Source organism: [Clostridium] citroniae WAL-17108 (genome assembly GCF_000233455.1).
In the GTDB taxonomy this organism is placed as follows: domain Bacteria; phylum Bacillota; class Clostridia; order Lachnospirales; family Lachnospiraceae; genus Enterocloster; species Enterocloster citroniae.
The window spans coordinates 230,685-395,020 of the sequence record NZ_JH376421.1 but is presented as its reverse complement, the minus strand read 5'-3'; the positions used below and the strand labels follow the sequence as shown (position 1 = coordinate 395,020).

150 protein-coding genes (1 of these 150 only partly in view) are annotated in these 164,336 nt (G+C 50.5%); 101 read left to right on the top strand and 49 right to left on the bottom strand.

The annotated features are described in order from the left end of the window. Window positions 1-493 precede the first annotated feature (493 nt). The 7 genes from HMPREF9469_RS11785 (at window position 494) to HMPREF9469_RS11755 (ending at window position 7,879) form a co-directional block, all read left to right on the top strand. The gene (locus HMPREF9469_RS11785) at window positions 494-844 is read left to right on the top strand and encodes a hypothetical protein (RefSeq protein WP_007862207.1); all 351 of its coding nucleotides are present in this window, start codon (window positions 494-496) and stop codon (window positions 842-844) included. Beyond that, window positions 819-1,094 (top strand): hypothetical protein, encoded by a 276-nt coding sequence (locus tag HMPREF9469_RS11780; RefSeq protein ID WP_007862206.1) that lies wholly within the window; start codon window positions 819-821, stop codon window positions 1,092-1,094. Before HMPREF9469_RS11785 ends, HMPREF9469_RS11780 begins: the two co-directional genes overlap by 26 nt. Before the next feature lie 231 nt (window positions 1,095-1,325). Beyond that, the gene (hisS, locus tag HMPREF9469_RS11775; protein ID WP_007862205.1) at window positions 1,326-2,591 is read left to right on the top strand and encodes a histidine--tRNA ligase; all 1,266 of its coding nucleotides are present in this window, start codon (window positions 1,326-1,328) and stop codon (window positions 2,589-2,591) included. Window positions 2,592-2,602: 11 nt separating this feature from the next. Continuing rightward, a complete protein-coding gene (gene aspS / locus HMPREF9469_RS11770) occupies window positions 2,603-4,405 on the top strand; it encodes an aspartate--tRNA ligase (RefSeq protein WP_007862204.1) in 1,803 nt (600 codons plus the stop codon). A gap of 328 nt (window positions 4,406-4,733) precedes the next feature. Continuing rightward, the gene (locus tag HMPREF9469_RS11765; protein WP_007862203.1) at window positions 4,734-5,648 is read left to right on the top strand and encodes a hypothetical protein; all 915 of its coding nucleotides are present in this window, start codon (window positions 4,734-4,736) and stop codon (window positions 5,646-5,648) included. Window positions 5,649-5,757: 109 nt separating this feature from the next. Beyond that, window positions 5,758-6,987, top strand: a complete 1,230-nt coding sequence (locus tag HMPREF9469_RS11760) for a winged helix DNA-binding domain-containing protein (RefSeq protein ID WP_007862201.1) — start codon at window positions 5,758-5,760, stop codon at window positions 6,985-6,987. 235 nt (window positions 6,988-7,222) lie between these two features. Beyond that, window positions 7,223-7,879 (top strand): class I SAM-dependent methyltransferase, encoded by a 657-nt coding sequence (locus HMPREF9469_RS11755; protein WP_007862199.1) that lies wholly within the window; start codon window positions 7,223-7,225, stop codon window positions 7,877-7,879. Between the two features lie 140 nt (window positions 7,880-8,019). On the opposite strand, the gene HMPREF9469_RS11750 is transcribed toward HMPREF9469_RS11755, so the two are convergent. From HMPREF9469_RS11750 to HMPREF9469_RS11730, 5 genes are read right to left on the bottom strand one after another with little or no spacing between them, the layout of a single operon-like run. Continuing rightward, on the bottom strand, window positions 8,020-8,664 hold the full coding sequence (locus HMPREF9469_RS11750) for an MgtC/SapB family protein (protein WP_215630161.1): 645 nt from the start codon (window positions 8,662-8,664) through the stop codon (window positions 8,020-8,022). 59 nt (window positions 8,665-8,723) lie between these two features. Next, the gene (locus HMPREF9469_RS11745; RefSeq protein WP_007862196.1) at window positions 8,724-9,407 is read right to left on the bottom strand and encodes an MBL fold metallo-hydrolase; all 684 of its coding nucleotides are present in this window, start codon (window positions 9,405-9,407) and stop codon (window positions 8,724-8,726) included. Between the two features lie 11 nt (window positions 9,408-9,418). Continuing rightward, complete coding sequence (locus HMPREF9469_RS11740; RefSeq protein WP_007862194.1) at window positions 9,419-10,240, bottom strand: carbohydrate ABC transporter permease; 822 nt, start codon at window positions 10,238-10,240, stop codon at window positions 9,419-9,421. A 13-nt stretch (window positions 10,241-10,253) separates the two neighbouring features. Further along, entirely contained in the window at window positions 10,254-11,150 is an 897-nt protein-coding gene (locus tag HMPREF9469_RS11735) for a carbohydrate ABC transporter permease (protein WP_007862192.1), read from the bottom strand. A 59-nt stretch (window positions 11,151-11,209) separates the two neighbouring features. Next, window positions 11,210-12,589 carry an ABC transporter substrate-binding protein gene (locus HMPREF9469_RS11730; RefSeq protein ID WP_007862190.1) on the bottom strand — a complete coding sequence of 460 codons (1,380 nt, stop codon included), beginning with the start codon at window positions 12,587-12,589 and terminating at the stop codon, window positions 11,210-11,212. 256 nt (window positions 12,590-12,845) lie between these two features. Here HMPREF9469_RS11730 and HMPREF9469_RS11725 point away from each other — a divergent pair, with 256 nt between their 5' ends. Next, entirely contained in the window at window positions 12,846-15,080 is a 2,235-nt protein-coding gene (locus HMPREF9469_RS11725) for an extracellular solute-binding protein (RefSeq protein WP_007862188.1), read from the top strand. Here the strand turns inward: HMPREF9469_RS11725 and HMPREF9469_RS11720 are convergent. Next, window positions 15,077-17,071, bottom strand: a complete 1,995-nt coding sequence (locus HMPREF9469_RS11720; RefSeq protein ID WP_007862186.1) for a sigma 54-interacting transcriptional regulator — start codon at window positions 17,069-17,071, stop codon at window positions 15,077-15,079. The two genes, HMPREF9469_RS11725 and HMPREF9469_RS11720, sit on opposite strands and share 4 nt — an antisense overlap. A 250-nt stretch (window positions 17,072-17,321) precedes the next feature. Here HMPREF9469_RS11720 and HMPREF9469_RS11715 point away from each other — a divergent pair, with 250 nt between their 5' ends. The 13 genes from HMPREF9469_RS11715 (at window position 17,322) to HMPREF9469_RS11655 (ending at window position 30,975) form a co-directional block, all read left to right on the top strand. Continuing rightward, window positions 17,322-18,971 carry an ABC transporter substrate-binding protein gene (locus HMPREF9469_RS11715; protein ID WP_007862184.1) on the top strand — a complete coding sequence of 550 codons (1,650 nt, stop codon included), beginning with the start codon at window positions 17,322-17,324 and terminating at the stop codon, window positions 18,969-18,971. A 134-nt stretch (window positions 18,972-19,105) separates the two neighbouring features. Continuing rightward, entirely contained in the window at window positions 19,106-20,071 is a 966-nt protein-coding gene (locus tag HMPREF9469_RS11710; RefSeq protein ID WP_007862183.1) for an ABC transporter permease, read from the top strand. A gap of 4 nt (window positions 20,072-20,075) precedes the next feature. Next, a complete protein-coding gene (locus tag HMPREF9469_RS11705; protein ID WP_007862182.1) occupies window positions 20,076-20,984 on the top strand; it encodes an ABC transporter permease in 909 nt (302 codons plus the stop codon). Between the two features lie 14 nt (window positions 20,985-20,998). After that, window positions 20,999-22,003, top strand: coding sequence for an ABC transporter ATP-binding protein (locus tag HMPREF9469_RS11700; RefSeq protein ID WP_007862181.1), 1,005 nt, complete (start codon window positions 20,999-21,001; stop codon window positions 22,001-22,003). Continuing rightward, a complete protein-coding gene (locus HMPREF9469_RS11695) occupies window positions 22,000-22,998 on the top strand; it encodes an ABC transporter ATP-binding protein (protein WP_157140288.1) in 999 nt (332 codons plus the stop codon). Before HMPREF9469_RS11700 ends, HMPREF9469_RS11695 begins: the two co-directional genes overlap by 4 nt. A gap of 67 nt (window positions 22,999-23,065) precedes the next feature. After that, window positions 23,066-24,271, top strand: coding sequence for an amidohydrolase (locus tag HMPREF9469_RS11690; RefSeq protein ID WP_007862179.1), 1,206 nt, complete (start codon window positions 23,066-23,068; stop codon window positions 24,269-24,271). Window positions 24,272-24,294: 23 nt separating this feature from the next. Continuing rightward, entirely contained in the window at window positions 24,295-25,467 is a 1,173-nt protein-coding gene (gene iadA, locus HMPREF9469_RS11685; protein WP_007862178.1) for a beta-aspartyl-peptidase, read from the top strand. Then, a complete protein-coding gene (locus tag HMPREF9469_RS11680) occupies window positions 25,451-26,608 on the top strand; it encodes a M42 family metallopeptidase (protein ID WP_007862177.1) in 1,158 nt (385 codons plus the stop codon). Before iadA ends, HMPREF9469_RS11680 begins: the two co-directional genes overlap by 17 nt. 152 nt (window positions 26,609-26,760) lie before the next feature. Next, on the top strand, window positions 26,761-27,576 hold the full coding sequence (locus HMPREF9469_RS11675) for a MerR family transcriptional regulator (RefSeq protein ID WP_007862176.1): 816 nt from the start codon (window positions 26,761-26,763) through the stop codon (window positions 27,574-27,576). A 109-nt stretch (window positions 27,577-27,685) separates the two neighbouring features. Then, on the top strand, window positions 27,686-28,162 hold the full coding sequence (locus HMPREF9469_RS11670; RefSeq protein WP_007862172.1) for an SAM-dependent methyltransferase: 477 nt from the start codon (window positions 27,686-27,688) through the stop codon (window positions 28,160-28,162). A gap of 210 nt (window positions 28,163-28,372) precedes the next feature. Then, complete coding sequence (locus HMPREF9469_RS11665) at window positions 28,373-28,732, top strand: ArsR/SmtB family transcription factor (protein WP_007862165.1); 360 nt, start codon at window positions 28,373-28,375, stop codon at window positions 28,730-28,732. 42 nt (window positions 28,733-28,774) lie between these two features. Continuing rightward, entirely contained in the window at window positions 28,775-28,993 is a 219-nt protein-coding gene (locus tag HMPREF9469_RS11660) for a cation transporter (RefSeq protein WP_007862163.1), read from the top strand. A gap of 116 nt (window positions 28,994-29,109) precedes the next feature. Continuing rightward, window positions 29,110-30,975, top strand: a complete 1,866-nt coding sequence (locus HMPREF9469_RS11655; RefSeq protein WP_007862158.1) for a heavy metal translocating P-type ATPase — start codon at window positions 29,110-29,112, stop codon at window positions 30,973-30,975. Between the two features lie 81 nt (window positions 30,976-31,056). Here the strand turns inward: HMPREF9469_RS11655 and HMPREF9469_RS11650 are convergent, their stop codons facing one another. After that, window positions 31,057-31,626, bottom strand: a complete 570-nt coding sequence (locus tag HMPREF9469_RS11650) for a nitroreductase family protein (RefSeq protein WP_007862156.1) — start codon at window positions 31,624-31,626, stop codon at window positions 31,057-31,059. A 32-nt stretch (window positions 31,627-31,658) separates the two neighbouring features. Next, window positions 31,659-32,045 carry a metal-dependent transcriptional regulator gene (locus HMPREF9469_RS11645; RefSeq protein ID WP_007862155.1) on the bottom strand — a complete coding sequence of 129 codons (387 nt, stop codon included), beginning with the start codon at window positions 32,043-32,045 and terminating at the stop codon, window positions 31,659-31,661. Window positions 32,046-32,226: 181 nt separating this feature from the next. On the opposite strand from HMPREF9469_RS11645, the gene HMPREF9469_RS11640 reads away from it, so the two are divergent. Then, complete coding sequence (locus tag HMPREF9469_RS11640; protein ID WP_082197747.1) at window positions 32,227-32,403, top strand: FeoB-associated Cys-rich membrane protein; 177 nt, start codon at window positions 32,227-32,229, stop codon at window positions 32,401-32,403. Between the two features lie 98 nt (window positions 32,404-32,501). On the opposite strand, the gene HMPREF9469_RS11635 is transcribed toward HMPREF9469_RS11640, so the two are convergent. The 10 genes from HMPREF9469_RS11635 to HMPREF9469_RS11590 are packed head-to-tail and all read right to left on the bottom strand — an operon-like array spanning window position 32,502 to window position 42,133. Beyond that, window positions 32,502-33,248 (bottom strand): glutamine amidotransferase, encoded by a 747-nt coding sequence (locus tag HMPREF9469_RS11635; protein WP_007862153.1) that lies wholly within the window; start codon window positions 33,246-33,248, stop codon window positions 32,502-32,504. 39 nt (window positions 33,249-33,287) lie between these two features. After that, window positions 33,288-34,586, bottom strand: a complete 1,299-nt coding sequence (locus tag HMPREF9469_RS11630; RefSeq protein WP_007862152.1) for a M20 family metallopeptidase — start codon at window positions 34,584-34,586, stop codon at window positions 33,288-33,290. 32 nt (window positions 34,587-34,618) lie between these two features. Beyond that, window positions 34,619-35,092, bottom strand: coding sequence for an ureidoglycolate lyase (locus HMPREF9469_RS30655; RefSeq protein ID WP_007862150.1), 474 nt, complete (start codon window positions 35,090-35,092; stop codon window positions 34,619-34,621). Continuing rightward, complete coding sequence (locus tag HMPREF9469_RS11620) at window positions 35,089-35,586, bottom strand: ureidoglycolate lyase (RefSeq protein ID WP_007862148.1); 498 nt, start codon at window positions 35,584-35,586, stop codon at window positions 35,089-35,091. The genes HMPREF9469_RS30655 and HMPREF9469_RS11620 overlap by 4 nt, the downstream gene beginning before the upstream one ends. 12 nt (window positions 35,587-35,598) lie before the next feature. Next, window positions 35,599-36,708, bottom strand: coding sequence for an autoinducer 2 ABC transporter substrate-binding protein (locus tag HMPREF9469_RS11615; protein ID WP_007862147.1), 1,110 nt, complete (start codon window positions 36,706-36,708; stop codon window positions 35,599-35,601). Window positions 36,709-36,732: 24 nt separating this feature from the next. Beyond that, window positions 36,733-37,698: an ABC transporter permease gene (locus HMPREF9469_RS11610; protein ID WP_007862143.1), complete on the bottom strand. Its 966-nt coding sequence runs from the start codon at window positions 37,696-37,698 to the stop codon at window positions 36,733-36,735. Beyond that, window positions 37,698-38,660, bottom strand: a complete 963-nt coding sequence (locus HMPREF9469_RS11605; RefSeq protein ID WP_007862141.1) for an ABC transporter permease — start codon at window positions 38,658-38,660, stop codon at window positions 37,698-37,700. Before HMPREF9469_RS11605 ends, HMPREF9469_RS11610 begins: the two co-directional genes overlap by 1 nt. Window positions 38,661-38,673: 13 nt before the next feature. Beyond that, window positions 38,674-40,164, bottom strand: coding sequence for a sugar ABC transporter ATP-binding protein (locus HMPREF9469_RS11600; RefSeq protein ID WP_007862139.1), 1,491 nt, complete (start codon window positions 40,162-40,164; stop codon window positions 38,674-38,676). Beyond that, window positions 40,146-41,120 (bottom strand): carbohydrate kinase family protein, encoded by a 975-nt coding sequence (locus HMPREF9469_RS11595; RefSeq protein ID WP_007862138.1) that lies wholly within the window; start codon window positions 41,118-41,120, stop codon window positions 40,146-40,148. The genes HMPREF9469_RS11600 and HMPREF9469_RS11595 overlap by 19 nt, the downstream gene beginning before the upstream one ends. Beyond that, the gene (locus HMPREF9469_RS11590; RefSeq protein WP_007862137.1) at window positions 41,117-42,133 is read right to left on the bottom strand and encodes an ADP-ribosylglycohydrolase family protein; all 1,017 of its coding nucleotides are present in this window, start codon (window positions 42,131-42,133) and stop codon (window positions 41,117-41,119) included. The genes HMPREF9469_RS11595 and HMPREF9469_RS11590 overlap by 4 nt, the downstream gene beginning before the upstream one ends. An 81-nt stretch (window positions 42,134-42,214) precedes the next feature. On the opposite strand from HMPREF9469_RS11590, the gene HMPREF9469_RS11585 reads away from it, so the two are divergent. Then, on the top strand, window positions 42,215-42,985 hold the full coding sequence (locus tag HMPREF9469_RS11585; protein ID WP_040416041.1) for a DeoR/GlpR family DNA-binding transcription regulator: 771 nt from the start codon (window positions 42,215-42,217) through the stop codon (window positions 42,983-42,985). Between the two features lie 920 nt (window positions 42,986-43,905). Continuing rightward, on the top strand, window positions 43,906-44,994 hold the full coding sequence (gene ltrA / locus HMPREF9469_RS11580; RefSeq protein WP_007862132.1) for a group II intron reverse transcriptase/maturase: 1,089 nt from the start codon (window positions 43,906-43,908) through the stop codon (window positions 44,992-44,994). 120 nt (window positions 44,995-45,114) lie between these two features. Here the strand turns inward: ltrA and HMPREF9469_RS11575 are convergent, their stop codons facing one another. Genes HMPREF9469_RS11575 through HMPREF9469_RS11555 form a run of 5 tightly spaced genes read right to left on the bottom strand, consistent with a single transcriptional unit; the run spans window position 45,115 to window position 49,548 of the window. Further along, a complete protein-coding gene (locus tag HMPREF9469_RS11575; protein WP_007862131.1) occupies window positions 45,115-46,227 on the bottom strand; it encodes an ABC transporter substrate-binding protein in 1,113 nt (370 codons plus the stop codon). A gap of 44 nt (window positions 46,228-46,271) precedes the next feature. After that, window positions 46,272-47,069 carry an ABC transporter permease gene (locus tag HMPREF9469_RS11570; protein WP_007862129.1) on the bottom strand — a complete coding sequence of 266 codons (798 nt, stop codon included), beginning with the start codon at window positions 47,067-47,069 and terminating at the stop codon, window positions 46,272-46,274. After that, window positions 47,069-47,908, bottom strand: a complete 840-nt coding sequence (locus HMPREF9469_RS11565; RefSeq protein WP_007862127.1) for an ABC transporter permease — start codon at window positions 47,906-47,908, stop codon at window positions 47,069-47,071. Before HMPREF9469_RS11565 ends, HMPREF9469_RS11570 begins: the two co-directional genes overlap by 1 nt. Further along, the gene (gene potA / locus HMPREF9469_RS11560) at window positions 47,901-48,977 is read right to left on the bottom strand and encodes a spermidine/putrescine ABC transporter ATP-binding protein (protein WP_007862125.1); all 1,077 of its coding nucleotides are present in this window, start codon (window positions 48,975-48,977) and stop codon (window positions 47,901-47,903) included. Before potA ends, HMPREF9469_RS11565 begins: the two co-directional genes overlap by 8 nt. A gap of 37 nt (window positions 48,978-49,014) precedes the next feature. Further along, window positions 49,015-49,548, bottom strand: coding sequence for a helix-turn-helix domain-containing protein (locus tag HMPREF9469_RS11555; protein WP_007862124.1), 534 nt, complete (start codon window positions 49,546-49,548; stop codon window positions 49,015-49,017). Window positions 49,549-49,854: 306 nt separating this feature from the next. Between HMPREF9469_RS11555 and HMPREF9469_RS11550 the strand changes: the two genes are divergently transcribed. The 3 genes from HMPREF9469_RS11550 (at window position 49,855) to rpiB (ending at window position 52,727) form a co-directional block, all read left to right on the top strand. Then, a complete protein-coding gene (locus HMPREF9469_RS11550; RefSeq protein WP_007862123.1) occupies window positions 49,855-50,916 on the top strand; it encodes a lactonase family protein in 1,062 nt (353 codons plus the stop codon). A 114-nt stretch (window positions 50,917-51,030) separates the two neighbouring features. After that, window positions 51,031-52,230, top strand: a complete 1,200-nt coding sequence (aroC, locus tag HMPREF9469_RS11545) for a chorismate synthase (protein ID WP_007862122.1) — start codon at window positions 51,031-51,033, stop codon at window positions 52,228-52,230. A 56-nt stretch (window positions 52,231-52,286) separates the two neighbouring features. Next, window positions 52,287-52,727, top strand: a complete 441-nt coding sequence (gene rpiB / locus HMPREF9469_RS11540; protein WP_007862120.1) for a ribose 5-phosphate isomerase B — start codon at window positions 52,287-52,289, stop codon at window positions 52,725-52,727. A 62-nt stretch (window positions 52,728-52,789) separates the two neighbouring features. On the opposite strand, the gene rbr is transcribed toward rpiB, so the two are convergent. Together rbr and HMPREF9469_RS11530 are read right to left on the bottom strand one after the other, a co-directional pair. Continuing rightward, window positions 52,790-53,329 (bottom strand): rubrerythrin, encoded by a 540-nt coding sequence (rbr, locus tag HMPREF9469_RS11535; RefSeq protein WP_007862118.1) that lies wholly within the window; start codon window positions 53,327-53,329, stop codon window positions 52,790-52,792. A gap of 208 nt (window positions 53,330-53,537) precedes the next feature. Next, window positions 53,538-54,083, bottom strand: a complete 546-nt coding sequence (locus HMPREF9469_RS11530) for an NADH peroxidase (RefSeq protein WP_007862117.1) — start codon at window positions 54,081-54,083, stop codon at window positions 53,538-53,540. A 341-nt stretch (window positions 54,084-54,424) separates the two neighbouring features. Here HMPREF9469_RS11530 and HMPREF9469_RS11525 point away from each other — a divergent pair, with 341 nt between their 5' ends. The 7 genes from HMPREF9469_RS11525 (at window position 54,425) to alsK (ending at window position 61,903) form a co-directional block, all read left to right on the top strand. Beyond that, a complete protein-coding gene (locus HMPREF9469_RS11525) occupies window positions 54,425-55,330 on the top strand; it encodes a sugar phosphate isomerase/epimerase family protein (protein ID WP_227884217.1) in 906 nt (301 codons plus the stop codon). A 33-nt stretch (window positions 55,331-55,363) separates the two neighbouring features. After that, window positions 55,364-56,545, top strand: a complete 1,182-nt coding sequence (locus HMPREF9469_RS11520) for a sugar ABC transporter substrate-binding protein (RefSeq protein WP_007862115.1) — start codon at window positions 55,364-55,366, stop codon at window positions 56,543-56,545. 110 nt (window positions 56,546-56,655) lie between these two features. Further along, a complete protein-coding gene (locus tag HMPREF9469_RS11515) occupies window positions 56,656-58,167 on the top strand; it encodes a sugar ABC transporter ATP-binding protein (protein WP_007862114.1) in 1,512 nt (503 codons plus the stop codon). Next, the gene (locus HMPREF9469_RS11510; protein ID WP_007862113.1) at window positions 58,151-59,152 is read left to right on the top strand and encodes an ABC transporter permease; all 1,002 of its coding nucleotides are present in this window, start codon (window positions 58,151-58,153) and stop codon (window positions 59,150-59,152) included. Before HMPREF9469_RS11515 ends, HMPREF9469_RS11510 begins: the two co-directional genes overlap by 17 nt. A gap of 15 nt (window positions 59,153-59,167) precedes the next feature. Further along, a complete protein-coding gene (locus HMPREF9469_RS11505) occupies window positions 59,168-60,091 on the top strand; it encodes a ribokinase (RefSeq protein WP_007862111.1) in 924 nt (307 codons plus the stop codon). An 82-nt stretch (window positions 60,092-60,173) separates the two neighbouring features. Continuing rightward, window positions 60,174-60,917 (top strand): DeoR/GlpR family DNA-binding transcription regulator, encoded by a 744-nt coding sequence (locus tag HMPREF9469_RS11500; RefSeq protein WP_007862109.1) that lies wholly within the window; start codon window positions 60,174-60,176, stop codon window positions 60,915-60,917. A gap of 8 nt (window positions 60,918-60,925) precedes the next feature. Continuing rightward, window positions 60,926-61,903, top strand: coding sequence for an allose kinase (alsK, locus tag HMPREF9469_RS11495; RefSeq protein ID WP_007862107.1), 978 nt, complete (start codon window positions 60,926-60,928; stop codon window positions 61,901-61,903). 135 nt (window positions 61,904-62,038) lie between these two features. Here the strand turns inward: alsK and HMPREF9469_RS11490 are convergent, their stop codons facing one another. Beyond that, on the bottom strand, window positions 62,039-62,584 hold the full coding sequence (locus HMPREF9469_RS11490; RefSeq protein WP_007862106.1) for an NADH peroxidase: 546 nt from the start codon (window positions 62,582-62,584) through the stop codon (window positions 62,039-62,041). A gap of 193 nt (window positions 62,585-62,777) precedes the next feature. Then, complete coding sequence (locus HMPREF9469_RS11485; protein ID WP_007862105.1) at window positions 62,778-63,206, bottom strand: HIT family protein; 429 nt, start codon at window positions 63,204-63,206, stop codon at window positions 62,778-62,780. A gap of 354 nt (window positions 63,207-63,560) precedes the next feature. On the opposite strand from HMPREF9469_RS11485, the gene HMPREF9469_RS11480 reads away from it, so the two are divergent. From HMPREF9469_RS11480 to HMPREF9469_RS11445, 8 genes are all read left to right on the top strand, one after another. Then, entirely contained in the window at window positions 63,561-64,034 is a 474-nt protein-coding gene (locus HMPREF9469_RS11480; RefSeq protein ID WP_007862104.1) for an RpiB/LacA/LacB family sugar-phosphate isomerase, read from the top strand. Between the two features lie 20 nt (window positions 64,035-64,054). Further along, window positions 64,055-65,146 carry a mandelate racemase/muconate lactonizing enzyme family protein gene (locus HMPREF9469_RS11475; RefSeq protein WP_007862103.1) on the top strand — a complete coding sequence of 364 codons (1,092 nt, stop codon included), beginning with the start codon at window positions 64,055-64,057 and terminating at the stop codon, window positions 65,144-65,146. Between the two features lie 20 nt (window positions 65,147-65,166). Next, window positions 65,167-65,940: an SDR family NAD(P)-dependent oxidoreductase gene (locus HMPREF9469_RS11470; protein ID WP_045091430.1), complete on the top strand. Its 774-nt coding sequence runs from the start codon at window positions 65,167-65,169 to the stop codon at window positions 65,938-65,940. Window positions 65,941-65,981: 41 nt separating this feature from the next. After that, window positions 65,982-66,803, top strand: a complete 822-nt coding sequence (locus HMPREF9469_RS11465; RefSeq protein ID WP_007862099.1) for a sugar phosphate isomerase/epimerase family protein — start codon at window positions 65,982-65,984, stop codon at window positions 66,801-66,803. A gap of 29 nt (window positions 66,804-66,832) precedes the next feature. After that, entirely contained in the window at window positions 66,833-67,918 is a 1,086-nt protein-coding gene (locus HMPREF9469_RS11460) for a TRAP transporter substrate-binding protein (protein ID WP_007862097.1), read from the top strand. Between the two features lie 73 nt (window positions 67,919-67,991). After that, entirely contained in the window at window positions 67,992-68,477 is a 486-nt protein-coding gene (locus tag HMPREF9469_RS11455; protein ID WP_007862095.1) for a TRAP transporter small permease, read from the top strand. Between the two features lies 1 nt (window position 68,478). Next, a complete protein-coding gene (locus HMPREF9469_RS11450) occupies window positions 68,479-69,771 on the top strand; it encodes a TRAP transporter large permease (RefSeq protein ID WP_007862093.1) in 1,293 nt (430 codons plus the stop codon). 82 nt (window positions 69,772-69,853) lie between these two features. Further along, the gene (locus HMPREF9469_RS11445; protein WP_166459902.1) at window positions 69,854-70,930 is read left to right on the top strand and encodes a LacI family DNA-binding transcriptional regulator; all 1,077 of its coding nucleotides are present in this window, start codon (window positions 69,854-69,856) and stop codon (window positions 70,928-70,930) included. A gap of 115 nt (window positions 70,931-71,045) precedes the next feature. Here HMPREF9469_RS11445 and HMPREF9469_RS11440 read toward each other — a convergent pair whose 3' ends face one another. The 9 genes from HMPREF9469_RS11440 to HMPREF9469_RS11400 all read right to left on the bottom strand — a co-directional run bounded on the left by HMPREF9469_RS11440 (window position 71,046) and on the right by HMPREF9469_RS11400 (window position 79,993). Next, window positions 71,046-72,068: a hypothetical protein gene (locus tag HMPREF9469_RS11440; protein WP_007862089.1), complete on the bottom strand. Its 1,023-nt coding sequence runs from the start codon at window positions 72,066-72,068 to the stop codon at window positions 71,046-71,048. Further along, a complete protein-coding gene (locus HMPREF9469_RS11435; RefSeq protein ID WP_007862088.1) occupies window positions 72,055-73,629 on the bottom strand; it encodes an MBOAT family O-acyltransferase in 1,575 nt (524 codons plus the stop codon). Before HMPREF9469_RS11435 ends, HMPREF9469_RS11440 begins: the two co-directional genes overlap by 14 nt. Window positions 73,630-73,644: 15 nt before the next feature. Continuing rightward, the gene (locus HMPREF9469_RS11430; RefSeq protein ID WP_007862086.1) at window positions 73,645-73,872 is read right to left on the bottom strand and encodes an acyl carrier protein; all 228 of its coding nucleotides are present in this window, start codon (window positions 73,870-73,872) and stop codon (window positions 73,645-73,647) included. A 14-nt stretch (window positions 73,873-73,886) separates the two neighbouring features. After that, window positions 73,887-75,107, bottom strand: coding sequence for an alanine racemase (locus HMPREF9469_RS11425; protein WP_007862084.1), 1,221 nt, complete (start codon window positions 75,105-75,107; stop codon window positions 73,887-73,889). 112 nt (window positions 75,108-75,219) lie between these two features. Then, window positions 75,220-76,737, bottom strand: coding sequence for an amino acid adenylation domain-containing protein (locus tag HMPREF9469_RS11420; protein ID WP_007862082.1), 1,518 nt, complete (start codon window positions 76,735-76,737; stop codon window positions 75,220-75,222). Window positions 76,738-76,955: 218 nt separating this feature from the next. Further along, window positions 76,956-77,501, bottom strand: coding sequence for an NADH peroxidase (locus HMPREF9469_RS11415; RefSeq protein WP_007862081.1), 546 nt, complete (start codon window positions 77,499-77,501; stop codon window positions 76,956-76,958). Between the two features lie 125 nt (window positions 77,502-77,626). Continuing rightward, window positions 77,627-78,043 carry a Fur family transcriptional regulator gene (locus tag HMPREF9469_RS11410; RefSeq protein WP_007862080.1) on the bottom strand — a complete coding sequence of 139 codons (417 nt, stop codon included), beginning with the start codon at window positions 78,041-78,043 and terminating at the stop codon, window positions 77,627-77,629. 139 nt (window positions 78,044-78,182) lie between these two features. Then, window positions 78,183-79,157, bottom strand: a complete 975-nt coding sequence (locus HMPREF9469_RS11405; RefSeq protein WP_007862079.1) for a LysR family transcriptional regulator — start codon at window positions 79,155-79,157, stop codon at window positions 78,183-78,185. After that, window positions 79,154-79,993, bottom strand: coding sequence for a phosphatase (locus HMPREF9469_RS11400; RefSeq protein ID WP_007862077.1), 840 nt, complete (start codon window positions 79,991-79,993; stop codon window positions 79,154-79,156). The genes HMPREF9469_RS11405 and HMPREF9469_RS11400 overlap by 4 nt, the downstream gene beginning before the upstream one ends. Window positions 79,994-80,195: 202 nt before the next feature. Between HMPREF9469_RS11400 and HMPREF9469_RS11395 the strand changes: the two genes are divergently transcribed. Genes HMPREF9469_RS11395 through HMPREF9469_RS11365 form a run of 7 tightly spaced genes read left to right on the top strand, consistent with a single transcriptional unit; the run spans window position 80,196 to window position 87,465 of the window. After that, window positions 80,196-81,005, top strand: a complete 810-nt coding sequence (locus tag HMPREF9469_RS11395) for a S1 RNA-binding domain-containing protein (protein WP_007862076.1) — start codon at window positions 80,196-80,198, stop codon at window positions 81,003-81,005. 26 nt (window positions 81,006-81,031) lie between these two features. Further along, window positions 81,032-81,712, top strand: a complete 681-nt coding sequence (locus HMPREF9469_RS11390) for a GTP pyrophosphokinase (RefSeq protein ID WP_007862075.1) — start codon at window positions 81,032-81,034, stop codon at window positions 81,710-81,712. Next, window positions 81,709-83,511 carry a glycerophosphodiester phosphodiesterase gene (locus HMPREF9469_RS11385; RefSeq protein WP_007862074.1) on the top strand — a complete coding sequence of 601 codons (1,803 nt, stop codon included), beginning with the start codon at window positions 81,709-81,711 and terminating at the stop codon, window positions 83,509-83,511. The genes HMPREF9469_RS11390 and HMPREF9469_RS11385 overlap by 4 nt, the downstream gene beginning before the upstream one ends. Before the next feature lie 45 nt (window positions 83,512-83,556). Continuing rightward, window positions 83,557-84,009, top strand: coding sequence for a D-aminoacyl-tRNA deacylase (dtd, locus tag HMPREF9469_RS11380; RefSeq protein ID WP_007862073.1), 453 nt, complete (start codon window positions 83,557-83,559; stop codon window positions 84,007-84,009). A 32-nt stretch (window positions 84,010-84,041) separates the two neighbouring features. Further along, complete coding sequence (locus HMPREF9469_RS11375) at window positions 84,042-84,458, top strand: DUF3783 domain-containing protein (protein WP_007862071.1); 417 nt, start codon at window positions 84,042-84,044, stop codon at window positions 84,456-84,458. After that, window positions 84,455-85,894, top strand: a complete 1,440-nt coding sequence (locus HMPREF9469_RS11370) for a vWA domain-containing protein (RefSeq protein WP_007862070.1) — start codon at window positions 84,455-84,457, stop codon at window positions 85,892-85,894. Before HMPREF9469_RS11375 ends, HMPREF9469_RS11370 begins: the two co-directional genes overlap by 4 nt. Then, window positions 85,891-87,465 carry an ATP-binding protein gene (locus HMPREF9469_RS11365; RefSeq protein WP_007862069.1) on the top strand — a complete coding sequence of 525 codons (1,575 nt, stop codon included), beginning with the start codon at window positions 85,891-85,893 and terminating at the stop codon, window positions 87,463-87,465. Before HMPREF9469_RS11370 ends, HMPREF9469_RS11365 begins: the two co-directional genes overlap by 4 nt. Window positions 87,466-87,623: 158 nt before the next feature. On the opposite strand, the gene HMPREF9469_RS11360 is transcribed toward HMPREF9469_RS11365, so the two are convergent. From HMPREF9469_RS11360 to deoC, 6 genes are all read right to left on the bottom strand, one after another. Next, on the bottom strand, window positions 87,624-88,445 hold the full coding sequence (locus HMPREF9469_RS11360; protein WP_007862068.1) for a response regulator transcription factor: 822 nt from the start codon (window positions 88,443-88,445) through the stop codon (window positions 87,624-87,626). 35 nt (window positions 88,446-88,480) lie between these two features. Next, window positions 88,481-90,178, bottom strand: coding sequence for a sensor histidine kinase (locus HMPREF9469_RS11355; protein ID WP_007862067.1), 1,698 nt, complete (start codon window positions 90,176-90,178; stop codon window positions 88,481-88,483). Window positions 90,179-90,241: 63 nt separating this feature from the next. Continuing rightward, a complete protein-coding gene (locus HMPREF9469_RS11350) occupies window positions 90,242-91,894 on the bottom strand; it encodes an ABC transporter permease (protein ID WP_007862066.1) in 1,653 nt (550 codons plus the stop codon). After that, window positions 91,884-93,005: an ABC transporter ATP-binding protein gene (locus tag HMPREF9469_RS11345; RefSeq protein WP_007862063.1), complete on the bottom strand. Its 1,122-nt coding sequence runs from the start codon at window positions 93,003-93,005 to the stop codon at window positions 91,884-91,886. Before HMPREF9469_RS11345 ends, HMPREF9469_RS11350 begins: the two co-directional genes overlap by 11 nt. Window positions 93,006-93,104: 99 nt before the next feature. Next, complete coding sequence (locus tag HMPREF9469_RS11340) at window positions 93,105-94,223, bottom strand: ABC transporter substrate-binding protein (protein ID WP_007862061.1); 1,119 nt, start codon at window positions 94,221-94,223, stop codon at window positions 93,105-93,107. Between the two features lie 99 nt (window positions 94,224-94,322). Beyond that, window positions 94,323-94,988, bottom strand: a complete 666-nt coding sequence (gene deoC, locus HMPREF9469_RS11335) for a deoxyribose-phosphate aldolase (protein ID WP_007862056.1) — start codon at window positions 94,986-94,988, stop codon at window positions 94,323-94,325. A 321-nt stretch (window positions 94,989-95,309) separates the two neighbouring features. Between deoC and HMPREF9469_RS11330 the strand changes: the two genes are divergently transcribed. The 9 genes from HMPREF9469_RS11330 (at window position 95,310) to HMPREF9469_RS11290 (ending at window position 104,392) form a co-directional block, all read left to right on the top strand. Next, window positions 95,310-97,004: an FAD-dependent oxidoreductase gene (locus HMPREF9469_RS11330; RefSeq protein ID WP_007862055.1), complete on the top strand. Its 1,695-nt coding sequence runs from the start codon at window positions 95,310-95,312 to the stop codon at window positions 97,002-97,004. Next, window positions 96,995-97,207, top strand: coding sequence for a DUF4624 family lipoprotein (locus HMPREF9469_RS11325; RefSeq protein WP_242827913.1), 213 nt, complete (start codon window positions 96,995-96,997; stop codon window positions 97,205-97,207). The genes HMPREF9469_RS11330 and HMPREF9469_RS11325 overlap by 10 nt, the downstream gene beginning before the upstream one ends. 227 nt (window positions 97,208-97,434) lie before the next feature. After that, window positions 97,435-98,757, top strand: coding sequence for an MATE family efflux transporter (locus HMPREF9469_RS11320; RefSeq protein WP_007862053.1), 1,323 nt, complete (start codon window positions 97,435-97,437; stop codon window positions 98,755-98,757). Between the two features lie 180 nt (window positions 98,758-98,937). Continuing rightward, the gene (locus HMPREF9469_RS11315) at window positions 98,938-99,648 is read left to right on the top strand and encodes an MBL fold metallo-hydrolase (RefSeq protein ID WP_007862051.1); all 711 of its coding nucleotides are present in this window, start codon (window positions 98,938-98,940) and stop codon (window positions 99,646-99,648) included. Between the two features lie 27 nt (window positions 99,649-99,675). After that, complete coding sequence (locus tag HMPREF9469_RS11310) at window positions 99,676-100,983, top strand: dihydroorotase (protein ID WP_007862049.1); 1,308 nt, start codon at window positions 99,676-99,678, stop codon at window positions 100,981-100,983. A 1-nt stretch (window position 100,984) separates the two neighbouring features. After that, window positions 100,985-101,680, top strand: a complete 696-nt coding sequence (locus tag HMPREF9469_RS11305) for a YjjG family noncanonical pyrimidine nucleotidase (RefSeq protein ID WP_040416177.1) — start codon at window positions 100,985-100,987, stop codon at window positions 101,678-101,680. A 239-nt stretch (window positions 101,681-101,919) separates the two neighbouring features. After that, window positions 101,920-102,807: an amino acid ABC transporter substrate-binding protein gene (locus HMPREF9469_RS11300; RefSeq protein WP_007862045.1), complete on the top strand. Its 888-nt coding sequence runs from the start codon at window positions 101,920-101,922 to the stop codon at window positions 102,805-102,807. Window positions 102,808-102,944: 137 nt separating this feature from the next. Beyond that, entirely contained in the window at window positions 102,945-103,604 is a 660-nt protein-coding gene (locus HMPREF9469_RS11295) for an amino acid ABC transporter permease (RefSeq protein WP_007862044.1), read from the top strand. 20 nt (window positions 103,605-103,624) lie between these two features. Beyond that, a complete protein-coding gene (locus HMPREF9469_RS11290; protein WP_007862041.1) occupies window positions 103,625-104,392 on the top strand; it encodes an amino acid ABC transporter ATP-binding protein in 768 nt (255 codons plus the stop codon). A 116-nt stretch (window positions 104,393-104,508) separates the two neighbouring features. Here HMPREF9469_RS11290 and HMPREF9469_RS11285 read toward each other — a convergent pair whose 3' ends face one another. Continuing rightward, a complete protein-coding gene (locus HMPREF9469_RS11285) occupies window positions 104,509-105,879 on the bottom strand; it encodes an MATE family efflux transporter (RefSeq protein WP_007862040.1) in 1,371 nt (456 codons plus the stop codon). A 7-nt stretch (window positions 105,880-105,886) separates the two neighbouring features. Further along, a complete protein-coding gene (locus HMPREF9469_RS32925) occupies window positions 105,887-106,105 on the bottom strand; it encodes a GntR family transcriptional regulator (RefSeq protein ID WP_227884299.1) in 219 nt (72 codons plus the stop codon). Between the two features lie 671 nt (window positions 106,106-106,776). Between HMPREF9469_RS32925 and HMPREF9469_RS11275 the strand changes: the two genes are divergently transcribed. From HMPREF9469_RS11275 to HMPREF9469_RS11185, 19 genes are all read left to right on the top strand, one after another. Continuing rightward, window positions 106,777-107,415: a hypothetical protein gene (locus HMPREF9469_RS11275; protein ID WP_007862029.1), complete on the top strand. Its 639-nt coding sequence runs from the start codon at window positions 106,777-106,779 to the stop codon at window positions 107,413-107,415. A gap of 250 nt (window positions 107,416-107,665) precedes the next feature. Then, window positions 107,666-109,303, top strand: coding sequence for an ABC-F family ATP-binding cassette domain-containing protein (locus tag HMPREF9469_RS11270; protein WP_007862028.1), 1,638 nt, complete (start codon window positions 107,666-107,668; stop codon window positions 109,301-109,303). A 112-nt stretch (window positions 109,304-109,415) separates the two neighbouring features. Continuing rightward, a complete protein-coding gene (locus tag HMPREF9469_RS30650; RefSeq protein WP_007862027.1) occupies window positions 109,416-111,557 on the top strand; it encodes a substrate-binding domain-containing protein in 2,142 nt (713 codons plus the stop codon). 29 nt (window positions 111,558-111,586) lie between these two features. Continuing rightward, window positions 111,587-112,072, top strand: a complete 486-nt coding sequence (locus HMPREF9469_RS11260) for an S-ribosylhomocysteine lyase (RefSeq protein ID WP_007862026.1) — start codon at window positions 111,587-111,589, stop codon at window positions 112,070-112,072. Between the two features lie 67 nt (window positions 112,073-112,139). Further along, window positions 112,140-112,895, top strand: a complete 756-nt coding sequence (locus HMPREF9469_RS11255; RefSeq protein WP_007862024.1) for an exodeoxyribonuclease III — start codon at window positions 112,140-112,142, stop codon at window positions 112,893-112,895. A 30-nt stretch (window positions 112,896-112,925) separates the two neighbouring features. Further along, window positions 112,926-114,776 (top strand): ABC-F family ATP-binding cassette domain-containing protein, encoded by a 1,851-nt coding sequence (locus HMPREF9469_RS11250; RefSeq protein ID WP_007862020.1) that lies wholly within the window; start codon window positions 112,926-112,928, stop codon window positions 114,774-114,776. Between the two features lie 79 nt (window positions 114,777-114,855). After that, on the top strand, window positions 114,856-116,007 hold the full coding sequence (gene dgoD / locus HMPREF9469_RS11245) for a galactonate dehydratase (RefSeq protein WP_007862018.1): 1,152 nt from the start codon (window positions 114,856-114,858) through the stop codon (window positions 116,005-116,007). 313 nt (window positions 116,008-116,320) lie between these two features. Further along, complete coding sequence (locus tag HMPREF9469_RS11240) at window positions 116,321-118,408, top strand: hypothetical protein (RefSeq protein ID WP_007862013.1); 2,088 nt, start codon at window positions 116,321-116,323, stop codon at window positions 118,406-118,408. 148 nt (window positions 118,409-118,556) lie between these two features. Further along, window positions 118,557-119,519, top strand: coding sequence for a M20/M25/M40 family metallo-hydrolase (locus HMPREF9469_RS11235; RefSeq protein ID WP_040416168.1), 963 nt, complete (start codon window positions 118,557-118,559; stop codon window positions 119,517-119,519). A 198-nt stretch (window positions 119,520-119,717) separates the two neighbouring features. Next, window positions 119,718-122,426, top strand: a complete 2,709-nt coding sequence (locus tag HMPREF9469_RS11230; RefSeq protein WP_007862010.1) for a cation-translocating P-type ATPase — start codon at window positions 119,718-119,720, stop codon at window positions 122,424-122,426. 262 nt (window positions 122,427-122,688) lie between these two features. After that, window positions 122,689-123,585 carry a fumarylacetoacetate hydrolase family protein gene (locus tag HMPREF9469_RS11225; protein WP_007862009.1) on the top strand — a complete coding sequence of 299 codons (897 nt, stop codon included), beginning with the start codon at window positions 122,689-122,691 and terminating at the stop codon, window positions 123,583-123,585. A 37-nt stretch (window positions 123,586-123,622) separates the two neighbouring features. After that, window positions 123,623-124,087 carry a methylglyoxal synthase gene (locus tag HMPREF9469_RS11220; protein ID WP_007862008.1) on the top strand — a complete coding sequence of 155 codons (465 nt, stop codon included), beginning with the start codon at window positions 123,623-123,625 and terminating at the stop codon, window positions 124,085-124,087. Between the two features lie 55 nt (window positions 124,088-124,142). After that, the gene (glgB, locus tag HMPREF9469_RS11215; protein WP_007862007.1) at window positions 124,143-126,869 is read left to right on the top strand and encodes a 1,4-alpha-glucan branching protein GlgB; all 2,727 of its coding nucleotides are present in this window, start codon (window positions 124,143-124,145) and stop codon (window positions 126,867-126,869) included. Window positions 126,870-126,969: 100 nt separating this feature from the next. Further along, the gene (locus tag HMPREF9469_RS11210; protein ID WP_007862005.1) at window positions 126,970-128,535 is read left to right on the top strand and encodes a sensor histidine kinase; all 1,566 of its coding nucleotides are present in this window, start codon (window positions 126,970-126,972) and stop codon (window positions 128,533-128,535) included. Window positions 128,536-128,625: 90 nt separating this feature from the next. Further along, window positions 128,626-129,417 carry a response regulator transcription factor gene (locus tag HMPREF9469_RS11205; RefSeq protein WP_040416160.1) on the top strand — a complete coding sequence of 264 codons (792 nt, stop codon included), beginning with the start codon at window positions 128,626-128,628 and terminating at the stop codon, window positions 129,415-129,417. Window positions 129,418-129,608: 191 nt separating this feature from the next. Beyond that, window positions 129,609-130,718, top strand: coding sequence for a TRAP transporter substrate-binding protein (locus HMPREF9469_RS11200; RefSeq protein WP_007861998.1), 1,110 nt, complete (start codon window positions 129,609-129,611; stop codon window positions 130,716-130,718). A gap of 73 nt (window positions 130,719-130,791) precedes the next feature. Beyond that, window positions 130,792-131,316, top strand: a complete 525-nt coding sequence (locus HMPREF9469_RS11195) for a TRAP transporter small permease (protein WP_007861997.1) — start codon at window positions 130,792-130,794, stop codon at window positions 131,314-131,316. Continuing rightward, a complete protein-coding gene (locus tag HMPREF9469_RS11190; RefSeq protein ID WP_007861995.1) occupies window positions 131,316-132,620 on the top strand; it encodes a TRAP transporter large permease in 1,305 nt (434 codons plus the stop codon). Before HMPREF9469_RS11195 ends, HMPREF9469_RS11190 begins: the two co-directional genes overlap by 1 nt. 246 nt (window positions 132,621-132,866) lie before the next feature. Then, window positions 132,867-133,883: a TRAP transporter substrate-binding protein gene (locus HMPREF9469_RS11185; protein ID WP_007861993.1), complete on the top strand. Its 1,017-nt coding sequence runs from the start codon at window positions 132,867-132,869 to the stop codon at window positions 133,881-133,883. A gap of 127 nt (window positions 133,884-134,010) precedes the next feature. On the opposite strand, the gene HMPREF9469_RS11180 is transcribed toward HMPREF9469_RS11185, so the two are convergent. Next, window positions 134,011-135,180, bottom strand: a complete 1,170-nt coding sequence (locus HMPREF9469_RS11180) for a hypothetical protein (protein ID WP_007861987.1) — start codon at window positions 135,178-135,180, stop codon at window positions 134,011-134,013. Window positions 135,181-135,389: 209 nt separating this feature from the next. Between HMPREF9469_RS11180 and HMPREF9469_RS11175 the strand changes: the two genes are divergently transcribed. Together HMPREF9469_RS11175 and HMPREF9469_RS11170 are read left to right on the top strand one after the other, a co-directional pair. Continuing rightward, window positions 135,390-135,968: an HD domain-containing protein gene (locus HMPREF9469_RS11175; protein WP_007861986.1), complete on the top strand. Its 579-nt coding sequence runs from the start codon at window positions 135,390-135,392 to the stop codon at window positions 135,966-135,968. A gap of 11 nt (window positions 135,969-135,979) precedes the next feature. Beyond that, window positions 135,980-137,320, top strand: a complete 1,341-nt coding sequence (locus HMPREF9469_RS11170; protein WP_007861985.1) for a polysaccharide deacetylase family protein — start codon at window positions 135,980-135,982, stop codon at window positions 137,318-137,320. A gap of 100 nt (window positions 137,321-137,420) precedes the next feature. Here the strand turns inward: HMPREF9469_RS11170 and sdaAA are convergent, their stop codons facing one another. From sdaAA to HMPREF9469_RS11155, 3 genes are read right to left on the bottom strand one after another with little or no spacing between them, the layout of a single operon-like run. Then, window positions 137,421-138,356, bottom strand: a complete 936-nt coding sequence (sdaAA, locus tag HMPREF9469_RS11165) for an L-serine ammonia-lyase, iron-sulfur-dependent, subunit alpha (RefSeq protein ID WP_007861984.1) — start codon at window positions 138,354-138,356, stop codon at window positions 137,421-137,423. Window positions 138,357-138,378: 22 nt separating this feature from the next. Further along, complete coding sequence (sdaAB, locus tag HMPREF9469_RS11160; RefSeq protein WP_007861983.1) at window positions 138,379-139,038, bottom strand: L-serine ammonia-lyase, iron-sulfur-dependent subunit beta; 660 nt, start codon at window positions 139,036-139,038, stop codon at window positions 138,379-138,381. A gap of 16 nt (window positions 139,039-139,054) precedes the next feature. Next, window positions 139,055-139,834, bottom strand: a complete 780-nt coding sequence (locus tag HMPREF9469_RS11155; protein WP_007861982.1) for a DeoR/GlpR family DNA-binding transcription regulator — start codon at window positions 139,832-139,834, stop codon at window positions 139,055-139,057. Window positions 139,835-140,240: 406 nt separating this feature from the next. On the opposite strand from HMPREF9469_RS11155, the gene HMPREF9469_RS11150 reads away from it, so the two are divergent. The 14 genes from HMPREF9469_RS11150 (at window position 140,241) to HMPREF9469_RS11090 (ending at window position 155,955) form a co-directional block, all read left to right on the top strand. After that, complete coding sequence (locus tag HMPREF9469_RS11150; RefSeq protein ID WP_007861981.1) at window positions 140,241-141,545, top strand: MFS transporter; 1,305 nt, start codon at window positions 140,241-140,243, stop codon at window positions 141,543-141,545. Window positions 141,546-141,606: 61 nt separating this feature from the next. Then, complete coding sequence (locus HMPREF9469_RS11145; protein WP_007861979.1) at window positions 141,607-142,596, top strand: PHP domain-containing protein; 990 nt, start codon at window positions 141,607-141,609, stop codon at window positions 142,594-142,596. 119 nt (window positions 142,597-142,715) lie between these two features. After that, window positions 142,716-144,053 carry an alanine/glycine:cation symporter family protein gene (locus tag HMPREF9469_RS11140; RefSeq protein WP_007861978.1) on the top strand — a complete coding sequence of 446 codons (1,338 nt, stop codon included), beginning with the start codon at window positions 142,716-142,718 and terminating at the stop codon, window positions 144,051-144,053. 407 nt (window positions 144,054-144,460) lie between these two features. Next, window positions 144,461-145,513: a hypothetical protein gene (locus HMPREF9469_RS11135; protein ID WP_007861977.1), complete on the top strand. Its 1,053-nt coding sequence runs from the start codon at window positions 144,461-144,463 to the stop codon at window positions 145,511-145,513. Between the two features lie 107 nt (window positions 145,514-145,620). Then, window positions 145,621-146,454 carry a purine-nucleoside phosphorylase gene (locus HMPREF9469_RS11130; RefSeq protein WP_007861976.1) on the top strand — a complete coding sequence of 278 codons (834 nt, stop codon included), beginning with the start codon at window positions 145,621-145,623 and terminating at the stop codon, window positions 146,452-146,454. A 163-nt stretch (window positions 146,455-146,617) separates the two neighbouring features. Then, complete coding sequence (locus HMPREF9469_RS11125; RefSeq protein ID WP_007861975.1) at window positions 146,618-147,454, top strand: hypothetical protein; 837 nt, start codon at window positions 146,618-146,620, stop codon at window positions 147,452-147,454. 264 nt (window positions 147,455-147,718) lie between these two features. Then, complete coding sequence (gene clpB / locus HMPREF9469_RS11120; protein ID WP_040416153.1) at window positions 147,719-150,310, top strand: ATP-dependent chaperone ClpB; 2,592 nt, start codon at window positions 147,719-147,721, stop codon at window positions 150,308-150,310. 302 nt (window positions 150,311-150,612) lie between these two features. Beyond that, entirely contained in the window at window positions 150,613-150,792 is a 180-nt protein-coding gene (locus HMPREF9469_RS33770) for a DUF4250 domain-containing protein (protein WP_082082625.1), read from the top strand. Between the two features lie 95 nt (window positions 150,793-150,887). Further along, on the top strand, window positions 150,888-152,078 hold the full coding sequence (locus tag HMPREF9469_RS11115; RefSeq protein ID WP_007861973.1) for a type II secretion system F family protein: 1,191 nt from the start codon (window positions 150,888-150,890) through the stop codon (window positions 152,076-152,078). Between the two features lie 43 nt (window positions 152,079-152,121). Continuing rightward, the gene (locus HMPREF9469_RS11110) at window positions 152,122-153,633 is read left to right on the top strand and encodes a hypothetical protein (protein ID WP_007861969.1); all 1,512 of its coding nucleotides are present in this window, start codon (window positions 152,122-152,124) and stop codon (window positions 153,631-153,633) included. Next, on the top strand, window positions 153,620-154,255 hold the full coding sequence (locus HMPREF9469_RS11105; RefSeq protein WP_007861967.1) for a hypothetical protein: 636 nt from the start codon (window positions 153,620-153,622) through the stop codon (window positions 154,253-154,255). The genes HMPREF9469_RS11110 and HMPREF9469_RS11105 overlap by 14 nt, the downstream gene beginning before the upstream one ends. Further along, window positions 154,239-154,613 carry a type IV pilus modification PilV family protein gene (locus HMPREF9469_RS11100; RefSeq protein ID WP_007861965.1) on the top strand — a complete coding sequence of 125 codons (375 nt, stop codon included), beginning with the start codon at window positions 154,239-154,241 and terminating at the stop codon, window positions 154,611-154,613. The genes HMPREF9469_RS11105 and HMPREF9469_RS11100 overlap by 17 nt, the downstream gene beginning before the upstream one ends. Before the next feature lie 3 nt (window positions 154,614-154,616). Next, complete coding sequence (locus tag HMPREF9469_RS11095) at window positions 154,617-155,165, top strand: PulJ/GspJ family protein (protein ID WP_040416022.1); 549 nt, start codon at window positions 154,617-154,619, stop codon at window positions 155,163-155,165. Beyond that, the gene (locus tag HMPREF9469_RS11090) at window positions 155,149-155,955 is read left to right on the top strand and encodes a hypothetical protein (RefSeq protein WP_007861963.1); all 807 of its coding nucleotides are present in this window, start codon (window positions 155,149-155,151) and stop codon (window positions 155,953-155,955) included. Before HMPREF9469_RS11095 ends, HMPREF9469_RS11090 begins: the two co-directional genes overlap by 17 nt. Before the next feature lie 13 nt (window positions 155,956-155,968). Here HMPREF9469_RS11090 and HMPREF9469_RS11085 read toward each other — a convergent pair whose 3' ends face one another. Next, window positions 155,969-156,727, bottom strand: a complete 759-nt coding sequence (locus HMPREF9469_RS11085) for a prepilin peptidase (protein ID WP_007861962.1) — start codon at window positions 156,725-156,727, stop codon at window positions 155,969-155,971. 68 nt (window positions 156,728-156,795) lie between these two features. On the opposite strand from HMPREF9469_RS11085, the gene HMPREF9469_RS11080 reads away from it, so the two are divergent. The 8 genes from HMPREF9469_RS11080 to HMPREF9469_RS11045 form a co-directional block, all read left to right on the top strand. Next, a complete protein-coding gene (locus HMPREF9469_RS11080; RefSeq protein ID WP_007861960.1) occupies window positions 156,796-158,487 on the top strand; it encodes a GspE/PulE family protein in 1,692 nt (563 codons plus the stop codon). Window positions 158,488-158,525: 38 nt separating this feature from the next. Then, window positions 158,526-158,891 carry a type II secretion system protein gene (locus tag HMPREF9469_RS11075; protein ID WP_007861958.1) on the top strand — a complete coding sequence of 122 codons (366 nt, stop codon included), beginning with the start codon at window positions 158,526-158,528 and terminating at the stop codon, window positions 158,889-158,891. Between the two features lie 53 nt (window positions 158,892-158,944). Next, on the top strand, window positions 158,945-159,391 hold the full coding sequence (locus tag HMPREF9469_RS11070) for a type IV pilin protein (protein WP_143111177.1): 447 nt from the start codon (window positions 158,945-158,947) through the stop codon (window positions 159,389-159,391). Between the two features lie 37 nt (window positions 159,392-159,428). Beyond that, the gene (gene cls, locus HMPREF9469_RS11065; RefSeq protein WP_007861953.1) at window positions 159,429-160,961 is read left to right on the top strand and encodes a cardiolipin synthase; all 1,533 of its coding nucleotides are present in this window, start codon (window positions 159,429-159,431) and stop codon (window positions 160,959-160,961) included. 129 nt (window positions 160,962-161,090) lie between these two features. Beyond that, window positions 161,091-161,594, top strand: coding sequence for a putative ABC transporter permease (locus tag HMPREF9469_RS11060; protein ID WP_007861951.1), 504 nt, complete (start codon window positions 161,091-161,093; stop codon window positions 161,592-161,594). Between the two features lie 206 nt (window positions 161,595-161,800). Then, window positions 161,801-162,562, top strand: coding sequence for a lysophospholipid acyltransferase family protein (locus tag HMPREF9469_RS11055; protein WP_007861949.1), 762 nt, complete (start codon window positions 161,801-161,803; stop codon window positions 162,560-162,562). 84 nt (window positions 162,563-162,646) lie between these two features. Further along, on the top strand, window positions 162,647-163,783 hold the full coding sequence (locus HMPREF9469_RS11050; protein ID WP_007861948.1) for a bifunctional chorismate mutase/prephenate dehydratase: 1,137 nt from the start codon (window positions 162,647-162,649) through the stop codon (window positions 163,781-163,783). Window positions 163,784-163,839: 56 nt separating this feature from the next. Continuing rightward, window positions 163,840-164,336: the beginning of an ATP-binding protein gene (locus tag HMPREF9469_RS11045; protein WP_007861945.1), read on the top strand. Its footprint extends 781 nt past the window's final position; only the first 497 of its 1,278 coding nucleotides appear in the window; its start codon is at window positions 163,840-163,842; its stop codon lies beyond the right edge, outside the window.

Genomic DNA, 164,336 nt, shown 5'->3' with positions numbered 1-164,336 from the left:
ATGGGATCGATAAGGAGTCTGGTACACCTGGCAGATATACTGGGGCATTCCAATGTTGAGACCACACGCATTTATACGGTTTCTACCGGGGAAGAACAGGAAGCAGTGATGAAGAAAATGAAAATGATCATTTGATGGATAAAACGACATAATACATATTATGTCGTATTTTTATCACCTTTTTGCCCCGGCCCCTTCCACATAACGCTGCCCATACCATGTATTTTGTATGGTGTTGCATGGCATTGGGCAGTATTACATGGTTCTACGCGGTTCTGCAGGGAGATCCCAAGAGGAGTCTGGATGGTTCCCTTAAAAAAATATTGCCTGCTCACGGTTTTGTGATATAATAAATCCATGGAAACCAGCTTATTGTTACAGATAATACGCTGTTTTTATGTATTTGTAAAACATAATATGTATTATGTAGTTACAATCTGCCTGGAATTTAATTTTTGTTTTGCGGTTTGTAAAAGCAGGTAAGGAGTCACGTATGATTAAAGCAAACAAGGTGGAAGATGGTTACAGTAGGGAAGTGTGCAGCAGCAGGGAAGATACAGGTTCCGCATTGCTGGAAGAACTCAGGGAGCTTTTAGGCTGCACATATTTATCGGATCTGAGAACCTGGTACTGGCAGTCGGTCCTTCGCCTGGTACTGGACCGGATACCCCGGGAAAAATACGGCCTGAAGTCATGGAATCAGGCCGCGGGCTATATTATGGGAAAAGGCATATCCTGTACCAGCTGCCAGGAGGCAAGGGAGGCCCTGACCGAGTATTCCTTACAGCGGCTGGAGGACCGGATGGATTGGAGGGAGGATGTACGTGGCGGCAGACACAAGTAATCTGAAAGTATGCGTCCGCGTCATGGGGGAAGCCCCAGGCCGCCCCTGCGCCATGGCTTCGGTCAGGGTCAGTGAAGGGGTTACCATATGCGGCATCCGTATTTACAGCAGCAGAGGTAGGCTGAGTGTTGTCTACCCGTATCTGAGAGAAGGGAAAAAACAAATGCCCGCTGTTGTGATCAGCGGGCCGGTTAAGCTGAAACTGACGGACCTGATCCTGGAGGCGTATGAGTATGAGAGAATGAGGTAGGTCCATATGGTGCGGGAGCTTACTGACGGGGCAGTCTGCAAAACGTTTATGTTTGCGCCAAAATCATAATCATACAGCACCAATATACAGCAGGACAGCCAAAATACAGGGCCGTCCTGCTGTATTGCTGCTTTATATGGGGAAAATTCCTTAAAACACTTGCAAAATCGTAAAAGTTATTTAAAATATAGGTATTGACTAAAATCAGAATGAAAGAATGGGAGAATGCATATGGCATTGGCGAAGAAACCGGTTACCGGTATGAAGGATATCACTCCTGCGGAAATGCAGATCCGCGAATATGTGATGGATCAGATCAAAGAGACTTACAGGGGTTTTGGATTTTCACAGATAGAGACCCCCTGCGTGGAGCATATAGAAAACCTGACCAGCAAACAGGGAGGGGATAATGAAAAGCTTATTTTTAAGATCCTGAAAAGGGGAGACAAGCTGAACCTGGAGACTGCTTCTGGGGAGAACGATCTGGTGGACAGCGGGCTGCGCTATGACCTTACCCTTCCTCTGTCACGCTATTATGCCAATAATGCGGCAAACCTGCCAAGCCCTTTTAAGGCCCTGCAGATGGGCAGCGTGTGGCGTGCCGACAGACCACAGAAGGGACGTTTCCGTCAGTTTGTACAGTGCGACATTGATATCCTGGGCGATCCAACCAGCCTGGCTGAGATTGAACTGATCCTGGCTACCACTGCGGCTCTGAGTAAGATCTGCCCGGACAATGCATTTACAGTCAGGATCAATGACAGGGAGATCTTAAAGGGAATGGCTCTGTACTGCGGATTCCCGGAGGATTCCATGGACCAGGTATTCATCACACTGGACAAGATGGACAAGATCGGCCTGGAGGGAGTGGAGAAGGAACTTTTAGAGTCCGGATACCAGAAGGAATGTGTTGACAAATATCTGGACATGCTCAAGAATGTGACCAGGAATGCGGATGGTGTGCGGGCCCTTGGCCAGAAGCTGGCAGATGTAATGCCCCTTGAGGTGAGCCGTAATCTGGCACACATTATGGACACGGTGACTGAGGTGTCTGAGGCTGATTTCGGCCTGGAGTTTGATCCGACCCTGGTGCGCGGCATGTCCTATTACACGGGAACGATCTTCGAGGTTTCCATGGAAGGATTCGGAGGTTCCGTTGCAGGCGGAGGACGCTATGATAAGATGATCGGAAAGTTTACAGGCATGGAGACACCGGCCTGTGGTTTTTCCATTGGATTTGAGCGGATCGTAACCATTCTTATGGACAATGGTTTCAAGGTGCCCGGAGCAGGAGAAAAGAAAGCGTATCTGTTTGAAAAGGGAGTGGACAGTATCACCCTGGCCGGCGTGATCAAAGAGGCCATGGAGGAGCGCAAAAAGGGCGCTCATGTGCTGGTTGCCCAGATGAACAAGAACAAGAAGTTCCAGAAGGAGCAGCTTGGAAATGAAGGTTATACGGAGTTTAAGGAATTCTACAAGGAAAGCTTGAAGAAATAAAGGAGATAATTATGGCAGAATCAATGATTGGGCTTAAGCGGTCCCACAGATGTACAGAAGTAACAACCGCTAATATCGGTCGGGAAGTGACCGTAATGGGATGGGTACAGAAAAGCAGGAACAAGGGCGGAATCATTTTCGTGGACTTACGGGACCGCTCCGGCATCCTGCAGATCATATTTGAAGAGAGCGATTGCGGTCCTGAGAACTTTGCAAAGGCTGAGAAGCTGAGAAGTGAGTTTGTCATTGCAGTGACAGGCCGTGTGGAAGCGCGTTCCGGTGCTGTGAATGAGAACCTGGCCACAGGCGCCATTGAAGTCAGGGCACAGTCCATGAGGGTGCTGGCGGAGTCTGAGACACCGCCGTTTCCCATTGAGGAGAATTCCAAGACCAAGGAAGAACTTCGCCTTAAGTACCGTTTCCTTGATCTGAGAAGGCCTGATATCCAGAGAAACCTGATTACACGAAGCAGGGTTGCCACCCTTACAAGGGCATTCCTTGCAGAGGAAGGATTCCTTGAGATAGAGACTCCCACCCTGATCAAGAGTACACCTGAAGGCGCACGTGACTATCTGGTGCCAAGCCGTGTACATCCCGGTTCCTTTTATGCGCTTCCCCAGTCACCCCAGCTCTTTAAGCAGCTCCTTATGTGCTCCGGCTATGACCGGTATTTCCAGCTGGCTCGCTGCTACAGGGACGAGGATCTAAGGGCTGACCGTCAGCCCGAGTTTACACAGATCGATATGGAGCTGTCCTTTGTGGATGTGGATGATGTTCTGGAGGTGAATGAGCGTCTTCTTAAAAAGCTGTTTAAGGAAATCTGTGATTTTGATGTACAGCTTCCCATCCAGCGTATGACATGGCAGGAAGCCATGGACCGTTTTGGCTCTGATAAGCCTGACCTGCGTTTTGGAATGGAGCTTAAGAATGTATCTGATGTGGTAAAGGACTGCGAGTTTGTTGTGTTTAAGGGCGCCCTGGAGAACGGCGGCACTGTGCGCGGCATCAATGCACAGGGACAGGGACATATGCCCAGGAAAAAGATCGATGCCCTGGTTGAATACGCCAAGGGCTTTGGAGCCAAGGGCCTTGCCTATGTGGCGATCGCAGAGGACGGTACCTTTAAGTCATCCTTTGCAAAGTTCATGAAGGAAGACGAGATGAATGCCCTGATCGCTGCCATGGGCGGACAGCCGGGAGATCTGTTACTGTTTGCTGCTGACAGGAATAAGGTGGTATATGACGTACTCGGTAACCTGCGTCTGGAATTGGCCAGGCAGCTGGATCTTCTTAAGAAGGATGATTTCAAATTCCTTTGGGTAACGGAGTTTCCGCTGCTTGAATACTCGGAAGAGGAAGACCGCTATGTAGCCATGCATCATCCATTTACCATGCCCATGGATGAGGACCTGCAGTATATTGATACAGATCCGGGCCGTGTGCGGGCAAAAGCGTATGATATTGTGCTTAACGGCGTTGAGTTGGGCGGAGGTTCCGTACGTATCCACCAGGCGGATATCCAGTCCAAGATGTTTGAAGTACTGGGATTTTCACCGGAACGCGCACAGGAGCAGTTCGGCTTCCTGTTAAGCGCATTTAAGTACGGCGTACCGCCCCACGCAGGTCTGGCATACGGACTGGACCGGGTGGTCATGCTGATGGTTGGCTCGGACAGCATCCGTGACGTAATTGCTTTCCCGAAGGTAAAGGATGCCTCCTGCCTGATGACGGAAGCTCCTGCTCCTGTGGATGGAAAGCAGCTGGAAGAGTTGGGAATCGAGATTGCGGCAGAGGAAGCAGTAGTTGAATCATAAAAAAGAAAATGGGAGCGGATGGTTATCCGCTCTCATTTTAGTCTTGCCCAACCCGAGGAACCATGTTATATTAAGTAGACCAGTCTGTGGCGTGCCGTAAGAGCTTATCTCTCATTGCTGCAAATCATTTGATCATTCTAATCTAAGGTGCGCAGTGCGCATATTCTGCCCATTGAATCGGGCGAAGGATCCATTTACTATGAACATATCATACTTTTACCCGCTTGGGTAGGAACAAAGGAAAAGGCAAAGGCGCTATTGTCTGGTTTACTTAAAAACGATATAATGGGGATAGGTTCTTATATGGCTTGCCGGAACAGGAGGCTGTATGGGAAAAGAAGGCCTGCCAAGGCAGGGGGAGGACAAAAGGGTCAGCCAGCTGGAGGACCGGGTACTGAAAACCGCCGCCCAGTTTTTCGGGGAGGATCTGCTGCCCTATGTGGGTGTAAAGGGCATGATTGACCGGGTGGCGCCCACAGAACATATCCATCTGGAGATGCGCAGGCTGGAGGAAGACTTTAACTTTATCATGAAAGACGGCTCATGGAGACACCTGGAATTTGAGAGCGACAGCATCACCCAGCGGGATTTAAGACGGTTTCGGGAATACGAGGCATTTATCGGTATGGTTTACAATGTTCCGGTGGTAACTACCGTGCTGTGTACCTCCAATGTAAAGATACTCAAGGGGGAACTGGTTAACGGGAACAGTATATACCGGGTTGAGCTGGTGCGTTTGAAGGACCGTAATGCGGAAAACGTTTTTGAGAAGCTGGAGCGCAAGATGAAAAAGGGAAAACAATTGAAGCGTTATGATGTATTTCCAGTTCTCCTGTCACCTTTGATGTCAGGGGAGATGGCGATGAGCGAGCGCATCTGCCAGGGCATGGACATACTCCAGCGCGGGGAATTGGATATTAGGAAAGGCGAGATCAAACGGATGCAGTCTGTTTTGTATGCGTTGGCGGTCAAGTTCTTAAAAAGGGAAGAACTAGAAAAAGTAAAGGAGAGGATCGGAATGACGATATTGGGACAGATGCTTTGGGAAGAAGGCATGGAAACCGGGCTGGAAAAGGGAATGGCAAAAGGAATGGCAAAAGGCATTCAGGCACTGATCCTGGACAACATGGAGGAAGGTATTCCAAGAGGACGGATTATAGAAAAACTGTGCCGTAGATTTTCGCTGAGCGAAGATGTGGCCATTGCCTACTATGAAAAATATGCAGCCCATGATAATCGGTAGAGTAACATGGCGCGGAGAGAATATGGTACAAGGAAGACATTGTACAAATAACACATGATCCGGTGAGGATATGATCCGGAACAGGCATATTACAGAAAGGACATATTACATGGAAGAGCCAGGCATTGAACGGATAAGGAGCTTCAGGCTCCGCTCCCACCATCTGGATGCAGTATACCGGAAGTCTGATATAGGGGAGGCCATAGGCGCATGTGGGATGCAGAACACCCCGCCCGGCGCATGGGAGGCAGCCCTGTACAACCGTGTTCCCGATTGCACTTTGGGGGAGATGGAGCAATTGCTGTATGGGGATAAGACGCTCTTGCAGGCATGGAGCTTAAGGGGAGCGCCTGTTGTATTTCCGACCGCGGAAAGTGATGTGTTTTTGTCTGCTCTTATTCCCAGAGGAGAAGAACCGTGGATCTATACACAGGGGATCACATTGGCCCTTGATTTTTTGGAGATGGAGATGGGTGATCTGTCAGATATGTTATTGCAGGTCATGCCGCAGCTGGATGACCAGGTTATTGTCAGCAAAAATGCGCTGGATGAGACCATTGCCCAGTGGATGGCGCCGCTGCTGCCTTCCTCAAAGCGCGGTCTGTGGAATCGGCCATCCATGTACGGCAGCCCGGATAAGCAGACTGTGGGCGGCGCTGCGGTATCCTTTCTGCTTCGCCCCTGTGCCTTCAGGGGGTTGGTGGTGTTTGGGGAACGGAGCGGCATCAGCCCTGCATTTACCTCCTATAAAAACTGGACAGGGCATACCTTAAAGGCGGATGAGGAATCTGAAAAAAAGCTGGTGAGGAAATACCTGCACTGCTATGGACCTGCAACAATTGATATGTTCGTAACCTGGCTGGGGTGTTCCCGTTCCCAGGGGCGGCGTATGTGGGAATCTGTTTCAGGGGAAATGGAGCCGGTCGGGGTGTTGGGGAAAGAGGCATTTATTTTATCTGAGGACAAAGAGCAGCTTTTTGCCGATGCGGTCTTTTCAAGGGAACTTTTATTTCTTGGCGCCCATGACCCCTTCCTGGACCAGCGCGACCGAATGATCCTGCAGCCCGACCAGTCCCTGCACAGACAGATATGGAAACTTGTCACCAATCCGGGTGCTGTCATATTCCGCGGAGAGATCATCGGCGTTTGGACATCTAAAAAGAAAGGTAAGGGGATGGAGATAAAACTATCCCTTTGGGAAGATTGTCATGAGATGCAGAAACTTCGCAATCTGGCAGAGGAATACGCTGGATTCCGCCAACAGGAATTGCGGCTGACCCGCGTTGACGGAGGGATATATGGGAATGATAGAGGTCGGGGAACGGTCCCCCTCAGCTGATACAACAGCTGGTAGAAATATGGAAAAATCTGTAGGATCAATACATTTATTTAGTCAAGGAACTGGTTGTGGATGAGCAGAACCCACTTGCAAAGGGGTTTTACGAACATGTGGGTTTTCAGGTCTATCAAAGAACGGGTCATGACAAACAGGGAAATCCGTATCCGCTTTTATACATGAAACAGGATTAATAGATAAACTAGAAAATATAATGAGGTAATTTACGGAGGCAAAGATGAATATTTCAAGAGCATGGGATTGGAAACAGGAAACGGATCCCTTTTGGCTCAAGCCAAGTGAGGAGAGTTATTATTTTGCAAACCGATGGAAGGAGATGAACTTTAAAAATTTACTGGATTTTGGCTGTGGTCTGGGGCGTCATTCCATTTTTTTTGCAAAGCAGGGCTTTCATGTATGGGCATTTGATCTGTCGGAAGACGGGGTAAACACGCTGACCGGCTGGGCTAAGAAAGAGAATCTGAGCATAAATACCCATATCTGCGATATGTTAAAACTCCCTTATCCCGACCAGTACTTTGACGGTATATTTGCGTATCATGTGATCTCCCATACGGACACAAAAGGAATGGAGGCCATCCTTTCTGAAATCCACAGGGTGCTGAAACCCAATGGGGAGATATTTTTATCACTTTGTTCAAAAGAAACTTGGAGCTATAAAGAAGCCGGGTATCCTAAAATCGATGATAATACAATTGTAAAAACAGAGGAAGGGCCGGAACAGGGTGTCCCCCATTTTTATGTCACCTTTGATGATATCATCCAGTTGTTTGGAGAGTTTGAGATCCGGCATATCCGGCATGTGGATGACTGCTACTATGCAGGTGAAAAGCATAATAGCAAACATTATTTTATATTGGCAAAGAGCCGGTAAAGAATGCATATAAAGAGAGGATCCAACAGATGAATGCCGGAAGCATAAGAATGCTCCGGCATTCACTGCTGGAGGATTGTTTGCGTGAGTATTGTTTGAGCAAAGATTGTTTGGAAATGTCCCAATTTAAAGTCCCATCCTCATCCTGAAATCCCATGAATCCTTTCGTCCTTTGAAAGCGCAAGGAGCAGTTTGTTTTTCTCATATCTTGCCGGGTAAAGCAGATCAAACTCAATCTTGGTCTCGGATTTGGATTTATTGATTTTCAATCCTATGATTTTTATCTTTTCCCTGCGGAATTTTTCCTGCATCTCTGACATCACTTCGTCAAAATGATCCGTGGTCACTTTTACATAGCCTCTGGTTGGCTCAGAGGACAGGAAGGGTATGTTGTGAAGCAGGATCTGGATAAAGACGACCAGAAAGCCTGCACAGATTCCGATAAAATAAGATCCGGCCCCAATGGCCATTCCCACACCTGCGGTTGTCCAGATCCCCGCTGCCGTGGTCAGGCCGCTTACTATATTATTTCTCACAAATATGATACCCGCACCCAGGAAACCCACGCCGGATACGATCTGGGCAGCCACACGGGAAGCGTCATAGTCAGGGATATCGTGAAACCCGTATTTGGATACGATCATGATCAGGGCGGCCCCCAGGCCTACGATGGCGTGAGTGCGCATGCCTGCGCTTTTGTCCCTGCTTTTGCGCTCGTATCCTATGATATAACCTACAAAGCATGCCAGGATAATTCTCATCAGAAGCTCGCTTTGAAATTGCATTTCAGGGGACAGACGGTTCAATAGTTCCATTCGCATCACCGGGCAGATTCCTTCCTTTCTCATATTTGTACGATATTAAAGCCCTTTTCTGTCAAAAGTTCTTCACATGCGCTGTCCAGGTGCATACAGTACACCGACATGCGCTTTTCCATGGGTACCCACTGTTCCAGCTTTCCATAAAAGCAATGGGAAGGGTCAGGGGAGTCATGGGTGGATGTATCCTGGTAAATTCTCTGTACAGAACCGGTGAGGAACCGGGTGCGGATCTCATCCGGCACATCGGAGGCATCTCCGCTGTAGTAGACACACTCCCGGTCATCGAAGAGGAGATAACCGTAACATTTCATATCGGCTGCATGTTTGACCGGTACGGGCTCTGCCTTCAGGCCCGCTCTGTTTTCCGGGAGGTGTTCCAGGTAAATGTATGCTTCCGGGTCAATTCCCACCAGGGTCAGAAGCTGGGTTATGGTGGACTCGGGGTGGATGACATGGACCTTGATGCCGTGGAGGCAGTGATAATAGGATATCAGCGTTCCCAGACTGCCCACATGGTCTGCGTGAAGATGGGTGAGGATCACGTAAACTGCGGTTATGCTGTTCAAGTCTTCCTTTCGGTAGAGCGTATCAAAGATGGTCTCCCCGCAGTCTAACAGGTACAGTTCGCTGCCGCTTCGCAGATAAGCCCCTGTATTGCCGAAAACGGGATAAAAGGCAGAGCCCTTTCCCAGAAAATTAAGTTTCATGAAAACGCCTCCTATTCTTTAATGCCTGCGCTTACAAAGCTGCTCATGAACTGTTTCTGAGCAAAAAAGAATGCCAAAAGCAATGGGATGATGATGATAAATGCAGCGGCACAGACATTAGCCCATTGCATGTTTGCTTCCTTTGACTTGGCGAAAATGGCAAGACCCACGGTCAGGGTCCGGTTCTCCGGTGAATTGGTAACGATCAAGGGCCACAGATAGTTGTTCCAATGATAGCTGACAGAGATGACCGCAAAGGAAAGGTAAGCCGGCTTTGCACAGGGCATGTATACCCTCCATATGGTCTGCCAGGTATTGGCGCCGTCAATCTTAGCCGCCTCGGCCAGGGCCTTGGGGATGGATTTAAAATGCTGCCTCAGGAGGAAGATCGCCAGTGCGCTTCCGTAGAAAGGAAGCATCATACCGATCTTTGTGTCCACCAGCCGCATCTCAGAAAGTGTCATGAAGTTGGGGGTGATCAGTACATCATTAGGGATGATGATCTGCATGAAGATCACTGCAAATAGAAGGGAGGAACCCTTAAAATCCATAACACCAAGGGCATAGGCTGCCAGGGTGGAGGTGACAAACTGGACGGCAAAGGTACATATGACCAGGGCCAGGGTGTTGATATAGTAGGTGGCAAAAGGAATGGCATTCCACACATAATAAAGGTTATCAAGGGTAAAAGGAGTGGTGGGAAACAGTGACATGTGGAAGGAGGGAACGGAAAATGCAGTCCCAACCATCCAGATCAACGGAATCAGCCATAACACCCCAAGGATAACTGCAAATGCGGTGACTGCGAAACCGGTTCGTTTTTTCTTCTGCATGGTTGATCCTCCTTTAATTATAGTGAATCTTCTTATCCTGGCTCAGGAAGCGCGGCAGTGCAACGATCATAAGCAGGACAAGCATAACGGTTGTCAGGGCAGATGATACCCCGTAGTTAAAGTTGGTAAAGCCCTGCTGGTATATGTAGTAGAGAAGCAGGGTGGAGGCGTTGTTGGGCGCCCCTTCGGTCATGATGACCACATGGTCCACCAGCTTAAAGCTGTTGGTCAGGGCAATGGTGGAAACAAATAAAAAGGTGGGTGCCAGGAGCGGCAGTGTGATCTTCCTGAAAATGGTCCAGGTACCTGCGCCGTCAATTCTGGCGGCTTCATTGACTTCCTCGGAAATGCTCTGGATGCCGGAGAGGAAGAAGACCATCAGGTATCCGGCTTCCTTCCACACATACATAAAAGCCATGGCGGGCAAAACCGTTTTTTTGCTGGAGAGCACGTTCATGGGCTTGATGCCAAGGGATGAAAGCATCTGGTCAAACAGGCCGTTCTTTGCCATGTAGATAAACATCCAGATGCTGGCAATGGCGATCATGGGCATGATGACCGGATAAAAGTAGGCTGTGCGCACAAACCCGGTGGCTCTGCTCTTGCGGTTGACAATGGCAGCCAGGAAAAGGCCGACTACCATACTGGGTATGATGGTGATCAGGGCAAAGTAAAGGGTATTGCCCATTACCTTCCAAAAAAGGGAGGAGCCTGCCAGGCTGATGTAATTCTCCAGGCCGATAAAATCCGGGGCCTTCATGCCCAGCTTATATTTTGTCATGCTTAGATAGATACTGCGGAAAACAGGCCACACAGTAAAAATAAGCATAAAGATCAATGACGGTGTGACCAAAAGCCATGCGATCAGGTTCTTTTTAAGGTCACGTTGTTTTTTTGTATATGTTTTCATATTCATTGCCCTCTGTTAGCTTAGAAGGAACCTTGTATCAAGGTTCCTTCATGGTGGATTTACTGGTATTCTGACAGGACCTCAGTGGCCTGATCCTGGGCTGCCGACAGGGCTTCCTCAGGTGTGGCGTCTCCAACAACGGCTGACTGTATGTTGTCGTTTAAGATACGCCAGATTTCAGCTGCATTGTATGTGGTAAGCTCCGGCTTGGACATAGGGATCTGCTCATATGCCACCTTTGCCTGGGGTACTTCCTCATAATAATTCTTCATCAGGTCTGTGTCAAAGCAGGATGTCCTGGTTGCTACGTATCCTGTATCCAATGACCATTGTGCGGCCCTTTCCGGCTCGGTTGCAAATTTGATAAATTTCCATGCGGCCTGTACCCTGTCTTCGGAAATACCGCTGGAGATATAGAAATTGCCGCCGCCCGTAGGAGCGGCCACCCTCTTATGCCCTGGCAGGAATGCGGTGCCGAACTCAAAGCTGGCATTTTCGTTGATGTTGGCCATGTTGCCTGTGGTGTGATAGATCATGGCAACCTCACCCGCAAGGAACTGGGTGGGAAGATCGGTCCACTGTACAATACCGGGAGCCATGATCTTGTACTTGTTCTGCAGATCCAGCCAGAACTGAAGCGCTTCCACATTCTCCGGGGTATTGAACAGAACCTGTTTGCCGTCCTCTGTCATCAGATTCTCGCCGTTTGCACTGTTCTGAAGGCAAAATCCTGTAAATGCCCACTGGGCGGATCCGGAGTTCAGGGCAAGCCCCACGCCAAATCGGTTGTCATTCGTTAGTTTCTGGCCATATTCCACAACTTCCTCCCATGTGGCAGGCGCCTTCTCGGGATCAAGACCCACTTCCTTAAATGCATCCTTGTTGTAGAAAAGTACCATGGTGCTTCTCTGGAAGGGGATGGAATAGATCTGACCGTCCACATAGGAATCTTCCATAAAACCATCCAGGAAATCACCGATATATGCCTTTCCCTCATCCCCGTCAGCTGCGATCAGCTCATCTAAAGGCATTGCCATCCCGGTGGAAGCCATGGTAAAACGCTGGGTTGCCAGACTGACAAATACATCCGGAGGGGTGCCTCCCTGTACGGCTGTCTGGATCTTGGTAACGGTGTCGTCATAATTTCCTGTATAAACCGGTTCTACCACGATGTCGGGATTTTCTGCGTTAAAATCTGTACAGATCTGTTCGATCAGCTTTGCTGCGGATCCGCCTACATTGACAGGATAATAAAATGTCAGATGAAGGGCGTCTTTGGACGCTGTGGTTGGGGTGGTGCTTTCGCTGCTGCCTGAGTCTGCGGCCTCCTGGCTGGCAGCCTGAGTCTGCTGTGCGGTCTTGCTGTTTTGGCATCCGCTTAAGGAAATAGCTGATACGATAAGTCCTGCAGCTGCTGCAAGTGCTACTCTTTTTTTCATTTGTTTCCTCCTTTTAAGTGCCTGATTATCAGATAGGCTAATTATAGCAAAAGGATTGAAACGTGTCAATTATGATATGCAAACTTATACACAAAAATTACAATATTTTACCTAAAATTTTCTTATAATTTACGATATATAGGAAAAAATGCTCAAAAATGAAATTGAATATAATTCAAATACAGTGGAGCGAGGGGAATTCAGATTGTTGTTTTCTAATAGATATGATATAATTTCTACAAGATAGGAGGTCACTATGGTAACGATCAAGGACATCGCCAGGGCAGCGGGAGTGGCGCAGGGAACAGTTTCCAATGTGCTCAACGGCAAGGGAAATGTAAGCAGCGAAAAAATCAAGCGTGTCATGGATACAGCGCATGAGCTGGGCTATGTTCCCAATGGGCGGGCAGCCCTGCTGCGCAAAGGTCTTAGTAATTCCCTGGCGGTCATTATGCCGGATTCCAGGGCAAGGCAGTATGAGGATTTTTATTTCAGCTTTAAAAGCTATGCCCAAAGCTGCGGATACACAGTGACCCGCCATATGGCCAATGAGAATACGCCGGCCAGCGAGGAGGAGGCTCTGTCAGAGGTGCGGCCTCTTCTGGTTAAGGGAATTGCCTGTATCTCGTCCGTGGCCGGAACACCCTATGAGGAAAATATCTATAAAGAGGGAAGTATTTATAAGGAAGAGGGAGATCTGCCCGGGATGCTGTTCGTGGAACGAAGACCGGGGTTTCAGTCGGATTTTATAGGATTTGATTATGAGGAAGCCGGGGCGGGGATGGCCCGGGAGGCGATCCGGCGCCGATACACCAATGTCTGCCTTCTCACCGGCAATCTCTGCTATTCCAATGAAGCTGATTTTTACCGGGGGTTCATGGAAACCATGGACGGCTGCAGCTGCCAGGTGACCCATATACAGACGGACAGTTTCCGGAGATATCAAAACATCATGCAGATATTTAACGGGCCCATGCCTCAGGCTTTTTTCATATCCAACTACGGATTTGCGGAGAGTGTGAAAGATATCTGCCTTACGTTTTACGGCACGGACAAGCCCTTGGAGATATATACGGTTTCGCCGGTGTTCACCATGCCGGAAAATGATTTTACAAAATATGAGATGAACTACCGCCAGCTGGGGAAGGTGGCGGCAGAGATCCTGATCCGTCAGGCGGATGAGGAGGAAGCAGGCGGGAAAAGAGAAGAATGGAGCCGGGTGATGTTGGAGAGCAGCGGTTTCAGGGACTGGTATTCCAATATTATTGTGCCAAGGGATAAAAAGCCCCTTAATGTGATCACCCTGGACAGCCCGGAAGCCTATATCATGCGGAATTTTTCCAGACTGTATACCAAGAAGACCGGAACCCGTGTGAATATCTGTATCTATTCCTACGATGAGATCTATGAGGCGTTCAACACCCTGAACCAGTCTTCTAATTTCGATGTGCTGCGTCTGGATGTGACCTGGCTTTCCTGGTTTGCGGAAAAACTTCTGATGCCGCTGACTGATATAGATCCTGCTATCGACAGGAGTTTTGGGGAATTCCTGGACGGGACCCTGAAGCATTACGCCAGAGTTCACGGCCGTATCTACACCCTGCCCTCCACCCCCAGTGTACAGATCCTGTATTACAGGAAAGATCTATTTGAGAGCCCCATCTATAAACGGATGTACTTTGAGCAGTTTCGGACCGAGCTGGCGCCCCCCAGGACATTTCAGGAATTTAACCGTATTGCGGCCTTTTTTACCAGGTCTGTGAACCAGGCATCCCCTGTGGATTATGGCGCAACCATCACCATGGGGTCCACGGGAGTGGCAGGGTCGGAGTATCTGGCAAGGCTGTTCAGCCACCAGGAGAACCTGTATGACGGCAGCCGTGAGATACATCTGGACTCGGATGTGTCCATCCGGGCCCTGAAGGAGCTGATCGAGGTGAAAGCCTACACTGCCCGGGATTACTGCAGCTGGTGGACCAACACGGCCCGGAGCTTTGCCACGGGCAACTATGCAATGTCCATTCTCTACAGCAATTATGCAAGCGACCTGCTGGGACACGCGTCCAATATTGTTGGAAAGATCGGCTATACCATGGTTCCGGGTGCGAATCCGGTCATTGGCGGAGGCAGCCTGGGGGTATCGAAATATTCGGAACATCCCGAGGACGCACTATCCTTCATTAAGTGGATGTGCAGCGAGCCCATATCATCGGCCGCATCCCTTTTGGGCAGCACATCCCCCTGCAAAAAGACATATGAAAATTATGAGGTGCTCCACAACTTCCCGTGGATGAACCTTTCAAAGGAATGCTTCACCCTTACCAGAGGCGGCCGGATCCCCGAGCAGTCGGGAATGGCCTTTGATGAAAGGAAATTCCTGAGTATCCTGGGCATGGCTGTGAAAAATGCCTACAGCAGCATATCTTCCCCTGAGGTATCGCTTAGAAACGCCCAGGAGCAGTTTGAACGGTACTTTAAGAGCCGGTTCTAGCGGCTCATCAAAATCCCCAGCTCCGTAGCCTCGCACCCGCCCCTGGTACGGTGTACCTTGATGCATCCGTCCTCAGCCAGGCGCTTGAGCACGGTGCGGATCTTTCCCTCCGACAGAGTGATGCCCATTTGAAGCAGCTGTTCCTGGATGGAGGCGCGGCCGATGCGGGGACTCATTATGATCAGTGAAAGGATATGCTTTTCCGTCACATCCAGGGAGGTCTGGCGGCTGAGGATCTGGTTCAGGATGTAGCCGGGCAGGTCGCTTAGGGGAATCCGTTCACGCTGGTATATGCAGGAAAAGTAGTTGCACAGGTTGTTCATTTCCTGGGCATTGCCGGGCCAGTCGTATTGCTTTAAAAATGTAATAAGATGTTCTGTGAGGACCCCTTCCATAAAGATCGTGGGGTCCTTAAATGCGTCTTTGAGCAGGCTGTTTAAAAGCAGGGGAATATCATCCCTGCGCTGCCGGATGGGGACTGTGTTCAGGGAAAATGTGTTCAGCAGGAAAAACAGGTCATCCAGAAAACGGCCCTCCAGCACCAGGCCGTACAGGTCCTTGGTGGTGGTCGCGATGATCCTCACATCCAGGGTCATGGGTTCTGAACTGCCTATGGGCATATAATATCCGTTCTGAAGCACGTTAAGAAGGAGCTGCTGTGTCTGGGGCGCGGTGTGATGGATGCCGTTTATTAAAAGGGTGCCTCCTGAGGCGGCCCTGAATGCGCCCAGACGGCGGTGGGTTCCCAGGGAGGCATTTTCCTCAGTGCCCAAAAGCTCCGCCTCAATGCCGGATGGATTCAGGGAGGAAAAGTTTAAGGAAACAAAGGGGCCATCGTGGCGCCTGGAATTGCGGTGGATGGCCTGGGCCAGCATTGCCTTTTCCGTGCCGCTTTCTCCCTGGATGATCACCGGAAAGTCGTTCAGGGATATCCTGCGGGCCGTGTCCAGCAGATGGGTCTGGGTGGGATTCCTTGTGATCATATTGTTAAAGTCATACAGGTTCCTGGTGCGGAAAGGAAAGGTGGACCCGGAAGGCCGGATACCTGCTGCCTGGTCTTCGCACTCAGTGGCATGGAGCAGGTAGATCTCCGATTTGGGGTTCAGGCTGAATCTCTGGAACCACAGGCGCACCTGGCCGTGTCCCGGCTGCCCGATGATGGTTTCCCTTGTTTTGGGAAAATCGTATTCAATGCCATAGGAAGCTAAAAGGGCATGGAAATCCCTTCCCACCAGGTTTTTTTCCTTAAAGCCTGTGAGCTTGCGAAATGGATGGTTGGCCATCTTGATCATACCGTTTTCATCCAGCAGGCAGAAGCCTTCGGATACATTATCCAGAACCACCTGTGTGATCTGCTTCATGTCCAGCGCATGGCTCAGCTGCTGGTTGGACAGCTTAAGGACCTGTACGATATGGCTTATGTAATTCCTGGTCACCTCGTCCGTCAGGCTGATGGGAAGGTGGAACCATGCAATGATCTCGTTGATAGTGGAAATGTCCACCACCCGGTTGCCCATATCGATCACCGTTGAAAGAGTGGATGGGACCAGGTGGAGTTCTCCGGGGGTGACGCCGTAGTGGATATCCGGGTCCGGATCCGTGCAACCCGGAAACCAGGGCAGGAAATGATATTGGGAAAAACCGTATTCCTGGAGCTGGAGGATGACTTCATTGGCGTTTTCCTCCGTGTCATTGACCAGGTATACGGAGGAGCCCGGCGGTATCTGAAGGATCTTATGGAGGTAGGTGTGGTTAAAGGTGCGCATGCAGACCATCTGGTATACCTGTTCAGGCAGGGGGTATAAAAGATTATCCTTTACGTTCTCCGTGGTGAGAAGGATGCAGTCGGCACTTTCCATGAGCTCAGGGGTGGCGTCCGCGCCTCTGGCTGCCTGTATGGTGAGGTGTTGGTTAAAGATTGAGGACAGATAGGATGCAATTCCGATTTTTGCAACCGGGTTGTTTGTTAAGACCAATAATTTCTTTTTCATTGTAAAAACCTCCCGTAATTAGGTTTATTATATCCTGAAAAAACATTTAAAACAACCTAAAGCATTTAGAAAACAAAAAATGGATCACATTAGGGGTGTTTTTGTCCCGGTTTATTTGACATTGATAAATTAAATCAATAAAATTTAAGAAAAGCAATGGCGCTTTTTTCGTACCGGGTGCGCCCTTGCTTTTTCTTTATCATTGTGTAAAGAAAGGGCAGTTATCAAGAACAGAAGGAGGAGTATAAGAATGAAAAAAAGAACATTATCTTTATTTGTTGCAGTATCCATTGCAGCGGGATGTCTTGCCGGCTGCGGCGGAGGTTCCCAGACCACTGCTACCACGGCAGGAGGAACGTCTGAAACCCAGGCCACACAGGGAGGGCAGTCAGGGGAAGCTGCTTCAGACAGTGCTTCGGGAAAGGACAGCCTGGTGATCGCCATGGCTTCAGATATCCTTTCCATGGACCCGTTTAAATATGATGAAGGTCCTACAAACCAGGTAATGGCCCATATTTATGAGGCCATGGTATTGCAGGGTTCAGATATGCAGTTTGAGCCAGGTCTGGCAGAGAGCTGGGAAACTTCCGAGGATGGTCTGGTATGGACCTTCCATCTGAGAGAGGGCGTTAAGTTCCATGACGGTGAGGTAATGGATTCAGGTGATGTTCTGGCCTCCATCAATGTGGCCAAGGATCCGGATTCACCTTCTGCTTTCAGCAGCTACACCAGCACCTTTGAGAAGATAGAGGCCCCGGATGCCAACACGATTAAGATCACGACCAAGACACCGAATCCTTTGATGCTCTTTAACGTGGCTCAGATCTATGTGTTAAAGCAGGAGAATGTGGAGGGCAAGACAGAGGAGGAGATCTCCGATGTGGTGATTGGTACCGGCCGCTATAAGTTTGTGGAGCAGGTAAAGGAAGACCATCTGGACATGACTGCCAATGAGGATTACTGGGGTGAAGTGCCGTCCATTAAGAATGTACGCTTCCGCCCCATCACAAACGAGGCAACCAGGACAGCTACCATGCTCACAGGGGAAGTGGACTTCACCATTGATATCTCCCCGCGTGACATTGACAGGCTGGAGAACACCGAGGGCATCAGTATATTAAAACAGCAGGGCACCAGGGAAATCTATCTGAACCTGGACAGCCGGGAGGATTCCCCACTGTTCCCGGGACAGAAGAACCCCATGGCGGATCCTAAGGTAAGACAGGCAATGTACCTTGCCATTGACGAAGCCACCATTATCAAGAACATCATGAACGGCTGCGCATTTGAGATGAATTCCATTATCCCGGAAGGATATGTTGGATATGCTCCTGTGGAACGTGAGGGTTATGATCCTGAGAAGGCAAAACAGCTCCTTGCAGAGGCAGGTTATCCGGATGGATTTGAGGTGACCCTTGACGCTCCCAATGACCGCTATATGAATGATGGGCAGATCGCACAGGCAGTTGCTGGCTTTCTTGAGAAAGTGGGGATCAAGGTAAACCTGAACCTGATGCCAAAGGCCAACTTCTTCACCTATATCAAACCGGCTGAGAACAAGTCCATGCTGCTGATGACAGGCTGGTCCGATGCTTCCGGCGATGGCCTTTCCCTGCTTCACGACATGCTCCAGACCTTTAACAGGGAGAACGGTGACGGAACTGTAAACAGAGGCCACTACTCCAACGCAGAGGTGGATGCCCTGATCAAAGAGGCATACACGGAGATGGATGACACCAAGAGAGGGGAACTGGTTGCCAAGGCAGAGAAGATCGCCAGGGATGACTATGCATACATCCCGCTGCATTTTGAGCAGGATACATACGCGATCAAGGATACTCTTGACTATACTCCAAGAATGAACAAATACGTTCTGGCTTGGGAATTCTCATACAAATAAGGCGTAATACGCCTGATATAGGGCGGAATTATGCCTGCCAAAGGGACTGCTGCAAAACAGGGAGAGGAATACCTTTGCGGCAGTTCCCTTTTTTACAATCCGGCAAGGTATAGCTAAGAACGAGGTGAAACAGAGTGTTAAAATATATAGTAAAACGATTTGTACAGATGATAGTGGTTCTGTTTGTGGTTTCCATACTGGTATTCATGCTGACCAATTTTATCGGCGACCCCGTGGATATGCTGGTGCCTGAAAATGCAACTATGGAACAGGTTGAGTCGGCCCGTGCCAGGCTGGGGCTTGACAAGCCTCTTCCTGTGCAGTACGCCATTTTCCTAAAAGATGTGCTTCATGGAAACTTCGGTAAGTCCTATACCTACGGCAAACCTGCCATGGGTCTTATCCTGGAGCGTATGCCCGCAACCATGGAGCTGGTTGCCATAGCAGCCCTTTTAGTGCTTGTGATCGCGATTCCTCTGGGCGTTTACGCGGGAGCGTATCCAAAGAGGGCCAGCAGCAAGATCATCATGTCCGGTTCCATACTGGGCATTTCCCTTCCATCCTTCTGGGTGGGTATGATGATGATCTACATATTTGCGGTCACCCTGGGCAAGCTGCCTGCTTCGGGCAGGGGCGGTACGGTGGATGTGCTGGGGGTGAACTTAAGTATTTTTGCCCCGGGCGGGATCAGGTTCATTATCCTCCCGGCCATTACCCTGGCCATCACCAATGTGGCCACCACCCTGCGCCTTACCAGATCCGGCATTCTGGAGAACATGCGCCAGGACTACATTAAATTTGCAAGGGCCAAGGGCGTGTCGTCCAGAACACTGCTTTTTGGGCATGCCTTAAAGAATGCCCTGATCCCGGTGGTTACCATATTTGGTATGGATCTGGGGAATATGATTGCTTTTACAACCATCACGGAAACCATTTTCGCATGGCCCGGCATGGGAAAGCTGCTCATTGACGCCATCAACAAATCAGACAGGCCTATTATCGTGGCCTATCTCATGGCCGCAGCCTGTATGTTTGTGGTATTAAACTTTGTAGTGGATCTGTTGTATACATTGATCGATCCCAGAATTGAATTGAGGTGATGACATGGAAAACGAAGTACGCGCAGAAAAGACAGGCTGGTGGAAAAGCTTTTTAAGTTCAGAGTTTTTCTTCCATTATAAACACAATATTCCTGCCATCATCGGCAGTATTCTGGTTCTGATCGCCATCCTCACAGCCGTGGTGGGACGGTTCCTGGCGCCTCAGAATCCATATGACCTGACACAGATCAATTTGTCCGATTCCTACCTGCCGCCTTTTTGGCTGGACGGGGGAAAGATGTCCTTCCTGCTGGGAACAGATGAACAGGGAAGGGATATCCTCAGCGCCATCATTTACGGAAGTGCAAGCTCTATTATGATCGGTCTGGTGGGCATGGCTGCTTCCTGCTGTATCGGTACTACCCTGGGACTGATCGCAGGTTATTTTGGTGGAAAAGTGGATGCCGTGATCATGAGGATCGCGGATATCCAGCTGTCCTTCCCCTCCATGTTAATCGCCCTCTTTATCATGTCCGTGTTCGGCAGGGGCGTGGGCAAGCTTTTGATTGCCCTCACCATGGTGGGATGGGTGACTTATGCCAGAACGGTCCGGGGTGAGACATTGTCCGTAAAAAAGATGGAGTACGTGGAAGCGGCCAGGACTATCGGCCTTCCGGGCCGCATCATCATCATAAAACACGTGCTGCCCAATGTGGTCAATTCCATTATCGTCCTTGCCACCATTCAGATTGGTAACTTTATCCTGACAGAGGCGACCTTAAGCTTTCTTGGCGTAGGCGTGCCCATTACCCAGCCATCCCTGGGACTGCTGGTTAAGACAGGATTTGACGTGCTCTTCTCAGGGCTGTGGTGGGCTTCCGTATTTCCGGGCCTTTACATCATGCTCATCGTGTTCGGCATCAATCTGCTGGGGGATTTCCTAAGAGATGAGTTGAACCCCAATCTGAAATAAGCGAGGTGGCTGTAATGGAAAATAAAATATTACTGGATATAAAAGGCCTGAAAACCTACTTCCATACATTTAAGGGAGTGGTCAAGGCCGTGGATGATGTGAGTTTTACCCTGAGGGAGGGGGAAATCCTGGGAATCGTAGGTGAATCCGGAAGCGGTAAATCCGTCACCAGTTTTTCCATCCTGAAGCTGGTGGAGGAACCGGGCGTGGTCAAGGCGGACCATATCATGTTCGGTGACAAGGATCTAAGCCATGCCAGTGAGCGTGACATGACAAAGATCAGGGGCAAGGATATTTCCATGGTGTTCCAGGATCCTATGACGTCCTTAAACCCCCTGTATACCATTCAGAGGCAGATGGAGGAGGTTCTGATCCTTCATGAACCCCAGATGAATGCGGCCCAGCGCAGGGCCAGGTGCCTGGAACTGTTGTCCTCAGTGGGCATACCCAATCCTGAGGAGCGGTTAAAGGAATATCCCAACCAGTTCTCAGGCGGTATGAGGCAGAGGGTTATCATTGCCATTGCCCTGGCCACCAATCCCAAGCTGCTGATCGCGGATGAGCCCACCACGGCCCTGGATGTTACCATTCAGGAACAGATCTTGAAGCTGATGAGAAAGCTTGTAAAGGAGCACAATACTGCTTTGATCCTGATCACCCATGATCTGGCAGTGGTGTCCCAGATGGTGGACAGGATCAATGTCATGTACTGCGGCAAGCTGGTGGAGACAGGAACCACACAGGATATTATTTCTTATAACGCCCACCCCTACACCGAGGGACTGTTAAATTCCATTCCCAAACTGTGGGAGGACAGGGACCGTCTGGATTATATCCCGGGCATGGTGCCCAATATGTTTGAACTGCCGGAAGGGTGCTATTTTGCTCCCAGGTGCAAATACTGCCAGGAAATCTGCCTGCATAAACAACCGGAGATGAAGCGGGTCGGCCCGGACCATATGGCTGCCTGTCATTTTCCACTGGTAAAAGATAAAACAGGGAAAGAGGAGGGGAAATGATGGAGCCATTGATTGAAGTAAAAGATTTAAGCCAGGAGTTTCATATGACAAAAGGCCTTCTTCAGTCCCTCAGGGTTGAAAAGGGAAAGATCATAAAAGAGGACAAGGTGGTCCACGCGGTAAACAAGGTGAACTTCCAGATTGAAAAGGGCGAGGTGTTCAGCCTGGTGGGGGAGAGCGGATGCGGCAAATCCACCACTGCCAGGACCATCATCCGCCTTCTGGAACCCTCAGGGGGCCAGGTGCTGTACAAGGGTGAGGATATCAGCCATCTGAGCCCCAGGGAGCTTCTCCCATACAGAAAAAGCATGCAGATGATCTTCCAGGATCCCTATGCCTCGCTGAACCCAAGGCAGAGGGTAGAGGATATTATTATGGAACCCATGTTGTTCCACGGGGTTGCAAAAGACAAGAGTGATGCCAGGGAGCAGTGCATGAACATCCTGAACCGGGTGGGGCTCCGCCCTGAACAGGCCGGCAGATACCCCCATCAGTTTTCCGGCGGCCAGAGACAGCGCATTGGAATTGCCAGGGCGCTGGCTGTTAAGCCGGAGTTTATTATTGCGGATGAACCGGTATCTGCCCTGGATGTATCCATCCAGGCCCAGATCCTTAACCTTCTCATGGACCTGAAGGATGAGTTCCATTTCTCATGCCTGTTCATTGCCCATGACCTTTCCGTGGTGCGCCACATCAGCGACCGTCTGGGCGTTATGTACCTGGGCGCCCTGGTGGAAGTGGGGAATAAGCAGACCTTGTTCCAGAACCCGCTGCATCCCTATACAAAGGTGTTGTTCTCAGCGGTTCCCACCGTTGGGGAGAAACCATTGGTGGAGCATATTGACGCCACCGGAGAGATTCCCAGCCCTGTAAACCTGCCCAAAGGGTGCTTTTTCTGCGAACGCTGCCCCTATGCCACAGAGCGGTGCCGCAGGGAACACCCGGAACTCAGGGAAATCGAACCCGGGCATCAGGCCGCCTGCCATATACTTTGACGGGTCATGTACCGTGGCGGACTATTTGACGCGGCTGAAAATAGAGACAGGAAAAGAGGAAAATAAAATGTTATCCAGGGAAAAAAAGGAGATCGCGGATCGGATCCATGGGCTGGAGGAAGGCCTGATCGGACTTTCCCATGAGATCCACAGGCATCCGGAGATCGGATTTCAGGAATATAAGGCAGTGGACGCCATAGAGACGTATTTGAAAACACAGGGAGTGGAAATAGAGCGAAACTATTGTGAAATCCCTACCTCCTTCCGTGCAGTGAAAAAAGGCAGGGGAAAGGGACCGGTGGTGGCATTCCTGGCTGAATATGACGCCCTCAGGGGTGTGGGCCATGGGTGCGGCCACAACGTCATAGCCGCCTGCGCGGTAGGAGCATTTTTGGGCATGGCGTCCAAGATGGATCAGTATGACGGTGAGATCTGGCTTTTAGGCACACCGGCGGAGGAAGGCGGAGCCGGGAAGGTGCTGATGCTGGAACGGGGCGGATTTGACGGGGTGGAGTTTGCCCTGATGATGCATCCCACAGGAGGCGGTGTGGAGCGCAACTATATTAACCGGGGAGGAAGGGCCTCGGGCTCCATTACGGTTTCCTTTCGCGGAAAGTCGGCCCACTCCTCTGTTCCATCCGCGGGTATCAATGCTCTGAGCGCGGCTATCAGTGTGTTTAACCAGATCGATATGATCCGCCCCACCTTTGGAGTGCAGGACAATGTAAACGGCGTGATACTGGAAGGCGGGACAGCGGGAAATATTATTCCGGAGTTTTCCAAGTGTGAGTTCTGCATCCGGGCCGAGACCATGAAAAGGGCTGATGAGCTGATCGGCATGATCAAGGGATGCATCAGGCGGGCGCAGGACCTGACCGGCGCTGCGGCTGAAATCGAGACAGAACCCATTTACGCGGAGCGTTATCCATGTCTGCCGTTGTGCAAGGCGTTTAAGGAAAACATGGGAGAGCTGGGGATCAGCATGTGCTGCCCGAAACCGGGAGAGCTGTTCGGATCCTCGGATATAGGCAATGTATCCATACGTATCCCTGCTATCCATGACTATCTGTCCATTACGGACGATGCATCCATTGAAGCCCATTCCACTGAATATGCAAGGGTTGCAGCGGAGCCAAGAGCAGATGAGATCTGCATCCTGGGCGCCGAAGGTCTGGCCATGACTGCGTTTGATATCCTGACGGATGGGAAACTTAGGGAAGAGAGCATCGCGTATCATAAAGAAATTGTCCCTGCTTTTTATGGAAAAGAATAGAGGATACTTGAAGGAGAGGAATCATGATAATATTTAGACAGGCCGATGTGTACAGCCCCGGATACATGGGAGTAAATGATGTACTGGTGTGCGGCGGCCGCATAGAGGCGGTGGGTGACCATCTGGAAGGGGGCAGCGGCTGCAGCGAGATCGATGCCAGGGGATATTTTCTGACACCAGGTCTGATCGACCAGCATGAGCATATCATTGGCGGAGGCGGTGAGGGAAGTTTCCATACCAGGACGCCGGAGGTGCAGCTGTCCGCGCTGATCCGGGCGGGCATCACCACGGTCCTGGGACTTTTGGGAACAGATGATATGACCAGGAGTATTGAGAGCCTGGTTGCAAAGGCCAAGGGGTTAAAGGAGGAGGGAGTTACGGCGTTTGCCCTGTGCGGAGCCTATGGTTATCCCTCCCCCACGATCACTGGCAGTGTGAAAAAGGATATTGTGTTTGTGGACGAGATCCTTGGCCTGAAGCTGGCGCTCTCTGACCACAGGGCGCCTAATATTTCCACAGAGGAGCTGATCCGTCTTGCCAGCGATGTGCGCACCGCGGGAATGATCAGCGGGAAACCTGGATTTATCGTACTTCACATGGGCGATGGGGAGCGCCGCCTGGACCAGGTGTTTGAGGCCCTGGAGCGGACGGATATACCGGTGAAGACATTCCGTCCCACCCATATGTCCAGGACGCCTGAGCTTTTGCAGTCCGGATTCAGACTGGCAAAAATGGGCGGATACATAGACATAACCTGCGAGGGCGGAGAACGGATACAGGACGGCCGGCTGGGCACGGGACGGGTGATGGGGATCCTTAAGGAGGCCAGGAGCCAGGAGGTTCCCATGGACCGCATCACCTTCAGTTCGGACGGCCAGGGCAGCTGGTCCAGCTATGACGGATACGGGCATTTGAAGGAGATCGGGGTCACGGATGTGGGAAATATGTACCGGCAGTTGAAGTATCTGGTGATCCAAGGTAAAATGGACTTATCGGAAGCCCTTCCTTTCTTTACATCCAATGTGGCAAAAGCCCTGGAGATGTATCCAAGAAAGGGATGCATTGCCCCGGGGGCGGATGCCGATCTGCTTTTGATCCGTCCGGATATGACCCTGGATACGGTGATGGCCGGCGGTAAGGTCATGATGGCGGAAGGAAACTTAAAGAAGAAGGGGACTTATGAAGCTGAATATTGACATGTTAAGGGACCTGACCGGTGCATTTGGCCCCAGTGGATTTGAAGAGGAAGTTGTGGAAGTGATTGGTAAATACTGCCGGGGTATGAACGTTGCAAACGATGCCATGAACAATGTATATGCCTGGCTGGCGGACCGGGACTCCACGGATCAGGATAACATAAACCTGAATAATACAGGCCGGGTGCCTGCGGACAGGAAAAAACCGGTGATCATGCTGGATGCCCATACGGATGAGTGCGGCTTTATGGTCCAGGGGATCATGGATAATGGTCTGCTGAACATGATCATGCTGGGCGGCATGGACCTGGCCAGTTTGCCCGCCCACACCGTGCTCATACGCACGGAAAGCGGGAAAAAGGTGAGGGGTATCATTACGTCCAGGCCCGTGCACTTTATGACGGAGAAAGAGAAGAATGCGCCCCTGGATATTCAGGAGCTTTATATTGATGTGGGGGCCTCCAGCCGAGCCCAGGTGCAGGAGCAGTACGGAATCCGGGTCGGGGACCCTGCGGCGCCTGAAGTGGGGTTTGAGTACGACCGGGAACATGGGATGTGCTTTGGCAAAGCCTTTGACAACCGTATGGGCTGTGCCTGTATCATCCACACCATGGAGGAGATACGGAAACTGGAACAGGAACCGGCAGTGGACGTGGTAGGGGCCTTTGCGGCCCAGGAGGAAGTGGGCATGAGAGGAGCAACCGTGACCTCGGCCAGGGTGCAGCCGGATCTGGCCATTGTGTTTGAGGGTTCTCCGGCCGATGACTTTTATTATGGGAAGGAAAAGGCCCAGGGAGTCCTGGGAGCAGGTGTGCAGATCCGGTGCATGGACAAAAGCTATATCACCAATCCGGCCTTTCTCAGGTATGCCCATGAATTGGGGGATACGTTGGAAATACCATACCAGGATACGGTGAGAAGGGGCGGAAGCACCAATGCCGGGAAGATCAGCCTGGCGGGCAGGGCGGTCCCCACACTGGTGCTGGGAATCCCCAGCCGATATGTACACAGCCATTACAATTTCTGCGCAGCAGGGGATGTGCAAGCTGCGGTAAAGATGGCAGTGGAGGTAATCCGCGGCCTGGACAGCCACAGGATCGATCTTTTGATGCGAAAGGATATACTGGGGCGCGGCTTGTAAAGCCGGTGTTTTGCCGGCAGGGCGTTTGGGAATCCGGCCGCTTTTTTGCGGTACAGGGACGGAAGGGATCATGTCGGAAAGGATCATGTCGGAAAGGATCATGTCGGAAAGGATTATGTCAAAAAGGATCATGTTCAGAAGGGATGGATCAAATGTTCAGGATAGGTGAATTCTCAAAGCTCACGCAGGTATCCGTACGTATGCTGCGCTACTATGATCAGGAGGGACTGCTGAAGCCGGAACAGACAGACCCCTTTACGGATTACAGGCTGTATTCCGCGGATCAGATCCCGTCCCTGAACCGCATTCTGTTTCTGAGGGATCTGGGGTTTGGCGTTTCCCGTATCAGGGAGGCGCTGGAGCATTGGGATCAGACGTTTATTTTGGATCTGTTGGAGCAAAAACGCCTGGAGACTCAGGATAGGATCAGGGCGGAGCAGACCAGACTCCTTGATATTGAACAGGCTGAGAGGGACCTTTTCAAAAATACCATTTCGGTGAACTACAATGTTTCCATCAAGGCGGTTCCCTGCTGCAGGGTACTCTCCCTTCGCCGGGTGATGCCTGACTACTATGGGGAAGGGATGCTGTGGGAGGAAATGTCACTGTATGCGGGGAAACATGGCATTTCCATATCAGATCACACCTTTACCATCTACCATGACATGGATTACCGGGAGCGGGATGTGGACATGGAAATATGTGCGCCTGTCCCTGAACTGGGGGAGGATGGGGAAGGGTTTACATACCGGATGGTGGAGGCGGTTCCCTATATGGCCGGCATCATGGTCCGCGGTCCCTTTGAGAACATTTCCGGCGCCTACCGCGGGTTTGCGTCATGGATCCAGGAGCACAACCAGTACCGGATGACAGGACAGAGCCGTCAGACCGTCCACCGGGGGCCCTGGAATGAGACGGATCCACAGGATTATCTCACAGAAATCCAGATTCCTCTGGAAAAACGCTGATCATTCTTGACTCTCACATGGTGTCAGGGTATACACTGGCATCACAGGCAAGAATCGTGCACTCTCGGAAACCCCGATCGTGCACAATAAAGATCAGGAGGAATGTGATATGGAGAAATACTATGTTAATCCCATTGGGAGGATCAGGGTCAGGGGGGAGGAGATGTGGATCCAGCTGGATCAGAAGCTGACCGCTGCCCTGAAAGCCCTGGATGGATTCAGCCATCTGAACGTACTCTGGTGGTTCAGCGATTCTGACAATGAGGAGATGCGCAGCGTGCTGGAGACTCCCCAGCCCTACAAGGGCGCGCCGGAGACAATGGGTATCTTTGCAACCCGCTCCCCCATACGCCCCAATCCCATTGCCCTCACCGCAGTGGAGGTGCTTTCTATTGACTATGAGGCAGGTGTGATACGGATCGCATATATTGACGCCAATGACGGTACACCTGTACTTGACATTAAGCCCTATACCCCCAGTCTGGACCGTGTCCAGGACCCGGCTGTGCCCGGATGGTGCGGCAACTGGCCGTCAAGTCTGGAGGAGTCGGGGGAGTTTGACTGGGAGCTGGTATTTAATTTTTAGTATGGATCCAGGTAAAACAGGATAGCCGCATCGTGGGATCATCCCATGGTTCCAAAAAAGGAACCATGGGATGATTTTTTGCTTTAAAAAGTTTCCGGCTATTTAAAATTTAGGGTTGACATTTTTTGATTTGAGCATATAATGTAGATATAAACATATGAACAATAATTCATATGAACAGATGTGAATGAGAAAAAGGGGGTCAAGGCCATGGCGGTAAACGATGTGGAGTGCTGTGACTTTTACCAGGTCCATGAGGATGTGGTTAAAGCTGTTAACAATAAGATGCCGGAGGAGGATGAACTCTACGACCTGGCAGAGATATTTAAGGTTTTTGGTGATTCCACCCGGATCAAGATACTGTATGTGCTCTTTGAGTCTGAGATGTGCGTGTGCGACATAGCGCAGCTGCTGAACATGAACCAGTCGGCGATCTCCCACCAGCTGAGGATATTAAAGCAGAACCGGCTGGTGAAGAGCCGCAGGGAGGGAAAGGCTGTGTTCTATTCCCTGGCGGACGGTCATGTGAGGACCATTATCAACCAGGGTATGGAACACATTCAGGAATAAAAGCAGTAGTTCTTAAAATAATAATAGATGGAGGATATGAAAATGAAAAAGAAATTCAAATTACAGGATCTGGATTGCGCCAACTGTGCGGCTAAGATGGAGGAAGCCATCAAAAAGATCCAGGGTGTATCGGATGCCAATGTGAGCTTCATGACACAGAAGATGACCATTGAGGCTGAGGACGGCAGGTTTGACGAGATCATGCAGGAAGTTGTAGCAGTGTGTAAAAAGGTTGAACCGGACTGTGTGATCCAGCTGTGATCCATATATGGTCCAGCTGTAATTTGGCTGTGGTCCAGCTATGATCCAGCTTTAATCCGGACTTGATCTTGCGGTGAGGAATTGCAGGCCATGCCTGTATTGGAAAGGAAATCGTTATGACTAAGAAACAAAAGGCAATGCTGGGACGCATCCTGCTTACATTTATCATATATGTTCCCATGGCGGTCGCAGACCATATGGATATGCTGCCGGCCGGTCTGGGAACCTGGGGAAAGCTGGCGGTGTACCTGATCCCCTATGTTCTGATCGGATGGGATATTGTGTATAAAGCCCTGCGCAATATACGGAACGGGCAGGTGTTTGATGAGAACTTCCTTATGACCGTGGCCACCTTTGGCGCATTCGGAATCGGGGAATATTCAGAAGCAGTTGCGGTTATGTTGTTCTATCAGGTAGGAGAGCTGTTCCAGAGTTACGCGGTGAACCGATCCAGACAGTCCATCACGGAGCTGATGGATATCTGTCCTGAATATGCCAATATAGAAGAGGACGGACAGCTTAAGCAGGTGGATCCGGATGATGTGCAGGTAGGGGATATCATTGTGGTAAAGGCAGGGGAGAGGATTCCCCTGGACGGCAAGGTGGTGTTCGGCGATTCCATGGTGGATACCTCGGCCCTGACCGGTGAGTCCGTGCCAAGGAAGGCGTCTGTGGGGGATGATGTGATCAGCGGCTGTGTCAATGGAAGCGGCCTTCTGAGGGTACAGGTTACAAAGGAGTTTGATGACTCCACTGTTGCCAAGATACTGGAACTGGTGGAGAATGCCAGCAGCAAAAAGGCACAGGTGGAAAATTTTATTACCAGGTTTGCCAGGTATTACACACCGGTAGTGGTCGTGGGCGCCGTGATCCTTGCAGTACTCCCGCCCCTTGTCTTTGGCCAGTCCTGGGCCGAGTGGGTGAGAAGGGCATGTACCTTCCTGGTAATTTCCTGCCCATGCGCCCTTGTCATATCCGTTCCCATGAGCTTTTTCTCAGGGATCGGCGCCGCGTCCAGACGGGGCGTGCTGATCAAGGGAAGCAACTATCTGGAGGCATTATCCGAGATGAACACCATTGTCTTTGATAAGACCGGAACTCTTACTAAAGGTGAGTTCAAGGTGACGGAAATACATGCGGCAGTTGGCACCCAGGAGTCACTTTTGGAACTGGCAGCACTGGCGGAGAGCTATTCCGACCATCCCATTTCCCGCTCCATTAAGGAAGCCTGCGGCCACGCCCTGGATATGAACCGCGTATCCGACACGGAGGAGATTTCCGGCCACGGTGTTAAGGCAGTGATCGATGGTCATGTGGTCCTTGCCGGCAACAGCAAGCTGATGAAGGAGATGAAGGTAGAATATACGGAGAGTCCCAGCATCGGTACAGCGGTCTACATTGCAATGGACGGAACATTTTACGGCTCCATCATTATATCCGACACCATCAAGGAGGAGGCGTATGAGGCCATCAGGAGCCTTAAACGGGTGGGAGTAAAGCGGACCGTCATGCTTACCGGCGACAAGAAAGAGGTGGGCGAGGCAGTGGCTGCCCGTCTGGGCCTGGATGAGGTCCATGCAGAGCTTCTTCCGGACGGTAAGGTAGCCAAGGTGGAGAAACTGCTGGCCGAACTGAAAGGAAAGGATAAGCTGGCCTTTGTGGGAGACGGGATCAATGATGCCCCGGTGCTTTCCAGAGCAGACATAGGGATCGCCATGGGAAGTATGGGGTCCGATGCAGCCATTGAGGCAGCGGATATAGTGCTCATGGATGACGATCCTTCCAAGATTGCGGATGTGGTGCGTATATCCCGCAAGACCATGACCATTGTAAAGCAGAATATCATATTTGCCCTGGGAGTGAAGGCCATTGTTCTTCTCATGGGGGCCTTTGGTATGGCCAATATGTGGGAAGCCGTATTTGCGGATGTGGGCGTGTCGGTGATAGCGATCATCAATGCCATGAGAGCGCTGTCCCTGTAGGACTTGAGTGGATGCAGGATCATACGATGGGATCATAAAAAGAGGAGGTCCGGATTAATGGACTCCTCTTTTATTCTGCGATCAGATCAGGATATCTTCCAAGCTTCTCTTGGGGACGTAGTGGGTCTGGTTCTCATCCCTGTAATACACCGTGTTTTGGTCCTCGCCCACAGGGACCATGACCACATCTTCCTTTGGTTTCCCAAGAGCCAGAAGCAGGCCCACACAATATTTGTCCGGGTCCAGGTTAAGGATCTTCAAAAGTTCAGAGCGCCTGCAGTTTCCAATTATACATCCGCCATAACCCTTTTCCACAGCGCTGAGCATAATGGTCTGGGAGGTAATCCCTTCATCCCACTGTTTGTTCTTTCCTATGGAGAGATCACAGATAACGGCAATATATGCGCTTGGACGTTCACCCGGTTCAGGCCCGCCCCAGTCCTTTAACGCAGCGGCCCATCCGATGGTGGGAAACACCTTGGCGCACTGGTCGGGATCGCATATGATCCTGTATTTTAACGGCTGGGCATTGGCTGCACTGCCTGTGACCCTTGCAGTGTCCACCATATCCTTCAGTTCATCAAAGGGAATCCGCACATCTTCGTAAAATCTTCTGTAGGAACGGCATTGGTTCACAAGGTCTTTTAACATGGACATCTCCTCCTGTGCTTATGATGTTATGGTCATACCCCGTCCGGCAGTTCATGGCCCAGGGTAATGTGGCGCTTGATGGCTTCAAATGTCTGGGCGCTGAGAACATGCTCCATGCGGCAGGCATCCTCGGCCGCTGTCTTGGCATCCACTCCCAGGTAGATCAGCCAGTTGGACAGCATGGTATGGCGCTCGTACATGGTATCTGCAATAGTCTGCCCTGAGGCGGTAAGGGTAATGTGGCCCTGGTCATCCATCAGGATGTATCCGTTTTCACGGAGGTTTTTCATGGCAACGCTGACGCTGGGCTTGGAAAAATTCAGTTCATTGGCAATGTCAATGGAACGCACATATGGTTTTTCCTTTCCCAACATTAATATGGTTTCTAAGTAGTTTTCCGCTGATTCCTGTATCTTCAATGTAATAACACCCCCGTTTGTCTTTAACCTTAAGTGTAACATATAAAAAAAAGATTGACAAGAGAGTTAGAAAGTGCTAATCTGAAAACGAAGTTAGAATTACCTAACCGATGCGATCTATAACCATTGATGGGATTTTATAAACCGGACGGATAACAGATAGAAGGAAAGGGGAATGTATATGAATCTTCCAACATTTATAATTTTAGTCATATTGGCAGTGATCATAGGAGCGGTTGTAAGGGGCATGATCCGGGATAAGAAGGCAGGAAAAGGCTGCTCCGGCTGTTCTGGCTGTTCCGGATGTTCCTCAGGCGGCTGCGGTACACACCAGGATGTTCACGGAGAGCATAAATAGAATGCGGGAAAGCAGATAACGGGAAATCAGAAAACGGAACTGAAACTGACAGGGGATTTATGCCCGCAGTCAGATTTGGTTCCGTTTTTTATTACATTTTATTTGTTTATAAGCCATTTGGCCAGATTGCAGAAAATCGTTTCATACCCTTCCCAATGACAGAACTCAGGAGGCGCCCAGTGGGGGGCGCAGTCCGTTGTAAAAGCAGCGGAGCGTCCTTTTCCGTATTCGCCCAAGGCCAGAAGGGGATGATCGCCAACTGTTACGGGGACAATTGCCTCCGGCTTGGCAATGGTCTTATTATAACCCAGTATCAGGGGCCATTCATTCCCTATTCCCGCTAGGGCAGGATGGCTGCAGACCTGGGTGGGGCGGATGCCCTCGCAGTGTTCCATCCTGTCGTCTGTGGGCAGGATTCGCACAGGGAGTACATCCTGGACCGGTGTATCCTGCCATTTTCCTTTTGCATCAATGCCTGAAAATGTGAGATAGCCCCCAATCATTAAGAGCGCCCCGCCTTCCAGCACATAATCTCTTATAAGGATGCATCGGTTGGGAAGGATCCTGCTCTTTGTAAAGGTAAGGGCAGGCAGGAGGAGGGTGTTGGCGCCTATGTCCGACAGGATGACAAGGTCGTATTGCACCAGCTCATCCATGGTAAATGGGAATTCCTCCTGGGCCACATGGTTGGGCATGAAGGTAAACTCATAGCCTCCCCGTTCAAGGGCTGCCTTAAGATATGTTTCGCCGGTTTCATACAGGGAAGTATAGAAAGAATCAGCCCCTTTTACATGGGTGGTATAACTCATCCACGACTCGCCGGCAAGGAGTATACGTTTAGACATTTTTCACCTCTTTTCTTCCCTGCCGTTCAGGACAGGGATTTATTGGCACCAGTTTATGATCATTGCGGCCAGCATCTTAATGCTGGTGATGTACTGGTCCAGATCAAGATATTCATCGGCCTGATGTGCGATCAGTGGGGAACCCGGACCAAAGTTAATGGTGGGGATCCCTTTATGCACATACCATCCCATGTCTGAGTGGGCACCTAACCCCTTGACTGTGACCGGGGATTTGATTTTTTCCGCCCCTTGGATCATGGTCTTAACAAATTCTCCGTCAGCAGGCGTTTCCGCGCAGTCAGCATCCAGAAGCCATTCCACATGGGGCCTGTGTTCCCTGAGCCACTCATCGGTGTCCGCAACCCTGGCAACAAAGTCCTCGATCTCTGCTTTTATCCGCGTCCCCCGGTAATGGTCATCCAGATCCTGGGGCAGGTATTGGGCATCGAAGATGATCTCTGCGCTGCCCGCATAAGCAGAGGGATATTCTCCTGCATGTACGCCGGCTACCAGAAGCTGACATGGAATATTCATAAGGGGATGAACTTTTTTTGTTGCCCAGCGGCCATTAAAATGGTCAATTTGATTCAGGTAGAGCTGCAGAAGTTTTACGGCATCCACAGATCCGCCCTGTGACCAGTGGGACTGTTCCATTTCAATGTGACCGGCCCTGCCCGGAATGATGATCCTGCCCCACAGGATCCCGCGGCACATGGGACCGATCTGAAGATCGGTGGGTTCGGTCATGATGGCACCATCAGAATGGATTCCCCTGTGGACATAGTCCAGACTCCCCATTCCCCCGGCTTCCTCGTCCGGTACGGTATTTACCTGGATATCTCCCCGCAGTTCAATTCTGTTTTCGATCACGGCTCTTGCTGCCATGATCATGGCGGCAATTCCGCCTTTCATGTCCACTGCACCCCGGCCATATATCTGATTGCCTTCAATGGATGCGCCAAAGGGATCCCGGGTCCAGCCTTCCCCCACCTTTACCACATCAGCATGCCCGGTCAGAAGCAGGGACCGGCCATTACCTGTCCCTTTATAGCAGGCATACAGGATGGGTCTGTCATGCATGGGGCGATCTTTATAATAACCGGGATATCCCTCAAAGTCTTTTAATCCATCAGCGCTTGTCTCCCAAAGCCGGACACTGAAACCCAGTTTTTGCAGGCTTTCTGCGAGAAATTCCTGGACATTTTTTTCTGTAGTATATTCCCTATAATCCGAAAACCATGGATTGATGCTGGGTATTTGGATCAAATGCTGCAGAAATTCAATTTCCTGCTCTCTGTTTTCATCGATCCAGGCTTCTACCTGTGAAAATATATCCATATGTAAGATCCTTTCGTGTCTGTATATCCGGCTTAAAGCGTGATGTCCACACAGTCGCCTTCCACCGGCTGAAAGACTGCCTTCTCATCTGTTTCAAGAGAAAGGAAATAGTAGTAACAGGATCCGCCTTCCCCGCAGCGGCATGCATCATGCCAGATCCCCCTGTTCATCACAACGATTTCTCCCGGAGAGATGATAAAGGCTCTGATATCCTCTGCCTTGGCCTGCCCGCAGGGGTCTGAATCCGCAACAGCCAGCACGATGGGCTTATCCCCGCAGACGATCAGTTCCATCGTTTTAGTGTGGCGTTCCATTGTGTCCACGGTAAAGGGCATGCCCTTTACCATGGTAAATCCAAAGTGAGCCACGTCATCCATACACACATCCCGGGTCATCCAGGCTTTCCATCCCCCGGTGCCTGTTCTCGGTGTCCCATCCATCACTTTGTAGTATGTTCCAAAGGGCTTAAAATCAGTGCTGCTGACCGGAACTGCTTTTATCTTCATATGGTACCTCCTTTCTGTACGAGCACGTGCACCGGTTCAGGGCTGACTTGCACCCATTCTGTTTCTCTGGAATCAGGAGCCTTATTTGTTGCCATAAAGTAATACATGGTGTCTTTGCTGATGCCATGGTTAGCATCATGCCAGATACCTTTTGCCAGAACTGCCAGGTCTCCCGGTTTCAGGATAAATGCCTTCACATCTTCTGCCAGGGGCATGTGCTCAGGGTCGCTGTCCGCAACGGTCAGGACCATGTCGCCGTTGCCTGTAAACTGCGGTTCCTCTGTGAGAAAGTGCCGTTCCATACTGATACTGTCAAAGTCACCGGCTTTACAGATCGTAATGCCAAAGTTCATGGGCTCGTCTGTGTGGAGTTCTCTTAGCATATAGGCTGTAAAATCTTCACTTTCGGTCTTTCGTTCCTCAAACACATTGTAATATCTTCCATAGGGTGCAAAATTTTCTTTATTGATCCTCTCGGCCTTAATTGTTTTCATATGGCATCTCCTCTATGAATAATCATATTCGTCAATATTCTCAGGAGTCAGCAGGATGCATCCGTGGTATACTTTATTCCCATCCTCGATTTTTATATCAGTGCCGTCTACTGTAAAGGAGGCGTCAATGGGTTTACCTTCTGCCATGGCTGCAAGCACATAGCAGGCCACTTTTCCTGTTTCCGTGGGATTCCAGCTGAGAACCTGTTTTAACACGCCGCTCTTGATATAGGGACGGCACTGATTGGGGAATCCGATTCCTGTGACTGCGATCTGGCCTTCCTTGACTTCCCCGTTGCTGATCGCCTGTGTGATGGCTTCCGCAGCCTGGGGGGCTTCGGCGCCGGCAAATCCCAGGATGCCCTTTAGATCAGGATAGGTGGTCAAAAGTGTCTGGGCATTTGCAAAAGCGGTCTCGTTGTCATCATCTGAATTGACGGTTGTAACAATCTCAATATCCGGACAGTTTTCCTTGAGGTAATCGGTTGCTCCTTCCACCTTGGATACCTGGTTTTCAGCACTGAAGGAGGCGACCATAAATGCCAGCTTTCCTTCCTGGCCCATTTCTTCCGCGATCATTTTCCCCAGTTCCTGCCCCATAGAGTAGTCGGAGTCCGGGCACACCAGGTAAGATCTGGTGGAATTGGGGGCGTCAGTGTCAAATGTGATGGTATTGACCCCCTTGTCCTGGGCTTCCTTAATGGTTGCGCTGATCGCCTCCGCATCATTGGGGGCAATGGCCAGACCGCCGATGCCCTGGGCCAGCATGTCCTGTATCATGCTGATCTGCTGGGCGGAGTCTGTGGTTGCCGGGCCGTTAAAAACAGCTTCATAACCCAGGGCTTTGGCTGCTTCCATGATTCCCTTTTCAGCTGAGGTCCAGTAATCAAAGCCAACACTTTTGGGACAGAAGAATAATTTTCGGTTGATTTCAAAAGACCCGCCGGAATCCTGCGCCGCTTGTGTGCCGGAGCCGCTTGAGCCTGAGGTGTTCTCAGCCGCATCCTTGGCGGCCTGTGTGGTCTGGGGAGCGTTAGTAGCCGCTGTCCCGCTGCTGCATCCTGCTAACAATGCGCCTGTTAATACCATGGCTGTTATGGCTGCTAAATTTCTTTTTTTCATATGGTACCTCCTTTGATATGTGAATTAGTTTTTCTTTTTAAAGTTAACAGCGGAAATGATGATAAGGATCCCAAGGATCACGGTCTGAAAGATTGCTGATATACCCATGTGGTTCAGCCCGTTCCTGAGGGTCGCAATGGTTATAAAACCTAAGAGTGCACCGATCATATTGCCGGAACCGCCGGCAATACTGATCCCGCCTATGAGAAGGGAGGTGAGTGTGTCGGTGTCATAGCCGCTGGCGAATTTTGACTCCGCACTTGCGAACCGCATCAGCATGAATGCCGCTGCAATGGCCGCCACAGCGCCGGACAGTGTGAACATGATGAACTTGATCTTGTCGGACCCAAGGCCTGAATAGATGCTGGTCCTGGGATTATATCCGATGGCATGGACCCGTATGCCAAAGCTGGTTTTCTGCATGATAAAGATAGCTGCCATAAAAATCATTGCCATAAAGATAAAGCTTACAGGCATCCCAAAGATCCGGATATTTGCATAAGAAAGAAACTGTTCCGGCAGGCCGCTCACCGGTCTGCCGCCGGTCAGTATATTGCACACGCCTCTGAGCATGACCTGTGTGCCCAATGTGGCCACAATGCCGGCCAGATGCATCCTGGCTACCAGAAAGCCGTTAAGGCTGCCAATGGCGGCGCCGATCAGTATGGTGATCAGAACTGCCAGCCAGATATTCATACCGGTTTTTAAAAGCCTGGCAAGGGAAATGGCGCAGACCCCCATAACGGACCCGATGGACAGATCGATATTTCCTGTCATAAGGATGATCGCAAGAGGAATGGTCACCATTCCAAGTTCTGCAGTCTGACGCATCAGGTTCTGAAAGTTAGCCGCAGTGATAAAGAATGGAGTCAGCATTGCAAATACTCCGGTCTGGATCATTAGATAAACAGCCAGCAGGACGATATTTTTATTGCCGTCCTTTTCAGAGTAGTTTTTGATTCCTGTAACAATTGATCTTACCGCCGCCATCAGTTGTCCCCCTTTCTTTTCTCTCTGGCATTCAGGACATTGAGCACCAGGGCGATCAGGATGATGGCGCCTGTAATCGCATCCACCCAATATTCAGATACCTTGATCTGGATCAGCCCGTTGTTGATGATGGTGATCATCAGCATTCCTATGGCTCCGCCTAACAGTGTGCCCTTGCCGCCGAAATTCACACCGCCCGCAAGTGCGGCGGCCAGAACCGTGGTTCCAAGGGTAGAACCTGTGGAGGAAGGATTGATAGCCCCGTAGGAGGATGCGTACATGACTCCGGCAAAGCCGATCAGGGCGCCGCAGATCGTGTAGCCGATCATCTGGATCCGGTCCGAGCTGATGCCGCTAAGGTCAGCTCCCTGGGGATTGGTGCCCACCGCGTATATTTTCCTGCCTGTGTTGAAATATTTCATAAATACAGTCATCATGATCAGCAGGAACATGGCCATCCAGAACAGGTTTGATATGCCAAGCAGCCTGCCTGCTCCGATCCGGGTGAATGATTTGGGAAACTGATTGACCCAATATCCCCCTGTAATGACCACGATCAGCCCCCTAAACAGGTAATTGGTGGCAATGGTGGTGACAATGGCAGGAACCCTGCATTTGGTTATGATCAATGCGTTGATAAAACTGAACAGCATACCCAGTGCCACCCCTGCCAGTATGCACAAAAGAATGGGTATGCCTGCTTTTACCATAGTACCGGACACAGCCCCTGCCATGGCCAGAATAGCCCCGGCTGACAGATCGATCCCATTTAAAATAATTACGATCGATATACCCAGAACACAGATCCCGTTTACCGCATATTGCTGTAAGATCAGCCTCAGGTTCGTGGGAGTGTAGAAGTTATCTGAAAACAGGGAAAAGAAGACAAACACCAGGAGCGAGAAAGCCGCAACGATGAATTCCTGCCTTTTCACGATCTTCATAATTTTTGCCTTATCCATGTGGTTTCCTCCCCTAAATACGCCCTGACGCTGCTTTCAGCAGCGTGTCCTGGCCGATCTCCGATTTCCGGAAGCTTCCGGTAATGTGCCCCCTGCACATTACCGTGATGGCATCGCTAACGCCCATGACTTCCGGAAGTTCGGAAGATATGAATAGAATAGCCAGATTGCTGTTGGCAAGATCATCGATCAGCTTGTATATTTCGCTTTTTGCTCCCACGTCAACTCCCCTGGTGGGTTCATTGAGGATCAGGACATGGGGATTTCTGTCCAGCCATTTTGCCAGGACAACTTTTTGCTGGTTCCCTCCCGAGAGCCGCATGACCTCCTGGGAAGAAGAAACACACTTGATCTTCAGGTTTTCAATGGCCTTCTCCACACGGGAACTGATTTTTTGATGATTCAGCATGATCCTGCCGTCATATGCATCTAAGTTGGCCAGGATGGTATTCTGGCTGATGGGCATGTTGAGAATGATCCCTTCCTGCCTCCTGTCGGAGGGGACGTATCCGATCCCTGAATTCATGGATTCACCGATATTTTTCATGGACAGCTTTTTATCCCTCATAGTGACGCTGCCCTTTTGGGGACGTTTCAGACCCATGATCATTTCAGCTGTTTCCGTAGCCCCTGAACCGGCAAGGCCGTAAAGTCCCAGTACCTCCCCGCTGTGCAGCTGGAATGAGACATCCGAAACCCCGTGCCCGCTCAGGTTCTCAACCTTCAGGATGGTTTCTCCCATGGTGCGTTCCGTGTGGGTATAATAGTTGGTGATGCTCTTGCCGATCATCTGGGAGATGACCTCATCGATCCGCCCCTGTTCCATGTCCAGGGTACTGATCTTTTTTCCATCCCGTAAAACAGTGACGCGGTCGCAGATCTGTTCGATCTCCTTCATCCGGTGAGAGATGTATATGACTGCCACCCCCTTTTCCTTCAGGACACGGATGACATCAAACAGCTTTCCCACCTCGTTTTCCGGCAGGGCTGCTGTGGGCTCGTCCATAATAAGGACACGGCAGTTGGAGGAAATGGCTTTGGCTATCTCCACAAGCTGCTGTTCCCGCACAGACAGCAGGCGTTCCGGAATCTCCACATCAAAGGATGCGCCCAGATCCCCCAGTACCTTCCCTGCATCCTCACGCATCTTTTTCCAGTTTACAACCCCAAGGGAACTTCGGTATTCCTTCCTGTCCAGGAAGATATTCTCGGCAACCGACAGATTGGAGAACTGGTTAAACTCCTGGTGTATGATGGAGACACCGGCATCCCGCGCCTTGCCCGGGTCGGAAAAGTCGACTTCCTTGCCGTCCAGGTAGATCTCGCCGCTGTTTTTTGTATAGACCCCTGTGATGATCTTCATCAGTGTGGATTTTCCGGCCCCGTTTTCGCCGACCAGCCCATGGATCTCGCCGCTTTGTACTTCAAAGTCCACTCCCTTTAGGACTTCATTTCCGAAAAAACTCTTCTTGATACACTTTGCTTTTAGAATTTCCTGTCCCATCGCGTTTCCCTTCCATAGCTTTGATCCAACTTTGTTACCAGGTTCTCTATAAAGCTCAATTCATTGACGCCGCCCTTGGGGCCGTACTGTGTGACGGAGTATCCTCCGGCCGTATTGGCAAACAGGGCGGCCTCCTTTATGCTTTTTCCCATGAGAAGATAGGTGATAAATGAACTGTTAAATGTGTCTCCGGCCCCGGTTGTATCAACCACATCCTGCTTTAAAGCCGCGGTCCTGAAAGATCCGTCTTTGGTGGCAGTAAAGCTTCCTTTCTCGCCCAGAGTAATGGTGGCAATTTCCACCCCCTTTTCAAACATTTCTGATAAGGTCTCGGTTTCGCTGCGGTTTCCTTTTATCTTTCGGAAACCAAACTCGTTGAAGAAGAGTACATCTGCCCTGTAGATCAGCGACCTATCACAGGTATCCACGGTCGACTCCTCGATGTCAAAAGCCAGTTTGACTTGGTGGGCTTTCATATCATCTAGGAATTCCATATAGTTCCTTATATTCTTAAGTTCTACAGGGGTGGTATAGAGATAGGATGCATTTCTGAACAAGTCCAGCTCGCTGTCTTTTATATCCAGCATTGGTTTATGAGGTTCAACTACCAGTATGGTCCGCTCCCTGCCGGTGAGTATAATGATGGTTCTGGCATCCGGGATATCATCGCGGTAACGGATCAGTTCCGTGTGCAGCCCGTGGGCTTTCAGGTCCTCAACGATCATCTCTGTTTTACGGCTATTGCTTTTTAAGGTGTCAACAAGGTAGGTTTCTATGCCGTATCCTGCAAATACGCAGGCAGCATTGGGGATCATGCCTCCGATCATATCTTCCTTATACTCCACCATAGTCTTGCCCCCTTCCTGGGGCCAGGTATCTGTGGTGTAATACTCATCAAACGCAGCGGCTCCTATGGCAATGACATAGTTGCCCTTAGATATCTTTTCATGGATCATTCATAAAACTCCCTTTCTATATCCCGTGCCAGTCCCTTAAGGTCAAAGCCGTTTACTTTGTCAATGAGAGCAATATAGTCCTCAGGGATGTTGCCCATGCCGTAAAGTGCGCCTGCCACTGCCCCTACCATGGTGGCCACTGTGTCGGTATCATCGCCGATATTGACACCCATTTTGATCGCGGCCATGGGATCCCCTGCAGTTGCGGCAAGGATGCCGAATACGCATGGGATCGCCTCTGTGGCCATCAGTCCGGCTCCGATGATATCCCTTAACTCCAGCATGGTATTTTCCCAGCCGGTTCCTTTCTTTCCGATCTCCACCGCCAGTCGGATCCTTTTTTCCACAGAAGGAGTGGCCAGCCGGTGTGCTATTTTGGAGCTGTCTTCAAATCCCTTATGAGCTCCGTAAATTCCTGCTTCAATGACACGGTCCAGGGTGGCATCATCTTCCATTGCCTTTGCAACCGCGGCAGATATGGCTGAGGCACCGGAGATGGCCACGTTGTTGTTGTGGGTGGGCATACAGATGGTGATGGTGTCCTGCACTGCTTTATCCAGGTTCCCCGGGTTGATCAATCCCACCGGGAAGATCTTCATCCCGGAACCATTGGTTGCTTTTAAATTGTCAGCGGCAATGTATCCTTTGGGATTTACTATTTCCTCCCCTTTTAATTTTTTCAGAGCAGCTTCCGTGGTAGGACCTGCAAACCTGAAAAACTGGGGATAGGAGGCCCAGGTAAAGAGTGCCTTTTTAGCCACCTCGTTGTCTACATTGCCTTTGGATGCCGCCAGTTCAATGGCTGTATAATAGGCAAGGCTGAAATCATCGGTGACAGTGCCGGCATCATACCCGCGGGCAAAACAGTCTGACGGCGGTGTGATGATCTGCTCCACATAGCCACCAAAATCTTCTTTGATCCTTTCGGCACTCCTTGTCTCCGTGGCAGCGCCCATGGCATCGCCTACGGCAGCCCCTGCGATACTTCCTAAAATCTTGTTGTACTTAGCCATTACGTTTCCTCCTGATATTTAATTTTTATGTTGTGATAAATTGATATTGCATTTTGAGTTTTGGTATATTATATTTATGGTATGTCAAAGAGTACACGCCTTTCCCAGATTGAAAAACTTTTATTCTCTGTAGGTTCTGTTGAGGTCTCGCACCTGAGCAGCCTTTTTCATGTCTCGGAAATGACCATACGGCGGGATATCAACATGCTTGTTACCCAGGGAAAGGCTATCCGCACCCACGGAGGGGCTACCATACCAACTGAAAAGTATATTGACGGCGTTTCGTTTTCCGCCCGTGCAAAGGAACATATTGCGGAAAAAAAGGCAATTGCAAGAGAAGCGGTCAAGTTCCTTAATCCGGGGGATAATATTTTTATTGATGACAGCTCCACATGCCTTAGCATGGCAGAGTTCATACCGTATAATAAACCATTGATCATCACCACCACCTCGCTGACAGCTGCGCTGGAGTTCAATAAGTGCACGAAAAGTACGGTGTTTTCTCTGGGCGGGGAGCTTCACAAGACAGCCCATTCCTGTTTTGGACCTATTACGCAGAATCTTTTGAAGTCCATGTATTTTAAAATTGCATTTCTTGGTTTTTACAGTATTACAAGTGACGGCCTGATCACTACAAACAGTGTAAATGACCTGGAGATTAAAAAGCTGATCATTCAGCATTCTGAAAAGACAGTTGCCCTTATAGACAGCAGTAAAATCCATGAACCCCGCTTTTTCCAGCTGGGGACGATTTCTGAAGTGGATGCCCTGGTTACGGATTCCGGTATCTCTGAAGCATTTGTGGATTGCTGCAGAGAAAACAAGGTAGAATTGATAATTGCTAATGTTTGATTGATAATACTTTATGTTTGAAGTATATTCGTAAAAACGAAGATAGTCAAATAAAAAATTGAGCAAAGATGTGTATAAAAACAAGAAATATTAGAAAAAAATATGCAATATAGACAAAAAATGTCTGATTCAACTTATAAAAAAGTTTTTATATTCATTTTTATCTATAAAAAAATGTTCATTCAAACATTTTAGAACAGTATTTTCTCTTGGGAAGATATGGTTATTGTTATTAAAAAATTCTATCCTGGCTTCGGTTCATATTTCTTATCACCAATTCTACATCCCCATATCCGTCCGTTCCTTCAGAAAATACTTCCCAACCAGGTCCATCAGGTAATGGTCCGGCTAACAGGGCTAAAAATTCCGTTTGGAACCGTATAGGTTCCTGCATAACATCCATAAACTACACCAGAAAAGGCCCTGGGCGCTTCCTGCGCCCGGGCCTTTTCCATGTGTGCCAAGCATGGCACTAATCTAACTGGTGAAAGTCCAGTCACAGGTATTTACCGCCAAGTGTAGCGGAGCGTAAGTTGGTGTCAGTAATGGCATAGATGAAGGAAGCGCATAGCAAAGTTCTCGAGCCTACGAACAGAAACTTGATAAGGCGATGAGGTGGGTAAGGTTGCATGACAAACTAAAGCCCAAAGGGTAAACGTATAACCGAAATTGTAAATCAAGAGGTTGTGGAACGAAAGATTAGTGTCTTACCTTGGGAGACCCTACCCACATATCATTCGATATGGTCGAAAAAGGTTTAGGGAGGGAGTCAGATGAAGTCATAGTAGGCGTAATAACTGAAGGACTGAAACGATCTATAGTACGAATTGTTATTAAGAGAATGGTGCATTAGCCAGAAATCAGATGGATAGGAAAAGTAGGAACGTAACCGAGGAATACTGTCTATATCGAGAGGGGCGATGTGCATAAATTTTGTGATAATCAGAGGAATCCCAACGGTCTTGGACAGAGTGATACAACAAGCTATAGCTCAACCCATTATAGAAATATATGAGGAAATATTCAGTGAATTTAGCTATGGTTTCAGACCAGGAAGAAGTTGTCATGATACCATAAAACAAGCATTGGAAAATCTGAACGAGGGATATGAATGGGTAGTAGACATTGATATAGAACAATTCTTTGATAAAGTAAATCACGATAAGTTAATTCAGATTCTTAGAGAGCAAGTGAATGACAGTACCACATTAAACCTGATTCGGAAATATCTCAAAGCAGGAGTGATGGAAAAAGGACTGGAACAAGCAACCATGACAGGTGTGCCGCAGGGGGGACCTCTCTCAGTCGTACTTTCTAACGTGTATCTTGATAAATTAGACAAGGAACTGGAACAAAGAGGACTTCGTTTTACAAGGTATGCTGACGATACAATGATTTTCACTAAAAGTGAAATGGCAGCCAACAGAGTGATGAAATCCATAACAGACTGGATAGAAAGAAAACTGTTTCTAAAAGTAAATGCAACCAAAACGAAAGTAGTCAGACCTACAAGAAGCAAATATCTTGGCTTCACATTTTTAAATCATGGTGGAGAATGGAAAGTAAAACCCACCACAGAGAAGAAAAAGAGACTAAAACAGAAATTAAGTGAATACCTCAAAAGAAATAAGGCTATTGCACGACCACTTGCAGAAACAATTAAACGAGTGAATGAAATAGTCAGAGGATGGATTAACTACTTTAGAATCGGAATGATGAAAACATTTATGAAAGAGTTTGGAGCATGGCTTAGGCACAAGATAAGAGTAATTGTTATAAAGCAATGGAAAATGCCTAAGAGAATATATAGAAACCTATGCTATCTCAATCAGAAATATAAAAATGGGTTTGACCATGAGGCTATTTACAAAGTTGCTAATTCAAGACTTGGTTGGTACAGGAGAAGTGGTATGAATGTTGTGAATTATATTCTAAGTCCAGAGTTGCTTGAAAATAAAATAAAGGACGGAGCTGGTTTGCTCAATCCTTTAAATTATTATCTAAGATAAGTTGGAATATAAGTTGTAGAGCCGTATACGAGACCCGTACGTACGGTTCAATGAGAGGGAAGTAATTCCTAGCAATTACTTCTCTACTCTATTACAATGATCCGCACATGGATCTTATATTTATTCGGATTTGATCTCTTTCCACATATCATTATAGATGGTATCCACGTCATCTCCCAGGTATTTGATGATCTCGCAGTTTGGCAGGCTGTGGATATCAGGGAACAGCGCTTTGTTGTTCTTTAACTCGTCATCCAGCAGGTCGTATGCGCCTTTGTTGGGTGTTGCGTAGGTGATATATTCAAAGTTCTTCTTGGCAATGTCAGGACGGCACAGGAAGTCGATCCATTTCTCGGCATTTTCCTTGTGCTCCGCATTGGCGGGAATTACCCAGGAGTCGATCCAGTAGTTGGTTCCTTCCTCGGGAATCACATACTCCAGGCTGTAGTCCAGGCCCTGGTCGGCCACTGCTTCCTGAATATAGAGCATTTCTCCGGAGTAGATCACGCCCACGGCTGCCTCGCCGCCGATCATCTTATCCCTTACCTGGTCAATGACATATGCCTGTACCAGGGGTTTCTGCTGGATCAAAAGGTCACGGGCCTGGGCCAGTTCGTCCGGGTTGGTGGAGTTTAAGGAATAACCCTCCATTTTCAGGGCAACTGTAAATGCGTCCCTTACGCTGTTCTGCATCAGGATCTCACCGCTGAGACGCTCATCCCAGAGGTCAGACCACTTAGTGGGAGCCGGCACGCCCAGTTCCTCCAGCCGCTTAGTGTTGTAGAGGATACCCATGGTGCCCCAGCAGTAGGGTACGGAGTACTTGTTCTCAGGATCAAATCCCTTGGAGATATCCAGGTAGTCCTCGCCGATCTCCTTATAGTTGGGGATGTTGTCAAGGTTGATCTCGGCCAGCAGATTGTTCTGGCTCATACGCTGGATCATGTAATCCGATGGGCAGACCACATCATATTTCACAGCGCCGGCCTCGATGACAGGGTACATTTCCTCATTTGTCTCAAATACATCATAGACAACCTTGATCCCTGTCTCCTCCTCAAACTGGGAGATCACATCCTCGTCAATGTATTCGCCCCAGTTGTAGACATTGAGCTTGTTGTCCTCTTTGTTTCCTCCCTCGGAGGAACCGGATTTGCCGCATCCTGTAACCAGGGCGGCGGACAGTACTGCAATGGAAGCAGCTGTCAGGGTGATGACCATTTTCTTTTTCATAATTATTCTCCTTTAGATCTCAAAATAGGTCAGAGTGGATCACTCTATGCTTGTTCCGGTTTTTTAATGGACCGGAAATTAACAATAATAAGAAGGATCAGCACTGTCAGGAAAATGATGGTGGACAGTGCGTACATGGACGGGCGGATGCCGCGCCTCACCTCGCTGTATATGAGGGTGGAAAGGGTGTTGATGCCGGCTCCCTTGGTAAAGTGGGTGATGATAAAGTCATCCAGGGACATGGTAAATGCCAGCAAAAAGCCGGAGAGCACGCCGGGCATGATGTCCGGGAACACCACCTTAAAAAAAGCGTAGGACGGGGACGCGCCCAGATCCAGGGCCGCCTCATAGGTATATTTGTCGGTCTGCTTCAGCTTTGGCATCACGCTCAGTATCACATAAGGTATGTTGAACGTGATATGTGATATGAGCACGGTCTTAAATCCCAGGGAAATGCCAAAGGCGATAAACGCCAGCATCAGGGATATGCCTGTTACGATATCAGCGTTCAGCATGGGTATATTGGTAATCCCCATCACAATGGTCTTTGGAACCGCCCTCATGGAGCCTATGGACAGGGCGGCGGCCGTGCCGATGACAGTGGCTGCCAGGGCGGACACAAAGGCAATGACCAGTGTGGTGGTCAAAGCGCTCATAATGGAGCGGCTGTCAAACATCTGGGCATACCACTGCAGGGTAAAACCGCCCCACTGTGTCCTGGACTTGGACTGGTTAAAGGATAATACCATCATGGTCAGGATAGGGGCATATAAAAAGATTAATATCAGCACCATATAAAAATCAGAAACAATTTTGCGCAGCGCTCTTGAACCTTTTGTCATCAGAATGCAGTCCCCTCTCCATTTTTATCGTATTTGGCGATCATGGCCATACTGATCAGGATAAAGACCATAAGTACCAGTGAAAGTCCGCTGCCCAGATGCCAGTTGCTTCCCCTGGTGAACTCCTGCTCAATGACATTGCCGATGAGAAGGATCTTGCTTCCGCCCAGCAGGTCGGAGATCACAAAGGTGGTCAGGGAAGGTACGAACACCATGGTAATGCCGCTTATGATGCCCGGGATGCTTAAGGGGAACCATATCCTGATAAAGCGCTGGAAACCGTTGGCCCCCAGGTCTTTGGCAGCGTTGATGATATTGTCGTCTATCTTGGACAGCACATTGTAGATGGGCAGTACCATAAAGGGCAGGAAATTATATACCATGCCCAGCACAATGGCTGAGGGCGTGTTGATCAGGGACTGTGTTGGCAGGTGCAGCCATGTGAGCAGTCCGTTGATCACCCCGTTCTTTTCCAGCAGTGTCTGCCAGGCCAGGGTCCTCAGAAGAAAGTTCATCCACATGGGAAGGATGAATATGAACACAATAAATCCTCCAGCCGCAGCCCCGCGGCCCCGGAGGATCATAGCCAGGGGATAGGCCAGGAACAGGCACAGGACAGTGCTCACCAGGGAAAGTCCCAGGGACAGCCACAAGGCTTTTGCATGGTCTGCTGACGCGATGGCAATGATGTTGGACAGGGTGACGGCGCCGTGTTTGTCGGTAAGGCCATACCACATGATCAGTGCCAGGGGTATCAGGGTAAAACCGATCATCCACAGCAGATAAGGTCCGGATAACAGCGCTTTGCCGATGGCAGCGCCTTTTTTCTCGCTATTCATTGACTCCCAGCGCCTCCTCATCCTCAGAAGCAGGTTTGTTCATGATCTGGATATCAAACGGCTCCACATGGATGCCAACCTGCCGGCCAACCGGGAACATGTCGGTGGAGTGTACCAGCCACTCAAAACCATCCGGGGTGGTTACCTCCATCTCATAGTGCACACCCTTAAAGATCAGATGGGTCACAACACCCTGTATACTGCCCTCCTCGGGTTTTACAAGATCAATATCTTCAGGACGGATCACAACGTCCACAGGCCTATTATTTCCAAAGCCCTTGTCAACACATACAAACCTGGCGCCGAAAATTTCAACCAGTTCATCCTTGATCATAATGCCGGGTACAATGTTGCTCTCTCCGATAAAGTCAGCCACAAAGGCATTTTCCGGTTCATTATAAATCTGTTCAGGGGAACCCATCTGCTGGATATATCCCTGGTTCATGACCACAATCGTGTCTGACATGGTGAGGGCTTCCTCCTGGTCATGGGTCACATAGATAAAGGTGATTCCCAGTTCATTCTTAAGGCGGATCAGCTCGTACTGCATATCCTGGCGCAGCTTCAGGTCCAGTGCGCCCAGGGGTTCATCCAGAAGGAGGACCCGGGGTTCGTTCACAATGGCCCTGGCAATGGCAATACGCTGCTGCTGGCCGCCGGACAGGGAATCCACGGTACGCTTCTCATAGCCGGACAGGTTCACCAGCTTTAAGGCGTATTTTATCTTATCATCAATGTAAGCTTTTGATTTGTTCTTGATCTTAAGCCCAAAGGCAATGTTTTCCGCAATATTCATATGGGGAAACAGAGCGTACTTCTGGAATACTGTATTTAACTGGCGTTTGTTGGGAGGGATCCTGGTGATATCCTGCCCCTCAAACATGACCTTTCCTGTGTCCTGTGTGGTAAAGCCGCCGAGGATACGAAGGGTGGTGGTCTTGCCGCAGCCGCTGGGGCCAAGCAGGGTGACGAAACTGTTCTCCTTAATGGAGAGGTTCAGGTCGTCCAAAACCATCTCACCGTCAAAACTTTTTGAAATGTGCTGTAAATCAATGAATGGCTGGCTCATGATAAATACGTTCTCCTTTTATCGTAATGTGAAGCTTCTAAAAGCTGGGCGGTGAGCTTACCCACAGCAGGAGTGCCCCGTTCTTGCTGGTCAGGTAATGTTTCTTGTCCGGGGTGAAATAAAAGGATTCCCCCTTTTTGGCCTTGTATGTCTTGGTCCCCAGATGAATGGAGACAGCCCCCTGAAGCACGTACCCGAACTCTTCTCCTTCATGGGGATTATCCGGATAAGTGGATCCTCCCGCCTTTAAGGTCAGGAGAATGGGCTCCATCACATTCTTCTGTGCATTGGGGATGATCCATTTGATCTCATTATTCAAGTCTGTGTCAATTTTTTCAAAATAATCCTGTTTACCGAATACAATCTGTTCGTCCGGTGTTTCGGTGAAGAAATCCCCGATGGTGGTGCCCAGGCACTGCAGTATATCCATCAGGGTTGCGATGGATGGGGAAGTCAGGTCCCGCTCAAGCTGGGATATAAAGCCTTTGGAAAGCTCGGCCCGGTCCGCAAGTTCCTCCTGGGTCAGACCCTTCAGCACCCTCAGTTCTTTTAATTTACTTCCGATCTCCATGGAAACCCTCCCTGTATCCCGGGTGTGTCTGCGGACACACTCTAATCTGAACAAAAAGTTTACAAATACTAACTGACTGTAAAATTAAGCAAAAAGTTTAGTAATAATAAACAAGCGCGAATTTCATTATACATTAAATTGATAGTATGTCAATACTTTTTTGTAAAGTTCCGGGCAACAATTTCATAAATATCCGGTTAACAAATTCACAAAATTATGATATGATGTTTTTAGCGCAGCGTCCAATGAAAAATCAGGGATTGGGCCGGCATTAAGACGGACGTGAATCAGGGAGGTAGAACAGGTATGAATGGAAAATATATGGCATATGTAGGATCCTATTCTTACACCGGCAAGGCCAAGGGAATCACAGTGTATGATGTGGATGTGGAAAAGGGTGTGTTTAAGGAGCGGTGTGAGGTGGAAGTGGACAACTCCTCCTATGTCATTGCTTCCAGCGATGGAAAGACCTTGTACTCCATAGCAGATGAAGGTGTGGTATCCTTCCGTATCCTTCAGAACGGAAGCCTGGCCAGGCTGAACAGTTCTCCCATACGCGGTATGAGGGGCTGCCATTTGTGCACGGATGTGAAGGACGAGTATGTGTTTGTGTCCGGCTACCATGACGGCAAGACCACTGTGCTGAGCCTGAATAAGGACGGTTCCGTGGGTGAGATCGTGGATGAGGTTTATAATAAAGGTTACGGCAGTGTGGCGGAGCGAAATTTCCGCTCCCATGTAACATGTACCAGAAGGATGCCTGACGGCAGGTATGTCCTGTCCGTGGACAACGGCACGGACCAGGTAAAAGTTTACCGGTTTAATGATAAGGATAAAAAACTGGTCCAGGTGGATGCCATCCACTGTGACCTGGAGTCGGCACCCAGACATTTCCGCTACAGTTCGGACGGAAGATTCCTTTATCTGATGCATGAACTCCAGAATGTGATCAGCGTGTATTCCTATGAGACCGGGGACAGGGCGCCGGTGATCGAGAAGATCCAGACCATTTCCACCACGGCCACCAAGAATCCGGGCAATCTGACGGCTGCCTGCGCCATGAGGCTGTCTCCGGACGAAAAGTATATTTACTGCACCAATGCAGGTGAGAACACGGTGACGATCTACAGAAGGGATGAGGAATCAGGACTGCTGACCATGATCAGCTGCCTGCCTGTCAGCGGCGAATATCCCAAGGATGTGGCTATTTTCCCGGATCAAAAGCACATTGCGTCCATCAACCATGACAGCGGCTCCATCAGTTTCTTTGAGGTGAATTATGAAAAAGGGCTTTTGGTCATGCGCGGACGCAGCATCAGCGTGAACCAGCCCAACTGCTGTGCCATTGCCAGGATCGGCAGGTCATAGCAGGGGATGTGATGAGGGTGTATTATCAGGCGCACGATCAGGGTATACTACCAGAACATAGGATACTGTGGGCAGAACAAATACGGGCATGATATGGAGGCAGGATAAGGATACATGGCAGGTTCAACATATGGAACAATTTTAAAAGTTACTACCTGGGGTGAATCCCATGGAAAGGGGATCGGCGTGGTCGTGGACGGGTGCCCGGCCGGCCTTCCCCTGACTGAGGCGGACATCCAGGTGTATTTGGACAGAAGAAAACCAGGACAGAGTAAATTCACCACGGCCCGCCAGGAAGGGGACGTGGTGGAAATTCTTTCAGGGGTATTTGAGGGCAGGACCACGGGAACGCCCATTGCCCTGGAAGTGCGCAACACGGATCAGCGCTCCCACGACTACGGCAACATCATGGATGTATATCGTCCCGGACATGCGGATTATACCTTTGACTGTAAATATGGGTTTAGGGATTACCGCGGCGGCGGGCGTTCCTCAGGCCGTGAGACTACCGGCCGGGTGGCTGCAGGGGCTATTGCCTGTAAGCTGCTTAAAAGCCTTGGAATCACTGTGAGGGCTTATACCCGGTCCGTGGGTGAGATAGAGATCAATGACCAGGCGTTTCAGTTGGATGAGATGTGGAACAACCGCCTGTATATGCCGGATGCCGGTGCGGCGCAGAAGGCCCAGGCCTATCTGGAGGAGATGATGGCCAGGAGGGATTCCTGCGGAGGCGTGGTGGAGTGCGTGATCCAGGGAATGCCTGTGGGGGTGGGTGAACCGGTATTTGAAAAGCTGGACGCCAACCTGGCAAAGGCCATTCTGTCCATTGGGGCAGTGAAGGGATTTGAGATCGGGGACGGTTTTGAGGCCGCCAGGGCTCTTGGGTCATCTAACAATGACGGGTTTATCATAAGCCGGGAAGGCAAAGAAGACGGCAAAGAAGACGGCAAAGAAGACGGCAAAGAAGACAAAAAAGAGGACGGCGGAGGGAACGGAAAAAGGGCCGGACAGGAGTATAAGGTGGTCAAGAGCAGCAACCACTCCGGGGGCACCCTGGGAGGTATCAGTGACGGCAGCGATATCGTGATCCGGGCAGCATTTAAGCCAACCCCATCCATTGCCAGAAGCCAGCACACGGTCACCAGGACCGGACAGGAACTGGATATTGAGATCAGGGGACGTCACGATCCCATCATTGTGCCAAGGGCCGTGGTGGTGGTGGAGGCCATGGCTGCGCTGACAGCGGCCGACCTGCTGCTGGTGTCCATGACATCCAGGCTGGACCGGATCCAGGGCTTTTTTGGACGCGGATAGAATTGTGCATTTAAGGGATAAAGAAAACTGACGCATCAGGAGATAGGAGAAAGATTATGAAAATCGCAATCGGTAATGACCATACAGCCATCGAGCTGAAGGAGATCATCAAAGAGTTTGTGGAAAGCAAGGGATATGAGGTTATTGACCTGGGAACCAATTCAACGGAAAGCTGTGATTACCCTGTATATGGGGAAAAGGTGGGAAAGGCAGTGGCTTCAGGAGAGGCTGACCTGGGGATTGCAATCTGCGGCACGGGCGTTGGGATCTCCCTGGCTGCCAACAAGGTAAAGGGTATCCGCGCATGCGTATGCAGTGAGCCTTACACGGCCAAACTTTCCAGAATGCACAACAACTCCAATGTCCTGGCTTTTGGCGCCAGGGTGGTGGGAAGTGAACTTGCCAAGATGATCACTGAGGCGTGGCTGGATGCCAAGTTTGAGGGCGGAAGACATGAGCGCAGGGTGAATATGATCATGGAGATCGAGAATCAGTAGGATCATAAAAGCAGGGCCGGGATATGAAGTTTCCCGGCCCTGCTTTTATGATAGGGTATGAATTAATAATTCTCAACTTTTCTCTCAAAGTAAGCTCTTGGATGTGCACAGCATGGACATACTTCAGGAGCTTCCTCGCCCTCATGGATGTATCCGCAGTTTCTGCACTTCCAGCCCAGAGGAGCATCGCCCTTAAAGGTCTTGTCGTTCTTTAAGCTGTTTAACAGGGTGTTGTATCTTCTCTCATGAGCTGCCTCAACCTTGGCAACCAGTTCAAACTTAACAGCCAGTTCCTCAAAGCCTTCCTCACGCGCCTCACGCGCCATACGTGCGTACATGTCGGTCCACTCGTAGTTCTCGCCTGCAGCAGCGTCAACCAGGTTCTCCTCAGGAGTTCCGATCCCGTGAAGCTCCTTGAACCACATCTTAGCATGCTCCTTCTCCTGATCGGCGGTCTCCAGATATAATGCGGACATCTGCTCATAGCCAGCCTTCTTAGCTGCGGATGCATAGTATGTATACTTATTGCGTGCCTGGGACTCTCCGGAGAATGCGTCCTTTAAGTTCTGTTCTGTTTTAGTTCCTGCGTATTTTGATGCCATAGTTTTACCTCACCTTTCTCTTTTGAATATTATATATTGCTGCCGTTTACTGCTAATTCCTATTGTATCCTTAAATTTCAAATATTTCAATCCATATTTTGCTAATTCCTCCTTTGTAACTGACAGCCGGTGTTAGGGGCAGTGCAGGCAGCCTTGGGGAGACCGCCTGACCGTTTAAAAGGAGGGTTCTATTGATTATGCTAACAGATTAGCCGAAGTATCTATTTAACAGGCCTTCAAATGCCTTGCCGTGGCGTGCCTCATCCTTGGCCATCTCATGAACCGTGTCATGAATCGCATCCAGGTTCAGGGCTTTGGCTCTTTTAGCCAGGTCGAACTTGCCGGCAGTAGCGCCGTTCTCAGCAGCCACTCTCATCTCCAGGTTCTTCTTGGTGGATGAGGTGACAACCTCGCCTAACAGCTCCGCAAACTTGGCAGCGTGCTCCGCTTCCTCAAAAGCAGCCTTTGCCCAGTACATGCCGATCTCGGGATATCCTTCCCTGTGGGCGACTCTGGACATGGCCAGGTACATGCCAACCTCAGAGCACTCACCCTCAAAATTAGCCCTTAAATCCATCATGATATCTTCAGGAGCGCCCTGGGCAACCCCTACCTCATGCTCGCATGCCCATGCCATCTTGTCAGCTTCCTGCTCCTTGAACTTGGATGCAGGAACGCCGCACTGTGGACATTTCTCAGGTGCATTCTCGCCTTCATAAACATAACCGCATACTGTACATACCCATTTCTTCATAACTTATATTCTCCTTTTTGATTTATGATTAAATGTTTTGTTTCTATCAATAATAGTAATTGTTACTGATATTAATATAATACAAACAACCCCATAAGTCAATAGATTTTTAAAAATATTTAAAATATATTTGTGCAAATCCCGGGTTGGAAATACTGCTGAAAAGAAATGAAAAGTATTAAGGGGCCAGGGAAGAACGCCAGGGGGAAAATGAAGAAAAATGAAAAAATAAGAAAAAAAGTAAAAATAGTTGACAAAAAATAAAAATAATTATATATTATTACTAACAATATGAAAGAAGGTGACAAAATATGAAATTTTCTGGAAGAATGAACTCTTTTATGTTTAAAGGAAATTATGATCTGTTCCAAACCATAGATGCATACCGAAACCTGGAGGGGATCACCCACCTGGAGTTTAATTACCCGGAGCATGTGGACGGTTATGATCTGGATGAAATCAGGGAGCATATGGGCGGCCTGGGGGTGAACGGGGTTGCCTTAAGATTTCGGGGCAATGAGTTTGCTGAAGGAGAATTTACAGGCACCCGTGAGGATGTGAGCAGACGTTCTGTTCAGCTTTGCAAGGATGCTGCGGATGCCTGTGAGGCGCTGGGGGGAAGTGTTATAACAATATGGCTTGGGTTTGACGGGTTTGATTATCCCTTCCAGGTTGACTATGAGAAAAACTGGGACAAGATCGTCAGGGCGTTCAGGGAAGTGGCGGATTACGCAGGAGGCAAGGGGCTTAAGGTGAGCATTGAGTATAAACCATGTGAGCCCAGGGCATTTTCCATGATCGATGGCATAGGGCTGACCCTGCAGATGATCGATGAGGTGGACCGGCCTAATATCGGAGTTACCCTGGATTTCTGCCATATGCTGATGAAGCGTGAGAACCCGGCTTATTCCCTGGCTTTGGCTGCCAGGAAGAATAAGCTGTACGGGCTGCATATGAATGACGGATACGGGGAACTGGATAACGGTTTGATCTTTGCCTCTGTGAGCATGCCCCAGGCGCTGGAGTTTGTGTATTACCTTAAGAAATACAATTATGACGAAGTGGTATTTTTTGATTCCTTCCCCATCAGGGAGGAGGCGCAGCAGGAGGTCAGCGCCAATATCAAGGCGTTTAAGGCACTGTCAAACGCCATTGACAGCTATGGTATGGACCGGATCGAGGAGGTTATAAAAGAACAGGATGGTATCAAGGCTCAAAAGCTGGTACTGGACATGTTCTCAAAATAATAAAAAGGAATCCAACAAAAGGAGGAGCAAGCGATGAGAAAAAAGGTATTGGGAATTTTGGTTACATCAGCAATTGTAGGGGCCATGTTAATGGGATGTAGTTCAGGCGGCGGCAGTACCGCAGCGGTCCAGACAACAGCCCCTGCGCAGAGCGAGGCCCAGTCCCAGGAGACAAAAGGGGAGGATAAGGGCGCGGAAGCTGCAAAAGAGGAGACTGAGGCCGTGGTCAGCGAAGGTTTTAATCCTGATAAGGAGGCGGGCGTCAGCATTGAGGATGTACGTGAGGAATTTGGAGCAGAGGTCCCTTACGGAAGCCAGGATATCGTAGTCGGGGCAGTTGCCAAGCAGTTCCAGAATGAATACTGGCGCACCCTGAAAGAGGGATATGAGGAAGGAGCCGGACTGGCATCCGAGGCAGGGGTAAAGGTTACCATCGATGTCCAGGCCGCCCTGGATGAGAACGATGAGCAGGGACAGCTTGCCATCCTTAATAATATGATCAATAAAAAATACTCTGTGCTGCTGCTGTCTCCCATTTCAGACGGAAACCTGGTGCCGGGTGTTGAGAGCGCGGTTGAGAAAAACATACCTGTGATCAATGTAAACGATGGCCTGATTGCAAATGCACCTAACTTTGTAGGGCCAAAGGCAGACCAAAACGGTGAACTGGCAGCGGAGTGGATCTCCAAACAGCTGGACGGCAAGGGTCAGGTTGCCATTGTGATCGGTATGCCCAAGGCATTTGCCGCAAGGCAGAGGACCGAAGGCTTTGAAAACTGGATGACGGCAAATTCACCGGACATTGAGATTGTTGCAAAGCAGAATGCCGACTGGGACAGAAACAAGGCCAAGGAACTGGCTGAAACATGGATCAAGAACTATCCCGACCTGAAAGCGATCTTCTGTAACAATGACGGGATGGCCCTTGGTGTTGTGGAAGCGGTCAAGGAATCCGGAAAAGATATCCTGATTGTAGGTGTTGACGGAATCGGCGAGGCCTATGATTCCATCAGAAAGGGTGAATTAAGCGCAACCATTGATTCCTTCCCATTCTACAAGGCGCAGATCGCCCTTGAATGTGCCCTGCGTGAACTGGCCGGACAGAAGCTTCCAAGAGTTATCTGGACGCCGCAGGCCCTGATCGATTCCACCAACGTGGATACTGACGCAAAAGAGATCATTAATTGGGCTCCCACAGAATATAAAGCCCAGTAATATACAGCTCAGCAGAATACAGCTAGTAATATACAGGATCAATACATGGGGCCAATGCAGAATGCTCGGTAGGGCTTTGCACAGGCCCCATAGCTGAAAGGGGCTTGCAAATGGAAAAATCAATCGAGTTTAGGCAGATAGGCAAACAGTTTTCCGGCGTCAGGGTACTAAAGGACATCAGTTTTTCCGTGTGTAAGGGGGAAGTCCATGCGCTGTTAGGGGAAAACGGGGCCGGCAAATCCACGCTGCTGAATATCCTTCATGGGGTTTACCAGGAATATGAGGGCAGTATTTGGCTTAACGGCAGTCAGGTATCTTTTAAGAATCCCAATGAGGCCATTAGGAAAGGCCGCATTGTTAAGGTACACCAGGAGATCAATGTGGTGAGGGATCTGACCGTTGGCCAGAACGTTACCCTGGGATATGAGCCCCATCATGGCATGATAGTGGATTACCGCACGCTGAACAGGACTGTGAATGAGATATTGGACAGGTTAAAATGCGATTTCAGGGCTGAGGACATGGCCAGCCGCCTGACGGCAGGCGGGATGCAGATGCTGGCCATTGCCAAAGCCCTTTTTCATAAGGCGGAGGTGATCTCCCTGGATGAGCCCACCGCCTCGCTGACAACCGGGGAAACGGCTGAATTGTTTAAGATTATCCGGGAGCTAAAGGAGTCAGGCATTACCATCATCTATGTAAGCCACAGGCTGGAGGAGATTTTCCAGATCTGCGACAGGGCTACGATCCTGAGGGACGGGGCTTATATTACCACCCTGAATGTGGGGGATATCAGCAGGGAGACCCTGATCAGGCACATGGTGGGCAGGGATGTGAATGCGGTGGCATCCAGAATGAGAGAGAGCTGTGTCCGGGATGAGGTGGTCCTTAAGGTTCAGGGTCTGAGCCGTAAAGGGGTATTTGAGGACGTCAGCTTTGAACTGAGAAAGGGTGAGATATTGGGATTTGCCGGTCTGGTGGGAGCGGGAAGGACCGAGGTGATGAGGGCGATCTTTGGAGCGGATGCCAAGACGGCCGGACACATTTTCCTAAAGGGCAGGGAGGCGGCCATACATAATACCCAGGACGCCCTGCGCCTGGGAATCGGCCTTCTTCCCGAGGAGCGCAAAACCCAGGGCTTTATCAATATGATGAGCAACATAGATAACGCAGCCCTGTCCTCCCTGGAAAAATATTTGACCAACCACTTTGTGGATGAGAGGAAAAAACGAAAGAACTATCTGAAGTATGAGAGTGAACTGAACGTCAATCCCAAGAAGCCGGATTATATGACCCAGAACATGTCCGGGGGAAACCAGCAGAAGATTATATTGGCCAGGTGGATGTCCACGGATGTGGATATACTCATTTTCGATGAGCCCACCAAAGGCGTGGACGTGGCGGCCAAGGCGGAGATATACAGGCTGATGGAGGACATTGTCCACAATGGAAAATCCGTGATCGTGGTGTCCTCAGAACTTCCGGAGGTCATGGGTATCAGCGACCGCATTATTATTATGTGTGAAGGAAAAAAGACAGGGGAGCTGCAAAAGGAAGAGTTTGCAGAGCAGGTGATCCTAAATTACGCAATGGGAGGAAAAGACAATGGGGAAAGAGAATAACAGCCGGCAAAAGGCCGTATCGCGGATGATGTTCAGCGGATCTGTCCGTGAAATAGGGGTTTTTGTTGCTTTGATCATCATGGTCATCATATTTGCGCTGATTGACTCCTCTTATGTGACCGTGGGAAATTTTGTGGATATTGTAAAGCAGGCCACCATTAACGGGATCCTGGCCATCGGCATCACCTTTGCGATCATTTCAGGGGGAATCGACCTGTCCCTGGGAAGTACGTTCGCCATTGTCATTGTGGCGGTCGGACAGCTTACGGTACTGGGTGTGCCGCCTGTAGCCGCCATATGCGCAGGCGCGGTGCTGGGAACCTTTATGGGATCCATCAATGGACTGCTGGTCACCAAGATGAGGCTGCAGCCATTTATCGCCACCCTGGGCACCATGAGCGTATTCCGGGGTATCGCCTATGTGGTCACAGGCGGATGGCCGGTCCTCAACATACCGGATGCGTACAGAAAATCCCTGGGGGCAAAGGTGATCGGGGATGTGCCCATATCTATCTTTGTGCTGTTTGCCATCGCGGTAATCGCCCATATCCTGCTTAAGAAGACCAGGTTTGGAAATTATCTCTTTGCCGTGGGAGGCAACGAGGAGGCGGCAAAACTGTCGGGCGTGAATGTGGACAGGACAAAGATCCTTGCATATTCCATGTGCGGGTTCTGCGTAGCATTTGCCGGCATGGTCATGCTGGCCAACCTGGGCACCGGCGAACCGGCCACCGGACAGGGATATGAACTGGATGCCATCGCTGCCTCGGCTATTGGCGGAACCCGTATGGCGGGAGGAAAGGGCAGTATTTTGGGCACCTTTTTAGGCGCATTGCTGTTGGCAGCCCTGAAGATCGGTCTGATCATCACCGGGGTCAGCACCTTCTGGCAGTATATTGTGACAGGTATCATCATTGTCATAGCAGCCTATTTTGAGGTGATACAGAGCAAGTTGTCCTCAAAATTTTCAAAGTCACAGGCATAAGGACGGATGGTGAAAATGGAGGGAAAGGCAGTTGTAATAGGAAGCCTGAATTATGACATTATTCTAAAGACAGACAGGATGCCGTACAAAGGTGAGACGCACCAGGCAAAAAGCGCGGAGTTCTGCTGCGGGGGCAAGGGCGGCAACCAGGCGGTGCAGTGCGCCAGGCTGGGGATCAAGACCTATATGGCCGGCAATGTGGGCATGGATGTAAATGGTCTAAAGCTTCTGGAGGGTCTGCAGAAATACGGGGTGGACACGGAATTTGTGAAACGCAGAAACGGCAGCAGCGGCATGGGAGTCGTACACACACTGCCGGATGGGAGCGTGTATGCCTCCATTACCAGGGGCGCCAATTATTCCATGGGTACGGAGGACATTGATGGGATACGCTGCCTGCTGGATGAGCATACGGTTGTCATTCTGCAAATGGAGATCCCGGAGGAAGTGATCCGGTACGCCATTGAGACGGCTGCAAAGGCCGGATGTACCATCCTGTTTAATATGGCACCGGCTGCAAAGATCCATAAAAAATATATGAAGCTTTGCGGTTACCTGATCATGAATGAGGTGGAAGCTGAATTTTATACAGGTGAAGCAATTGACTCTGTGAAAAAGGCAGAGGAGGCATTAAAGCGTTTTGCAGGGGAGATGGGGAATGTCTGTATCTTTACCTTGGGAAGTCTGGGGGCGGTGGCCTGTAAAGGAGAACGGCTCTGTTACAAGGGATCCTATCCGGTCGCGGCAGTTGAGACCACCGGGGCCGGGGACTCCTTTGTGGGCGGCCTGGCATACGGCATCCTAAACCATATGGAGCTGGAGGATATGCTGGATCTTGCCACCTGCTGCAGCGCCCTGACCGTACAGGATACGGGCGCACAGGACTCCATGCCGGATATTGGACAGGTGTTGGATTTCCGTAATAAATGGTTGAAATGAGACCACTGTAAAATTGACAATCTTTGCATTTCATGTATACTTTAAGGTAAATAGTGATGTGAAAGATACAGGGAGGGGTCTGATGATTCCATACGAAAGACGGCAGATATTGCTTACAGAACTGGAAAAGCAGGATATGGTAACCCTTGGGGATTTTGCCAAAGCATTAAACGGGGTTTCGGAATCCACGATCAGAAGGGATTTGAAGATATTGGAGGGGGAAGGGCAGATCGTCCTTTTGCGGGGAGGAGCTGCCAAGATCAAAACAGGCTCCTATGATACTCCCATCAATTCCAGGGGCTTATATAAGATCAAGGAGAAAGAGGCCATTGCAAAGACGGCGGCACAGCTGGTAGGCGATGGAGAGGTCATTTATATCGATGCGGGAACCACCTGCTTAAAGATGATCCCTTATCTCAAGAATAAGAAGATAACAGTGGTGACAACCAATGCAATGGTGGTTCCCAGCATTTTGGAAACTGAGATCAATGTAATAATGATTGGCGGGGATGTACTGAAGTCCACGGCGTCTATTGTGGGCAGCATGGCGGATAACAGTTTAAAGAACATGTTTTTTGACAAAGCCTTTATTGGCGCTACCGGGTATGACCTTCAGTCCGGTGTCAATACCCCTGACAGCAGGGAGGCCAATAAAAAGCGGATCGTAAAAGAAAATTCAGCGCAGATCTACGTGCTGGCAGACAGTTCAAAGTCGGGAAAACGCACCATGTGCAAAGCCATGGAGCTGTCGGAGTGCACGATCATAACTGAAAAGGAGACGCCGCTTTTAAAGGAATATGCCAACTACATTCTCGCCAGGGATTAGGAGACGGAATGGAAGACGGGATAAGAGACAGGATAAAAGACGAGGCCGTATCGGGATTGGATCTTGGGGCGGGCGCCAGGAGGATACTTGGCATGGACATCGGCGGCACCAACCTGCGCATGGGGCTGGTGGATGAAACGCTCATTGTGTCAGCCCTTGAAGTGATTCCGGCCAGACAGGTATATGAGGCGGATGACACGCCCCAGGCCCTTGGCGCTGTGATCCTGGATTATATCAGGAGAAATTCAAATGGCCGTGTCCCTGTGATGGTGGCGGCAGGATTTCCCTCTGTTGTGGACAGGCACAGACGCAGACTGTATTCATCCACCAATTTTCCGGGACTGGATGGTGTGGATATTGTGGAGGCGCTGGAAGATAGGCTGGGCATACCGGTCATCATAGACCATGATGCATATTATCTGCTGGCCAATGACATATGGCAGCTTAAGCTGCCTTCAGAGGGAGCAGTGGCAGGCTTTTATTTTGGCACGGGAATGGGAAATGCGATCTACATAAACGGACGTCCTTTTATTGGCAAGAACGGCACGGCTGCCGAGGTGGGCCATATACAGATGGGACTTGAGCAACGCCCGTGCAGCTGCGGCAATAAGGGATGTGTGGAGATGTACTGCTGCGGAAAAGCCCTGGAGCAATTGCAGAAAGCCCATTTTCCCCATACCGGGATCGGGGATCTGTTCACCCAATGGGGGCACACGCAGGTGCTGGACGAATTTGTACAAGCCATGTCCATTCCGGTGGTGGCGGAGATCAATATACTTGACCCCGAGGCAGTGGTGATCGGAGGCGGGATTGTACAGATGAAGTCATTTCCAAGGGAAAAGCTGGTACGCTGTATACTGGAGCATACGAGAAAGCCGTATCCGGCTGAGAACCTTCAGATCTATTTCTCCCAACCATCGCCGGCCAACGGTATTGTGGGGGCAGCGATTGCAGGTTTTAAGAAAATAGGAATGGAGATGGGATAGGGTTCCCCGGCATTTCCAAAAAAAGTGGGCAGGATCCCCGAGTATGGGGGCCTGCCCGCCTTGCGGTGCGCCGCAGTCCGTATTCCGCTATCCTGGTACGGGCTGGGATGTTTATTCTGATGAAATTTTTATATATTAGCCAAAGTACCTCTGTAGCAGACCTTCAAACGCCTTGCCGTGGCGTGCCTCATCCTTAGCCATCTCATGAACCGTGTCATGGATCGCATCCAGGTTCAGGGCCTTTGCTCTCTTGGCCAGGTCGAACTTGCCGGCAGTAGCGCCGTTCTCAGCAGCCACTCTCATCTCCAGGTTCTTCTTGGTGGAGGAGGTAACAACCTCGCCTAACAGCTCCGCGAACTTGGCGGCGTGCTCTGCTTCCTCAAAAGCTGCCTGAGCCCAGTACATACCAATCTCAGGATATCCTTCCCTGTGGGCCACTCTGGACATGGCCAGGTACATGCCAACCTCGGAGCACTCGCCCTCGAAATTAGCTCTTAAATCCATCATGATATCTTCAGGGGAACCCTGTGCAACACCAACCTCGTGCTCGCATGCCCATGCCATCTTGTCAGCTTCCTGCTCTTTGAACTTGGATGCAGGAACACCGCACTGTGGACACTTCTCAGGTGGATTCTCTCCCTCATAAACATAACCGCATACTGTACATACCCATTTTTTCATAATCAATATTCTCCTTTTTCCCATATATTTATAGTTCGTAATTGATAATAGTAATTGTTACTGATATCAATATAATACAGATCCGGGAAAAAGTCAAGCATTTTTTTGAATATTTATAGAAATAAAAGACGCCTGGATTTCCCTTAGGATTTATGAAGGAAACCAGGCGTTTCTGCAGTATGGGGTGTATGGCTTATTCAGCCGGCAGATACGCCCTAAGAGTACGTGCCAGGTTTTCATATTCACTGTCAGAGAGAAACGTCTTCTTACTGTTCATCTCAAAAGTTCCGCCCCATTCTTCTCCATCCCTGTACTTGGGGACCAGATGAAAATGGAGATGGGAGCCGGTATCACCATAAGCGCCGTAATTCAGCTTATCAGGTTTGAATGCCTTATGAATGGCATTGGCTGCCGCCGCCACATCGGAGAAAAAGGCGGTCCGTTCCTCAGCGGTCAGGTCGATCAGCTCACTGACATGTTTTTTGTGGGCAATAACGCAACGGCCGCGTTTGCTCTGCTCCTTAAATATGTATAGAAAACTGGTATTCATTTCGCAGACAGGATAGGCGAATGCTGCTGCCATATCACCCTGCATGCAATAGGCACAATTTGGATCTTTCATCTTATAGATACCTCCATATGTAATCTGTTGGTTTGTTCCGTTACGGAGCGTCCAAGGGTTTAGGGTTCATGCTGATTACAAAATTTATAATAAAACGTTTTATAAAAATTGTCCAGTGAAAAATACACTAGTAAAACTACTAAAAATATGTTTAACGTGCACGAAAATAGTAAAAAATCCAAATAATTATTGACTAGAACATGAATAATCTGCTAATATCAAGCCATAAACATAAAACGTTTTAGTTCCGCGTTGGAGTAGATAGGGCAGGGGGGATCAATGCTGATTACATGGATTCACCATCAACCATAAGTGGGAGTCCTAATCCGAAAGAGATAAGAAAGGAAGACAGAAATGAACGTAGTGATTGCATCAGATTTTTCAGGATTTCGCTTAAAAGAAGCGGTAAAAGCGCACATCATTGCCCTGGGATATGAGGTGGAGGATGTGGGAGCACAGAAGGAGGAGGATGCTACCCTATATTTTGAAGCATCGGAAAACCTGGCCCGAGTAATCCGGGAGGGAAGGGTGGAACGTGGTATTGTGATCTGCGGAACAGGAGCAGGTGTAAGTATGATCGCCAATAAGTTCAGAGGCGTGTATGCGGTTGCATGTGAGAGCGTATACACTGCTGAAAAGACATCCCTGATCAACAATGCCAATGTACTGGCCATGGGTGAAAAGGTGGTTAGCTTCAGTATGGGAGCCGAGATGGCTGAGCGTTGGCTGGAGGGCAGATGGTGCCAGGGATTTGAGGAACAGAGAAGGCGGAATAACGAGAGAGGTTTTGGAAAACTCCAGGAAATAGAATCAGAAAACTTTAAATAGATGAAAGGAAGAGATACAAAATGGATCATATGATTTCGGATATTACATATTACAGAGCGGTTTCAAGCATCAGTAAGCCTATAGCGGATTCCACCCACACGATCAGCAAGATTGCATTTTACATTGTGGAGCTGACCACAAGGGAGGGAATCAGGGGACAAGGATATCTGTTGTCCTTCCACTATTCTCCAGGTGCGGTTGAGGGGGCCTTAAAGGATGTGTGTAATTTTATAAAATCCCGGCAGTATGCTGTCTATGATACGGTGAAGATGAAAAAGGACTGGGACATGGAAGCGGAATATTTTGGAAACACAGGCATTAACACCTGTGCCATAGCAGCAGTGAATATAGCCATGTGGGATGCATGGGGGCATTGCTGCGGACTGCCGGTATGGAAGATGCTGGGGGCAAACCAGAAGAGGATACCTGTATACGGAAGCGGAGGATGGATCTCCTACAGTATTGAGGAACTGCTGGAGGAAGTGACGGATTATAAGAGCAGGGGATTCACTGCAGTCAAGATCAAGGTGGGATCCGGATCTGTTGACAGGGACATGGAGAGGCTTACAAAATGCAGGGAAGCGCTGGGAAGCGGAGTTAAGATCATGATGGATGCAAACCAGGGAATGGATGTGCCCACTGCTTTGGAATTGTCAGAACGGGCCAGGGCAATAGGAATCCAGTGGTTTGAGGAACCGGTGGTACACACGGATTTTGCGGGTTATGAGCTGCTGCGCAGCAAATGCGGCATAGCCCTTGCCATGGGAGAGAGGGAGTACGACTGTGAAGCCCTTAAGAACCTGATTGCGCGTAATGCACTGGATCTGTGGCAGCCGGATATCATACGCCTGGGAGGCGTGGAGGCGTGGCGGGATTCAGCGGCCCTTGCGGATGCCTACCATATACCTACATTACCCCACTATTATAAGGATTATGATGTACCTCTTCTGTGTACGGTCAGGAACCCATACGGTGCGGAATCCTTTGACTGGATCGATGGGATCATTGACAACACCATGAGGATTGAAAATGGGTTTGCCTATCCGAGAGAGGGAGCAGGATGGGGATTCAGGTTCAGGGAAGAGTGCATGCAGGCGTTGGAAAGAGGATGATGGGAAAGGCGGTAATGAATATGGGTAGTGTTGAATATGTAAATGACCTGTTCAGCCTTAAAGGGCATGTGGGAGTTGTGACAGGCGCGTCCAGGGGTATAGGTCTTGGCATTGCCAAGGTACTGACCGATGCAGGTGCCAAGGTATATAATCTGGATGTGGTATCCAGGAGCAGTGAGGAAGAAATTTCAGGGGAAATGACGGATGTCCAGGTGAATCTTATGGACAGGGAAGAGACAAAGCAGGTCATTGAAACCATTGCAGAAAAAGAGGGTGGCCTGGATTTCCTAGTAAATAATGCAGGTATTACATATAAGTGCAGGGCCGAAGAATTTCCCGCTGACCGGTACCAAAGAATACAGAACCTTAACCTGGAAACCGTATTTGAACTGTGTAAGATGTGTTATCCCTACCTGAAGCAGTCCCAACACATAGGGAGGATCGTGAGTATTTCCTCCATGGGGGCACATATGGGATTTTCGGGAGTGGTTCCGTACTGTATGACCAAATCAGGGGTCACAGGCCTTACCAGGGGGCTGGCTGAGGAGTGGAAAAATGATAATATACTAGTTAACAGTGTGGCGCCGGGATGGGTACTTACCCGGATGAATGAGGAAATGTTCCGGGAAAATCCCGACAGGAAGGAGGCTGCGCTTCGCAAAATGATGCTGGATCGTTTTGCCGCTCCCTCTGACATTGGGAGAATGATCTTGTTCCTTTTGGGAAAGGCATCATCATACTGCACAGGACAGGACTTCGCAGTGGACGGCGGTGCCCTTGCTCACGGATTTTGAGGGGTTTATGAATATGCTCCGGGAAAGGCAGGATAGAAAGAATGAGATTCAGCGGGACAATTACACTGCAGTATGATACGCCCTTTGCACCTTACCGGGCCAGGGAGTATGGACAGGCTCTGAAGTGGCTGACTGACAGTGGCTTTGACGGTGCGGAAGTGTGCATATCCAGCTATGAGGATGTGGATGTAAGAAAGGTCAGAAAAGATCTGGATGAAAGGGGGTTGGGGTGCTCCACTATTTCAACAGGGCAATCCCGGCTGTTGGAGGGGATTTCCCTTTTGCACACCGGCGGTGAACTTAAGAAGGCCCAGGAGAGGATGAAGCAGCATATCGATGCAGCGGTGATACTGGGAAGCAAGGTTACCCTGGGACTTTTGAGAGGGCTTGGAGAGCCTGGGAAAGAGGAGGAACAAAAGCAGACGCTGGCCAGGAATCTGGAGCCTGTTATAACCTATGCACAGGACAGACGGGTAACCATAATACTGGAAGCCATTAACCGTTATGAGACATCACTGTTTAACAGTGCGGATGACGCAATGTCATTTGTAGAAAAGGAGCTTGCAAATGCAGGCTGTATGGGAATCCTATGGGATATCTTCCATGCCAATATTGAGGACGCCAGGTTTGACGAGGCGATTGAGCGTATGGGCAGACGGCTGTGCCATGTCCATGTGGCGGATTCCAACAGGATGTTCCCGGGGTACGGACATATTGACTTTGAGAGGATCGTGGAAAAGCTGGGGAATGCCGGGTTCCAGGAGTATATGTCATTTGAATGTATGAATCTTCCCACTGTGGAAAGCGTGCGCAGGGAGGCAGGGCTGTTTGTCCGGAAAATGCGCGGCGTGGCACAGGGGTGACTGAATAACAAGGAGAAGGAGAAGGACTTATGAAGAAATTATTAGCAGTTGTATTATCGGTAACCATGATGGCGTCCCTTTTATCAGCATGCGCTAAATCCAATACCGCAGGGGAGACAACAATTCCGTCTGCTGGAGAATCACAAACAGAAGGGCAGAAGGCTTCGGATAGCCAGAAAGCAGCCGCTGACCCTAAGGTTACACTGTCATATGCGGAGGTAAACAGCGAGACCTCACTCATGGGAATGACTGCACAGAAGTTTAAGGAAGAGGTGGAGCGCCTGTCCGGAGGGTCGGTTGAGATCCAGATCTATGCAGGCGGCGTGTTTGGCGCAGAGGGGGATGTACTGGATACCATGACCTCAGGGGGAGGCACAGTGGATATGACCAGGATCGCAACCCAAAGTCTTAAGGACTACACAGGGATCAATGTCACCAACCTGTTGACTGTTCCTTATATATTTAACGGGAGGGAACATTTCTGGAAGACTGTTGAGACAGACATTGGGGATGATATCTTAAATGAATGCCATGAGGTGGGACTTGGAATCAGAGGTCTGTTTTTTGCAGAGGAAGGATTCCGCAACTTTTTCTTTAAAGATAAAATAACGGGGATAGAAGACCTGAAAGGAAAGAAGATCCGTTCTTCCACCGATTCCACCATGGTGGGAACCATTGAGGGGCTGGGGGCAGCTCCGGCAACGGTTGCATTTAATGAACTGTATTCCGCTCTGTCAACCGGTGTTGTGGATGGTGCGGAGCAGCCGATCGTAAACTACCAGTCCAATGCATTTAATGAGGTTGCCCCATATATGATTTTGGACGGTCATACCTTTGGGGCCTGTATGGTACTGATCACTGATTCGGCCTGGGACAAGCTGACACCGGCCCAGCAGGAGGCAGTGATGGAGGCAGGCGGTATCGCCAGTAGATATAATGCCGGATGCTCCCAGGACGTGGAGGATGAGTGCAAAGCAAAGCTGGTGGAAAGCGGTGTGACTTTTGTGGAGGTGGATGACCTTCAGCCGTGGCGGGACGCCTGCTCTAAGATTATTGGTGAAGTGACAGAAGGCCTGGACGATTACATGGTAAGAATAGAGGAACTGGGAAATTAATGATGGACTGGATGCGGGACAGCCGAAAGACTGCTGTCCCTCCCTGCCAAGAGATTATAAAAAGGAGCCTGTTATGAAACAAGTATTCAACCGTGTTTACCAGTGCATCATGATTCTATGTAAGATTTTTCTGATCATAGAGATCCTGATTGCAGCTTTGGTGGTGGTGACGCGATACCTTCCAGGCATCGTGGTTCCCACATGGAGTGAGGAGACCATCCTGACCTGTATGATTTATATGGCCATGCTCAGTGCGGCCCTGGGGCTGCGGCGCAATGCCCATATACGGATGACCGTGTTTGACCGCCTTTTGCCAAAGGCAACGGTAAAGGCCCTGGACCTGTTTGGCTGTGTGGCCGTGCTGGCATTTGCCCTGGCAATGGTGTACTATGGCTGGAATTTTGCCGTCACCATGGGAATGAAAGGGGCATATGCAAGCATGCCCGTTATCTCCAAGTTCTGGCTATATTTCCCAATCCCGCTGTCAGGGCTTGTGACGGCCCTGTTTGAAGTGGAACAGATCTGTTGCCTGGCCGGGCCTGAGAGAGAGGAGGGGTAATATGGATACAAACAGTATGGCGATTTTAATTCTTTTAGGTTCTTTTGCGCTTTTAATATTGATGAGGGTTCAGATCGCGTATGCAGTGGGTATTTCGTCCATTTTGTGCTGCCTGTACCTGAAACTGCCCATTACCACCATCTGCCAGATGATGGTAAAAGGCGTAAATTCCTTCAGCCTGATGGCTGTTCCCTTTTTCATTACCATGGGCGTGCTGATGGGGTCGGGAGGTATTTCCGAAAAACTGATCAGCCTTGCCAATTCCCTGGTGGGATGGATGACTGGAGGAATGGCCATGGTGAATATTGTGGCATCCTATTTCTTTGGCGGAATCTCAGGTTCCGCAGCGGCTGACACAGCATCCCTTGGGACCATTCTGATTCCCATGATGGTAGATCAGGGGTATGATGATGATTTCTCAACGGCAGTTACCATCACTTCCTCCTGTGAAGGGCTTTTGGTGCCGCCCAGCCATAATATGATCATTTATGCCACCACTGCCGGTTCCATTTCTGTTGGAAGCCTGTTTTTAGCCGGATATATTCCCGGAGCCGTGCTTGCAGTTTCCCTGATGATCGGTTCCTACATTATATCGGTCAGGCGCAGGTATCCCAAAGGGGAGAAGTTTAGCTTCAGGGCGTTTTTCCATGAACTTGGAAGGTCCGTTTGGGCCCTTGCAGCAGTTCTCATTGTGGTGGTAGGGGTTGTGGCGGGAGTGTTCACTGCAACGGAATCAGCGGCAATTGCCGTAGTATACAGTCTGTTTGTTAGTGTGTTTATTTACAAAGGACTGGATTGGAAGGGAGTATGGAAGGCATTTGGGGATTCTCTGGACACCCTGGCGATCGTACTGATCCTTATAGCCACATCCAATGCATTCGGCTATCTGCTTACATACCTGCGCGTACCTAATCTGGCGGCCGGTGCCATTACAAGCCTGACCACAAATCCAATTGTCCTGGCTCTGATGATCAATGTTATCCTATTGGTATTGGGATGTGTCATGGATATGGCTCCCATTATTCTGATCGCCACGCCTATCCTGCTGCCGCTGGCGCAGACCATTGGTATTGATCCGATCCAATTTGGGATCATGATTGTTCTCAACTGCGGTATCGGACTTTTAACTCCTCCTGTTGGCGCGGTTCTATTCATTGGCTCAGCTGTGTCTGGTGTTCCTATGGAACGGGTAGTGAGGGCCACGTTTCCCTTCTACGTGTGTATGATCATAACATTGCTTCTGGTCACCTTTATCCCCCAGGTTAGCCTGTTCCTGCCGGGGCTGTTCAGTTAAATTGAATTTGCATATAGAGGATATGTCTGTTAAAATGGATTACAAATACACATCAACAGACAGAAAGCCAAGGGATTTCCATATGGAAAAAAAGATAACAATTAACGATGTTGCAGCCGCGGCCCAGGTGTCCAGCGGTACGGTGCACAGGGCCTTGTATGATAAGCCGGGGGTAAGCGAAGCGGTCAGGAAAAAAATTGTGAGGATTGCCAATGAAATGGGATATCAACCCAATCTGGTAGCGTCCTCCCTTAAGAAGAAACCGCTGAGAATCGTGGTGGCATTTCCCGGCCCCACACAGGATAACCGCTATTTCTACGGGGAGCTGTGGAACGGATACCGCCAGTACAGGAAGGAATTGATCGCCTATAATCTGGATATCATAGAGGCGCCCTGTTACAATGATGAGGTCAACAGCTTTGCCGATAACCTGAAGAGCATTATGAGACAGTATCAGGGGGAGATTGACGGAGTTATAGGAGGGGGAAAGCTTCTTGAAAAGGATCAGCAGACGGCCTGCAGGCTCACTGAGAACGGTATTCCATTGGTTCTGGTGAGCGAGGAAGTGGAGGGAGTGGACTGCCTGTGCAGTGTACAGTCCGAACACAGGACAGACGGGAGGATGGCAGCAGAGCTTCTGACAGCACAGATTCCTGAGGACAGCAGTATCCTCATCTGTGCAGGGGACGTGCTCCTACCGTCCAATATTGAGAACACCATGGGCTTTGAATCCTATCTCAGGGAACAGGATGCCCATAATAAGCTGATCAAGGTATATGGATACAGGGGAATTGATAACGTATATGAGCGTGTTCTGGATACGCTGAGGGCAGATGAAACCATTAAAGGACTGTATTCCGTGAATGCCCGGTGCAGCCTTTTTCTGGCCAGGGCAGTGGAGGAGGCAGGCCTGGTGGGAAAGGTCCGCATCATTGGAAGCGACCTATACCCGGAGAGCATCCGGTATATGGAGAAGGGGATAATCAACCTGATTATTGACAAGAATCCCAGGAATCAGGCGATCGTAGGATTAAAACGCCTTCTAAATTACCTGATCCGCAGGGAGGAACCTTTGGAAAAAGAGGAGAATGTAGTTTCCACCATTATATGCCGCAGCAATATGGACAAATATGTACAGGGGAAATTTACAGTATCCTAGAGGGGCCCAAAAGAGCCGTCTGCCCCTTTTGGTCCAGTGTTTTTGGAAACTGATCCAGGGGCAGGGCCTTTGCTCTCTTGGCCAGGTCGAACTTGCCGGTTTGTCAACCAATATTTTAAGGAGTATAGGAGAAATATTTTTCCGGGTCCATTTCCTTGTTTTTTATATCTGCAAGGAACCTTCCAAGTATGGTGCTGTATTCCCGGGCTTTAATTCCGTCCATGTGTCCGTCATAATCCCAGTATCCCTCCATGGTACGGTCCATAAGCTGGGGATTCATGTAGTTAAAGTTGTAGTACTTCAGGCCGTAGCGTTCCATTAGGCCGGTAAAATATTCATGGGAGGCCTGATAGGATTCCTCAAACTGGGAAAGGGTGTCAAGGGGGACAGGGGTGGTGATGACGATCAGCTCTATGTCCCTGTCCTTGCAAAATGCCGCGATGCGGTCAAAATACCGGAGTGCCTTTTCCTTGACCCGGCTTTCATCCCAGGGAATATTGTTAAAGGTTCCCTTGTCTTCGCCCTCCACCCGGTTGCGGTAGATGAATCCCCGTCCTCCGTAATGGCCGGCAGGGACATCCAGTATGGTGGGATCGTAGCTTCGGTAGGCGGGACTTAGCTTCTTTTGTATATTGGACGGTATCTGGGCGTAAAGATTCCGGTAATAGCTCCAGGGCGCCAGGGTGGAGCGGAAATCCAGCCCTGCTATTTTGTCCATGAAATAGAGGAACTTTGCGGCGGATGGAGGGAAGTCCTGGTAAAAGAATATCTCGGTGGAACCGCTGCGCTGCTCATTCATCCAGTAGGATGGGTCCAGCTCATACACCACCTGAGACGGGTTCTGGGTCTCAGCGGCCAGACGCAGCAGGTAGTACATATCATCCGGATAGGCGTCTGCCATGCACAGGCTGACGGAACTGATCCCGTCCCGGTCCATGGCTCCGGGATCGATTCCATACTGTCCGTGGGAAGTCCCGATGAATACCGTGTCATAGTCCTGTCCATCCCTCAGGTTGTGAAGATTGATCCTCACGGAACCGGGAGGAATAAGGGCATAATTGAGCGCCAGGGTAATCCCCAGGCAAAGGGCCGGGAACAGGACAGCCCTGGCGGCTTTTAGCCAATTAGAACTGGGCATAGATAAAACCTCCTCCCGTTAGATTGATCTGCCCCAGAAGGGGAATGGCAAAGAGCAGCAGAAGATACACGCTCCACCTGGCGGCCAGGGGCTGTCTGGCCAGGGTCTTTCTTATTTCCATATGGTTTTCCTGGAAAAAACTGACAGCAAACAGGACCCCGCAGGATAGGGCAAGGGCCACGTAATCCTTTTTGTCCAACCCCAGATCTAACAGGCTTCCGTCTGTGAGCGCGGAAAGGGAAAATCCACTCACCGTGTTCTTCATCATGGTCAGGGCAGCCCCAAGACTTGGTGCCATGTCAAAATACCAGCTGATATTCACCAGTATAAAGGTCCGCAGGATCTGGACCACCATCCAGGCCCTGGATTCCGCCGGGACGCGGAGGGATTTGGCTGCCTTCTGGTAACAGGGGGCAAACAGGTTGCTGGCAGCAATGATCACGCCGTTATAGAGGCCGTAAACAATATATTTCCATGCAGGTCCATGCCATACGCCCACAAGGAAAAACACCAGCAGGTTGGCTATACACACCGGAAGGACACGGCCTATATGTTTTCCACAGTGGTTCTTACAGTATTTTCCAAACTTATTCATGCCCTTGGAAAGAGAAAAGGGATAGAATACATAGTCTTTCATCCATGTGCCCAGGGTAATGTGCCAGCGGTGCCAGAAATCCGAGATGGACCGCGCAAAATAGGGACGTTTAAAGTTGGCGTCCAGGGAAATGCCAAAGCACTCTGCAGCGCCCATCACCACATCCATGCCTCCGGAGAAATCACCGTACAGCTGAATGGAATAAAACAGGACCGCTGTAATGACCACGATCCCCCCGTAGGATTCGTAATTGCCGAACACCTGGTTTACAATGACCGCGGCCCGGTCCGCAATGACTATTTTCTTAAAATATCCCCAAAGCATCAGCTGCAGCCCGCTTTCGATCCGTGAAAGACAGAAGGTCCTCTGGCCAAAGAGCTGATCTGACAGCCGGTCATAGCGTCCGATGGGACCCTGAAGGATCTGCGGGAAAAATGATACGAACAGGGCAAAGCGGAAGGGGTTGTGGTCAGGAGGATATTTCCCTCTGTAAACATCAATGAGATACCCCATGGACTGGAAGGTATAAAAGGAAATACCCAGGGGAAGCAGAAGATTTCCCGGGGTATAGGGGGCGCCGAACATCCGGCTTATGTTTTCCACCGCAAAGTTGCGGTATTTTAAAACAGCCAGTATGCCGAAATTAATAAGGAGCACAGCGGCTGTGATCCATTTCTTGTACTTGCGGTAACGCTCTTTTAATATCTTTTTCTGCCGGGGTATGGGGTTCTCTATGGATCTTAGGATCAGAGCCAGTCTGAGATCCGCCCTTTCCAGGCACAGGCCCCCAAGAAAGGTGGTGAGGGTGGTGGTAAGGATAAACACCGCCGCCCATGTGCCTGAAGCCAGGTAGAACAGGTAACTGAACAAAAGAAGCCATACCCACTGAAGCCGTCCCGGAATCAGATAATATCCCAGGACGGCTGCAGCCAGGAAAAGAAGGAAGTTCATTGAGAGAAAAGACATCCCGTCCTCCCTCTGTTAGTCATCGCCCAGACGCTGTACCATTTTCCACAAAGCGTCTGCGGAGTTGAAGTTGCCAGGTACAATATCCACAGGTGAGATCTCAACGCCAAATGCATCGTTTAATTCGCTGACAATGGAGAGGATATCAAAGGAATCCAGATACCCACCGTCAATCAGGTCCGTGCAGGTCTTAAAATCCACATTGGGTTTGATATCCTCTAAAATTTCTAATAATTCATCCATGTTTTATTCTCCTTTTATAATTGATCGATATGGATACTGCCGTCATTGAGCGGATCCGTGGGCAGATCCCTGCGCACCAGGCAAAGCCCGTCCGCTTCTGTATAGGTCAGGATCCTGGGCAGCCTTCTGCTCAGGAACAGGTAGATCCCTTCCGTCACAGAATAGGCGCCGATGCGGTCAAAGACCAAAAGATCCCCCATTGCCGGATCGGGCAGGGGAAGATTCTTGACCAGCATATCTCCGGAAGTGCACAGGGATCCGCAGACCGTCCATTGTTCTTCCTCCCGTCTGCCTGAGGCCTGCCGGGGCATAAAGCGGTGGAGCGGGATCTTCATGGCCATGGCCTGTCCGTAATAGTTCACATGGTGGATGCCTCCGTCCACTATGCAGTAATTTTGTCCCTGACTGCGCTTAAGGTCAACCACCTGGGTGATATAGCTGCCGCAGGGGGCTGCCAGGAACCGGCCGGCTTCCAGGGTTATGGTTCCCGTAAATTCCATTTGGTCAAGGAAATCCCGAAATTCCCTGAGCATAAGATCCTCATCCTGGATTTCCTGGCCCTCAAAGTATGGAATAGAGAGACCCGGTCCATATTCCAGTTCACGAAGTTCATACACCAGTTCCTCCCGGATCCCGGCCAGGACCCCATCCAGGTACTCCAATTCTTTTTTTAGCTTGGACATCTGTTTCTTCTGGGTTCCTGAGTAGTACTGAAGTCCTATAAAATCCAGGTGGGGATAAGAGCCGCGGTCCCGGATAATGGCCCGGACCGTCTCCTCATCCATCCCAAACTGGTTTCCGCTGGTCAGGCGCAGCAGGACAGGGACAGCGGATTTTTGCGCGGTTCTCTGGCCGGATTCCTGTGCAGCACATGCTTCCAGGATCTGAAGCTGGTACAGGGACTCGGCGGTAAAGGCCGCAGCCCCTTCCTCCCCCATCACTTCCAGGATCTGCTGCGGTTCTTTGTTAACGCCGGATAGTACGATCTTCTTCCCGGGGACGCCCGCCCGCCGGCAGATGGCGTATTCCCCGGGAGAGCACACCTCAAGACCATCGGCTGCCTGGGCGGCTGTGGCTGCCAGGAAGGGGTTGGCTTTCATTGCATAGCAGATCTTTCTCTCATGGCCCAATATTTCTTTCATATGCCGTATACGTTGATGGAATTCATCCAGGTCAAAGACATAGGACGGCGTGCCGTACATATCAGCGGCTGTTTGCAGTATCTGATCGTCCATAAAACCTCCTTTTTTCAGAGCGTGCTCTCGGAATCCCTCCGGCATCCATCTTTGCGGCTGATTTTTCGCCAGTCACGCACAAATCTGAGTACCCGGAGATTCTGGAAGTACACTAGACGCAGAGTTCCCTCAGGGCCTTCCGGTCAATTTTCCCATTCTTTGTAAGCGGGAGTTGATCCAGATTTTTGTAAATATTTGGGAACATATAGCGGGGCAGCAGCGGTTCCAGCCCGGCGGCAATCTGCCTTTTATGGGCATTCCCTTCATAGAATGCAGCAATCTTGTTTTTTTCCTCCAGGAAAATGCATACGGCCCTGGTAACACCCTCCACGGCCATAAGGGCTGTCTCGATCTCCCCCAGTTCGATCCTGTGCCCCATGTGTTTGATTTGGAAATCTTTTCTTGCCTGGAAATACAAAAGGCCATCCGGGCCGTAACAGGCCATGTCGCCTGTACGGTAGATGATCTCAGGGTATGACTGGTTTAGGGGATTCTGTACAAAGGATGCCCCGGTCCGCTGCGGGTCCCTGTAATATCCAAGGGCCAGGGCGGTGCCTGCCACGCAGACCTCCCCCTGTCTGTGGGGAGTGGTCACAAGATGGTCCTCCTCATCCAGCAGGAATACCTTTTCATTGGGAAATGCAGTTCCCATGGGAATCGTACTTCCCGGTTCAAAATCCCGGTCTATCACATAGTATGTGCAGTTGCAGGTGATTTCAGTGGGACCGTACAGATTGACAAACATGGCATGGGGAAGATACTTCCTCCACGTGTTCAGGTGTTTGACCGGCATGACCTCCCCGCTGAACAGTATTTTATCCAGGTGTGTGGGCACACGGTAAGTAAAACCGTTCAGGGTAGTGATGATGCATAGGGCGGAAACGGCCCAGATGGCTGTGGTGATCTGCTTTTGGCAGAGGTAATCCAAAAGCCCGGTGGGGATGGAGAACAGCCGCTTTGGTATGATTTCCATGGTCGCACCGGTTTTAAGGGTGGAGTAAATATCCTTTACGGAAACATCAAAATCAAAGGGGGCCTGGTTGCCGATCACATCTTGGGACGTGATATGGAACATGTCTGTAAAATGTCCTATAAAATCGATCACTGAGCGGTGACCCACCACCACGCCCTTGGGCGTGCCTGTGGAACCTGAGGTGAAAATCCCGTACAGAGGGTCCGTATCCAGGGACTGGCTGCGGATGGATGCCAGAAGGCCGGAGTCCGTGCTGTCAGGCGGCAGGGCTTTCAGTGTTTCAAGGTCTATTATTTCTCCGGAAAATGTGATATCTCCAGCTATGTTAAGGCTTTTACTGTCCGCGATCATCCACTGGGCCTGAAGGCTGTCCAGAATCCGGTTCAGACGTTTGGCCGGCTGACTGGGATCCAGATATACATAGAAGCATCCGGCTGTCACAGCACCCATAAAGGCGCCCAGGGCAAATACGTTCTTTTCAGTCATCACAGGGATAGGACGGCGCGGACCGGACCGCTGGCCGAGATAGGTGCCGATCCGGCGGGACAGCTCCAACAGCTCCCTGTATGTCAGGCTTGTATGCTCATCGGAAAAAGCCGGTTTATCCGGATATGTCCCGGCTGATCCCTCCAGAAAACAAAGTATGTTCTGTATCAAAAAATGACCTCCCATCTTGATTCAAACACACTCTAGCACAGATGCAGGCCTTGTTCAAGGAAATATTTCTGAAGATTCTATGACAATTGGCAGCAGACAGGATGTTAAAGCTGGGATATGAGATCCGGTACATAAAGTCCGGAATATAAAGTCCGGCTTATGAGATCCGGTACATAAAAATGCCGCCGGCCCAATAGGCCGGCGGCATGACGCTTTTATTAACCAAAGTATCTCTCTAACAGTCCTGCAAATGCCTTGCCGTGGCGTGCCTCATCCTTAGCCATCTCATGAACGGTGTCATGGATCGCATCCAGGTTCAGGGCCTTTGCTCTCTTAGCCAGGTCAAACTTACCTGCGGTAGCGCCGTTCTCAGCAGCTACTCTCATCTCCAGGTTCTTCTTAGTGGAGGAGGTAACAACCTCGCCTAACAGCTCCGCAAACTTGGCAGCGTGCTCCGCTTCCTCAAAAGCTGCCTTTTCCCAGTACAGGCCGATCTCAGGATATCCTTCCCTGTGAGCCACTCTGGACATGGCCAGATACATACCAACCTCAGAACATTCACCCTCGAAATTAGCTCTTAAATCCATCATGATGTCTTCAGGGGAACCCTGTGCAACACCAACCTCATGCTCACATGCCCATGCCATCTTGTCAGCTTCCTGCTCTTTGAACTTGGATGCAGGAACACCGCACTGTGGACATTTCTCAGGTGGATTCTCTCCCTCATAAACATAACCGCATACTGTACATACCCATTTCTTCATAATCAATATTCTCCTTTTCCTTTTCATTATTTAAGTTACGTTCCGGATGTCTGGCATCCGGAACAGGTTTGTTATTTTTGCTTGAATTGATAATAGTAATTGTTACTGATATTAATATAGATCATTTATGCCGGTTTGTCAATACCTTTATCAACTTTTTTTTCCAAACATTTTTTACACCGGCCGTAGAACAGCACATAGTGGCTGTCAATGATTCCCGGAGCGTTCTCCTGGGCTTCCTGATTCAGTTCCTCAAGGGCTCCTAAATCCATGTCATAGACCTGGTTGCATTCCGTACATACAAAATGATAATGCTGCCGGATATCACCATCAAAATGGTCAGCGCCGTCTCCGCAGGTCAGTTTCTTTATCTCTCCGGTTTCAACCAGCAGGTTCAGGTTGCGATAGACCGTCCCCAAGCTGATATTGGGAAATTCTTCACGGATGCTGGCGTATAGGGCGTCTGCCGTAGGATGGTCATGTCGGTTCATCAGACTGGCTTTGATGGATTCCCTCTGACGGCTATACTTTAAAGTTTTCATAGCATCTCCTTCTATAAGATATAATAATGATAACAGTTACTATTTGTATTCTAGCAGATTCCATCTTATCTGTCAAGATTATGGCAGAAAAAACACCCTGAGCTTATGATATGTAGGCGCGGGGTGTTTCAGAATCGGTTTATTCTGCCGGACGGTCGGCCGGATAGGGAATGCGTTCCCGGGCAATGCGGATGAATTCCCTGGTCGCCCTGGACATGTACCGGCCCTTGTGGTAGCCGATGCCAAGTACGCCATGGGCTCTGGAATAGTTTAAGGAGTACAGGTTCAGATGACTGTTTTCCAGCATGGCATTGCGGTAGGAGCGGGAGGATTGGTCTGGATTCATGAACATTTTCGGGTAAAATGTGATCCCCATTCCTTTTGCGCACAGGGCCAGCACTGTTTCAATGTTTTCCGTTTCCAGTACCACCCTGGGGCTCATCTGTGCGTCCTCAAATATCTCATCGGAGATGGTGCGGATCCGGTTGCCCTTTTTTAACAAAACAAAGGGGCACCTTTCGAGCAGCGTGACATCCGCCGTGGAGGATAGGATCTGTTTGATCTCCTCCAGGCGGTTGGGATATATCTTTTTCAGCAGTTCGTCCGGTACCACCATGAGGATCTCCTCGCCGCAGATGGGGACGGTCTCCACATTCTCCACAGTAAAAGGCAGAAGGTCGATCATCAGGTCCACGTTGCCGTGGAGCAGATCCGATGCCAGCTGGCTGGAATTGCCCTCCACCAGCCGCAGCTCAATACCTGGAAATTGGGCCTGGTAGGTGGGGAGGATTTCAGGAAGGATGACCCTTCCCCTGGTGTGGGATACACCGATGGCAAGCTGTCCTGTTGAAAAATCCTTGATATCGGAGATCTCCTTATAAGTCTCATCACGAAGGTCCAGAAGCTCCCTGGCCCTGGCCTTTAAAGCCTGGCCCGCATAGGTAAGGGTGAGGGGGGAGGTGCGGTTAAACAGCACCACATCAAACTCCTTTTCCAGATTGGATATATGGTTGCTCAGGGACTGTTGGGAAATAAACAGCTTTTTAGCCGCCCTTGTAAAATTCAGTTCTTCCGCTGCCACCAGGAAATACTCCAGGTTCAGGAAATTGATCATTTGCCCGTGCCTCCCGCTGATGCTGTGTTTCCCGCTGATACTGTGCCGCCTGCTGACGTTGTATTTCCTGCGTCCCTGCCCGCCTGCCCGCACCTGGCATCATCCGGCTGCGCCAGAATGGAGGTGAGCCGGGGAATGTAGCCGGCCAGAAGGTCAAGGGAGGTGTTCACCACCAGCTCAGGAGGGAAGCTGACCTCCTCCAAAAGGGCGTGGGCAAAGGTGTGGTCTCCGGAATCCGCTTCGCAGTGGGCATCGCTGTCCACAATGACCGGGGTTTTGTAGTGTTTGCAGAGTTCCAGCATTTTCAGGTAATTCTCCCTTGCGCCCTGGCGGAAGCTCATGGGGTTCAGGGAACTGTTGTTAACCTCTAAAAGGGTTTTGTGTTCCCTGGCCGCGCTGACCAGGGTATCGTAATCAACCGGATAACGGCTGTCGTCCGGATGGCCTATGATGTGTATGGCAGGGTTCTTCATGACGCCCAGGTATGCGTTTGTATTCTGGGTCATGGTGCCGCTCTCTATACATGGGTGGTGAAGGCTGGCAATGGCATAGTCCAAATTCTGGAGCAGATCCTGTTCCAGATCAACCCCTCCTTCGTAATCCATAATGTTAAGTTCTATGCCCATCATCAGCTTCATGCCGTAAAGGGTCCTGGGGATGACTTTAAAATTGATAAAATGATAATAATGGCAGGTGCCGGGCATGGCCGGCGCGTGGTCTGAGCAGCCGAAGACGCGCATACCACGTTCCGAGGCTGATCTGGCCATCTCATAAAGGGAGTTATATGCATGGCCGCTGGCCGTTGTGTGTGTGTGCAGATCCAAAAGATCTATCATGGAATACAGGTCCTTTCTTACGTATATTTACCGCTGTCTGAATCATACCACATAATCTCTGTAGTGAAAAGAAACAAAATGAGAATAAAAATGTAAAATTTGGTATAATTTTTATAAGAAAACTATAGAAATATTAGGTGGGTTGTTGTTATAATGGAGAGGAATATATTTTGCTATAGATACAGAAGGTGAGGAGATTATTATGAGCGAAGAAATGAACAAGGAATTAGAAGGCCAGGTAACCGCCCAGGAGGTTGCCCCAGAGGAAGCAGCTGCGGAGAAAGTAACCGCTGAGGAACCCGTGGAGACCATGGAGGATTTTGCAGCTGAGCTGGAGGCTTCCTATCAGACCCTGAACAAGAGAAAGATCGAACTGGCAGAGGAAGAGAGCGGCGCGGGCGCAAAGTGGGCCCAGTTCCAGCAGATGATGGATGACAGGACAGTCGTGAAGGTGAAGATCTCCGAGGCGGTTAAGGGCGGTGTGGTTACAACCCTGGAGGAAGTGCGCGCATTTATCCCGGCTTCCCAGCTGTCCACAGAGTATGTGGAGAAACTGGAAGACTGGCAGGGGAAATATGTGGAGTGTATCATTATCACCGTAGACCCTGAGAAGAAGAGACTGGTGCTTTCCGGACGCGAAGTGGAGCGGGAGAAAAAGGAAGCTGAGAAAAAGGCGCGCATGGAGCAGTTTAAGGCAGGGGATGTGGTGGAAGGAACCGTGGACAGCATCAAGCCTTACGGAGCATTTGTAAAGCTGGCAGACGGCGTGGACGGACTTTTGCACATTTCCCAGATCAGTACGCAGAGGATCAAACACCCCGGCGCTGTGCTCACAGAGGGACAGACCGTTAAGGTGAAGATACTTAGCATGGAGAACGGAAAACTGAGCCTCAGCATGAGGGTTCTGTCAGAGCAGACTGCAGAGCGTGAAGAGCACGAGACATTTGACTACAAGGAGACCGGATCGGTATCCACAGGGTTGGGCGACCTGTTAAAGGGGCTGAAACTCTAAAGCGAACTAGATAAGGAGGGATAGGAATGTCCAATATCCCCAAAGCGGACGACCAGGTTGATCAGTGGCGTTCGGTCATGTTTTTGTATGATTCAGCATTAAAGAAGGTTAATACCAAGATCGAGATCCTGAATAATGAGTTTGTAAGCCGTTATGACTATAACCCCATTGAACACATCAAGTCCAGGCTGAAAACCGCTGACAGCATTGTGAAAAAACTGAAAAAGGACGGATATGAGGTTTCCATTGAGAATATGATGGAACGCCTCAGCGACATTGCAGGCATACGCATTATCTGTTCCTTTACATCAGATATATATCAGATCGCAGAGATGATATCTTCCCAGGGGGATGTGACCGTCCTCCATGTCAAGGATTATATCAAGAATCCGAAACCCAACGGCTATAAGAGCTACCATATGGTGGTGACCGTCCCCGTGTATCTGACCGATGGCCCGGTGGAGACAAAGGTGGAGATACAGATACGCTCGGTGGCCATGGATTTCTGGGCCAGCCTGGAACACAAGATAGCCTACAAGTTCGAGGGGAATGCTCCTGAGAACCTGCTGAAGGAATTAAAGGCATGCGCTGATATGGTAGATATGCTGGATGCTAAGATGTTCTCATTGAATGAGGCCATCACGGCATTTGCAAAAGAGCAGCGTGAGGATCGGAATCAGGAAAAGACGGAAGAAGAATTTCAGTGAACAGATTGATCAGGGAGACAGATCAGGTTATTAAGTTGAACCTGCGCCAGTTGGTGGTTTTTGAAGTACTCTACCGGCTGGTTGCAGGTACATTCTATATCAGACTGGTTAACCAGCTTCTCAGGTTCTCTTTGCGCATGGCAGGGTACAGTTACCTTACCATGAGCAATATGGGGGCCTTTCTTTGGCGCCCTGTCACCATTATCTGCGGGGCATTGGCCCTGGCCGTGGGCATGGTGCTTCTGGTGATCGAGATCGGGGGCCTGATCACCGCTTATCAGGCGTCTGCCTATTCCAGGAGGATCGACTCCCTGGCCATACTGAGGGGGGGCCTGGGAAAGACATGGGATGAGTATAACAAGAGGGACTGGAAACTGCTGCCCCTGGCCCTGGCCGAGTATCTGACCATGAATTCATATCTGCTGATCCGGCTGCTTACAAGGATCAAACCCCTTAATTTTGTCATGTATGAGATCCTTCACGGCCCGGCCACCCGTCTGGGACTGGTCCTGGTTGTGGTTGGCCTGGTTCTGGTCGGGATTCCCACCATGCTGGTGTTCTTTACCTGCATGATTGAGCAAAAGGGCTTCCGGGACGGCTTCCGGCGCAGCCTGGAGCTTCTAAAGGGCAGATGGCCTGGGGCGGTGGTGCTTCTTTTGGCCCTGAACCTGCTGCTGATCCTGTTTTTGCTGGTTCTGCACTCCGTGATCGTGGTTGTGTCAGCTGTGGTGGTCAGCCTGTTTGTGGACGGTTATGCCGCCATGGCTGTGCTGGCTGCGGTGTGCAGCAGGCTTGAGATCGTGGTGCTGTTAATAGGAAGCCTCCTGGTATCTGTGGTGGATTTCGGCGCCCTGACCGTGGTGTATTACCAGTTTGAGATGAAAAATAACCACAGGCTCCCGTGGGATTTTTCTCTTCCCCGCCAGATGCATATTAAAAGAAAGTGGATGCTTACCATCACAGGGGCGCTGGCTGGGGCCAGTCTGTTTCTGATATTCGACATGGTGTATAACGGCTCCTCCCCTGACTGGTCCGTACTGGGCCAGACAGAGATAACCGCCCACAGGGGCAGTTCCAGGCGGGCACCGGAGAATACCATAGCTTCCCTGGAAAAAGCCATGGATGAGATGGCGGATTACAGCGAGATCGATGTGCAGACTTCTGCGGACGGAGTGGTGGTGGTGTGCCATGACCTGAACCTGAAGCGGGTGGCGGGAGTGGACAGAAGGCTTGGGACCATGACTCTTTCCCAGCTGGAAGAACTGGATGTGGGAAGCCATTTTTCAAAGGAATATACAGGGGAGAAGATCCCTACCCTCAGGGAGGTGCTGGAAGCATGCAAGGGCCGTATGAAGCTGAACATTGAACTGAAAAGCATTGGGGACAGCACCGGCCTGCCGGAGCAGGTGGCTGCCATGGTCATGGAGTTTGACATGGAGGAGCAGTGCGTGATCACTTCGGTGAAGCCCTCCTACTTAAAGCGGGTGAAGGATTTTAATCCGGACCTGAGGACCGGTTATATCCTCGCGGCCGCCTATGGAAAATATTATGAAAGTGATGACTTTGATTTTATCAGCATCCGGTCCAGCTTTGTTAACCGCCGCCTGGTGGAGGCGGTCCATGAGGATGGCAAGGCGGTCCATGTGTGGACCGTGAATAGCAAGACGGAACTGGAGCAGATGAAGCTTCTTGGAGTGGACAACATCATAACGGATGACCCGGTGCGCGCCCGGGAAATCCTTTACAGGGAGGAAGCCACGGAAACCGTGATGGAATACCTGGAAATGATGATCAGATAAAGGCGCAGGCAATGGACAATGGGAAATGATTAGGAGACAACGCATATGAGAGCAGTAGTACAGAGAGTGACCCATGCAAGCGTAACCGTGGACGGCGAATTGCTGGGGAGGATTGGAAAAGGATTCATGATCCTGCTGGGAGTGGCTGACGGGGACACCGTGCAGCTGGCGGAAAAAATGGCTGATAAGATCTGCCGTTTAAGAATATTTGAGGATGAAAATGGAAAAACTAACCTGTCACTTGCAGATGTGGAGGGAGAGCTGCTGATCATCAGCCAGTTCACCTTGTACGCGGACTGCCACAAGGGCAACCGTCCAAGCTTTACCAAAGCCGGTGCTCCTCAGATGGCGGAATCCCTGTACAAGCGGTTTATGGAGCGGTGCAGACAGTACGTAGACGTGGTGGAAAAGGGACAGTTTGGGGCGGACATGAAGGTGGAACTTTTAAATGACGGGCCCTTTACCCTAATGCTGGACAGTGATGATCTGTTCAAATAAAGGGACTCATATGATCAACGAGGTAAAATAGAATGGCGAAAATAACAGAGACAGTATTATATTATAACCCGGGCAGGCCGGAGACCATGAAGCATGTGGCCATGATGAAAAGCGTGCTGGTGAGAATGGGAATCAGGATCCGCAACATTGGCCCGGACCAGGTGATGGAAACCGTGGGATATCTGGCGGGAATGGAAGGATTCCAGCCCCGGGATACGGATGGCAGCGCAGACAAAAGCCTTCCTGAAATCCCGGTGGAAATGATGGTGCTGAAACAGTTCTCAAACAGGCGTCTGGATGAACTGCTCATGAACCTGAGAAAAGCGGGAGTGCCTAAGATCGCGCTGAAGGCAGTGCTGACCGAGCACAACAGCGCCTGGACCTTTTATCATCTGTATGAGGAACTGAAGGAAGAACACGAAGCCATGGCGGCGGGAAATGGACAATGACAGATCCGACCAGACACAGGCAGCTGGAGGAACTGGACCAGGTCAATTTATGCACCAGAATCCTCTATCAGGCCAGGAATGAATTATATCTGAATATGAGGTTCCTGGATCTTTCCCTCAGCAGTCTGGGATTTGAGGCTGACTGGAACAGGAACGGGGTGGCCACGGACGGATGGCTTATCTATTATGGGCCGGAGTATCTTGCCGGTCTTTTTAAGAAGGGAAGAAACCGGGTGAACCGCGCATATCTGCACATGCTGTTCCATTGTCTGTTCTGCCATATGTATAACCGTAAGGACAGGGATAAGGAATACTGGGACTTGGCTTGTGACATCGCCATGGAGTCTGTAATTGACGGACTGTATCAGAAATGTGTCCATGTGCCGAAGAATCCCCTGCGCAGGGAGACCTATCTGCGCCTGGATAAGGCGATGGCCCAGGATGACGGCAGGAGGGACCCGGGTGGTCCGGGGGAAGGCCGTACAGGCCGCGCAAACCGCCCGGTTCCCCTGACAGCGGAACGGATCTACCGGGCGCTTAAGAAAATGAACCTTCCGGAACGCCGCGTGAAGCTTCTGCAGTCTGAGTTTTTTGTGGACAGCCATGACCTGTGGGAGCAGGAGGATGACCCAAAACAGTCCAGGCCGCGGCAGAACCAGTGGGATGACAACCGGGAAAAGATGCAGACCCAGATGGAGACCGGTTCCAAGGAGGAATCAGAGGACAACCAGAGCCTGCTGGACCAGGTCCAGGTGGAGAACAGGGAGCGGTATGATTACAGCCAGTTTCTCCGCAAATTTGCGGTGATGAGGGAGGAAATGCAGGTGGATCCCGATTCCTTTGATTATGCGTTTTACACCTACGGACTGTCCCTGTACGGCAATATGCCGCTGATAGAGCCGCTGGAATCAAAGGAAGTCTACAGGATCCTGGATTTTGTGATCGTGATCGACACCTCCATGTCCTGTTCCGGAGATCTGGTCCGGCGGTTTTTGGAGGAGACCTATGATGCGCTGTCTGAAACCGAGAGCTATTTCCGGAAGGTCCATATCCATCTGATCCAATGTGATGACAAGGTTCAGTCGGATGTGGTAATAACAGAGCCGGAGGAACTTAAGGATTACATGGAGCATTTTGAGATCAAAGGACTTGGAGGCACGGATTTCCGCCCGGCTTTTGAGTATGTGAACGGCCTTCGGGCCAGCAGGGAGATCGGAAACCTGCGGGGGCTGATCTATTTTACGGACGGTAAGGGAATCTATCCTGTACAGGCGCCGCCCTATGACACGGCATTTGTATTTATTGAAAACATGTTTTCCGATGAATCCGTTCCGGCCTGGGCCATGAAGGTGGTGCTGGAGGAGGAACAGATCATGGAGTATGGGAGTAAGCCCAAGGACACAGGAGAGCAGGATTTAGGAGACCATAATTTATGAACATTAAACGGGCAAAGGAAGAAATAAAAAACACCATAGAGGCGTATCTGTTAAAGGATGAGAATGGGGAATATGCCATTCCGTCCATCCGGCAGAGGCCGGTTCTGCTCATAGGTCCTCCCGGTGTGGGAAAGACCCAGATCATGGAGCAGATATCCAGGGAGTGCCGGATCGGGCTGGTGGCCTACACCATCACCCATCACACAAGACAGAGCGCTGTGGGACTCCCTTTTATAGAGAAGAAAATGTTTGGAGGCCGGGAGTACACGGTGACGGAGTACACCATGAGCGAGATCGTGGCATCCATTTACAATATGATAGAGGAAACAGGACTTAAGGAAGGTATTCTTTTCATTGATGAGATCAACTGTGTGTCCGAGACCCTGGCACCCACCATGCTGCAGTTTCTCCAGTGCAAGACCTTTGGCAGCCACCGGATTCCCGAGGGATGGATCATAGCAGCCGCCGGAAATCCGCCGGAGTACAATAAGTCGGTCCGGGAGTTTGATGTGGTGACCCTGGACCGTATTAAAAGGATCGATGTGGAGCCGGACCTTGGGGTGTGGAAGGAATACGCGTATAAGGAAAATATCCATCCGGCCATTATATCCTACCTGGGGATCAAAGGGCAGAATTTCTGCCATATAGAGACCACGGTGGATGGAAAGCTGTTTGCCACTCCCAGGGGCTGGGAGGATCTGTCCGAGCTGATCCTGGTCTATGAAAAGCTGGAAAAGAGGGCTGACAGGGAGGTGATCGGTCAATACATCCAGCATCCCAGGATCGCAAAGGATTTTGCCAATTATCTGGAACTCTATTATAAATATCAGAACCAGTACCAGGTGGATCAGATCCTGGAGGGGATCATTAGGGAGGACTTGTGCGATAAGGTGGCAAGGGCTTCCTTTGATGAGCGCTTAAGTGTCACCGGACTGCTGCTGTCCAAGCTGGCGGATGGATTTAAGGGCATGTTTATGGAAAACCAGGTCATGGAACTTTTAATGGGCCAGCTGAAAGCTTTCCGGCAGGAACTGGAGCCGGGGGAAGAGCCGGGGGCAGAGATGCGGGCAAAGCCGGGGGCAGAGGCGCGGATAGAGACACGAATAGAGGAGCGTACAGAGAAAAGGCCGGATGAGGTGTTAAGGCATCTCATAGATTCCATGGAAGCTGAACGGGTCCGGAAAAAGAAGAGCGGTCTTTTGGGAAGGCAGGAGGACCGCATAAACCGCAGGTGCATGACCGTTATGGAAGGACTTGTAAAGCAAATGCAGTCCGGGACCATTACGGGGAAGGATGAGGCATGGCAGTGGGTCAGGGGTGAGTTTATGTCCAGAAGCGATGCCTACGAGGAGCTTAAGAAAGAACTGGGGCTTAAGCTGGAGCACGCCTTTAATTTCATGGAGGCCGCATTTGGCAACGGCCAGGAGATGGTCATCTTTGTCACTGAACTGAATACCAGCCAGGCCTGTGTCTGGTTCCTGGAGCAGTATGAGTGTGAGCGGTACTACCAGTACAATAAGGAGCTTCTGTTTGATGAGCAGGAGCAGGCCATCCGCAAGCTGGTGGAATAGGGGTATTCCCTATGACTGAATTACAAAGAGATTCAAGAAAAAGGCGTATCTTCTTTTGCATGTCACATGCAGAAAAAGATGCGCTTTTTATTTACCTATGAATCCCACCGCGGTCTTTTATCCCACCGCGGCTTTTCGTCTCGTCACGGCCTTTTATCTCACCCGTGGGTTTCCTTCTCACCCACCACAGCCACGCCGCCGTTCTTTAAAAACTCCGAGGGCGTTACATTGGTATATTTCTTAAATACGCTGCAGAAATGTTTATACTCGCTGAAGCCCAGTTCATCGGATATCTCATAAATCCTCATGGTGCCCTGGTTTAGCATGTTCAGGGCTTTTTTGATCCTGTATTGGTTTAGCAGGTCCACAAAGGTGGTGTTAAGCCCTGCCTTCAGCTTCCTGCTGAGATAGCTGGTGCTGACTCCCAGGATTTCCGCTACCTGGTTAATGCTCACCTTTTCCTTATAATGCTGTTTGATAAACTCATAGGTCCTCTTTACGTAAGGATCCATGCTGTTCTTTGCGCTGTCAAATATCTTCCACTCATCATAAACAGTCAGAATCCTGTCCTGGGATATCCTTTCGATCTTTTCGTACTTACTGGCATAGGCTATCTGCTGCCGGATTTTGTCCAGGGATTCCTTTAATTCATCCTCGTCCACAGGCTTTAGCAGATAGTCCGTAACCCCCATATGGATGGCCTGCCGGGCCAGTTCAAATTCCGAATAGCTGGTCAGCACCAGACTGTAAAAATGCTGTTCTTTTATGGCTGTCTCTATCATCTTAAGCCCGTTCATCTTGGGCATCTTGATGTCGGTCAGCACGATATCCGGCTGTTCCCTCCGTATGGTCTCCAGCCCCTCTGCCCCGTCCTTGGCCGTGCCCACAATGATGCAGTCCATATCCAGCCAGTTCAGGGCAAAGGTAAGCCCATTTCTGATAATTTCCTCATCCTCCACAATCACTACTTTTAATAACATGACAGATCCCCCCATCTTTACGCCGGGAGTGTGCCTCACTCCTCACATGGTACCCGAAGCGTCACCACTGTCCCCTTTTCCGTTGTACTGTCAATCCCAACTCCAAACCTGCTGCCATATACCAGGCGTATTCTCTTATGTACATTATAGATGCCGATATGGTCCGTCTGGTTCTGCCCCTGTCCCAGATTGGCTTTCAGCTCCTTTAACAGCTCAGGCTGTATTCCCACTCCATTGTCCGCTATGATAACGGAAAGGATTCCGTTTTGTATTTTGGTGCGGATACGGATCTCCAGACAGTCCCTGTCCTCTCCAAAACCGTACTTAATGGAATTCTCCACAATGGGCTGCAGGGTCATCCTTGGTATGGATGCGCCTTTGCTTCCCTCCTCCAGGTCAATGCTGTATTTTAACCGGTCCCCATACCGGTACAGCATGACCTGCAGATACCGGTTAATGAAATCCATTTCCTCCTTTACCGTCACCACATCTTTGCCGTTCTGGATGCTGTAGCGAAGCATCCTGGACAGGCTGACCAGCATTTTCTCCGCCTCCCCCGGTCCGAACTTTATCATGTACCGGATGGATTCCAGGGTGTTAAAGAGAAAATGGGGATTAAACTGGGATTCCAGAATCTGGACCGTGGCCAGCATATTTTCCTTTGCCAGTTCCTGATGCCTGTCCAGCAGATGGCGTATGCTTCCGATCATGGTGTTAAAGGAATGGCCAATGCGTTCAAACTCATCCCCGGAGGTGATTTTCAAAGACACATCCAGATCACCCTTCTCCACCTGGTCCAGGGCGCCTATGAGGTCGTATATGATTTCCGTTTTCTTGTCCGCCACCTTGCCCGCGCTGCGGTAAATGGCCAGGGTCACTGCCAGGGCCAGAAATCCCACCAGCACCAGGGACATAAAGCACAGCTGGACAAAGGAGGTACAGTCATATATGACATGTACCGAGGCCTCGCCATCCAGCACGGACACGCTGCCCGTGTAGTACCATCTGTTATCCAGGTGCACCAGGTTGCCGCCGTCCCGGAATTCCTCCATCAGCTTGCCCCGGTCATTCTGAAACCTGGACACTCCGTCTGTGAACAGCCGGTTGAACTTATTGATCAGCAGCACGGGCTGCTCTATGTTTCCCAGCTGCTCCTTAAACGCATCGGCTTTCAGCACAAAACCGCTGTAGCCCTGAAGCCTGCCGTCCTTTACAACGGTCTGGAACATGAGCCATGCCGGAAGCGCCCTGCCGTCCACCCCCGTGTTGTCGTAAATAAAGATACAGTCATTTTTACTGTCATTCTGGTCCGTTGTGTTCCAGGGCAGGTAATTGCCTATGTATTGTATGACGCCGGCCTGGTTGTTGGTGGAAAAGACCAGGTTCCGCTCCTGGTCAAACAGGTAATAGTCCCCCCTGTAAACCTGGCTGTTAAGAAACCGGTAAATGTCGGACACTGCCTCCGTTTTATAGGAAGGCTGTCCCTTAAAGCGCTCCACATCCAGTTCTCCCGCCATCTTCTTGTTCCCGTCCACATAGCTGTCAATAACACCCTCAAACTCCCTGGAAAAGTGTTCCAGCATGGTGCTGCTTTTGCGGATGATTTGCTGGGATCCCACTGCGGTAAACACCAGAAGTAAAACCACCAGCGATATAAAACAAGGCGCAAGCGCGTGGAAGATCAAACTTTTCCGGATTTCGTCCCTGAAACATGTTTGTTTTCGCTTCTCCATACGCCTGCACCTTTTATCATTGATTTTGCACAATACTGCACGTTTCAGTTTATCATATGACAGCTACATTGTCACGTCCTTATTGCCTGACACCTTGAAGAAGATAAGCAGGGATACTACGGTGGTAACTGTCAGTATGGTTGCCAGGGCAGCTGCAGTTCCGTAGCTGGCCCGGATGACTTCGTTATAAATAGCCACCGACATTGTCCTTGTGTTGGCCGTATAAAGCATGACAGAAGAGCTCAACTCATTGATCAGTGTGATCCAGCTTAATATGGCGCCGGACGCAACGCCGGGAAGCATCATTTTCGCTGTCACCTTCACAAAGGACTTGGAAGGCGAATCTCCCAGGCTGATGGCAGCCTCCTCCATGCTCGGGCTGATCTGATAGAGGATGGCGGAACTGGAGCGAAGCGTATAGGCCTGTCTCCGGATGACCAGGGATATGACCATGATGATGGCGGAACCAGCCAGCATCATAGGAGGATGGTTAAATGCAATCAGCAGCGTGATGCCAAGGACAGAACCCGGTACAATGTAAGGGAACATGGCAATGGTGTCTATCATGTTGGTGAGCCAGCTTTTGCGTCTCACTGCCAGATAAGCAATGAGCATTCCCAGTACCACAATGATCACAATGGCTGCCAGGCAGTACAGATACGTATTCTTAATGGACTGGACAGCGGTGGAAAATACCTTGCGGTAGCTTTCCAGGGAAAAACCATCCACAAACACCTGCATCTTGGTAGCGCGGAAGGAGGTATATACAACCATGCACTGAGGTATGATGGAGGTTGCTGCCAGCAGATAGATGAACAGGTGGATGAAAAACCCCTTGATACCATGGACCTCCTTGGGCTGGATGGGCCTCATGGAGCTCATGGTAAAGGACTTGGTATTTACATACCATTTCTGCAGCAGGAACACCGTTGCGGTGACTACCACCATAATGGTTGCCATACATGCTGCAAAGTTGGCGGATCCTCCCGTCTCTCCCACGAACTCTGAATAGACCAGGGTAGGCATGACGCGGTATCCCTCGCCGATCAGGGCAGGCGTACCAAAGTCAGCCATACAGTTCATGAACACCAGAAGGGCGGCTGCTATAAGGGTAGGGGTTACCAGGGGCATGATTACGGTAAACACCTTTTTAAGTCCGCCGCATCCCAGGCTCTCTGCGGCCTCGGACAGGGCCACGTCTATCTTCTTAAGGGCTCCCGACACATACATATAGATGAACGGATACAGCTTAAGGGCAAATACCAGCAGCATTCCGCCAAAGCCGTAAATGGACGGCATATGGATTCCCAGGCTCTTTAAGAACTGGGTCACGGTGCCGCTTCTTCCCAGAAGCAGAATCCAGGAGTAGGCGCCGATGAAGTTGGGACTCATCATGGAGATGATGAACAGGATTTCCAGCACCCCTTTTCCCTTTATCTTATAAAACGACATAAAGTAGGCAAGAGGTACCCCAAGTACAATGGCTACCACGGTTACGCAGAAGGTCAGCTTAAATGAGTTGAGCAATGCGCTCTTATAATATTTCTTTGAAAAGAACCTGGCATAGTTGTCAATGGTCCAGACCCCTGTCTCCGTGTCCTTGAAACCGCTTAAGAAAAGGCTGATGAGCGGATAGAGAAGGAAGAGGGCAAACAGGGCGATGATAACCACTGTCACGATGGTCCAGAAGTCCCATCTGATTTTCTTATTCGTCATATCTCTTCACATCCTTTATCAGACTCTGTTCCATGTCCTGGGTGAACACGTTGATTTTATTAGGGTTCGGTCTAAGGCGTATCTTTTCTCCCACTTTAAAAATACGGTCCACATGGCCCAAATCCTGGGAGTACTCGATACTGGGCTGGTCCTCCAGCACCATGCCTTCTCCAAAGCGCAGGAAGTAGTTGGTGTATTTGCCCAGAAAGGTCCTGCTGATAATTTTGCATTCCATACCTTCGGGGTTCAGTGAGAATTCCTCGGGGCGGACAGAAATTACCACCTTTTGTCCCTCTGTTACCGTATCCACAAGGTTGGGCATCTCCACATGGTACCCGTTTGCAAACACAACTGAAGGTATGCTTCCCTGTTTTTTTATGGTTCCGAAAAAGAGATTGGAATGGCCGATAAAGGTGGATACAAATGCATTGTATGGTCTTGCATAGATGTCCTGGGGACTTCCGATCTGCTGGATAATGCCCAGCTTCATGACTGCAATCCTATCTGATATGGCAAGGGCTTCCTCCTGGTCATGGGTCACATAAACCGTGGTAATGCCCACCTGATTCTGCACATCACGGATGGCGCTGCGCATCTCAATACGCAGTTTGGCATCCAGATTGGACAACGGCTCATCCATAAGAAGCACCTGGGGATGGATGACAATGGCCCTTGCCAGGGCCACTCTCTGCTGCTGGCCGCCGGACAGACGCTCCGGCAGACGGTCCTGGTATTCGTCAATTTTTACCACCCTCAGGATCTCATCCACCCGCTCCTTCATTTGGTTCTTTGGCACCTTGCGGATTTTCAGGCCATATTCCACATTCTGACGGACCGTCAGGTGGGGGAATATAGCATAGCTCTGGAACACCATGCCGATGTTTCTTTTCTGGGCCGGTATATCATTAATGACCTTGTCGTCAAATTGGATGGTTCCTCCCTCTATGCTGTTAAACCCGGCAATCATGCGCAGCAGGGTGGTCTTGCCGCATCCTGAGGGTCCCAGCAGGGTAAAAAATTCACCGTTTTTTATAAAGGCGGACAGGTCCGGTATAATGGTCATGTCCCCATATTTCTTTACAACATTGTCGATTCCGATTGAAACACTCATACGTTTCCCCTCAATTCTTCTAAAATGAAGGGGGCTGACATATTAAGCCACGCCCCCGATGTATGTACTGTTCATGCAACACCTGATGTTTGGATTTGTTTACTCTATAAACAGCTCCTTAAATTCATCCAGCCACTCGGACTTGTGTGCCGCGGTGTCTGTCTCATCATCCTGGATCACCTTGATCTGGTCCATGGGAACCATGGCGTCTCCTGCCTCCACATCCTTGCGGATGGTTCTTCTGTACTGGGTGTTATTCATAAATTCCTGTACATCCTTGCTGGTAAGCCAATCCACGAACTTCTGGGCATTGGATTCATTGGGGCAGTTTTTGATGATGTAAACTCCGTCACCACGGAAGATGACGCCTTCGCTCATATAAACAGTCTTAACCGGCGCGCCTGCGCCCACATATTGGGCAGAACCCTGCTCAAAGGTAAGTCCAACGGTGTATTCTCCGTCTGCAACACCCTTATATACTGCGGAAGAACCGCCTAACAGTTTGCCGTCCAGCTGTGCACAGAACTGTTTTACATAGTCCCAGCCATTGTCAGGAGTGCCGCCGCCCATTGCGTAGAGCATGTTTACCAGATGCTCAAAGGAAGAAGAGGATGCCGCAGGGTCTGCAAATGCAATCTTACCTTTTAATTCAGGATTCAAAAGGTCCTCATATCCCTCAATCTTAATATCGCCAATCAGGTCCGTATTCACCATGATAACAGATGGGATGGTATCAAAACGTGTCAGGTTTCCCTCTGTGTTCTTGTACTCATCATAGAACGCATCCTCATTGGATGTTACGTAATCTGCAAAATATTCGCTCTTATTCTTTACGGTTCCAATGGTTCCCGACCAAAGGATATCTGCCTGAGGGTTGTCGGCTTCTGTCTGGATTCTTTTCAGAGCATCCCCGGTACCCATGGCCAGACACTCAGCGTCAATGCCTGTGTCCTCCTCGAACATGGCCAGCATGGAATCAATCATGGACTCTGTAAGAGGGCTGTAGATAATCAGCTTCTCATTGGCGGAACCAGAGCCTCCCTCATCTTTCTTTGCCCCGGCTGCCTCATCCTTCCCTGCCTCTGCACCGGCCTCAGCCTTAGGTGCCTGGGTGTCAGCGCCTTTCTCTGCCGCAGAACCTGAACTGCCTGAACAGCCTGCCAGGCTGGCCGCCACTGCTGCTGCGCATAAAACCGGGATTATTTTTCTTTTTTTCATTACCTTTATCCTCCTTTAAACTTTGTTAATGTGGTTTATGTTTTATATACCCTCAGTGGACAAGGGGAGTGAGTGCCCTTGTCCACTGAGAGTATGGAATCAATAGGTGCCTGCTTCCTGTCCGCTCAAAAGCTTGAGGGCGGAGCTGGTACCTATACGGTCGCATCCTTCCTCCAGGAACGTCTCCAGATCCTCCTTGGTCTTCACACCTCCTGCAGCCTTGATCTTCACACCCTCGCCAATGTACTGCTTAAATAACCGGATATCCTCGACCCTGGCTCCTGCTGTCCCAAATCCAGTGGAGGTCTTGATATAGTCGGCCCCCCCGTCCGTAACGCATTTGCACAGCTCTTTTTTCTCATCCTCTGTCAGATAGCAGGTCTCGATGATTACTTTCACCACATGGCTCCCCGCAGCCTTTTTGACTGCCTCGATTTCACGTGTGATTCTGGCAAACCCGCCGTTTTTAACATCACCGATGTTTACCACCATATCCACTTCCCCGGCTCCGTCCGCCAGGGCTTTCTGGGTTTCGTAAACCTTTGTCTCCGTGGTGTTGTATCCCAGCGGAAATCCAATGACCGTGCACACATTCAGCTTGTCTCCATAGACATTTGACACCCGCTTTACATAGCTGGGAGGTATACAGACCGAAGCCGTGCGGTTCTCAATGGCTTCCTCACAGAGTGTCTGTATTTCATCCCATGTGGAGACTGCCTTTAACAGCGTATGGTCCACATGGACCAGAATATCTTCCCTTGTCATACCCATCCCCCTGTCTTTTCCGTGTTTGTTTGTAACCTCATTATATCGTTTCACTACCGCCTAAACCATCCGAAATCCCGGCAAATTGTCTAGTATTCTGAACTAAATCCGCGTTTTTGTATATATTGTGTATAGCCGGCGCCCTGTAATATGAAGACGCAGAAAAGAGTAAAAAATCCATCCGGCAAAACAGGAGAACTGGATTATCTCTCATTTCCGTACTATAATAGGGACAAGGGCAGATTCCCCAAGAGGGAACCGGCTGCCATATCCGGACAGCCTGCGTGTGCCCTCAGTATCTGAAAAGGAGATGAGTCAGTGATGAAGGTTGTAATTGTAGGAGGGGTTGCCGGCGGTGCCGGAACAGCTGCCAGGCTTCGCAGGAATGACGAACAGGCAGAGATCATCATGCTGGAACGAGGTTCATATATCTCGTATGCCAACTGCGGCCTGCCGTATTATATTGGCGGTGTGATCACGGAAAAGGAAGCGCTGCAGCTGCAGACACCGGAAAGTTTTGGCACCCGGTTCCATGTGGATGTGCGCACCATGAGCGAGGTGGCTGCCGTGGATACTGCCAGGAAGTGTGTGGTGGTAAAACATGGCGGGGAGACATATGAGGAAAGCTACGACAAGCTGGTGCTGTCACCAGGCGCAGGCCCTGTCCGTCCGGGAATCCCGGGCATGGAAAAGAATCATGTGTTTACCCTGAGGAATATACCGGATACCTATGCGATCCATGATTATGTTACGGAGCATAATCCGGTGTCCTGCGCTGTCATAGGAGCCGGGTTTATCGGCCTTGAGATGGCGGAGAATCTGGCAGAGCAGGGCCTTAAGGTATCTGTGGTGGAAGGGGCTTCCCATGTGATGCCGCCCATTGATATGGATATGGCCCATGGGGTACATAATTATATCCGGTCCAAAGGAATCGATCTTTATCTGGGACAGACCTGTACGGCCATGGATGGGAGCGGTGTGATTTTGAAAAACGGTGCAAAGGTTCCTGCCGACATGGTGATTATGAGCATCGGCGTACGCCCGGACACCGGATTTTTAAAGGACAGCGGCATTGAGCTGGGAGCCAGAGGAGAGATCATTGTAAACACGTACATGGAGACGTCAGCGGCGGATGTATATGCTCTGGGTGATGCGGTATCGGTGGAACATGTGGTAAGCGGACAGAAAGTCCTGATCCCCTTGGCATCCCCGGCCAACAAGCAGGGCCGTATTGTGGGCGACAATCTTTGCGGAAAGAAGACCGCCTACAAGGGGAGCCAGGGAACTTCCGTAATGAAGTTTTTTGATATGACGGTGGCGGTCACAGGGGAGAAGGAGGAATCCCTGAAGGCACAGGGAAGGCCCTACCGCAAAGCGATTACCACATCCGCATCCCAGGCAGGTTATTATCCTGGCGGCGATATGATGACCATCAAGACCTTATTTGATCCTGAGACAGCTGTCATCCTGGGCGCCCAGATCGTGGGCGGGAAAGGCGTGGACAAGCGGATCGATGACCTGGCGAATGCAGTGCGGTTTAAACTCACCGGGTATGATCTGCAGGAAATGGAACTGGCTTATGCGCCTCCATTTTCATCTGCCAAGGATCCGGTGAATATGGCCGGATATGTGATCGGCAATATCATGGACGGTCTGATGCGTCCGTTTTACCTGGAGGATCTGGATCAGATTCCGGAGGACGCCATCCGGCTGGACGTGAGGACAGAAGGAGAATATGCAGGAGGCACCATTCCCGGATTTATCAACATTCCTCTGGACAGCCTGAGGGATCGTATGGGCGAGCTGGATCTTTCAAAGGATATTTACATCACCTGCCAGATCGGTCTTAGAGGTTATATTGCGCAGAGGATCCTGGACCAGGCCGGAGCCAGGACCTGGAATATGAGCGGCGGTTACCGGTTCTATGAGATGAAGGTCAGGGATGAACAGTCCCAGGCAGCGGGAATGGGATTGTGTACGGCCTGCGGGATGGAGAAAGCGGCATTGTGGAAATAAAAGACAGAAATGCAGGCGAAGTTTTATGGAGCAATACATGGAATGAAAAAGCCAGTGGTAAAACCGTTACAGTTTCGCTCAATAATCTACAAAAAGAGAAAGAGTACGTTGTGGGGTTTACTGGAACTACAATAAATCATGCTGTTGCAAAAGTTACTTTTGAAAGTGAATTGGTTCAAGAGAAATCAAGACCTTCAAAATAAACTTCCAGCCCTTTGTGAAAAGCGGATGTGTCAGCCCCGGAACTCTTAATATTTTTGGATAAATTGAAGATTGACGCAGAATGTTGGTTGGAGTAGGCTTTTATAGAAAACATTCTGCGTCATTTTTATACGGTCCGGTAAATATTGGATATGAGCCGGCCAGGATGATGATGCCGCAGCACAAAGGACGGTAAAGGCACATGGAAAAAAGGAATCCGGGGGGATACATGTTTTCCAATGCAGATTTAAGAAAGCTGATTTTTCCGCTGATCGTGGAACAGATCCTGGCTGTATCAGTGGGCATGGTGGATACCATGATGGTATCCAGTGTGGGGGAGGCGGCCACCTCGGGCGTATCCCTGGTGGACATGATCAATACTCTGTTTATCAATATATTTGCAGCGGTGGCCACAGGAGGGGCCGTGGTGTCCTCCCAGTATCTGGGACAGAAACGGCGGGACCGGGCCTGCCAGTCGGCAGACCAGCTGCTGATCATAACCGGAATGCTGTCCCTGGGGATCATGATCTTGTGCATCCTGTTCAGAAAAGGTTTTTTATCCCTGATTTATCAGGGGGTGGCAGAGGATGTGATGAGGAATGCCAGGGTCTATCTGGTCATATCGGCCCTATCCTATCCGTTCCTGTCCGTGTATAATTCCTGTGCGGCCCTGTTCCGCTCCATGGGAAACTCCAAGATATCCATGCAGGCATCCATTATTATGAATGTGATCAATGTGATCGGGGATTCCCTCTTTATATTTGTATTCCACTGGGGCGTGGCGGGTGCTGCCCTGGCATCCCTGATATCGCGTATGACCGCCTGTTTTATCCTTTTATACCGCCTTCGCAACAGGAATCTGGACCTATATATCGGAACCGGATTTAAGATCAACCGGCGGATGATGAAGCAGATTTTAAATATTGGGATACCAAACGGGATCGAGAACAGTATCTTCCAGCTGGGCCGTGTGCTGGTGGTGGGTATCATCGCCATGTTCGGAACCACCCAGATTGCCGCCAATGCCATTGCCAATAACCTGGACGGCATGGGCGTGCTCCCCGGCCAGGCCATGAGCCTGGCGATCATTACTGTGGTGGGCCGCCTGGTGGGCGCAGGCGATTTTGACCAGGCGGAGTACTATGCCAAAAAGATGATGAAGCTCACCTATGTGGTCAGCGGCCTTTGCTGTATCGCCGTCATACTGACCATGCCCCTTACACTGCGGTTGTACGGCCTGTCCCCCGAGGCTCTGCGCATGGGAGCGATCCTGGTGCTGATCCATAACGGATGCGCCATCTTTATCTGGCCATGTTCCTTCTGCCTGGCCAATGTGTTAAGAGCTGCCAATGATGTGAAATTTCCTATGTGCATATCCATCATGTCCATGATCCTGTTCCGCATCGGATTCAGCTTCCTGCTGGCTGTCGGACTGGGGCTGGGCGCAGTGGGCGTATGGTGGGCCATGATCGCGGACTGGGTGGTGCGGTCGGCGTTCTTTGGCTGGAGGTTCTTTTCAGGGAAATGGAAAAGATTTTACCATGCAATGTAATGATGGAGTTACCTGTGCACCTGATCCGTTGGGGTCAGGTGCATTTTTTACCAAATTCCGGAATTCCCTAGACATCCAATTCACCATCAGAAAAAACTATACGTATTTTCCGGATTATGTTACTATAAGACATATATAAGTGTACTTCCGGAGTACACATAAAGGTCAGGAGGAGAGATTATGAAGATAACATATATCCATCACAGCAGCTTTATGGCAGAGCTGGAACACACAGCGCTTCTGTTTGACTATTTTGAGGGGGACATACCGGAGATACCGGAGGACAAGCCGTTGTTTGTGTTTGCCAGCCATCGGCACGGGGATCATTTTTCACGCTCCATTTTTGACCTGTCGGACGGGCGCAGAAAGGTGACCTATGTGCTGTCGGACGATATCTGGAGAAGGCAGGTGCCGGAGGAACTTCTGGGCAGGACCACGTTCATGGGGCCGGGTGAGAGCGGGTGTTTGGCGGACGGAGCCGGGCAGCCCTTGGAGATTGAGGCTTTTAAATCCACGGACGAGGGAGTTGCATTTCTCATAAAGGCGGAGGGACAGGTTATCTACCACGCCGGGGATCTGAACAATTGGGTGTGGGAAGGCGAGCCGGAGAAGGATAACCAAAGGATGAGTGAGAACTATCACAAGGAGCTTGCCAAACTGGCCGGACGCCATATTGACGTGGCGTTTATGCTGATCGACCCGAGACAGGAAAAGGATTTCTACCTGGGTATGGATGATTTCATGCGCATGGTTGGGGCAGATGTGGTGTTCCCCATGCATTTTTGGGGAGATTTTGAAGCAGCGTCCAGGTTTAAAGCGCTGCCGTGTGCCAAATCCTATGGAGACAGGATACATGAGATCCGTAAAAAGGGTGAAAGCTTTATTATATGATCAGATTAGAGAGAGAGGAACAGGAGTATGATTTTGATTCAAGGCGGCCGCGTGATCGGACCGGCAGAGGGAATAGATATGAAGGCGGATGTGGTGCTGGACGGAGGGCGGATCGCTGAGATCATACCGGCTGGGCAGCAGACAGCCGGGCAGCAGACAGCCGGGCGGGAGGCATCCCGCGATTATGAGCGTGTCATAGATGCAAACGGCATGATCGTTGCGCCGGGTCTGGTGGACGTACATGTGCATTTCCGCGATCCGGGACTCACTTACAAGGAAGATATTCACACAGGCGCGAAGGCGGCTGCAAAGGGCGGATTCACCACGGTGGTCTGCATGGCCAATACAAAGCCTATTGTGGACAATGAAGAGACGCTTCGCTATGTGCTGGAGGAAGGAAAAAAGACGGGAATCCACGTTCTCAGCTGCGCTGCTGTATCCAAAGGTTTTAACGGCCGGGATATGACGGACATGGAGGGACTTTTGGCAGCTGGAGCCGCTGGGTTTACAGATGACGGAATCCCTCTGATGGAGGGAAACTTCGTGCGTGCGGCCATGGAAAAGGCAGCCCGGCTGGACACTGTGTTAAGTTTCCACGAGGAGGACAAGGCATTTATCAAAGAAAACGGGATCAATCACGGCAGGGTTTCAGATCAGCTTGGAATCTACGGATCGCCTGCCCTGGCAGAGGATTCACTGGTTGCCAGAGACTGCATGATCGCCTTGGATACAGGGGCTGTGGTGGATATACAGCACATCAGTTCCGGCCACTCCGTGGAAATGGTGCGCCTGGCCAAGAAATTGGGTGCAAAGGTGTGGGCCGAGGTAACACCTCATCATTTTACACTGACTGAAGATGCGGTGCTTAAGCACGGCACTTTGGCCAAGATGAATCCTCCTCTGCGTACCGAGGAGGACAGGCAGATGCTGATCCAGGGCCTGAAGGACGGAACCATTGACATGATTGCCACCGACCATGCGCCCCACAGCAGGGAGGAAAAGGACCGTCCTCTGACAGCGGCTCCCAGCGGGATCCTGGGACTGGAGACAGCCCTGGCCCTGGGCATCACCAGCCTGGTAAAGCCCGGCCATCTGACCATGGCGCAGCTGATGGAAAAGATGAGCAGTAATCCGGCCAGGCTTTACAAGCTGGACTGCGGCCGGATGGAAGCAGGCGCGCCGGCCGATCTGGTGATCTTTGATGAGAACAGGCAGTGGACCGTAAAAGGATTTGAATCTAAGTCATCCAACAGCCCGTTTCTGGGAGAAACCTTGACCGGTCAAGTAGTGTATACAATATGCGGAGGAGCGATTGTCTATGGGGACGGAGAATAAAATGCAGGTCACGGACCGGAGATATGATGTCATTCTCCTGGATGTGGACGGCACACTCCTGGATTTTAAGCTGTCGGAAAAGCTGGGGATGGAACATGTTATGAGAGCTTTCGGGGTAGAGCCCACAAAAGAACGGCTGGAACTGTACCATGAGATCAACGAGGGCTTCTGGTCCGCCTTTGAGCGGGGGGAGGTTACCAAGGAACGTCTGGTATGGGAGCGGTTTAATGTGTTCTTTGCCAGGCTTGGGATCACGGTAGATGGCCATGCGACAGAGAATCTGTACCGCAGGCAGCTGGATGATTCAGCATTTCTTATTGATGGGGCTCTGGATCTGTGTCAATATCTGAAGGAGCGGTATGACTTGTATGTGGTCACAAACGGCACTTCATCCACCCAATATAAACGGCTGGCCGCCTCCGGCCTGGATTGTTTCATGAAGGATATCTTTGTCTCCGAGGATGCGGGAAGCCAGAAACCACAAAAGGAATATTTTGAGTACTGCTTTAAGCGGATACCGGGCGTCTGCCCGGAGCGCATGCTTTTAGTGGGGGATTCCCTTTCCTCCGATATAAAAGGCGGCCAGGCAGCCGGCACAGCCACCTGCTGGTATAACCCTTCCGGCCTGATTAACAGGACAGGGGTCCGGCCTGATCTGGAGATCTGTGCCCTGGGGGAACTGAAAAGAATATTATAAAACAGACTGATTCATTTTTAATCTTTTGTTCTCAGGCATTGCTGCAATAACTGTTGCAGGCATCTTGCGGGATATGCCAGCCATGCCTGGGTCATCCATCCTGTACATGATAATAGCATTTTCCTCTTTACATATGCACTTTAGTGTGCTAATATGATAGCGTGTCAAAAGCACCGGCATTGGGACAACATGGTTTCATGCCGTAAATTTTGAGTGTTTATTATGAGGAGGATATTATTATGAAAAAGAGACTGGCAGGCATAGCACTTGCTACTGTGATGGCATTATCCCTTGCAGGGTGCGGCGGTTCCAACGCGGGCGCAACCACGGCAGCCGATACCACGGCCGCAGGCACCACGGCAGAGGACACCACGGCAGCCGATACATCGGCGGAGGCCGCATCCACAGAAGCGGCTCAGGCAGAGAGCGCCGGAGGCACATTGGTCGTTGGATTTGACCAGGACTTCCCTCCCATGGGATTCCTTGGGGATGACGGTGAGTTTACGGGATTTGACCTGGAACTGGCCCAGGAAGTTGCAAAGCGTCTTGGCCTTGAATATAAGCCACAGCCCATTGCATGGGATTCCAAGGATATGGAACTGGAGTCAGGAAACATTGACTGTATCTGGAACGGTTTTACCATGACCGGCCGGGAAGATAACTATACATGGACGGAAGCATACATGGCAAATACCCAGGTATTTGTTGTTGGAAAGGATTCCGGTATTGCAAGCCAGGCAGACCTGGCAGGCAAGGTAGTGGAGTGTCAGGTGGATTCTTCCGCAGAGGCAGCTTTGAAGGAAGTGCCGGATCTGACAGCCACCTTTAAGGAACTGCTGACAACCGCTGATTACAACACGGCTTTCATGGATCTGGAGCAGGGCGCGGTTGACGCCATTGCCATGGATGTGATCGTGGCAGGATACCAGATCCAGCAGAGGAACGCTGATTTCGTGATCCTGGAGGATACATTATCCGCAGAAGAGTATGGTGTTGGCTTTAAGAAGGGCAACACAGAGCTTCGGGATAAGGTACAGGCAACCCTGGAGGAGATGGCTGCTGACGGCACATTAAAGAGCATCTCTGAGAAATGGTTTGGAGAGGATGTTACCACCATCGGGAAATAGGGTGCAGACAGAGAGAATGAAGGAAAATAAAGCCGCTGCGCAGGCGTGCTGTCCTGGCTTTCAGTAGCCGGAACAGCCGCCTGATCCCAGCGGCTTTGCATGGTTTTTCAGGATAAAAATTGAAGGTGGTATAGGTTATGGGTAAAATGACGATCCAGCAGATGATATTGCAGTTGGCAGGCGGTATGGGAACCAGTATACAGATATTCCTGGTCACCCTTGTTTTCTCCCTGCCCCTTGGCCTGGTGGTGGCCTTTGGGCGTATGTCCAGGAACAAGTTTCTTCAGGCCATTGTAAAGGTCTACATATCCATCATGCGGGGAACCCCCCTGATGCTCCAGCTGATGGTGGTATATTTTGGCCCCTATTACCTGTTCAGGATCAAGGTGGGCAGCGGATACAGGCTGTGGGCCACCTTTATCGGCTTTGTCGTCAACTATGCCGCTTATTTTGCTGAGATATACAGAAGCGGGATCCAGTCCATGCCCGTGGGGCAGTATGAGGCTGCGCAGATCCTGGGATACAGCAGGTTTCAGACATTTTTTAAGATCATCCTTCCCCAGGTGGTAAAGCGGATCCTTCCCTCTGTCACCAATGAGGTGATCACCCTTGTAAAGGATACGTCCCTTGCCTTTACCCTGAGTGTGGCGGAAATGTTCTCCATTGCCAAAGCGCTGGCGGCTTCCCAGACCAACATGATCCCCTTTGTGGCAGCAGGATTGTTCTATTATGTGTTCAATCTGGTGGTTGCCGTGGGAATGGAATGGGTGGAGAAGAAGCTGAATTATTACCAGTAAAAGCGGGAGGAATGTGGATTATGAAGCTGTTAGAGTTAAATCATGTGGAAAAGTCATTTGGAGACCTGTCTGTGATCAAGGACATCTCCATGAGTGTGGAGGAAGGGGAGATCGTTTCCATCATCGGTCCTTCCGGCTCCGGCAAATCTACTCTTCTGCGTTGCGCCACCATGCTTGAGGATATGGACAGCGGCGAAGTGATCTATCTGGGAAAGAAAGCGGCCTGGACAGGAGATAAGGGAAAGGCCGTGTATGCGGGGAAAAAAGAGCTGAAGGAAATCCAGAGCCAGTATGGTCTGGTGTTCCAGAACTTTAATCTGTTTCCCCATTACAGTGTGATGAAGAATATTACGGATGCCCCCATCCATGTGCAGAAGCGGGATAAGGAGGAGGTGTACCGGGAGGCCAGGGAACTTCTTATGAAGATGGGGCTGGAGGATAAGGAAAATGCCTATCCGTGCCAGCTCTCCGGCGGACAGTGCCAGCGTGTGGCCATTGCCAGGGCATTGGCCTTAAACCCCAAGATCCTGTTTTTTGATGAGCCTACCTCAGCCCTGGACCCCGAACTGACAGGCGAAGTGCTGAAGGTCATCAAATCCCTGGCAGACCTGGACATTGCCATGGTGATTGTGACCCATGAGATGGCATTTGCCAGGGATATTTCCCACCGGGTGATCTTTATGGCAGGCGGGGTGATCGTGGAGCAGGGAACACCGGAGCAGGTATTTGCCTCGGACAACCAGAGGACCCAGAGCTTCCTGGGACGGTACGGGGCTATGCTTCAGTGATATTCAGCCATAGGAACATCAAATTCATGGCTGTGCCATGATGTTCATATGAAAAGACATAGGATTTCCAGAGATGACGCTCCTGGTGTAAGGGGCTGTCCCTGGAAATCCTATGTTTAATTTTTGGCCAGCTTTCTCATATACCTGGAAAAATAAATCTGGGTGATGAAGGTGGTCAATACATTGGAGATGGCTTCGGCCATGTAGATTCCCCAAACCCCTATGATATGGGGGAGGAAGATCGCCAGGGGAAGAAGCAGGAGGAGCTTGCGCATGATCCCGAAGATAAAGGAGTACCATGTATTGCCCAGGGCCACGAAGGCGTTCTGGTTCACCATCTGCAGGCCGATGACAAGCACGGTGCTGAACATGATGCGCATGGTAATCGTGGTAAGGCCCAGGAGCTGGCTGTCATTGGTGAACATGCGGCAGATCGGTCCGGGAAATGCCACCAGGAAAAACCACATAAGGGTGGCGCAGCCAATGCTCAGGATTCTGGCGTAGTGAATGGTTTCCTTGATCCGCCCGTAATTTCCCGCGCCCAGGTTGTAGCTGAGAATGGGCTGGGCGCCGGTGATAATACCGATCAGGGGCATGAAGAATACCTGGCTTACACTGGTGAGAAGGGCCATGGAAGCAATGTGCAGATTGCTGTCAGCGCCTCCGTAGCGGATCAGGAGCCAGTTGAGGACAATGACCACAATACTCTCATTGACACGGAACGTAAAGGGTGACAGGCCCAGGGCACACATGGGGCGGATGATGGCTGCCATGGGCTTCATGTCTCTGATCCTAAGACGCAGGGTGGCGCGGTCCGAACACAGAAAATAGAGGACCCAGGCAGCGGATACCGCCTGTGAGATAACGGTTGCGACAGCCGCCCCCGCGATTCCCATATCCAGCACATATATGAAGATGGGATCCAGGACAATATTTAAAAATGCTCCGATCACAATGGTAAAGGTGCCCACCCCGGTAAATCCCTGGGCGTTGATAAATGGGTTCATGCCCATGGATATCTCCACAAACACAGTCCCGGCCAGGTAGATGCTCAGATAATCACGGGCATAGGGCAGGGTGGAGCTGTCAGCCCCAAATGCCTTCAGCATGGGTGTGAGAAATGCCGTGCACACCACGGTGAGGATCAGTCCGATTCCAACCAGAAGGACAAATGCATTGGAGAGAAATCTGCGCCCCTTTTCCAGATCTCCGCTTCCCATGGCAATGGAAGCCAGGGGTGAGCCGCCCATTCCGGGAATACAGCTGAAGGCGGCGGCTATCATGATAATGGGAAATGTGATGCCGATCCCGCTGAGCGCCAGGGTGCCTGCCTCCGGCATGTGGCCTATGTACATTCTGTCCACAATGCTGTACAGCGCATTTACCAGCTGGGCGATTGTGATGGGGATGGTCAGCCTGATCAAAAGGGGCAGGACTTTGGCTCCGGCCAGCTGACTGTTCATGTCTTGTTTGGATGTGCGGTTCATGTGTTGTTTACTCCCTGTCCTGATTTGTATTGGTGATCCATGGGCTGACGCACAGGATACTTTCTATGTCGGCTTTTAACAGCCTGCCCTCGCTGAGCTGTTTGAATTTATAGCCGTGTCGTGGTATGCTCACCAGAATCTGATTCTCTGCCATCATGGTCAGGGCCTCACGCACCGGCGCCCGGCTTACATTATATTTTTCAATAAGGAACTTTTCGGTAAATATAGAATCGAATGTGTACAGCCTCTGATGATATCAGAGATAAGGGCGCTGTAAACCTGATGTTTTAAGGAATCCTTCTGCTTTGCGGACATAGGGACAGTGCCTCCTTATGCCTTTTTGTCTATCATACCGTTACAGGAGGGGGAAGTCAATAGAAAAAGGGAGACATACCCAAACAGAAACACGCTGTGATGATACCACAGTGTGTTGCAGGTGGATTTTGTCTTACATTTATGCGGTCCTAAATTTATACGGATTGAAACAGGCAGCCACATAGGCATCTCCGGGTCTTTTGTAGGCGGCCGTAAAGTTAGGGCTGTCATGGAAAAGTTCAATGTTTCCTGTAAAACTCCCCGTGCATTTGGGCATACTTTATTTTAAGATGTACCAGGAGATTCCGAGAGTACATATAAGAAAGCAGGGAGGTGTCCGGATGGACTTATCGCCAAGATGCAAGATGATTATTATGCTGATGTATTTCCGGTTTCTGCCCGGGATTACAGTGTGCCGGCTGTTCGTTTGGGAAGGTGGTAAGAAAAACGCAGGATATGCGGTGCGGATAAAGGAAAAATAATAAAGGCTTAAGGGAAATTTCATTGAAATTTTTTAATGCAGGTGTTAAGCTTCATTAGTAATCTGGAGATTATACCATAAAGACGGGAGGAACAAATATTATGAAGAGACATTCATTGATCATAGCAGCAGCGGCCATAGCAGTATCGGCTGCACTGGCCACTGCGTGCACCAGGAAGCCGGCGGTGGAAACCGCGGAGACAGTGACCACCCAGTCGGCCGGCGAGGAGGAGACCACTAAGGCCCAGGAGACCACCACCCAGGCGGAGGAGACCACCCAGGCCCAGCCGGAACAAAAGGAGATGCACCACATGCTTCAGGGCACGGTCACCAAGGTGACCGGGGACGGTTCGGTATTTACCCTTCAGGCAGATGACGGAAAGGACTATGACATCAGGCAGTCTGAGATCCGGGATGTGGAGGTTGACATTAAAGAGGACGTCCATATCGCCATTGCATATATCGGGGAACCTCTGGGTGAGCTTAAGGATGTGGCCCTGGTTGTGGCCCTGCCTGAACAGGAGGAGTGGAGCATTCTCACGGAGAAGGGTGTGACCACGGCCAATGCCATGAGCAGTTTTTCCATGAAGACCGATGACGGGCAGGAGCTCAGCTTTCTCAAGGACAACTGCCCCATTGAGGACGGCGCCCTGGCCGGGGACAGCGGGGATAAGGTAAGCGTTACCTATGTAAATTCCCAGGGTGTGAATTATCCGGTGGAGATCCGCTCAGCCAACTGATGGACCTGCGGATCACAGAGCCTATGGGGGATTAAAATCCACCCCTGGGCGGATCGGACAAAAGAAAGGGAATAAATGTATCAATTTGCGAAAAACCCTTGCAAAATAAGCATTTTCCCTGTACAATCTGATATTGAGTAAACAGCGTGAAAGAGGGGCCGGATATGACCCCTCTTTTGATGGACATAGTATTAATAGCGTATCCTTAGGGGTACAGCATTAAGATCAGATGTAAAGAAAGGGCAAGAACATGATTAGCACAAGCAACATATCCCTTCGTGTGGGCAAGAAGGCATTGTTTGAGGAAGTAAACATTAAATTTACCGAGGGCAACTGTTACGGACTGATTGGCGCCAATGGAGCGGGAAAGTCCACATTCTTAAGGATCCTGTCAGGTCAGCTGGAACCTACCAGCGGAGATGTGATCATCACTCCGGGACAGCGTCTCTCCTTCCTGCAGCAGGACCATTTCAAATATGACCAGTACACGGTTCTGGACACGGTCATTATGGGAAATGCAAGACTGTATGAGATCATGAAGGAAAAAGAAGCCATCTATATGAAGGAAGACTTCACAGATGAGGATGGTATCAAGGCAGCTGAGCTGGAGGGGGAATTCGCCACCATGAACGGCTGGGAAGCTGAGTCCGATGCGGAGAGCCTGTTAAACGGCCTTGGCGTGGAGACAGAGCTGCACTATGCGCAGATGGGCACCCTGTTAGGCGCACAGAAGGTAAAGGTACTTCTGGCACAGGCATTGTTCGGCAATCCGGACATCCTGCTCCTTGACGAGCCTACCAACCATTTGGACCTGGATGCCATTGCATGGCTGGAAGAGTTCCTGATTAACTTTGAGAACACCGTGATCGTGGTATCCCATGACCGTTATTTCTTAAATAAAGTATGTACCCAGATTGCGGATATTGACTATGGCAAGATCCAGCTGTTCGCAGGCAACTATGATTTCTGGGTGGAGTCCAGCCAGCTGATCGTAAAGCAGATGAAGGAAGCCAACCGCAAAAAGGAGGAGAAGATCAAAGAACTGCAGGAATTCATCCAGCGCTTCTCTGCCAATGCCTCCAAGTCCAAGCAGGCAACTTCACGTAAGCGCGCTCTGGAGAAGATCGAACTGGATAATATCAGGCCCTCCAGCCGTAAGTACCCCTATATTGATTTCAGGCCGTTCCGTGAGATTGGCAATGAGGTCCTCACCGTGGAGCATCTTTCCAAGACCATTGACGGTGAGAAGATCCTGGATGATATTTCCTTTATCCTGGGCCGGGAGGACAAGGTGGCCCTGGTGGGACCGAATGAGAGAGCAAAGACAGTCCTGTTTAAAATCCTGGCAGGAGAGATGGAGCCGGATGAGGGAAGCTACAAGTGGGGCCTTACCACATCCCAGTCCTATTTCCCCAAGGATAACAGCGCTGAGTTTGACAATGACGATACCATTGTGGAGTGGCTGACACAGTACTCTCCTGAGAAGGATGTGACCTATGTCCGCGGGTTCCTGGGCCGTATGCTGTTTGCCGGGGAAGACGGGGTGAAAAAGGTCAAGGTTCTTTCAGGAGGCGAGAAGGTGCGCTGCATGCTGTCCAAGATGATGATATCCGGCGCCAATGTTCTGCTGCTGGATGAGCCTACGGACCACCTGGATATGGAATCCATTGATGCCCTTAACAGAGGCATGATCAAGTTTTCGGGTGTGATGATATTCTCCTCCCGTGACCACCAGATCGTACAGACAACAGCCAACCGTATCATGGAGATTGTAAGCGGCAAGCTCATTGACAAGATTACCACATATGATGAGTATCTTGACAGTGATGAGATGGCACGTAAGAGATTTACCTTTACCATTACTGAGAGTGAAGAGGCAGATGATTAATAAAAAGGGATGGGAGGCAGGATGGTTATCCTGCCCCTTTTCTGTTTTTCCATCGGACTGCGAAATTCAGCCAAAATGAAGGTGTCAGTGCGCTGGGAGGAAAGGAGCGCGTATGAGGAACAGGTATGTCAGGCGTGTGGCGGGACTGTGCGCCGCCGCCTTTGTGCTGTCATCGGCCGGTTGCGGCATGGGCAGGGACAGGATCGGCCAGGAGGCCGCAGTCCAGGACCAGTCCGCGGACCAGGACCAGTCCGGGAACCAGGAGGATACAGGGGCATCCGCAGGGGAAAAGGAACCTGGGGACCGGGAAGTCCGGGAAACAGAGCCTGCTTTCCAGGTGGGAACATTGGGGGATGACTATCTCCTTCCCCATGCCGGGGAGCATGTGTACACCCAGGAGGAACTGTCCGGGATGACGGCAGAGGAACTGCGTTTGGCCAGGAACGAGATTTATGCGCGGCATGGGCGCAGGTTTAAGAGTGATGACCTGAACCGGTATTTTTCAGGTAAGTCCTGGTATCAGGGCACCACGGACCCTGACAGCTTTGACTCCGGGATCCTGAACCAGAATGAGAGGGATAACCTGAGGATGCTCCAGAAGGCGGAGGAGGGGAAGACCGTGTGCGTGATCCCCAAAATCGGCATGGAGGAATTTCCAAGGATCAATGGTTCCACGGCCACCCTTCCCCTGTCCCAGGCCATATACCGCATGGCTACCGGCGCCACGGAGCAGGAAGCCGAGGCTGCCGTGACCCATGGAAAGACCACTGCGGCGTGGATATCCCTGATCCGCGGCGGGGATGGGCAGGGATGGGGAGCGGATCTTGTGATCGCCTATGAGCCCGGCGACCGGGTGGACCAGGAGCTGAAAGAAACCGGCGTAAAGATCATCAAAAAGCCCATTGGCAGGGATGCCCTGGTATTCCTGGCCAACAAGTCCAATCCGGTCCGGTCCCTTACCCGGGAACAGATGGTGGATATCTACTCCGGCACCATAAAAAACTGGAAAGATGTGGGCGGCAGGGATAAGGCCATACAGGCGTTTCAGCGCCCTGAGGATTCAGGAAGCCAGAATATGATGGATAAGCTGGTGATGAAGGGGAAAAAGATGGCGGATGCCCCCAGGGATTATGTGGTGAGTGAAATGGGAGAACTTTTGGAGGAGGTTTCCTCCTATGATGACACCGGGGATGCCCTGGGCTATTCGGTGTATTATTACGCCAGGAACATGTACCAGAAGCCGGAGCTTACCTTTATGGGCATAGACGGCGTAATGCCTTCCAGTGAAACCATACGGGATGGCAGTTATCCCTATGTCAATGATTTTTATGCGGCCATAAGGGCGGATGAACCCAAGGATTCCAAGGCATACCAGCTCTTTGCGTGGCTTACCGGTGATGACGGACAGTCCCTGATAAACGGTCTTGGATATGTGGGCATCAAGGATGCATCCAAGGAACTGCCCCAGGAGCTTGGGGAATCCGGTGGGAAAGCAGAGTTTGATGCCTCCATACCGCTCCCTGAGGGAAATGTGATCCTGGCCTCGGGAAGTTATCTCTACGGGGAAAACGGGATTGCTGTGTTTGATTCCAGAATGCGCCTTCTGCAGTTCATGAGCCATGCCCAGATGTGGGATTCAGACCAGTTTATGGAGTGCAGCAGGGACGCGGTCATTTCCGTGTTAGACAGCCGGACGGGAGAGCACAGTGATTATTCCGTCAGGGAAAACCGTTTGATCGGCCGTACCCGGGATCAGAACGGGGATGGAGAGCCTTCCGTCTATGATCTTGTCACAACCTTTCCAGAGGACCATCCGCAGCTGCTTAAACAGTATGGCGTCACCCGGGAACAGGTTCGGACCTGTTATTACTGGGACAGCGCAGACCCTGTTATCTGCATTACAGGGGGAAATGCGGAGCACTACTATGATGCCTACGGCAGGTTTTTGCTGGACTTTGACATGGAGGGAAGAACAGAGGAAGAACTGCCTTACAGATATGTGGTCCCGGTGGATGAGCACACGGCCTATATAAGGCTGGACAGCCGGCAGGGGGAATCAGGCCCCATGGAGCCGGAATACAGGATATACCGGGATGGTATACTCTTTAAGGAACTGGCAGATGATCAGAATGGGGACATATATGATATCAGACCTGATTTTTATACCAGATCCAGCGGGAATTACCTGTATTTTTATAATTACCAGGATGAGCCCTGCGCCAAATTCCTGTATGGATATTATGGCAATGACTGACACTATCACTAATTTAGGAGGAATTTATCATGGACAAAATAACTAGCTTTACCATTGACCACAATAAACTGCAGCCCGGCATCTACGTATCCCGCAAGGATAAGGCGGGGGATGCCACGATCACCACCTTTGACCTTCGCATGACCTCCCCCAATGAGGAGCCGGTGATCCAGACTGCTGAGCTTCACACCATCGAGCACCTGGGGGCAACCTATCTTCGTATCCACAGCGGACAGGGGGAAAATGTCCTGTATTTTGGCCCCATGGGATGCAGGACTGGGTTCTACCTGCTGATGGCAGGTGATCTTGAATCAAGGGATATCCTTCCTATGATAACAAACACCTTTGAATATATCCGTGATTTTGAGGGCGAGGTGCCCGGAGCGTCCCCCAGGGACTGCGGCAACTACCTGGATATGAACCTGGGCATGGCCAAATATGTGGCAGATAAATATCTGGATGTCCTGTACCACATTGATGAATTTCCGGAGTCCAGACTTATATATCCGGAATAAGCGGACAGAGGATGATGACCCGGAACAAGGAAATGGAATGACTGCATGACAAGAAGGAGGTTATATAATGGCGAAATTGATTTCGTGGAATGTAAATGGGCTCAGAGCCTGCGTGGGAAAGGGTTTCTTGGATTTCTTCCAGGCTGTGGATGCGGATGTGTTCTGCATCCAGGAGAGCAAGCTGCAGGAGGGACAGATCGAACTGGACCTTCCCGGATATCACCAATACTGGAATTATGCGCGGAAAAAGGGATATTCCGGCACTGCCGTATTTACCAGGGAGGAGCCCATTTCCGTGGCATATGGGATCGGTATGGAGGAACACGATACCGAGGGGCGTGTCATAACGGCTGAGTTCCCGGAATACTACGTGGTTACCTGCTATACCCCCAACTCCCAGGACGGCCTTGCAAGATTGGACTACAGAATGAAATGGGAGGACGATTTCCTGTCCTATCTCAAAGGGCTGGAGAAGAACAAGCCGGTTATTTTCTGCGGGGACCTGAACGTGGCCCACAAGGAGATCGACCTTAAGAATCCTAAGACCAACCGGAAGAACGCGGGCTTTACCGATGAGGAGAGGGGAAAATTTACAGACCTTTTATCTGCCGGATTCATAGATACCTTCCGCTATTTCTACCCGGATATGGAGGGCATTTATTCCTGGTGGTCCTACCGTTTCAGTGCAAGAGCTAAAAATGCAGGGTGGCGCATTGACTATTTCTGCGTATCGGAATCCTTAAAGGACAGGCTGGTAAGCGCCTCCATCCACACGGATATCATGGGTTCCGACCATTGTCCCGTGGAACTGGTGGTCAATTAAAGCACAGCTTAAGGAAAAGGAACAATTCATATGAATCTGGTTACAATAGAACATTTATCAAAATCATATACGGAACGGCTGCTGTTTGACGACACGGCATTTTCCATCAACGAAGGGGAAAAGGTGGGCCTTATTGGGATCAACGGCACAGGAAAGTCCACCCTTCTCAAGATTGTGGCAGGGCTGGAAGAGCCGGACGAAGGAACGGTGGTAAGAGGGAGGAACCTGTATATACGCTACCTGCCCCAGATACCGGAATTCACGGAAGGGGACACGGTCATAGAGAGCATCCTGCGGGACAATGCAGGGGAATCCCATTACAGCTCCAGGGAAGAAATGCAGGCAACGGCCAAGAGCATGCTCAATGAGCTGGGAATCCGGGACCATGACGCCAAGGTGGAGACCTTGTCAGGGGGACAGAGAAAGCGTGTGGCCCTTGCCGGCGTGCTGATGAGCCGGGCGGAGCTTTTGATCCTGGACGAGCCCACCAACCATCTGGACAGCGCTATGGCAGACTGGCTGGAGGAGTATCTGAAGAACTTCCGCGGCGCTCTTCTTATGATCACCCATGACAGATACTTTCTGGACAGCGTGGTAAACCGGATCGTGGAGCTGGACAAAGGAAAACTGTACAGCTACCAGGGAGGATACGAGTCCTTTCTGGGGCTGAAGGCAGACCGGCTGGAGATGGCGGAGGCCACGGAGCGCAAGCGCCAGACCATCCTGCGCAGGGAGATCGCATGGATCCAGAGAGGGGCCAGGGCGCGGTCCACCAAACAGAAGGCCCATATACAGCGCTATGAGGACCTGCGGGACCAGAAGGGGCCGGAGTATGACAGGAATGTGGAGCTGGAGTCCATTGCCAGCCGCCTGGGCCGGACAACAGTTGAGGTGAGGGATCTTAGCAAGGCGTATGGGGACAAGGTGCTGATGAAGGATTTCACCTACATTTTCCTGAAAAGCGACCGTGTGGGGATCGTAGGACCCAATGGAAGCGGGAAGTCCACTCTGATGAAGATCATAGCCGGATGGGTAGAGCCTGATTCCGGTACGGTGGAAATTGGACAGACCGTGAAGATGGGGTATTTCTCACAGGAAAATGAGGCCATGGATGAGAGCCTGAAGGTGATCGACTATATTAAAAATGTGGCAGAGTATGTAAAGACAAAGGACGGCAGCATCAGCGCCAGCCAGATGCTGGAGCGTTTTTTATTTCCTTCCAGCATACAGTATACGACCATCAGCCGCCTGTCCGGCGGTGAGAGGCGCCGCCTTTACCTGCTGCGCATCCTGATGGAAGCCCCCAATGTGATCCTTCTGGATGAGCCGACCAATGACCTGGATATCCAGACACTGACCATACTGGAGGACTATCTGGATACATTTGCGGGCATTGTGATCACCGTATCCCATGACAGGTATTTCCTGGACCGTGTGGTAAACCGGATCTTTGCATTTGAGGGACAGGGGATTGTCACCCAATATGAGGGCGGTTTTACGGATTACCAGAAGGCCAGTCTGCGGCGGGGGGCAAATGCCCGGGACGCAGGGGACGGGAATGTGACCGGACAGGACCAGGAGGACACTGAGGCGTCCCAGGCAGTGAACCGGAACAACTGGAAAGACAGCCAGTCGGCCCCCAAGAAACTGAAGATGTCCTTTAAGGAGCAGCGGGACTGGGAAACCATAGAGGAGGAGATCGCCGGTCTGGAGGCAGGGTTGGAGGAACTGGAAAAGGAGATACTGGGAGCTGCCAGCAATTATACCCGTCTCAATGAACTGATGGCGAAAAAGGCTTCCACGGAAGCCCGGCTGGAGGAGAAGATGGACAGGTGGATGTATCTCAATGAACTGATGGAAAAGATCGAAGCGCAGAAATAGGAGTCTCCCGGGATTCCGGACGCAAAAATGAGAGCGGGGGGATCCGAGAGTACACAATAAGGTAAAGGGGGAATTTACTGTGAAAATCACTAGCATGAATCTATATCAGGTGCCGCCCAGGTGGCTGTTTCTGGAGATTGAGACAGACGAGGGGATAACCGGTTGGGGCGAACCTGTGATCGAGGGAAGGGCCTCCATTGTCAAAACAGCAGTGGAGGATTTCAGCGGATACCTGATAGGAAAAGATCCTTTAAGGATCGAGGACCATTGGCAGGTCATGTACAGGGGCGGGTTTTACAGGGGCGGCCCGGAGGTGATGAGCGCCATTGCCGGCATTGACCAGGCATTATGGGACATTAAGGGGAAATATTACAATGCCCCCATCTATGAACTGCTGGGAGGAAGATGCAGGGACAGGCTGAGGGTGTACAGCTGGATCGGCGGAGACAGGCCTGAGGATGTGCGGCAGGGAGCCCTGAAACTCTATGAGACAGGATGCACGGCAGTAAAGATGAATGGCACAGAGGAAATGCACTATGTGGACAGCTATGAGAAGATCCAGGAGGTGGTGAACCGGGTGGCCTCCATCAGGGAAGCCCTGGGATATAAGATGGACATTGGAGTGGATTTCCACGGACGTGTACATAAGACCATGGCAAAAGTTCTGGCCAAAGAGCTGGAACCCTTTAAATTGATGTTTATAGAGGAGCCAGTGCTTTCCCAGAACAATGAGGCCCTGCGGGAGATTGCCGGACATACATCCACACCCATTGCCACCGGTGAGCGGATGTTCAGCAGGTGGGAGTTTAAGAACCTGCTCATGGATGGTTATGTGGACATTATTCAGCCGGATCTGTCCCATGCGGGGGGAATCAGTGAGGTGAAGAAGATTGCCGCCATGGCGGAGGCCTTTGACGTTGCGGTGGCGCCCCACTGTCCGCTGGGGCCAATTGCCCTGGCTGCCTGCGTCCAGCTGGACGCCTGCACTCCCAATGTGTTTATTCAGGAGCAGAGTCTGGGAATCCACTATAATAAAGAAGGGGCGGACCTGCTGGATTATCTTGTGGACCCGAATGTATTCAGATTCCATGACGGATTCATTGATATTCCGGGCGGCCCCGGTCTTGGAATCCAGCTGAATAAAGAAAAGATAGTGGAAGCAGCCAGGATCGGGCATAACTGGAAGAACCCTGTATGGCGCAATTATGACGGGACCATGGCCGAGTGGTGATTCTAAAGCCGCCATCCGATGTGAAAATGGGTGGAGGACCGGACGTATAAGCAAGCTTAACGCCCGCCTTTGCACCCATTTTCCCGCCTTTCTGAACTGTTACCCTCAGTGGACAAGGGGGATATACGCCCTTGTCCGCTGAGGGTACCTTTATTCTATGCAGTATAGAAGAACGATATAAGATGAAACCCGCTGTTTTGTTGACAAAGGGACAAAGTGAATATATACTTTTGTTATCGTGCATCATTATTTTTAGCGGATAATACCCTCAGCGGACAAGTGCACAGACAGTTAAGGAAAGGCGGTAGCTGATATGAAGGAGAGCTTTCAGATAGACAGGTCGGATGGGAAAATATACGCAATGGGTGTGACTGCTGTTGCCGGAGGCATGCATTTTTCCTTTGCATCCAAAGGCGCTCACTGTGCCCTTCTTCTGTTCAAAAAAGGTGCTGACACGCCTTTGGCAAGGATCGGGTTTCAGGATTCCATGAGGACGGGGGATGTGTGGAGCGTTACTGTTCTGGGGGATTTTGACGGACTGGAATATGTCTATGAGGTGGATGGTCTGGAGGTCCCGGATCCCTATGGAACGCGGTTTACCGGCAAGGAACATTGGGGAAGTATGGAGCGTCTGGGAAAACCGGTGCGCACCCCGGTGGAGGGAACGGATGGGACCTATGACTGGGAGGAAGACCGGCTTCCGCAGATCCCTTATGAGGAATGCATTATCTACCGCATCCATCCAAGGGGATTTACAAAACATCCGTCCTCAGGAGTGGAGCAGGCAAAGAGGGGAACCTTTGCGGGTATTGTGGACAAGATCCCATATCTTAAGGAGCTGGGAGTCACCACCCTGGAGATCATGCCTCCTGTGGAATTTGAGGAGATCATCATGCCTGAGCGTGGGGACAGCCCCTTTGGGCCGGAAAAGCCGGACGGCAGGCTGAATTACTGGGGGTACGGCCGCGGTTATTCCTTTGCACCCAAAAGCTCCTACTGCAGCGGCGCCGTGAAGCAGCCCATAAAGGAATTTAAGGATATGGTTAAGGCTCTGCACAAAGCAGGGCTGGAGCTGGTGATGGAACTGTTTTTTGACGGCAGGGAGGCGCCGTCCCATGTGCTGGATGCGGTTCGCTACTGGGCCCAGGAATACCATGTGGACGGCGTCCATCTGGTGGGATCCGCTCCTTTAAAACTGCTGGGAGAAGATCCGTATCTGAGCAGGCTTAAGCTGTTTGCAGCAGGCTGGGATGGGGTGGAGCCGGGGGATGGAAAGCATTTGGCCCAGTATAATGACGGGTTTATGATGGACATGCGGGGATTCCTGAAAGGGGATGAGGGCCATATGAACCATCTGGCCTACCACACCCGCAACAATCCGGAAAAGGTGGGGGTCATCAATTACATGGCCAATACCAATGGATTCACCATGATGGACATGGTGTCCTACGACAGGAAACACAATGAGGCCAATGGGGAGGACAACCGGGACGGGACAGACTATAACCTGTCCTGGAACTGCGGCGAGGAAGGCCCCAGCAGGAAAAAGCGGATCGTGCAGATGCGGAGAAAGCAGCTGCGCAATGCCATGGTTCTTTTGTTCCTGAGCCAGGGCACGCCCCTTCTTATGGCAGGGGATGAGTTCGGACGGACTAAAAAGGGGAATAACAATTCCTACTGTCAGGACAATGAGATCTCCTGGGTTAACTGGAAGCTGCAGGATACCAACCGCGGCCTGTACCAGTTTGCCAGGTCCCTGATTGCTTTCAGAAAAGAGCATCCCATCTTCCACATGCCGAAGGAACCCGCTCTGCTGGACTATAATTCCGTGGGCCTGCCGGACGTGTCTTATCACGGCTTAAAGACATGGTGCCCCATGTTTGATAATTACTGCAGGCAGCTTGGAATCCTGTACTGCGGGAAGTATGGGAAAAAGGATGGGGCAGAGGACAATTATTTTTATGTGGCGTACAACATGTACTGGGAGCCATGTGAATTTGCCCTGCCAAATCTTCCTAAGGAACTTAAATGGTATGTGGCGCTGAATACGGATTCGGAACAGGGGATCTACCCCGAGGGCAGCGAGGCATTGCCGGACAGCCAGAAGCGCATGATGGTCATGGCCAGAAGCATCGTGGTGCTCATTGGCCGGGAGGGCGGCGACAGCCCGGACGGAACAAAGGAAATGCCGGATGCCGGGGCGGGAACAAAGCCCGGCGCAGAGCCCGGCGCAGAGCCAGGAGCAAAGCCAGGAGCAAAGTCAGGCGCAAAGCCCAAAGCAGAGCCAGGAACAAAGACAGGCGCAGGCCAGGGGACAGCTGCCGGAAAGGGCAGGAAAAGGTCAGGAAATACGAAGGGAGCAGATCACCATGTTAAATCAGGAAATACTCAGTTACATTGAAGCCCACAGCCAGGAGGCATATGAACTTCTGCTGACCCTGGCCAGGATCCCGGCGCCCTCCAACCATGAGGAGAAGCGGGCTGAATTTTGCAGGGACTGGCTGGCTGCCCAGGGCGCCCGGGGCGTGTATGTGGATGAGGCCCTCAATGTGGTATATCCCGTGGAGGCAGAGGGACCGGTAGAGGTCTATATGGCCCACACAGACGTGGTGTTTCCCGATACCCGGGAGCTTCCCCTAACGGTGGAAAACGGACGGATCTGCTGCCCCGGCGTGGGTGATGATACAGCCTGCCTGGTATGTCTTCTCATGGCTGCCAAGTATATTGCGGCCCATGTGGGAAAGCCTGAATGGGATGCGCTGCGCGGACAGGGAAAACCGGGACTGGTGCTGGTTTGCAATGCAGGCGAGGAGGGCCTTGGGAATCTGAAGGGCGTAAGAAAGATCTGTGAAACCTATGGAACAAGGATGGAATCCTTTTGTACCTTTGACAGTTCCCTGGATAAGATCGTAAACCAGGCTGTGGGCTCCAAGCGCTTTAAGGTGACGGTGTCCACCCGGGGAGGACATTCCTTCAGCGATTTTGGACAGGACAATGCCATTGCAAAGCTGGCGGGAATTGTGGTAAGGCTGTATGAGATCCAGGTTCCCGAGGGTCCGAGGACCACCTATAACGTGGGGCTCATATCCGGCGGCACTTCGGTAAATACCATTGCGCAGCAGGCGGAAGTGCTGTACGAGGTACGCTCCGAATCCAGGGAGAGCCTGGAGCTTATGGAAGGAAGGTTTACGTCCATCATTGAACAGGCAAGAGCGGAGGGACTGGATGTGTCCGTTGAGGTGATCGGCGTCAGGCCCTGCGGCGGTGATGTGGATCCGGATAAGGAGAAGGCATTGACAGACAGGGCCATGGAGGTGGTGCGCCAGGCCACGGGCAGTATGCCCAGGCGCGGTTCCGGCTCCACGGACTGCAACATTCCCCTTTCCCTGGGCATTCCCAGCGTATGCGTGGGATGCTATCGCGGGGAGGGCGCCCACACAAGGAGCGAGTATGTGGAGATCGATTCCCTGAAGCAGGGCTACCAGGTGGCTTTTGGTATGATCCTTGGGTGAGATGGGGAAGGCATTTTCTCCCTTTAACAGTGCCCTGCGCCCGTGAGATCCGCACAGTTGTGTACCAGTCATAATGATAATTTCCCCTACATAGATTTAGAGTGGGTACTCTTATGGAGTGCTCCCGGGAACCTGCAGGTTTCCGGGGGCATTTTTGTATCCTTATGTAATGCAGTACCAGGAAGAGGGGAGAGACAGATGGCAGATTGGTTTGAACTGTCAGAGACAGATGTGTTAGACAGCCTTGGCACGGGAAGGCAGGGGATCGGTGAGGACGAGGCTGAAAAAAGGCTTGGGACATATGGGGAAAATGTACTGCAGGAGAACGGAAAGCTTCAGTGGTGGCAGGTGTTCCTCTCCCAGTTTAAGGACCTGCTGGTCATTATCCTGATCGCAGCGGCAGCGGTTTCCATGCTGACCGGTGATCCCGAAAGCGCCATGGTCATATTTGCGGTTCTTCTTCTCAACGCGGTGCTGGGGACGGTCCAGCACCAGAAGGCAGAGAAGTCCTTGGACAGCTTAAAGCAGCTTTCTTCACCGGAAGCCAGGGTCATAAGGGAGGGCTTATTATGCATCATCCCATCATCCATGGTGGTTCCCGGGGACATCCTTATGCTGGAGACCGGTGATCTGGTGGCGGCGGACGGGCGCCTTCTGGAGGTCCATGGATTTACGGTCAATGAGAGTTCCCTGACCGGGGAGTCGCTGAGTGTGGAAAAGCATACCAGGGGAATTAAGAGCCAGGGCGGCGCAGTGGCTCTTGCGGACAGGACCAATATGGTCTTTTCCGGCTCCCTGGTGACTTCCGGAAGGGCCATGGCCGTGGTTACCGCCACGGGAATGGGCACGGAGATCGGAAAGATCGCCTCTCTGATGAATGACACCAAAGAGCAGAAGACGCCTCTCCAGGTGAGCCTGGACCGGTTTTCCGGCCGCCTTGCCATTGCTATCATAGCCATCTGCGGCCTGGTATTCCTTCTCAGCCTGTACCGCAGGGAGCCGGTGCTGGATGCCCTTATGTTTGCAGTGGCTCTGGCAGTGGCAGCGATTCCCGAGGCATTAAGCTCCATTGTGACCATTGTCCAGGCAATGGGGACCCAGAAGATGGCAAAGGAGCAGGCCATCATCAAGGATCTGAAGGCGGTGGAAAGCCTGGGATGCGTCTCTGTTATCTGCTCCGATAAAACGGGAACCCTGACCCAGAACAGGATGGATGTGGAGAAGGTTTATGTAAACCATACGGAGCAGGAGGTCAGATGGCTTGAAAAGAACAAGGCCAGGACCGATGTGAAAATGCTCCTGTACGGAGCCATGCTTAACAACAATGCATCCACTGGCAGCAGCCAGGACGAGGGGGATCCCATGGAGATAGCGCTGCTGCATATGGCCAGGGAAGCGGGTATGATACCGGAGCAGATACGGATGATGAGTCCCAGAAGAAGGGAAATCCCGTTTGATTCAGCCAGAAAGCTTATGACCACGGTCAATGAAGTTGAGGGTACGGATCTGATCTTTGTAAAAGGGGCGGTGGATGTGCTTTTAAAAAAGTGTACCAGGCTGGCCAATCCGGCGTCATCTTTCCCGGGCGGGGAGGGAAGTGCGGGCGCGGGGTCAAGTAACCCGGGAGGCGGCACCCCGGGCGGACCAATGGAAGCGCCAACCCCGGTTCCTTCCCGTATCCTGTCCTCCTCGGACCGTCAGAAGATTATGAACCAGAACGGGTCCTGGTCCTCTAAGGGCCTGCGGGTCCTGGCCTTGGCCTGCCGTCCCTACCAGTCGGCCAAAAAGAATGGGGAAGAGGAGGAGCTTATCTTTCTTGGCCTTGTGGCCATGATGGATCCTCCCAGACCGGAATCCAGGTCGGCAGTGGCCAGCGCCCGCCAGGCAGGGATCCGCCCGGTGATGATCACAGGGGACCACAAGGTGACAGCCATGGCCATAGCGGAACGGATCGGTATCCTGAACCCCGGTGACATGGCGGCCACGGGGGCGGAACTGGATCAGATGGGAGATGAGGATCTAAACCGCAGGCTGGAACATATTTCCGTGTATGCCAGGGTGTCCCCTGAACATAAGATACGTATTGTAAATGCCTGGCAGGGGCGCGGACATATCGTGGCCATGACCGGTGATGGGGTAAATGATGCCCCGGCCTTAAAAAAGGCGGATATCGGCGTGGCCATGGGGATTACGGGAACAGAGGTATCCAAGGACGCGGCTTCCATGATCCTGGCGGACGATAACTTTGCGACCATCATCAAGGCGGTAGCCAATGGAAGAAATGTATACCGCAATATAAAAAATGCCATCCAGTTTCTGCTGTCCGGCAATATGGCAGGTATCCTGTGTGTGCTCTACACTTCGCTTTTGGCCCTGCCGCTGCCGTTTGCGCCGGTGCATTTGCTGTTTATCAACCTGATCACGGATTCCCTTCCGGCAATCGCCATCGGCATGGAGCCGCCGGAGGAAGGGCTGTTAAAGGAACCTCCCAGGAATCCCAAGGAAGGCATACTTACCATTTCCTTTATCCGGGATATCCTGGTCCAGGGCGGCCTTATAGCAGCGGCCACCATGTGGGCGTACACCACAGGACTCCATGAGGGGGGGCCGGGAAGGGCCTGCACCATGGCTTTTTCCACCCTCACACTGGCCCGCCTGTTCCATGGATTTAATTGCAGGAGTGCCCATTCCATTATCCGGCTGGGGCTGGGAAGCAACCTGTACAGTGTGATGGCGTTCCAGCTGGGGGTTGTCCTGCTTGCAGCGGTCCTTTTTGTGCCGGGCCTGCAGATCATGTTCGCGGCAGCGGATCTGAGTCTGAGCCAGCTTTCCACCATTGTGGCGGCCGCGTTCCTGCCAACTTTGGTGATCCAGATCCATAAAATCTTAAAGGAATCCATCAGTTAATTAAGTTCCGATTCCTGAAATAATAGCAAAATCGTAGAAAAGTTGGTAAAAATGTGGTAGAGTAATCCTAGAGCGTGTTTGAAAATCCATTCCCGCAATGTGTGACGCACAGCTGTCAGAAAGAAATTTTCAGGCACGCTCTCGAAACAACTCCAGCAGGGCTGTCAGTCTTCTGGGCGGACATGGTACATGGTGGTTTGCACGGCTTTAATGGTCCGCCAAAGGCGCCGCAGCATTATGATGGGAGAATCAGGAGGGCATAATGAGACTTGTAACATACGAAATTGAACACAAATCCGGACTTGGTGTGATCAGCAGAGACGGCAGATGGATCTATCCCCTGGCATCGCTGGATATGGATTATAAGACCATGCAGGACCTGATCGAGAATATCAGTGATTCGGAGAAACAGCTGCTGGAGTATGCGTCCGGACAGGATCCCTATAAGATAAGGGGAGCCGCGCCTATAGATGAAGTACGGCTTCAGGCGCCGATCCCTTACCCCAGACAGGATGTGATCTGCCTGGGCATTAACTACATGGCCCATGCGGAGGAATCAGCCCGCTATAAAAAAGAAGAATTTGGAGGGGAAAGACCCTATGCCATCTATTTTTCAAAGAGGGTGAATAAGGCAACGGCTCCCGGCGAGGGGATCCCCAGCCACAGGAATATTGTGAATGACCTGGATTATGAGGCGGAGCTGGCAGTCATTATTGGAAAGAGAGCTGCCAATGTACCTGCCGAGGAGGTAAGGGATCATATATTTGGTTACACGATCATCAATGATGTCAGCGCCAGAACCCTTCAGACACAGCACAAGCAGTGGTATTTCGGCAAGAGCCTGGACGGATTTCTGCCCATGGGACCCTGCATCTCCACTGTGGACGAGCTGGCTTATCCCCCCCATGTACAGGTACAGTCCAGGGTAAACGGTGAACTGCGCCAGGACAGCAACACGGAACTTTTAATATTTGATATTGACCACATTGTCAGTGAGCTGTCACAGGGCATGACACTGCAGCCCGGGACCATCATTGCCACAGGCACGCCGGCCGGAGTGGGCATGGGCTTTAACCCGCCCAAGTTCTTAAAACCGGGGGATGTGGTGGAGTGCACCATTGAGGGCATCGGAACCATTGCCAATCAGGTAGTGGATTAAAGTATGTCTGAAGCGCGACAAAAAGGAGAACATGACTATGGATTATTTACCAATGACAATACGCAAACAAAAGAATATAGCCCTGATCGCCCACGACCAGAAAAAGAAGGAGCTGATCAGCTGGTGTAATGAGCACAAGGATATCCTGTCAAAGCATTTCCTGTGCGGAACAGGTACCACGGCCCGTATGATCACGGACAATACCGATCTCCCTGTAAAGGGATACAACAGTGGTCCTCTGGGCGGCGACCAGCAGATAGGAGCAAAGATCGTGGAGGGGAAAATTGACTTTGTAATCTTTTTTTCCGATCCTTTGACAGCACAGCCCCACGATCCTGATGTGAAGGCATTGCTGCGGATCGCCCAGGTTTATGATATTCCCATTGCCAATAATAAAGCAAGCGCGGATTTTATGATCACCTCTCCTCTTATGGATGAAGAATATGAGCATGATGTGGTGAATTTTAAGCAGAATATAACTGAGAGGGCAAACACGCTGTAGTATTGCCTGAAGCCGTGGCCAAACGGCAGATTAAGCAGATAAGGGGGCACATATTATGGAACAGAACTTATACGATTTGATGGATTGGGCGGGAATAGAGGAACTGGTGTATTCAGAATCCTCCAATCCCCACGGTATGCTGGGGCCCCATTTGACGGAATCCGGGCTGTTGATTCAGGCATTGATCCCAACAGCGGCGGAGATAACCGTAAAGATTTCATCCACCGGAAAGAAATATTCCATGGAAATGGCTGATGATGCCGGATTTTTTGCAGTGCTGGTGCCCAGAAAGAGCCTGGTGCCCTATACGCTGCTTGTGACGTATGACAATGGTACAAAGGAAGAACTCCAGGATCCATACGCATTTGGGGCCCAGTATACACAGGAAGACTTAAAGAAATTTGAAGCAGGCAACCATTATTCCATCTACGATAAGATGGGGGCGCATCCCATGACCATTAACGGTGTGTCAGGCGTGTATTTTTCCGTATGGGCGCCCTGTGCCATGCGCGTCAGTGTGGTAGGCGATTTCAACCTCTGGGATGGAAGGCGCCATCAGATGCGCCGAGTGGGCGAAGGAGAGGGCAGTGTATTTGAGCTGTTCATACCCGGTCTGGAGACGGGAGCAATCTACAAATATGAGATCAAGACAAAGGCCGGCCTTCCCATGCTGAAAGCGGATCCCTATGGAAATTACAGTGAGCTGCGCCCCAACAATGCATCTGTTGTATGGGACATCAACCAGTATCAGTGGAATGACAGGGAGTGGATGGACAAGCGGGCTAAAACAGATACAAAGGACAAGCCCCTGAATATTTACGAGGTCCATCTTGGTTCCTGGATCAGGAAGGATACTGCAAAGGATGAGTCAGGGGAAAATGTTGTGGGCTCCGAGTTCTATAATTACAGGGAGATCGCAGTTCGCCTGGCGGAATATGTAAAGGAAATGGGTTACACCCATGTGGAGCTGATGCCGGTGATGGAGCATCCCCTGGATGAGTCCTGGGGATATCAGGTGACCGGATACTATTGTCCGACCAGCCGCTATGGGACACCGGATGACTTTATGTATTTTATGGATTATATGCATGGACAGGGTATTGGAGTCATATTAGACTGGGTACCGGCCCATTTTCCGCGTGATGCTTATGGAATGGCTGCATTTGACGGCACATGCGTGTATGAGCATATGGATCCGCGCAAAGGTGCACATCCACACTGGGGGACCCTGATCTACAATTATGGCCGCCCCGGCGTGTCCAATTTCCTCATAGCCAATGCACTGTTCTGGACGGAAAAATACCATGTTGATGGAATCCGCATGGATGCAGTGGCTTCCATGCTGTATCTGGACTATGGAAAGAATGACGGGGAATGGGTGCCCAATCTATATGGGGGCAATGAGAACCTGGAGGCTATGGAATTCCTGAGACACTTGAATACAGTATACAGAGAGAGGGGAAATGGCGCGGTCATTATAGCCGAGGAGTCCACGGCATGGCCTAAGATAACAGGCAATCCAAAGGACGGCGGACTTGGATTTGATTATAAATGGAACATGGGCTGGATGAACGATTTTACCAACTATATGCACTGCGATCCGTTTTTCAGGAAGAACAATTATGGGGAGCTGACATTTTCCATGCTGTATGCGTACAGCGAGGACTTTGTCCTGGTATTCTCCCATGACGAGGTGGTGCACGGAAAAGGTTCCATGATTGGCAAAATGCCAGGAGATACCCTGGAAAAACAAGCGGAAAACCTGCGTGTTGCCTATGCATTTATGATGGGACATCCAGGCAAGAAGCTGCTGTTTATGGGACAGGAGTACGCCCAGCTGAGAGAGTGGAACGAGGGCGCTTCCCTGGATTGGGATCTGCTTGAGGTTCCTGTGCACAAGAACATGCGGGATTATGTGAAGGTTTTGAACCGGCTGTATCTGGAGCATCCCGCCCTGTATGAGACTGATTATGACCCGGATGGCTTTGAGTGGATCAACTGCAGCTATCAGGAAGAGAGCATGGTCATGTTTACCCGCAGAAGCAAGGATTCAGGGGAAACCCTGCTGCTGGTGTGCAACTTTGACAATGTGGACCATGAAAAATTCCGCGTAGGCGTACCCTTTGAAGGCAAATATAAAGAAATTTTCAACAGTGATGCAAAGGAGTTCGGCGGCACAGGCAAGGTCAACGGCCGTGTCAAGATTTCCAAGAAGGTGGAGTGGGACGAGAAGGAAAATTCCATCGAAATCCACATTGCTCCCATGAGCGTCAGCATCTATACCTGTACACCGGAACCAAAGGCAAAGAAAGCGGACACTGGGAAGACGGATACCGGGAAAATGAGTGCCGGGAAAGCAAGTGCCGGGAAAACAAGCGCTGGTAAGACAAGTACCGGGAAAACATCTGGAAAAAAGGTGGAGGCAGTAAAGGGGGAGCAGGCTGTCCAAACGGTTGTCCCGGAAAATGCGAAACCGGCTTCCAAGGAAACTGCTCCGGTAAAAGAGAAGCCGGGGGACCTTCCTGAGAAGAAGGAGGAAGTGAAAAGACTGACCACCTCCAAGACGGAGCCAAAGCAAATATCCACTAAAAAGACCGAGGCCAAGCAGATATCCACTAAAAAGACGGAGCCAAAGCAGATATCCACTAAAAAGACCGAGGCCAAGCAGATATCCACCAAAAAGACGGAGCCAAAGCAGATATCCACAGCTAAGGCAGAACCGCATAAATTGGAAACCTCCAGGAAGGAACCTCATAAGCTGGAGGATAAGAAAACAGAATAAATACCAGGTAATACCATTGGGAGCGCGGGCCGCAGGCTTTGCGCTCTCTTATGATTTATGGTATACTGTGACAGAAAGCAGTATACTATGGGGGGCGGAAATGTTTGGGTATGTAAGAAATTTATGGTTAACAATCTCCCTGAAGAAAAAGTTGGGAGCATTTTCTATTATTGTCATACTTGTTATGGGGCTGTCCATATCCTTTAACATACTTGTCATGAATTTTTCCCTGAATAGTTTTAATGTCATATTAAACGACAACTCCCTTTGCTATGAAGTACAGGAAGCGCTGGAGCATGAAGCGGCTGTTTTCCAGGAATATGTGAGGGACCGTTCCTGGGAAAAGGCCAGGGAATACAGGCTGGCCTGTTTCAGGACAGAGGATAGCATCAGGAATCTGCCCTTTGATCACACTTCCATCAGCTCAGAACGGTATGCACGTACCTGGAACTTAAAGAATGGCTATGAAGGATACTGTGAATTCAGGGATCATGTGGCGTCCATGAATCCCGAGGATGCAAATTATGTGAACCTGTTATATCAGGTATATGATATGCAGGGTTATCTTCAGACCTATGCCAGAAGGCTGATGCAGGCTACCCTAAAGGAGGGTAAAAGCAGCTACCAGCAAAAGGCTCCTGTGCTCTATTACATTCCATATATGATCATGGCATATTCGATCCTTATGATCATCACTGTAATCTGCCTGACCAAGCTATTGGCCAATACCCTGATCAACCCTATGGTCAGACTGGCCCACTGTTCCCGTAAAATTGCCAGAAATGACTTTAGCGGCAAGGATGTGACGGTTGAGAATAAGGATGAGATGGGGGAACTGGTCAGGGCTTTTAACAAGATGAAACATGCAACAGAAAGGTATATTAACACCCTGATGGAGAAAAATCAGATGGCGGAGCGTCTTCATAAAGAGGAGATGGACCGTATCGAGATGGAAAAACGCCTGGATGCCGCCCGCCTGGAGCTGCTAAAGAGTCAGATTAATCCGCATTTCCTGTTTAATACCCTGAACATGATCGCGTGCATGGCTAAGCTGGAGGAAGCGGATACCACGGAGCGCATGATATCCAGTATGAGCAACCTGTTCCGGTACAACCTTAAGACCTCTGAGCAGATCGTGCCTTTGGGACAGGAACTGAAGGTGGTTCAGGATTATATGTACATTCAGCAGATGCGCTTTGGAACCAGGATCGTATATGAAAGCAGGCTGGATGTGGATGAAGAGGAGACCATGATACCGGCGTTTACCCTTCAGCCCATTGTGGAAAATGCAATTATCCACGGACTGTCCAAAAAGGAGCAGGGGGGAAGGATCTGTCTGAAGGTATGGAGAAAGGATGAAAATGTCATTATATCCGTGGCCGACACCGGGGTGGGGATCAATGAGCAGAGGCTGGAGGAACTGAGGTCCGCTTTAACAGAGCGTGGAACGGCCAGGATCGGAATTGGGCTTGGAAATATATACCACAGGATCCAGGCAATGTACCACGGCGGGGATTTCAGGATATACAGCAAGGAAGGAAAGGGGACTGTGGTGCAGGTGGTGATACCACAGACAGAACACATGGACAGCGGGCTGAAGACAGAACACACGGACAGCGGGCTGAAGACAGAATATATGGAGAGTGGTCCGCAGACAGCGGAATAGCAGAAAGCATAATAATGGGAAATTGGTATGGGAAATAAGTGGTGGGAAATAGGATAACGGCAAACAGGATAACAGGAAATGGGGGAACATATGCTGCGTTTATTGATAGCTGATGATGAGATGATAGAGCGGAAAGTGCTACATAAGACCCTTCAGAAAAATGTTGGGGACCGGTGCATTATTTTCCAGGCTGAGAACGGCCGGGAGGCACTTAAGATATATGAGGAAGAAAAAATCCAGATAGCAATCCTGGATATTGAGATGCCGGGGGTCAATGGAATCGAGACTGCCCAGCAGATCCGTGAAACGGACAAGGAGTGCTGTATCATATTCCTCACTGCCTATGATGAGTTTAATTATGCAAAAAAGGCCATCACGGTCCGGGCGCTGGACTATTTGCTAAAGCCCTATGATGAACAGGAGCTCATGCTTGTGGTAGAGGAAGCGATCCGCCTTGCATCCGAGTACCAGGCTAACAGGATACTCAAGGAAGAACTGACTGAGACCCCTATGCCGGCCGGAGAGGAAGCCGAGGATGGGGGGCAGATCCGCCTATCTAAGGTGACGGAGATCATCAGCCTTTATATTGAGGAAAACTATAGGTTGGATATCTCCATGCAGGATTTGGCCAGGCATATGAATTATTCTGAGGCGTACTTCTGCAAGCTGTTTAAACAGTGCTTTCATAAAAATTTTACAGCCTATCTGACGGAATACAGGGTGGAGAAGGCGAAAGGGCTGTTGGCCCAGCCCACTGTTAATGTAAAAGATATTGGGAAAGCAGTGGGATATGGGGATTCCAATTATTTTGCAAAAGTGTTCAAACGCATAACAGGACAGAGCCCTACGGAATATAGATTGTGCATTTTCCAAAAGATATAAAGGTAATATGGTAAAGTTTTGTACAACATATACATAAATAAAATGTTAAGATTGGTTAAAATCGTACTATGATTCACAAAAATTTACTATGTTCAGAATAAGATTTTCCTCTTATAATTTAATTAGCGTTAAGAAAACGTAAAACTTTTCTGAAAAAGCATAAAGAATGTATTAAGAGGAGGAAATGTTACATGAAAAAAAGATGGATTAGCGCAACAATGTGTGCAGTAATGGTAGCTGGTTCCCTGGCAGGCTGCGGTCTGAAGACCCCGGATGCACCAACCACAACTGCAGCAGCTGCAACTGAGGCAGCCACAACCGCGGCTGAGAACAAAGATGCAGATGCAACAACTGAGGCAGCAGCTGATACAAGCGATATGCCTGAGATCACCCTGGTAATGGCAGAGGTTAACCCCCTGGATACCATTGTAGGCCAGACAGACAGCAAATTTAAAGAGACCGTTGAGGAATTGTCCGGCGGTAAGATTAAGATCGATCTTCAGGCCAGCGGTGTTCTTGGTTCTGAGAATGATGTTCTGGATACCATGCTGGGCGGCGGCGGAACCATTGATATTTCACGTATCTCCGCATTTGCCCTTACAAGCTATGGTGCTGAGAAATCCGTACTTCTGTCCATACCTTATACATTTGCCAACCGTGACCATTTCTGGAATTTTGCAGACAGTGATCTGGCTCCTGAATTCCTCATGGAACCCCACGACAATGGACTGGGCGTAAGAGGTCTGTTCTATGGCGAGGAAGGTTTCCGTCACTTCTTCACAGTTAAGGAAGTAAATGGCTTAGAGGATCTGAAGGGAATGAAGTTACGTGTGTCCAACGACCCGATCATGAACGGTATGGTTAACGGACTTGGTGCAAGCCCAACGGTTGTATCCTTTAACGAACTGTACTCCGCGCTTCAGACCGGTGTTGTTGACGGTGCTGAGCAGCCAATCGCTAACTATAAGTCCAATGCATTCCAGGAGGTTGCTCCAAACCTGATCCTTGACGGACATACACTTGGCGCCATCCAGGTGATCATCACGGATGAGGCATGGGATAAGCTGACAGAGGCGCAGCAGAATATCCTGATGGAAGCAGGTAAGGTTGCATCTGAGTTTAACAGAACCATTTCTGAGGAAGCTGAGAATAAAGTGCTTGATGAGTTAAAGGCTGATGGAATCAATGTAGTTGAAGTTCCTGATATCAAACCATGGCAGGATGCTTGTAAGGATATTATTGAGTCTTCCACAAAGGATCAGGCTGAGCTGTATCAGCAGCTTCTTGACATGAACAAATAATTAAACGGCAACCATGACAGGCACAGGGAAAGTGAGACCACTCTGTGCCTGTGTTATTGAAAGGGGAATCAATATGCCATCAATATTTCAAAAGATTGACAGAATCAAACCTGCATATGACATGACATACCAAGCCGTGATGTTTCTCTGCAAGGTGCTTCTGGTAGTGGATATCCTTATCACAAGTATGGCGGTTGCAGGAAGATACATACCGTTTATTCCTGACCCGGCATGGAGCGAGGAAGTGGTCCTTACCTGTATGTCCTATATGGCGGTGCTTTCTGCCGCCCTTGCGATCAGAAGAGGGGCACACATCCGCATGACAGCATTTGACCAGTATCTGCCTGCAAAGGTTGTGAAAAGCCTGGATATCATTGCCGATCTGGCAGTGCTTGCACTTGCGCTCATCATGATCACCGTGGGCTGGAAGTATGCTACGGGAATCGGTTCCAAGGGGACTTACGTAAGTATGCCCAAGCTCTCACGCTTCTGGATGTATTTCCCGGTACCTTTAGCCGGTGTGGCAATGCTGGTTTTTGAGATAGAGGCTTTGTATAATCATGTAAAGGGATTTTTTGTAAAGGAGGGAATGGAATAATGGATGCAAACAGTATGGCAATTCTGATTTTGCTAGGAAGTTTCTTCCTGATGGTATTTCTGCGTTTCCCCATCGCTTATGCGGTTGCGCTGTCTTCTGTGTTCTGCCTTCTGTATCAGGGGCATAACCTGACAACTATCTGCCAGCAGATGGTAAAAGGCATCAGCTCCTTCAGCCTTATGGCAGTTCCCTTCTTTATTACCATGGGCTGCCTTATGGGATCCGGAGGAATTTCCGAAAAGCTGATCGCTTTGGCTAATGCATGTGTTGGCTGGATGCGCGGCGGCATGGCAATGGTCAATATTGTTGCCTCCTATTTCTTCGGAGGTATTTCCGGGTCTGCAGCGGCGGATACGGCTTCCCTGGGTTCCATCCTTATTCCTATGATGGTAGATCAGGGATATGATGATGACTTTTCAACCGCTGTTACGATCACATCCTCATGCGAGGGTCTTCTGGTTCCCCCAAGCCACAACATGGTTATCTACGCAACCACGGCTGGAGGCATTTCCGTGGGAAGCCTTTTCCTTGCAGGATATATTCCGGGAGCACTTCTGGCTGTTTCACTGATGATCGGCTCCTATATCATCTCTGTTAAGCGCAATTATCCCAAGGGGGAGAAGTTCAGCATTATCAATCTTATCAAACAGCTGAGCGTGTCCTTCTGGGCTCTGGCCGCTGTGCTGATCGTTGTGTTCGGCGTTGTGGGCGGTGTGTTTACAGCAACGGAGTCTGCCGCGGTCGCTGTTATCTACAGCCTGATCGTCAGCGTATTTGTTTACAGGGGACTTGACTGGAAGGGTGTATGGAGAGTCCTTGGGGACTGTGTGGATACCTTGTCCATCGTTATGATCCTGATCGCAACCTCCAGTATCTTCGGATTTTGTCTGACCCAGCTGCATGTGCCGGTTCTGGCTGCCAGTGCGATCACAGGTGTTACCAACAACCCGATCATTCTGGCCCTGCTGCTGAACCTGATCCTGTTGGTCCTGGGATGCATCATGGATATGGCGCCCATTATTCTGATCGCAACGCCTATCCTGCTTCCTATCGCAACCTCCATTGGCCTGGATCCTATCCAGTTCGGTATTATGGTGGTGCTTAACTGCGGTATCGGCCTTCTGACACCTCCTGTAGGAGCAGTACTTTTTATCGGTTCCGCTGTGGCTAAGGTGCCCATGGAGCGTGTGGTTAAGGCTACTCTTCCATTTTACCTGTGCATGATTATCACACTGCTTTTGATTACTTTTATACCGGCTGTCAGCATGTGGCTGCCTAATGTTCTGGGCGGTATGGCTAAGTAAGGGTACATAGCGAGAGTATCAATAAGATTATGAAATATCTCCAGCCATTTGAATTTGGCTGGAAATATTTTTATACACGAACAGTATCTGTATCTTCACGCTCCATCAATTGACAGGTATAATTATATGGACAAATATGATATGATAGGAAACGGACTGAGTGATATTTGTACAAAAGGTTATATTTATAATAAGGGCATTATCTATAATAGATGTCAGGCAGGGTAAGGCAAGGAGGGTGAGTGTTTGAAAGGTAACGTGTTGTTTGGTGTGCTGTGTGTATTGGCAGCTGCGGTGACTGCCTGCAGCAGCGGGAAGGGCAAGGCCCAGTCCCAGGCGCCGGAGTTTGTCCTGACCTATGCTGAGAATCAGGCAGAGGACTATCCTACCACCCAGGGGGCGTATAAGTTCGCGGAACTGGTCAGGGAAAGGACCGGGGGAAGGATCGAGATCCAGGTCAATGCAGAGGCTGTGCTGGGAGATGAAAAGACAGTAATCGAGCAGCTGCAGTTTGGCGGCGTTGATTTCGCGCGTGTCTCCCTTTCGCCATTGGCAGAGTTTGTGCCCAAGCTCAATGTTCTCCAGATGCCGTATCTGTACACGGGGCGGGAACACATGTGGAGGGTATTGGAGGGACCTATCGGCGATGATTTTATGAATTCCTTTGACGGCTCCAATCTGGTGGCGCTGTCCTGGTATGATGCCGGTGCCAGAAGTTTCTATAATACCGGCCGTCCCATTGAAACACTGGAGGACATGAGAGGGCTTAATATCCGTGTCCAGGAATCGGAGTTGATGATGGATACCATAGAAGCCCTTGGGGCGACACCGGTACCTACTGCATTCGGGGATGTGTACTCCGGACTTCAGACCGGTAAAATCGATGGGGCTGAGAACAACTGGCCTTCCTATGAATCCACCAGGCATTATGAGGTGGCCAGGTATTTTACCCTGGATGAGCATACCAGAGTGCCTGAACTCCAGCTGGCGGCTCAGCCCACATGGGATAAGCTTTCACCGGAATATCAGGATATCATCAGGGAGTGCGCCCAGGAATCAGCTCAATATGAGCGCCAGCTGTGGGCAGCGCGGGAAAAGGTTTCGGAGAGCATTGTACGAAAAGCAGGCTGTATCGTGACCGAACTTTCACCTGAGGAAAAGGCCAGGTTCCAGGAGGCAGCAGCCCCCATGTATGAAAAATACTGCTCTGAGTACGTGGATATTATCGATGCCATCATGGAAGCCGGGGATGACGGGGAATAGTAGGGCGGAGAACATAGATAAAGGAAATGGAACGGAGATCATATGTAATATCACAATATAATATAAAAAGGCCATGGCTCCCTCCGGGAGAAGTCCATGGCCTTCTTGCATTTATAAGGTTTTTATATCAGGTAATGGGCACAATGGTGACATCATTGGAGTCACCACCGGGCACTGCCTGGGAAGCCTGTGTGGGAGACTGTGTCGGGGAACTGCTCTCACCGGGACCCGGTACCACCGGGGTGGTAGGAGCGGTGGTGGGAGATGTGGCAGGAGCGGTAGTGGACTCGGCAGGCTTTGACGCCTCAGTCGCTTTTGTGGCATTGGCAGCGCTTGTGGCCTTGGTTGCCTGTGTGGCTTTCTCAGTTGCTTTTGTCGCCTTGGTGGTCTCCTTGGCTTTCTCAGTTGCCTTTGTTGCTTTGGTGGTCTCTTTTGCTTTTTCAGTTGCCTTTGTCGCTTTGGTAGTTTCTTTGGCTTTGGTGGTCTCCTTGGTGCTGGAGCTGTTCGTATTGGAATCGGAAGAGCTTCCGTTGCCATTGGTGCCGTTGGTGCCGTCCGATGGGAACTTGGAATCGCGGCTGCTTGTGTCAATGCCCTCGGTGCGGTTTGTAAAAGAAGCTTTAAATGTGTTGCCGGCAAAATCCTCTATGTACACAGTCAGGGAGGAGGTGTCCATGGCAAAGGTTATCTCGCCCGTGTCCTTATTAATGCTCACGGGCTTGATGGTTTCTTCCTTTTCATCCACTGCGTAGGCGGCGTCATAGTTGACGCCGGACTGGCTGTCGCTGGCAATTACGGTCAGCTGCCCGTCCTCCATCACATAATCATCTTCGTCAATGGAAGGCGGCGCGTCATCCAGGGTGGCAATGTGCTCATAAGCGCGTTTTGTCATCCCGTTCCACCCGGTCACCTGTATCTCCAGGGTTCCGTTATCCTCCAGTGTGGTTTTATATACGCCCTTTTCCTTAACCAGCTCCACAGGTTTTGTCTCAAGGGTCACGGTCATCTCCTTCAAGGGAAGCAGGGAGCGGATCTTGATGCTTAGATCCACTGTCTTGTAATCTTGGGTATCCGATATGGTGTAGTCGATCTTGGGCGTTGAGACTGCAAGAAACAGGATGATCAGGTTTATGGCGATAAAAGGAAGTATGAAGCAGACCAGGGTAAAAAGGGTCTTGTTGTCCTTCCAGGAACGTTTATTATAAGTGTTGCGCTTGCTGCCGCGGCCCCGCTGTCCACCGTAGGAGCCGGATGGGCGCTCGCTTCGGGGCGCTGAATATGATGAATGACGAGTCATAAAAATCCTCCTTGTTGTATAGGCACCTGAAAAATACTTTTATAGCATAGCAGAAAATGTCTTTTCTTACAAGGTGAAGTTGGAAAATGCCAAAGATTACACAACACTCTTCAAAATACGGTTTAATTATGGTATGATAGGTACATGTCCTGCGGGTGTGGGACATGTACAGCAAAATAAATTATGCCGTCACAAAAGGAGCAGAACCCATGATAGGAGAAGCAGCTGCATTTGCCGAAAAGGCACACAGGGGTGTATTCAGGAAGGGAACGGACATTCCTTATATTACCCACCCATTGGAAACAGCAGTGATTGTATCCGCATTTACGGATGATGAGGAGATGATTGCAGCCGCGTTGCTGCATGATGTTATGGAGGATGCAGGGGTTACCAAAGGAGAACTGGAGGAAGCCTTTGGAGCCAGAGTAGCCTGCCTGGTGATGGATGAAAGCGAAGATAAGAGAAAAACCTGGCAGGAGCGCAAGGGGTATACGGTCCGGCACCTGAGCACTGCGTCCAGGGATATTAAGATCTTGGCATTGGGGGACAAGCTCAGCAATATGCGAAGCACGGCCAGGGATTATCTGGTGGTGGGGGATGCCATATGGCAGAGATTTAATGAGAAGGATAAAAAGAAACATGCGTGGTACTACTGGGGAATTGCCCGCGCATTAAAAGAACTGGAGGAGCATGTGTATTATCAGGAGTATATCATGCTTTGCAGAAATGTATTTGGCCCGGACATGTGCCTGTCCGGGGAAGAATTTCCCCATAATTATAACAGCTAAGGAGATTGTGAATGAGAAAAGTTGGAATAAAACATAAAATTCTGGCCGCTGCCCTGGCGGCTGGAATTGTTTTTAGCATGCAGGGTTTTACCGCTGCGGCCGGTACTATGGGCATGGGCTCATCCGCCCAGTCTGAACAGTCAGGCCCCGGGGTAGTCAGCCAGGAACAGACCGTCCAGGAGCAGACCGTCCAGCCGGAAGGCCAGGAACAGACCGGCCAGGAGCAGACCGCCCAGGAGCAGACCGCCCAGCCGGAAGGACAGGCGGGAACCGGCCAGGATCCGCTGCAGGTCAACTACAGCGCCTTTATGGTCCAGCAGGGCTGGAGTACGGTTACTGCTGACAACCACCAGTGCGTGGCTCCGGGAGGAACATGGGTTTCCGCCATGAAGGCGAACCTGATCAATATACCTGCAGGTGCCCAGGTCGGAATCCGGTATCAGGTGAACCTGAGCGGTTCCGGATGGCTGAACTGGTCCGAGGATGGCGCAGAGTCCGGCGGTTCCGGTGGCGTAATGCCTTTGGAGTCCATCCGCATGGAACTGACAGGCAGTTTGGCGGCTGATTATGATCTGTATTATATGGTGTACCAGAATGGTTCCTGGACAGACTGGGCTGCGAACGGGGCTGCGGCAGGTGTGGAAGGCGCAGGACTGCGTGTGGACGGTATCCGCGCATCCATCACCTCAAAGGGAGCAGGCCTTCCTGCGGATATTGTGGTTCCCCAGTCGTCCATAGATCCTTCAAAGCCAATGATTGCCCTAACCTTTGATGACGGCCCAAGAACAGCAGTTACCAGCAGGATCCTGGACAGCCTGGAGGCCAATGGCGCAAGAGCCACCTTCTTTATGCTTGGCTCCAATGTGAATGCCAATGCCGGTGTGATCAAGCGCATGGTGGAACAGGGCTGTGAGGTGGCCAACCATACCCATGACCACAAGTATATTTCCAAGCTGAGCGCGGACGGGATCGTAAGCCAGGTGGGCTCTACCAACCAGAAGATCCAGGCAGTATGCGGCGTTTCACCGGTTCTGATGCGTCCTCCGGGCGGTTATATTGATGCCCACTCCCTGTCTGTACTGGGAAGCATGGGAATGCCGGCCATTATGTGGTCTATTGACACCAGGGACTGGCAGCACAGGAATGCGCAGAGAACCATTGATACGGTGTTAAGCCAGGTGAAGGATGGGGATGTGATACTGATGCACGATATTTATGCCACCACGGCAGACGCCGCAGTTGTTCTCATACCTGAGCTTACTGCCAGGGGATACCAGCTTGTGACAGTAAGTGAGCTGGCATCCTACAGGGGCGGGGCAGCTCCGGGACATAAGTACAGCCAATTCAGATAATAGAAGAAGACAAAAGGATGCCGCCGGCACAAGGGTGATTTGTATCACCTGTAATGTGCCGGCGGCATTGTACATGGGTTTTTATGAAAAATGCTGCTTATTATGAGGAACATCCACCGCAGCTGCCGCATCCCTGTCCCGGTTCCCTGGCAGTGCCAAAAACCTGCTCATGAAGCCATCTTCCGGTGGGGGTGGCTGCCAGGCCTCCCTCTGCGGTTTCCTTTAGGGTAGAGGACATGGCATCCCCCACCTTTTTCATGGTCCATATGACTTCATCTGCCGGGATAGCGCTTTCAATCCCTGCCAGTGCCAGCTCTGCTGCCACAAACGCCCCGGCCACACCGGAGGCATTGCGCTTGATGCAGGGAATTTCCACCAGTCCTGCCACGGGATCGCATACCAGCCCCAGGATATTCTTGATGGCAATGGCAATGGCGTTTTCCACCATACCGGGGGTGCCGCCTGCCAGTTCCACAATGGCGGCCGCAGCCATGGCAGCCGCAGAACCGCACTCAGCCTGACATCCGCCCTGGGCGCCTGCCAGGGAGGCATTGTTGGCAATGACCATACCAACGGCTGATGCGGTAAAAAGGGACATGACACAGTCCCGTTCCGAGAATCCCTTCTCCTCCTGCATGGTGAGCAGGGCGGCAGGGAGGATGCCGCAGCTGCCGGCCGTGGGAGCCGCCACAATGCGGCCCATGGCTGCATTTAACTCAGAAACCGCCAGGGCACGGTAAAGGGCGCCGGAGAGAAAGGAGCCTGTAAGGCTTTTTCCGCTCTCAGATATTTGGCGCATTTTGTAAGCGCTGCCTCCGGTAAGCCCGCTGGTGCTCCGCAGATCCTGTTTGCATCCCGGCTCAATACAGTCCGCCATGACCTGGTAATTTTTCCGCATCTGTTCATATATATGTTCCTCGGGCAGCTCCATCTGCTGGGCCTGCTGCTTTAAGACCAGGACGGAGATGGGAAGTCCGCTGCGGAGGGCTGCGGCTGTCAGGGAAGCGACAGAGGAGTAATTAAAATCAAGTTCCATAATAGATCCTTCCTTCTTATGATTATATGGGCTGCAGCATGGTGCTGGAGAAAATATTGGGCAGTATCTTTATCCTTTCATTGAGTTCAGGTCCAAAACTGCCATCGATCTCAATGGTCATAACAGCCTCCCCGCCCTTTTGCTGCCTGGACAGACGGAAATTGCAGATATTGACTCCCGCGTCAGCCATCACCTCAGTTACCGCAGCAATGGTGCCTGGGGCGTCCCTGTGGAGAACAATGAGGGTGGTGTGCTGTCCGGTGATGGATACCTCCATTCCATTGACTTCCTTCACGAGTATGTTGCCGCCGCCGATACTGCTGCCCAAAAGGGATACGGTTTTTCCTGACGCGTCCGTCAGTGTCACTTTGGCTGTGTTGGGATGGGCGCCGTCAATATCACCGGTGGTGATCGTTACCTCAAGTCCCTGTTTCCTGGCCAGCTCCGGAGCCATGCGGATCCGGCTGTCGTCTGTGGCCATGCCCATGATCCCGGCAATCAATGCCTTGTCTGTTCCATGGCCCTTATATGTTTTGGCAAAGGAACCGTGGAGAAAAATGTCCGCTTTTACCGCTGGCGCCCCCAAAAGCGCCAGCGTGATCTTTCCGATCCTGGCAGCCCCCGCTGTGTGGGAACTGGATGGGCCGATCATAACAGGCCCCAGAATATCGAATACATTCATGGTATTTTACCTTTCGTCATGTAATTATAAGATTTGCCCCGGTTTCCCTGATCCGGCTTTCCAGTTCAGGTGATATGCCTGAGTCGGTCACAATGGTATCCACCTCATCAAAGGGGCATATTTTTAAAAGGCTGGCTTTGCCGAATTTGGAAGAGTCAGCAAGGACAATGGTCCGGCTGGCACAGCGGTGCATCTGATTCTGGATCCGTATCTCGCTGAGCCGCTGGTCCGTGCACCCGATCGCCGGGTCGATTCCCGTAACTGTCATGAACATGATGTCAATGTGGATGCTCTCCAGTGTGGAGGAAAAATCATTTACCAGGGTATACTCGTCCCTGTTTAGGATCCCTCCTGTCAGGATGATGGTAATGCCGGGATTCTCAGCCAGGATCAGGGCATTCTGAATGGAATTGGTCACCACCGAAAGATTGCGGAACCGTTCCCTAAGTTCAAGGGCCATCATCTGGCTGGTACTCCCATAGTCCAGAGCAATGACCTGTCCCTCGCCCACCAGTGCGGCGGCCCTTGCAGTGATGGCTGCTTTCTGTTCCAAATTCTGGGAATTACGGATCTGAAAGGAAATGTAGCCTCCTGGAATGTCCGGAGACTTCCCTGTTTCCAATGGCACGGCGCCGCCATGGACCCTGGACAGGCGGCCCTGGTTGTCCAGATATTCCAGATCCTTTCGTATGGTTTCCGATGAAACATTCATTAGTTTTACCAGTTCTGCGGTATGTACGATTCCATCTTTATCTAAAAGCTCCATTATCTTATTATAGCGCTGTTTAGCCAGCATAAATGCTTGCCCTCCCCTCTTTCTTAGCGTACCTTCGGAATCTACCGGAGCACACCTTAATATTGCTGATTCATTTTCTTATTATACCCCGGATTCCCAATTTGGAAAAGCCAAAAACACAATCATTTCCAGAAATATCCCAAGAAGAAACCTGTTTTGACGGAACTGCCAGGTTGCGAAAAAATGCGTTTATAGGGGGATGAATTCATTATAACCAACATAATCACAAGTTTATAGATGCTAAATGCACAAAAAACCAACAAAAAATTTGTTATAATTGCGAAAAAATTTGATATTATTGCGAATTTGCTTGAAAACCCAATTAAAAGCAGATATACTATGTTCGTAACGAGGTATTTGGTTGAGCTCGTGATATTTTACAGAGAATGAAAGGAGATTAATTGATATGAGTAATGAAACAAGGGCAAAGATAGTAAAAGCAGCTCCCAACCGCTGGCTGGTATTCTGTATCCTCACACTTTCAGGAGGAATCGCATTTAAGCTTTCATCAATGAAGGATATGTTCTATGTGCCCATGCAGCAGTTTATGGGGCTTAGCAACACCCAGATCGGCGGAGCCCTGAGTGCCTACGGTATTGTCCAGACCATTGGTCTGATTGCAGGAATTTATATCTGTGACATGTTCAGCAAGAAATATATGATAGGAGGATCCCTCATAGGACTCGGTGCTGTGGGCGTGTATCTCTCCACTTTCCCGGGGTACTGGGGCTTTTTGGCCGCATTTGGAGTCATGGCTATTTTGGGGGAGGTTACATACTGGCCGGTGCTGTTAAAAGCCATCCGTCTGTTAGGGGATGAAAAGACCCAGGGACGTATGTTCGGTTTTCTGGAAATGGGCCGCGGCATTGTGGACGTAATCATAGCATCCACGGCTCTTGCAATCTTTAAGGCAATGGGCGAGGGCGCAGCTGCACTGAGAGGCGGACTGTTGTTCTTGTCAGCTGTCACGGCAGCAGCGGGTGTCCTGTGTCTGATCTTTGTTCCCAATGACGAAAAAAGGGTGGATGAATCCGGCAAGGAAGTCAACAAGGCACAGGCCGCGTTCGGCGGTATGATGCAGGCGTTAAAGAGCGTGGATATCTGGGCAGTTTCATTAAATGGCTTTACTGTATACTGTATTTACTGCGGACTTACCTATTTCATTCCTTTTTTAAACCAAATTTACTTCCTTCCCGCAACTGCGGTGGGGATGTATGGTATAATAAACCAGTACGGTCTTAAGATGGTGGGGGGACCCATAGGCGGTTTTATGTCCGACAAGGTCCACAAATCTTCCGCCAAGCACATCCGTGCAGGATTTGTAGTATGTATTATTGCCATGGTCCTGTTCCTTATGGTGCCTCACGAGGCATTGGGAAAGAGCGGAAGCTGGATCCTGGGAGCGGCATGTACCCTTGGATTTGGAGCAATTGTCTTTACCATGCGCGCCGTGTTCTTTGCCCCCATGGATGAGGTTAGGGTCCCAAAGGAGATTACAGGAGCGGCTATGAGCCTTGCATCCCTGGTCATCTATCTTCCCAATGCGTTCGCTTATGTAATGTATGGCAGCTTTCTTGACAGATATCCGGGAATGGCCGGATTCAGGATCGTTTTTATGGTCATGATCGGATGGGCTGTGGTAGGCGTGGGGGTATCCACGTTCCTGATCCACCGCATTAAGAAATGTCAGGCAGGGGCCGGGACGGAGTGATCATGACCGGCCGGGCAGTGTTGTAATCAGGAATGTTCATCAGGGAAAGGACGGTATCAAAATGAAGGAATATCACGGCTTTAAAAATTGTGGAAACTGGTATAAGGGAAATATCCACAGCCATACCACTGTATCGGACGGAATGCTTACGCCGGAGCAGTCGGTAACGCTTTACAGGGATAACGGATACCATTTCATGTGCTTTTCAGAGCACGATATATTTACGGATTTCAGGGAACAGTTTAACACGGAAACATTTATCATCCTGCCTGCGGTGGAGAGCAGTGTGATCCTCTACCGGGCCAAGGGCACGAATGAGAGATATAAGGTACACCATCTCCACGGTATTCTGGGAACCCAGGCCATGCAGGACGCAGCTCCTCTGGGAACATACGGACATATGCAGTACATTCCGCCCATGAAGTTTTTTGGGGAGTGGACCGGCGCCCAGGCAGCCCAGGAGGCGGCGGATATGCTGAGGGACCATGGATGCGTTACCACCTACAACCATCCGATTTGGAGCCGGGTCACGGAGGAGGAGTTTATCCATACGGAGGGAATCAGCGCCCTGGAAATATTTAACTATAATACGGTCCAGGAATCCAATACAGGATATGATGTGACCTACTGGGACAGAATGCTGCGCATGGGCAGGCGTGTCAATGCGTTTGCCAGCGATGACAATCACAATGAGGGGCTTTTCGAGGACTCCTGCGGGGGCTGGATCTGTGTCCAGGCGCCGGACCTGAACCATGACAGCATTGTGCAGAACTTTATGGAGGGAAACTACTATTCCTCATCCGGGCCTGAGATCTATGACTGGGGCGTGAAGGACGGGAAGGTATGGATTGACACATCCGGTGTGAACCATGTAAATTTTGTATGTGGAAATATTATCAACGATGGAACCACGGTTTTAGGTGAGCGTTTTAAGGATACCCTGAACCACAGTGAGTACACCCTGAAAGGCCATGAAACCTATATACGGGTGGAGGCAGTGGACAAATACGGCCGCACTGCATGGACGAATCCCATTTACCTGGAATGGTAAATGCTGGCACTCTCAGAGTCTCCACGGCACCCATCTTTGCAGTGACAAAAAATCATCCCGCAAATCTGAGTACCAGGAGATTACGAGAGTACACTGAGACATAGAGGAGGAGAGGAAGAATGAAAGAGTTTCAGGCGATTCTGACAACCTTTGACGACTGGCTGTGGGGCAACTGGCTGTTATTCGTGCTTTTGGGTGTGGGTCTTCTTTATACCATCATGACCGGAGGTATCCAGGTCAGGCGTTTTGGCTATATCATTAAGAAGACCGTCTGGGAGCCGATCCGTTCAAAAGATAAGGAATCCAAAGAGTCAGGAACCATTTCTTCTTTTCAGGCTCTGTGTACGGCCATTGCATCCTGTGTGGGAAGCGGGAATATCGTGGGCGTGTCCACAGCCGTGCTTGCAGGAGGAATGGGAGCGATCTTTTGGATGTGGGTGGCTGCTTTTGTGGGAATGGCTACCAAGTACGGAGAGATCATCCTGGGCATGCTTTACCGGGAAAAAAATGAAGAGGGCAACTATGTGGGCGGCCCCATGTACTACATAAAGAAGGGACTCCGTCTTCCCTGGCTGGCCACTCTCTGCGCATTCTTTATGGTGACCCAGATCATTGGAGGAAACTTTATCCAGTCCAACACCATAAGCGGTGTTATGAAGGAAAATTTCGGAGTTCCCTATCTGACCACCGGTATTGTGCTTGTACTGCTTATTTTCATCATTACCCTGGGCGGATTAAAGCGCCTGGCCCATGTGGCCCAGACCCTGGTCCCGTCCATGGCGGTTATCTATGTGGTGGGAGGCATGTGCATTATCCTGGCCAATATTACCAAGGTGCCGGGGGTATTTGCGGATATATTTGCCGGCGCCTTCGGCATGCGCGCCATGGCGGGAGGCGCCATGGGAGCCATGCTTGTGGCCATGCAAAAAGGTGTCGCACGTGGGCTCTATTCCAACGAGGCAGGTGAGGGATCTGCTCCTGTGATCCATTCAGCCGCCCAGGTAAACCATCCTGTAGAGCAGGGGATCACAGGCGTGGCCGAGGTATTTCTGGATACCTTTGTCATCTGTACCATTACGGGGCTGATTCTGGGGGTCACTGGCGTTCTGGATTCCGGTGCGCCGGGCAATGTGCTTGCCATCAACGCATTTGCCAGTGTATGGGAACCCCTGCGCTATGTGGTGGCATTGTGCCTTTTGCTGTTTTCATCCACCACCCTGATGAGCCAGTGGTATTTTGGATTTGTGGGCCTGAACTACATATTCGGGGCAGGGGTGGCAGGCAAGTTTAAGTATGTATTCCCCTGTTTCTGTATTGTGGGCGCGCTGGCTGAGATTGAACTTGTATGGGTCATCCAGGACATTGCCCTGGGCCTTCTCACTATTCCCAACCTGATTGCAATGGTGGTGCTGGCCCCTCAGGTCAGGAAGGCCACAAAGGAGTATTTTTCCAAATAAAATGTAAATATATGGGAGATATAAATAGATAGAGACAGATGGAAAAAGCGGTGCCGGACTGATATGGTACCGCTTTTTCCTTTTTGGTGTAGCTTGTCCACCGAGGGTATTGATCTTATATGCAGGGATATGGCATGTAAACTTGGGTCATGTAAACTTGACAGGCAAACACCAATTCAGCCTTGCATATTGGCTTCAGGTTATGTATAATATGAGCACAGGTGATTCGTTCAGACACCTGTCTGTGCATTGGCGCAGAGACGCGGTTTCTTTCTGAGACCTGCGGATTTCCCATTAACAATGTATGCCACGGATCCCGTACCTTGATAATTTCATAGGATTTGCAGTCTGTCATTTCCTGAGAAAAGGATGACAATGTAATTTGAATATACCAAGGAGGGATGGTTATGACAAAAGAAAGAGGAAATAGCCGGAAAGGCCGGAACATAAAAGGAGCAGCCTGGAAGGGAAACGTCTGGAAGAAAGAAATCTGGAAGAAAGAAATCTGGAAGTACCTGTTTATGATCCTGCTGTGTCTTACGGCAAATGTAACATCAGTCTATGCACGGCCCGGAGCAGTTCAGGAACCGGGTACGGATGACCTTTTGTATCTTACAAGAAAACTGGAGCAGGCAGAGGTTCCGGAAACGCCGGAGGAAACGTACTGGGACAGAAAGGGAAACCAATTTGAGCTGGAGCGGTATGAAGTAAAGGAGATCCCGGAACACATGGCGGACCGCCACATGGAAAAGCAGGTGGTTTATCCGGCAGTGGAAGGTGCAGAGGGGTTTCCTCAGTCAATTGGGGTACAGGAGGAGCTGTCAGGCGGACCGGCTGACGGCGAACTCTTTATACGGGACGCCAGGATCACAAAGGAAGAATGGCAGGACGGATTTGAGGCGCCTGTCCTGTTCCACGCATATGGGGCGGATGAGTATCAGGCGGGGTCCATAGTGATAGACGGAAGCGATGTACTGGCCTCCGCTGTAAGCGCGCAGGAAGAAATTCTGGGCATAATGGGGCTGAGCGCCGGTGAATACAGGATCCTGTCCATGGAATGGGCGGGAGAACCCTTTGAGGATGACGAGGGGCAGATGTGCAGGCAGGCCATGGCCAGGGGACAGAAGCTGGTGAGGGATTATGAGGTCACCTACGAAGGTACGGTATCATTAATGGAGCCGGTATCTTATGAACTGGAAATGGTCTACCGGCCGGTCCGCCCCTCTCAGATATGGGTGGATGAGGAACAGCCGGATGTATATGAGACGGATCAGGGACCGGGCACTGCGCGGCCTTCCCGGGAGAGTCCGCTGTGGTACTGGGTGCGCAGCGGTTTTGTGATCACGGTGGGAGCCGGCCTTGTGGGCATTGGGGTGGGAATCCTTATCTTGTCCGCAGGATGGCTTAAGAAAAGGAGGAGGGAAAGACAGGAGCGGTGTCTGCCTGAGATTCATGGTTGAGGCAGCGGCCGGGTCTATGATATACTTTAACTGACACCCTAAGTGGATTTAGGGCGTGTGAGCCCTTTGTGCACGGAGGGTACAGATTGATGAGAAGGAGAACAGACATGACAAATCCGGTATATGAAAAATTAATGAACTGTTATGACAGCGTAAAGGACAGGCTTCCCTTTAAACCAAAGGTGGCTTTGGTGCTGGGGTCAGGACTTGGGGATTTTGCGGAACAGGTGGAGGTGGAAGACACCATTGACTATCATGACATACAGGGGTTCCCGGTGTCCACAGTGCCCGGACACAAGGGGCGTTTTGTATTTGCCCATATCAATGGGGTTCCTGCGGTGATGATGCAGGGCCGGGTGCACTACTATGAAGGATATCCCATGACCGATGTGGTGCTTCCCATCCGCCTGATGAAACTGATGGGTGCCCAGATCCTGTTTCTGACCAATGCGGCCGGGGGAGTGAATTTTGACTTTGCGGCCGGGGATTTTATGCTGATCAAGGACCAGATATCCTGCTTTATACCATCCCCCCTGATCGGAGCCAATCTGGATGAGCTGGGGCCAAGGTTTGCGGACATGAGCCATATCTATGATGAAGACCTGATAACTATGATCAGGGACACGGCACGTGAGCTGGATATTCAACTTAAGGAAGGTGTCTATGTGCAGCTCACAGGTCCTGCCTATGAAAGCCCCCAGGAGGTGAAGATGTGCAGGATCCTGGGAGGTGACGCTGTGGGAATGAGTACCGCGTGCGAGGCAGTGGCTGCCAATCACATGGGAATGAGAATATGCGGGATCTCCTGTATTTCCAACCTGGCCTGCGGAATGACGGATGTCCCTCTGTCCCATGAGGAGGTCCAGGAAACCTCGGACAGGGTAGCGCCTCTGTTCAAAAAGCTGGTATGGGAGTCCATTGGAAGAATGGGGATTTCTTAATTGTTTAGGAAAAATTAAAGAAAAAGACATAGTAAAATAGTGTTTTTCGTAGTAATATGTATCGTGAACGCGGCGGGGGCATTAACATGTATGGGATAACCCGTTTTCCGCCTCAAGCGTTTAAATGCAGCATGTGTCAGCAATAGAAAAGAGGAGATCCATTATGAAAAAACACTATTTAACGATCGCAGTCATGGCCCTGGCTCTGGGGATGACAGCGTGTTCTTCAAAGACAAATGAGACCACAGCACCAACTACAACGCAAGCCCAGACAACAGAAGCCACCACAGCATCCGCCGAGGCTGAAGATGACCTGGAAGAGGATTACTTCTATGGTTTTGTTGGCGAGGTAAATGATAAGACCATAACCGTTGCAGAGGGTGAGGACAAAGCAGTAAAGTTTGATATTACAGACGCCGAGATCACAGGAGCGGACGCCATTGGTGTGGGTGACGAGGTAGAGGTAACGTTTAACGGTGAGATGTCACAGGATGTCACCAAGGCAAAATCCGTTGAGATCATTACATCCGCTGCTGAGGAAGCAGAGGCGGAAGCTGCCGCAGAGAACGATGAGATCATAAGCGGGACCATTGAGAAGGCCGATGACAAGACAGTGACTCTGAAAACAGAGGACGGTACTTATACATTTAACGCCCTGATCGCCCAGAAGGTGACTAAGGGAGGCATCAAGGCAGGCGTGAACGCTGATGTGACATTCTACGGAGATCTGGAGGACGAGGAAGATAAGCCGGTTGCAACAAAGATCGTGACCGAAGATGCCAAAGACACGCCGGATGCCAAGGTGAATGCCCTGACAGGCAAGGTTGCGGAAGTAAAATCTGACTACGTGGTACTGGATACAGTGGATCCTGAAAATACCCTGTTTACATTCCTGGGAACCGAAGGAATGTTTGACGGAGTGAAGGTAGGGGATACGGCTACTGTGACCTATGAAGGCACACTTACGGATAAAGCAATTAGGGCTACCGGAGTAGAGTAAATAAAAGGACAGAGATTGAGGATCGGCCTTTGCGGGAAGCAGAGGCCGGTTTTTTGTCTTTTACCCTCCCCCTCATTTTGAAAAAAATTAGCACTCTACCCTTGACAGTGCTAATAACATGTGTTATAGTACGACTAGAACAAAGGAAACCGCAGCACAATTCCGATTTCCATCCGTTCCGGAAGATACGTATCCTATGAACAAGATTATGAGGTTATGATACATACTTCTATGGCGGAGGAGACAGAGAAAGGGGAATGGGCGATGAATATTAATAAATTTACGCAAAAATCAATGGAAGCAGTGCAGAACTGCGAAAAGCTGGCATATGAGTATGGAAACCAGCAGATCGATCAGCAGCACCTGCTCTACAGTCTGCTGACCCTGGATGACAGTCTGATCCTTAAACTGATCACCAAGATGGGGATCCAGGGCGATATGTTTACCAATGAAGCGAAACAGGCGGTTGAACGCCTTACAAAAGTAAGCGGAGGCGGGCAGCTGTACATCAGCAATGACCTGAATAAGGTGCTGATCAATGGCGAGGATGAAGCCAAGGCCATGGGCGATGAGTATGTGTCAGTGGAGCATTTATTCTTATCCCTTCTCAAGCATTCCAACAAGGATATTAAGGCGCTGTTTAAGCTTTATAATATTACAAGGGAAACATTCCTGCAGGCCCTGTCCACGGTCAGGGGCAACCAGAGAGTGGTGACGGATAATCCGGAAGCCACCTATGATACCCTCCAGAAGTATGGTTACGATCTGGTGGAGCGGGCCAGGGATCAGAAGCTGGATCCTGTGATCGGCCGTGACGGTGAGATCAGGAACGTGGTCCGCATCCTGTCCCGTAAGACAAAGAATAACCCTGTATTGATCGGTGAGCCCGGCGTTGGCAAGACTGCTGTTGTGGAAGGCCTGGCCCAGCGTATCGTGCGGGGGGATGTGCCTGACGGGTTAAAGGATAAGAAGCTGTTTGCCCTGGATATGGGGGCTTTGGTGGCAGGCGCCAAGTACAGGGGTGAATTTGAGGAACGTCTGAAGGCAGTGCTGGAGGAAGTGAAAAAAAGCGATGGGCAGATCATCCTGTTTATCGATGAACTCCATACCATTGTGGGTGCAGGTAAGACAGAGGGCTCCATGGATGCAGGCAATATGTTAAAGCCAATGCTGGCAAGAGGGGAACTTCACTGTATCGGCGCCACCACATTGAATGAGTACAGACAGTATATTGAAAAGGATGCGGCCCTGGAACGCAGGTTCCAGCCCGTACTGGTGGATGAGCCATCGGTGGAGGATACCATTTCCATCTTAAGGGGACTTAAGGAGAGGTATGAAGTATTCCACGGCGTGAAGATCACAGACTCCGCCCTGGTCAGCGCAGCTACATTGTCAGACCGCTATATTTCAGACCGTTTCCTTCCGGATAAGGCCATTGACCTTGTGGATGAGGCCTGTGCCATGATCAAGACGGAGTTGGATACCATGCCGGCTGAGCTGGATGAGATGTCCAGGAAGATCATGCAGATGGAGATCGAGGAGGCGGCCCTTAAGAAAGAGACTGACCGGCTGAGCCGGGACCGTCTGGCCGACCTGCAGAAGGAACTGGCGGAACTCCATGATGAGTTTGCGGCAAAAAAGGCCCAGTGGGAGAATGAGAAGGCAAGTGTGGACCGCCTTTCCTCCCTCAGGGAAGAGATAGAAGCAGTGAACCGGGATATTCAGGATGCCAAGCAGCGTTATGACCTGAACAAGGCGGCGGAGCTGCAGTATGGCAGGCTGCCGCAGCTTCAGAAGGAGCTGGAGGCAGAGGAGGAACGGGTCAAGAAGGAGGATCTGAGCCTTGTCCACGAGAGTGTGACCGAGGATGAGATTGCCAGGATCGTGTCCAGATGGACCGGCGTACCGGTGTCGAAACTGACAGAGAGTGAAAGAAGCAAGACCCTGCATCTGGATGAGGTTCTTCACAAACGTGTGGTGGGCCAGGATGAGGGCGTACAAAAGGTCACGGAGTCTATCATCCGTTCCAAGGCCGGGATCAAGGATCCCACAAAGCCCATTGGCTCATTCCTGTTCCTGGGCCCCACAGGCGTAGGCAAGACGGAATTGGCCAAGGCATTGGCGGAAGCACTGTTTGATGACGAGTCCAACATGGTCCGTATTGATATGAGTGAATACATGGAAAAGCATTCCGTGGCGCGTCTGATCGGCGCACCTCCAGGATATGTGGGTTATGACGAGGGCGGCCAGCTGACAGAGGCCGTACGCCGCAAGCCATACAGCGTGGTGCTGTTTGATGAGGTGGAGAAGGCCCACCCGGATGTATTCAATGTACTGCTCCAGGTCCTGGATGACGGACGTATTACGGATTCCCAGGGCAGGACAGTGGACTTTAAGAATACGATCATTATACTCACCTCCAATATTGGATCCCAGTACCTGCTGGAGGGAATTGACAGCCAGGGGCGGATCAGGCCCGAGGCAGAGGCAGCGGTCATGAACGACCTGAGGGCCCACTTCCGTCCTGAGTTCCTGAACAGGCTGGATGAGATGATCCTGTTCAAACCTCTGACCAGAGAAAATATCAGCCGTATTGTGGATCTCTGTGTGGCTGATCTGAATAAACGCCTGTCCGACAGGAACCTTACCATTGAACTTACGGACAGTGCAAAGGAGTTTATCACCGAGCGCGGCTATGATCCCGTGTATGGTGCCCGTCCCCTGAAACGGTATCTCCAGAAACATGTGGAGACACTGGCTGCTAAGATCATTCTGGGCGATGGAGTAAGGGAAGGCAATACCATTGTAGTTGATGTGGCTGAGGATGGCAGCAGACTGATCGCCTATGTGGAATAGGATTAAATACAACAGAGCAGAAGAGTAGGTAAAACCACAGGGTTTTTGTATGAACCCCTGTGGTTTTTACATATATTTACTAATGCAAGGATAGGATTACATAAATATTCTTATAAAATATTATCTGAATACTTCTAATAATGAAATTTAATTCCAACAACTTACAAATCGCGGTAAAAAAACGAGAAAATACCCCAAAATAATGTTGAAAACGTTACTTGCAGGTGATATAATCGTTTCGGCTGAAATGAAATTCACCGTTTGGTTCTGGACTATAACAGATTAAAAGGCAGGTAAAACATGTGAACACCCTTCCAAAAGATCCTATTATATTATTAAGTTATGTTAATACACAGCTCCGTGACAATTATAATTCTCTGGAAGAGATGTGCCAGGCGCTGGATACGGATCAATCGAATATTATATCTGTGTTGTCAGGCATTGGTTATCGCTATGAGCCGGCTCAGAATTGTTTCCGTTAATCAATTATATATCGGGGTAAAATGCCGGCTTTGTCTGATCCATTCAGATGAGGCCGGCTTTTAGTCGTGAGCAAATATAAAAGGGGGTGTTTCCTGTGCCGCGTTACAGATATAAGGCAAAGAGCTTGGATGGAAAGGTCTTTAAGGGAGTTATGGAGGCGGCGGATGAGGATGCCCTCCTTAAAGGCCTGCGGTTTAAGGGGCTTTACTGTATGGATTATCATTCCATGGAGTCGGGGACAAAACTTCGCCCGGTAAAGCTGAAGGGGAAGATGCTTCCTCCTCTGTGCAGACAGTTAGCGGCCATGTTGGCCGCAGGGGTTCCTCTTTCCAGAGCCCTGGCTGTCAGCTATGAGTCCTCCCAGGACCGGACGGTGAAAGAAACTTTGATTAAATTAAGGGAAAGTGTCCATAAAGGGCGGACCCTTTATGAAGCCATGGAGGAGATGCCGGGAGCATTTCCCAAGCTATTGGTCTATATGGTTCAGACAGGTGAAGCCAGTGGGACGCTGGATCATATGCTTGAAAGGATGGCTGAGTATTATGACCGCGAGGAAGAACTGAATGGTAAGGTGCGTACGGCTATGACATACCCTGTCATCCTGTTTTGCATCACGGTGATTGCTTCGGTCTTTATGCTGACAACGGTATTGCCCCAGTTTGCTTCCATGATGGAGGAACAGGAGCTTCCCTGGATTACACGTTTGATGATGGGAGTAAGTATCAGCTTGAGAAACTACGGATTGTATTATATGATATTGATAATGGTTTTTATTGCCCTGTCTATGGGAGTTCTTATGATTCCTTCTGTCCGGTTAAAGGCTGACCGGGCTATCCTCCATATTCCGGTTATTGGTAAACTATTGAGAACAGTTGAGACCTCGCGCTTTGCGTCCACCTTTGCGGTGCTGTATGGAAGTGGTGTTGGGATTTTGGATGCCATCCATGCTTCAGGGCGTGTCATTGGCAATACATATGTGGAGAAATGTCTGGAACGGGCGGCGGAGAACATGAAAAGGGGAGAAATGCTTTCCCAGGTACTGAAGGAACTGGATGTTTTTCATCCGATCCTGATATCCATGGTGGTGGCAGGTGAAGAATCAGGAGCTTTGGATACCGTATTGTCTGAGGCAGGCGGTTATTATCAGCGGGAGGCCGGCAGAGCCTTGGGACAGATGGTTGCCCTTTTAGAACCGGTGATGATCCTGTTTATGGCATTGATCATTGGCTCCATTGTCATGGCTGTGATGATACCTGTCTTTAATATGTATTCTTCGATGCTGTAAGAGGAAAATGACGTCCATGCGTAAGGCGGAACGGAGACTTAGGATGAAACATTATATATGTGTGGAAGAACATGAGATTACATATGTCTGCGGAACATACAGGAAACCGGGCCGTGACCCGGGCCGTGGAAGGATCGTGGTACAGGATGCCCGGAGTGTGTCCGCGGACGCAGACATGAAGGGCGTATTCATGTGCCTGGCAAAAGCGCACGACCTGGCGGGAAGAAAGGTTAACCTGGTGCTGGGACGTGACCTTTCCTATATGAAAGTGCTGCTTCCCAAGTCCGGGGACCGGGCATTGAGGCGTATGGCCGGAAATGAGCTTGTCGCAGAGGGAAAATGCAAAGCGGACTGCCTGGCTGCAGTGGATATCCAGAGGGGATTTGGAGAACGCCATATTCCTGTTATGGTCTATTATATGGAAAAAGAAAAGCTGGATGTATACACAGATGCCATGGAACAGGCCGGGATCCTTCATGGATCCACTTTTCTGGTGCCTGACTGTGCGGCGGCGGCAGCCCAGATCCTGTGTAAAACGCGCAATAGTATATTGATCGATGTGGAAAAGGAGGGGCTGGGCCTGTATGCAGTATCAAGCGGCCACTGTCTGGCATGGCGGAGTACTCCCTTAAAAGCCGGCAGATTTTGTGAGCGGAACGCCCGGAAACTTTTGTATGAGGAAATAGCGGAACAGGCGGAACAGATCCGGCGCCAGGTTGAAACGGATTGCGGATCATTCGGACCTGAACGTATTGTACTGGCCGGAAACTGCCTTTCAGACATGAAAGAGGCAATTGCCTTTATGGAACAACATTTTAAACTTCCATGCACATGTGCTGATTTTAAAGTGTCGGTGGAACCGGATGTCAGGGCACTTCGCCGCAATATGGAGGTGAATGTGGATCCGGAGTCCGTCAGTCCCGGTGCCCTGGCCGCGATCGTGGCCCAAAGCAGGCGGGCTCCCGGGATCTTGAGATTAAAAGCGATCCGGGACGGGGAGGGGGACGGCTTGTTCAGGGGATTATCCAGGATAATGTCCAGGGGATTTGCCCTGTTCCTCCTTGCAAATGCAGCAGTGGCTGCGGGAATCTTTGTTTATATACAGGCGCTCAGTCATCAGACATATCAGGATATGGTGAGCCTTCGCGGGGACATGAATGCCACGGAGTACAGGGAGCGCTACCAGAAGATACAGAATCTGGACAGCCGTATGGTGGAGGAGGCCGCCCGCAGGAATGCGGCGGAGATAGCCAGGAAGGCTGCATCCAGCTATCTGAGAAAAGAGCATTTTGAGGCATTTACAGAGGCCATGGAGCCGGACATGCAGGTGGGATCCGTGGTTTACGAGCGCGGTCACGCCTCTTATCTGGAAATGGTCATCTCCCATAATGATCCGGCCCAAGTACCCGCTTATGTGGAACAAGTGAGATCCTCCGGCATATTCAGGGAGGTAAGCCACACCTTGTGGGAGAAACGGGAGGATGTGGACGGCTGGCGTGTCTATGCATCGGTCAGGGGTGTCCTGGAGCAGGGAGGTCAGAATGAGATTCAGTAAAAGGGAACGTTTCCTCATAGGTATTTTGATACTTGTACTCCTGTGGACCATGGCCTTTAAACTCCTGATCGGACCCGAATATGAAAAACTGATCCGGACCAGGGAGGATCTGCTGGAACTGGAGGGAGAAAAGGACAGGATGGACCTGTATTTGGAACAGTTCGCTGACTTAGAGGAAAGGCTTAAGGAACAGGACGGTGAGGAGGAGGATGAATTCTTTTACCATGACATAGACGATGCGTTTATGGACCGCCATCTCCAGGAAATTGCCAAACGCTCCGGCGTGGAGATCGTGAGGATGAGTATCAACGGCCCTCTTCCCATGGATGAGGAAACAGAGAAGGTGGGCACATGGGCAGCCGATCATATGATGATGGAAACCGTTATTACCATGGAAGTCAACTGTCCCGGAGTGGAACAGGTTAAAAATTTTGTGGATGAGGTTTATGAGGAGCCGGCAAGCCTTTTTATCAGTTACATTGATCTGAAGGAAAAGGACGGGGAGGCGGATGGCAGGACAGCCAGCCCCAGTGAGAACAGTCAGACGGAGAACAGTCAGGCGGGGAGCAGCGTCTTGAGCGGTATGGTGGAGGTCAGATATTATTATGAAGAAACGGAATAGAAAACGTGGCCGGGAAGGGTTTACGCTGATCGAGGTGATTGCGTCCACCGCACTTTTGATGGTTACAGCTACAGGATTCCTTATGATGACAGGGGCCAATACAGGTCTTCTGGCAAAGGAGCACAGACTGGACCAGTCCAATTACAGGCTCAGCGCCATGGCGGAAGAAGGATTGGGAGAAGCCACAGGTGCGGAGCTGGTGGTGGAGTTTTCCATGGAAGGGGACTCCGGCTATCCGGATGCAGGGGCTGAGGAAATATTTTATCAGTACAGTGTCAGGGAGGACGAAGGCAGGGATGAGGAATTTGGGGACTGTTCGGGCCCTGGGTATTCAATTATAGTATATAGGCACAGGTAGAGAATGGATAATCGATCATCAAAGGGAAATATGACAGGCAGCAGGGGATTTACACTATTGGAAACAGTAATAGCATTGGCCATCACTGCGGTGGTGACCGTATTTGCCATAGGATTCATACGCCCGCAGATCGGGCTGTATAATGAGTTCGACCAGTTGTCCCAGGCAAAGGCAATGTGCGCAGAGGCGTATGTGAAGCTGGAGAAGGTGCTGCGGTATGGATATGTGTATCATGCAGATCCCGACCGCCCGGATGAGTTGGCATATTATATAAGAAAGACCGAGCCCTATGAGTCCGTACACGAGTCTGACGGTTCCGTTTATGAGATGCTTCCGCCCATGGACAAATGGCCCCGTATTGCTGCCGGGGATCTTGAGGTGGAGGAGATGGACGGCATGACTCTGGAACTGGATTTTGGGGGAACCACAAGCAGGGAAGTCAGGGCTCTCCTTGTGGTGAAAAAGGAAGAGGAGCAGGTTTATGAACAGGAAGTGGTCATACGTTCCATGTATGATTATGAGATTGAGGGAGATGATGTTGTTGGGTGGTAACAGGAAGGACGGGGCTGCTGGCCATGGCATGCCGGGCGGTGGTGACAGGGGCAGCAGTATGATCTATGTAGTTCTTTTCGTCACCCTTCTGACCGTATTTTCCTGCGGATATATGACCATTTCCAAGTTCAACATGCAGTCCACCCTGAACAGCAGAAAATATATGGAAGCACAGCTTACGGCCAAGACCATCCACCGTACCTTTTGTGAATCGGTGGGAGGCGGAGAGTCAGACGTCATGAACAGTATCTGGCAGTGCTTTGAGTCGGACCGTGACATGGTACGTGAAGAATATGAGGAAATGATGGCGGACGAAGAGGAAAATGAGGACGCTGCGGAAGATGACGCTGTGGAAGATGACGCCGCGGAAGAGGATGCCACGGAAAAGGAAGCAGTAGAAGATTCCGCGGAAAATGTGGATGAGCGCGTGGAAGCGGCTGCGAATGGAGAGGCTGACGGCAGTCATGACCACATTGATGGACGGTGGGAGCGGTATCTTTACCATGCCCTTGGGAATAAAGAATATGTGATGAAGGGGACCAGCGGACAGCCCGATGAGGATGTGTCAGTGGACATTACGGTCAAGGCAAAACCGCTTGCCAGGTCTGCCAATGTAAGTACCAAGGTGGTTTGTAATGGGTATACATTTTCGCTGAAAGCGGATATTGTGTTTGATCACAGTGACGGAGCCGTGATCGACAGGGGCAGCATGTACCGGAGGTCAAGAGGGGAACGGGTATACCTGGATGGAAATGGTGTTTACCGCTATTATGAGGAAGGGGACGAATAGGAACAGGATCTGTTTACGGAAGAAACAGACCCAGATACCAGGTTATGATCTCGCTGTACCACAGTCCGCATACCATAAGGGACAGGCCAAAGAAGGGCGCCATGGGTGCGCTTGTCTTGCCGTTTACCCGGCCCCTGAGCAGAGGGATAAGATACCACAGGCCGGCTATCACATAAGCCATGAAGACAGAGGCTATTCCGGCTCTGGCACCAAGAAGAAAACCGCTGGAAGCCAGAAGTTTTACATCTCCTCCGCCCACGCCTCCCCTGGTAAGGATTCGGAGTATTTCCAGAAAACCGCCGCAGATAAACGAACCCGCCATGCGTTCCAGGATCCCGGGCCGGCGGCATAGGATAATGGATGCCAGTCCAAGAAGCAGGATGAGTATATGGATCCCATCGGGAATATATAAATATCTTGCGTCAATCCAGGCCGCAACGGTCAGGAGGGATGCAAAGGCGCACAGGATAACGGACTCTGCTCCGGGGCCTTTGACCAGGCAGCACAAATAAAAGATCAAGGCACTCCCCGCCTCCACGATCGGATATTGGGGAGAGACGGCTGTGCGGCAGAAGCGGCATTTCCCTCTGAGGAACAGCCAGGAAAGGACAGGTATCATGTCAATGGCGGGCAGCTGCCTTTGGCAGGAGGGACAATGGGAACGTCCGGTGACAAAGGTTTCACCTTTGGGAATCCGCATGATACATACGTTGAGAAAGCTTCCCGTGACAGCGCCGAACAATGCATATATAACTGGGTACAATGGATTCATATAGGACCTCTTTAAAACTGAATTCTGATTAAGGGAATTATACCACTATAATTGAAAGGAGACAACCAGTGCCAAATAAATTGACAATAGAGGAACTGCTGGTAAAGCATCATTACCTGACGCAGAACCAGCTGGACCGTGCCATGCATTTCAGGGGGCAGGACATGGACCAGTCAGTGGAAGAACTTCTGATGGATCTGGGTTATGTGACCGAGGAAGCAGTGATCCAGTGTGCCGCTCTGAGAGACCATGTACCTGTGGTGAATCTGGATGATATAAGGATCGACCTGAAAGCGGCCGATATGGTTTCTCCTGCATTTGCGGAGCGCAACAGGATCATTCCCATTGATTTTGACGGAGACAGATTGGTGGTGGCAGCCGCCTATCCCATGGACCAGGACATACTGGATGAGACAGCCACCATAACAGGCATGGAGGTAAAAGCCATGCTTGTAACCTCCTGTGCAATGGAGAAGGCCATTGAGAAAACTTATGGAAGCAGCCGGGAAAGGTTTGGCGGTTCAGGGGAAGCCATGGACATCTCCTCTTTGGACCGGCAGAACGAGCTTCTGTTCATGGAGCGGGTGGAGAGTGCGCCGGTAGTCCGCATGGTCAACGCCATCATAGAGAACGCCTATTCCAGAAATGCCAGTGATATCCATGTGGAGCCGGGCAAGCATGATCTTGTGATCCGCATGAGGATCAACGGTGACCTGATCGTCCATACTACCCTGGAAATGGAATATCACCGTCCCATGGTGACACGCCTTAAGCTGATGGCCGGTATGGATATTGCGGAGAAACGTCTTCCGCAGGATGGAAAGTATCACTATGAGAAGGCATCCGTGTCCACTGATCTGAGGATTTCCACCCTGCCCACTATCTTTGGGGAGAAGGTGGTGCTCAGACTTTTAGGAAATGACAGGGATAATTCCCTGATGGATATAAAGCGCCTTGGCATGAATGAGGAACAGAGGGAAGTATTTGAACGCATCCTCAAGGTGCCTCATGGGATCGTGTTGGTGACCGGTCCCACGGGAAGCGGCAAAACCACCACGCTCTATGCGGTGCTCAGCCGCATTGTGAAAAAGAAGATCAACGTGGTTACAGTGGAAGATCCTGTGGAAAAGGTGATCGAGGGAATCACCCAGGTGCAGATCAATCCAAAATCAGGCCTTACATTTGCCACAGCGCTCCGCTCCATTTTAAGACAGGATCCGGATGTGATCATGGTGGGTGAGATGCGGGATGAGGAAACAGTGTCCATTGGCGTAAGAGCTGCCATCACAGGGCATCTGGTGCTTTCCACCCTTCATACCAATGACTGTGCTTCCACCATTAACCGTCTGCGCAACATGGGTGTGCCGCCCTATATGGCGGCGGCGGCCCTTTCCGGAATTGTGTCACAGCGTCTGGTCAAGCTGCTGTGTCCGGAATGCCGTAAGCCATATGTGCCGGATGAGAGGGAGAAGCGGTTATTTGGTGAGATGGGATTAAAGGAACCGGAGTCTTTATTCAGGGCGGTGGGATGTCCCTGCTGCAGTGGAACGGGATATATCAGAAGAAAAGCCGTCTACGAGCTGATGGAGGTGGATGAGGAAGTGAAGTCCATGATACTGGATGACGCGCTTCCCAGGGATATCCGCCTGTATCAGAGAAAGAGAGGACTTAAGTCTATAAAAGAATACGTGCTTCAGATGGTCCTGGAGGGGGAAACCAGTATGGAAGAGGCTGAAAAAATCATCTATTCCGCGGAATAGGATATATGTTATATTAAAAGAAAAGAGGAATCATAACAATGAAAATGCAAAGGATAAAGAAGAAGGCCAAGGGCAGGGATGGATTTACCCTCATAGAACTGATCTGCGTCATTGCCATACTTGGGATCCTGGTGGCGCTGGCAGTTCCGTCCTACCGGGGAATACAGGACAAATCAGCCCGTCAGGTAGCCATATCAAATGCCAGGTCCAATTATACACTTGGGAAAACACAGCAGGAGATGCTGGACGCAGGACTGATGCTGTCTTCTGAAACACAGGACTACAACTATGATAAGGATAAGAATTCAGCTTACTGGGAAGGTGAAATAAACGGAATCCAATATAAAGCCGTGTATCCCGGATCGGAAGGCAAGGGTGAGATTGAGAGCAGCAGTGGAAACTAATCTGCTTTTGTGGTACAATGAGCCATGATCAGCTGAATGACAGGAAGATAAAAATGAGGAATAAGATGAGATACAGGAAGAATTGCTCCGGTTTTACCCTGGTGGAACTGGTTGTGGTAGTAGCAATCCTGGCCATACTTATGGCAATGGCAGTTCCGCAGATGATAGGGTACACCAAAGCCTCCCACAGGATGGCGGGAAGAACTGAGGCATACCTATGCGTGGATGCGGTACAGCGTTATCTGGATGATGAAAAGGAAAAGGGAACGCTGTCAGCGGGAAAAATCGTAAAGCTGGTGAACCAGGAGCTGAGTAATCCGGATACGGTACTAAGCGACTACCTCTATGGAGGACAGCAGGGAGCAAAGCTTACTGCCATGGATGTGGATTTAACCAGTGGACTCCTTAAATCCCTGACCTATGAATCAAAGTATTATACGGTTGAGATAACCATTGATAAGGATGGGAAAAGGACCCGGACGAACGAAGTATTAAAATGAGGAACATGAGAAAGGCCGGCAAGGAAGAGGTTGAAGGATGGAATTAGTCTTGGATTCGGTTATCAGTGTATGGGGGTGGCTGCTGGAACATCTGTTATACATTAACCTTTTATTTTCAATCGTCATTATATTTTTTCAGAGGCGCGACCCCAAAGTGGTGTGGACCTGGCTTCTGGCCCTGAATTTCCTCCCGGTGTTCGGAATCGTATTCTACCTTTTGTTTGGGCAGGATTTAAAAAAGAGCAGGATGTTCAGGGTAAAGGAGATCAGCGACCGGCTGAACCTGCCTATTAAAAGCCAGGAGGAAATATTTCTGGCTGACGATATGCCGGAGGAACTGATGGATCCCATGTCCAGGGATTATAAGAGCCTGATCCTCTACAATCTGGAGACATCAGGCTCTGTCCTGACTGTGAACAATAAGGTAAAGGTCTATACGGACGGGCAGGAGAAGTTTGAGGCATTGAGGAATGAACTGCGCCAGGCCCGCAGGTTTATCCATATCCAGTACTATATCATTAAAAATGATGAGCTGTTTGATTCCATTGTGCCGATCCTTCTGGAAAAGGTGAAGGAGGGCGTGGAGGTAAGGATCCTGTGTGACGGAATGGGCGGAAGGTTTATGCCCGGAAAACGCTGGGAACAGATGAAGGAAGCGGGAATCAAGATCGGGGTATTCTTTCCCCCCTTTCTGGGATGGCTGAACCTGCGTGTGAATTACCGTAACCACAGGAAAATCGTTGTCATTGACGGCTGTACCGGGTTTGTGGGTGGGTTTAACGTGGGACGGGAGTATATTTCAAAGGACCCTAAATTCGGCTATTGGCGGGACACCCATCTGGAGATCATGGGGGAAGCTGCCATCAGTTTGCAGATACGGTTTGCCCTGGACTGGAATTACGCCACAGGGGAGAACCTGTTTAAGGAGGTCCGGTATTTTGGTGATGATTCCCAGTATGTGACCCGGTGCTTAAATGGAAGGATGTCCCCCATATGGCCGGACCCTGAACGGGTCAATGAGCTGGTGGCCATGCAGATCATCACCAGCGGGCCTGATACCAGGGAACCTCACATCAGAAATAACTATCTGGAGCTGTTCCACAAGGCAAAACACAATATCTATATCCAGACACCCTATTTTATTCCGGATGATGCCATATTCTCAGCCCTTAAGATAGCAGCCCTGTCCGGCGTGGATGTAAGGCTTATGATTCCCTGCAAGCCGGACCACCCCTTTGTATACTGGGCCACCTGCTCCTATGCGGGAGAACTTCTGGATTACGGAGCCAGGGTGTATATATATGAGAACGGATTCCTCCATTCCAAGGGTATTACCATAGACGGAAGGGTCAGCTGCTACGGCACGGCCAATATGGATATCCGGAGTTTTGAACTGAATTTTGAGGTCAATGCCACTATCTATGATGAGGAAGTGACCGGGGAACTGGAGGAGGCATTTATGAATGACCTTCCCCACTGCTGTGAGATCACCAAGGAGGATTACATGGACAGAAGCCTTTGGATACGTGTGAAGGAGCAGTGCAGCCGCCTGCTTTCACCACTGCTGTAAAAAAGGATCCGTCCATCAAGCCGCTTCGGGGATGAAGCCGCCGGCGGATTGCAGAGGGGTTCACTGATTTGGGAAAGTTCTGGAAAAATACCACTGTGCGAATAAAACAATGGCAGGACTTTCATACTAATGTCTATGAGAGCACAGACAGAATCAACCCATCAAACAAACAGAATAACAGAGCTGCTGTTGAACTTTTGCCGGTGCGGTATAGCCGGATGGTGCCTGGAGGTGATGTTCACCTCGGTGGACTCCATTATGGCAGGCGACTGGAGACTTATGGGACGCACCTCCCTGATCATGTTTCCGATCTATGGGATGGGGGCGCTTTTGTTTCCCATCAGCCGCTTGATAGACAGCTGGCTGGCCGGGCTGCCGGGCTTTGAGGATGCGGGAGCGGACCGGATCTCCCGCCTGGCCCGGGCTGTACGCCATGGGCTGATCTATATGGTCCTCATATTCATTGCGGAATATATTACAGGGATCTGGCTTACAAGCCTGGGAATCTGTCCATGGGATTACTCTCTGTGGCCGGATAATGTGGGCGGGGTCATCCGTCTGAAGTTTGCCCCCCTGTGGTTTGGAACAGGGCTTTTATTTGAGTATCTGACACGTAAAAAGAGTGGATATTAAATGTCAAACCTGGATGCAGGGTATTGTATTTAATCCGCTCTTTTTATATAATAGACTGAAAGTAACTGTTCAGGACATCCGATATGAAAATGGGTGCAAAAACGGACTTATAAGCAAGCTTAACGCCCGCTTTTGCACCCATTTTCCCGCCGTCCTGAACTGTTGCGATTGAAATAAATATCTGCATAAATCAAAGGAGAACGGGAATGATACGGATAATTTTGGTGGCACTGACCGTGGTGCTGTTCCTTATTTTCAGCATACCCATGCTGGTGGTGCTGGGAATACAGGAAAAAAGGAACCCGGGGCAGGTTCAGGCCAAAAGTCTGCACACGGTGCAGGGGGTGTTCCGCTTTATATTAAAGCTGGCAGGGGTTACATATGAGGTTCAGGGATTGGAGAATATACCCAGGGACCGGGCTGTCTTGTACGTGGGAAACCACAGAAGCTATTTTGATATACTGATCGGGTATGTGACTGTTCCGGGGCTTACGGGGTTTGTGGCCAAGAAGGAGATGCTGAAGGCGCCCCTTTTGCGGGACTGGATGCACAAGGTGAACTGCCTGTTCCTGGACCGGGTGGACATCAAGGAAGGGTTAAAGACGATCCTGGAGGGCATTGATAAGGTAAAGTCAGGCATTTCCATCTGGATCTTCCCGGAGGGGACGCGCAATGAGAATGAGGATATGACAGAGCTGCTGCCCTTTCATGAAGGCAGCCTGAAGATCGCGCAAAAGAGCGGATGCCCGGTGATTCCCGTGGCCATTACAGGGACGGCCCCTATTTTCGAGCAGCATTTGCCCCTGATCAAGCCGAGCCATGTGATCATACGGTATGGAGAGCCTATTTATATCAAGGAGCTTCCGCCTGAGGGCCGCAAGTTCCCGGGATCTTATACAAGGAATATTATTTCCGGTATGTTGAGGGAAATGAATCAGGCGCAGGACTTAGGGGATAAAAAAGCCTAAACCGAAAAATATCACCAAAAGACAGAACCAAAAGATAGAACCGAAAGACAGAACCGAAAGATAGAACAGGAGTATAGAAGGACCATGGAAAATCTGGATTTACAGGAGATCAGGGGACAGCTGGATGAGATCGACCAACAGCTGGTAAAATTAATTGAGCAGAGGATGAAGCTGTGCGGGGATGTGGCGGAGTTTAAAATCGGGACCGGCAAACCGGTCTATGACGGGGAGCGGGAAAAACAGAAGCTTCAGTCAGTCATGGACATGGTCCAGGGGGATTTTAACAGGCAGAGCATGTATGAACTGTTCACACAGCTTATGACCATAAGCCGCAAGTACCAGTATGGGCTTTTGGCACGGCACGGACTTGGATTGGATACGGGTTTTACCATGGTGGATGAACTGAAGCGGGAGGGTGTCAGGATCGTTTACCAGGGTGTGGAGGGCGCCTACAGCCATGGGGCTGCCATACAGTTTTTTGGCGAGGATGCGGATATGTACCATGTGGCGATCTTTGAGGACGCCATGGTGGAGGTGGAGGAAGGCAGGGCGGATTACGCCGTGCTTCCCATAGAGAACTCCTCGGCCGGGGCTGTCAGCGACAATTATGACAATCTTGTGAGACACAATCTGTACATCGTGGGCGAGACGGAAGTCTCCGTCACCCATGCCCTGCTGGGGCTTAAGGGGGCCCGGCTTTCAGATATTAAGCGGGTGTATTCCCATCCCCAGGGATTGATGCAGTGTTCCCCGTACCTGAATGCCAACCGGCAGTGGACTCAGTTCAGTGTGGAGAATACAGCCGGGGCTGCAAAAAAAGTGCTGGAGGACCAGGATATTTCCCAGGCGGCCGTGGCCAGCGAGACGGCGGGCAGGATCTACGGACTTCAGGTCCTGAAGCGGGCGATCAACCATGACAAGGATAATACCACCAGGTTTATCATCCTGTCCAGGCATCCCGTGTACAGGAAAGGCGCCGGTAAGGTGAGTATCTGTTTTGAAGGTTTACATAAAAGCGGATCTCTTTACAACATGCTGGGCAACTTTATCTATAATGATGTGAACATGCTCATGATCGAGTCCCGTCCCATTGTGGGACGCAGCTGGGAGTACCGGTTCTTTGTGGATGTGGAAGGATGTCTTGGCGATGCATCCATACAGAACGCGTTAAAGGGAATCTCGGAGGAAGCCGTGAGCATGCGGATCCTGGGAAATTATTAGTATTTTACCAATGGTACAGTCCGTTGGGATTTGGGCATACAGGGAGGCTTGGACAAATGGATATCAATGAACTGGTTATATACAGGAACCTGGAGCACCAGGAACTGTTTGAAGAGATGGCATGCCTTATGGGATACGCTTCCCGTGAGGAAAAGCCGGATGCATTCCACTGCGGGGGAAGGCTGGTCGAACTGGCCGTGAATTACGGCTTTGAGGGAAATCTGTGGCATTGTTTTCTGGCATTCTGCCTGGCTAACAATGAAAATGCCTATACCACCACCTGCGAGATCACAGGGGCGGCAGGCGGTTCCCTGGATGAGCTGGCCAGGGAGGATTTCGGTATTTTTAAGGCTCTGTTTGACTACGACATATTAAAGCTTGAACCGTCCGGGATGTGGAGACAGCTCTCCGCCTACAGGCCCGCGGGAAAGGGCAGCCGGGTGTTTAATAAGCGTATCAGGGACCGTATTGTGAACCTGGCCGTCCAGCTGGAGGAGTCCGGGGATGTGGAGGAGTTCCAGAGCCATGTATCGGAGTTTTACAGGGAATTCGG

Coding starts and splice junctions, on each gene's coding strand:
- HMPREF9469_RS11785 (WP_007862207.1), top strand. CDS start 494: ATGATTAAAGCAAACAAGGTGGAAGATGGTTACAGTAGGGAAGTGTGC.
- HMPREF9469_RS11780 (WP_007862206.1), top strand. CDS start 819: ATGTACGTGGCGGCAGACACAAGTAATCTGAAAGTATGCGTCCGCGTC.
- hisS (WP_007862205.1), top strand. CDS start 1,326: ATGGCATTGGCGAAGAAACCGGTTACCGGTATGAAGGATATCACTCCT.
- aspS (WP_007862204.1), top strand. CDS start 2,603: ATGGCAGAATCAATGATTGGGCTTAAGCGGTCCCACAGATGTACAGAA.
- HMPREF9469_RS11765 (WP_007862203.1), top strand. CDS start 4,734: ATGGGAAAAGAAGGCCTGCCAAGGCAGGGGGAGGACAAAAGGGTCAGC.
- HMPREF9469_RS11760 (WP_007862201.1), top strand. CDS start 5,758: ATGGAAGAGCCAGGCATTGAACGGATAAGGAGCTTCAGGCTCCGCTCC.
- HMPREF9469_RS11755 (WP_007862199.1), top strand. CDS start 7,223: ATGAATATTTCAAGAGCATGGGATTGGAAACAGGAAACGGATCCCTTT.
- HMPREF9469_RS11750 (WP_215630161.1), bottom strand. CDS start 8,664: ATGCAATTTCAAAGCGAGCTTCTGATGAGAATTATCCTGGCATGCTTT.
- HMPREF9469_RS11745 (WP_007862196.1), bottom strand. CDS start 9,407: ATGAAACTTAATTTTCTGGGAAAGGGCTCTGCCTTTTATCCCGTTTTC.
- HMPREF9469_RS11740 (WP_007862194.1), bottom strand. CDS start 10,240: ATGCAGAAGAAAAAACGAACCGGTTTCGCAGTCACCGCATTTGCAGTT.
- HMPREF9469_RS11735 (WP_007862192.1), bottom strand. CDS start 11,150: ATGAAAACATATACAAAAAAACAACGTGACCTTAAAAAGAACCTGATC.
- HMPREF9469_RS11730 (WP_007862190.1), bottom strand. CDS start 12,589: ATGAAAAAAAGAGTAGCACTTGCAGCAGCTGCAGGACTTATCGTATCA.
- HMPREF9469_RS11725 (WP_007862188.1), top strand. CDS start 12,846: ATGGTAACGATCAAGGACATCGCCAGGGCAGCGGGAGTGGCGCAGGGA.
- HMPREF9469_RS11720 (WP_007862186.1), bottom strand. CDS start 17,071: ATGAAAAAGAAATTATTGGTCTTAACAAACAACCCGGTTGCAAAAATC.
- HMPREF9469_RS11715 (WP_007862184.1), top strand. CDS start 17,322: ATGAAAAAAAGAACATTATCTTTATTTGTTGCAGTATCCATTGCAGCG.
- HMPREF9469_RS11705 (WP_007862182.1), top strand. CDS start 20,076: ATGGAAAACGAAGTACGCGCAGAAAAGACAGGCTGGTGGAAAAGCTTT.
- HMPREF9469_RS11700 (WP_007862181.1), top strand. CDS start 20,999: ATGGAAAATAAAATATTACTGGATATAAAAGGCCTGAAAACCTACTTC.
- HMPREF9469_RS11695 (WP_157140288.1), top strand. CDS start 22,000: ATGATGGAGCCATTGATTGAAGTAAAAGATTTAAGCCAGGAGTTTCAT.
- HMPREF9469_RS11690 (WP_007862179.1), top strand. CDS start 23,066: ATGTTATCCAGGGAAAAAAAGGAGATCGCGGATCGGATCCATGGGCTG.
- iadA (WP_007862178.1), top strand. CDS start 24,295: ATGATAATATTTAGACAGGCCGATGTGTACAGCCCCGGATACATGGGA.
- HMPREF9469_RS11680 (WP_007862177.1), top strand. CDS start 25,451: ATGAAGCTGAATATTGACATGTTAAGGGACCTGACCGGTGCATTTGGC.
- HMPREF9469_RS11675 (WP_007862176.1), top strand. CDS start 26,761: ATGTTCAGGATAGGTGAATTCTCAAAGCTCACGCAGGTATCCGTACGT.
- HMPREF9469_RS11670 (WP_007862172.1), top strand. CDS start 27,686: ATGGAGAAATACTATGTTAATCCCATTGGGAGGATCAGGGTCAGGGGG.
- HMPREF9469_RS11665 (WP_007862165.1), top strand. CDS start 28,373: ATGGCGGTAAACGATGTGGAGTGCTGTGACTTTTACCAGGTCCATGAG.
- HMPREF9469_RS11660 (WP_007862163.1), top strand. CDS start 28,775: ATGAAAAAGAAATTCAAATTACAGGATCTGGATTGCGCCAACTGTGCG.
- HMPREF9469_RS11655 (WP_007862158.1), top strand. CDS start 29,110: ATGACTAAGAAACAAAAGGCAATGCTGGGACGCATCCTGCTTACATTT.
- HMPREF9469_RS11650 (WP_007862156.1), bottom strand. CDS start 31,626: ATGTTAAAAGACCTTGTGAACCAATGCCGTTCCTACAGAAGATTTTAC.
- HMPREF9469_RS11640 (WP_082197747.1), top strand. CDS start 32,227: ATGAATCTTCCAACATTTATAATTTTAGTCATATTGGCAGTGATCATA.
- HMPREF9469_RS11635 (WP_007862153.1), bottom strand. CDS start 33,248: ATGTCTAAACGTATACTCCTTGCCGGCGAGTCGTGGATGAGTTATACC.
- HMPREF9469_RS11630 (WP_007862152.1), bottom strand. CDS start 34,586: ATGGATATATTTTCACAGGTAGAAGCCTGGATCGATGAAAACAGAGAG.
- HMPREF9469_RS30655 (WP_007862150.1), bottom strand. CDS start 35,092: ATGAAGATAAAAGCAGTTCCGGTCAGCAGCACTGATTTTAAGCCCTTT.
- HMPREF9469_RS11620 (WP_007862148.1), bottom strand. CDS start 35,586: ATGAAAACAATTAAGGCCGAGAGGATCAATAAAGAAAATTTTGCACCC.
- HMPREF9469_RS11615 (WP_007862147.1), bottom strand. CDS start 36,708: ATGAAAAAAAGAAATTTAGCAGCCATAACAGCCATGGTATTAACAGGC.
- HMPREF9469_RS11610 (WP_007862143.1), bottom strand. CDS start 37,698: ATGGCGGCGGTAAGATCAATTGTTACAGGAATCAAAAACTACTCTGAA.
- HMPREF9469_RS11605 (WP_007862141.1), bottom strand. CDS start 38,660: ATGGATAAGGCAAAAATTATGAAGATCGTGAAAAGGCAGGAATTCATC.
- HMPREF9469_RS11600 (WP_007862139.1), bottom strand. CDS start 40,164: ATGGGACAGGAAATTCTAAAAGCAAAGTGTATCAAGAAGAGTTTTTTC.
- HMPREF9469_RS11595 (WP_007862138.1), bottom strand. CDS start 41,120: ATGATCCATGAAAAGATATCTAAGGGCAACTATGTCATTGCCATAGGA.
- HMPREF9469_RS11590 (WP_007862137.1), bottom strand. CDS start 42,133: ATGGCTAAGTACAACAAGATTTTAGGAAGTATCGCAGGGGCTGCCGTA.
- HMPREF9469_RS11585 (WP_040416041.1), top strand. CDS start 42,215: ATGTCAAAGAGTACACGCCTTTCCCAGATTGAAAAACTTTTATTCTCT.
- ltrA (WP_007862132.1), top strand. CDS start 43,906: ATGTGCATAAATTTTGTGATAATCAGAGGAATCCCAACGGTCTTGGAC.
- HMPREF9469_RS11575 (WP_007862131.1), bottom strand. CDS start 46,227: ATGAAAAAGAAAATGGTCATCACCCTGACAGCTGCTTCCATTGCAGTA.
- HMPREF9469_RS11570 (WP_007862129.1), bottom strand. CDS start 47,069: ATGACAAAAGGTTCAAGAGCGCTGCGCAAAATTGTTTCTGATTTTTAT.
- HMPREF9469_RS11565 (WP_007862127.1), bottom strand. CDS start 47,908: ATGAATAGCGAGAAAAAAGGCGCTGCCATCGGCAAAGCGCTGTTATCC.
- potA (WP_007862125.1), bottom strand. CDS start 48,977: ATGAGCCAGCCATTCATTGATTTACAGCACATTTCAAAAAGTTTTGAC.
- HMPREF9469_RS11555 (WP_007862124.1), bottom strand. CDS start 49,548: ATGGAGATCGGAAGTAAATTAAAAGAACTGAGGGTGCTGAAGGGTCTG.
- HMPREF9469_RS11550 (WP_007862123.1), top strand. CDS start 49,855: ATGAATGGAAAATATATGGCATATGTAGGATCCTATTCTTACACCGGC.
- aroC (WP_007862122.1), top strand. CDS start 51,031: ATGGCAGGTTCAACATATGGAACAATTTTAAAAGTTACTACCTGGGGT.
- rpiB (WP_007862120.1), top strand. CDS start 52,287: ATGAAAATCGCAATCGGTAATGACCATACAGCCATCGAGCTGAAGGAG.
- rbr (WP_007862118.1), bottom strand. CDS start 53,329: ATGGCATCAAAATACGCAGGAACTAAAACAGAACAGAACTTAAAGGAC.
- HMPREF9469_RS11530 (WP_007862117.1), bottom strand. CDS start 54,083: ATGAAGAAATGGGTATGTACAGTATGCGGTTATGTTTATGAAGGCGAG.
- HMPREF9469_RS11525 (WP_227884217.1), top strand. CDS start 54,425: ATGTTTAAAGGAAATTATGATCTGTTCCAAACCATAGATGCATACCGA.
- HMPREF9469_RS11520 (WP_007862115.1), top strand. CDS start 55,364: ATGAGAAAAAAGGTATTGGGAATTTTGGTTACATCAGCAATTGTAGGG.
- HMPREF9469_RS11515 (WP_007862114.1), top strand. CDS start 56,656: ATGGAAAAATCAATCGAGTTTAGGCAGATAGGCAAACAGTTTTCCGGC.
- HMPREF9469_RS11510 (WP_007862113.1), top strand. CDS start 58,151: ATGGGGAAAGAGAATAACAGCCGGCAAAAGGCCGTATCGCGGATGATG.
- HMPREF9469_RS11505 (WP_007862111.1), top strand. CDS start 59,168: ATGGAGGGAAAGGCAGTTGTAATAGGAAGCCTGAATTATGACATTATT.
- HMPREF9469_RS11500 (WP_007862109.1), top strand. CDS start 60,174: ATGATTCCATACGAAAGACGGCAGATATTGCTTACAGAACTGGAAAAG.
- alsK (WP_007862107.1), top strand. CDS start 60,926: ATGGAAGACGGGATAAGAGACAGGATAAAAGACGAGGCCGTATCGGGA.
- HMPREF9469_RS11490 (WP_007862106.1), bottom strand. CDS start 62,584: ATGAAAAAATGGGTATGTACAGTATGCGGTTATGTTTATGAGGGAGAG.
- HMPREF9469_RS11485 (WP_007862105.1), bottom strand. CDS start 63,206: ATGAAAGATCCAAATTGTGCCTATTGCATGCAGGGTGATATGGCAGCA.
- HMPREF9469_RS11480 (WP_007862104.1), top strand. CDS start 63,561: ATGAACGTAGTGATTGCATCAGATTTTTCAGGATTTCGCTTAAAAGAA.
- HMPREF9469_RS11475 (WP_007862103.1), top strand. CDS start 64,055: ATGGATCATATGATTTCGGATATTACATATTACAGAGCGGTTTCAAGC.
- HMPREF9469_RS11470 (WP_045091430.1), top strand. CDS start 65,167: ATGGGTAGTGTTGAATATGTAAATGACCTGTTCAGCCTTAAAGGGCAT.
- HMPREF9469_RS11465 (WP_007862099.1), top strand. CDS start 65,982: ATGAGATTCAGCGGGACAATTACACTGCAGTATGATACGCCCTTTGCA.
- HMPREF9469_RS11460 (WP_007862097.1), top strand. CDS start 66,833: ATGAAGAAATTATTAGCAGTTGTATTATCGGTAACCATGATGGCGTCC.
- HMPREF9469_RS11455 (WP_007862095.1), top strand. CDS start 67,992: ATGAAACAAGTATTCAACCGTGTTTACCAGTGCATCATGATTCTATGT.
- HMPREF9469_RS11450 (WP_007862093.1), top strand. CDS start 68,479: ATGGATACAAACAGTATGGCGATTTTAATTCTTTTAGGTTCTTTTGCG.
- HMPREF9469_RS11445 (WP_166459902.1), top strand. CDS start 69,854: ATGGAAAAAAAGATAACAATTAACGATGTTGCAGCCGCGGCCCAGGTG.
- HMPREF9469_RS11440 (WP_007862089.1), bottom strand. CDS start 72,068: ATGCCCAGTTCTAATTGGCTAAAAGCCGCCAGGGCTGTCCTGTTCCCG.
- HMPREF9469_RS11435 (WP_007862088.1), bottom strand. CDS start 73,629: ATGTCTTTTCTCTCAATGAACTTCCTTCTTTTCCTGGCTGCAGCCGTC.
- HMPREF9469_RS11430 (WP_007862086.1), bottom strand. CDS start 73,872: ATGGATGAATTATTAGAAATTTTAGAGGATATCAAACCCAATGTGGAT.
- HMPREF9469_RS11425 (WP_007862084.1), bottom strand. CDS start 75,107: ATGGACGATCAGATACTGCAAACAGCCGCTGATATGTACGGCACGCCG.
- HMPREF9469_RS11415 (WP_007862081.1), bottom strand. CDS start 77,501: ATGAAGAAATGGGTATGTACAGTATGCGGTTATGTTTATGAGGGAGAG.
- HMPREF9469_RS11410 (WP_007862080.1), bottom strand. CDS start 78,043: ATGAAAACTTTAAAGTATAGCCGTCAGAGGGAATCCATCAAAGCCAGT.
- HMPREF9469_RS11405 (WP_007862079.1), bottom strand. CDS start 79,157: ATGATCAATTTCCTGAACCTGGAGTATTTCCTGGTGGCAGCGGAAGAA.
- HMPREF9469_RS11400 (WP_007862077.1), bottom strand. CDS start 79,993: ATGATAGATCTTTTGGATCTGCACACACACACAACGGCCAGCGGCCAT.
- HMPREF9469_RS11395 (WP_007862076.1), top strand. CDS start 80,196: ATGAGCGAAGAAATGAACAAGGAATTAGAAGGCCAGGTAACCGCCCAG.
- HMPREF9469_RS11390 (WP_007862075.1), top strand. CDS start 81,032: ATGTCCAATATCCCCAAAGCGGACGACCAGGTTGATCAGTGGCGTTCG.
- dtd (WP_007862073.1), top strand. CDS start 83,557: ATGAGAGCAGTAGTACAGAGAGTGACCCATGCAAGCGTAACCGTGGAC.
- HMPREF9469_RS11375 (WP_007862071.1), top strand. CDS start 84,042: ATGGCGAAAATAACAGAGACAGTATTATATTATAACCCGGGCAGGCCG.
- HMPREF9469_RS11370 (WP_007862070.1), top strand. CDS start 84,455: ATGACAGATCCGACCAGACACAGGCAGCTGGAGGAACTGGACCAGGTC.
- HMPREF9469_RS11365 (WP_007862069.1), top strand. CDS start 85,891: ATGAACATTAAACGGGCAAAGGAAGAAATAAAAAACACCATAGAGGCG.
- HMPREF9469_RS11360 (WP_007862068.1), bottom strand. CDS start 88,445: ATGTTATTAAAAGTAGTGATTGTGGAGGATGAGGAAATTATCAGAAAT.
- HMPREF9469_RS11355 (WP_007862067.1), bottom strand. CDS start 90,178: ATGGAGAAGCGAAAACAAACATGTTTCAGGGACGAAATCCGGAAAAGT.
- HMPREF9469_RS11350 (WP_007862066.1), bottom strand. CDS start 91,894: ATGACGAATAAGAAAATCAGATGGGACTTCTGGACCATCGTGACAGTG.
- HMPREF9469_RS11345 (WP_007862063.1), bottom strand. CDS start 93,005: ATGAGTGTTTCAATCGGAATCGACAATGTTGTAAAGAAATATGGGGAC.
- HMPREF9469_RS11340 (WP_007862061.1), bottom strand. CDS start 94,223: ATGAAAAAAAGAAAAATAATCCCGGTTTTATGCGCAGCAGCAGTGGCG.
- deoC (WP_007862056.1), bottom strand. CDS start 94,988: ATGACAAGGGAAGATATTCTGGTCCATGTGGACCATACGCTGTTAAAG.
- HMPREF9469_RS11330 (WP_007862055.1), top strand. CDS start 95,310: ATGAAGGTTGTAATTGTAGGAGGGGTTGCCGGCGGTGCCGGAACAGCT.
- HMPREF9469_RS11320 (WP_007862053.1), top strand. CDS start 97,435: ATGTTTTCCAATGCAGATTTAAGAAAGCTGATTTTTCCGCTGATCGTG.
- HMPREF9469_RS11315 (WP_007862051.1), top strand. CDS start 98,938: ATGAAGATAACATATATCCATCACAGCAGCTTTATGGCAGAGCTGGAA.
- HMPREF9469_RS11310 (WP_007862049.1), top strand. CDS start 99,676: ATGATTTTGATTCAAGGCGGCCGCGTGATCGGACCGGCAGAGGGAATA.
- HMPREF9469_RS11305 (WP_040416177.1), top strand. CDS start 100,985: ATGCAGGTCACGGACCGGAGATATGATGTCATTCTCCTGGATGTGGAC.
- HMPREF9469_RS11300 (WP_007862045.1), top strand. CDS start 101,920: ATGAAAAAGAGACTGGCAGGCATAGCACTTGCTACTGTGATGGCATTA.
- HMPREF9469_RS11295 (WP_007862044.1), top strand. CDS start 102,945: ATGGGTAAAATGACGATCCAGCAGATGATATTGCAGTTGGCAGGCGGT.
- HMPREF9469_RS11290 (WP_007862041.1), top strand. CDS start 103,625: ATGAAGCTGTTAGAGTTAAATCATGTGGAAAAGTCATTTGGAGACCTG.
- HMPREF9469_RS11285 (WP_007862040.1), bottom strand. CDS start 105,879: ATGAACCGCACATCCAAACAAGACATGAACAGTCAGCTGGCCGGAGCC.
- HMPREF9469_RS11275 (WP_007862029.1), top strand. CDS start 106,777: ATGAAGAGACATTCATTGATCATAGCAGCAGCGGCCATAGCAGTATCG.
- HMPREF9469_RS11270 (WP_007862028.1), top strand. CDS start 107,666: ATGATTAGCACAAGCAACATATCCCTTCGTGTGGGCAAGAAGGCATTG.
- HMPREF9469_RS30650 (WP_007862027.1), top strand. CDS start 109,416: ATGAGGAACAGGTATGTCAGGCGTGTGGCGGGACTGTGCGCCGCCGCC.
- HMPREF9469_RS11260 (WP_007862026.1), top strand. CDS start 111,587: ATGGACAAAATAACTAGCTTTACCATTGACCACAATAAACTGCAGCCC.
- HMPREF9469_RS11255 (WP_007862024.1), top strand. CDS start 112,140: ATGGCGAAATTGATTTCGTGGAATGTAAATGGGCTCAGAGCCTGCGTG.
- HMPREF9469_RS11250 (WP_007862020.1), top strand. CDS start 112,926: ATGAATCTGGTTACAATAGAACATTTATCAAAATCATATACGGAACGG.
- HMPREF9469_RS11240 (WP_007862013.1), top strand. CDS start 116,321: ATGAAGGAGAGCTTTCAGATAGACAGGTCGGATGGGAAAATATACGCA.
- HMPREF9469_RS11230 (WP_007862010.1), top strand. CDS start 119,718: ATGGCAGATTGGTTTGAACTGTCAGAGACAGATGTGTTAGACAGCCTT.
- HMPREF9469_RS11225 (WP_007862009.1), top strand. CDS start 122,689: ATGAGACTTGTAACATACGAAATTGAACACAAATCCGGACTTGGTGTG.
- HMPREF9469_RS11220 (WP_007862008.1), top strand. CDS start 123,623: ATGGATTATTTACCAATGACAATACGCAAACAAAAGAATATAGCCCTG.
- glgB (WP_007862007.1), top strand. CDS start 124,143: ATGGAACAGAACTTATACGATTTGATGGATTGGGCGGGAATAGAGGAA.
- HMPREF9469_RS11210 (WP_007862005.1), top strand. CDS start 126,970: ATGTTTGGGTATGTAAGAAATTTATGGTTAACAATCTCCCTGAAGAAA.
- HMPREF9469_RS11205 (WP_040416160.1), top strand. CDS start 128,626: ATGCTGCGTTTATTGATAGCTGATGATGAGATGATAGAGCGGAAAGTG.
- HMPREF9469_RS11200 (WP_007861998.1), top strand. CDS start 129,609: ATGAAAAAAAGATGGATTAGCGCAACAATGTGTGCAGTAATGGTAGCT.
- HMPREF9469_RS11195 (WP_007861997.1), top strand. CDS start 130,792: ATGCCATCAATATTTCAAAAGATTGACAGAATCAAACCTGCATATGAC.
- HMPREF9469_RS11190 (WP_007861995.1), top strand. CDS start 131,316: ATGGATGCAAACAGTATGGCAATTCTGATTTTGCTAGGAAGTTTCTTC.
- HMPREF9469_RS11180 (WP_007861987.1), bottom strand. CDS start 135,180: ATGACTCGTCATTCATCATATTCAGCGCCCCGAAGCGAGCGCCCATCC.
- HMPREF9469_RS11175 (WP_007861986.1), top strand. CDS start 135,390: ATGATAGGAGAAGCAGCTGCATTTGCCGAAAAGGCACACAGGGGTGTA.
- HMPREF9469_RS11170 (WP_007861985.1), top strand. CDS start 135,980: ATGAGAAAAGTTGGAATAAAACATAAAATTCTGGCCGCTGCCCTGGCG.
- sdaAA (WP_007861984.1), bottom strand. CDS start 138,356: ATGGAACTTGATTTTAATTACTCCTCTGTCGCTTCCCTGACAGCCGCA.
- sdaAB (WP_007861983.1), bottom strand. CDS start 139,038: ATGAATGTATTCGATATTCTGGGGCCTGTTATGATCGGCCCATCCAGT.
- HMPREF9469_RS11155 (WP_007861982.1), bottom strand. CDS start 139,834: ATGCTGGCTAAACAGCGCTATAATAAGATAATGGAGCTTTTAGATAAA.
- HMPREF9469_RS11150 (WP_007861981.1), top strand. CDS start 140,241: ATGAGTAATGAAACAAGGGCAAAGATAGTAAAAGCAGCTCCCAACCGC.
- HMPREF9469_RS11145 (WP_007861979.1), top strand. CDS start 141,607: ATGAAGGAATATCACGGCTTTAAAAATTGTGGAAACTGGTATAAGGGA.
- HMPREF9469_RS11140 (WP_007861978.1), top strand. CDS start 142,716: ATGAAAGAGTTTCAGGCGATTCTGACAACCTTTGACGACTGGCTGTGG.
- HMPREF9469_RS11135 (WP_007861977.1), top strand. CDS start 144,461: ATGACAAAAGAAAGAGGAAATAGCCGGAAAGGCCGGAACATAAAAGGA.
- HMPREF9469_RS11130 (WP_007861976.1), top strand. CDS start 145,621: ATGACAAATCCGGTATATGAAAAATTAATGAACTGTTATGACAGCGTA.
- HMPREF9469_RS11125 (WP_007861975.1), top strand. CDS start 146,618: ATGAAAAAACACTATTTAACGATCGCAGTCATGGCCCTGGCTCTGGGG.
- clpB (WP_040416153.1), top strand. CDS start 147,719: ATGAATATTAATAAATTTACGCAAAAATCAATGGAAGCAGTGCAGAAC.
- HMPREF9469_RS11110 (WP_007861969.1), top strand. CDS start 152,122: ATGAAACATTATATATGTGTGGAAGAACATGAGATTACATATGTCTGC.
- HMPREF9469_RS11105 (WP_007861967.1), top strand. CDS start 153,620: ATGAGATTCAGTAAAAGGGAACGTTTCCTCATAGGTATTTTGATACTT.
- HMPREF9469_RS11100 (WP_007861965.1), top strand. CDS start 154,239: ATGAAGAAACGGAATAGAAAACGTGGCCGGGAAGGGTTTACGCTGATC.
- HMPREF9469_RS11095 (WP_040416022.1), top strand. CDS start 154,617: ATGGATAATCGATCATCAAAGGGAAATATGACAGGCAGCAGGGGATTT.
- HMPREF9469_RS11090 (WP_007861963.1), top strand. CDS start 155,149: ATGTTGTTGGGTGGTAACAGGAAGGACGGGGCTGCTGGCCATGGCATG.
- HMPREF9469_RS11085 (WP_007861962.1), bottom strand. CDS start 156,727: ATGAATCCATTGTACCCAGTTATATATGCATTGTTCGGCGCTGTCACG.
- HMPREF9469_RS11075 (WP_007861958.1), top strand. CDS start 158,526: ATGAAAATGCAAAGGATAAAGAAGAAGGCCAAGGGCAGGGATGGATTT.
- HMPREF9469_RS11070 (WP_143111177.1), top strand. CDS start 158,945: ATGAGGAATAAGATGAGATACAGGAAGAATTGCTCCGGTTTTACCCTG.
- cls (WP_007861953.1), top strand. CDS start 159,429: ATGGAATTAGTCTTGGATTCGGTTATCAGTGTATGGGGGTGGCTGCTG.
- HMPREF9469_RS11060 (WP_007861951.1), top strand. CDS start 161,091: ATGTCTATGAGAGCACAGACAGAATCAACCCATCAAACAAACAGAATA.
- HMPREF9469_RS11055 (WP_007861949.1), top strand. CDS start 161,801: ATGATACGGATAATTTTGGTGGCACTGACCGTGGTGCTGTTCCTTATT.
- HMPREF9469_RS11050 (WP_007861948.1), top strand. CDS start 162,647: ATGGAAAATCTGGATTTACAGGAGATCAGGGGACAGCTGGATGAGATC.